Source organism: Paenibacillus paeoniae (assembly GCF_003388735.1).
Classification (GTDB): Bacteria; Bacillota; Bacilli; order Paenibacillales; family Paenibacillaceae; genus Pristimantibacillus; species Pristimantibacillus paeoniae.
Genome location: NZ_QUBQ01000001.1, coordinates 57,672 through 288,357 on the forward strand (window position 1 = coordinate 57,672; position 230,686 = coordinate 288,357).

General features: G+C 48.8%; 199 protein-coding genes, 3 pseudogenes, 1 riboswitch and 1 other annotated feature (2 of these 204 only partly in view). Of the genes and pseudogenes, 155 read left to right on the forward strand and 47 right to left on the reverse strand.

All coding sequences use genetic code 11. The features are described from left to right. A protein-coding gene (locus DX130_RS00345; RefSeq protein WP_116041948.1) for an MFS transporter crosses the window boundary here: on the reverse strand, nt 1–547 show its 5' portion. The gene continues 608 nt to the left of window position 1, outside the view; 547 of the gene's 1,155 nt are visible here — the first part of the coding sequence; it begins with the start codon at nt 545–547; its stop codon lies off the left edge, out of view. A gap of 106 nt (nt 548–653) precedes the next feature. Between DX130_RS00345 and DX130_RS00350 the strand changes: the two genes are divergently transcribed. The 9 genes and pseudogenes from DX130_RS00350 to DX130_RS26275 all read left to right on the forward strand — a co-directional run bounded on the left by DX130_RS00350 (nt 654) and on the right by DX130_RS26275 (nt 14,504). Continuing rightward, nucleotides 654–1,475 carry a MerR family transcriptional regulator gene (locus DX130_RS00350; protein WP_116041950.1) on the forward strand — a complete coding sequence of 274 codons (822 nt, stop codon included), beginning with the start codon at nt 654–656 and terminating at the stop codon, nt 1,473–1,475. Between the two features lie 238 nt (nt 1,476–1,713). After that, nucleotides 1,714–2,970, forward strand: a complete 1,257-nt coding sequence (locus DX130_RS00355) for an NAD(P)-binding domain-containing protein (protein ID WP_116041951.1) — start codon at nt 1,714–1,716, stop codon at nt 2,968–2,970. A gap of 112 nt (nt 2,971–3,082) precedes the next feature. After that, nucleotides 3,083–4,285 (forward strand): MFS transporter, encoded by a 1,203-nt coding sequence (locus DX130_RS00360; RefSeq protein ID WP_116041953.1) that lies wholly within the window; start codon nt 3,083–3,085, stop codon nt 4,283–4,285. A gap of 84 nt (nt 4,286–4,369) precedes the next feature. Then, nucleotides 4,370–4,771, forward strand: a complete 402-nt coding sequence (locus tag DX130_RS00365) for an ArsR/SmtB family transcription factor (RefSeq protein ID WP_116041954.1) — start codon at nt 4,370–4,372, stop codon at nt 4,769–4,771. Between the two features lie 133 nt (nt 4,772–4,904). Then, nucleotides 4,905–6,860, forward strand: coding sequence for an AraC family transcriptional regulator (locus tag DX130_RS00370; RefSeq protein ID WP_116041956.1), 1,956 nt, complete (start codon nt 4,905–4,907; stop codon nt 6,858–6,860). Between the two features lie 171 nt (nt 6,861–7,031). Beyond that, nucleotides 7,032–7,577, forward strand: coding sequence for a GNAT family N-acetyltransferase (locus tag DX130_RS00375; RefSeq protein ID WP_116041957.1), 546 nt, complete (start codon nt 7,032–7,034; stop codon nt 7,575–7,577). A gap of 33 nt (nt 7,578–7,610) precedes the next feature. Beyond that, a pseudogene (locus tag DX130_RS27515) lies at nt 7,611–7,682 on the forward strand (NmrA family NAD(P)-binding protein); the annotation flags it as partial. 307 nt (nt 7,683–7,989) lie between these two features. Next, nucleotides 7,990–14,250, forward strand: coding sequence for a cadherin-like beta sandwich domain-containing protein (locus tag DX130_RS00380; protein ID WP_116041959.1), 6,261 nt, complete (start codon nt 7,990–7,992; stop codon nt 14,248–14,250). An 86-nt stretch (nt 14,251–14,336) separates the two neighbouring features. Next, nucleotides 14,337–14,504 (forward strand): hypothetical protein, encoded by a 168-nt coding sequence (locus DX130_RS26275; protein ID WP_165861092.1) that lies wholly within the window; start codon nt 14,337–14,339, stop codon nt 14,502–14,504. On the opposite strand, the gene DX130_RS00385 is transcribed toward DX130_RS26275, so the two are convergent. Then, entirely contained in the window at nt 14,491–15,216 is a 726-nt protein-coding gene (locus DX130_RS00385; protein ID WP_116041961.1) for a response regulator transcription factor, read from the reverse strand. The two genes, DX130_RS26275 and DX130_RS00385, sit on opposite strands and share 14 nt — an antisense overlap. Nucleotides 15,217–15,340: 124 nt before the next feature. On the opposite strand from DX130_RS00385, the gene DX130_RS00390 reads away from it, so the two are divergent. The 8 genes from DX130_RS00390 to DX130_RS00425 all read left to right on the forward strand — a co-directional run bounded on the left by DX130_RS00390 (nt 15,341) and on the right by DX130_RS00425 (nt 24,602). Continuing rightward, nucleotides 15,341–17,428 carry a sensor histidine kinase gene (locus DX130_RS00390; RefSeq protein WP_116041962.1) on the forward strand — a complete coding sequence of 696 codons (2,088 nt, stop codon included), beginning with the start codon at nt 15,341–15,343 and terminating at the stop codon, nt 17,426–17,428. Nucleotides 17,429–17,657: 229 nt separating this feature from the next. Further along, nucleotides 17,658–18,482, forward strand: coding sequence for a carbohydrate ABC transporter permease (locus tag DX130_RS00395; RefSeq protein WP_240643969.1), 825 nt, complete (start codon nt 17,658–17,660; stop codon nt 18,480–18,482). A gap of 15 nt (nt 18,483–18,497) precedes the next feature. Beyond that, complete coding sequence (locus tag DX130_RS00400; RefSeq protein ID WP_116041964.1) at nt 18,498–19,709, forward strand: extracellular solute-binding protein; 1,212 nt, start codon at nt 18,498–18,500, stop codon at nt 19,707–19,709. Nucleotides 19,710–19,741: 32 nt separating this feature from the next. Next, entirely contained in the window at nt 19,742–20,623 is an 882-nt protein-coding gene (locus DX130_RS00405; RefSeq protein ID WP_116045601.1) for a carbohydrate ABC transporter permease, read from the forward strand. Beyond that, entirely contained in the window at nt 20,607–21,524 is a 918-nt protein-coding gene (locus DX130_RS00410; RefSeq protein WP_116041966.1) for a ComEC/Rec2 family competence protein, read from the forward strand. The genes DX130_RS00405 and DX130_RS00410 overlap by 17 nt, the downstream gene beginning before the upstream one ends. 14 nt (nt 21,525–21,538) lie before the next feature. Continuing rightward, on the forward strand, nt 21,539–22,318 hold the full coding sequence (locus DX130_RS00415; RefSeq protein WP_116041967.1) for an inositol monophosphatase family protein: 780 nt from the start codon (nt 21,539–21,541) through the stop codon (nt 22,316–22,318). A gap of 20 nt (nt 22,319–22,338) precedes the next feature. Then, nucleotides 22,339–23,058 (forward strand): GntR family transcriptional regulator, encoded by a 720-nt coding sequence (locus DX130_RS00420; RefSeq protein WP_116041969.1) that lies wholly within the window; start codon nt 22,339–22,341, stop codon nt 23,056–23,058. Between the two features lie 317 nt (nt 23,059–23,375). Further along, the gene (locus tag DX130_RS00425; RefSeq protein WP_116041970.1) at nt 23,376–24,602 is read left to right on the forward strand and encodes an MFS transporter; all 1,227 of its coding nucleotides are present in this window, start codon (nt 23,376–23,378) and stop codon (nt 24,600–24,602) included. A gap of 54 nt (nt 24,603–24,656) precedes the next feature. Here DX130_RS00425 and DX130_RS00430 read toward each other — a convergent pair whose 3' ends face one another. Further along, complete coding sequence (locus tag DX130_RS00430) at nt 24,657–25,112, reverse strand: Lrp/AsnC family transcriptional regulator (protein ID WP_116041972.1); 456 nt, start codon at nt 25,110–25,112, stop codon at nt 24,657–24,659. A gap of 251 nt (nt 25,113–25,363) precedes the next feature. On the opposite strand from DX130_RS00430, the gene DX130_RS00435 reads away from it, so the two are divergent. The 7 genes and pseudogenes from DX130_RS00435 (at nt 25,364) to DX130_RS00465 (ending at nt 31,092) form a co-directional block, all read left to right on the forward strand. Further along, entirely contained in the window at nt 25,364–25,867 is a 504-nt protein-coding gene (locus DX130_RS00435; RefSeq protein ID WP_116041973.1) for a GNAT family N-acetyltransferase, read from the forward strand. A gap of 312 nt (nt 25,868–26,179) precedes the next feature. Continuing rightward, a pseudogene (locus DX130_RS00440) lies at nt 26,180–26,658 on the forward strand (DUF6530 family protein). 1 nt (nt 26,659) lies between these two features. Beyond that, entirely contained in the window at nt 26,660–27,856 is a 1,197-nt protein-coding gene (locus DX130_RS00445) for an MFS transporter (RefSeq protein WP_116041975.1), read from the forward strand. Between the two features lie 12 nt (nt 27,857–27,868). Then, nucleotides 27,869–28,987 (forward strand): AAA family ATPase, encoded by a 1,119-nt coding sequence (locus DX130_RS00450; RefSeq protein WP_116041977.1) that lies wholly within the window; start codon nt 27,869–27,871, stop codon nt 28,985–28,987. Nucleotides 28,988–29,121: 134 nt separating this feature from the next. Next, the gene (locus DX130_RS00455) at nt 29,122–30,084 is read left to right on the forward strand and encodes a vWA domain-containing protein (protein ID WP_116045602.1); all 963 of its coding nucleotides are present in this window, start codon (nt 29,122–29,124) and stop codon (nt 30,082–30,084) included. A 38-nt stretch (nt 30,085–30,122) separates the two neighbouring features. Continuing rightward, entirely contained in the window at nt 30,123–30,482 is a 360-nt protein-coding gene (locus DX130_RS00460) for a GIY-YIG nuclease family protein (protein WP_116041978.1), read from the forward strand. A 130-nt stretch (nt 30,483–30,612) separates the two neighbouring features. Continuing rightward, a complete protein-coding gene (locus DX130_RS00465) occupies nt 30,613–31,092 on the forward strand; it encodes a DUF6530 family protein (RefSeq protein ID WP_116041980.1) in 480 nt (159 codons plus the stop codon). A gap of 127 nt (nt 31,093–31,219) precedes the next feature. Here the strand turns inward: DX130_RS00465 and DX130_RS00470 are convergent, their stop codons facing one another. The 3 genes from DX130_RS00470 to DX130_RS00480 form a co-directional block, all read right to left on the reverse strand. Next, a complete protein-coding gene (locus DX130_RS00470) occupies nt 31,220–32,593 on the reverse strand; it encodes an MFS transporter (protein ID WP_116041981.1) in 1,374 nt (457 codons plus the stop codon). 225 nt (nt 32,594–32,818) lie between these two features. Continuing rightward, complete coding sequence (locus DX130_RS00475) at nt 32,819–33,244, reverse strand: MarR family winged helix-turn-helix transcriptional regulator (protein ID WP_116041983.1); 426 nt, start codon at nt 33,242–33,244, stop codon at nt 32,819–32,821. A 149-nt stretch (nt 33,245–33,393) separates the two neighbouring features. Next, nucleotides 33,394–34,305 carry an SDR family oxidoreductase gene (locus DX130_RS00480; protein WP_116041985.1) on the reverse strand — a complete coding sequence of 304 codons (912 nt, stop codon included), beginning with the start codon at nt 34,303–34,305 and terminating at the stop codon, nt 33,394–33,396. A gap of 195 nt (nt 34,306–34,500) precedes the next feature. On the opposite strand from DX130_RS00480, the gene DX130_RS00485 reads away from it, so the two are divergent. Then, on the forward strand, nt 34,501–34,803 hold the full coding sequence (locus DX130_RS00485) for a Dabb family protein (protein ID WP_206098748.1): 303 nt from the start codon (nt 34,501–34,503) through the stop codon (nt 34,801–34,803). A 1,294-nt stretch (nt 34,804–36,097) separates the two neighbouring features. On the opposite strand, the gene DX130_RS00490 is transcribed toward DX130_RS00485, so the two are convergent. Together DX130_RS00490 and DX130_RS00495 are read right to left on the reverse strand one after the other, a co-directional pair. Next, on the reverse strand, nt 36,098–36,763 hold the full coding sequence (locus DX130_RS00490) for a DUF2306 domain-containing protein (RefSeq protein WP_116041988.1): 666 nt from the start codon (nt 36,761–36,763) through the stop codon (nt 36,098–36,100). A gap of 46 nt (nt 36,764–36,809) precedes the next feature. After that, nucleotides 36,810–37,844, reverse strand: a complete 1,035-nt coding sequence (locus tag DX130_RS00495; protein WP_116041990.1) for a DJ-1/PfpI family protein — start codon at nt 37,842–37,844, stop codon at nt 36,810–36,812. Between the two features lie 180 nt (nt 37,845–38,024). Here DX130_RS00495 and DX130_RS00500 point away from each other — a divergent pair, with 180 nt between their 5' ends. The 5 genes from DX130_RS00500 to DX130_RS00520 all read left to right on the forward strand — a co-directional run bounded on the left by DX130_RS00500 (nt 38,025) and on the right by DX130_RS00520 (nt 45,195). Further along, entirely contained in the window at nt 38,025–38,711 is a 687-nt protein-coding gene (locus DX130_RS00500) for a response regulator transcription factor (protein WP_116041991.1), read from the forward strand. A 1-nt stretch (nt 38,712) separates the two neighbouring features. Beyond that, nucleotides 38,713–40,071: a sensor histidine kinase gene (locus DX130_RS00505; RefSeq protein ID WP_116041993.1), complete on the forward strand. Its 1,359-nt coding sequence runs from the start codon at nt 38,713–38,715 to the stop codon at nt 40,069–40,071. Between the two features lie 334 nt (nt 40,072–40,405). Next, a complete protein-coding gene (locus tag DX130_RS00510; RefSeq protein WP_116041994.1) occupies nt 40,406–42,073 on the forward strand; it encodes a helix-turn-helix domain-containing protein in 1,668 nt (555 codons plus the stop codon). A gap of 371 nt (nt 42,074–42,444) precedes the next feature. Continuing rightward, nucleotides 42,445–43,392, forward strand: a complete 948-nt coding sequence (locus DX130_RS00515) for an iron-hydroxamate ABC transporter substrate-binding protein (RefSeq protein WP_116041996.1) — start codon at nt 42,445–42,447, stop codon at nt 43,390–43,392. Nucleotides 43,393–43,602: 210 nt separating this feature from the next. Next, a complete protein-coding gene (locus tag DX130_RS00520; protein WP_116041997.1) occupies nt 43,603–45,195 on the forward strand; it encodes a hypothetical protein in 1,593 nt (530 codons plus the stop codon). 98 nt (nt 45,196–45,293) lie between these two features. Here the strand turns inward: DX130_RS00520 and DX130_RS00525 are convergent, their stop codons facing one another. Continuing rightward, complete coding sequence (locus DX130_RS00525) at nt 45,294–45,860, reverse strand: C40 family peptidase (RefSeq protein WP_116041999.1); 567 nt, start codon at nt 45,858–45,860, stop codon at nt 45,294–45,296. A 261-nt stretch (nt 45,861–46,121) separates the two neighbouring features. Here DX130_RS00525 and DX130_RS00530 point away from each other — a divergent pair, with 261 nt between their 5' ends. The 6 genes from DX130_RS00530 (at nt 46,122) to DX130_RS00555 (ending at nt 50,167) form a co-directional block, all read left to right on the forward strand. Next, a complete protein-coding gene (locus DX130_RS00530) occupies nt 46,122–46,412 on the forward strand; it encodes a LiaF transmembrane domain-containing protein (protein WP_116042000.1) in 291 nt (96 codons plus the stop codon). A gap of 36 nt (nt 46,413–46,448) precedes the next feature. After that, complete coding sequence (locus tag DX130_RS00535; RefSeq protein ID WP_116042002.1) at nt 46,449–47,135, forward strand: PspA/IM30 family protein; 687 nt, start codon at nt 46,449–46,451, stop codon at nt 47,133–47,135. After that, complete coding sequence (locus DX130_RS00540) at nt 47,123–47,638, forward strand: PspC domain-containing protein (RefSeq protein ID WP_206098749.1); 516 nt, start codon at nt 47,123–47,125, stop codon at nt 47,636–47,638. Before DX130_RS00535 ends, DX130_RS00540 begins: the two co-directional genes overlap by 13 nt. Before the next feature lie 4 nt (nt 47,639–47,642). Beyond that, nucleotides 47,643–48,353 (forward strand): PspA/IM30 family protein, encoded by a 711-nt coding sequence (locus DX130_RS00545; RefSeq protein WP_116042006.1) that lies wholly within the window; start codon nt 47,643–47,645, stop codon nt 48,351–48,353. 130 nt (nt 48,354–48,483) lie between these two features. Further along, nucleotides 48,484–49,485: a sensor histidine kinase gene (locus DX130_RS00550; protein WP_116042007.1), complete on the forward strand. Its 1,002-nt coding sequence runs from the start codon at nt 48,484–48,486 to the stop codon at nt 49,483–49,485. Nucleotides 49,486–49,516: 31 nt separating this feature from the next. Beyond that, complete coding sequence (locus DX130_RS00555) at nt 49,517–50,167, forward strand: response regulator (RefSeq protein ID WP_116042009.1); 651 nt, start codon at nt 49,517–49,519, stop codon at nt 50,165–50,167. Here the strand turns inward: DX130_RS00555 and mobB are convergent. Then, on the reverse strand, nt 50,164–50,736 hold the full coding sequence (gene mobB / locus DX130_RS00560; RefSeq protein WP_116042010.1) for a molybdopterin-guanine dinucleotide biosynthesis protein B: 573 nt from the start codon (nt 50,734–50,736) through the stop codon (nt 50,164–50,166). The genes DX130_RS00555 and mobB overlap by 4 nt on opposite strands. 237 nt (nt 50,737–50,973) lie before the next feature. On the opposite strand from mobB, the gene DX130_RS00565 reads away from it, so the two are divergent. After that, the gene (locus DX130_RS00565) at nt 50,974–52,305 is read left to right on the forward strand and encodes a molybdopterin molybdotransferase MoeA (protein ID WP_240643971.1); all 1,332 of its coding nucleotides are present in this window, start codon (nt 50,974–50,976) and stop codon (nt 52,303–52,305) included. Between the two features lie 3 nt (nt 52,306–52,308). Here DX130_RS00565 and DX130_RS00570 read toward each other — a convergent pair whose 3' ends face one another. Then, nucleotides 52,309–53,085 (reverse strand): hypothetical protein, encoded by a 777-nt coding sequence (locus tag DX130_RS00570; protein ID WP_116042012.1) that lies wholly within the window; start codon nt 53,083–53,085, stop codon nt 52,309–52,311. Nucleotides 53,086–53,224: 139 nt separating this feature from the next. Further along, the gene (locus tag DX130_RS00575; protein ID WP_116042014.1) at nt 53,225–53,638 is read right to left on the reverse strand and encodes a hypothetical protein; all 414 of its coding nucleotides are present in this window, start codon (nt 53,636–53,638) and stop codon (nt 53,225–53,227) included. A gap of 89 nt (nt 53,639–53,727) precedes the next feature. On the opposite strand from DX130_RS00575, the gene DX130_RS00580 reads away from it, so the two are divergent. From DX130_RS00580 to DX130_RS00600, 6 genes are all read left to right on the forward strand, one after another. After that, on the forward strand, nt 53,728–54,594 hold the full coding sequence (locus DX130_RS00580; RefSeq protein WP_165861093.1) for a YwmB family TATA-box binding protein: 867 nt from the start codon (nt 53,728–53,730) through the stop codon (nt 54,592–54,594). A gap of 287 nt (nt 54,595–54,881) precedes the next feature. Next, on the forward strand, nt 54,882–56,438 hold the full coding sequence (gene zwf / locus DX130_RS00585; protein WP_116042017.1) for a glucose-6-phosphate dehydrogenase: 1,557 nt from the start codon (nt 54,882–54,884) through the stop codon (nt 56,436–56,438). A gap of 54 nt (nt 56,439–56,492) precedes the next feature. Beyond that, nucleotides 56,493–58,079, forward strand: a complete 1,587-nt coding sequence (locus tag DX130_RS00590) for a peptide chain release factor 3 (RefSeq protein WP_116045606.1) — start codon at nt 56,493–56,495, stop codon at nt 58,077–58,079. 171 nt (nt 58,080–58,250) lie between these two features. Next, nucleotides 58,251–60,170, forward strand: coding sequence for an FAD-dependent oxidoreductase (locus DX130_RS00595; RefSeq protein ID WP_116042018.1), 1,920 nt, complete (start codon nt 58,251–58,253; stop codon nt 60,168–60,170). Nucleotides 60,171–60,310: 140 nt separating this feature from the next. After that, a complete protein-coding gene (locus DX130_RS26280; RefSeq protein WP_165861094.1) occupies nt 60,311–60,457 on the forward strand; it encodes a hypothetical protein in 147 nt (48 codons plus the stop codon). A 720-nt stretch (nt 60,458–61,177) separates the two neighbouring features. Further along, complete coding sequence (locus DX130_RS00600; RefSeq protein WP_116042020.1) at nt 61,178–63,304, forward strand: serine hydrolase domain-containing protein; 2,127 nt, start codon at nt 61,178–61,180, stop codon at nt 63,302–63,304. Nucleotides 63,305–63,829: 525 nt separating this feature from the next. On the opposite strand, the gene DX130_RS00605 is transcribed toward DX130_RS00600, so the two are convergent. The 3 genes from DX130_RS00605 to DX130_RS00615 form a co-directional block, all read right to left on the reverse strand. Beyond that, the gene (locus tag DX130_RS00605; protein ID WP_116042022.1) at nt 63,830–64,723 is read right to left on the reverse strand and encodes a glycine betaine ABC transporter substrate-binding protein; all 894 of its coding nucleotides are present in this window, start codon (nt 64,721–64,723) and stop codon (nt 63,830–63,832) included. Nucleotides 64,724–64,992: 269 nt separating this feature from the next. Next, on the reverse strand, nt 64,993–65,832 hold the full coding sequence (locus tag DX130_RS00610) for an ABC transporter permease (protein ID WP_116042023.1): 840 nt from the start codon (nt 65,830–65,832) through the stop codon (nt 64,993–64,995). After that, nucleotides 65,829–67,034 carry a quaternary amine ABC transporter ATP-binding protein gene (locus tag DX130_RS00615; protein ID WP_116042025.1) on the reverse strand — a complete coding sequence of 402 codons (1,206 nt, stop codon included), beginning with the start codon at nt 67,032–67,034 and terminating at the stop codon, nt 65,829–65,831. The genes DX130_RS00610 and DX130_RS00615 overlap by 4 nt, the downstream gene beginning before the upstream one ends. Before the next feature lie 253 nt (nt 67,035–67,287). Here DX130_RS00615 and DX130_RS00620 point away from each other — a divergent pair, with 253 nt between their 5' ends. Together DX130_RS00620 and DX130_RS00625 are read left to right on the forward strand one after the other, a co-directional pair. Beyond that, entirely contained in the window at nt 67,288–67,845 is a 558-nt protein-coding gene (locus tag DX130_RS00620; protein WP_116042026.1) for a GbsR/MarR family transcriptional regulator, read from the forward strand. 137 nt (nt 67,846–67,982) lie between these two features. Beyond that, nucleotides 67,983–69,200 (forward strand): alpha-D-ribose 1-methylphosphonate 5-triphosphate diphosphatase, encoded by a 1,218-nt coding sequence (locus DX130_RS00625; protein ID WP_116042028.1) that lies wholly within the window; start codon nt 67,983–67,985, stop codon nt 69,198–69,200. Here the strand turns inward: DX130_RS00625 and sspI are convergent. Further along, nucleotides 69,197–69,433: a small acid-soluble spore protein SspI gene (sspI, locus tag DX130_RS00630; RefSeq protein WP_116042029.1), complete on the reverse strand. Its 237-nt coding sequence runs from the start codon at nt 69,431–69,433 to the stop codon at nt 69,197–69,199. The genes DX130_RS00625 and sspI overlap by 4 nt on opposite strands. Before the next feature lie 138 nt (nt 69,434–69,571). Between sspI and DX130_RS00635 the strand changes: the two genes are divergently transcribed. The 9 genes from DX130_RS00635 (at nt 69,572) to DX130_RS00680 (ending at nt 90,569) form a co-directional block, all read left to right on the forward strand. After that, entirely contained in the window at nt 69,572–70,372 is an 801-nt protein-coding gene (locus tag DX130_RS00635; protein ID WP_116045608.1) for a TrmH family RNA methyltransferase, read from the forward strand. 557 nt (nt 70,373–70,929) lie between these two features. Continuing rightward, a complete protein-coding gene (locus tag DX130_RS00640; protein ID WP_116042031.1) occupies nt 70,930–78,168 on the forward strand; it encodes an RCC1 domain-containing protein in 7,239 nt (2,412 codons plus the stop codon). Nucleotides 78,169–78,193: 25 nt separating this feature from the next. Continuing rightward, nucleotides 78,194–85,135 carry an RHS repeat-associated core domain-containing protein gene (locus tag DX130_RS00645; protein ID WP_116042033.1) on the forward strand — a complete coding sequence of 2,314 codons (6,942 nt, stop codon included), beginning with the start codon at nt 78,194–78,196 and terminating at the stop codon, nt 85,133–85,135. A gap of 13 nt (nt 85,136–85,148) precedes the next feature. Beyond that, on the forward strand, nt 85,149–85,655 hold the full coding sequence (locus tag DX130_RS26285; protein ID WP_165861096.1) for a DNA polymerase III: 507 nt from the start codon (nt 85,149–85,151) through the stop codon (nt 85,653–85,655). Nucleotides 85,656–86,303: 648 nt separating this feature from the next. Next, nucleotides 86,304–86,810, forward strand: coding sequence for a DNA polymerase III (locus DX130_RS26290; RefSeq protein WP_165861097.1), 507 nt, complete (start codon nt 86,304–86,306; stop codon nt 86,808–86,810). Nucleotides 86,811–87,024: 214 nt separating this feature from the next. Next, nucleotides 87,025–87,594 (forward strand): suppressor of fused domain protein, encoded by a 570-nt coding sequence (locus DX130_RS00665; RefSeq protein WP_116042034.1) that lies wholly within the window; start codon nt 87,025–87,027, stop codon nt 87,592–87,594. 429 nt (nt 87,595–88,023) lie between these two features. Continuing rightward, nucleotides 88,024–88,326: an immunity 53 family protein gene (locus DX130_RS00670; protein ID WP_240643979.1), complete on the forward strand. Its 303-nt coding sequence runs from the start codon at nt 88,024–88,026 to the stop codon at nt 88,324–88,326. 687 nt (nt 88,327–89,013) lie between these two features. After that, nucleotides 89,014–89,190, forward strand: a complete 177-nt coding sequence (locus DX130_RS26295; RefSeq protein ID WP_165861098.1) for a hypothetical protein — start codon at nt 89,014–89,016, stop codon at nt 89,188–89,190. An 830-nt stretch (nt 89,191–90,020) separates the two neighbouring features. Then, complete coding sequence (locus DX130_RS00680) at nt 90,021–90,569, forward strand: NUDIX hydrolase (RefSeq protein ID WP_116042036.1); 549 nt, start codon at nt 90,021–90,023, stop codon at nt 90,567–90,569. 149 nt (nt 90,570–90,718) lie between these two features. Here the strand turns inward: DX130_RS00680 and DX130_RS00685 are convergent, their stop codons facing one another. Continuing rightward, a complete protein-coding gene (locus tag DX130_RS00685) occupies nt 90,719–91,669 on the reverse strand; it encodes an iron-hydroxamate ABC transporter substrate-binding protein (RefSeq protein ID WP_116042037.1) in 951 nt (316 codons plus the stop codon). 396 nt (nt 91,670–92,065) lie between these two features. Between DX130_RS00685 and DX130_RS00690 the strand changes: the two genes are divergently transcribed. The 11 genes and pseudogenes from DX130_RS00690 (at nt 92,066) to DX130_RS00745 (ending at nt 108,770) form a co-directional block, all read left to right on the forward strand. Further along, complete coding sequence (locus DX130_RS00690; protein WP_116042039.1) at nt 92,066–93,979, forward strand: glycosyl hydrolase family 8; 1,914 nt, start codon at nt 92,066–92,068, stop codon at nt 93,977–93,979. Nucleotides 93,980–94,080: 101 nt separating this feature from the next. Then, nucleotides 94,081–95,094 (forward strand): LacI family DNA-binding transcriptional regulator, encoded by a 1,014-nt coding sequence (locus DX130_RS00695; protein WP_116042040.1) that lies wholly within the window; start codon nt 94,081–94,083, stop codon nt 95,092–95,094. A gap of 219 nt (nt 95,095–95,313) precedes the next feature. Next, nucleotides 95,314–96,987 (forward strand): annotated as a pseudogene (locus tag DX130_RS27360) (glycosyl hydrolase family 8); the annotation flags it as partial. A gap of 525 nt (nt 96,988–97,512) precedes the next feature. Then, entirely contained in the window at nt 97,513–98,145 is a 633-nt protein-coding gene (locus tag DX130_RS00710) for a TetR/AcrR family transcriptional regulator (RefSeq protein ID WP_116042045.1), read from the forward strand. Between the two features lie 38 nt (nt 98,146–98,183). Then, nucleotides 98,184–99,062, forward strand: coding sequence for an alpha/beta fold hydrolase (locus DX130_RS00715; RefSeq protein WP_165861099.1), 879 nt, complete (start codon nt 98,184–98,186; stop codon nt 99,060–99,062). 173 nt (nt 99,063–99,235) lie between these two features. Further along, on the forward strand, nt 99,236–101,071 hold the full coding sequence (locus tag DX130_RS00720; RefSeq protein ID WP_116042047.1) for a sensor histidine kinase: 1,836 nt from the start codon (nt 99,236–99,238) through the stop codon (nt 101,069–101,071). A gap of 35 nt (nt 101,072–101,106) precedes the next feature. Beyond that, complete coding sequence (locus DX130_RS00725) at nt 101,107–102,435, forward strand: response regulator transcription factor (RefSeq protein ID WP_116042048.1); 1,329 nt, start codon at nt 101,107–101,109, stop codon at nt 102,433–102,435. Between the two features lie 96 nt (nt 102,436–102,531). Next, a complete protein-coding gene (locus DX130_RS00730; RefSeq protein WP_116042050.1) occupies nt 102,532–103,455 on the forward strand; it encodes a carbohydrate ABC transporter permease in 924 nt (307 codons plus the stop codon). Next, on the forward strand, nt 103,452–104,321 hold the full coding sequence (locus DX130_RS00735) for a carbohydrate ABC transporter permease (protein ID WP_116042052.1): 870 nt from the start codon (nt 103,452–103,454) through the stop codon (nt 104,319–104,321). Before DX130_RS00730 ends, DX130_RS00735 begins: the two co-directional genes overlap by 4 nt. A 147-nt stretch (nt 104,322–104,468) precedes the next feature. Beyond that, nucleotides 104,469–105,908: an ABC transporter substrate-binding protein gene (locus tag DX130_RS00740; protein WP_116042054.1), complete on the forward strand. Its 1,440-nt coding sequence runs from the start codon at nt 104,469–104,471 to the stop codon at nt 105,906–105,908. 120 nt (nt 105,909–106,028) lie between these two features. After that, nucleotides 106,029–108,770 carry a discoidin domain-containing protein gene (locus DX130_RS00745; RefSeq protein ID WP_116042055.1) on the forward strand — a complete coding sequence of 914 codons (2,742 nt, stop codon included), beginning with the start codon at nt 106,029–106,031 and terminating at the stop codon, nt 108,768–108,770. A 242-nt stretch (nt 108,771–109,012) separates the two neighbouring features. Here the strand turns inward: DX130_RS00745 and DX130_RS00750 are convergent, their stop codons facing one another. The 3 genes from DX130_RS00750 to DX130_RS00760 are packed head-to-tail and all read right to left on the reverse strand — an operon-like array spanning nt 109,013 to nt 111,939. Beyond that, nucleotides 109,013–110,839: an ABC transporter ATP-binding protein gene (locus DX130_RS00750; RefSeq protein ID WP_116042056.1), complete on the reverse strand. Its 1,827-nt coding sequence runs from the start codon at nt 110,837–110,839 to the stop codon at nt 109,013–109,015. 4 nt (nt 110,840–110,843) lie between these two features. Next, entirely contained in the window at nt 110,844–111,401 is a 558-nt protein-coding gene (locus DX130_RS00755; protein ID WP_116042057.1) for a TlpA family protein disulfide reductase, read from the reverse strand. Nucleotide 111,402: 1 nt separating this feature from the next. Continuing rightward, nucleotides 111,403–111,939, reverse strand: a complete 537-nt coding sequence (locus DX130_RS00760; protein ID WP_165861100.1) for a MauE/DoxX family redox-associated membrane protein — start codon at nt 111,937–111,939, stop codon at nt 111,403–111,405. 228 nt (nt 111,940–112,167) lie between these two features. On the opposite strand from DX130_RS00760, the gene DX130_RS00765 reads away from it, so the two are divergent. The 6 genes from DX130_RS00765 to DX130_RS00790 all read left to right on the forward strand — a co-directional run bounded on the left by DX130_RS00765 (nt 112,168) and on the right by DX130_RS00790 (nt 118,219). Next, entirely contained in the window at nt 112,168–112,905 is a 738-nt protein-coding gene (locus DX130_RS00765; RefSeq protein ID WP_165861101.1) for an ABC transporter ATP-binding protein, read from the forward strand. Then, entirely contained in the window at nt 112,902–113,660 is a 759-nt protein-coding gene (locus tag DX130_RS00770; RefSeq protein WP_116042060.1) for an ABC transporter permease, read from the forward strand. The genes DX130_RS00765 and DX130_RS00770 overlap by 4 nt, the downstream gene beginning before the upstream one ends. 30 nt (nt 113,661–113,690) lie before the next feature. Beyond that, on the forward strand, nt 113,691–114,398 hold the full coding sequence (locus tag DX130_RS00775) for a response regulator transcription factor (protein WP_116042061.1): 708 nt from the start codon (nt 113,691–113,693) through the stop codon (nt 114,396–114,398). Continuing rightward, on the forward strand, nt 114,398–115,375 hold the full coding sequence (locus DX130_RS00780) for a sensor histidine kinase (RefSeq protein ID WP_116042062.1): 978 nt from the start codon (nt 114,398–114,400) through the stop codon (nt 115,373–115,375). The genes DX130_RS00775 and DX130_RS00780 overlap by 1 nt, the downstream gene beginning before the upstream one ends. A gap of 179 nt (nt 115,376–115,554) precedes the next feature. Then, entirely contained in the window at nt 115,555–116,325 is a 771-nt protein-coding gene (locus tag DX130_RS00785; protein WP_116042064.1) for an ABC transporter ATP-binding protein, read from the forward strand. Next, nucleotides 116,300–118,219 carry an FtsX-like permease family protein gene (locus tag DX130_RS00790; RefSeq protein WP_165861102.1) on the forward strand — a complete coding sequence of 640 codons (1,920 nt, stop codon included), beginning with the start codon at nt 116,300–116,302 and terminating at the stop codon, nt 118,217–118,219. The genes DX130_RS00785 and DX130_RS00790 overlap by 26 nt, the downstream gene beginning before the upstream one ends. A gap of 115 nt (nt 118,220–118,334) precedes the next feature. Here the strand turns inward: DX130_RS00790 and DX130_RS00795 are convergent, their stop codons facing one another. Continuing rightward, nucleotides 118,335–118,550, reverse strand: coding sequence for a hypothetical protein (locus tag DX130_RS00795; RefSeq protein ID WP_116042067.1), 216 nt, complete (start codon nt 118,548–118,550; stop codon nt 118,335–118,337). Nucleotides 118,551–118,774: 224 nt separating this feature from the next. On the opposite strand from DX130_RS00795, the gene yunB reads away from it, so the two are divergent. Then, on the forward strand, nt 118,775–119,842 hold the full coding sequence (gene yunB, locus DX130_RS00800; protein WP_240643987.1) for a sporulation protein YunB: 1,068 nt from the start codon (nt 118,775–118,777) through the stop codon (nt 119,840–119,842). A 139-nt stretch (nt 119,843–119,981) separates the two neighbouring features. Here the strand turns inward: yunB and DX130_RS00805 are convergent, their stop codons facing one another. After that, entirely contained in the window at nt 119,982–121,013 is a 1,032-nt protein-coding gene (locus DX130_RS00805; RefSeq protein WP_116042069.1) for a M23 family metallopeptidase, read from the reverse strand. Between the two features lie 582 nt (nt 121,014–121,595). Here DX130_RS00805 and DX130_RS00810 point away from each other — a divergent pair. The 3 genes from DX130_RS00810 to DX130_RS00820 all read left to right on the forward strand — a co-directional run bounded on the left by DX130_RS00810 (nt 121,596) and on the right by DX130_RS00820 (nt 124,617). Then, the gene (locus tag DX130_RS00810) at nt 121,596–122,006 is read left to right on the forward strand and encodes an NTF2 fold immunity protein (RefSeq protein ID WP_165861103.1); all 411 of its coding nucleotides are present in this window, start codon (nt 121,596–121,598) and stop codon (nt 122,004–122,006) included. A gap of 933 nt (nt 122,007–122,939) precedes the next feature. After that, nucleotides 122,940–123,896, forward strand: coding sequence for a lipoyl synthase (gene lipA / locus DX130_RS00815; protein ID WP_116042072.1), 957 nt, complete (start codon nt 122,940–122,942; stop codon nt 123,894–123,896). 28 nt (nt 123,897–123,924) lie between these two features. Further along, nucleotides 123,925–124,617 carry a YutD family protein gene (locus DX130_RS00820; protein WP_240644009.1) on the forward strand — a complete coding sequence of 231 codons (693 nt, stop codon included), beginning with the start codon at nt 123,925–123,927 and terminating at the stop codon, nt 124,615–124,617. A 36-nt stretch (nt 124,618–124,653) separates the two neighbouring features. Here the strand turns inward: DX130_RS00820 and DX130_RS00825 are convergent, their stop codons facing one another. Beyond that, nucleotides 124,654–125,451, reverse strand: a complete 798-nt coding sequence (locus tag DX130_RS00825; protein ID WP_116045620.1) for an NAD kinase — start codon at nt 125,449–125,451, stop codon at nt 124,654–124,656. A gap of 89 nt (nt 125,452–125,540) precedes the next feature. Then, complete coding sequence (gene ylbJ, locus DX130_RS00830; RefSeq protein ID WP_116042073.1) at nt 125,541–126,638, reverse strand: sporulation integral membrane protein YlbJ; 1,098 nt, start codon at nt 126,636–126,638, stop codon at nt 125,541–125,543. 395 nt (nt 126,639–127,033) lie between these two features. Between ylbJ and DX130_RS00835 the strand changes: the two genes are divergently transcribed. Together DX130_RS00835 and DX130_RS00840 are read left to right on the forward strand one after the other, a co-directional pair. Next, nucleotides 127,034–127,411: a globin domain-containing protein gene (locus DX130_RS00835; protein WP_206098750.1), complete on the forward strand. Its 378-nt coding sequence runs from the start codon at nt 127,034–127,036 to the stop codon at nt 127,409–127,411. Nucleotides 127,412–127,425: 14 nt separating this feature from the next. Further along, on the forward strand, nt 127,426–128,136 hold the full coding sequence (locus DX130_RS00840) for a DUF2225 domain-containing protein (RefSeq protein ID WP_116042075.1): 711 nt from the start codon (nt 127,426–127,428) through the stop codon (nt 128,134–128,136). A gap of 20 nt (nt 128,137–128,156) precedes the next feature. Here DX130_RS00840 and DX130_RS00845 read toward each other — a convergent pair whose 3' ends face one another. After that, on the reverse strand, nt 128,157–128,387 hold the full coding sequence (locus DX130_RS00845) for a hypothetical protein (protein WP_116042076.1): 231 nt from the start codon (nt 128,385–128,387) through the stop codon (nt 128,157–128,159). After that, nucleotides 128,384–128,551: a YycC family protein gene (locus tag DX130_RS00850; RefSeq protein ID WP_116042078.1), complete on the reverse strand. Its 168-nt coding sequence runs from the start codon at nt 128,549–128,551 to the stop codon at nt 128,384–128,386. The genes DX130_RS00845 and DX130_RS00850 overlap by 4 nt, the downstream gene beginning before the upstream one ends. Nucleotides 128,552–128,717: 166 nt before the next feature. Between DX130_RS00850 and DX130_RS00855 the strand changes: the two genes are divergently transcribed. The 14 genes from DX130_RS00855 (at nt 128,718) to DX130_RS00920 (ending at nt 143,222) form a co-directional block, all read left to right on the forward strand. Continuing rightward, on the forward strand, nt 128,718–130,475 hold the full coding sequence (locus DX130_RS00855) for a M3 family oligoendopeptidase (protein WP_116045624.1): 1,758 nt from the start codon (nt 128,718–128,720) through the stop codon (nt 130,473–130,475). 233 nt (nt 130,476–130,708) lie between these two features. Then, the gene (locus tag DX130_RS00860; RefSeq protein WP_116042080.1) at nt 130,709–131,371 is read left to right on the forward strand and encodes a helix-turn-helix transcriptional regulator; all 663 of its coding nucleotides are present in this window, start codon (nt 130,709–130,711) and stop codon (nt 131,369–131,371) included. A gap of 21 nt (nt 131,372–131,392) precedes the next feature. Beyond that, nucleotides 131,393–132,193, forward strand: coding sequence for a pyruvate, water dikinase regulatory protein (locus tag DX130_RS00865; protein ID WP_116042081.1), 801 nt, complete (start codon nt 131,393–131,395; stop codon nt 132,191–132,193). 33 nt (nt 132,194–132,226) lie between these two features. Then, entirely contained in the window at nt 132,227–132,625 is a 399-nt protein-coding gene (gene ndk / locus DX130_RS00870) for a nucleoside-diphosphate kinase (protein ID WP_116042083.1), read from the forward strand. A 176-nt stretch (nt 132,626–132,801) separates the two neighbouring features. After that, nucleotides 132,802–133,953, forward strand: a complete 1,152-nt coding sequence (locus DX130_RS00875; protein ID WP_116042084.1) for a CpaE/TadZ family protein — start codon at nt 132,802–132,804, stop codon at nt 133,951–133,953. Beyond that, a complete protein-coding gene (locus DX130_RS00880; protein ID WP_116042086.1) occupies nt 133,940–135,175 on the forward strand; it encodes a TadA family conjugal transfer-associated ATPase in 1,236 nt (411 codons plus the stop codon). The genes DX130_RS00875 and DX130_RS00880 overlap by 14 nt, the downstream gene beginning before the upstream one ends. After that, a complete protein-coding gene (locus DX130_RS00885; RefSeq protein WP_240644011.1) occupies nt 135,159–136,013 on the forward strand; it encodes a type II secretion system F family protein in 855 nt (284 codons plus the stop codon). The genes DX130_RS00880 and DX130_RS00885 overlap by 17 nt, the downstream gene beginning before the upstream one ends. Nucleotides 136,014–136,031: 18 nt before the next feature. After that, a complete protein-coding gene (locus tag DX130_RS00890; RefSeq protein ID WP_116042087.1) occupies nt 136,032–136,910 on the forward strand; it encodes a type II secretion system F family protein in 879 nt (292 codons plus the stop codon). A gap of 17 nt (nt 136,911–136,927) precedes the next feature. Beyond that, entirely contained in the window at nt 136,928–137,113 is a 186-nt protein-coding gene (locus tag DX130_RS00895; RefSeq protein ID WP_116042089.1) for a Flp1 family type IVb pilin, read from the forward strand. Continuing rightward, nucleotides 137,106–137,825, forward strand: a complete 720-nt coding sequence (locus DX130_RS00900; RefSeq protein ID WP_165861104.1) for a TadE/TadG family type IV pilus assembly protein — start codon at nt 137,106–137,108, stop codon at nt 137,823–137,825. The genes DX130_RS00895 and DX130_RS00900 overlap by 8 nt, the downstream gene beginning before the upstream one ends. Before the next feature lie 19 nt (nt 137,826–137,844). After that, nucleotides 137,845–140,061 carry a hypothetical protein gene (locus tag DX130_RS00905; RefSeq protein WP_116042092.1) on the forward strand — a complete coding sequence of 739 codons (2,217 nt, stop codon included), beginning with the start codon at nt 137,845–137,847 and terminating at the stop codon, nt 140,059–140,061. After that, nucleotides 140,027–141,013 (forward strand): hypothetical protein, encoded by a 987-nt coding sequence (locus tag DX130_RS00910; RefSeq protein ID WP_133297875.1) that lies wholly within the window; start codon nt 140,027–140,029, stop codon nt 141,011–141,013. Before DX130_RS00905 ends, DX130_RS00910 begins: the two co-directional genes overlap by 35 nt. Nucleotides 141,014–141,051: 38 nt before the next feature. Further along, the gene (locus DX130_RS00915) at nt 141,052–141,558 is read left to right on the forward strand and encodes an A24 family peptidase (RefSeq protein WP_165861105.1); all 507 of its coding nucleotides are present in this window, start codon (nt 141,052–141,054) and stop codon (nt 141,556–141,558) included. 26 nt (nt 141,559–141,584) lie between these two features. After that, nucleotides 141,585–143,222, forward strand: coding sequence for a DUF6382 domain-containing protein (locus tag DX130_RS00920; RefSeq protein ID WP_165861106.1), 1,638 nt, complete (start codon nt 141,585–141,587; stop codon nt 143,220–143,222). On the opposite strand, the gene DX130_RS00925 is transcribed toward DX130_RS00920, so the two are convergent. The 5 genes from DX130_RS00925 to DX130_RS00945 all read right to left on the reverse strand — a co-directional run bounded on the left by DX130_RS00925 (nt 143,223) and on the right by DX130_RS00945 (nt 145,811). Next, nucleotides 143,223–144,125 (reverse strand): TIGR01777 family oxidoreductase, encoded by a 903-nt coding sequence (locus DX130_RS00925; protein WP_116042098.1) that lies wholly within the window; start codon nt 144,123–144,125, stop codon nt 143,223–143,225. It lies immediately after the preceding gene. A 22-nt stretch (nt 144,126–144,147) separates the two neighbouring features. Next, entirely contained in the window at nt 144,148–144,624 is a 477-nt protein-coding gene (locus DX130_RS00930; RefSeq protein ID WP_116042100.1) for a hypothetical protein, read from the reverse strand. An 88-nt stretch (nt 144,625–144,712) separates the two neighbouring features. After that, entirely contained in the window at nt 144,713–145,150 is a 438-nt protein-coding gene (locus tag DX130_RS00935; RefSeq protein WP_116042102.1) for a DUF2621 domain-containing protein, read from the reverse strand. A 144-nt stretch (nt 145,151–145,294) separates the two neighbouring features. Then, complete coding sequence (locus DX130_RS00940; RefSeq protein ID WP_240644016.1) at nt 145,295–145,471, reverse strand: tyrosine-type recombinase/integrase; 177 nt, start codon at nt 145,469–145,471, stop codon at nt 145,295–145,297. A gap of 151 nt (nt 145,472–145,622) precedes the next feature. Further along, nucleotides 145,623–145,811, reverse strand: a complete 189-nt coding sequence (locus DX130_RS00945) for a DUF4177 domain-containing protein (RefSeq protein ID WP_116042105.1) — start codon at nt 145,809–145,811, stop codon at nt 145,623–145,625. Nucleotides 145,812–146,464: 653 nt separating this feature from the next. On the opposite strand from DX130_RS00945, the gene DX130_RS00955 reads away from it, so the two are divergent. The 24 genes from DX130_RS00955 to DX130_RS01070 all read left to right on the forward strand — a co-directional run bounded on the left by DX130_RS00955 (nt 146,465) and on the right by DX130_RS01070 (nt 174,113). Next, a complete protein-coding gene (locus tag DX130_RS00955) occupies nt 146,465–147,595 on the forward strand; it encodes a deoxyribonuclease IV (RefSeq protein ID WP_116042107.1) in 1,131 nt (376 codons plus the stop codon). Nucleotides 147,596–147,644: 49 nt separating this feature from the next. Continuing rightward, nucleotides 147,645–148,547, forward strand: a complete 903-nt coding sequence (gene purU / locus DX130_RS00960) for a formyltetrahydrofolate deformylase (RefSeq protein WP_116042108.1) — start codon at nt 147,645–147,647, stop codon at nt 148,545–148,547. 156 nt (nt 148,548–148,703) lie between these two features. After that, the gene (gene tkt / locus DX130_RS00965; RefSeq protein WP_116042109.1) at nt 148,704–150,722 is read left to right on the forward strand and encodes a transketolase; all 2,019 of its coding nucleotides are present in this window, start codon (nt 148,704–148,706) and stop codon (nt 150,720–150,722) included. A gap of 50 nt (nt 150,723–150,772) precedes the next feature. Continuing rightward, nucleotides 150,773–151,084 (forward strand): pyrimidine/purine nucleoside phosphorylase, encoded by a 312-nt coding sequence (ppnP, locus tag DX130_RS00970; protein WP_116042110.1) that lies wholly within the window; start codon nt 150,773–150,775, stop codon nt 151,082–151,084. Between the two features lie 200 nt (nt 151,085–151,284). Further along, complete coding sequence (locus DX130_RS00975) at nt 151,285–151,806, forward strand: DUF420 domain-containing protein (protein ID WP_116042111.1); 522 nt, start codon at nt 151,285–151,287, stop codon at nt 151,804–151,806. Nucleotides 151,807–151,952: 146 nt separating this feature from the next. After that, complete coding sequence (locus DX130_RS00980) at nt 151,953–153,302, forward strand: glucose-6-phosphate isomerase (RefSeq protein ID WP_116042112.1); 1,350 nt, start codon at nt 151,953–151,955, stop codon at nt 153,300–153,302. Between the two features lie 27 nt (nt 153,303–153,329). Next, nucleotides 153,330–153,962: a YigZ family protein gene (locus DX130_RS00985; RefSeq protein WP_116042113.1), complete on the forward strand. Its 633-nt coding sequence runs from the start codon at nt 153,330–153,332 to the stop codon at nt 153,960–153,962. 1,165 nt (nt 153,963–155,127) lie between these two features. Then, nucleotides 155,128–156,102 (forward strand): MraY family glycosyltransferase, encoded by a 975-nt coding sequence (locus DX130_RS00990; RefSeq protein ID WP_206098803.1) that lies wholly within the window; start codon nt 155,128–155,130, stop codon nt 156,100–156,102. A 159-nt stretch (nt 156,103–156,261) separates the two neighbouring features. Further along, on the forward strand, nt 156,262–158,034 hold the full coding sequence (locus DX130_RS00995) for a sensor histidine kinase (RefSeq protein ID WP_165861107.1): 1,773 nt from the start codon (nt 156,262–156,264) through the stop codon (nt 158,032–158,034). After that, complete coding sequence (locus tag DX130_RS01000) at nt 158,012–159,067, forward strand: response regulator transcription factor (protein ID WP_116042117.1); 1,056 nt, start codon at nt 158,012–158,014, stop codon at nt 159,065–159,067. The genes DX130_RS00995 and DX130_RS01000 overlap by 23 nt, the downstream gene beginning before the upstream one ends. 198 nt (nt 159,068–159,265) lie before the next feature. Beyond that, nucleotides 159,266–160,666, forward strand: a complete 1,401-nt coding sequence (locus tag DX130_RS01005) for an extracellular solute-binding protein (RefSeq protein ID WP_116042118.1) — start codon at nt 159,266–159,268, stop codon at nt 160,664–160,666. A gap of 67 nt (nt 160,667–160,733) precedes the next feature. Further along, nucleotides 160,734–161,618, forward strand: coding sequence for a carbohydrate ABC transporter permease (locus DX130_RS01010; RefSeq protein WP_116042120.1), 885 nt, complete (start codon nt 160,734–160,736; stop codon nt 161,616–161,618). Next, a complete protein-coding gene (locus DX130_RS01015) occupies nt 161,615–162,439 on the forward strand; it encodes a carbohydrate ABC transporter permease (protein ID WP_116042121.1) in 825 nt (274 codons plus the stop codon). Before DX130_RS01010 ends, DX130_RS01015 begins: the two co-directional genes overlap by 4 nt. Before the next feature lie 82 nt (nt 162,440–162,521). After that, the gene (locus tag DX130_RS01020) at nt 162,522–163,556 is read left to right on the forward strand and encodes a Gfo/Idh/MocA family protein (protein ID WP_206098751.1); all 1,035 of its coding nucleotides are present in this window, start codon (nt 162,522–162,524) and stop codon (nt 163,554–163,556) included. Nucleotides 163,557–163,795: 239 nt separating this feature from the next. Continuing rightward, nucleotides 163,796–164,611 (forward strand): sulfate ABC transporter permease subunit CysT, encoded by an 816-nt coding sequence (gene cysT / locus DX130_RS01025; RefSeq protein WP_116042125.1) that lies wholly within the window; start codon nt 163,796–163,798, stop codon nt 164,609–164,611. A gap of 2 nt (nt 164,612–164,613) precedes the next feature. Beyond that, a complete protein-coding gene (locus DX130_RS01030; RefSeq protein WP_116045629.1) occupies nt 164,614–165,411 on the forward strand; it encodes a sulfate ABC transporter permease subunit in 798 nt (265 codons plus the stop codon). Nucleotides 165,412–165,414: 3 nt separating this feature from the next. Then, complete coding sequence (locus DX130_RS01035; protein ID WP_116042126.1) at nt 165,415–166,479, forward strand: sulfate/molybdate ABC transporter ATP-binding protein; 1,065 nt, start codon at nt 165,415–165,417, stop codon at nt 166,477–166,479. A gap of 32 nt (nt 166,480–166,511) precedes the next feature. Further along, nucleotides 166,512–167,573: a sulfate ABC transporter substrate-binding protein gene (locus tag DX130_RS01040; protein ID WP_116042128.1), complete on the forward strand. Its 1,062-nt coding sequence runs from the start codon at nt 166,512–166,514 to the stop codon at nt 167,571–167,573. 252 nt (nt 167,574–167,825) lie between these two features. After that, a complete protein-coding gene (gene fur / locus DX130_RS01045; RefSeq protein WP_116042130.1) occupies nt 167,826–168,302 on the forward strand; it encodes a ferric iron uptake transcriptional regulator in 477 nt (158 codons plus the stop codon). 186 nt (nt 168,303–168,488) lie between these two features. Then, nucleotides 168,489–169,166: a response regulator transcription factor gene (locus tag DX130_RS01050; protein WP_116042131.1), complete on the forward strand. Its 678-nt coding sequence runs from the start codon at nt 168,489–168,491 to the stop codon at nt 169,164–169,166. Continuing rightward, nucleotides 169,163–170,575 carry a sensor histidine kinase gene (locus DX130_RS01055; RefSeq protein WP_116042133.1) on the forward strand — a complete coding sequence of 471 codons (1,413 nt, stop codon included), beginning with the start codon at nt 169,163–169,165 and terminating at the stop codon, nt 170,573–170,575. Before DX130_RS01050 ends, DX130_RS01055 begins: the two co-directional genes overlap by 4 nt. 121 nt (nt 170,576–170,696) lie before the next feature. After that, nucleotides 170,697–171,770 carry a Fe(3+) ABC transporter substrate-binding protein gene (locus tag DX130_RS01060; protein ID WP_116042134.1) on the forward strand — a complete coding sequence of 358 codons (1,074 nt, stop codon included), beginning with the start codon at nt 170,697–170,699 and terminating at the stop codon, nt 171,768–171,770. A 4-nt stretch (nt 171,771–171,774) separates the two neighbouring features. Further along, nucleotides 171,775–173,424: an ABC transporter permease gene (locus DX130_RS01065; RefSeq protein WP_116042136.1), complete on the forward strand. Its 1,650-nt coding sequence runs from the start codon at nt 171,775–171,777 to the stop codon at nt 173,422–173,424. Continuing rightward, a complete protein-coding gene (locus DX130_RS01070; RefSeq protein WP_116042138.1) occupies nt 173,424–174,113 on the forward strand; it encodes an ABC transporter ATP-binding protein in 690 nt (229 codons plus the stop codon). The genes DX130_RS01065 and DX130_RS01070 overlap by 1 nt, the downstream gene beginning before the upstream one ends. Here DX130_RS01070 and DX130_RS01075 read toward each other — a convergent pair. Further along, nucleotides 174,103–174,300 (reverse strand): cysteine-rich CWC family protein, encoded by a 198-nt coding sequence (locus DX130_RS01075; RefSeq protein WP_240644048.1) that lies wholly within the window; start codon nt 174,298–174,300, stop codon nt 174,103–174,105. The genes DX130_RS01070 and DX130_RS01075 overlap by 11 nt on opposite strands. Nucleotides 174,301–174,365: 65 nt before the next feature. Next, nucleotides 174,366–175,163: a Cof-type HAD-IIB family hydrolase gene (locus DX130_RS01080; protein WP_116042141.1), complete on the reverse strand. Its 798-nt coding sequence runs from the start codon at nt 175,161–175,163 to the stop codon at nt 174,366–174,368. Between the two features lie 91 nt (nt 175,164–175,254). Between DX130_RS01080 and DX130_RS01085 the strand changes: the two genes are divergently transcribed. The 6 genes from DX130_RS01085 (at nt 175,255) to DX130_RS01110 (ending at nt 182,026) form a co-directional block, all read left to right on the forward strand. Beyond that, on the forward strand, nt 175,255–176,682 hold the full coding sequence (locus DX130_RS01085) for a S41 family peptidase (protein WP_116042143.1): 1,428 nt from the start codon (nt 175,255–175,257) through the stop codon (nt 176,680–176,682). A 185-nt stretch (nt 176,683–176,867) separates the two neighbouring features. After that, nucleotides 176,868–177,089 (forward strand): DUF1450 domain-containing protein, encoded by a 222-nt coding sequence (locus DX130_RS01090; RefSeq protein ID WP_116042144.1) that lies wholly within the window; start codon nt 176,868–176,870, stop codon nt 177,087–177,089. Between the two features lie 94 nt (nt 177,090–177,183). Beyond that, a complete protein-coding gene (locus DX130_RS01095) occupies nt 177,184–177,690 on the forward strand; it encodes a ferritin (protein ID WP_116042146.1) in 507 nt (168 codons plus the stop codon). A gap of 130 nt (nt 177,691–177,820) precedes the next feature. After that, nucleotides 177,821–178,381: a GNAT family N-acetyltransferase gene (locus DX130_RS01100; protein ID WP_116042147.1), complete on the forward strand. Its 561-nt coding sequence runs from the start codon at nt 177,821–177,823 to the stop codon at nt 178,379–178,381. Nucleotides 178,382–178,508: 127 nt separating this feature from the next. Further along, nucleotides 178,509–180,050 carry a trypsin-like peptidase domain-containing protein gene (locus tag DX130_RS01105; protein ID WP_116042149.1) on the forward strand — a complete coding sequence of 514 codons (1,542 nt, stop codon included), beginning with the start codon at nt 178,509–178,511 and terminating at the stop codon, nt 180,048–180,050. A gap of 149 nt (nt 180,051–180,199) precedes the next feature. Then, nucleotides 180,200–182,026, forward strand: a complete 1,827-nt coding sequence (locus DX130_RS01110) for a B12-binding domain-containing radical SAM protein (RefSeq protein ID WP_116042150.1) — start codon at nt 180,200–180,202, stop codon at nt 182,024–182,026. A 105-nt stretch (nt 182,027–182,131) separates the two neighbouring features. Here DX130_RS01110 and DX130_RS01115 read toward each other — a convergent pair whose 3' ends face one another. Genes DX130_RS01115 through mnmL form a run of 4 tightly spaced genes read right to left on the reverse strand, consistent with a single transcriptional unit; the run spans nt 182,132 to nt 185,129 of the window. Continuing rightward, nucleotides 182,132–183,109, reverse strand: a complete 978-nt coding sequence (locus DX130_RS01115; RefSeq protein WP_116042152.1) for a type I phosphomannose isomerase catalytic subunit — start codon at nt 183,107–183,109, stop codon at nt 182,132–182,134. 36 nt (nt 183,110–183,145) lie between these two features. After that, complete coding sequence (locus DX130_RS01120) at nt 183,146–183,541, reverse strand: VOC family protein (protein ID WP_116042154.1); 396 nt, start codon at nt 183,539–183,541, stop codon at nt 183,146–183,148. 46 nt (nt 183,542–183,587) lie between these two features. Beyond that, nucleotides 183,588–184,166: a tRNA 5-(aminomethyl)-2-thiouridylate-methyltransferase MnmM gene (gene mnmM / locus DX130_RS01125; RefSeq protein WP_116042155.1), complete on the reverse strand. Its 579-nt coding sequence runs from the start codon at nt 184,164–184,166 to the stop codon at nt 183,588–183,590. Nucleotides 184,167–184,169: 3 nt separating this feature from the next. After that, a complete protein-coding gene (gene mnmL / locus DX130_RS01130; RefSeq protein WP_240644050.1) occupies nt 184,170–185,129 on the reverse strand; it encodes a tRNA modification radical SAM protein MnmL/YtqA in 960 nt (319 codons plus the stop codon). A 280-nt stretch (nt 185,130–185,409) separates the two neighbouring features. Here mnmL and DX130_RS01135 point away from each other — a divergent pair, with 280 nt between their 5' ends. Both DX130_RS01135 and trmB read left to right on the forward strand, forming a co-directional pair. After that, nucleotides 185,410–185,616, forward strand: a complete 207-nt coding sequence (locus DX130_RS01135; RefSeq protein WP_116042157.1) for a hypothetical protein — start codon at nt 185,410–185,412, stop codon at nt 185,614–185,616. 209 nt (nt 185,617–185,825) lie between these two features. Next, entirely contained in the window at nt 185,826–186,584 is a 759-nt protein-coding gene (trmB, locus tag DX130_RS01140) for a tRNA (guanosine(46)-N7)-methyltransferase TrmB (RefSeq protein ID WP_116042158.1), read from the forward strand. 14 nt (nt 186,585–186,598) lie between these two features. On the opposite strand, the gene DX130_RS01145 is transcribed toward trmB, so the two are convergent. After that, nucleotides 186,599–187,168: a phosphatase PAP2 family protein gene (locus tag DX130_RS01145; RefSeq protein ID WP_116042160.1), complete on the reverse strand. Its 570-nt coding sequence runs from the start codon at nt 187,166–187,168 to the stop codon at nt 186,599–186,601. Between the two features lie 213 nt (nt 187,169–187,381). Between DX130_RS01145 and DX130_RS01150 the strand changes: the two genes are divergently transcribed. The 6 genes from DX130_RS01150 to DX130_RS01175 all read left to right on the forward strand — a co-directional run bounded on the left by DX130_RS01150 (nt 187,382) and on the right by DX130_RS01175 (nt 192,066). Next, nucleotides 187,382–188,572, forward strand: a complete 1,191-nt coding sequence (locus tag DX130_RS01150; protein ID WP_116042162.1) for a glycosyltransferase family 4 protein — start codon at nt 187,382–187,384, stop codon at nt 188,570–188,572. Nucleotides 188,573–188,882: 310 nt separating this feature from the next. Then, on the forward strand, nt 188,883–190,118 hold the full coding sequence (locus DX130_RS01155) for a glycosyltransferase family 2 protein (RefSeq protein WP_420818501.1): 1,236 nt from the start codon (nt 188,883–188,885) through the stop codon (nt 190,116–190,118). A gap of 193 nt (nt 190,119–190,311) precedes the next feature. Next, nucleotides 190,312–190,902 (forward strand): translation initiation factor IF-3, encoded by a 591-nt coding sequence (gene infC, locus DX130_RS01160; RefSeq protein ID WP_116045635.1) that lies wholly within the window; start codon nt 190,312–190,314, stop codon nt 190,900–190,902. A 32-nt stretch (nt 190,903–190,934) separates the two neighbouring features. Then, entirely contained in the window at nt 190,935–191,135 is a 201-nt protein-coding gene (rpmI, locus tag DX130_RS01165; RefSeq protein WP_116042163.1) for a 50S ribosomal protein L35, read from the forward strand. Nucleotides 191,136–191,178: 43 nt separating this feature from the next. Next, nucleotides 191,179–191,538, forward strand: coding sequence for a 50S ribosomal protein L20 (rplT, locus tag DX130_RS01170; RefSeq protein ID WP_116042165.1), 360 nt, complete (start codon nt 191,179–191,181; stop codon nt 191,536–191,538). A 147-nt stretch (nt 191,539–191,685) separates the two neighbouring features. Then, the gene (locus DX130_RS01175) at nt 191,686–192,066 is read left to right on the forward strand and encodes a hypothetical protein (RefSeq protein ID WP_116042167.1); all 381 of its coding nucleotides are present in this window, start codon (nt 191,686–191,688) and stop codon (nt 192,064–192,066) included. Nucleotides 192,067–192,072: 6 nt separating this feature from the next. Here the strand turns inward: DX130_RS01175 and DX130_RS01180 are convergent, their stop codons facing one another. Next, nucleotides 192,073–192,534, reverse strand: a complete 462-nt coding sequence (locus tag DX130_RS01180) for a GNAT family N-acetyltransferase (RefSeq protein WP_165861108.1) — start codon at nt 192,532–192,534, stop codon at nt 192,073–192,075. A 525-nt stretch (nt 192,535–193,059) separates the two neighbouring features. Here DX130_RS01180 and ilvB point away from each other — a divergent pair. The 4 genes from ilvB to DX130_RS01200 all read left to right on the forward strand — a co-directional run bounded on the left by ilvB (nt 193,060) and on the right by DX130_RS01200 (nt 198,113). Then, nucleotides 193,060–194,805 (forward strand): biosynthetic-type acetolactate synthase large subunit, encoded by a 1,746-nt coding sequence (gene ilvB, locus DX130_RS01185; RefSeq protein WP_116042170.1) that lies wholly within the window; start codon nt 193,060–193,062, stop codon nt 194,803–194,805. Next, nucleotides 194,802–195,290, forward strand: coding sequence for an acetolactate synthase small subunit (gene ilvN, locus DX130_RS01190; protein WP_116042172.1), 489 nt, complete (start codon nt 194,802–194,804; stop codon nt 195,288–195,290). The genes ilvB and ilvN overlap by 4 nt, the downstream gene beginning before the upstream one ends. Nucleotides 195,291–195,431: 141 nt before the next feature. Next, a complete protein-coding gene (gene ilvC, locus DX130_RS01195) occupies nt 195,432–196,424 on the forward strand; it encodes a ketol-acid reductoisomerase (RefSeq protein WP_116042174.1) in 993 nt (330 codons plus the stop codon). A gap of 144 nt (nt 196,425–196,568) precedes the next feature. Further along, entirely contained in the window at nt 196,569–198,113 is a 1,545-nt protein-coding gene (locus DX130_RS01200) for a 2-isopropylmalate synthase (RefSeq protein WP_116042176.1), read from the forward strand. 165 nt (nt 198,114–198,278) lie between these two features. Here the strand turns inward: DX130_RS01200 and DX130_RS01205 are convergent, their stop codons facing one another. Both DX130_RS01205 and DX130_RS01210 read right to left on the reverse strand, forming a co-directional pair. After that, nucleotides 198,279–198,587, reverse strand: a complete 309-nt coding sequence (locus DX130_RS01205) for a hypothetical protein (RefSeq protein WP_116042178.1) — start codon at nt 198,585–198,587, stop codon at nt 198,279–198,281. Beyond that, entirely contained in the window at nt 198,580–199,224 is a 645-nt protein-coding gene (locus DX130_RS01210; protein ID WP_240644059.1) for a DUF1361 domain-containing protein, read from the reverse strand. The genes DX130_RS01205 and DX130_RS01210 overlap by 8 nt, the downstream gene beginning before the upstream one ends. Nucleotides 199,225–199,460: 236 nt before the next feature. Here DX130_RS01210 and leuB point away from each other — a divergent pair, with 236 nt between their 5' ends. From leuB to DX130_RS01265, 11 genes are all read left to right on the forward strand, one after another. Continuing rightward, nucleotides 199,461–200,540 carry a 3-isopropylmalate dehydrogenase gene (gene leuB / locus DX130_RS01215; protein WP_116042179.1) on the forward strand — a complete coding sequence of 360 codons (1,080 nt, stop codon included), beginning with the start codon at nt 199,461–199,463 and terminating at the stop codon, nt 200,538–200,540. Nucleotides 200,541–200,866: 326 nt separating this feature from the next. Next, entirely contained in the window at nt 200,867–201,283 is a 417-nt protein-coding gene (locus DX130_RS01220; RefSeq protein ID WP_116042181.1) for a hypothetical protein, read from the forward strand. Nucleotides 201,284–201,412: 129 nt separating this feature from the next. Further along, nucleotides 201,413–202,237: an RNA polymerase sigma factor SigI gene (gene sigI / locus DX130_RS01225; protein ID WP_240644061.1), complete on the forward strand. Its 825-nt coding sequence runs from the start codon at nt 201,413–201,415 to the stop codon at nt 202,235–202,237. After that, on the forward strand, nt 202,234–203,712 hold the full coding sequence (locus tag DX130_RS01230; RefSeq protein WP_116042185.1) for an anti-sigma factor domain-containing protein: 1,479 nt from the start codon (nt 202,234–202,236) through the stop codon (nt 203,710–203,712). The genes sigI and DX130_RS01230 overlap by 4 nt, the downstream gene beginning before the upstream one ends. Nucleotides 203,713–203,922: 210 nt before the next feature. Beyond that, complete coding sequence (locus tag DX130_RS01235) at nt 203,923–205,317, forward strand: ATP-binding protein (RefSeq protein ID WP_116042186.1); 1,395 nt, start codon at nt 203,923–203,925, stop codon at nt 205,315–205,317. A 70-nt stretch (nt 205,318–205,387) separates the two neighbouring features. After that, nucleotides 205,388–206,908 carry a leucyl aminopeptidase gene (locus DX130_RS01240; protein WP_206098752.1) on the forward strand — a complete coding sequence of 507 codons (1,521 nt, stop codon included), beginning with the start codon at nt 205,388–205,390 and terminating at the stop codon, nt 206,906–206,908. A 22-nt stretch (nt 206,909–206,930) separates the two neighbouring features. Next, a complete protein-coding gene (locus DX130_RS01245) occupies nt 206,931–207,638 on the forward strand; it encodes a DNA alkylation repair protein (RefSeq protein WP_116042190.1) in 708 nt (235 codons plus the stop codon). 250 nt (nt 207,639–207,888) lie between these two features. Beyond that, nucleotides 207,889–210,804 (forward strand): 2-oxoglutarate dehydrogenase E1 component, encoded by a 2,916-nt coding sequence (locus DX130_RS01250; RefSeq protein WP_116042191.1) that lies wholly within the window; start codon nt 207,889–207,891, stop codon nt 210,802–210,804. Between the two features lie 6 nt (nt 210,805–210,810). Then, nucleotides 210,811–212,061, forward strand: a complete 1,251-nt coding sequence (gene odhB, locus DX130_RS01255; RefSeq protein WP_116042193.1) for a 2-oxoglutarate dehydrogenase complex dihydrolipoyllysine-residue succinyltransferase — start codon at nt 210,811–210,813, stop codon at nt 212,059–212,061. A 161-nt stretch (nt 212,062–212,222) separates the two neighbouring features. Then, on the forward strand, nt 212,223–214,100 hold the full coding sequence (locus DX130_RS01260; protein WP_116042194.1) for a PAS domain S-box protein: 1,878 nt from the start codon (nt 212,223–212,225) through the stop codon (nt 214,098–214,100). Continuing rightward, complete coding sequence (locus DX130_RS01265; RefSeq protein ID WP_116042196.1) at nt 214,097–214,561, forward strand: VOC family protein; 465 nt, start codon at nt 214,097–214,099, stop codon at nt 214,559–214,561. The genes DX130_RS01260 and DX130_RS01265 overlap by 4 nt, the downstream gene beginning before the upstream one ends. Before the next feature lie 176 nt (nt 214,562–214,737). Here DX130_RS01265 and DX130_RS01270 read toward each other — a convergent pair whose 3' ends face one another. Together DX130_RS01270 and DX130_RS01275 are read right to left on the reverse strand one after the other, a co-directional pair. Next, nucleotides 214,738–214,953, reverse strand: a complete 216-nt coding sequence (locus tag DX130_RS01270; protein ID WP_116042198.1) for a hypothetical protein — start codon at nt 214,951–214,953, stop codon at nt 214,738–214,740. 77 nt (nt 214,954–215,030) lie between these two features. Then, nucleotides 215,031–216,260, reverse strand: coding sequence for an aspartate aminotransferase family protein (locus DX130_RS01275; RefSeq protein WP_116045638.1), 1,230 nt, complete (start codon nt 216,258–216,260; stop codon nt 215,031–215,033). Nucleotides 216,261–216,505: 245 nt separating this feature from the next. Between DX130_RS01275 and DX130_RS01280 the strand changes: the two genes are divergently transcribed. The 3 genes from DX130_RS01280 to DX130_RS01290 are packed head-to-tail and all read left to right on the forward strand — an operon-like array spanning nt 216,506 to nt 219,090. Then, the gene (locus DX130_RS01280) at nt 216,506–217,501 is read left to right on the forward strand and encodes an ABC transporter ATP-binding protein (protein ID WP_116042199.1); all 996 of its coding nucleotides are present in this window, start codon (nt 216,506–216,508) and stop codon (nt 217,499–217,501) included. Next, nucleotides 217,498–218,301: an ABC transporter permease gene (locus tag DX130_RS01285; RefSeq protein ID WP_116042201.1), complete on the forward strand. Its 804-nt coding sequence runs from the start codon at nt 217,498–217,500 to the stop codon at nt 218,299–218,301. The genes DX130_RS01280 and DX130_RS01285 overlap by 4 nt, the downstream gene beginning before the upstream one ends. A gap of 6 nt (nt 218,302–218,307) precedes the next feature. After that, entirely contained in the window at nt 218,308–219,090 is a 783-nt protein-coding gene (locus DX130_RS01290; protein ID WP_116042202.1) for an ABC transporter permease, read from the forward strand. Between the two features lie 239 nt (nt 219,091–219,329). Here DX130_RS01290 and DX130_RS01295 read toward each other — a convergent pair whose 3' ends face one another. Continuing rightward, nucleotides 219,330–219,770 carry a hypothetical protein gene (locus tag DX130_RS01295; RefSeq protein ID WP_116042204.1) on the reverse strand — a complete coding sequence of 147 codons (441 nt, stop codon included), beginning with the start codon at nt 219,768–219,770 and terminating at the stop codon, nt 219,330–219,332. A gap of 4 nt (nt 219,771–219,774) precedes the next feature. Then, nucleotides 219,775–219,954: riboswitch (cyclic di-AMP (ydaO/yuaA leader) on the reverse strand. A gap of 167 nt (nt 219,955–220,121) precedes the next feature. Between DX130_RS01295 and DX130_RS01300 the strand changes: the two genes are divergently transcribed. Continuing rightward, entirely contained in the window at nt 220,122–221,078 is a 957-nt protein-coding gene (locus DX130_RS01300) for an aldolase catalytic domain-containing protein (RefSeq protein ID WP_116042206.1), read from the forward strand. Nucleotides 221,079–221,204: 126 nt separating this feature from the next. Here DX130_RS01300 and DX130_RS01305 read toward each other — a convergent pair whose 3' ends face one another. Both DX130_RS01305 and DX130_RS01310 read right to left on the reverse strand, forming a co-directional pair. Continuing rightward, nucleotides 221,205–221,516, reverse strand: a complete 312-nt coding sequence (locus DX130_RS01305) for a hypothetical protein (RefSeq protein WP_116042208.1) — start codon at nt 221,514–221,516, stop codon at nt 221,205–221,207. 117 nt (nt 221,517–221,633) lie between these two features. Beyond that, nucleotides 221,634–223,013, reverse strand: coding sequence for a Glu/Leu/Phe/Val family dehydrogenase (locus DX130_RS01310; RefSeq protein ID WP_116042209.1), 1,380 nt, complete (start codon nt 223,011–223,013; stop codon nt 221,634–221,636). Between the two features lie 123 nt (nt 223,014–223,136). On the opposite strand from DX130_RS01310, the gene DX130_RS01315 reads away from it, so the two are divergent. After that, nucleotides 223,137–223,562: a gamma-glutamylcyclotransferase family protein gene (locus DX130_RS01315; protein ID WP_116042211.1), complete on the forward strand. Its 426-nt coding sequence runs from the start codon at nt 223,137–223,139 to the stop codon at nt 223,560–223,562. 107 nt (nt 223,563–223,669) lie between these two features. On the opposite strand, the gene DX130_RS26300 is transcribed toward DX130_RS01315, so the two are convergent. Then, on the reverse strand, nt 223,670–223,825 hold the full coding sequence (locus tag DX130_RS26300; RefSeq protein WP_165861109.1) for a hypothetical protein: 156 nt from the start codon (nt 223,823–223,825) through the stop codon (nt 223,670–223,672). Nucleotides 223,826–223,982: 157 nt separating this feature from the next. Here DX130_RS26300 and DX130_RS01320 point away from each other — a divergent pair, with 157 nt between their 5' ends. The 6 genes from DX130_RS01320 to pheT form a co-directional block, all read left to right on the forward strand. Next, nucleotides 223,983–225,389, forward strand: coding sequence for a copper resistance D family protein (locus DX130_RS01320; RefSeq protein WP_165861110.1), 1,407 nt, complete (start codon nt 223,983–223,985; stop codon nt 225,387–225,389). 20 nt (nt 225,390–225,409) lie between these two features. After that, complete coding sequence (locus DX130_RS01325) at nt 225,410–226,282, forward strand: sensor histidine kinase (protein WP_116042214.1); 873 nt, start codon at nt 225,410–225,412, stop codon at nt 226,280–226,282. Then, complete coding sequence (locus tag DX130_RS01330) at nt 226,263–226,970, forward strand: response regulator (protein ID WP_116042216.1); 708 nt, start codon at nt 226,263–226,265, stop codon at nt 226,968–226,970. The genes DX130_RS01325 and DX130_RS01330 overlap by 20 nt, the downstream gene beginning before the upstream one ends. Before the next feature lie 95 nt (nt 226,971–227,065). Further along, nucleotides 227,066–227,227: a hypothetical protein gene (locus DX130_RS26305; RefSeq protein WP_165861111.1), complete on the forward strand. Its 162-nt coding sequence runs from the start codon at nt 227,066–227,068 to the stop codon at nt 227,225–227,227. Nucleotides 227,228–227,294: 67 nt separating this feature from the next. After that, nucleotides 227,295–227,539 (forward strand) — a binding site (T-box leader). Nucleotides 227,540–227,613: 74 nt separating this feature from the next. Continuing rightward, nucleotides 227,614–228,648 carry a phenylalanine--tRNA ligase subunit alpha gene (gene pheS, locus DX130_RS01335; protein WP_116042218.1) on the forward strand — a complete coding sequence of 345 codons (1,035 nt, stop codon included), beginning with the start codon at nt 227,614–227,616 and terminating at the stop codon, nt 228,646–228,648. A 26-nt stretch (nt 228,649–228,674) separates the two neighbouring features. Continuing rightward, on the forward strand, nt 228,675–230,686 hold the 5' portion of the coding sequence (gene pheT, locus DX130_RS01340) for a phenylalanine--tRNA ligase subunit beta (RefSeq protein ID WP_116042219.1). 430 nt of this gene lie beyond the right edge of the window; only the first 2,012 of its 2,442 coding nucleotides appear in the window; its start codon is at nt 228,675–228,677; its stop codon lies beyond the right edge, outside the window.

The window sequence follows — 230,686 nt, forward strand, 5'->3', positions numbered from 1 at the left end:
TTCTGGGAATAACAAGAGTTATCAAAATGAGGAACAGCAGTCCCAGAATGCTTAGGCCAATAAAGATTAGCCTCCAGTCATAAGTAGAGGCTATGCTTCTGCCTAATGGCACACCTAGAACCAAAGCAGTGCTAAAGCCAATAATAATCGTGGCAATGGCGCTTCCTTGTTTGGACGGCGAAGCTAGCCTTGTAGCAATCGTTAATAGGGTAACTTCTATCACACCGGCGCTAAGACCGGATATTATTCTTGAAACCAGCAATAGTTCAAATGCAGAAAAGAACGCAATAAGTCCATTGAATATGGAAAAAACGATTAATGAATAGACAAGAAGCTTTTTCCGATCCATGCGTGAAGTCAGAGCGATTAGCAAGGGTGTACCTATTCCGAATGATACAGAGAAAACAGTTATGAGCTGGCCGGCTGAAGCTACAGATATGTGATGGGTTGCCGATATTTTATCCAGAATCCCCGCAATAATATATTCGGAGGTTCCGGCCAGAAAACTGATAAATGCTAGTAAGTAGATGGTCCATGAGCGGTACAAAGGGGTTCACTTCCTTAAGAGATGTGTTATTTCTTCATTAATATGCTGAAGATAGGTTGAGTTTAGGGTATATAGTAACTATATAGTCAAGAGGGCAGGAGAAATAATGAACGAGAACCCTAACAATTACCTGACTACAGGTGAATTCGCAAGGCTGTGCAAGGTAAATAAACAAACATTGATTTACTATGATCAGATAGGTCTGTTGTCTCCGATCCACAAGGACGCAAAGGGATACAGGTATTATTCCATTCGGCAGTTGGAATTCTTTAATGTGATCAGCTTGTTGAAGGAGCTGGGAATGACATTGAATGATATTCAGCGATATACGTTGAATAAATCTCCGGAGAGCTTTTTATCCCTGTTGTATGAGCAAAAAGCAGAGCTTAAGGAAAAAAGAGAACAAATCGAAATGAACGAAAGAATCATTCATGCAAAAATTAAAACGTTGGAGTATGTCTGCCGAACTGACTTAGATCAAATTATGGTCCAGAGCTGCCCTGAAACAACCTTGTACTTAAGCAAAGATATTAAAGATGTTTCTTCAGATGAACGGGTGACGCGCATTTCTGACTTCTATAATGAATTGCAGCAAGCGCAACTCGATACAGGCTATCCACTAGGCTCTATAACCAGACGTGAGCAAATTCTGAGTGGCGAATTCACCAATTATAGCTACTTGTATATGGAGCAGCCGAATTCGAAAGAGGATGTCCCTTACCTTCGAACAGCCCAGGGGAATTTTCTCACTGGTTTTCATAACGGGGGAGCAGCTACCATTCATGAAACCTATATTCGTTTGTTGGATCAAATGACTGAATTAAAGTTTACCTTGGGGGAGTATGTGTTCGAGGAATGTATTTACGATAACGTAGTGATTAAGCAAGAAGAGAATTATATAACTAAAATTATGATTCAAGTGTTTTAGTCTAGGCTCTTATCCCGGGGGAAATTCACGTTTCTACTTAATGATAAGGTCTAGCTGTTGTATAAGAGCGGCTATGGCCAGTATAAAGAAGAGTTTGTTGACAAAGCTACTTCCATTATGGATAATCAATATATGCTTATTTGCGCATATAAGCATTCAAAAGGTGTTAATTGTTACTTCATGGAGTGTTTCGTTCAAGCGACACGGAAAAATCACGTGAATTGAGGGACAGAGAAAAATGGAACGACAAAAATCATGTAATCTAGTACAAGAGTTACCTGTAGTGATAATAGGGGCAGGGCCTATCGGATTAGCAGCAGCAGCACAATTAGCACTGAGAAAAGTGCCTTTTGTAGTATTAGAGGCAGGTGCCGGTGTAGCAGCAAATATTCGGAACTGGCAGCATGTACGCCTATTTACCACTTGGGGCAATAATATCGATGCAGATGCGAAGCAATTGTTAGAGCGTCAAGGTTGGGAGTTGCCGCCAGTAACCGAATTACCAACTGGCGCAGATTTAATTTCAAAATATTTAGAGCCTTTATCTGAAGTGCCTGAAATAAAATCCTCCATTCGATACAACGCGAAAGTCATTTCAATTGCGAAAAAAAATCAAGACAAAATGAAATCGGCCAACCGTGAACAAGTACCATTTGTTATTTATATACACGGGGAAGAAAATAACTCCCGACTTGAAGCAAGAGCAGTTATCGATGCAACGGGCACATGGTCAAACCCGAACCCTATTCATACGGAGGGGGTTTGGTTACAAGACGAGCAATTACTTCAAGATGAAATTATTTACGGAGTTCCAAATTTCGAAAAAGATTCCATTGTCTTTAAAGGCAAGCACGTAGCTGTTGTAGGCAGTGGACATTCAGCATTAAATACGTTATACGAGTTGGCACAAATTAAAAAAACAGATGCTGCTACTTCGATTACTTGGATTTTGCGTAAAGACGTGGCATTAACCTATGGTCTTCAAGAAAAAGATAGCATTGAGGCACGTGGAAGCTTAGGGGTTAATATTCGTAAATTAGCAGAAGCGGGTGTTATACAAATCAAGACCCCGTTCTATATTCATGAAACCTTCGAACGAGATGAAAAAGTAGTGATTCGTGGTGAGCTTCTTGGTCGTGAGGAAGAGCTAGTAGTCGATAAAATTATTGCGAATACGGGGAATCGTCCAAACTTTGAATTTTTAAAAGAACTTCGATTACATAATGATCCAATCACAGAAAGTAACCATCATATTGCTTCTCTGATTGATCCAAACAAACATAGCTGTGGATCTGTACCTCTTCATGGTGAGCAACAATTAAGACATCCAGAAAAAGATTTTTATATTGTTGGTATGAAAAGCTATGGTCGTGCGCCAACATTTTTATTGGCAACAGGGTATGAACAAGTACGTTCCATTTCGGCCTACTTATCTGGTGGGATAGAGGAATCAAAACGTACGAATCAGGAGTGTAAGCCAACAACTTGTGGTTAAGAGATAGACTGTTAGTGACAAACTAGCAGTCTTTTTTTTCTTATAAAAGGAAGTAATGCCTTATTCAACGTAAGTATACGTTTCCGTTCAATATAGGAGAGGGGAATTCATTTTGAACGCAAAAAAAATATTGTGGTCCATGGCATTTGCACAATTTTTAGTCATGCAAGTATGGTTTAATTTTTCTGCAATTATGCCAGTTATCGAGATGGAATGGGGATTAACTGCTTCACAATCTGGATTCATTATTGCATCTTTTCAAGTCGGATACGTCGTAGCGATCATTATTTATAGTGTTTTAATCGAAAAGTATAATCCAAAATCTTTTTTTGTCTATGGAGCATTTGTAGCTGGTATATCGGGTATTGCTTTTGCCTTTTTTGCTCAAGGTTTCTGGATAAGCTTGCTGTTAAGATTTCTTTCTGGAATAGGAGTTGCAGGGATTTATGTTCCTGGAGTGAGATTGCTGACAGGATTATTTCCGCCAAAGGAAAGAGGCAAAGTGATTGGAATTTATGTGGGTTCATTGGTTGTCGGTTCTGGATTTTCTTTATTCGTATCAAGCCTATTACTCGAAGAACTGGGCTGGCAAGGGGTCATCTTACTCACCTCTTTTTTCAGCATAGTTGCGGCATGCTTGGTTAATCGCTTGAAAGTTCCATCTGTAGGGATCTCACCTATACCGATAAAGATTCAATGGCATGTATTGAAAAAAGTATTCAGGAAACAAAATCTTCTTGTTAATGGAGGATATGCCGGTCATTCGTGGGAACTTTATGCGATCTGGGCATGGATCGGTCCATTTTTTGTTTACTATTTCACAACAAAAGGCTTCAATCAAGCGGACGCTATCCAATATGGCAATATGGTAGGAGCAATTGTGATTATGATTGGGGGAATTGCTACTTATCTCGGAGGTAAACTATCAGATTCTATCGGTAGAATTAAAGCGGCCAATTTATTTCTGTTCATAAGTATTACTTGTTCCTTATCAATAGGTTGGGCAGTAAGTCTCCCCATCCTATTGATGCTTGTTTTCGTACTTATTTATGGGTTTGCGATCGTGGCAGATTCACCTATCTATAATGTAACGGTTATAGAAGTATCTGAGCCTGAAATTATTGGGCTTTCATTAGGGATTCAATCTGTTCTTGGGTTTGCGGTAACGATTTTTTCACCGCTTGTGTTTGGTATTGTATTACAATCATATGGTTGGGGAATGGCATTTTTCGTTATTGGAGCGGGAACATTAATCGCTCCCATTTGTATGCTCTTATTAAGTAAGCTGCAAAGCTCAGTAGATGTATCTAATTGACATTTGGTTTAGAATCCTATGTTGTAAACCTCCAGATGAAAGGGTATATTGAAAATAGTTATAGTTGTATGGGGGTAATATTAGATGGAGAATTACGAGGTAGATCCTAAGGAGCGATACGTAACGATTTTTAAAGCGTTATCTGATATGACAAGGCTTAAAATCATGTGGTTACTTTTATCCATGGATTCGAAAATATACGTGTCTGAAATAGTAGATGTATTGGGTGAAAACCAATATAATGTGTCCAAACACTTGAAAATATTAGAACAGGCAGGTTTAATCTTTAAAAAGAGAGAAGGAAGATGGAACTTTTATCACTATATAAATAACTATAATGAATTTGATGCTTTCATTCGCCAAACGGTATTGACCATCCCTCGGGAGCTCATGGCAGAAGAAGCATCTAGATGTGAAAAGCGATTGGATATGCGAGTGGATGACAAATGCGTTATTGGTTCTGAGAGTGGACAGTTCATTAGATAACACATCTAATGAGCTTTTTTTATTTCACCTTAATTCATGGCAATACAAAACACTAGTTGTGAGAATCATTTTCAATTATAATGAAGTCAGCCTCTATGGACAGGCAACTTTTTAGTATCAGGAAGTGATTGGTTTGAATTGGAATGAACATCTATTGCTGTGGAACGAAGCCACTGTCAAGCTGCTCGATATTAGATATCAGTCATTGGTACAAGGAGACGAACTACGGGGTTACAAGCTTCCATCCAACGCTTTTCTGTGGGTGACGTATGGACGCGGGCGAGTGATGCTGGACGGAGTTGGTTATGCCGTAGATGGCTTTCATTTGCTTCATGGCGGGAAAGGCATGAGTCTGGATATGAGCTCTTCAGGGGATCGCCTCGAATATGCTCTTATTATGTACAAGGCTCTGCTAGCTGTCCCTGGCAACCGATATTTGGATCGGCTGTTGAAACGAAGCAGTCCTTTCCACATTCAATATGGATTCACGCCTCATACTCCTCTTTCCCTTCATTCAAAATTCGAGATCATGGAACAAAGCTGGCGCAAGCTTACGCTGTTGGACAAGCTGTATGCCAAAGGTGTTTTTTATCAATTTGTCTATGAATTAGTTGGACAGATGGCTGGGCAGGAGCTTGGGGAGATACGAGTTGACCTTGTGTCCCGAGCTACACGCTACATAGAGACCAGCTATTCGGAAGCTATTACAGTTGAGGGTTTGGCGGAGCAGCTTGGGTGCAGCTCCAGCTATTTGTCACGTCTGTTCAAAAAGCAGTTAGGAACAACGCCTAATGAATACTTGATTCGAGTTCGCGTTGAACACGCCAGCAGGCTGTTGACAGAAACGAAGGCATCTCTGCAACAAATTTCGTTGAGTATAGGCTATTTGGACGTCTACTATTTCAGCCGCATGTTCAAAAAACAAACCGGCGTATCGCCACTGCGCTTTAGATCATGGGCAGCAGAGGTATCGGTTCAGAAAAGTCCATTTAATCGTTCAGGCCAAGCCATTGTCCCTCGCAAAGGTCACGGCTATAATGATAATGATTCTCATTATGAAAAAGAGGGAGATTTAACGATGTACAAAGATTTGAAGCTGTCAGTAGGCGCAGTGATGCTGCTCTGCATGACTTTGTTATTCAGTGGTTGCGGAGCTTCAACAGGTGCCAATGAACCATCCGTTACAGCCGGCTCTCCAGCAACTGTCACACAGGAGCAACAGCAGACCAAGAAGGTTAAGCATATGATGGGGGAAAGCGAAGTTCCGATCAACCCTCAGCGCATAGCTGTGAACGGGCTTGAAGATATTATGCTGGCGATTGATGCTCCGATGGTTCATGCTCAATCCATGAAGGGACAATACTTGTACGATACGCTGCAAGCCAAAAAAGTTCCGTCCGTCTACACGCCAGGCGGTTTAAATTATGAGTCCATTCTCGATTCTAAACCTGATTTGATTATCGCTAATCTTTTGCCTTCAGATACAGAATCGTATGAGCAATTAAGCAAGATTGCTCCAACGATCGTCTATGATCGCAGCGACTGGCAGACGTCCATAGCGGCTATCGGCAAGGCAATTGGCCTCGAAGATAAAGCACAGTCTGTCATTCAAGACTACGAGGAAAAGCTGGGCAAGGCTAAAGAGGCTATTGTGGCAAAGATAGGGGCAGATCGAACATTAGCTTTTATTCGACCAACGAAGCAAGATGTTCAACTATTTTTCCCGGCATTCTCCTATACTAGCATCGCTTACGAAGATTTAGGATTGATACTTGAACCGATGCTGGCCGGTTTGAAGAATAAAGAGGAAGAAGGAACTTGGGGGGTAGAAGCATCGCTTGAGAAACTGCCTGAGTTGACAGCGGACTATTTATTTGTCACGGTAGGCGGCTCGTTTGATTCTGAGGATGAAGCACAGGCTGCTTTACAGGAGTTGAATGTAGTGGAAGAGCTGAATGTATGGAAATCCATTCCTGCCGTTCAACAAGGAAATGTGTACAAGATGTCATCTAGACACTGGATGCTGAACGGACCTACAGCAGACAGTATGAAGATCGATGATGTGCTCGCTGCCTTTGATTTGCAATAGATCATAGTATTGAGGGGGAGGCGATCATGCTTCCCCTTTTTTAGTGCTGATCTACACCAACTATTTGCACAAGGAAGCGCAATAAGGCATCTAAGTTTAGTTCGTGATGGAGATGATATATAATTGAACAAAAAATGATGTAGAAAATTAACGTAACAGGAGTGACTACACATGCTTCAGCTTAATATAACCCGCATTAACCCGAACGTGACAGCGAGGCTCGCTTTCGAAGCGGACGAGTCTCACATTTGTGAACTCATGTTATCTGTTGCAAGTTGGCTGCGCAGTAAAGGCTCCGGACAATGGGGGAAATTACTTGACGGTCATGACGATCATGACCTCAATGGAGCGATAAAACGTGGTGAAGTGGTCTTGTTTATTGCTGATGATGTGCAAGATCTGGCAGGAGCTATCATTCTCCAGCAGCAACCCAGTGAATGGGATAGAAGGTTGTGGGGAATGGAGCTCAAAGACACAGCAGTTTATCTTCACCGTCTTACCGTTAATCGACGTTATGCAGGACAGGGGCTTGGCAAAGATATTATGGACTGGGTAGAGTCAGGCATGGGGTATGCCAATAAGGACCGAATTAGGTTGGACTGTTTTGCCAGCAGTGATAAGTTGAATGCGTTTTATACGGAGTGCGGGTATGCCTATCGCGGGGAGACAAACGGCTATAGCCTGTACGAAAAAATGCTCACATCCCGGAGCGAATAGAAACCATCATAAAGAGAGATCAGGAGTCTTGACTTGAAAATATTCGTTGGTGGTGCAACCGGGGTAATTGGCCGTTCCCTGCTTCCTAAGTTAGTGAAAGCAGGTTAAGAAGTGATAGGAATGACTCGCACCCCTGAGCAGGGGCAGGTTATTCAAGCGTTAGGAGCAAAGGCTGTCGCCCTTGCCGCGCAAAACAAAGCTTTAGAATAACTCTAATAAGGGTAGCTTTCTTAACTGTGGTTCATTAGATGGTAATCTAATGAGCCTTTTTATTTTTGAGCATTTTATTTCAAATTTCCCACGTCACTTTACTCGTATTTGACTGAAGATAGATAGATTGTAATATGGAGCGATTGAATGATAGATTGTCGCAGCCACAATCGCTTTAGAACATCATGAAAGGAAAAGGGTAATGAACGGAGTAAAGTTGCTTCAACAGTGGAAGAGAGTTGTCCGAAGAAGCGCATTGGTGCTTTTGGGACTGACCGTCATGCTTTCCGTCATGCCGGGGATGCAGGCTTATGCTAATTCAGGGTTTGCGGGAGGTGACGGTTCGGAAGAAACGCCATATTTAATTGCGGACGAGGAGCAATTCAACAGGGTGCGGGATGATCCGTGGGATCATTACAAGCTGATTGCAGATATTGATTTATCGGCTTACAGGGCATCCGATGGAGGCAGAGGGTGGGCTCCTATTGCGGCGTTTTACGGAATGCTTGACGGAGATGGGCATACCATTACGGGGTTGTCCATTCAGCGGGACGATACCGAAAATGTTGGCTTGTTTGGAACGATTTATTCTGCGAAGATTGCAAATCTCAACATTTTGCAGGCTAACGTTGAAGGAGCCTCTCGTACAGGTATTGTTGTCGGTACGGCCGCAAACGCTGTTTTGGACAACGTTTATGTATCAGGAAGTGTAACGGGTGAAGGCCATGTCGGCGGATTAGTGGGAGAACTGCAAACCACCTCGGCTCGGCAGGTTGGCTCTTCGGCGCATGTTCATGCCAGCAGCAATAACATTGGCGGATTATTCGGCTACGTTATCCTTATGGGTCAAGAAATCAACGGATGCTATGCAGAAGGAGACGTCGAATCGACGGGGGACAGTGTTGGAGGACTTGTCGGAATGATGTCAGGCGGAGTCATCAAACAATGCTATGCAACCGGAAATGTGAGCGGATCGGCCTCGGTAGGCGGTCTGATTGGATGGGGAGCTTCAAGCTATACGCCTCCAGCCACCATCCATGAAGTAGTGGTTGAGGACAGTTTCGCGCTCGGTTCGGTAAGCGGCGGGAACGTTGTTGGCGGGTTGATTGGATCCACGCGAGAAATCACGATAACCAATAGCTATGCGGCAGGAGCCGTACATTCTTCGGGTTTTAAAGGAGGCTTCGCCGGATACAGTCATGATTCTACGGTTGCAGGATCGTTCTGGAACGTAGACTCTTCTCGCACTTCTTACGGTTATGGCTGGAACTCGCATGATCCCGGAGTGATAGGCTTAACGACAGAAGATATGCTCAAGCAGTCCAAATATGCCGGCTGGAATTTCAGTGGAACTTGGGCGATGACTGAAGACAGCAGCTACCCTTATCTGCGCCACAAAGCACCGCTGTGGCTGACCAATTTGTCAGTCATCCCGGATGCGGGCACGACCGGCTCGCTCACACCTTCATTCAAGTCTGCTGCTCGCCAGTACCAGATAAGTGTAACGAATGAAGCCGCTTCTGCAACGATTGACGCGAGCGCGGCAGATTCGGGAGCAATTGTGACTACGGTCGGCGGCGAGGCGCTGTCTCCCGGAATTCAAACGGCGATCGTTACAGTAGCAGATTCATCAGGAATCAGAGCATCGCAAGTGTATCAAATCACTATTAACAAGCTGTCCTCGTCGAATATTTCATCTGATGCAACCTTAGCTGAGATTAAGGCAGATGGTGTAGCGATTCCGAATTTTGACAGTGGCACGATGTCTTATTCCATTACTGTTGGCTGCGATCTGGAGAATGTGAATATTACAGCAGTTACCACTGATTCCGGTGCCAGCTATACGGTGAGTGGGAATGATGATCTGCAGCCAGGCAGCAATACGGTAACCATAAGAGTTACAGCTTCCGACGGTACGATTAAAACATACACGCTGGAAATCATTCGCAGCAAGTTTGCCGGAGGTGAGGGAACGGCGGCATCTCCGTATCTGGTGGCAACTCCTGAACAGTTCAATGCGATCCGTGATTCAGATGCTTACCAGAAAGAGTTCCGTCTTGTAGCAGACATCGATTTGTCTGCTTACGCATCTGCAAATGGCGGTCAAGGCTGGGAGCCTATCTACCTAGAAGGGGTATTGTACGGAGACGGACATCGTATTACCGGGCTGACAATCAATCGGCCGAATGAGGATAACGTCGGACTGTTCAATTATATTTATCTTGGCAAAGTGTATGATCTGGAGATCGTTCAGGCATCGGTCAAAGGACGGGACAAGGTAGGCATATTGACTGGCTGGCATAGCAGCGCCACTTCCAAAAACGTGCATGTATCCGGTCAGGTAACGGGGCGGCATGATGTCGGCGGATTGACCGGCTATAACACAGGAAGCATTCAATCAAGTGCTTCCGTGGCCGACGTTGCAGGCAGCGGCAATGCAGCAGGAGGACTAGTCGGTCAGAATTTAAGCGGAGTAGTGAATCAGAGCTATGCGACAGGTACGGTTCGCAGCAATAGCCAAGCTGGCGGCTTAATTGGATACAATAACAACGGCACAGTCTCCAACAGCTTTGCTACTGGAGAGGTAACAGCGATCAGCACTGCCGGTTCCGCAGGCGGATTGATCGGGCAGAACAGAAGCGGGACACACACTAACAATTACGCAGTTGGAAAGGTTGTTGGCGGCACTGCAACGGGCGGCTTGATAGGCGCTCGGGGCACGAGCGGCTCTGCCGGAACGTTCAGCAACAATTATTGGAATACGACGACATCCGGGCGGAGCAACGGAACGGGATCAGGAGCGGCTACTGGTCTTACAGGTCGTACCAATGAAGAGATGAAGGCCAGAACCAGCTTTGCCGCCGCATGGAACTTCATCGATACATGGAACATCATCAACGGCACAACGACGCCTTACTTGCGCAGCGCGCCGCTGCCGATCTGGCTGACAGGCTTAACGGTCACTACGGGTACGGGTGATCCGGTTTCCGTTACGCCCGTTGCTGACAACCTGACTTCAGCTTATCAAGCAGTGGTGTCAGCTAATGTGAACAGTGTAACGGTATCGGGAACGACATTGGACTCTTCCAACGTCATCACAGTGAACGGCGGTTCGGCATTGGTTACAGGAGACAACACCATTACGGTGAAAGCAACAGCAGCCAATGGACTGGACAGTAGAACATACACATTGATTGTGAAACGTGCGGATGCTTCCGTTACAGGCTTAAACGGGTTAACGTTGTCAGCGGGAACGTTAAGTCCTGTCTTTGACCAAGCGACAACTGCCTACAATGTGAGCGTCCCATACGGAACCGCCGCCTTGAATGTGACTCCGACCGCTACTTATTCGGGTTCCACCATCAAGGTTAACGGAGCATCGGTGACTAGCGGTCAGCCAAGCGGCAACATTGCGCTCGCGGCAGGAGAGAATACAACTGTTAATGTAGCGGTAACTTCTCAGGACGGATCGAATACGAAGGTATACGCCATTACAGTGACGCGAGGGGCGGCAAGCGCAAATGCCAATCTGAGCGCGATGACTATCAGCGCAGGGACGCTGACACCGGGATTCTCGGCAGCAACTACTGCCTATACGGCAAGTGTCAACAATGGAACGGCTTCTATGACCGTAAGACCGACAGTGGCTGACTCATCGGCTACAGTAGAGGTTCAAGTCAATAATGGAACGCCAGTTGCCGTTAGCAGCGGACAGAATAGCCCGTCTCTGGGCTTGAATGTCGGCAGCAATACGATTGTCGTCACGGTGACGGCTCAGAATGGCTCGACCAAGGAGTATCGCATCACCGTAACGAGAGCGGCAAGCGCTGAGGCAGGACTGAGCGGCTTGTCACTGTCAGCAGGAACGTTATCCCCAAGTTTTAACAGCAACACCAACCAATACTCGTCGTCCGTAGACAACGGCGTCTCCAACATTACGGTTAAACCGGTTGCGATGCATACCGGCGCCACGATAACGGCGAGTGTCAATGACGGAACACCTGTATCCGTATCCAGTGACCAGTTCAGCAATGGGCTGCCATTGAATACCGGTGTCAACAAGATTGAATTGCTGGTAACGGCGCAGGATGGGACAACAACAAGAACCTATACGATTAACGTTACTCGAGCCAAAAGCTCAGAACGTGATCTAACGGCGTTCAGCTTCCAGGGACTGACACCGGCCGTGACCGGAACCATCGATGGAACGGACATCAGCCTGAATGTTCCGTACGGGACCAATCGTTCCGCTCTGATTGCAAGCTTTACTCACTCGGAGCAAGCGACAGTTACGGTAGGTGCAGCCGTACAAATAAGTGGAACAACGCCAAATAACTTCAATACACCGGTTATTTACACGGTTACTGCAGAAGACGGTTCCACGAAGGCCTATACGGTGACCGTTCATGTTGGTCCGAGCAGCGAGAAGGCTATTACCGCATACAGCCTTGCAGAGCAAACCGACGCTGCCGTCATTGATTCTGCTGCGCATACGGTATCCATTAACGTCGCAAGCGGTACGGATTTGAGGGGCCTGATTACAACATTCTCATTATCCGAAGACGCTTCGGCAAAGGTAGGGACTGCTAATCAGTCAAGCGGAGTTACAGCCAATGACTTTACGAATCCGGTTATTTATACGGTCACAGCTGCTGACGGCAGCGTACAAAGCTGGACCGTACATGTTCAAGTAGCGACTCCAGCGGCGCCAGTTGACCTGTCTCATAGCGGCGTGTCATCGACCGGTTGGCTTCAGACGTGGTCGACGGCAGCGGGAGCTACAGGATATAACATCTACGTGGATGGCACGAAAGTAAATGCATCGCTGATTGCCGGTACGAGCTATCAGTTGACAGGGCTTGCTTCCGGAACAGGCTACACGGTGAAGGTGACAGCAGTTAACGATTCAGGCGAAGGTGAAGCGTCCACTGCATACAGTGTGACGACAATTACAGAAGCGCCAACAAACCTGTCCCATAGCGAAGTCACCTCAACCGGTTGGCTGCAGAGCTGGGCCGCGGTAGAGGGAGCTGAAGGTTACAATATCTATGTGGATGGCATAAAGCTGAACACATCACCGACTACTGAAACGAGTTATGAGGTTAAGGATCGTACGCCCGGAACAACTTACAACTTGCAGGTGACAGCGGTCAACGATGCGGGCGAAAGCCTGACGTCAGACGCCTACCACGTGACGACGATACCGGCAGCTCCAACGGGTCTTGCCCACAGCGGCATGACATCAACCGGTTGGAAGCAGTCATGGTCTCACGTAACGGGAGCCACAGGTTATCATGTGTATGTGGATGGCAACAAAATGAACGTATCACTGATCACGGACAACGATTTCCAGGTAACAGGGCGACGTGCCAGCACCACTTATTCCGTAAAGGTGACAGCGGTTAATGGAGCGGGTGAAAGTGTGGTATCTGACGCGTACAGCGTGACGACAAGTGCCGCTTCTGCACCTGATTCGTCCACAGGTACGGATAACGATCCTATCCAGGTAAATACGACGGATGGAAAGTTGACACTATATCCAGGAGAAGCCGGCTCAACGAGACTTGGTGACGAAATCATCATCATCGTTCCTCAAGGCGCATGGACACAAAAGCTGGAGCTTACCGTGGAAAAAGTGCTTCATACGGCAAGTCTTATCCACCATAATGAGAAGCTTGCCAGTCCGGTTTTTGAAGTGACGAAAAACGTATCGGAGAACTTGAAGAAGCCGGTCACAGTCATTATCCAATTGAATCCGGAAGCCTTAAAGAGGGATCAAGCATTAGCCTTGCACTACTACGACGAGCAAAATAAACGTTGGGTAGAAATAGGCGGCAAGGTGGAAGGCGATACGCTTAAGGCAGAGGTCTATCATTTTGGAAAATTTGCTGTATTGGCCAAACATCAACAAGACGAGGAACCTTTAAGCTCATTCATAGACATTGCTGGTCATTGGGCAGAAGCAAGCATCAAGAAAGCGGTAATGAATAGAATGGTCAAAGGGTTCCCGGACGGAACATTTAAACCCAATGCTTTCGTTACACGGGCAGAATTCGCCGTCATGTTAATGAACGCACTTATGCCTCAAGGGGAAGGCGCTCCGCTAAGTTTCACCGATAAGGAACAGATCGGTGCATGGGCGCAAACCTCGGTCGCTCAAGCGGTACAAGCCGGTATTATAAGCGGTTATGCCGATGGTAGCTTCAGGCCGAATGCGCAAATCAATCGTGCCGAAATGGTATTGATGATTGCCCGTGCAATCGAAGGGGCTTACCCGAAGGTTGCAGAAACCGCCTTTGCTGATGATTCATCCATTCCAGATTGGGCAAAAGCTGCAATAGAAGCGATCCGGAAGTTGGGAATTATAAGCGGGCGTGAAGGCAATCGCTTCATGCCGAATGACAAGGCAACGAGGGCCGAATCGGTGACGGTCATTCTGAGACTATTGGAGAAGAAAGAGTAATACCTGTTATGTCAAAATGGCTGTCCGAGCGTGTAATCTCGTGACAGCCATTCTTTCACTACGATCAAGATAAAGGAGGGGCGAATATGACGAGACCTATATCCATTCATGCTGCGAGGCCTGGCGATATTCTTGCCAGTGAGGTTATTACTGCTTCTGGAAACGTCATTATGCCTTCGGGATTAACACTGACAGACGAGATATTGGAGAATCTGAGATTGTACGGTGTGTATACATTGATTATTCGGAAATAGCTGTCGGTGAGATGATGCCGTAAGGGTTGAATTTATAACCTAATCGCCCGGATGTAACAATGTACCGGGGAAGAGCTGGAGTTGGCTCTATTTTTTTGCGTAAATTAAAGATATGTGTTTTTACCGTATTTTTGGAGTAGTAGGAATCATCGTCCCATACTTGACGGTAAATCTGTTCAGGATGGAATACTTGATTGGGTTTTCTGGCTAGCATGATTAATAGTTGAAATTCTTTCGCCAATAACGAAACCGGTTGATGCTCCACCATCACCGTCATCCGCTCCAGATCAATACTTAGTCCAGGGAACTCCAGCTTAGTGTGATTAAGAGGAGTTGGATTCAGCAGGTTGCTCCACCTCAAATTCGATTTCACCCTTAATACGAGTTCCTCAGGATCGAATGGCTTGCTTATATAATCATCGCCGCCAGATTGGAGTGATCGTGCTTTGAGCTCTTGGTTGCGGGCGCCAGAAACAAACAGAATGGGACGAGGGTACTGTTTTCTAATCTGATCACAGAGCGTGATGCCGTCCATATCTGGCATCTGTATATCCATGATAATAAGGTCAGGCTCCTCGATCTCCAGCATTTTGAGAGCTTGAGAAGCACTGAGTGCATTTCGGATAATGAATCCTTCGTAGGAGAGGAAAGCTGTCATAAGCTGTTGGATATCCGGATCGTCATCAATGATGAATATGATGTTGGATTTCACAGTAGTTGCTCCTTCATTTAATAACTTATTGCGTTAATAGAATAGTAACATTTTATAGAGGGTTGTGGTACGCTTGAAATGTGGGTATAGGGCTAAAATCTGACTAAACAAGAGAGGACGTTACATGAAAAAGTACCTTGCGGAGCATACACGTTTGTTTCTTCTCTCCATCTTTCTATTTACCGCGGGAGTCGTTCTTGTTTGGAACTATTTTATGCCTTTGGAAAGACCATTCGTAATCGACGATAGTCCGAATCCCGTTATCCAATTAACTGATGAAATTGAGAAATATAGCGTAAACGTAAACATGCAAGTGCTCTCCGATCCTGGAGGAATATGGAACGATTCGCAAATTCAATTATCATCCATGGATGAACGGTTTGTTCCTGCATCGGGACGCTCGGCCTTCGGGCTGGATGGGAAAACATATTGGATTCGAACAACCATTATTAATCATTCCTCATTGGATCTATGGGTGCTGCGGCTATCTAATGCCATTGTCGATAAGATGGAACTATACGCTGATGAACAGAGTAGGGCAGCAGGCTTCGAAAATGGGAAGAGATTGGACGATCATTACTGGGCCTATGAACTGAGATTGCCCGTGGATCAGCCTGTGACTCTCTATATACGCGCGACAACAGAAGGTTCCATGATTCTCCCATTAGATTTAATAAGTACTCCCTCCTACCATAAGATCCTTCGGACAGAATATTTGTTGTTTGGCCTCTATTACGGTTTTGTATTGCTTATGGCAGCCTATGTATTCTCGATGTACATCTTTATGAGAGATAGCGCGTACATTTACTACTCGCTGTATATTATCTTCTTCGCGCTGTCACAGCTGTTTTGGAATGGTCTGCCCCAAGAATTGCTGGGGGAGCAAAGCGGTATCGTAGAGCTGCTTTTACGTATTTTCAATTCTTATGAGGATATCTTTCTCTTTTTCTTTATTCTTTGTCTATGGTTTGCGCTGTTCTTCTTGGATAAAGTGCTGCAGTTAAAGACTTACGCTCCAATTATCTGTTACGCAGCAAAAGCGTTGCATTGGGCCTCGCCACTTTTATTATTGGCGTTGATCTTTCATTGGCCGGGCTTCTCCACCATCGCCATTTGGTATGAGTTTATTGCCGTTCTAATTTTAATTGCAGCTGCTTTCGTCAGTGTATTTCGGGGGAATATTGCGGCTAGATATATTGTGCTTGGCATGATTGCGATTTTTGGACTCGCCGCCCCGGCCGTTATGTATACCTTTAACCTGGCCGACTACAACATATTAACCCATTACGGGTATCAACTGGGTTCTGTAGCGGAGTTCATTGTATTCACAGCTGCGCTTTCCTATCAAACAAAGCAAAAAGAGCGAGAAAGAATCCAGGCACAGCGGCAAATGATTAACAACCAGGAGAAACTGGTGCGGACATTGGAGCGCTGGAATGAAGAATTGGAACAGACGGTAAGTGAACGGACGGAGAAATTAGTTCAATCGAAAAGAAGACGCAATGAGCTTCTGCAAAATATTTCTCATGACGTAAGGTCACCGTTGACCGTTGTACAAGGCGGAATCAGGGCCATGATGTTAGGCATTCAAGTTCATCCTGGAGAGCAAAACAAACACTTGGAGAATTTATACGGAAAAGTTCTCTATATCAACAGATTTATTGATGATTTATTTGAGCTAAGCCTGGACGATGAAGAAGATGAAACTTCGTCCTATCAAACAACTGAAGATGTACACATCAGACAATGGATTGAAGCAGAATTTGTTTTTCTTGAAGAGTTTATTCGAATTGCAGGTCTGTCTTGCCAGTGGAGCATTCATGCAGCAAGCGATCCGATCATGACCATTAATCCGCATGACATGCGAAGAGTGCTGACCAATCTTGTTCATAACGCTTGCAAGTATTCGCTGGCCAATAAGCGGGTTACTCTGGGAGCGACGATTGAATCAGATGTAGTGATAATCCGTATTGAAGATGAAGGTCAAGGCATATCCGCAGAGCATCTCATCGGTATATTCCATCGTTCGAATCGGGGAGCGCAGTCCAATCTATCTGCTGGTAAAGGTCTCGGTCTCGCTATTTCCAAAGAAATCATCGTACAGCACGAGGGTACGATTACGGCAGAAAGCGAACGGGGCAAGGGCAGCAAATTTGAAGTTCGACTTCCAGTAAGCCGTCAGCAAGAGAGAGAGATAGTTAAAGACAATTGATCGCCAGCCGCTTCGCTTGATACCTCCTTTTACATTACAGCCTTGTTGCCCAGCCAGACTTTTGGTTCCAACCATTAGTCCGACGGGAGCAAGGCTTATTTTCATTTCACCTTGTCCTCTACATTCCCCAGATTTATCGTTTATTAATAAATCGATGATATGCCGATAACAAACTCCCCCTATATTATTCGTATAGACGTCTAGACGAATTAAGGGGAAGGAGAACGACTTGAATAAACTGATTACAGGCTCCAAATACGCCATATTGGCAGTTGTGCTGCTGAGTACGCTATTCCCGGTGTATTGGATGACGGTCATCGCCACGCAGGCTGACAGCTTGGCGAAGGTCTCTCTGGTGCCGAGCGCCCCTACTTGGAAGCACGTGATTAGCATCTTCACAGTGGAGCGTTATATGCTGCCGCTGGCGAACAGCTTTATGGTTACGGCAGCATCATTGCTCATTGTGCTAGTGTTCGGCTTATCCTGCGCGTATGTGCTTGGGAGAAGAAGCTTCCGCGTAAAGTTCCGCAATGCGCTGCTTGTATGGGTTCTTCTCGTTCGCGTGCTGCCGCCGATTGCCTTTGCGCTGCCGCTGTACATTTTAATGAACGACGCGGGCCTGCTTAGTACGAAACTACCAGTCATCCTTGCACATGTTCTCATTAATTTGCCGTTTGTTATTTGGTTTATGTTGGCTTTCTTTTCCGGTGTCCCCGAGGAAATTGAAGAAAGCGCCAGAGTTGACGGGGCATCTGAATTCACGATTTTTGCCAAAGTGATTGTACCGCTTGTTGTGCCAGGCATTGCCGCGGTGACGATTCTGTCTTTCATGGATTCATGGAATGAATATTTGTACAGTGTCATCTTCATTCAAAGCCCTGACAGCTTCACGGTGCCGCTGAAGCTTGCGACGCTTAACAGCGAGCAGGAGCTGACCGAATGGGGCAAGGTTGCGAGCGGAGGCATGATTTCGATGATTCCCGTACTGCTCACAGCTGTATTTATGCAGAGACACTTGATGAATGGGTTGACCGCAGGAGCGGTAAAAGAATAGGAGGAGAGATGAATAATGAAAAAAGGAATTGTGGCATTGCTTAGCGTTGCATTGATGACGGGTATGCTGGCAGGCTGCCAGAGTAAAGGAAATGACAAGCTTGTTATAGCGGCCAGAGGCGGGTCGCACGTAGCAGCTATGGAAGCGGTCAAGGCGACATTCGAACAGGAGCATGGGGTGAAGGTTGAAATTATTGGCCTGGAAGCTGCCGACCTGAAGCAAAAGATTGCGCTGGATGCCAAAAACAAGAAGAGCGCCTACGATCTCATTATGGCCGATGATCCATGGATGCCGGAGTTTAGCGAAGCGGGCATTTTCAAGAAGCTGTCTGATCTTGGCGTTCAGGCCGATCCGGACTTTGAGGAGTCCTCTCTTGCGCTAGGCAAGCATCCTTATGGCACGGGTGAACAGTATGCATTGCCATTCTCGGGAAATGTGCAACTATTCTTCTACAACAAGGATCTATTGGACCGCAATGGGGCTACTGTGCCGCAAAGCTGGGAAGAGGTGCTGCAAAGGGCGGAAAAGGTGAAAGGGAGTGGTTCGGCCGGCTATATCATCCGTGGTCAACAGGGCAATCCCATTGTATCTGACTTCCTGCCTATTTTTTGGGCGTATGGCGGACAAGTGTTTGACGATCAGTGGAAGGCAACTGTCCATTCCGAAGCTGGCGTGAAGGCGCTGAATACGTATAAGAGCTTGCTTGCTGCAGGTGAAAATTACGAAACGACAGATATTGTAAGTGCAGTATCTGAAGGCCGCGCAGCGATGGCGCTTGGCTGGCCATCCTGGTTTATTTCGGGTGAAGAGGCAAAGGCTGATTACGCGCCAATTCCGTCTAAAGGGGATGCTGACGGCCAGCCAGTGGCAACCGGTATGATCGGCAACTGGATGATGGGCGTCACAGCGAACTCTCAAAACGCCGAGCTGGCCGCACAGTTCCTGACCTTTATTACGAGCAGCGACTCTCAGAAGCAGATGGTGGCGCATGGCGGAGTGCCGTCTAGAAAGAGCGTCTACTTAGACAGTGAGCTGTCCGCGAAATACAAGCATTTCCCGGTTCAATTGGAAGCACTGCAAAATTCCGTGGCCAGACCTAGAACGACGAAGTGGTCCCGTGTGGAGGAAGCGCTTGGCGCAGAGCTGTCGGCAGCCATTGCGGGTACAAAGTCGGTGGAGGCTGCGCTTACTGCGGCCAATCAAGCCATCGATCAGGTGATGCAATAAGGTTCATTCTATAGTGAAGGAGTGGAATGAGCTTGCATAGTAAGCGACGCTTTCAATGGTTGATGCTCACCCCTGTATTATTGTTATTGTTCGGACTGACTGTTTTCCCGTTTATGTATACGGTGTCGAACAGCTTTACCGATTATTATTACCTGGCTAGTGAATCCAAGGAATTTGTAGGACTGCGCAATTATGTGCAGGTGCTGCAGGATGAAGTGTTTCTCCAGGCAGTCTGGAACACGGTGAAGTTCATGCTGCTTGCCGTCACAACCGAGACAGTCCTTGGACTAGCCATTGCTCTGCTGCTGGAGAGTGTCAAAAAAGGATTGCGTTTCTTTCGGGTTGCTCTGCTCATTCCCTCCTTGCTGCCACCGGTAACGGTGGCGCTCCTGTGGCAAATGATGCTGAGCAATCATAACGGCATTATTAATCATATGCTGGCCTTTTTCGGAGCGGGTCCGTTTAACTTTTTAATGGACATCAACACAGCATTTTATGCGATTTTGCTCATCGATATTTGGCAGTGGACACCGTTTGCCTTTCTGCTGCTCTACGCGGCGCTGCAGGCTGTGTCGAGGTCGCAGTACGAGGCGGCGCTGGTGGACGGAGCGGGTAGAATCAGCACGTTTATTCATATTACGCTTCCAAACATATTGCCTAGCCTGATGCTTGTTATTCTGTTGCGTACGATTGATTCGTTCAGACTGTTCGATAAGGTGAATATTTTGACAGGCGGGGGTCCGGCCAATTCGACTACAACGATTACGCAATACATTTACAGGCATGGCGTATACAATTTGCAAATCGGTTATGGAGCGTCCGCATCGATGATTATGGTACTGCTGGTGCTAGCTTTTACCGTATTCTACATCATGCGGTCATTGGGAGGTAAGCGCTATGGGCGCAACCATTGATTTTCTGAATGTGGGCTTTGGGGAATCGACTGTCATACGGTTGGAGCATGGCGATGAGAGCTTTTGTCTTGTTGTGGATGCGGGTGACTCCTTTGTGGGAGACGGCGCGCGTCGCTGCAGTCCCTCCGACTACGTTCGGGAATATGCCATTAGTCATATTGATGTGCTTGTATTGACTCATTTCCACAGGGATCATATTGGGGGCGTGTTGTCATTGCTTGGAGGGGTAAGCATCGGCGAGATACGGCTGCATGTAGAGCTGCCGCCGGCGCTGATGTCGGTTGAGCTGAATCGTTATGACACCCCGATGCTGGCGTCCTTGTCTATGTATGCCGAATTGCTGCATAAGGCGAAAGAGATGTGCATTCCCATCTGCAAGATGACCAGAGTGAATACACTGGAGTTGGGGGAAGTGGCCTTGACGTTTCTGATGCCTGACCCAGCCAAGCTGATGCAACTGGAGCAAGGACTTACCTCGCTCGATCCAGCGAGGCTGGACGAGCAGCAGGATATGCTGGGCTGGATTGATCGCCAGCTTAATGAAACGGCAATGGCTCTCCTTGTTCGCAGCAACGATGAGCCGGTAGCGCTGCTCACTTCAGATGTCGGGCTGGATTTCTGGAAGCCGTATGAGGCAGAGATTACGGGTGTGTGCTTGATGCAGGCTCCTCATCATGGTGATCGCCGCAGCATATCGGAGGAGCTGCTGGACAAGCTTGCTCCCCGCTATATTGTTGTTAGTGCAGATGACGAGGGTACCTATCAGCTGCCGCATCTCGAATTTGATCAGTTGATTCACCGCTGTACAGATGCCAAGCTGGTGTATACAGAAGCGATAGGCACGACACATCGCATCATACGAATGGATATTAGCAACCGAAGATTGAATTTAATCGATTAAGGGAATGTGATAGCATGGACATAACGAGTTGGACCCAAGACATGGAGCATTGGGTGGAGCAGGTAGCGGCGTATCAGCGAGATGCGGCACAGCGGCAGTCGCTTGATATTAGAACCAAAGGACAGGATACCGACTATGTAACCGATGTCGATATCCAGTCCGAAGCCATGCTGATTAGCTTCATCCAGAAGAGGTATCCTGACCATAGCATTTATTCGGAGGAGAAGGGACGGCTTGAGCAGGGGAGCGACTATTTGTGGGTGATCGATCCCATTGATGGGACGACCAACTTTATTCATGGTTTCCCTATGTCCTCCATCTCCATCGCTCTTCAGTATCAAGGTAGTACGGTCGTTGGCATGGTATGTGCTCCAGCGCTTAATATGACATTTTATGCTGCGAGAGGTCGCGGCGCCTACTTGAATGGCAAGCGAATACATGTCTCAGGTAGAAGCGATCTGACCAGCAGCCTGCTGGCTACCGGCTTTCCCAATGATCGTACCCGCAGCAAGCTGAACTTGCCTTACTTTAGCCGAATGAGCAGCCTGGTATCGGGCATTCGCCGGACGGGCAGCGCGGCTCTCGATCTATGCTTTGTGGCCGCTGCATGTTTGGACGGGTTTTGGGAATTTGATCTGAACAGCTGGGATATGTGTGCCGGCGCTTTGATGATCGAGGAGGCGGGCGGAGAGATTCTGCAACTGGAGGTTGGAGGTCATAACCTGCTCCTATGCAGCAATTCGCAGCTGCTGGAATCGCTGAGGACAGCGCTTCTGTCAGAGGATGACATTTAGAGGGATGGAGGGTATCGGCATTGGCGAGCTATTTGCACATTAAACAAGAAATTGAAAAAATGATAGATAATCGGCTGTGGAAGATCGGACAAAGACTCCCTGCTGAATATGAGCTGGCCAAATACTTCAACGTGAGCCGAGAAACGCTGCGTGCGGCAATCAAGCTGTTGGAACAGGAGGGCAAGCTGTTCGTTAAGCATGGCAGCGGTACGTTTGTCATCAAGCCGTTGCCGACAATTCCGAGTCGTCTGGAGATGCTGCAGAGCACAGGTACGATGATCAAGCTCGCCGGACTGACCGAGGATGAGAGCAAGGAAGAAATCGGAGAGGTTGCTTGCACGCGGGAATGGGCGGCGGCGCTTCATATTGCTGAAGGAGATCCGGTGGTGAAGATTGAGCGTGTTCGCTATGCGGACGGGGAAGCGGTGGCGTATTCCATCAATATTATTCCGAAAGAGCTTGTCGGCGATTTGTTTGAACGAATGGATTTCACGGGATCGCTGTTTAGCTTTCTGGAGGATTCCTGCAAAATTCATATCGCCAGAGCGGATACCGAGATGGTCGTCCCTCTTAAGCAGGATAGATGTGTACAGCGGCTGCAAGTTGATAAGGAAGAGGAGACGCCGATTCTTCTTATGAAGCAGCTTCATTATAATGAGCAAAACAAGGAAGTTTTGTATTCCTACGATTATTTGCGCAATGATATTTTTCAGTTTTGGGTACGAAGGGAACGGAAGTAGCCTCCCGAGGCACAGCCAGGGGCAGAAGTCAGCTGCTTACTGTCTGTACTTTCTTTTATATACAAATGCAGTCCCGCAGTCCGTTAGAGATCTGTTCTAACGGGCTTTTTTGCTGCTGAATTCTACGTCATACTGTCTCATTTGAAATATAGGTAGATTGTAATAAATGAATTGAAAATCAAATAAAAATGATGAAAATACAATGGATTCGTTATGTAAGATCGCTAACTAATCCTGTAAACTATAATTCGCTAGGCAAAAACTCGCTTAGTCCAGATCATTTGATCTGAAAATGATAGATTAGAGGTGCAGTCAGAATGAACAGAAAAGCAGCTTCAGCCTCACAGAGTACCGGGATGGTTGCTACCATCAACCGTCTCCCATGGGGAGCATTACTTGCACTGGCAATGGCGGGATTTATCTGTATCCTGACCGAAACGCTTCCCGCTGGCCTATTGCCTCAGATTAGCGCCGAGCTTGGCGTGTCGGAAGCTTTTGCCGGCCAACTCGTCACTTTATATGCTCTTGGCTCGACCTTGGCAGCCATACCGTTAATTACGGCTACACGCGGTTGGCGAAGACGACCATTATTGCTGTTGTGCTTGCTTGTTTTTCTTGTATTCAACACCCTCACCAGTTTATCTTCCAACTATATTCTGACGTTGGTTGCCCGTTTCTTTGCTGGGGTGGCAGGCGGTGTTGTATGGGGAATAACTGCAGGATATGCACGCCGCATGGTGCATGAATCCCTGAAGGGGCGTGCGCTCGCAGTCGCGATGATTGGCGCCCCGCTCGGACTTCTACTAGGCGTCCCGCTTGGAACATTTGTTGGAGGGATCGTTGGATGGAGGCTTGTTTTTGGAATCCTGTCTCTATTGGCGCTTCCACTTATCCTTTGGGTGCTGAAGGCGGTTCCGGATTTTCCGGGGCAGGCTGCAGAAAAACGGCTTTCACTTGTTAAAGTTTTCATGATGCCTGGAGTACGCTCAGTTCTATTTGTCGTCTTGCTTTGGGTGCTTGCGCATAACGTTCTCTATACCTATATTGCGCCGTTCCTTGCGCAGGCAGGACTTTCCGATCGAGTGGACTTGATCCTGCTCGTATTCGGAATGGCTTCCTTCATTGGAATTTGGGGAATTGGCATGTTAATTGATCGTTGGTTGCGGGGGCTCACATTAGCTAGCCTAGCCGGCTTCGCTGTAGTATCTGTACTGCTGGGGATCGGCAGTGATCAACCTGTAGTGATCTATCTGAGCGTTGCGTTGTGGGGGCTGACGTTCGGGGGAGCCGGCACGCTGTTGCAAACAGCGATTGCTGAAACCGCTGGTGAAAATGCGGATGTAGCCCAGTCGATGCTAGTAACGGGCTGGAATCTGGCTATCGGCTGCGGCAGTATAGTCGGAGGCATTCTCCTGGGAACATTAGGTATCGGGAACTTCCCGTGGATATTGCTTTTGCTGCTTATACTTGCTCTAGTCGTTACAGCGCGAGCCAAAGAACATGGTTTCGTACCGCGAAGCAATAGGGAGATGAAATCTAAATAAAGGACAATACAAGAAATCCGGTTTGTGTGCCGGATTTTTTGTCGTATTTGCCTGTTAATTCAAATTGGCGAGTCTGCTGACCTCTTCAGAAATAAAAAACTTATGATCAATAGGCGAAGACATCACAATTAAAACGGTATACGTCCCGTATTTATTACACTTGTTTGTAAATGTTTCAATGGATTGTATCGAATCGGTAACGATTTTTAACATGTAATTATATTCTCCGCTTATACGATGACACTCCACCACTTCCGGAGAGGAGCGGCAGAAATCAAGAAAAGCATCGCAATCCCTGGTATGAAACAGCGTATAGGCTGCGGCTTGCTTTCCAATTTTTTCGGGAGATACGATGGTACGATATTGTTCGATGACTCCTTTTTCCTCCATCCGCTTTACTCTTTCCGTTACAGCCGGTTGGGACAGGCCGACTTGCTTGCCAAGCTCTGTCATGGAAATTCGCGCTTGATGCTGAAGATGGTACAAGATGTTTTGATCGATTTGATCCATTGAATGCAGCTCTCCTTTAAAATTAAGGTTAAATGGATTAAGGGTATGATTTTCATTGGCTAGTTAGCTTTATTTTGAAAAAGTTTATGGTATTTCGATGAAATTCATTATGATTATAAATAGTATACCTTAGAGTAAGCAACAGCATGAAAGAAGTTATTCGTCTTCTGTTGCAAAGATAAAATGATAGATTAGAACTAATGTGCTCGCAGCGATGGGCAAATCTTTCACGTATGAAGGGGTATTGAATTATGGAGCTTGCTTTTAACAGGATCGAAACCGACCAACAGTTTAAAGAAGTGGCCGACATGGCTTCGGAGATATGGAATGAATATTATTTGAGCCTGATATCGCAAGAGCAAATCGACTATATGCTGGACAAATTTCAATCAGTTGCTGCTATTGCTGATCAAATCATTCATCAGGGGTACCAATATTACTTTGTTACGGCGAATGAGGAAAACGTTGGCTATATAGCGGTGCAATTGCAACAGGACAAGCTGTTTTTGAGCAAATTTTATATGTTGAAGCAGCATCGCGGTAAAGGTTATGCCAATCATGCGATGGATTATATAATCGGACTGGGCAAGGAACACGGCTTAAAGAGTCTATGTCTTACCGTAAATAAAGGGAATGAAGGTTCCGTTGCGGTGTACAAGAAGAAGGGATTTATTATTGCGCGGGAGGAAATTGCCTCAATCGGACAAGGCTATGTAATGGATGACTTTATTATGGAAAAAGCGATTTTATCTTAATGACTAAATGAAGAATCTAATCGATCGAATATATGAATCAGGCTTGTCTCATAGTTGAGAACAAGCCTTTTTTTATTGCTCATCGCGACCATTCAACATAGTCAGCAAGGCTGTTGTTTTATCGGTTTAGTTCCCATCACAAGAGTCCCATTTGATTATTTGAAAAAACGGATGCTAAAAAGAGGCAGTGAAAAGCGGCTTGACGAACGATAAATTCCAAGCTACTATTAAGCAGTCATTTACTAAGTTAGTAAATTAGTAATTTAGTAAATATTAAATGCATCAAATCGGAAAAAGAAATGAGGGAATTAGATGGAAATACCCACAACGTTCATGCATAAGCCTGTTGTTGTGTCGGAAAATGATGAGATGGTGGACGGCCGATTGACCGGAAACACGGATGCGAGAGGTCTTTCTTTGGGGTTAGCTCAATGGAACGATAGAGGGAAAATCGATATTTCGGCCAAGGTTTGGAGATATACGGGAGAGGAATGGTCAAGACAGTCGGAAGAGCTGCCACTCCATCGCGTTCTTGATTTGTCCATTTGATCTGTCGGACCCTCGTACATTTTCAGGAAGCTTATCGACATGAGCATTTGTATGATTCAGAGCAGCCGGTTATTGACCGTATTGCCCTTCAAGGGGATGCGATGTCTGTGGCGATAGCTGCGGACAATGAGAGAATTCATGAAGACATTAAGCTGTTCAGCCAGACTCTTAGCGATGATGCTGAAATAATCGGCGAACGTCTGCGCACCTTAACAACGATATTACAGGATATGGGGTATTAACATGTTTGCCAATCGTTATGTTCGAACTATTATTTTTTCCCGAGTGCTATTGCAATTGGGCATTTGGATCCGGAATTATTCCGTCCTTTTATTTGTTACCGAATTGACGAATAATAATCCGGTTTATGTATCACTGATTTCGGTCGCGGAATTTTCCCCGATCTTTATATTCGGCTTGATTGGCGGGACCTTTGCCGACCGATGGCGGCCGAAGCGGACCATGGTACGGAGCGATCTGCTGTCTTCCTTGTCTGTTATCGCTGTACTTCTCGCCGTCATGAATGGGGGATGGATTGCACTGCTTATCGGCTCCTTTATTTCCGCCAGTTTGTCGCAATTTTCTCAGCCTTCGGCCATGAAGCTGTACAAACGACATGTGCCCGTTGAACAATTGCAGGGCGTAATGGCGATGTCCCAAACGGTTGTGGCTCTCTTTACGGTTTTGGGTCCGGTTATCGGTACGTTTATTTTCATTCAATTTGGCATTAACGTATCTCTGATCCTTACGGCAGTCCTATTTCTGGGGTCCTCGCTTATTCTATCCTCGCTTCCACGCGATGGAGAGGAGACAAGATCCGTCGATTCAGGAGGGTTCATGAAGGAATTGACGGCCGGACTTCGGTATATCGGGTCCAATCAATCTTTAAGGACGCTATGCCTGACTTTCGCTGCTGTCGGATTGGCTTCCGGTCTGACACAGCCGCTTCAGATCTTCCTTGTCATTGAGAAGCTGGGACAGGATAAACAGTTCCTGCAGTGGCTGGTCATGGCCAATGGGGCGGCGATGCTGGTGGGCGGAGCGCTCATTATGGGAATCGCCAAAAAAGTGAAGCCTCAAGTATTGCTTATGGTTGGCTTGCTCATTTCGGCTATTTGTACAATAGGGATCGGTGCGTCAACGACAATCTGGCTGACCATTGTTCTACTGGTCATTAGCGGTTTGGTGTATCCATGTATTCAAGGCGGAATCCAAACGCTGCTTGTACGGAACACAGAAGGGTCCTTTATTGGCCGAGTATCCGGCGCGATCATGCCTGTGTTTATGGGGATGATGGTTACGGGTATGTTCATTACCGGCTATCTGAAAGAGTCTCTTTCCCTTCTGACGGTCTATGTTGTGAGCGGTGCTTTAACGATTGTCGGTGCGACGTTGCTGCTTCCTCTTGTCATGGTGAAAAGAAGAAAAGCGGAGCAATAGGAGGGGAATGGAATGACTGAATTTGAACTTCATCCTTTGTCACCGGAGAGACAACTGAGTGAAGCAGAGCAACAGCTTGTTTGGAAAAAGCCTATATCTCATAAAGAAAGCCACGAAGAACGGCGCGTTAGCAATGAAATAAAACGCAATTGGAATCGCGGGGAAATGAGAATTGCCAACATTTTGTTGGAAGGTGATGCAGGCTCTGGTAAAACGCAGCTAGCCAAAGCGTTATCGGCTAATTTCGGATTGCCCTATACGAAAGTAACCTGTTTTGCGGATATGGATAAATCGGATATTATCGGCGCCATTTTGCCTGTAATTTCTACTGAGCGATTGGAGAAGCTGGAGCTTGCGGACCAGGCTGCTTTGAAAGCTCTATATGGAAGTGATCGTTTCCAAGGTGCAACTGAAATTGTGAGGGATGCATTAGGAATTACAGAGGAACAAGCAGCCTTAAAAATGAAGCAATTGCTGAGGCTTGCGTCGGAGAATAGCGATGGCGAAGCGGTAGAGTATCGATTTTACCCATCGGAGATCGTCAGAGCTTATCAAAACGGTTATTTATTGGAAATCCAGGAGCCAAACGTGATTCGTGACGCTGCCGTACTGATGGCGTTGAATTCTGCTTTGGAGCTGGATGGCAGCATCAATCTTCCCACTGAAATGATACGCAGACATCCGGATTTCATAGCCGTTATTACAGCAAATCGAAGCTATACAGGGGCCAGGCCGCTTAACGAAGCGCTGCGTGATCGGGTTCAGCATTCGGAGAAGATGGATCTGCCGACCAAGGAAATGATGATGGAGCGTGCGATGTCCAAGACGGGTTTTTGGGATGAATCGGTATTGAGCCTATTAGCAGACAGCATAATCATTATGGACAAAGCAGCCCGAGCTAATGCGATCAAAGGCGTCGCTGGAATGCGCTCACTTTTTTACTGGGCCGATGCGGTTGCCGGAGGGGCTTCCGCCAAAGAATCTCTCTATTATAAGGTCATCTACAAAATGACAACCGATCCAGAGGAAATCATAATATTGGAGGAAGCCCTCGAAAAGCATGGTTTAATAGCGGCTTTAGAGAATGCGACGAGTGTAGTAAAAAAAAACGAAAAAGTAACGATGCCATAGAAATCAAGACGTGGGGAGATATAGACGTCGCTGATTTAAACCATGACAAAAGCGTGGACGAAGAGGGGATCGTACTAAAACAGTCTGCCGATAGTGAAAAAAGCTCTTCTCTTGTATCTGATGATTCCACCCATATGGAACGTTCGGATGGAGGCGAGGACGGTTCTCCCCACTATCATCAGGCGAATCCCGAGTCTTTGTCAGAGGATGCAAGGCAAAAAGAGCGTGAATTCCGTAAAAAGCTGAATCGCAACGCAAGGGAAGTTGTATCTGACACAATTCACGAGAAAGTAAGGCTTATCGTTCATCGGCCTGATTATGATCAACAAAATCAGCAGGACTATGTCCGGCTAAGTAAGGGACTTATACCGATTGTACAGGGTATGGCCAGAGGGACTCTTCCGCTACTGAAACATGAGACGTCTTCTGAATTCGAGAGGAATCGTTATTATGGCAGCAAATTTCAAGCAGACAGCATTGCATACAGGGATTACCGATTTTTTGCCAAAAAACGTCCTCCAACCGACTCTCCTACCCTGGTGGTTGGTCTTAGAGTGGATGAATCCGCATCGATGTCCGCTTCTGGAAGATTAGAGGCAGCCAAACGAGCTGTAATCGCGGTTTATGAATTTTGTCAGCTTTGTCATATTCCCATACTAATCTACGGCGATACGGCGGATGTCTCCAAGATGGAGCAGATGTCGATCTACGCATATGCCGATTTTGATAAAATAGGTGTCAATGATCGCTTCAGGCTGATGAGGATTCAAGCAAGAAGCAATAATCGCGACGGCATGGCTCTTAAAATTATGGCGGAACGATTAGTTCATGCACCGCAACAGACTAAGCTGTTGATTAGCATCAGTGATGGACAGCCGAAGGCAATGGACGATTACACGGGAAGTTATGCCATTCAAGACATGCAGCGAACAATAGAGGAATACGAACGGAAAGGGATTACCTTTCTTGCATCCGCTATCGGTCAAGACAAAGACGTCATCAGTGAAATCTATGGTCATGAGAAATTTTTGGATATTACTAATTTGAAAGAGCTTCCTGCAAAATTGGTTCGAATAATCGCCCGGTATTTAATATGATCTTAACTATTCATTAATGAGGATGGGGAGGAAAAGATATGGATATGAATAAACGCAAGGAACTGATTGAGGAATATAAGCAAATAAAGACGTTTATGGGCGTCGCCCAAATTAAAAACAACGTCAACGGGAAAATCTACATCGACAGCTATCCCAACTTGAAAAACAAATGGTTCACCCTGCAGATGCAGCTGGATATAGGAAGATTTGCAAATGCTCAATTACAGAAGGAATGGAAAGAATACGGGGCCGATGCGTTCTCGTATGAGGTGCTGGAGCAGAAGGAAATAGACAAAATAACCGACATGCGCTGGGAGCAGAAGCAAATCTTAAAGCCGTGGCTAGAGAAGCTGCAGCCCTATGGAGACAGAGGATATAATAAACCTCCAAAGGATTAAATGAATTTACCCGTTAACCGTCCATTGAAGATTGGCGGGTTAGAGCGAATTGACTATCGATGGAATCCAAGATAAGATGAAACCGTCGTTTAGTAAATAAGTAAATTCGTACAAGGAAAGAAGGGGAAAGATGAAAATACCTACTACCTTAAAGCATAAACCTGTCGTCGTTTCGGAAAATTATGAGAAGGTCGACGGACGATTAGCCGGAAATACGGACGCAAAAGGTCTTTCTCTGGGATTAGCTCAGTGGAATGATAGAGGAAAGGTCGATATATCGGCCAAAGTATGGAGATATACGGGTGAAAAGTGGTCCAGGCAATCGGAAGAGCTGCCGCTCCACCGCGTTCTGGATTTGTCCATTCTGCTTTGCAGATCGCTGGCTCATTTTCGTGAGGCCTACAGATATGAGCATATGTATGACCCGCAGGAGCCAGTGATTGACCGGATCGGTCTGCAAGGAGACGCCATGTCTGTGGCGATCTGTACGGACAATGAAAGAATTAATGAAGATATTAAGCTGTTCAGCCAAGTTCTGAGCGATGATGATGAAATGATCGGAGAGCGTTTGAGTACGTTGTCCAAAATTTTAAAGGATATGGGATACTAAATAAAAACACCTTCGTTTGAAGGTGTTTTTATTTGTCATGTGCGGACGTTTCCGTTTAAATGCAATATTCGTTATAAGCACGACGCGCTATAACTTCCGTGAGACCAGCGGTCTCCGGGTGAACTCCTCAATGTACCGATTTGATGCGATGGGAGCTCACAAAGCTAAGGAGGGCAAAAACCAGCTGAAGAGATAGTGCGATCATTATGCCGGTCAACAGACCCCAATGCAGCGTATGGCTAATGGCAATAAAAGCACCGCCGATCCCGATGCTTAATCCCGGACTGAAAGCGTCCGTAAATTGAAGGCTGGCAGATACTTCTCCTTCTTTGCCTGTCTGTGTATGCTGCAATGCAATAGCCCCTGTGGTTGGGTGGGCCAAGCCGATTCCGAAACCGGTGAAGACCTGTGAGAGAACGGCAAATACGATTCCGCCTCCGGGCAAACTTACAGACAGCATAACAGAGATAACGCCCACGATCATAAAGCCGATGCCGCTCATGACACGTTTATTACGACCATGGCCTTGATCTCTGCTATCAAGCTTGGACTGGAGCCAAGCAGCTGCGGACCAGCTTAATGCACCCGCTGCGACAATGAGTCCTGCAAGATCAGCAGGCAGTTTTTTTACATCGGTTAACGCAAGGACTACATAACTTTCTGTAGCATGATAACAAGCGACAAACAAACCTCTCGTCAAAATGGTCGCTGGCAAGCCTCTTTTTGCACTAAACGTACCTTCAGGCAGCAGTTCTCGCAGGGGCATGATCATCAAAAGTACGCCAGCTATGGACAGCGATATTCCCCTCCAATCCGTAATCATTCCTAGCCCGCTTAACAGCATTCCCGTTCCGATAGCCAGCAATATGGCGCAGCCTTCCTTACGGCCGGTTTTTGGGGCAGTCTTGTCTCTAGTTGAATATTTGCGGAATGCGGGAAGCGTTAGAACAACGGCTAGACCAATGATAGGCAGCACTAGCCAAAACACAGCTCTCCAAGAAAAATGCTCCGTTAATAATCCCGCGACATAAGGACCTATGAGTGCGGGCAAAATGTAAGCGGCTGAAAACATTGCAAGTATTTTGGTTCTCAGATGATTCGGATAACCTAGAGTGATCATGTAATACACGCATGTAATTACGGCTCCTGCTCCAAAGCCCTGCAGCACTCTCCCGGATATGAGCATAAGCATGTTCACAGAAGCAGCCGCTACTATAATTCCCGCTAAAAAGACGAGAATCGAGACGACAAACGACGCAAACACGCCGTTTCTGTTCATTCGTTGTCCAATAATCATAGTTCCTATGATCTGCGCCAATAGGAAAGCGCTAAAGATCCATCCGTACAAATGAATGCCCTGCAGCTTTTGCGCCACACTTGGAGCAATCGTCGTAATAGCCAATCCTTCAAAGGCTACCGTCATCACGGCAAGAATAATGCCAATCGTCAGTGCTCTGTATGGAGCGTCAAAAATGCCTGTTTCTTTTTGGGTAGTATTCATCTTGTATCCTCCGCTTTTTGTTGCTATGTCATTAATTGTCTTAGCAAGTATATGGGGTGTAGATAAACTAGACTATTAGAGAAAATGATAAATAAGTTGGTTTGATGATAGTGGTCGTAGCAACTATTTAATCTGTCTTTTTATACCTATAATGCTAATCCGCTTGGTTTCTTCTGTGGTTCGTAAGGCGAGATAAGCGTGACACCCTCCTTTCCCTGAGATGCATTATAAATCCTTTACATTGTTGTACATCGCCGTCAGAACTCTTCTGAATGTTTCAACATCCTCTTCAGACAAGCCGTTGATTGTGTTTTGGTACGCTTCAATGGATGGAGCCAGAATGTCTTCTTTTATGTTGTGACCCTTGGGAGTCAAATAGACACGTAACGATCTTCGATCGGTTTCATGCGTCACACGATAAATAAAGCTTTTCTTCTCAAGCTTGAACAACATACGCGCCACATTGGTTTGATCTTTATGAAGTCTTTCCGCTAGCTCTTTTTGGGTAATCCCTTCTTTCTCCCACAGGACGACCAGTATCTCCCACTGATCCACTGTAATATCGAACGGATTAACGACCTTTTGATAATAGTTGTTTAATTTAAGGGCTGCTCGCTGTACATTAACACCAATATATTTTTCTAATTCCAAGAGGAGGCTCCTTTATAATAGACACGATTATAGTTGTTGCGACTATTATATTTCCGCATCAAGGTTCTGTCAACTGATGAGCAGGTGATAAAAGGCTTAGAGGGGGCATTCCATCCCTCTCTCCAAGCCTTTTTGGTGATAAAGCAGGTTTAGCGGTATCCGGTAACATCCGCCGGTTTGCCGGCATCCTGCACTTCCGTAATGTAGCGCCAAGCATCAGGTCTGGAGCCATCGAGATCATAGATGCCGTATACCTTTGCAAGCTCGCCGCTTGATGTGGATTGGCCGCTCCATCGAGATGCCTCCGGGTCACTGGCTAAGGCGGCGATACCGCGGCCGATGAATCGCGGCGTTTCGGAGATGGCAAAGTGCGGCTCGCGTACGAGCGCATCCTGCCAATTCTCTTCCGTTACTCCATAGATCTCCAGCATAATTTCGGAGCGGAGCCAGCCCGGTGTTACTGCGAGTGCCGTACACTGATGGGGAGCAAGATCATGGGCTAACGACTTGGCCATACGGATAATCGATGTCTTGGCCAGATCGTAATAAAAGGAAAGCCGATAGTTCGCTTCATTATACGTTTGCGTGCCATCCGTTACCTCTACGACAAGTCCCTTAGGCTGACGGATCAGCAGCGGCAGCGCATAGTGGCTCGTAATGATATGCGTGTCGATGGCCAGTCTCAATATGCGCATGCCGCCTTCCAGCGAATGCTCCCAGACGGGAACATTCCATTCCACCATATACTCACCGCCCCAGATGTCATTGATCAAAATGTCCAGCCGACCTTGTTCGCGCTCGATACGCGCGATCAAAGCCTCAACCTGAAGAGGATTGAGATGATCGACCTGCACGGCGATCCCGATGCCACCGACTTGATTAATCAGTTCCGCGGTTTCTTCAATCGTTTCAGGACGGTTGTATTCCGATCGTTTCGCCCGTGTTGTGCGGCCAGTCACGTAGACGGTTGCGCCCGAAGCGCCAAGTTCAATTGCAATGCCTCTGCCCGCGCCGCGCGTACCACCAGCCACCAAAGCTACTTTTCCCGATAATGATTTCATTTTACCAAGCCCCTTTCATTTCATATTCGTTTATTATAACGTTATGAATACGACAACTTATGTCGTATATAATGATCTGATATAAGAGTTAGTAATCAGGATTAACCTGCACAGAGAGGCTTGAACTATTTTGCCATACTATTCAGAAAGCTTCTGGAGATGGTACAATGAGGGCAACCAAGGAGGAGAATGATGATGAGCGCTATTAAACATATGGTTGTTTTTTCGTTGCATTCAGGCAAAGGGGATGCGGAATCGGAGCGTTTTTTACAAATCAGCCAAGAAGAGCTGGCAGCGATTCCGGGTGTTGAACAGTTCCAAATATTTCATCAGGTCAGTCCGAAAACGGATTATGATTATGGTTTCTCCATGGTATTTGCAGATGAACAAGCGTATGCAAGCTATAATGATCATCCGGTCCATGTTCGTTATGTTCAGGAGCGTTGGAAGACAGGGGTTAGCCGTTTTCAGGAGATCGATTTAGTGCTTCACCAATAAAATGACAGCCCTTCACATCAAACCGTGAAGGGCTGTCAGAGTGTCGATAAAGTCCTATGAACTTTTCAGTTGTCGGGACTTTTTGTTTTAGAAGCAATAGGTATTTCATCCGACTGAAGGCGGTGAAAACGTCTTGGAGCGGACGGAGGATGGCTTTCATGGACATTAGGGCGATGAGACCGACTTAAAGTGGATTGAGGTCTGCCCTCATGGACATTAGGGCGATGAGAGCGACTTAGAGTGGACGTAGGCCGGCATTCATGGACATTAGGGCGATGAGACCGACTTAGAGTGAACCGAGGTCGGCCTTCATGGACATTAGGGCGATGAGATCGACTTAGAGTGAACCGAGGTCGGTCTTCATGGACATTAGGGCGATGAGACCGACTTAGAGTGAACCGAGGTCGGTCTTCATGGACATTAGGGCGATGAGACCGACTTAGAGTGAACCGAGGTCGGTCTTCATGGACATTAGGGCGATGAGACCGACTTAGAGTGGACGTAGGCCGGCTTTCATGGACATTAGGGCGATGAGACCGACTTAAAGTGGACGGAGGTCAGCCTTCATGGACATTAGGGCGATGAGACCGACTTAAAGTGGAAGGAGGTCGGCTTTCATGGACATTAAGGCGATGAGACCGACTTAGAGTGGACGGAGGAGGTTGGCCTTCATGGACATTAGGGCAATGAGACCGACTTAGAGTGGACGTAGGCCGGCTTTCATGGACATTAGGGCGATGAGATCGACTTAGAGTGGACCGAGGTCGGTCTTCATGGACATTAGGGCGATGAGAGCGACTTAGAGTGGACGTAGGCCGGCTTTCATGGACATTAGGGCGATGAGAGCGACTTAGAGTGGACGTAGGTCGGCATTCAAGGACATTAGGGCGATGAGACCGACTTAAAGTGGATGTAGGCCGGCTTTCATGGACATTAGGGCGATGAGATCGACTTAGAGTGGACGGAGGTCTGCCTTCATGGACATTAGGGCGATGAGATCGACTTAGAGTGAACCGAGGTCTGCCTTCATGGACATTAGGGCGATGAGAGAGATTAAAAAGTCTACAAGCAGTATCCGTGCCTGCCTCCTATGGGCGGCAGTGACAATGTGTGGTCCCCAGACAACTTTCAACGCTGAGAGAGGGCTGCTTTACAGGCACTCTCAGCTTGTCGAGACTTTTTCAACAGGCTAACAGCCCTTCACCTCAAACGGTGAAGGGCTGTATTATTGCATGCTTGGCATTCTTGCATGGTTAGGATAAGGGGCTCGCCGCTCGTTCTATTGTCAGGTGTGTTAGCCTTTGGCGATTGGGTGATTAGATTGCTTATGAGTAGGAGGCTGACCGATCATTCGAATGACCGCTTCAGGAATGATCAGCAGAAGGGCGATGGAACCGTATACGCCGATTGTATAACTGTCGGGGTATTGAAAACCGAATCCCCGATGAAAGAGGGAAGCGATGAGATGAATAAGCATGTTGGTAAAACAAAAAGCATAACTGCGAATCATCCAGTTCCGGTGCTTGATCATTTGTTTCTTCCTAATATAAATGAGAGCAGTAAGGGTAATTGCCGGCCAGATAATATTTAATAAATTGAACCCCATACTGCTAATCTTCCCGCCGGTAGCGTAAGGTGCCATATAGCCCGAGGTAATGACGACTATCAGTACGGACACGATGTATAAGTAACCGTTGATACGGTGAAACCTGCGATGCTTTTCAAGTACTCGTCCAGAGAAATTGATGAGGCCCGAAGCCATCGCAAGACAGGCAAAGGCGACATGAATGTACATGACGTTCAACCAAAGCGGGAGTTTAAGCTCGCGTTTAAGTCCCGTCTTATAGCTTAGAAATCCATGGGCTCCGGGATCGATCAGGAAATTTTTCATCAAAGCGTAACTGATAAAACCGATACTGATTAAGGCTAAAACGCGGTATAAGGTTTTCCGACGGTTCATTTTGTTCTTTTACCTCCGCGGTTCCTTTAATTAAGATACATGATCCCTATGAGGACACTCTTATCCCCGTAAGCTTGGAAGCTGGAAGAATACCAGCTTTGGCAATACCGCTCATCCGGTCACCCTCCGCAGTCACCTCGAATTTGAGATTTAAACGCATAGGTTTTGAAATTTGAAGCGACCATGCAAGCTTCTCGTCCAGCAGCGTGGGGGCGATGAATTCAACCGTCTCGTCTCCTTGCGTAGCCTTTCCCTGAATGATCCCGTTGCTAGTCGAAATCGCAAGTTGAACTTGAAGCTTCCCGACCGGAGTAGCGATTGTAGTATCCCAATTTCCATTGAAGCTTGAGGCCTGTATATGCTCTTCATTGGGATGAGCCTCGCTTGCTGTGACTTCAGCCGACTCCTTGCCAGCTTCTTCTTCCTTTCCTTGCTGCTGTACGGGCGCCACTCCGGTATTTCTCCAGACGGTTCCTCTACGTTCAAATTCGAACAACTGCTCTACCGAATGTGCAAGGCGAGGTCCAAGCTCACGCTCCACCAAATATAACGCTACATCCAGACCGGAAGTGACACCACCGCCGGTTACCAGATGGCCATCATCTACAATACGCGCCTGGACGGGGATTGCACCGGTTGCTCCCAGCAAATCCATGCCCAGATGATTAGTAACTGCTGGTCTGCCTTCCAGCAACCCGCCCATAGCGAGAATGAGTGATCCGCCGCATACAGTAGCCACAATCGTACCCTGTTGCTCTAGCGCCTCTCCAACTATACTCGTTAGTTCAGTACGCATAGCACGATTGAGAATAGCCGGAATCGAATCGGGGCTGTTTCCTTCGATCTTGCCGGAAGCACCTGGCACAACAATAATGCCCGTACGCTGAGGGTTCAGTCGGCCGGTTGCCTCCATCTTGACTCCGTTAATACCGCTGGTCACAAGTCTCGGCCCCTCGGCCGTAACCAGCTCAACGGTTAACGCGTGATCGGTATTCATGGCAGCAGCGCAAAAAACTTCATAGGGTGCAATCGCATCCAGCAAGTCGAAACCATCAAACAATACAACTTGAACATGTAACATAAGTAATGCCTCCTTTTTCAAGCACATTTGCTTAGCATGTGACAGGATTAGCGTAACAAACGAATCTCTCGAACAACGCTGCAAAAAGGTCACAAAACGATAAACAAAGCATCACAGAATGGCAGGATACGTTTGTGCAAATCGGAAAGATGATAAACTTGTAGGTAGAGGTGGGATGGTATGGGCGAGGCATATACGATTCTCGTCGTGGACGATGATCGGAGTATCGTGGAATTGCTTAGAGATTTTTTGGAAAATGAACAATTTGAAGTGATAACGGCTTGTGACGCCGATACAGCGTGGACTTTGTTCCAGCAGCGTTCCATGGATTGCATCGTGCTGGATATTATGATGCCGGGAGAGAACGGGTTTGAGCTATGCCGCAGAATTCGGAAGGAAAGCAATGTCCCAATCCTATTCCTGAGTGCTCGCAGCGATGATGTGGACAAGATTCGGGGGTTAACCTTGGGCGGCGATGATTATATCGTGAAGACGGCTTCACCCGGCGAGATCGTCGCCAGAGTCAAAGCGGTATTGCGGCGAACGTCGTCCAGGCAAGCCATAACTGAGAGTATATTGGATTATGGACGCATCAAGGTTAATTTGACAGCAAGAGAAGTGACAATCGAGGGGAAAAATGTTGTGCTTACACCAAAGGAATACGAACTGCTGCGATTATTTGCCGAGCATCCCAGACAGGTGTTCACTTATGAGCAGTTGCTCGACAAGTTTTGGGATGGGGTAGGCGATAAGCATACGATACGGGTACATCTCAGCCGACTGCGCGAGAAGATAGAGGTTGATCCCAATCAACCGCTGCTGCTGATCAATGTTTGGGGAGTCGGTTATCGCTTTGAGGGGGGCTAAGATGAGGACATTGCGCATTCGCTCATTTCTTTTGCTTTGCTTCTTTCTGTTGCTTTTGTTGCCTTGGATCTTCTATGTGACCGCTTATTTTCTGGAAAATCAGTCCCTAAGCTTTATGCATAACCGGCAGCAGGACAAGGTGTTACAAAGCCAACTAACCGACACGATTCCGTTCATTGAAGCGGGCTCAGCGAAGTGGTTGGATTCCGAGTGGCAGCAACAATTGCACGCCCGACTGGAGCATACGAAGCTGGATGTAGCTCTTCAATCTCCATCGGGTCAGGATATGTATCGGTCGAATCCGGAGCGACGTGGTTCATTGTCCTCTACGGAACGATTTTACATCATGGAGGATGGGCAATTGCTCGGCAAAGCCATCATCTATCTTCCAAGGTCCAATCAGATTCCTGTAATATCGGCAATTGCAGGGCTGATGCTGGCTTTCTTTATCATTGGTTTCGAAATGCGAAGATTCCTTCTTAAACCGTTGGAGGGAATGAGCGCGTCTGCCAGACAAATTGCAGCCGGAGATTGGGATGTCACGCTGCCAACGTCAAGGATGACCGAAATCGCCGAGGTCCGTGATGGCTTTGACGTCATGGTGGAGAGCATTCAAGCCTCGTACCGGAAACAAGCGGAGCTTGAGGAAGAACGCCGCTTTGTCATTGCCGCTGTCGCACATGATTTGCGAACGCCTCTATTCGCTTTGCGGGGCTATTTGGATGGGCTGGAGCAAGGGATTGCGCGGTCGCCGGAGAAGACTGCCCATTATTTGGCGGTCTGCAAGGAAAAGTCGGCGCAACTGGATCGGCTGGTAGAGGATCTGTTTACTTTTACGAAGATGGAGTATGCGGAGACGGCGCTGAAGAAGGATCGAGCGGATTTGTCATCTGTTATTCGGAAGTCAATGGACAGTGTAGAGCCGATCGCTCGGCAAAAAGGCATCATATTCAGGAGCGATTTGCCAGAAGGATGTGTCGTTAGCGGCGATGCGCACTTGTTGGAGCGCGCCATTAACAATCTGTTGGACAATGCCGTCAGACATTCTCCTTCTGGAGGCAGTATAGTCATTCGCTGTGGTAAAGTGGACTTGAAAGTGACGTTTGCGATACGCGATACAGGACCGGGCTTTTCAAAGGAAGAGCTTCAACGCGCCTTCGAGCCGCTATACCGGGGGGAAGCGTCCAGAAACCGTTCAACAGGAGGGAGCGGACTGGGGCTGACGATTTCCCAAAGGATACTGAGAAGTCATGGTGGCGAGCTTGCCGTAAGCAACCATGCAGACGGCGGAACTGAGCTGACGGGCTGGCTTCCTTCAGAAGCTCTGGAGGACGAAAGGGTTGTCGCCCCCTTGCAATAAAGCATTTGGCGATTTTCTTGATTAATACGAGAGTTGGCAATAATTGGACGAAAACTTATAAAAGCAGATTGCGATGCCTTTTGGCTCGCAACCTGCTTTTTTTCGGAATACGATTCTTTAAGCCAAAAGCCAATCATCCCATGAAGACGGAGGTTGAAAAGCACGGAATATTGGAATACAGAATAAGGAGACATGAGTACGGGCGATTAGAAATGAGCTGAGCATAGGCAACGAAGTAATTGGGTATTGTGTTTAAATCCCTTAACCGAGATAATAAACGTTGTCTCAGACATGAGGACAAGCTTGTACGATCAATCGATGGGAGGCTTTGAATGTGAATTATGCAGATTCGGAGTGGATTCCGTCTAACTTTCCGTCATATACTTCTGCGGGTATTATATCGCTATATGGCACTTCGAACCTTCCCATCTATCCAATAAACGAAAGCAGCACGGTGCTGATTGCTCTGGCCAGCGGCAAAGGAAGGTTGCAACTGGACGACGAGAGCTATGAATTGTCCGAAGGAAGCGTCTTGCTTTTGCCGGTGAATAGTGGGGCTGCCCTAACAACGAATCGCCAGCATCCGCTTCATGCGTATTTACTTAAATTGAATCCGTCTGAATCGATGATGAAGGGTTCCTCCCATACAGATGGTTCTTGGAGGAGCAGCGAGATTCTATCCCGACAAGAAATAAGTTTCTTGGCTTACGAGCCTGGCATTGTGGCCAAGCTGGAAGATATGTATGTCCACCGTGTACCCGCACATGAAACCAGACATATACAAAATCAAATTCTTTTGCACGAAATTCTTCTTCGCCTGCTTGAAATACAGCAGAAGAAAGAATCGGAGAATGATCAGCCCAGCATGGAACTCAGTATGGCTTATATGGAGCAGCATTACGGTGACAAATTGTCACGTGAGCAATTGGCGGCCATTGCAGGCGTCAGCCCCTCCCATTATTCGACCCTGTTCAAGCAGCTTACGGGATTATCGCCAAGCGAATATTTGACCAGGCTGCGGGTGCATAGGGCGATCGAACTGCTGATGGGCGGCACGGGCACGTTAAGAGAGATTGCGCTAAAGGTCGGGTATAAAGATGAATTTTATCTTAGCCGTCGCTTCAAGCAACAAACGGGAGCCTCCCCCTCTCATTATAGACACGGACATGGAGCGGTGCCGCGGGTGGCCGTATGGCTTATCCCTTATGCGAGTCATCTATTGCTGCTTGGCGTGGAGCCCGTGGTGACCATTGCGGAAAACAGCGAGTATGTAGACACCTCTGAACACGAAAGACCGGAAGCGATGAGGTTTTTGGACATAAACAGCTCGCTGGATCAAATAAAGTCGGTACTGACTGATCAGAAAATTGAACTGATTATTGCAGCTAATCAGCATCTCCAGCATATGGGACTTCATTCAGGTCAATTGCGTTCGATTGCACCTGTTCTGGAGGTGTCCTGGATGGAGGTGGGGTGGAAAGAACATTTGCGTCTAATTGCTCATGCTGTCGGGAGAGAAGAGCGTGCCGAGCAGTGGCTCTCCGTGTTTGAAGAAGAGGAAATGGAGGCGAGGGAAAAGGTAAACCGGCATGAAATCGCTCATGAAGTCATTACGATTCTGGTCATTCGACCAGGGAGAATGCTTGTGTATGGGGGGCGAAATGTTGGTTACGTCATGTATCAATCTCTGGGGCTGCAGCCTCCTGCAAGGATTAAAGCCGAGATGGAGATGCATCGTGATCAATTTCATTCGGTATCCATTACGCTAACAGAGCTTGTTGATTACGGGGGAGATCGAATTTTGGTGGTGGTGTATCCTGATGAGAAAGGCTCCACCGCACATGCGGAGCCCATTCTTCAATCCGACGTATGGATGGGACTATCCGCCGTACAGCGGGGACTCGTCTATTTTCTGGATAGGGACGACTGGATTCCGTATAATCCTGTGTCTATTCGCCTGCAGCTTCAACGAGCGGTAGCTTTGTTTGCACCCGATAGTTAGCCTCCAGAATTTACGAATTTGGTTTATAGGCTGTCAGATAGGTTCAGTCGCCATCATGGCAGCCCATAATCCAAGCTCCATTCCGTACAAAAAGCCATGGTGCGCCGTGTCTTCAGTTCATATAATAGGCTATGTGAATCAGAACAAAGCTATGTAAGGATGACGATGGACATATGAAGCTTCGGCTAGGCAACTAGATCAGGGAACTGATGCCGACAGCGAAGCGAATGTTTGCCGAATGCATGAGTAAGGCATTTTTTTTATCCCAGTCATTGATAATGATAATCACTATTATGGAATAAAGACTACATCTTGCCTTTTGTCCGAATCTGTCATCCTATCGCTTATTACAAAGGAGAGAATCTTAAGTTATGAAAAAACTGCTTATTCCGTTCTGCCTATTGTTATTAGTTGCAGTCATCAGCGCTTGCGGCAATACGAATAATGGCGGCACTACCAGCCCGTCTCCATCTCCGTCCGATGCAGGACAATCGAGTGCCGACACGTTTATTTATCAATCGGAAGACGGACCTGTTGAAGTTCCTTCAAATCCGCAACGGGTCGTTGTACTGACTCGCTTCCTGACCGGTAATGTGATGGCGCTGGGTGTGCCTGTTGTCGGGGTGGATGAGATGTCGAAGGAAAACCCAAGATTCGAAGAGCAGCTGAAGGATGTTGAAGTTGTTTCCGATGAGAGTATCGAAAAAATTATGGAGCTGGAGCCGGATCTGATTATCGGGCTGGCTGGTATTAAAAATGTAGATAAATTCAAGCAAATCGCCCCAACGATAACCTATACGTATGATAAGGTGGATTATCTGGAGCAGCAGGTGGAAGTCGGCAAGCTTCTGAACAAGGAGAAGGAAGCGCAGGCTTGGGTAGATGATTTTACGTCCAGAGCGCAAGAAGCCGGAGAAGAGATTAGAGCAAAAGTCGGCGACGATGCAACGGTGTCTGTCATTGAGACGTTCAGCAAGCAGCTTTACGTATATGGTGACAACTTCGGACGCGGCACGGAAATTCTGTACCAGCTGTTTAAGTTGAACATGCCGGAGAAGGTTAAAACAGCAACGGAGAAGGATAGCTTCTTCGCCGTATCGACGGAGGTATTGCAAGATTACTTTGGCGATTACGTGATTTTCAGCAAAAATGAAGAAGAGGACAATTCGTTCCAAGAAACACAAACCTACAAAAACATTCCTGCTGTTGAGCAAAGCCGTGTATTTGAAGCGAATGCCAAGTCGTTCTACTTCAGAGATCCGCTTAGTCTGGAATACCAACTGGAATTTTTCAAGGAAAGCTTCCTCGGCCATAATTAAAGGGTAAAGCAGAACCGAATCGACACTGGTTGTACTTAGGTACAGCCGGTGTTTTTTCTGCTTCATGGCCAGTATGATGATGAACAGGACGCAAACAAAGAAGGATCAACAAGCTGAAAATTTTTATTGATAAAATTACAATATTTACAAACAAACACGAGAGCTTATCCGTCTATATAGTCAAAACCTGTGGAGGAAGAGTGATCTTGAATGGGAAAGATCTCGTCGTTAATAGCAGTCAGCTTCTGGAGTGTGCTCATTATGTTCTTGTTAGTCTCATGCACCGATACAACTATGAATTCATTACCGCTGTATACAGAAGCGATAGACTACTCGACGCCCTTGCCAGCCTTCCATCCTTCGACGAGCCCGTCTTCTGATGTAACTGATTTGCAAGAAGAAACGCAATTCGTTGTACTGCCGGTTGACCTCAGCGTGTATTGTACGGATATCGAAAATGGTTTTACTATTGAATATAAGGAATCGGAGACCATTCAAACTCATGTAAGCCAGACATGGGTATCGCCAAAGATGGACGGCCTGTCCTATGGCGTTCATGTCTTGACTACCCGCGGCACGTACAATAGTAAGCTGTCTTTCGTACAAAGAGATGCGGTTGTTGTGAATCCTGAGACGGGTGAATTCAAAACTTACCCGCTTTATCATAACTTATATCAAAATAATGAAACTAACGATGAGTTTGCGGAAGGGTATGGCTTTGCGGATGAGCGTTTCTTCATCTATATAGCGATGACCAATGAGGAGGTTCCCCATCGTTACCGATATCAGATCATGAAGTTGGATATCCTAACAGGAGAGAAATCGACAATAGTGGCAGATGTAAGGGAGTTAGCGGATCTGGAGGGCTACGCGAATAACTGGATGAATGAATCCAGTGATACCTTAGTCTTCAACAGCTTTAATAAAGGAATGCTTGGGAAAGTGAATTTAAATACGGGAGAATGGACCAGCCTGGCGGAAGGAATCAGGCACTCATGGCCATTCTATATGACCTCCATTGCTCCTGACGGCGAGAGCTTCTGGCATACGAGTCTGGATTATCGCCAGTTCAGACTGTACAGCAAGGAGGGGCAGTTCTTCAAGGCTCTTCCCTTTGGGGACAATGCACAGGCAAGACTGGTTTTGTGGAGTCCAAGAGGTCAATTCGCGTATTTGAATTATACCTCTGAGAATAACGAAATAGTGGAGCAACAGGATCATACCGAGTTCATGGAGATCGCAACGGAACAAATTTTCGTCTATGACCGCAACGGTCAGGAGAGGGGGGTTCTGTCTAGCCATAAAGACAAGCGTTACATCGAATTGTTGGGATGGGCCTCCTATGAGCAAGAGACGGCCATAGTGCATACGTATAGCTGGGAGTCCTTTGAAGGGGTAGTCGATCAATATGAGGAGCTGGGTAGAAAAATACGTTCCGAATTTCAAATGTATGATCCGGAGCTTGCCGTTTATCAGAAGTTGAAGCTGGTCAAAGACGTTAATCTGCTTAAGCAGCCTAGAGCAGTATTACAGCATCATTATGGAACGTTGTATGCTGTAGACAGGGAGCTTGGGCTTATCGCAGAGGTTTCGTCCAATGGGACGTGGGTCGACAGCGGCAATCCCGAGGAGCTCGTCTATGTTGTGAATGACGGGAGTAGCGGCGAGGAGCAGACTTATGTTCTCCATAAGGGGGCTGAGAACGGCAGCACACCGTTTCAGGCGCTGGATTTGAGGCCTTATAAAATGACAGAAGGCAAAGTACTGTCCCGCGACAGTATGAGTTATATGACGATTCAATGAAAAAGAGCCGAAGGGCAGCGTATTCGCTCTCCTTCGGCTCTTTTGATACTCTAGCTATGATGTTGTACCTCATGCTTGCTTCATTTGACTACATTAGACTACAGGGCGCTGCCGCCGAAGATCATGCGGTGTTCCCACTGCGTTCCTTTGATGGAATCGACGCGAACGCCGCCGCTTTTCTGGGAATACGTGTGAAGCACTTTCCCGTCGCCTAGGTACAGAGCGACATGTGTTACTTTTTGCTTCGACTTATTGAGCTTCGAATAGCTGGATGCCGAAGACCCTTTGTAGGACATAAAGAAAACGAGATCGCCGCGTTTCAGACTGGACCAGCTTGTCTTCACTGTAGAGTTCTTCTTCACGTAACTTGCTTGAGTGGCGGAAGATCCGGGCAGTGTAACGCCTGCCGCTTGTTTAAAGATATGCTTGACGAAATCGGAGCAATCGAACGTTCTTGTATTGCTGCGGTTCGATCCGAATTCGTAAGGCGTACCCATATACTTGCCGCCGAGCTTAATTGCTGCTTCAATCTTGGAAGACTTGCTTGACGCCGTTGCGGCGTATGCCGTGTCCCCCTGATGCTGTAGCGGTGTGATGCCGGTAACGAGCAATGCTGTCGTGACGGCTCCTGCAATAAGTGTTTTTGCGAATATGTTTTGTTTCATTTGTTCGCACCTCCTGGTTGGTACAACTACCGTAACATAGGGTTTGGAACCGTTTTAACCCCACAAAATATGGTCCTGTGCCCAATACTGCCTCTTGAGGCGGGGATGCGACTCGACCTAAGTCTAGTGCAAAAACCGCCAAAAGTCCGTTTTATAAAGGGTTTGAACCATCTATACTAAGTACATAAGCAAGAGCTGCTGAACATGGTCAATCAACAAAAATGAATAAATTCTAATAGAAGAAAGGAGAGAGATTTGGATATGAATGGAAAAAACGCACTTGGTATCCTGCTAGTTGTCATTGGCGGTCTGGCTGTTTTGAAAGTTTTCCATATTGATTTGGGCTGGATATTTGGACTAATTCTCCCATTCATCCTGATCGGCTTCGGCGTAGTAGGGTGGATGAACAATAAGAAAATAATCGGCGGTGTACTGATCGCGATCGGCGGTATCATGCTGATGGGTAAGCTCGGCGGAATCTTTATGCTCTTGCTGGCAATCGGGCTTATCGTAGTCGGAGTATCGCTGTTCACAAACAAGAGATCGTATTAAGATAAGTATAGATAACTGGGTTAGGAGGACACATAGATGAGCATTGCACGTCGTATCCGGGACATTACAGTTGCAACATTGAACGAGAGATTGGAGAAAGCGGAAGATCCGGTGCGGATGATCGATCAGTTCCTTTGGTCAACGAGGGAAGATATCATCCAAGCGGAGAAGCTTCATCAGCAGTACGCCAATCACAGCAATCATCTGCGTGGACAATGGCTGCAGGCAGAAGCTCAGAAGGAACGCCGCGAGCAGCAAGCGATAACAGCGCTGAAGGCGGGCGAAGAGAACATGGCGCGGATCGCGCTTCATGAGAAAACGAGCTGCGAGGAACGCTCCGCACAATACAGGGAGCTATACGAGCAAAGCCGGCAAAATACACTGGATCTGGAGGAGCAGCTGCGCGAGATGCGCAGTGAATACCAGACGGTCTACGATAAGCGGGAATATTATACGGCACGCATGGAATCGGTCCGATTGCAGCAGCGCATGAACAGCAGGCATCATGGCGGTGTATCCGACGGTGCTCATCCGGGCACGATGTTCCGCCAGATGGAGGATCGCATCAGCGATCTGGAGCAGGAAGCCAGAAGCTTGCGGGATGTGCGCAGAATGGGCAGAGAGTTCGATCAAGGAGGCGTTGGCAATACGGTCAAGTCCGTGATTGAACGCGAGCTTGCCGAATTGAAACGCAAGCTTGAGAAGGAGGGATGGTCGTCTTGAAAAAGCTATATCGCTCCAGACGGGATAAGAAATTGCTCGGCCTGTGCGGCGGGGTAAGTGAAATGCTGAATGTGGATGCCACACTTATTCGAATACTGCTTGTTATCGTCACTGTCCTATCGAGCGGTATGGCCATCTTCATCTACGTTATCGCAGGCCTTGTTGTACCGAAAGAGCCGCCCATCTACGGCGCGTTCGGTCCGAACGGCTACGGCAACGGCCCGAACAACGGCTTCGGCGGCGGTTATGGCGGCGGCTTCGGCCCTAATAATGGTCCACACAACGGTCCGCATAACGGTCCTCACACGGGCTATAACGGCGGCTTCAACCAATATGAGAACAATAATACGCCTCCTAACAATTGGGGCACTTCATACGGCAAGGAAGAGCCTGCTGCAGGCTCGCAATTCGATAGCATGATGGACGATCTGGAGAAAAAGGCATTGCGCCGCGAGATCGAGGAACTGAAAGCCAAATTAGCGAAACAGGAGAAGGGAGAATAACACTATGGGAATCTTTAAAAGAATGAAGGATATGACAAAAGCATCTATGAACGAGGTACTGGACAAGCTGGAAGATCCGGTTGTTATGCTTAATCAATATTTGCGCGATATGGAATCCGAGATTCATCAAGCAGAAGTAACAGTAGCTAAGCAAATGGCGAACGAGCGCCGCATGAAGCAGCGCCTGGACGATTCTGTACGCAATGCGGCAGAGCGTGAATCGAAGGCGGAAGCAGCGCTTCGCGCCGATCAGGAAGAGCTGACTCGTAAGCTATTGGAAGAAAAGCTATACTTCGATCAGAAGGTAGTGGAATACACCGATCTTCATACACAAGCGAAAGCACAGGCTGAAGAGTTGCTCCAGCAGCTGCATGCGATGAAAGAAGAGTTCTATCAGCTTCGCAACAAGCGCAACGAACTGGCGTCCCGCGCTCAAGTAGCAAAGGCGCAGAAGCAAATGGCGCAGCTAAGCTCCAATCATACGATTGACAGCGGCACGGCATCGCGCGGTTTCTACCGGATGGAAGAGAAGATCATGCAGCTGGAAGCGGAAGCGGATGTGCTTCGCACACCTTACTCCACTTACGGCGGGAGCAGCACGTCTGCACCGGTAAACGCAGCGGATCTTGAGAAGCGCATGAAAGTTGATGAGCAGCTGCAAGCTCTCAAAAGCAAAATGAATGCTTCGGCTCCTAGCTCAACCGAAGGGCAATAAGAGCCAATAAAGGATGGAAGCAGCGGACCGGCTACCGGTCTGCTCTTTCATGCTTTTTTCAGGGAATCGCAAGCTTGGCCGTAATGGATGCCTTGCGCATAGATGAACGGCCCCATAAGGAGCTGTAGAAATGCAGGATCAAGAAAAAAACGTCGGAGATCAGCTCAAAGCTGCAAGAAGGCGCAACGCCGTGGAGACGCTCCTGTGGCTGCTTATTATCCTTTGTCTCGCTGTAATTTTGCTGCAGGGCCTCGACATCGTTGAGCCTTTCATGCTGCAGGGCAGATGGGCGATCGTTGGATTAGGCATTGTAGGAGCTGGACTGGCGGTTACAGCGCTTAACAGCTATTTGCAAAATTCCAAGCTGAAGGCCGCCCTTAAGCGTCTTAGCGAGCAACCGCGAAAGCGCAGCTACAACGTGACGATAAGTGACAATCATGCAGAAGCCGGGGAAGAGAATTCGGAGCGGGAGAGCGACGCTCAGTGGACGGAGAAAGTAAGATTCACAGCGGTATTGGAGGAGCGCCAAAGATTGGCACGCGAGCTTCATGATGCAGTAAGCCAGCAACTGTTCGCCATCTCCATGACGGCAACCGCGGTCAGCCGTACGATTGAACGGGATTGGGAGCGTGCCAAGCGGCAAGTGCAGCTGATCGAGGAAATGGCCGCGGTGGCTCAGTCCGAGATGAGAGCGCTTCTGCTCCATCTGCGTCCGGTACATCTGGATGGGAAAAATCTGGGACAAGCTCTGACGACGCTGGTTGAAGAATTGAAGCAGAAGGTGCCCATGGAGATCATCCTTGAAGTGGATGAGTCGATTATGCTGCGGCCGCAAGCCGAGGATCATTTGTTCCGAATTGCACAAGAGGCACTGTCTAATACGCTTCGTCATTCCAAGGCGGACAGTATGCGCATCAGGCTGCTTCGACTGGACAATAAGACCCATATGACTCTCCAGGATAACGGTGTCGGCTTTGATCTGGAAGCGAAGAAGCAAACCTCTTACGGCTTGCTGACCATGGAAGAACGCGTGAACGAGCTTGGCGGGTCCCTTCAGGTGATCTCTCAGCCGGGAGAAGGCACTACCATTCATCTTTGGGTGCCAATGGACGGACATACGACAGGCAGTTAGGACTGAAACATAGAGAAAAGGAGCGGGGAATATGGAGGAACCGATCAAGGTGCTGCTGGTAGACGATCACGAGATGGTTCGTATCGGTCTCGCAGCCGTACTCGATACGGAAGACGGGATTGAAGTGGTAGGGGAAGCAAGCAACGGAATCGATGGCATCAGACTGGCGCAGTCTTACAAGCCGGATGTGGTGCTGATGGACTTGGTCATGGAGGGCATGGACGGTGTCGAGACGACAGCCAAGCTGCTGGAGATTCACCCTGATGCCAAAGTCATTGTGCTGACCAGCTTTATTGACGACAGCAAAATTTATCCGGTTATCGAAGCGGGTGCGTTCAGCTATCTGCTGAAGACATCGCGCGCTAGCGAAATCGCGGAAGCTATTCGTGCAGCCGCCAGAGGTCAGTCCGTGCTGGAGTCGCAGGTAGCGGCCAAAATGATGAACCGCTTCCGTGCGCCGAAACAGCAGGAGCAGCCGAAGCTGCATGACGATTTGACGGAACGTGAGATGGATGTGCTGAAGCGAGTGGCGCAGGGCAAGTCCAATCAGGAAATTGCGGATGAGCTGTTCATCGGCGTCAAGACCGTTAAATTCCATGTGACGAATATTTTCAATAAGCTCAATGTCGAAGATCGTACGCAAGCTGCAATCTATGCGCATAAGCAAGGGATTGCGGACTAAGTCGACAAGCCGCGCCTATGTTCTTGAAGCAGGGCGAACAGCGCTTCGTCTTCGTGGATCGGAATGACGGGCACAGTCGGTTCCGTGGCGAGGCTCCTTGTAGTGCAGGTTATTTCATTGCCTGTAGTTGCCAAGGCCTCAGGCCAGCATACCAGCGCAATAGGATGGCTAACGGCTTGCAGCAAGGCATAGTGCGAGACTTCTCGGGCAAAGACGATTTTGGGATAGGAGGCGCTCTTGAAGCCTTCGATTAGAATAATGTCTACTTCTTGCTGCATGGAGGCGATTAACGTATCTAATTCGGTGTTCGTTTGCTTCAGGATAGCAGTACGGGTAGATGAGGTAATGGCGGTTATATCGGCTCCTGCTGCTTGATGCTGCCACGTATCGGTACCCGGCGTATCGATCTGGAAGTCATGCGCGTCATGCTTGATCGTGCCGACGCGAAGTCCTTCTCGTTTATATTTCTCCGTTAACCGGCAGACCGATGTGGTCTTGCCGGTGTTTTTGTATCCTACGAGTTGAACAATAAAAGGTGCTGCTTGTTGCTGCTTATGGATGGACGACATAGGGCCTCCTTGGATAAATAGGATAAAGGCATGACGTTGCTGTCGGATGTTTACTAGAGTGTAGCATATGTAAGATAAAGCGGCTTCATCAACCTGTTCCCTCTATACAGGTGAATCAGATTTGCAGGCCTGCATCTGCTCATTACGGGCTATCCAGCCTGTACATTCGCTATGGTACAATAAGACCAATCATCATCGATTTTCGGAGTGAAACATTGCAGGGTTGGGGGAATCCGGGTGGCTGAGGATTGGAGCTTGGAGAGCGTTAGAAGTGAGGGGAGCGACGGACGATTCAATCGTCGCGCGATCAAGGTAGAGGAGGCGCAGCGGCGCGTTCTTGCCGCTGCCCGGACAATCGCAAGCGAGCTCGTGCCGCTTGCGGAAGCCGGCGGCCGGCGGCTCGCGCAGCAGCTGCTGGCGACGAGCGACTGGCCGCCGTTCGCGCGCGCCGGGCTTGACGGCTATGCCGTGCGCGCAGCCGATACAGCGCAAGCGTCGCCGGCGTTCCCGGCAGCGCTGCGCGTCGTGGATACGATCGCGGCGGGCGGGCTCGCCCTCGCGGCCGTGGAGCCAGGCACAGCTGCGCGCATTATGACCGGCGCAGCTGTGCCCTCAGGGGCCGACGCGGTCGTCATGCTGGAGCAGACCGCGGAGGGCATGGCCGGGGGCGAGAGGGCGGCCCTCGTCAAGGCGGCCGCCCGCCCCGGCCAGAACGTGGCTCCCCAAGGCGAGGAATTCCGCCTGGGGAGCCCGATTATGGAGCCCGGCGAGCTGCTGCGGCCGGGCCATCTTGCGCTGCTGGGCACGTTCGGCTATGCCGTCGTGCCCGTGTACAGGCGCCCTCGCGTCGCGGTATTCGCCACAGGGAGCGAGCTGCTCCCTGTGGAGGCTCCGCTCGCGCCGGGCCGTATCCGCGACAGCAACAGCGCCATGGTCGCGGCTATGATTCGCCAGCGCGGCGGCGAACCCATCCTCTGCGGCACGTTGCCCGATGAGCCGGAAGCGGTAAGCGAAGCCCTTATCCATATCGGCGGAGATGTGGACCTCATTGTGACTACGGGAGGGGTATCCGTAGGCGACTATGACGCCATGGCTTTGCTGCTTCGTGAATTGGCCGACTTTGATTCGCAGTTCGAGGTATTCCCAGATTCCTTAGACATGCTATTGTTCAATCGTGTGTCGATGAGGCCGGGCAGCCCGACATCAGCAGCCTGGATAGGTGGAAAGCTTGTCCTTGCGTTATCGGGCAACCCCGGTGCTTGCTTTGTAGGATTCGAGCTGTTCGCCGCTCCTGCGCTGCGCGCCATGCAAGGCGATCCCAGACCTGATCATCGCAAGGTTCAGGCGGTACTCGCCCGCGAACTGAAAAAAGGAAGCCCGCACGATCGTTATGTGCGGACTTCCCTACTTTATGGCGACGATGGTCGAGTCTACGCAGACCCGCTTGCCTTCGGCAAGTCGAGCATGACGGCTTCTATTGCCCAAGCGGAGGCGCTCGTCGTTATACCATCAGGATCATTGGGCGCAGAGGCAGGAAGTATCGTTGAAGCCTGGATTTTGCCGCAATAAGCTTTAATAATATTTGTTCAAGATAACCCCTCTAAGCGGGAGCGGCCAGTAGGTTTGCATCGCACCGTAATATAGCGCATAGGGATATGCTGCTGTGAATGGGAGACGGAGCAGGTCAATGGCGTTGCCCTGCTCCGCGAAGCTTAAGGACTTTTTTATATCCTGAATCAGACCGTCTGCTCCAAGCAGCAGCCGTCTCAGCTTGTCGCTGTCCTCCATGCTAGCTATCTTCTCCGGAGGAGTAATAAGTGCCGCGTCCTTTGAATATCGTCGCGTGGCGGCCATTCTGCTCTCTTGTCCCCGCCCGACTTCCGTCATGGCTGAATCCACTCCGGTACCTCTCCAGCGGAAGGCGTCATCCGGGCCTCTTTCAATGCCAAGGGCTGCCATCGCAGGATGTCGCAGTGCAAGCTCGACGGCCTCCCACACTTCAGGCTTTAATTGGTTTTTATGACTACGGTAGCTGCCCTCCAGCTCATTAAGGAGTTTTGTCAGCTCCTGTATTTGCAAACGGACGAATGAACCGTTCCGAATGCCCGCATCCCGGCCAAGCTCCTCAAGCATGAGATCCAGCCTTCTTTGCGCGTCTTGCGACTTCTTCAGCCATTCTGCCGCGCTGCCCGCCGCATCGCTATATAATCGACTCCAATTCTCTCTATGAACGACGGGAGCCCGCTCGAAGGCAGTCAGCCGATAAGCCGCGTAGCGATTCACCGGCTGCAGCTTGGTATAGTGATTGGTTCGTTCAATTCCATGTATAGATCGAGAATAAACTGTCATTGCCCGTCCTCCCTCAAAAATAAGTTAGGCTCATCATAGCTTAGAGGAGACGAGAAGGCTGGCGAATGGCGGAGGCGAAGCTTGACGATTGCAAGCGAAAGCGGAGGAAAGCGCTCGCCTCGTGCGCGGGTTCTGTCGATTACACCGCCAGGAACACAAAAGCGATGTCGTCCAGGTCAAGCTTAAGCGTGTCATCCTGACTTGCATCGCTTGCGGACGAGGCAGGAATATGGCTCTCGGAAGCGTATTTAGTAGGAGAATGGCTCAATCCCACAGCTTTTGCCCGTTTCTTTTTCTTTTTGCCTGCCGCCAGCGGCAGCGTCTCTTCTTTGCTTGGACCTTCATCTTTTTTCGCCGCAAATGCATCTTCATATGGTCCTCTTCTGTGATGTACGGCTTCACCGCCGCTATAGGGATTGCCGAGAACAAGCTTGCCGCTTTGGCAAGAACGAATGATTCCGATTTGCCTGTAGCCTGATTTGAAAATGACCACCACCGGCATCCCGCCATACGTCGACAACACTTCTTCTCTGAGCGGATAAATCTGTTCCATTTCACCAGTCACCTCGCGAGTATTGTTGCAACCAGTGTATTCACCCCCAGGGCGAACGTGTATAAGCCAATTTCATGGGAGGCAATGGTATGTATATTCCGGAAAAATCGGCGTTCCATCTAAGCGCGTCTTCAGCATCGCGAGCTGTAAAACGCAAGCCGCCCCGTAAAAACCGTTTCTTTGGCATGGCGGGTGCGCTAATGATTTTGGCTGTTCTAATATTCATTGCGCTTCTTCTCTCCAAATCCGATACCCAAAATCAGTCTTCCATAAACCAGCTTCGGCATGATCTGTCCAAATTATGGAGCTGGGCCGACGAAACGATGCAGGGCGGAGCCACTTCCGCTGACTGGCATTTACGATGGCAGGTAGACGTGACTCGAGCCGAAGATTATGAACGCTTGGCCGCTATTTTGTTTGCTGACGCCTCGGGAGAGCCGACGGACAAGACGGTATTGAACGATGGGAAAACGATGCAAGGACGCTGGCTTGGAGCGGACGGGGTTCTTTCCCTTCATATGGTGGAGCAGACCGATGCAGGAGTTCGGCTGCTCGTAATGCTGGATCAGCATGCGGACGAGGGTGTGAGGCTGGCTGCGCTTCTTGCCGATTCGGTCGGAATAGCCGGCAGAATCGGGCAAATATCCAATCATACCACTATAAGCGTGAAGACGAATGGAGTTGTCTCAAGTCCGGAGCAAGCTTCGAAGCTTGAGCGGTTGTCTCAAAGCAAAGTGCTGGAGGAATATCAGGACCAGGGGACGCGGAGCGTCACGTACAGCTCGGCCCTCTTGCAGACCTCTCAGCCGATCGGCAGAGGGAGAGAGGCGAATCTTCAGATTGCCATTCATGAACACACGGAGAAAGGAACTGTAGGGCTGACGATTGGCGTGCCGCTCATTACAGGAGAGTTTGGTGCCGTGGAAGCAGTAGATGCTCCTTCCGTGACGAAGTAGAGAATAGCTGTTGTGGGGGCTTCTCGAATGACTGGATTGAGGGCGGCTCCGGTTCATTTAGTACGCTGGGGGTTCATTTGAATCATCACCAGATGGCTTGGCTGATCCTTGCAGTCTGAATTTTGCGGAAACTAGGCTGGCGAAAACTTCTGATTATTCTGCAATCAGAAGAACTTGTACAACTTATCATTATTTTTTATGAGCCGTTCAATGGCGAAATAAGGGTGAATATGCTACACTACATATCATGTAATTCGTATAAAAATTCAATAGAAAGAATGAGGCATATGACTTACAATACGACTGTAGATTCGATCTCCCCAGAGGGCGCCGTTTATTATCTATTCGGTGCGACCGGCGACTTGGCCCGGCGCAAGCTGTTTCCGGCGCTATTCAGTTTATATAAAGAAGGCAAGCTGTCGGAAAACTTCGCCGTTGTCGGCCTTGCGCGCCGTCCTCGTACGAACGAGCAATTCCGTTCTGACCTGTATGATTCCATCAACGAGTTTTGCCGCTACAAGGCGGATGACGCCGAGCTGTGGAACCGATTCTCCGAACATTTCGTGTATATGTCTCTCGATATTAATAATGTCGACGGCTTCCGCGAGCTGAATGTTTTGTCTACGGAACTGGATCACAAATTCGGTATTCCGGGCAATCGGTTGTTCTATTTGGCGCTCGCTCCGTCCCTGTTCGGACCTGTATCCTTCAATCTTCGCGATGGGGGACTGCTGGAGTCGACTGGCTGGAATCGTCTAGTTATCGAGAAGCCGTTCGGCTATGATTTGCCCTCGGCACAGAAGCTGAATGAGCAATTGAACCAAGTATTCAAGGAAGAAGAGATCTTCCGCATCGACCATTACCTGGGCAAGGAAATGGTGCAGAATATTCAAGTAATCCGTTTTGCAAATGCATTTTTTGAGCCATTGTGGAACAATAACCATATTGCCAACGTTCAAATTACCTTGTCTGAGACTGTCGGTGTCGAGGAACGCGGAGGCTACTATGACAAGTCTGGCGCTCTGAGAGATATGGGACAGAACCATATGCTGCAGATGCTGACGATGATTGCGATGGAGCCGCCTAGCCGTCTTCACGGCGAAGACATTCGCGACGAGAAGGTGAAAGTGCTTCGCTCGCTAAGAGGCTACACATCGGGCGATGATGTGCGCAAGCATGTCGTTCGCGGACAATATTCCGAAGGCCAAGTCGGCAGCAAGGAATTGCCTGGTTACCGTCAAGAGGATTCCGTTGATCCGGAATCGTCGACAGAGACGTATTTTGCCGCGAAAGTATTCGTCGACAATTTCCGTTGGGCGGGTGTTCCGTTCTATATTCGCACGGGCAAGCGCATGCCTGTGAAGACGACTGAAGTCGTCGTAGAGTTCAAGTCGATGCCGCAGAACGTGCTGTTCGCACAGAAGCATGATCTGGCACCGAATCTGCTTGTCATCCGCGTCAATCCGATGGAAGGCATATATATTAAGATCAATGCCAAAAAACCGGGATCTGACAATGCGGTTCAACCAGTATCGATGGAGTTTTGTCAAAGCTGTCAGATCGGCATCAACACGCCAGAAGCTTACGAGCGTCTTATTCATGACGCTGCGCGCGGCGATTCTACGTATTTCACACGCTGGGATGAAGTGTCCCATGCCTGGGAATTCGTTGACCGCATTGCGCAAGCATGGCGTGAAGAAAAGAGCGATCTTGCCTTCTATCCGGCAGGCTCATGGGGCCCGGAAGCGGCAGGCAGACTGCTTGATGAAGAGGGCTTCCATTGGTGGCCGGTGAATGGTCAAGAAGAAGACAACGTTATCTGGATCACGAACAGCGGGAAGTAGCATCTGATGCGTCCGCTGTCGCAAACCTTGCATAAAAGTGAAGGGAAGGCAAGCATGAGTCAATCATTAAGCGATGAAATTAAACAGGAAGTGGACAGAAGGCGAACCTTCGCCATTATCTCCCACCCTGACGCAGGGAAGACGACCCTGACTGAGAAGCTCCTCCTATTCGGAGGAGCCATTCGGCTTGCAGGGTCCGTCAAAGCGCGCAAAGCCAGCCGGCACGCAACATCGGACTGGATGGAGATCGAGAAGCAGCGGGGAATCTCCGTCACGTCTTCCGTCATGCAATTTGATTATTTGAACCACAGAGTGAACATATTGGATACCCCTGGTCACCAGGACTTCTCCGAAGATACGTATCGCACGCTGACAGCCGCTGACAGTGCCGTCATGCTTATCGACGTAGCCAAAGGTGTCGAGGCGCAGACGATCAAGCTGTTCCAGGTATGCCGGAAGCGCGGCATTCCCATCTTCACATTCATCAATAAGCTGGACCGTGAAGGGAAAAGCCCGTTTGAGCTGATGGAAGAGCTGGAACAGGTGCTTGGCATCCGTTCTGTGCCGATGAACTGGCCGATTGGAATGGGCCGTGAGCTATGCGGTGTATACGACCGTATGAATTCACAGGTTGAGCTGTTCCAGGGCAATGATCATTCCACCATTGAGGTGCGGAAGGTTGACGATTATAATGATTCCATCATCCGCGAGATGGCCGGCGATTATTTGACCGACCAGCTCATCTCGGATTTGGAGCTGCTCGATGTTGCGGGCGATCCGTTCGACTATGAGAAAGTGCAGGCTGGCGAGCTGACGCCGATTTTCTTCGGCAGCGCCGTGAACAACTTTGGTGTACAAACGTTCCTGGAGAACTTCCTGAAGCTTGCGCCAAAGCCGACGTCCCGGAACAGTACGTCAGGTCCTATAGAGCCGTCGAATGAAAAGTTCAGCGGCTATGTATTCAAGATCCAGGCTAACATGAACCCGGCCCATCGCGACCGAATTGCGTTTCTGCGCATCTGCTCGGGACGCTTCGAGCGGGGGATGGCTGTCAAGCATGTACGCAACAAGAAAGAAATTAAGCTGTCGCAGCCGCAGCAGTTTTTGGCTCAAGACCGCGATATTGTAGAAACGGCGTATCCAGGCGATATTATCGGCCTATTCGATCCAGGCATCTTCCGTATCGGAGATTCGCTCTCGCAAGGTTCAGAAGTGGAATTCGACGAGCTGCCGACGTTCTCGCCGGAGATCTTCTCCAAAGTAACGGTGAAGAACGCGCTGAAGCATAAGCAGTACCAGAAGGGACTCGACCAGTTGACGGAGGAGGGCACCATTCAGGTGTTCTATTCCACGGGCAACTTCGACGAGACGATTCTAGGCGTTGTCGGGCACCTGCAATTTGAGGTGTTCGAGCATCGTATGAAGGCAGAATACGGCGTTGACATTCAACTGCACCGGATGACGTTCCAATTCGCAAGATGGATTGTGGACGATCAGATTGACCCTTCCAAGTTCCGAATCAACTCTACAATGGTTAAGGATAAGAAGGGCAATTACGTCGCCTTGTTCGAGAATGAATATGCGATGCGGACAGCCATAGACAAAAACCCGAATTCGAAGTTTTTGGAAACAGCCCCATAATTTACTCGGAATAATAATCCTCCAGCGGGAGCAAAATGCCCCGTAGGAGGATTTTTTAGGTTTTCTTTCAATCTCTTAAGAAATTATTAACCACAGGCACTCTATGTTTTGGTAGACTGATAGAGGTATAGAAAAAAATGCAATATAAAAGGAGTGCATCCAGGGAACGTTATGAAGAATCGTAAATGGAAATGGTTATTGCCTGCAGGAATTTTGGTCATTGCCGCATGTGTCTTGGTGGTGTGGTACGCCACACGCTCATCCTCACCAGCTCAACCAACCCCGAAGCCGACGTCTATCACGGAAATACCGCAAGTGGAGACGCCGAAGGAGCAATATGACGTGGTTGTAGTCGGAACAGATCCAGAAGGCGTAACGGCGGCGGTATCTGCAGCTCGTAACGGCCTCAAAACATTGCTGGTCGATGGAAAGGATCGAGACATTCTGGGCGGCTTGTTCACACTGGGCTGGCTGAACAGCCTTGACATGAATCGCATGCCGGATGGCAAGGATTATTACAATAAAGGATTGTTCAAGGAATGGTTCGATCTGATCGAAGGAGATTCCTTCGATATTACAACAGCCGCCAACGCATTCCATCAACTAGTGGAAGCGGAGAAGCTGATTGAAGTGCGCATGGGCGTGAAGTCTATCGAACCGCTTGTCGAGTCGGTCGATGGTACGCCGACGGTGAAGGGCGTCAAGCTTAAGTTGGAGGACGGATCGGAATTAACCGTTAACTCCAGCGCTGTAATCGACGCGACGCAGGATGCTGATATTGCCGCAGCAGCCGGCGCAGAATTTACGTTCGGCCGTGAAGATATTGGCGACACGAAGCTTCTGATGGCCGTGACTCCGGTCTTCAAGCTGAAGAACGTAACGCCTGAGGTATGGGGCAAAATTAAACATAGGTTGAATAATGACGAGTATCCGGGCACTGGGGCCAACGAAGAGAGTGCATGGGGTTATATCGAGATGTGGGATTATCCATCTACGAACCCTGAGCGTATCCGCTCGCGCGGCTTTAACCTCGGTCGTCAGAACGACGAGTCGATGCTCGTCAATTCCGTACAAATTTTCGGGGTTGACCCGTTCGACCCAGCATCGAAAGAAGAAGCGTATGAGATCGCCCGCAAAGAAATTCCGCTTATGCTGGAGCATGCCAAAAAGCTGTATCCAGAATTTGCGACAATCGAGCTCGGCGAATTGGCTCCTGAGCTGTATATTCGTGAGACACGCCACCTTGTAGGCATGTATCGACTCAATTTGATTGATTTGCTGGAGCAAAGAACGCATCCGGATGATATTGCTTTCGGCTCTTATCCAGTCGATATCCAGAGTACATCATCTGCCAAGACGGATCGCGGCACGGTACTGATGGCTCCGAAGCTGTATGGCGTTCCATTCGGCGCGCTGGTTCCTCAATCGGTAGATGGCTTGATGGTCGTAGGCCGTTCCGCAAGCTTCGATACGCTTCCGCACGGTAGCGCTCGCGTGGTGCCGCTGGGCATGGCGACGGGACAAGCTGCTGGTGCAGCTGTGAAGATCGCGCTAGATGAGAAGGTAACGCTTCGCCAATTGGCGGCGGATGAATCATTGGTGAAGTCGCTGCGGACGCTGTTGACGGAGCAGGGCGTAGATCTGGAAGCTCCTAAGACCGAGCCATACAAGTTCATCAATCACCCGTCTTATGAGGGACTGAAGGCTGCTGCAAGCATTGGTATAGCGCAAGGCGCCTATGCCAATGACTTCCTATTGGACGACCAATCCTCACCTAAACGTTTGGTGAATAATATGAAGATCTTGGGCAAAGCCCATGCTGAAGCTTTCCCTTATTCGGCGGATGCCGCTATCAAGGGTCTGAACGATCCGGCAGATATACCGCTCACGCTTGAGCAGGCTGCTTATACGATTGCGTTATCGCTCGAAGAAGGGGCGCAAAAGGAAGGCGCCTTGGAGCGGTTGAAGTCCAATGGTACGCTGCTTGATGCTACGCTTGCCACGATCAAGGATCCTGATCGCTTGACTAATGGCGATGTTTATATGCTGATGAAGGATGCCATTTCCTTCGCTGCAGGCGTTATTTATTAAAAGCTAAAAGCAATACATGATCGAGACCGGTGACGTTCTGTTGAGCGTCACTGGTTTGTTTGTTGAGAAAGAAAGTCCCAACACTCAATGAGCTGAGACCATCTAAAGTGGCCTCACATAGAGCCTGGAGGTTGGTTCAGGTGATTCAACTGTCAAAGCCGCAGATGGAGATGGCGCTTGCCTTCATGAAGTTGACGGTAGCTTTTTTAGTCGATTTCAACGCCTTATTCTCCTTGACGGGCTGCTCTGGGTTGCTCCAAGTCGGTTTCAACGCCTTATTCACCTAGATGGGCTGCTCTGAGGTGCTCCAAGTCGATTTTAACGCCTTATTCACCTAGATGGGCTGCTCTGAGGTGCTCCAAGTCGGTTTCAACGCCTTATTCTCCTAGACGGGCTGCTCTGAGGAGCTCCAAGTCGGTTTCAACGCCTTATTCACCTAGATGGGCTGCTCTGAGGAGCTCCAAGTCGGTTTCAACGCCTTATTCTCCTAGACGGGCTGCTCTGAGGAGCTCCAAGTCGGTTTCAACGCCTTATTCACCTAGATGGGCTGCTCTGAGGTTCTCCAAGTCGGTTTCAACGCCTTATTCACCTAGATGGGCTGCTCTGAGGTGCTCCAAGTCGGTTTCAACGCCTTATTCTCCTAGATGGGCTGCTCTGAGGAGCTCCAAGTCGGTTTCAACGCCTTAAGGCTGATGAGAAGCTCTTTGTTTTATCATAATGAGAGAAACACAAAATGAGAGAAACACAAAATGAGAGAAACACAAAGTTTGTTATAAGCTTTCTGATCAGAGCTCCGTCCCCGCAACGATTCAAATCTATTTCCTTTTTGCAAGCCAAGTTCCGCTACATAACAATAAAAGTGCCGAAAAGTACATGAGACTTTATCGACACTCTGGCCGGTGATGCTATGTTGAGTCACCGTTTTTTCATGCCAAAATTATGAAACGGTCTCGCTGCTAATCTCGTAACTAGTAAAGTATCTAGAAAAAAAGGAATGGAGTGAGAGTTTGAAAACTTTATCGGTACGTTCTTCTTTTTGGTTCAAATCCGTCGTAGCGGTGGCTTTGTCTTTCACGCTGCTGACGCCGGCTTTTCAGGTATCTGCTGCAGAAGCGGATGCGGCCCCAAAGGGCAAGACGCTCAATGCTGCAAACGCGACAGCGTTCCTGGATGACTTCTTTGCGGCAGAGACAACAAAACCGCATTATGTAGGTGCTTCCGTCGTTATCGTCAAGGACGGTGAGGTAGTTGCGCAGAAGGGCTACGGCTTCGCCGATCAGGAAGGTAAGAAAGCGGTAGACCCGGCATCGTCTGTCTTCCGAATCGCATCTGTGTCCAAAAGCTTCACGGCAGCAGCGATCATGCAACTGGTCGAGCAGGGCAAGATTAGTCTGCAGGATGATTTCACAAAGTACATAAAGGACCTATCGTTGAAGAATCCATTCGACAAACCGGTTACGATCGAGCATTTGCTTACTCAAACGACGGGATTTGAAATTCGCGATCCGAAACTAGAAGATATACACGATGATTTCGAGAAAGTAGTCGAGATCGATGATTACGTTCGTGCGAATATTCCTCCAGTTGTAAGAGAGCCAGGAAGCTCCTATATGTATGACAACTACGCTTCTATGGTATTGGGACTGATTATACAAAACGTAAGCGGAGAGTCTTATGCCGATTATTTGGACAAACATATCTTTGAGCCGCTAGGCATGACAAGCAGTGGATTCCTGATCGAGGGCAAATTGAAAGATAACCTTGCTGTCAGCTATGGTCCGGATCATTCGCCAATCGAGCCTTACGCGGTGACTCCAACGGTAATGCCTCAAGGCGGCATGCTGTCCACAGCAGAAGACATGAGCAAGTTCATGTTGGCGTTTCTGAAGGGTGGGGCAGTATCGGGCACAGAGCGGATCTTATCCGAGGATTCTGTGAAGGAGATGGGGGTTTATCGTTCCTTCATTCATGAGTTGATGCCGAATACAACGTATGGTTTTGAAGCTCCATTCCAGCTTCCGGGTGCAGGAAGCAGCTCGAAAGTAATTACCAAAGCTGGTGATATGATCGGCTACAGCACTTATCTATTTTTCATTCCTGAGCAGAATACGGGCGTATTCCTGACTTATAATCAAAACGGTGCGCTGCGCAACCTGTTCTACCCGGAGTTCATCTCGACATTCTTCCCGCAATATGCGGCTCCGGCGAAGCTGGAAGCGTTCGAATCCAAGCCTGACCAACTGGCCAAATTTGCAGGTTTCTACTCTGACTTGCGTTTGAACATTTTGAAGACAGCCATTCATGGCGAAGCTAGCTTGGTTATTCATGATTCCTTCCTGGGATCGAGAGAGCTGAAGCAAGTGGACCATAATTTGTTTGTTGATCAGTTGACCAATCAGTTCACAGCTTTCAAGCTGGATGCAAACGGTAATGCGCTCTATATGAAGGAGCCGTATCTCAATCCGTTCGGATACGCGAAGAAAGGTGAAGAGGCGGCAGGCTATGCCGATGTGGCGGGGGATCATCCATACGCGCGCGTGATTCATGGTCTCCAAACGCTTGGTTACTACGAGAATAAAGGAAATACAAACTTCCAGCCAGATCAGGCTGTAACGAGAAGCGAATTTGTGAAAAGTGTGCTTACCTTGTTTACGGTTCCGGAAAGCCCAGTGGCTCCTACAGGATTTACGGACTTAGCGGATCATCCGAACGCAGGTTATGTGCAGGCTGCTTTTGAGGTTGGTCTGGTTCAAGGCAATGGGAAAGGCAGCTTTAAGCCGGATCAAGCTATTACCCGTCAAGAAGCGGCGGCTATTCTGTGGAGATCGCTGGCCGGACAATTTGCTCCGGAAGCATTCGAGAGCATCAAGCTGGCAGAGGGTACGGACGAGTGGGCTGTCGACGCTGTTCGCGCATTGATAGCGTTCCAGATCTACGGTCCTGAAGTACAGCCGAAGGAAGACGGAACAATCGACTTCTTGTCCGGCAAAACATTGAACCGTGCTGAGGAAGCGGCAATATTGTTCTCGCTGTACTTCTCTCCGGTAAATCATATCTACGCTGCCCTTCTACAGCAGCAAGCACCAGCGCCTCAGTCCGAGGCGCCTGCAGTTGAAGCCGAGAAGGCTGCCTAACAGGGCTATCTTGCAAGACTGTCTACAAGGCATTGACAGGCAATTGTTGTTTTGCTCCAAAGAGCAAAACAACGTTGCCACACACACTAATCGCACCAAACGGGTGTGCACGCGAGATTAGTATTGCTGAGAAACGCTAAATGCCTGGAAACGCTCCAAAAGGCGAAATAGAGTTGTCACACACACTAATCGCACCAAACGGGTGTGCACGCGAGATTAGTGGTGCTGAGAAACGCTAAATGCCCGGAAACGCTCCAAAAGGCGAAATAGAGTTGTCACACACAACTAATCGCACCAAACGAGTGTGAACGCGAGATTAGTAATGCTGAGAAACGCTAAATGTTCGGAGTCGCAAAAAAGCGGTAATTGAGTAAACTAAAGAAATGGCGGTACAGGGATTACCCTGACACCGCCATTTCTTGTTGTTGCTCTTTTATTCAGGAAGCGAGCTATCACTTTAAATGAGCAAAGTGTGCTCTTAGAACAATCCACTTCTTTTACTAACTGCAGAGGATTGAAATTGCTTTATTTCAACCACGCATCCACTTTGTCTGAATTAGCTTCAACCCATGCTTTGGCGGCAGCTTCTGGAGATGCGCCTTCGACGATTTGAATCATCACTTCAGCCATATCATCAGCGGACCATTCGAATGCGTCCAGGAATGCATAAGCTTCTGGCTGAGCGTCCTTCAATCCATTGCGAACGATTGTGTGAATTTGCTCATCTTGTCCGTAGACGCCTTTCGGATCTTCCAGATACTTCAGATCCATCTTGGCGAATTTCCAGTGCGGCGTCCAGCCTGTAATAATAATAGGCTCTTCATTCGCATAGGCCTTTTCCAATTCTTGCGTCATGGCAGCAGAGGAGCTGGAGAGCAGCTTCCAATTATCCGCAAGACCGTATTCCTCAAGCACCTTTTCGGTTGCCATCATGAGGCCAGCGCCTGGCTCAATACCGACGATAGTGTGCTTCACAGATTCCCCTACAGCATCGTTCAAGTCTTCAATGCTGGTAATGTCCATGTAGGACGGAATAACGAGTCCCAGCTTGGTGCCGACCAAGTTCGGGCCAAGATCCTCGAACTTGCCTTCGTTATCCTTCACATAGGATTCATGTGTGGTTGGCAGCCATGCAGCTACCATAGCATCAGCGCTTCCGTTCGAAATACCGGACCACATCGGACCTGCGTCAACCTGCAGCATGTCGACTTTGTAGCCGAGCTTCTGTTCCAATACTTCTCTGACGACATTCGTACTGGCGATCTCGGAATCCCAAGCCACGTAAGCCAGCTTGATTTCCTTTTTGGGATCTTTGCCGGTGCTAGTGCCATTACCGTCTCCGTTTGTGCTTCCACAAGCGGCGAGCAAGGACAGGGCAGTTACGATAGCTACAAGTAAACTCCATTTTTTCAACTTCATCAAATCACTCCTAAAAAGTTTTTTTAAAACTTACATGTAAAGCATTAAGCTTAAGTTTTATGAAGCAAGCTGCTTCGAAAACAAAACTTATTGCTAACAAGCTTTGTTTGTAAAGCGTGAATCGCACAGCTTGACTATCATGGTTTAAATTGCATGGTTTGAATTGCATAACTTGAACTGCATAACTTGAATTGCATAAATTGAACTACATACTTAGTTTTCATAGCTTGAATTGGTTTCAAGCTTTGACTGCTGTGGGCTCACAATCGCTAAGATTTCTTTTCTGTGCGCTGGACGACTTTTTGTGTAAGTCGGTCCAAAATGATGGCTAGTATGACGATAGCAAGCCCAGCTTCGAAGCCGACACCTGTCCGGCCTTGTGTAACCGCACGGTAGACATATTCGCCGACGCCTTGGGCGCCGATCATGGATGCAATAACAACCATCGACAGGGACAGCATGATCGTCTGATTAATACCTGCCATAATGGTCGGTACTGCTATAGGCAACTGCAGCTTGAACAGTTTCTGCAGCGGGGTGGAGCCGAACGCATCCGCCGCTTCCACTAATTCGCCCGGAACTTGCCTGATCCCCAGATTGGTTAAGCGGATTGTAGGCGGGATGGCGAATATGATAGATGATATAACGCCCGGAACGACACCGAGTCGGAAGAAGGTTACGGCTGGAAGCAAATATACGAATGCAGGCATCGTTTGCATAAAGTCTAACAAGGGGGTGAAGATTCTCTGCATGACATTGCTATTAGCACATAAAATACCGATCGGTACGCCGATAACGACGGAAATAATGGCGGCTGTTAGAACGAGCGCAAGCGTCTGCATCGTTGGGCCCCATAAGCCCAGATTTTCGATGATGAGCAGACCGATGAGCGTAAAGAGGGCCATCTTCCACTTGCCAAGGAACCAGGCCAGTACGACGAATAGAGCAATAATGACAAGCGGAGGGACTCCCCGCAGCATGTCGTCCAATCCGTTCACTGTGCCTCCGATAATCAAGCTGATGAAGTCAAACAGCGGCCCAAGATTGTTTTCCAGCCATTTCTCGATGCTTTCAATCCAATCTGCGAGCGGAATCTTGGGAAGATTCATTCGGAGTCACCTCCATCCAGCAACGAGTTTCCGTTGCCTGCAAGCGCCGCAAGTACGGCCCCTTTGATGACGACGCCTCTAAGGCGCCCTGTATCATCAATGACTGCGACCGGAAGCTTCGCGTTGCCCATCATTTCGAACAATTCATTCAATAGCGAGTCCGGGGAAGTGATGGGAACTTCCTTTTGCATGACATCTTCCAGTCCCTTCGAATCCTTCAGCGCTGCTGCGGCATCTTCAGCTGACACAAGTCCAAGCAGCGTCATCGAGCGATCCACGACATACAGGCTGGATACGCCACGGTCACGCATGAACTGGAGTGCGACGCGAGGACCTCTGTCGATCGTAATCGTCTCCGCCTTTTCCATAGCATGGGATGCGGTAAGCACCTTCGACAGATCGACATCTTCTACGAACCGCTCCACATATTTGTTGGCAGGCTGCATCAGAATTTCTTCCGGCGTCCCAATCTGAACGATGCTGCCGTCTTTCATTAACGCGATCTGGTCTCCGATTCGCAGTGCTTCATCCAAATCATGCGTAATAAACACGATCGTTTTTTTCATTTTCGTCTGCAGCTCCAGCAGTTCATCCTGCATATCCTTGCGGATAAGCGGATCGAGCGCGCTGAACGCTTCGTCCATCAGCAGAATTTCGGGGTCATTCGCAAGTCCCCGTGCCAAGCCCACACGCTGCTGCATGCCGCCGCTGAGCTGATGCGGGTAGCTGTCTTCGTAGCCTGACAGTCCGACTAGCTTCAATGACTCCATGGCCATCTCTCGCCGCTTTTTCTTCTCAATTCCTTGTATCTCCAGGCCATATTCAATGTTTTGAATGACCGTGCGATGCGGGAATAGCGCGAACTTCTGGAACACCATGCCGATATGCTTTCGGCGGTATTGCCTAAGTTGCTCTGGGTTCATTCGAAGCACGTCGCTTCCGTTGAACAGCAGTTGTCCCGTTGTTGGCTCGATGAGCCGGTTAAGCAGCCGAACCAGTGTTGACTTGCCGCTGCCTGACAAGCCCATGATGACGAAAATCTGACCGGATTCAATGGAGAATTCCGCTTGATTGACGCCAACAGTCAGCTTTGATTCCTTTAATATTTTATCTTTGGACCAACCTTTCTCCAGCAGCGGTATGGCCTTTTTCGGATCGTCTCCGAAAATTTTGGTTAACTTTTTGGCTTCTAAAATCGCCATGAAACGTTCCCCTTTCGTGCCCCCTCGTGGAAAAATTCGACTCTATTAGTGTAGTTGGATAACTTTGCTACGGTCAAAGAGCGTGAGCCAGCGTGAGGAGTGTGCAGTTATAACTTTACAAACTTTACGTACAGAATACTCCGTATAACTCCGTTTTTCGATCGGATTGCCTTCTTTACATCCTTGAGGGCAATTGATTACAATAGCTGTAGTAAGATTGAAGGGGTTTGGCGTACGATTTTGGAGGGACATTATGGACGAGCTTGCGGGATTGACGGAAGAGCAGCGAGCCAAGCTGCTGCATACAAGAAGACGCGTCATTGAATCGATCGGCAAAAATATGGACTTATACGGCATTACGCTTTCCATCGGCCATTTATACGGGAATATGTACTTCAATCAAAGTCCCGTTACGCTGGATGAGATGAGTCATACGATGGGCATGAGCAAGACGTCGATGAGCACGGGGATGCGCACACTGCATGATTTGAAGATGATCAATAAAGTGTGGGGTAAAGGCTCTCGAAAGGATCTGTACGAGGTTGTCCCGGATTGGCACCAGAATTTCGCTGATTTCTTTTCTATTAAATGGAGAAAAGCACTGGAACAGAACATGAGCGCGCTTAGTCGCAGTATGAAGGAGATGGATGCTCTAATTGCAGAGCATAGCGAGGACGAGGCTTTCCTGACGCTGCTTACAAGCGATAAATCGAAAATCGACGAGGCATTAAACTACTATAGATGGCTGGATCGATTGATAGATTCGTTCGAGTCCGGTGAGATTTATCAGTATTTCCCAAAAGAAGAATAGGAATTGCAGCCGCAGCCGACTAGGTTTGCGGTTTTTTTATTGCGGAAGCAGAGGATGGGTTAATTCTATTTTGCATAGTGAAGGGACTATGTTATGCTAAAATTAACATTTTATTTAAAAAAGAGGGGTTAAATTCCATGTACAGTCCTTCATATCCTGGAAGTTCAGAGCGAGGCGGCAACTTGCTCATTGCAGATGGCAATGTCGTCTTGCAGGATCGAATCATTCGGGCTTCTATCGCTGTGGAGAATGGAAGTATTGCGGCGATAGTTGATGAGAAGGGGAAGAAGCGGTGGCTCAAGCGCTGGAATGGAGAAGCGAAGGTACTGCATGCCAACGGAAAGTATGTAATGCCGGGACTGATTGATATCCACTGCGATGCCATTGAGAAAGAAGTGCAGCCAAGACCGAATACGCTATTTCCTTTGGATTTGGCTTTTCTGGAATTTGAGCGAAAGCTGCCGGTACATGGGATTACGACAATGTATCATTCATTGTCGCTTGGAGTCGGGCTTAGTTTGAGAGGAGATCATTTGCTTACGGAAATGGTGGAGCTGATTCACCGTTATAGCAAGCAGAGGTCCATGATTCGCAATCGTGTGCATCTTCGCTATGAAGTTACGCATCGGGATGGTTTGGCGATTGTGGAGCAACTGATGAAAGAAGGCAAAATTCAATATTTGTCGTACATGAATCATGCGCCTGGACAAGGACAATACCGCAAGCCGGGATCGTTCGAGAGCTATGTGATGAAAAATCAAGGTGTCAGCATGAAGGAGGTTCGACAGATTGTTCATGATTTACTGTTAAAGCAAGAACAGGTGGATTGGGACGGCTTGCGTCGTCTGAGCCGATTAGCTTTGGATAAAGGAATAGCGATTGCTTCCCACGATGATGACACGCAGGAGAAGGTGGAGGATAACCAGAGCTTTGGAGTATCTGTGAGCGAATTTCCGATTACATTGGAGGTTGCATCATATTGCAAGGAGCAAGGAATGTCTGTCTGTGTAGGAGCTCCCAATGTGGTCAGAGGAGGCTCGCACGATCATAATCTGAGTGCAACAGAGGCGATTCGATCAGGAGCGGCAGCCATATTATGCTCTGACTACCACCCCTCATCCATGCTTGCTGCCCTGTTCAAGTTAGTCGATGAAGAGATAACCGATCTTCCCGGCGCCGTGCGTATGGCAACACTGCATCCTGCACAAGCGTTAGGTGCTGGCGATCAAATCGGATCGATTGAAGAAGGTAAACTTGCCGACTTCATTATAGTCGATCAGTTTCAAGGATTGCCTTGGGTTACCGATGCGATTGTGGACGGCGTACATGTATACGCTGCAGATGTCAGATACTAGGACGGAGATGGATTGCTGGCAGCATTTTCATGAAGATGGCGATGGAGTGAATCGACCATCTGAGTTTGCTCCGATGTGCTTGATTCCTTCCAGATCATCTCGAATAACACGCCTAGTCCGGGCAAGGCACGTTCGTCGTGATCGACAGAATCGACAATAACTTCGGTGAGCTGTTCCTTGGTGTTATCGTGAACGCGATTGACAATCGCTTGGCGAAGATCGATGATTTGCAAGGCGGTATTCCTCCTAAGATTCAAAATTGTGCTATCTTACTATGCCCAGCATCGGCGGAAGCCATCCAAGGCGCAGGATATGGTATACTGAACCTACGAAACGACGACGGAAGGTCAGGTTAATTATCGATGCGCGAGATGAATCATTTGTACATAGGATCACCACAGAATGACAGGGTCAAGTACTGGACTTCCTTGCTGGTGAAGAAAAATCGAGACCGCGAGGGACAATATATTATTGAAGGAGTTCATCTGATACAGGAGGCCATCAAGGCGGACGCGGATATCCTTCAGATTGTATACGACGAAGAGCGTGGCATGCCAGCTGAGCTTGAAGATGTAGCGTTTACGGGTGGAGCACAAGCGGAATGGATTAGCGCCTCCAGAGCTGTAATGGGGAAGTGTACCGGCACGGATACGCCTCCGCCGGTATTTGCGGTGCTTCGTAAGCCGGATATGTCGATGGATAAGCTGTACGGTGCGACAAGTCTGGTCATTGCGCTGGATGTCGTTCGCGATCCCGGCAATGTCGGAACGATCATCCGCAGTGCGGATGCCGCCGGTGCGGATGCGGTTGTACTGGGGCAGGGCTGTGTCGATCTCTATAATCCGAAGACAGTTCGCTCCACGATGGGCTCTCTGTTCCATCTTCCTATTATCCAGGGTGATCTGACCGAGATGCTTCCAAAAGCAAGGGCGGCAGGGGCCAAAGTAGTCGGCACCAGCCTGCAAGCGGATCATAGCTGCTACGGCTACGACTGGCGCCAGCCGACATGGCTGCTTATGGGCAGCGAGTCCGAGGGTTTATCGACAGAGGTGCGGGCGCTAGTGGACGAATCGGTAATTATCCCGATGGAGGGCGGTGCAGAGTCTCTGAACGTCGCGATGGCGACAACGGTGTTGTTGTTTGAGGCTTTGCGGCAGCGGAAGTTTAACTAGACAACAAATCCATGTCTAATGTCAGTTATAATGTAAATTGAGACTGATTTTAAAAGAGTTTGAAACTTTGTTTATAATATCAAAACGAGAAAACCAATGGCATCAAAACCTTTTAAAACAAGGTTTTGATGCCATTGGTTTTTATTCGAGCTTGTTCCCCAATATTTTCTATCTCTTATCTGTCCCAGCCCTTTTCCTTATTTTTGTGGACATAATTCTATCTCTAGAAAATTAACCGGATATCCCCTGTTTCAATCGCTATATTATTAGAATATTCAAATGTTATCAGTGTCTATTATCTTGACGTAGTAACAGTTTTGCAAACTTATGATTTATTAGACATTGAATTAGGTATAACTGAAAACGTTTTTACATTAAAATTTATCGATAATTTGTACCATAATATTTCAGAATAACAGAAATATATAGAATAAATCAACAAAATTATTTCATTAATTCGACATAATACGACAAATAACAACAATATTAGATGTAGTATTTATAATTACAGCATATTATGATTAATCTTATTTCAAGCCATAAGGAGAGAACGTAGGATGAAAGGATTAAATAGTAGTGTGCGGTTGATCGTAGTAGTCAGTCTTTTGACTCAGTTGTTATTTTCTGCTTTGGGTCATGTATCAGTCGCTTATGGGGAATCAAATGAAGGGTTACGCTATAACCGAATTGCCAATCCGGGGAATTTCACGTTGTTTGTGAAGACGAACGGAACGGTGAGCGTTGTAGGTAGAGGGGATTACGTCTTGGGAACGGGGGTTGCAAGTACAACCAATTACTCCGTTCTTAATGAAATTCCTAACTTGTCCAATGTTAAGGAAATTTCTGCGAATACGAGCAGTGCCTTTGCTTTGCTTAATGATGGAACGGTAAAAGCATGGGGATCGAATAGCTGTACATTGGGTGCAATCAATTCAACATCTGCAAGTCCAGTTACCTTTCCACAGTTAGAGGGGATAAAACGAATTGCTGTTGGTGGTAACTTTGCCGCAGCATTGACTGAGAGTGGAACAGTTGTCACTTGGGGGTGCAACAACTACGGACAACTAGGCCTTGGAAATACAAGCAATTCTCCTTACCCTAAAACAGTTCCTAACCTTTCAGATGTAGCGGACATTGCGGTAGGTACAGACTTTATGCTTGCCAAAATGAATGATGGATCGGTTAAGTCCTGGGGGAATTTTAGCAACGGCCAACTTGGAATCGGGAATATAACAGTAAGCCAGACATCACCTGTAGAAGTAGCAGGCCTTACAAATGTAAAAGAAATTACGACGGGCTCCAATTTCTCATTTGCCGTTCTTATTGATGGATCAGTCATGGGCTGGGGATACAATTTGAATGGGCAGTTGGGAACAGGGACAACTACCGCAGTTAACTCTCCTGCTAAAATAACAGATTTATCCAACGTTGATTATATTGCTGCTGGAATTAATCATACATGGGCATCCACTACTAATGGGGACATCTATGTATGGGGGAATAATTCTTCCAGTCAATTGGGTATCAAATCGACGTTAGTCACCAATCAATTAACACCAAAATTATTTCAGCAATTAGGTTCTATTAACTCTATATATCTAGGAAGTAACACAAGTTTTGTTACCGATCAGAACAATCAGACTTGGGCCCTTGGCTTGAATAACTATTCCCAGTTGGGTCTCGAGGACAAGGTTGCCAAGGATACCCTTACAATGATCAATGATCTTAATGTATCAGGCGCTAACTTGGAAATCGATGTATTAAGTCGTGATTTATCCATGTTCAGCAGTCCCTTTACTGCTACTTCACACATGCTTGCAAACGATAAACTATACAGTTGGGGGAAAAACACTAACCCTGTTATAGACCCGGATGTTGCGGGTGACCTATCATCTCCTCGAATGATTACGAGAGTAGGGGATGTTAAGCAAATTACTTATGGAGAAGATTTTGCGTTAGCTTTAACCAAGGACGGTAAAGTGAAGTCGTGGGGAGTCAATACGAGCGGGCAACTGGGCTTGGGCGATACGATAAACAGGACTGATCCTACAACGATTTCAGGTTTAACAGGTGTCAAGAAGCTCGTTGCTGCTTCTGGATTTGCTGTGGCATTGATGCAGGATGGAACCGTCGCCACATGGGGGAGGAATACTTCAGCTCAGTTAGGCCAAGGGGATTTGACAAACCGAACAACACCTAAGCTAATTCCCAATCTTCAAGGCGTAAAAGATATTACAGCTGGTATTAACTTTGTAGTCGCATTAATGGAGAACGGGTCTGTATGGGTATGGGGTGGCAATGAGTTTGGTCAACTTGGTCTTGGCAACTTTGAGAATCGCAGTATACCTACTGAACTGACAAGTGTAACGGGTGTAAAAGAAATTGCATCCGGGTTTTATCATGTCATTGTTCTTAAAGAGGATGGATTGTTGCAAGTATGGGGAAGAAATAATAATGGTCAGTTGGGGCTAGGAAATAGTGTTGCTGTATTAAAGCCAACTCCACTTCCTATTAACGTGTCAATCAATCAGGTTGCCGTAACAGCCTATTCCTCCTATGTATTAACTCAGGAGGGGAAAATTTTATCTTGGGGATTAAACTCATCGGGTGAACTGGGGCATGGGGACACTGCTTCAAGAACAACCCCTGTTGAAATTATGTCTACAGGAGATCGGTTTTCTTCCATCATTACTGGCAGAACGCATTTAATTGCGATCAGTAAAGATGGAAGCATAAGAATGGCTGGTAATAATGCTAATGGTCAGTTGGGATTGGGTGATACCGCTAACCGTAATAAGCTAACCGTCTTATACGGCAATACAAAGTCGGTGCAAGATATCATTACGGATGGCAATAACACATTTATTCTTTTTGAAGATGGTACTGTTTGGGGAACAGGCAGAAATAATTCTGGTTACTTGGGGGTTGGCGATGCGGTTAGTAGAACCAACTTCGTGCCGATTAATGGACTTAGTAATGTTCAGAAGATAGCTCTAGGCTCCAATTTTGTTCTGGCATTGCTGAAAAACGGAACGGTTATGTCATGGGGCCTTAACGAATCTGGACAACTTGGGAATGGTACAACTATTGCTTCTACTAAGCCAGTACTTATCTCTACTGCTTCTTTAAGCAATGTAAAAGATATTTTTGTCAAAGGTACCTTCGCTATGGCCTTATTAAAAGATGGTACGGTCAAGTCATGGGGTTCTAATAGCAATGGTCAGCTTGGTCTCGGCGATAATACGAATAAGCTTACACCTACTTTGGTCAATATTACTGGCGTTAAAGAAATTGCGTTAGGAGAAAATTTCACACTTGCCTTATTGAATAGCGGTCTTATTAAAGGTTGGGGTTATAACAGTCTATACAGCCTGGGTACAGGAAATACGACTTCCTATAATACCCCTGTTGATGTTCCAAACCTGGCAGATGTAGCAAGTATATATACAGATGGATATTCCAGTTTTGCTTTATTGAACGATGGCACTGTAAGTGCTTGGGGGCAAAATGATCTTTATCAGCTAGGAGTAAATAATACTTCATCCGTTACTAAACCTACACAAATCGCCAATCTATCATCAGTCAAATCACTAGTTGTCAATGGTAAGTCTGTATTTGCGATATTAAATGATGGAACCTTAAAAGCATGGGGAAACAATGTGAATGGCAAGTTGGGGTTGCAATCAACAGCACACACTTTTTCTCCGACAACGGTGCCTAATCTATCCAATGTCAGTTCGGTATCGGTAAGTGATCAGCACGTACTAGCGGTAGATTCCAAAGGAGCATTATACGCTTGGGGCAGTAATGGATTCGGCCAACTGGGTACAGGGGACAGAATTAATCTAAATTCTCCTCAGAAAATGATTCATTCAGAAGTATCTCTTATTAAATTGGCGCCTAATCAGTCATATGCCATTATTAGTGGTCGTTTGAATGTGTGGGGGTTGTATGCCAATAGTTTGGGTCTGGGCTCAACGGGTTCAACAGCTAATCGTTTAAAACCAGAGATTGTGAAGAACGTAGAGGAATGGAGAGTTTTACCTCAAGAATCATACGGTCTAAAAATCAAATATAAGGCGGGGGCAAGCTTAACGATTCGCTCTTATATGGATTCTAATACATCTATATCAGAGGCTGTTACTATATCTATGCCATCTGATACACATACAATCTCGTTTCCGGTAAATGTGAAAGATTTGAAGGAAGGTCAACATACAATCCGATTTGAAGTCACAGATGGATTAATAGTTGCTCAGCAAACTATAAGTGTATGGATATATGACAGCTCCCTAATCCCATCCATGATTACCGAGACAACAAACACAACCATAAAAGTGACAGAAAATATAGCAGGCAACAACAAAAATTTTGCTTCAAGTCCAATTCGTTTCTCAGCCAATAATATAACGACTTCTTGGTTTACCGATCGCTCCACCTTGTCGAATAGAGTTATCTCCTCAGCAATTGGCAAGCTAGGCGGGAATGGAACCAAAGGAATTGTTGTAACAGCAAATGGGAAATGGATCGTGCCAATCTACTACAGCGCTACGAATGAAGTTAGATTTTATATGTCGGCTAATCAAGGGCAGAATTGGACTATACTGTGCACTCTGTCTGGACTTACTTCTAATGCCGCGATCACAACCGTAGGTAATAAAGTATTTGGTATCGTGCGAAAAAATGCGAATGAAATAGCTGGTTTCTCATTTGACGTTGATAAACAAACAAATGTGAATATAGCTTCTTTGCTGAAAAGCGTTGATTTCAATCAAACGGACATTCCTGCTGCCAATAACGTTGCAATAGTGGCAAAGGATGATGCCGTACATGCGGCATGGGTGAGCAAAAATAGTCAATATCCTTATGCATACAATATTCGTTACGCCAAAATAGCTGAAGATGGCTCAGCGCTGACCGCTATTGAGCAGGTGACTACTAGTACCAGCAGCTACGATGTATTTAGCAATCCGTCTATGATAATCAACAATAGTGGAATACCTGTCCTTTTTTATGACTACCAAAATACTAACAATAATAGCTATTCCGTTTATGTAGCCAATAGAGTGAATTCAGCGTGGCAACAGAAGAACCTGGAGCCTATCAGCAGTTATTGGACTGGGGATGTCAATGCAGCTGTAGACAAGAACAACGATGTGCATATCGTTTGGACTAAACGAACTAGCGACGGATACAATCATATTTTTTACACCAAACAAAATACGAATGGCGTCTATTCCCCTATCGTGGATTTGACAGCAGGCTTAACTACTTACAACCAACAGCAGCCTACGCTTACGGTCGGACAGAATAACGATGTATTTCTCTACTTCTCTGGCATTGACCCGACATTAAGCACTACAAATTACAATATAAGAATGAGGATGTTGAGCAACGAAACATGGTCGGTCATGAAGACAATTACAGCAAATACGGCGAGTGATGCAACTGCACCTGCTGTTATTAGCAATGCTTTGCTGCCTTATCCTGGAGATCCAATTGTTGTATTTGAGCATACAAGCAGCGGGGTTTTAGTATCAGGTTCTATGCAGAGGGATGATTATTCTTACACCTTCGCTAATCTCACGCCAAATACGAAATATAAAGTAAAGCTGGAAGTGAGAAATATGGATGGAGCGGTCACGTCTATCACGAAGGATGTATACACAAAGGCAACAACACCAGTTCTAACCTCTTCTCCTTTTTCAGATGGAACTGTGGAGTTCACCGTTACAGACAATAACCCTGGAACAACAAAATACCAGCTGAAAGCTGGGAATAAATATGTAAGTGCCGAAGGGACTCTTACGGCGTATCCTACCTGGATTACATTGAATAATAAAAAGGTGAAAGTGAAAGGACTTGCTGCTGGCAAATCCTATCGTTTCCAAGCACAAGCAATCAATGAGGAAGAGGAAGAAACCTCCCTCTCCAACACTATTCAAATTGGACCGCCTCCAGCACCTCCAGCTACTCCAACTGGGGTAAAAGCAACAACAACGAATAGTACAATTGTTGTTACCTGGAATGCTGTTCCGGAAGCAACTTCTTATCAAATCGAAATGAATAACATGCTCATTTCCGTTGGTAACACACTTAGTTATACAAGTCAGCTGTTAGCTCCAAACACAGTCAACTCTTTCCGAGTAAGATCGGAGCGAGATGGAATTTATGGGGCTTGGACGGAACTAACCAGTGTACGTACATCCATGATTCCTCCTGAGAAACCAGCATTAGTCAGTGCAACTGCATCAAGCAAATCTGTTACTGTCACATGGAATTCTGTAAGTGATGCATTAAGATATGATTTGTTATGGGACGGTGTCATTATTGCTTTAGGAAAAACGACTACCTACCAAGTAAAAGATCTTGTACCGGGAACAAAGCATACTTTCCAAATTCGCTCAGTCAGTGGAGGCGGTAATAGCGGATGGAGTGCGGTTCAAACCGTTGATACGAAGGTGGCAGCACCATCAACAGTTCTTGTACTGACAGTAGATACGCAGGATACCTCCGTTCAATTAAGTTGGACAGAAGACGTGGATGCATCCGGCTATGAGATAGAAGCAGATGGCCTGCTTATAAGAACTGGCAAGCTCAATTACATTGAGATTAAGGGACTAACGCCTCATACCAATCATCAGTATAGAGTCCATGCCGTTAATGAAATCGGAAGCGGTAATTGGAGTCAGATGGCGGAGGCAACGACATATCTGCTCAAGGCGCCAGGGAATATCACGGATACTTCAGAAGAAACTTCAATTGAATATAATTGGATGGCATCGCCAAATGCGACTAGCTACGATGTGGAATTTGACAATCAAATACATTCGGTTCAAACAACCACATTTAAGGCAACAGGACTCTTGATCGAATCAAACCATAAGTTAAGAGTTCGTGCTAGTAATGCAACGGGAAAGAGTGCTTGGTCTGAAGTAAACTACTCTTCAACTTTGCCTCAAAGACCGATTGTTCCTAGCCAAATTAATGTTATTCCAAATAATAACTCTGTGTATCTATCATGGGGTCAAGTTGCTGGGAGCACTGGCTACGATATTGAGCTTGACGGAATAGTTGTAGTAGACGCATTTAATGAGACTAGTTATACAGACACTGAACTGGAAACTTTCAGCCTTCATACGTACCGGATTCGTTCCCGAAATGACGCAATTGCAGGGGAATGGAGTCCTCTTGTTACTGTTCGTACATTACCAGATAAACCTGGATTAGTGTCTGGAGTTGTAATCAACTCTACCAATAACATTGCGAATGTTACTTGGAAGCCTGATCCGACTGCAACGGGGTACGATATTGAGGTAGATGGAAAAGTTAGTAACATAGGACTAAAAACGTCTTATAAACACCACAGAGTAGCACCTGGCTCTGAGCATAAATATCGCATCCGCATGCGCAATTTAGTTGGAGTTGGAGAATGGTCTGACTTAATCGTAAATAACACACTCACCGCACGTTTGACAAAAGGGCAATCCGTCGACCTGGGGCTTACCGCTTCTAACGTTACTGATTTTAGCAGGTACACTCTAATGGTGAACTATGATCCCAATGCAATTGAAATACTGGATCTTTCTACCATGACGGGTAAACCGGAATTATCGCCTGGAAAGATTGAGGGAACGGATATCACGATTACACAGTTTACGCCTGGTTCGATTACCTTTGTGTGTGATAAAACGATTCTGAATGGAGAAAGCTGGAGCGGCATCATCAACAGTATTAAGATGAAGGCCAAAGTAAACGGTGGATCATCCTTAACCTACACGGTATTTGTCAAATAATATCCCTATTAATCAGGAGGCTAATATGAACAGGATTTATCGTTGGATTTCAGTGCTGCTTATTGTAACGATGAGTATTACAAGCACTTTAAGTGACATTAGTACCAGCCATGCTAGCGGTACTTCAGTAGTCAATGCCAATAAAAATGAGACGCTTATGAAGCAAGACAATATCTCTATAATAGAAGCATTCAAAAACGAGCAGGAGAGCAACCGAATTAACACAAGAAGTGTTAATGGTTTAGATTCAGGCACAGTCGTATCGCCAACCAATAAAATGGCAGATCATGACGATCCCCAGCTGAGACGAGTCCTGACATCTTCTGCATTCAAAGAACTGTTGTCCAACACAGGAAATGTCCCTAAATCATTACCTGCAGTAGCGGTTAGTCAGTCGTTGCAAGAGATGATTCATTTTGGCGAGGATGGCGTTTCTGTTTCCACAGGAAACTTTTCCAAAACCATGGTGGATTTGAGCTATGCTTTTGCAGGATTTACCGTGAACATGAGTCGTACTTATAATTCAAAAGATCAGCCTGGCGGTCGTTTTGGCTTAGGATGGACGTTTGGTTTCGAAGGCAGTCTCACCGATGATGGAAAACTTGTTGTCGTGAAGTTGCCAAATGGCGGGGCACAAATGTTTCAGAATCTTGGCAACGGTACTTATGGAGCGAATGACTCCCACAGTAAATTAGTTAAACAAAATGACGGCACCTTTGTTTTGACCACCAAGGACCAATACAGCTACGGCTTTAATAAGAATCAATGGATTTCGTGGATGGCTGATGCGAATGGAAATAAAATTACAATCGACGTTGATAGCCTTGGAAAAGTTAAAAAGATTACTGATGCAGTTGGACGTGTGACAACAGTTGATTACAACGTTAACGATCGGATCGTTTCCATTACTGATCCGATGAAGCGGATCGTACGTTATGAATACAATGCTGCAAATCTATTATCTAAGGTCATTGACCCGAGTGGTCAGATTATCAGCTATTATGAATACGATCCATCTGGACTGCTTATTAGTATCAAGAATAGCAAGCAGGAAGTGCAGAATTCTGTTGCATATGATGCTAAAAAGAAGGTTATCAGGCACATTAATGCTTGGGGAAATATAGATACCTATAGCTACGGTGATTTATATACCAAAATTACAAATACAGAAGGCCATGTAACGGAGAAGTGGTTTGACAAAGCTTTTTATGTCGTAAAATCGAAGGACCCAGACGGGGGTATTACGACAGTCGTTTACAACTTAGATAGCGAGAAATTTAATCAGTACGGAGAAATTGAAACCATTACAGATCCGTACGGAAATAAATGGAATTATACTTATGATGAGAATGGTAATATTACATCTATTACTGAACCAAGCGGTGGGATTTCGGGATATTCCTATAACGACAAGAATAATTTGATTTCAGAAAAAGACCCATCCGGTAACATAACACTGTACATTTACGATAGCTCCGGTATTCGTCTGTTAAAGAAAATGGAGACACTCGACAAAGAGAAAATAGAGACACCCGATCATTTTTCTATAACAGAGTACAACTATTATGTCTCTAGTGAGATGGATCAGCTAGGGTATAAAATTAATGGTTTGCTAAAGTCAGAAGTAAATCCTGAGGGCAATGCGACCACTTATACCTATGATAAGTATGGTTATTTGTCTTCTATCATTGATCCCGAAGGTAACAAGACGATTAAAAATAGCAACCAACTAGGTTGGGAAACGGCAACCATATCGCCTCTCGGTCATCGAACGGACAATACTTACGATTCCAATGGTCGATTGCTGCGGGTTATGGGGCCAGTGGGAGATGTTACCCGCTACATTTATAACGCTGACGGCCAGAAGATTCAGGAAATCGAGCCTCAGCTTTATACGGAAGAAAGTGACGGGCTGAATGCCTCAAATCCGTCAAATAGTTATACGGACACGCTTGGGGGAACACGCTATACCTACGATGCGGGCGGCAAGGTAAAGTCGCAAATTGATCCCAAAGGAAATGTCACAGTATTTAAGTATGATAAAAATGGGAATCAAGTTACAAAGGTTTTGCCTAATGGAGCAATCTATGAGTACGAGTACGATACGCTAAATCGTGTAAAACAGGAATCTTTCCGTGCCTATAAGGAAGCGTCAGTTGTACAGCTCAAAAAGTATGATTACCCACTGTCAACTGATGGTAAAAAGAAAAAAATCATGACAACATATGTTAATGAAACAGAGCAAGCAGTTACGACTACCGTTCGTGATTTTGCAGACCGAGTCGTGGAAAAGGTTGATCCAGACGGCGGTGTGACAACGACGGACTATAATCCGGATGGAACGGTTAATTCAGAAACCGATCCAATGGGTTTTACGGCATATTACAAGTATGATGGTCTTGGTCGTGAGATAGGGAAATGGCAGCCTATCGAAAACGGCAAATATATGTATATGGGACAAATTTACGATCTAGCAAGCAATGTAGTAGAAAAGCACACTGGAAGGGATCAGACTAGCCAATTTAAAGTTCCCGTCGATGATAGGCTAGCCAAAAACAAGTTTATCTATGATAAGAACGGGCGCGTGACCATTGAGACTGACAGCGCCGGACTAAAGCGTGTGACGACTTACAATAAGGATGGTTTTAAAGCTTCCGAGAGCATTTATACTTCAGACAAAAGTGTAAATATGACGGAGTATGTGTCGAATCCTTATGGCAAGACATTGAAAAAAATGGTTCACGTAACAGCCGGTGAACTGTCCGATTATCCAGTAACAGATAAGCGAATCTTAAAGCTGACGACCCTGTATTCCTATGATTTGAACGGAAATTTGATTCAAGAGATCATGCCAGATGGGAGATTAACGAATTATAGTTATGATCTCTTAAATCATCAGACCGCTGTCTCCAAACAGGGGCTCAATGAAAATAATCTGCCGGTCATGATTACTAGCAACAAACAGTATGATTGGAATGGTAATGTTTTATCGGAGACAGATGAGCGCGGCGGAACATCGGTAAATGAGTATGACGAGCGTGGACTGCTTATCAAGCAGACGGATGCACTTGGGAATGTTCAACTGTTTGATTATGATCGCGGTGGCAGGAAGACGATTCAGGTCATGCCGATTAATGTACAACCTAGTCGGAACTTAACGGAAATGAATCGGACAGAATTCCTCTATGATTTGTCTGGTCGTGTGAAGCTGCAGACGGAACTATTTCAGGAGCAGATCCTAAATATAGCAACAGGGGTATTCACACCAACGAATGTAAGTCGTGTGGTGAAAGCTTATCAGTATGATCTAAAAGGAAATGTGATAAAGGAGCTTTCTGGAGAAGGCTATTTGGCTGGAACGGGAACAGGTCCTAATGAAAAAATCCGAAGCGGCTACGGCACAATTAGTAAATATAATGCCAATGGTCAGATAAGTATGAAACTCGACCCGACCGGACAATTGCATAACAACAAGTATACGACAAAATACGATTATGACGGTCTTGGACGACTTACACGTGAGACTGATATCGATGGCATTATTAATTTTACCTATTACGACGATGCAGGAAGAGTAACGTCTAAGACAGTGCGTAAGGCTGCCGACGACATAGAGCTAACGCTGGAATCGTATACCTATGATAAGGCAGGTCGTCAGCAAACGAAGGTAGACGGCAATGGTAATGTTGAAAGATATGAGTATAATGCTTTTAACAAAGTTCGAAGAGTAATCTATCCATCTGATAAGTCTGTTGAGGAGTGGAAGATCGAGTTTCAGTATGATGTCATGGGTAATCAAACTAAAAAGTTCGATAACTTAGGCAGAATTGATCTTTATACCTATGACCAGGAAGGTAGAGAGCTCTCACACACCATCAAGACTGACAAACCAGGGAACTCGATCACAACACGGACGGCTTATGATGTCAAAGGAAATAAGCGTTTTGAAATCGATGCTAATGGGAATAAGACAGAGTATACCTACGATTTGCTGAACCGAATGATCAGTAAAAAAACGCAAGTATCTGGTGTTTCCGGGTTTAGCCAAAGTGCGCTAATCACGAAAACGACGACCTATGAATATGACAAGAATAGTAATAAGACAAAGGAAACAGATTGGCTTGGCAACAAAACAACCTACGATTATGATACTTTAAACCGTCAGTATCAGACCAGGAATGCCGACTCTATTGTTATTGAGAAACTGGCATACAACGGGGACAGCTCACAAGTTGTCTCGATGGATGCGCTGAATCAAGTTACCCAATATGAATATGACCGCAATCAACGCAAAATCACAACGACAGATGGAGAAGGTTCCATTAGTCGGGAAGAATTTAATGATGCAGGCTTGCTTGTGGCCAAAATTGATGGCAAAGGAAACCGTACAGAATTTACTTACGACGCTGCTGATCAGTTGATACGGGTGAGGAATGCTCTTGGGGAAAATACGGAGTATTCTTATGATTTGAGCGGTAATATGATTAGTCAGGTAGATGGGGCAGGTAATCTATCATTATTTGAATACAATGCAAGGAACAAGATGTCGCGTCGGATAGATCCAGGTGGCGTGACACAGGATCCGAAGGGTATTCTCGTCTACAACGACAGTAAGTTGGAGAGTTACACTTATTTTGCTGATGGGAGCATGAAGTCCAAGAACGATCGGAACGGCAACACGACTAACTATGCCTATGATTATAGGGGACTTCTGTTATCGGAGAGTATTCTAAAACCGGGCGAGCTTTCACCATCAAAGGAAAATCAAATTATCTATACGTATGACCCGAACGGAAATGAGTTGTCCATGACAGATGCTTCCGGGAGGACATCGAAATCATACGACGAAGAAAATCGAGTAACCAGTAAATCTGTTCCTGGCCTTGGAACGGTATCTTATGCCTACGATAAAACGGCTGCATTAACAACAGGTTATGTCGCAGAGATGTTAACCGATGTGAAGGGCAATACTACTGAGAAGCAGTATGACAAGATGGGACGATTGTATAGAGTCTTGTCGAATAAAGTTTTAACGGCAACCTACGATTATTATATCAATGGCAACCGTAAGACTTTGACTACACCGGGTTCCTTAACGACCCAGTACTCTTACTATAAGAACAACTTGCTTAAAAAGTTGGATAACTTAAAGAGCAACAGCGTTCAGGACAGCTACTCCTATACGTACGATGAAGCGAAGAATCAGATTTCGAAAATAGAAATCGTTCAAGGAGCAGCTAAAGGGACAACCCAATTTAGCTATGATGCACTTAATCGTCTATCGAAAGTGGTTGAACCGTCAGGCAAAACAACCGAATATACTTTTGATGAATCTGGCAATCGCAAAAATGAGGTCATTGTACAGGGAAAAAGCATTCATGCTACGAAGTATCATTATGACATTCAGAATCGATTAACGTACACGTCCAATGTCGATCAGTCCGGGAAGACTGTCGAAGTCCGATATCATTATGATAGTAACGGAAACATGGTGCGGGTAAGCACTGAATCACGAGCATTGTCAGATCCAGCTAATCAACCGGATGCAACATTTGGTATGTTTATTCCGGGTCAGCCCAATTTGAACGAACGCATATCCGATATTGTTAGCGGCACCATGACGTACGAGTACAATAATTGGAATCAACTGGCGACCTCTCTAGGCAATGAGACCATTAAGTATAAATATAATGGTGATGGCTATCGAGTAGAGAAAGTCGTAGGCAGTCAAGTTACCCGATATTTGTATGAAGGCGATAAAGTTGTGCTTGAACTTAATGAGAAGTCTGAAGTAAAGGCGCAAAATATTTACGGAACGCAGCTAGTATCTAGGAAGATGGCCGAGGAGCAAGTATACTATTGGTATAATGGTCATGGCGATGTTACGAGCTTGCGAGACACAACGGGACTGCTTAGAACCGCCTATGATTATGATGTCTTTGGCAACCCTGTTGCTTCTGCAACAAAGTATTTTAATGCAGCGGGGCAGTTGACGACAAGTACGGGTAAGATTGACAGCCCGATACGTTATGCAGGCTATCAGTATGACAGTGAGACAGGGCTCTACTATTTAAATGCCCGCTATTACGATTCCAGCATCGCTCGCTTCCTAACTGAGGATACCTATCGTGGAGATCCAAAGGATCCCCTTAGCTTAAATCTGTATGCTTACGTTAAAAATGAGCCCGTGATGTATGATGATCCTACCGGACATTTCTTCAATATTGCTGCTGCAGCAATAGGAGCGGCGGCAGGAGCCATTATTGGCGCCGGCTTTGAAATGGCGAGGGATGCCGCGAAAGGTCAGCTGTCCAAGAAAAATTGGAAGAAATATGCGGGGGCTGCTGCCTCAGGTGCGATAACAGGATTAACTGCCGGATTAACTGGCGGTGCCTCACTTGTTGCAAATATTGGCGTGCGTGCCGGAACCGGCTATGCTAGCAGCGCTGCAGAGCAATACATCACGACGGGTAAGGTCAATCAAAAGCAAGCACTGAAGAGTAGCGTGCAGAGTCTGGCTACTTATGGAGCAAGCAAGGCGACTAATAAGCTTAAGGTGTCTTCTGGTGGTAATGGGGGGCGGGGTCAATCTCAGGGGAAGCGTAATCCTGTACCTACTGAACCGGGTGGTGGAAGTAACCCTAATAGTTTTGTTAATGAGCATGCTAAAAAGCATATTTACGACCCGAAAAAACCTTCTACACAGAATAGGTCACAATATGGAGAAAATGTTGATGTCCGAAAACTAAGAGATGGTACCATGAAAAATCCAGACAAAGCATATTCTAATTGGCCTGGTAATCCTAGTAATCCTAATAAGCACAGAATTACAAAATACTACAAGGAGTATGATGGGAATATTAGTACTCCAAATACTCCGACGGGAAGTCATAGAGTGTTTGATAACTTAGACGATCCTAAAAGTAGTTCTCACTTCCCGTATGTTCCAAGAAAACCTAAATCATAGTAGGTGATGAAAAATGACTCAAATGCTATATCATGCGATATTACCTAAAAACCACGAACATCATGTTTCGATTGATGAGGTTTTGAAAAGCGGGATTAACCACTTGACAAAATCCAATTATTGGTACGGAAATGGAGGGGAGGTAAGGTTGCAATTAACTAACCAACTTAGACCGTCAGGTATACCTTTATGGGTTGATTTCAAGAAAGCTGTTGGCATTAATCTACACTTTCATAAACCAGGGTCATTTTGTTTTCCAGTGTTTACTGATAAAATATTGGTTTTTGATGGTGATATTTCAATGTCAATCTACGACCAAGCATTTTATGAGGATTTGAAGTATACCGATGAAGAGGCACTGGATTTTGACACAGGTGAAAGTATAGAACACTGGGTGAGATTATATTGGGACAGTTTGATGACACTTGATGAATACGAAGCAAAGAAACCCTATTCAAAACCACAAGTATTGGTATTTGAACCAGTTCCTAAAGAGATTATCCAAATATGTGAAGAATAAGGGAAAGAGACCTTGATTGGCACTATGCCTTTCAAGGTTTTTTTAGGGGGCTACCCAATGCTGAATCATCATTCAATCAATAACATATGGTATTGGTCATAGCGATGTTACGGTCTGACGAGATACATCGGGACTGCGTAGAACCATGATGTCTTGGGTACCCTGCCGCAACTGGCTATTCTATCAGCGTTGCAGGGCGAAGGCTAAGGTAAACCAAAAGCACAGATTAGTGTCGTACAAAGTGTAACTACTTTTGGAGCAAGCCAATAATCTTAAGGGGTCTTCTAGTAGTAGTGAGGGAGCAAGCAAAATGATTTTGTTACCCACACTCTGAAAAGCACGTGTATGACCCAATAAGCCATTAACTCCCAATCTTTCACAAAATGGTGGAGATGTTGACGTTGTAAAAATATCACAAAAAGAATGACTAAGCTAATCCTGATAGAGCATATTCAAACTGGCCAAATCCCAATAACCCTAATAAAAAAAGAATAACAAAGTATTATAAAGAGTTTGACGGTAATATTAGTACATCTAATACTCCGACAAGAAGTCATAGAGTGTTTGAAAACTTAGATGACTCTACGAGAAGCTCACATTTTCCTTACGTTCCAAGAAAACCAAAAGAATAAATTGGGTGGTGATAAGATGAATGGTATGTTATATCACGCTTACTTGCCTGAAGACCATGAGCATTATATTTCCATGAAAGAGATTATGTCGGAGGGTATAAACCATATTACAAAATCTAACAACCGATACAGCAATGGTGGTAGGGTGCAACTTGATGTTACGGAGCGGTGTAGACCTTTGAATACACCAAGTTGGGTTAATTTCAGGGAAGCAATCGGTGTTGATCTGGTCAATCGGTTTACAAAGTCATTTTGTTTTCCTGAATTTACGAGTAAAATCCTAGTCTTTGATTGGGAAATTTCAATATCCATTTACGACCAAGCATTTTATGAGGATTTTAAGGATACTGATGAGGAAGCTCTGAATTTTGACACTGGTGAAAGTATAGAACACTGGGTGAGATTATATTGGGATAGTTTGATGACACTTGATGAATACAAAGCAAAGAAACCCTATCAAACCCCGGAAGTATTGGTTTTTGAACAAATTCCTAAAGAGATTATCCAAGTATGTGAAGAATAAGGGAAAGAGACCTTGATTGGCTATATGCCTTTCAAGGTTTTCTTCTTGAGGAAGCTCCCTAGTGCCGAATGAATCCATCATATAACCAATAACATATGGTAACATGGTCAGTCGGTGTTACGAGCTTAAGAATCATAAATGGACTGCATATAACCGCTTATGATTATGATGTATGTGGTCCGAGTTGCAATAGAAGTGGAGGAAATGTGTTTTTGTGAAAACATATGTTGAATTCTTGGAAGATCATTTAGGCCAGATTGAATATGGTTGGAGTAGAGATAGTGAAGGTAATGAAGTGCCATTTCAAATAGTAAAGTATAGTGAAGGACCCTTTACTGGTACAGTTACTTATTCAACTTTAGGAATGAGTAACGAGAGATTAGTATCGTCAGTTTCAAAAAAGCAGATTAGACAAGAGTTAATATTTGTTTCATATTCAACTTTTGGGGATGAGAATATTCCCGGCATTCTCCAACAAGTGGGGTTAGAGGCATTGAAGACTAATAATGCCTATTTAAGAGGAGATGTTATAGGGCCATATGGAACATTATTTGAAGGCTCAGAATTAGAAGCATTATATGTTACAATGCCGGTTTATTTCCCAGATTCTTTTCATACATTTGATTGTGTTGGTGATCTATCGATAATTCAAGCGTGGCTAGTACCGATTACTTTTGATGAAGCGATTTTTATAAAACAATATGGATGGGAAGAGTTCGAGGATATGCTAGTGAAGGTAGATCCTGACTTAATTAATTTTAAACGTGTAAGTATCATTACTTAGAGAGCAAAAATTTCATTGACCTTGAGGGGCTTATGCCTTTCAAGGTCTTTTCTTTAGTCGAGGGCTATCAATGCCCAATGAACAGATAGTTCAACCAATATCATACTTTACTGATGTTAATCGTTTTGTTTAATCTCATCATCCTATACAAGATAAATGGGTGCAAAAAATGTTAAGAGATATAATAGAGGAAAAGTCTATCCATTCTATTAAAACGGCTTCTAAAGGTCCACACGTTCAAATTTATTCAGCTAAAAGGTAAGACGAGCTATAAAGGAGAATAGCACAGATATTCGCTATGAATTTTAAACAAAGATATTAATTAGGTAACGAAGCATAATGTGCTAACACTCATGTTAATGGCAAGTAAATTCCTGATGGAGTTAGGCCGGCGAATCCAATTGCAATTCCAAAGAAGAGGAGGTAGAGATGGTGGATGCATTAAGTTGGCTTCAGGATTGGTATTCTCAAAACTGTAACGGTGATTGGGAACATAACTTTGGAGTGAAGATCGACACTGTTGATAATCCAGGTTGGTCTGTTGAAATTAATATAGTTGAAACAAATTTAGAACATGAAAAATTTAATTCAATAGAAGTTGAACGAGATGAAGAAGATTGGTATTACTGTATAGTTAGGGATGGAGTATTTCATGGTGCAGGTGGAGTAAGGAATTTAGAAGAAATATTGACTTGTTTTAGACAGTGGGCTTCAAGTCAAGACAGAAATTAGATCTATGCTCGCATTAAATAAGGAACACTTGATAGAGTAAGCTTTTTAAGGTTTCTTTTTAGTTGGTTATTATTATAATTACAAAATACTACAAGGAGTATGATTTTGACACAGGTGAAAGTATAGAACACTGGATGAGATTATATTGGGACAGTTTGATGACACTTGATGAATACGAAGCAAAGAAACCCTATTCAAAATCACAAGTATTGGTTTTTGAACCAGTTCCTAAAGAGATTATCCAAGTATGTGAAGAATAAGCGAAAGAAACCTTGATTGGCACTATGCCTTTCAAGGTTTCTTTTTTAAGTAGAAGGGACGAATGAAGCTAACATTCAATCAATAACCCTTGTAATACCTGTATAAAGATTTCCTCATTCCGGTTATACGCACAAGAAAAAGCTTGAACATTCAACAAGCTGCAGAAATAAATCGAGAGGATATATGCTCAGCACAATATGAGGGCAAACATGTAATAAAAGATTCAAAGGAAAAGCTAGCAGTACTAGAGAATATGTTTACACTAACAAAGACGGTGAAAAAATGTAATTCAAGACCATAGTGCAGGACACCAAAAAAGTGGGCAAGCTCCCCCAGTTTAATGTAAGTTCTGTCGATAGTATCCGAACAGAAAAAGTTGATGGTACGATGGAGCATTATCCATTTAAAAATAGAGGTGGTTAAGAAGTGTGGTATGAAGTCTTGGAAAGAAACTACTTTCTAGTAAGTTTGTATGAGCAAGTGCCTGAACTTAAGGACGTTCGTATTGCTGAAGTAAACATCCTCGATGAAGGACGTGTTGTTGCAGTGAATTTTGATATGCCTTATTATGCGAAAGACCACCCAAGAAGTGGGTGGAACTAGGCGATAATACTGTTGCTGTTAGAATTGACTTGTCGGCTGTTCAAGAGATTACACTGAATTCCGGTTCATTAGACTACAAGGCAAATATTGAAATCTTCAAGGCTGAAGCAGGATTTGTTCAAACTGTTACTGGCTATTGTAATTAAATAATTGCATTGAATGGCTACATGCCTTCCAGGGCTTAGTTTTGGCGGGGGCTACCCAATGTCCAATGAACCCATTATTCAACCAATAACAAACATAACCCATGTAATATCCGTATAAAGATTTCTCCGTATCATTTCAAGCACACCAAGTGCTTAAATTTTATAACCTAAATAACGGTATTCCGTTATATCAGTGCTTGACGAAATCAACCAAGGTGGAAAACGGAAAAATATCAGCTAATTCTGTATGGTTGAACGTCCTACCTACGACAAAAAAGAATAGACCGATGAAGAATTCGTCTATCACGACGACGAAAGCTATGATGTCTTTCCAAACACGGATAGGGCCAGTCTCTAGCGGCCACTACTGACCTTTAGAGGCTGATTATTACATATTCCCAGTTCTAACAGACATTTGCGGCCGTTAGAAGACGTTATCCCCGCAATCGTCCCTTTTTCAGCCTGTAAGGGACATTCGTGACCGTTACATTCTCATTTCACTGCATTTTCGCTTCTAGCGGACGACGATGACCATTAGCGTACATGTTGCCTTCGCCGATGTAAAAATTGCTATGACGTGCCGCTATAAAGCTGGCATTTTCGTAGTATTTGACCGCAATCGATTGTTAGTTTGACTGCCAAGCACTAATTAGTAGGTTGAGCCTTGAAAGGCAGGGTGATTTAATGGAAATGATCAAAAGAATAACAGACAATGATATTCTGGGTAGTGCCCCTGAATGGATTGAATCCATTTCAAGATATGGGGCAAGAGGTGTGTTGGTTGATGACATGTTGAACGTTGCAATGATGCATATGTCTAAAACCAACCTTTATAAATTACCTGGCGGAGGAATAAATGAGGGTGAGAGTACAAAGGATGCTTTTTTGCGTGAAGTTAAGGAAGAAACCGGGTGTGAAGCTGAAATTATTCACGAGTTAGGATATATCGAAGAACATAAAAATAAAAATGATTTTATGCAATTTTCCTACTGTTTTATAGCGAAAGTACGCCAAGGAATCAGTAAAACAATGCTTAGTGATAGCGAATTGCAACTTGGAATGACGGTTGAATGGATGACATTAGACAAAGCATTAGAAGTGATGGAGCACTCGATGTCAAATTGTAATGATTACTCTACTAAATTTATGATTTTACGGGATAAGATTATTCTTGAAAAAGCGGTGGGTCTATTGCCTGTGAAAAGAACGAATAGGAGAGGCAACAGAAGGTAAAAATTCTAAGGAAATATGATTGGCTGGCTGAAAACCACACAGAGTGTAGCATGCTTGATCATCTTCATCCTGCACTTATTTTAGAACGAAAAGCCCAAAAAGAGTGAGATGCCTCAGGCAGCTCACTCTTTTTAACCACCAACTATGTCTTACTTCATAAATCCTTCTTCAAATATCTTAAACAGATTTTCAAGCGTTGTTGGATCGCTGTAAGACGAAGCATCTGTGTTGATTTCGATCACATGGCCGTTCGCTACAGCAGGGATGTTCTTCCATGTTTCCAGCTCCATGAAGGAAACGTCGACCTGCGATCTTCTGCTGAGGATAATATAATCGCCAGCATACTCGCTTACAACTTCGGTAGACAGAGCAAACAATCCAGGCCCAAGAGCGTCTTCTTTTACTTTCTCTGGCATGTTCAGCTTCATCGCCTGATAGAGCAGCTCGGTTCCTCTAGCAAAGTTGTTGCCGAATGTGTAGAAGGTTTTGTTATCGCCAACTTCGAGAACGGATACTGTTGCATTTTCGCCGATTTTTTCTTTTACTTTTTGGCCTAATGCTTCAGCGCGTACTGTAAAATCGTCAATCCAGGCTTGCGCTTCTTTCTCTTTATTCACCAGTTTGCCGACTTCAAGCTGTTGGGTCAAATAGTCGTTTTTGCCCCATGTATACACTACTGTTGGCGCAATTTCTTGCAGCTTCGCGATATTATTAATATGAGCGCCGGCAAGAATCAGGTCCGGTTCCAGCTCCAGAATTTTCTCCAGGCTAGTCTCAGAGACTACGGCAGTGTCAGTCAGCATTTCTTTGAAGAGGGGATTGCCGTACGTCCACTCGTCGACTCCTACAAGCTTAACGCCTAGCGAGAGCAAATTAGGTGCGCTAGACAGCGCAACAATACGCTGAGGATTAGCCGGGACTTCTACCGGACCGAGCTCGGATTGATAGGTTATCGTATCACCGCTGCTATTGCCGCCTTCGGGCGCAGTCGATTCGCTTGGACTTGGGGACGGGGATTGATTATTAACAGTGTTGCTTCCGCACGCGCTGACAATCAACACGAGTAATAGGATGAATGGAATTGCTAGTGCTTTTTTCATTTTTTGAAACGCCAACCCTTCTATACGTTGATAGTGATTCTCATTTGCAGACAAAGGTTATTAAATCATATTACACATCTAATTGTCAACAAAAGCGCCATCTAATCTGGATACTTGAAAGATCGAACTCTGCTGTTACTCATGCATATATAGAAGGAATACGTCGGGTGATTACGTCGACATGGTGAAAGCTGCCCGATAGACTGTGCGATTTAAACCAAAAGTTTAAACGCTTTAATTTTGTTGTTGACTTTCAATTAGCACGATTTTACAATGTGTATATAAGCGCTTTCATTTTGAAGGGAGTGAAGGGTTCGGCGCCACAAGGAAGTTTATCACATTAAAAGTTAAAGCGCTTAAATTTAAGTACTCCACTATTTTTGAAAGGCAGTGATAATGTTGAAGATTCGTGATTCCTACAAGCCTTACTCGCCAGTGGCCATTATCTCCATCATGGTGTTGGTTGTTGCTCTGGTCTTATCTCTTACGTTAGCTCCTATTGGTTATGCTGCAAGTGCGGTTACGAAATCCGATGATTCGGTTAAGCCGCTAAGAGCGTTTCCACAGCACATGAACTATGCGGAAGGAAGCATTAAGCCGAGCCATGTGACCCAGAAGCAGATGGATGCTGAAGTTGGGTTGCTGTATGACCAGTTTAAGCTGAAATATATTAAGAAAAATCCGTATGATGACAGCCAGTACTATGTCTGGTACAACGACGGCGGCTGGAGCGGGGATGCTATTACTGTGTCTGAAGCACATGGCTATGGCATGATGATTACAGCGATTATGGCTGGACATGATCCAGAGGCGAAAAAAATATTCGACGGCATGCACCGATATTTCCGCGCGCATCCAAGTGAGCTTCATCCTGACCTGATGGCTTGGCAACAGGCTGACCGTGACGGAAAGATCATCGATGTGAACGGCACGGACTCCGCGATCGACGGAGACATGGATATTGCCTATGCTTTGCTGCTTGCTGACAAGCAATGGGGCAGCAATGGCGCGATTAACTACAAGAGCGAAGCGGTCAAAGTGATTAATGCGATCATGGAGAGCGAAGTTCATCCGGAGAACTTCCACCTGCAATTGGGTGACTGGGTTCCAATCTCCGATAGCGAGCCAAGCTTCAAGCCGGCTTCACGTCCTTCGGACTTCATGCTTCAGCATTTGAAGGAATTCCACAAAGCAACAGGCGACAAGCGCTGGTTGAATGTCATTGAGACGACATATGGCATCATTGATGATGTATACAAAACATATAGTCCAAAGACTGGATTGCTGCCGGACTTCGTTTACCGCGATGCGGACGGCAAATACAAGCCGGTATCGGAATTCAAATGGACGAGCGAAAGCGGGAACTTCCTGGAATCCGAATTCGATGGCGCGTATAACTACAACTCTTGCCGTACGCCTTGGCGGATTGCATCCGACTTCCTGCTGACAGGCGATAAGAGAGCTTATGATCAATTGTCTACGTTGAACGCATTTGTATCTGAGAAGCATAACGCACCATATGAAGTATGGTCCGGTTATTCGCTTGACGGCAAGACGAAGCTGAGCGAGTGGGATGGTGGCCTTGAATATACGGCTCCGTTCATGGTCAGCGCAATGATCGACAAGAGCAATCAACAATGGCTGAACGATCTGTGGGATTACCACACAGAAGAAGCAAACTCGACTGCTCTGGAATGGCGTTATTACTACGGCAACTCGATCCGTCTGCTTAGCATGATCGTTGTTTCCGGCAACTGGTGGTCGCCGACTGGTGTAGCTTCTACCGACATTGCAGGCCATGCGGCTGAAGCGGATATCGTGAAATCGCTTGCTGAGGGCATTGTGAACGGATACCCGAACGGCACATTCAAGCCGGATGAAGGCGTATCCCGTGCAGAGTTCTCTGTTATGCTGGCGAAGTCGCTGAAGCTGGAAGGCAACGGAGCCTCGCTGATTTTCGAGGATAAAGCGACGATCGCACCTTGGGCTAACCGTTATGTCGCACAGCTCGTAGAAGCAGGAATTGCTAATGGACTCTTCGGAACACAGTTTCTGCCATCGCAGAAGCTGACGAGAGCGGAAGCAGCTGTTATACTGGCATCTGCGAAGAAGCTGGAGCTGTCGACGGAGTCTGCAGCGACAGGTTTCTCCGATGATGATGCTATACCTGCCTGGGCTAAACCATCGGTTCTGGCTTTGGGTGAAGCAGGAGTTGCGTTGTTCAAAGCGCAATCCAAGCCGTTCGGACCGGATACTGTGCTAACACGCGCAGAAGCCATTACAATATTGAGGACGCTTGCGACCGCTTAAGACATCGATTCGATCCGTGCCAGGCAGCGGGACTGCCAACTTCACTCAAAATGTGATATCGTAAAGAAATACGCGGTACTATCGCAAGGAGAGAAGCACGGATGAAAGTGAACATATTCGACGTGGCACGGAAATCGGGATTATCGGTTGTGACCGTGTCACGGGTCATTAATAACGCGGGAACGGTGCGGGAGAAGAACCGGATTAAGGTCCTTCATGCTATGCAGGAGCTTGGTTATTCTCCTAGTGCCGCCGCCCGCAGTCTCGCTCGAGGAAAAACAGGCGTAATCGGCATTGCGATCATGACGCTGAACGACTCATTCCTCGATGCGGTTGTGAAGGAAATCAATGACAAGATGGCGGAGCATCATTATTTGCTGGCGCTCTACATCTCGCAAGAAAATGAAAAGGATATGCATAATGCCATATTTCAAGAAGATCGGGTAGACGGGATGATTGTGCTGTCCCCGATTAATGAAGAGAGATACGAGCAGGAATTGACACGCAAAAATATCCCTTACGTACTCGTCGATAATCAGCAAGTGGACTCCCTCGCGCCGTCTGTGCAAATTGATAATTTTCGCGGCGGCTACGAGGCGACGAAGCACTTGATTGATCTGGGTCATGTCTCTATTGCTCATATATGCGGCCCTGATTCCTTCCTCAGCAGCAAAGAAAGAGTTCGCGGCTACAAGGAAGCGATGGCGGAAGCAGGTCTTGAACCGCGTGTTGAATATGGCAATTTCGACATTCCATCCGGTTACGAGATTGCGGATCGCTGGATGAAGACGAATACTCTGCCAACGGCTGTGTTCGCCGGAGATGACATGATGGCATTCGGCGTCATGGACGCGCTGAAGAACAACGGTCTTCGCATACCAGATGATGTATCTGTCGTTGGGTACGATGATCAGCTGTTTGCGACTCAGATTCGACCATGGCTTACGACCGTACGCCAGCCTGTGGAATGGATCGGTGCTCAGGCCATAGAATTGTTGCTCAAGCAGATTGAGCACAAGGAAGACATCCACGATGGCGTGGCAGAGCATATCAAGCTTCAACCGGAGTTAATTGTCCGAGAATCTACGAAGCGGCTGAATTCCAAGCGACAGTAAGGAATAGCATAGCGATGCACAAAGCTTGCTCGGAACCCTCTCTTTAAAAGTCTCATAAAAACAGTTGGAGGTGTCGTGATGAACACGAATCTATTGTTTTGCGGGAAAGACTTGAAAAGAGGTAGTACACTAAGGAAAGTCATGAGTATAGGCCTTGTCATGGCCTTGCTTATGACAGTTGTGAAAGCGCATTCATTTATGATTGAAACCGCTCATGGAGCGGGTGAGCTGCGTCCTTTTCCGCAGCAGGTATCCTATGCGGGTATTATTAAGCCTAATCATGTGACTCAGGCCTCCATGAATACAGCGGTTGCATCCTATTATGATTATTGGAAAGGGAAGTATCTGAAAAACAATCTGGCTTCCCTGCCAGGCGGCTACTATGTACAGGGTGAGATTACAGGCAGCTCGGGCGGCTTCATACCGCTGGGCACATCGGAGGGACAAGGCTACGGGATGATCATTACAGCGCTCATGGCTGGACATGACACCAATGCCAAAACGATCTACGACGGATTGTTCAAGACGGCCAGAGCCTTCAAAAGCTCCATTAATTCCAATCTGATGGGCTGGGTTGTAGCCGACCATATCAATGCACAGGGCAATTTCAGCTCGGCAACGGATGGCGATTTGGACATCGCTTACTCGCTCATTTTGGCTCATAACCAATGGGGCTCGGGCGGTACAATCAACTATTTGCAAGAAGCTGTCAAAATGATCAATGCAATCAAAGCAAGCAACGTAACGAACAACAATCGTTTGAATCTGGGAGACTGGGATTCCAAGACGACTCATAATTCAAGACCTTCGGACTGGATGATGAGTCATCTGCGTGCCTTCCATGAAGTGACTGGTGACAATACGTGGCTGAACGTGATCAACGCGCTCTATACGGCTTATTCCCAAGTAAGCAATACGTACGCGCCGACAACCGGTTTGATCTCTGACTTTATTGTAAACAATCCGGCTCAGCCTGCTCCGGAGTGGTTTCTGAACGAGTTCCAGCAGACGAACCAATATTACTACAATGCAGCGAGAGTACCGCTCAGAATGGTGATGGATTATGCCATGTACGGCGAGACGCGCGGCAAGACGATCGTGGACAAAATGTTGACCTGGATTAAAGGAGCTGCAGGTAATTCGCCATCCAATATAAAGGCGGGTTATTCGCTTAGCGGCACCGCGCTTAACACGTATAGCTCATCTATATTCACCTCGCCATTCATTTCTGGCGCTACGGCAAGCAGCGGCAATCAGGCATGGGTGAACGCAGGTTGGGATTATATGAGAAATGCGAAGTCCAGCTATTTCGGTGACTCCTACAATATGCTTAATCTGCTCTACATCTCGGGCAACTGGTGGAAGCCTACTGCGCAGGGCGGCGGCTCGACCGGTACCGTGAACTTGCCTGTCGTATCGGACACCTATGTAAGAGGAGGCACGTACAGCACGATCAATTACAGCACGGAAACGACGATGACGGTCAAGAAAAACGATCCGAATGCGGCTTTTGCCAGACAGGGCTATTTGAAATTCAACAAACCTTCGGTGAGCGGTCCGATTACTTCAGCCAAAATCAGGCTGTATGTGGAGAGCATTCACAGCAATGCAACCTCCGTACCTATACGGGCATTCGGCATTAATAACAATTCGTGGTCGGAGGCGGGAATCACCTTTGCGAATCAGCCGACAGAAGCGGGCGTGTCCCAAGGTTCTGCTACGGCAACCGGAACGGCCGGCTATATCTATCTGGATGTAACTTCATTCGTGAATTCGCAATCCGGCGCCACCATTTCATTCCGTCTTGCGGGGATTGACCATGATGCCGGAGCGGTGCTCGCGACCAAAGAAAACGCTACAGCTTCCAAACGTCCGGTTCTCATCATTAATTGAGGACGTCTCAAAGTCTGGCTTTCCACTTGAAGGATGTTTCAGTTGATCACAAATAGTCTCAAAATGAGTAATGGCGATGCTAAGGAACTTGTTCCTGGCATCGCCTTTTTATGTTTCGCATCTATTCAAGGGATATTGAAGGGTTGGGAATGGAAAGGTTTTTTGTTGAATAGTCCTACATGGCGGGAGCAAACGGAGCAAGTCATATTCTGGAGAAGCGATAGCGTTCGCCTTTATATCCGGATTCCAACCATGTTTCATTGTTCAGGGAATCTGGATATAACAGCGATCGGAAGAATATGACTTGCGCAGTTTGTGTGTTTGGCATGGAATGTTCTTTTTGGGTGGTCTTTGGCCGTCTATGATTTGAAAAAGGACAACAGCCATAATCATGAGGCAAAAAAACACTTCTGTTCTTATCATCCATATTATAGTAGAGTATGAATGAACGTTCATTCAAAATATCTTTAATTGAGATAGAATAACTTTTATGATCCCTGCCCAACAAATGAGAGGAGTGCGCCTATGTCAGTCCAGAGCGAGCAGTTGCAGCAGTTTTTCAAGCAGAGCTTTGAAGAAACATCGAGGGAGCATGGCGTCCGGCAGATCATGCTGCATGCGGTCGATGTGTTTTCACGTAAAGGCTTTGCCGGGACAAAAATTAAGGATATTGCCGAGCACGCTGGTTTCAGCCAGGGCTATGTCTATAATTACTTCAAATCCAAAGATGAGATTTTCACTCGAATTGTGGAGCAGGCTATGGATGGAGCGGGCAAGGCTGTGGCATTCGCTTCCCAATTGGAAGGAACCCCGATGCAGCGGATTACGTGGTTGACGGAAGCATTTCTGGAGCCGAACAGCATCGCCATGCAGCATTGGCGGCTTAATCTGCTACAGACCGCTGCTGTGGATGCGATTCCCGAAGAGGCCAAGCGGATTGCGAGGGAAAAGATGGGAGAGCCATTCAAGCATTTTGTGCCGATGGTCATAGAAGGGCAGCGTCTAGGTGAGATTGTGGAGGGTGATCCGCTTATGCTTGCCATCACTTATTTCTCGTTTGTTCAAGGGCTTGGCATCTCCCGTATTCAGACTAAGGGCGATCTGCCATTCCCTGACGCCAATATCGTATTAGCCTTTTTGAGAAAACCCGTTAACTAACCAATAACTGCATACGCCGCGAAGGGAAGTGTCCTCCTATGATTCAAGTATTCAAATCAGAGCGTGCTCGCCGTGACGTGCTTGCGTCCTACGACGAATTGGTAGGCATGTGGGGCGTTGATGCAGAGTTCCATGAAGTCCCAACCCAATATGGACTTACGCATTGCCTGACTGCGGGAAGCAAGGATCATCCGCCTCTTGTGCTGCTGCACGGAGTAGGCGACAACTCCGCGGTGATGTGGGCGCTCAATATGCGAGCGCTGTCGGAACGGTATTATTGCATCGCCATTGACACGCTTGGCGGACCAGGGAAAAGCGTGCCAAATGAACGTTATGCCAAAGGGCAATTTCAACAAACGGAATGGCTGAGCGAGGTCATCGATTTTTTCAAGCTGGACAAGGTTTATCTGGCAGGTGTATCGAATGGTGCATACATGGCCTACCATTATACGACCGTCCATCCTGAGCGCATTCGGGGAACGATGTGTCTGGAAGGTGGAATCGTGACGAGTCCTATCAAAGCTATGATCACAACGCTGCTGCTCATGTTTCCCGAGATTCTTCTTCCGACGAAGCGCAACATGCACCGAATCGTAAGAAGGCTAAGCTCGCCGCAATCGGATGTGTTCGACCGTTACCCTATGCTGGCCAGCCATTTGGTGCTGCTGATGAAGTCGCATAATCAGAAGGCGATGTTTCCACACCATATCAAGACTTACGATGAGGCGAAGGGAGCCGCGGTGAAGGACAAGCTGTTCTTTCTGCTGGGCGACCAACATCGGATTGTCACGAAGTCAACTGTAGCGTTGATCAAGCAGGGGCAATATGCCTACCGCATATTGGAGAACACGGGGCATGGCATTAATCATGAGCAGCCGCAAGCTGTACATGATGAAATATTCCGTTTTTTTGCTTAAGTAGTTATTTCAAGGAATCAAGCGCTTATGTGTATTTCTACGAACGAGGCCTGATGCGGGTTGAAGAGCGTAGAAATAACTACACTGTAAGCGCTATTTTTTTGCTATAGTACATGTATAATCCTATTTCCAATTGGGACAATCGAACACCTTGACTGACAGGAGGAGCCGTCATGCGCGGATATCCGATCAACCCGCTTATGAAGCTGAACATGAAGCAACAGCTGGTTTTGTTGTTTCTGGTGATGGTCAGTCCCGTCTTCTTGCTTCACTGGTACGGAAACCTTCAAGCAGAGAAGCTGCTGAAGAACCATGTGACGAACGCTTATGTGGAGCTGATCAAGCAAAACCATACCTTAATCAGCCGGGATCTCGACACGGTCAACAAGATTACGGCTACAATCATCCAAAACCCGATAACACAGATGCTTGTACCCAGCAATAAGGATGCTGTAATAGAACGCGTAAGGAAATACGACAAAGTCGACAAGTTGTTGAGTGGCTACTCCATTCCAATCAACGGAGGAGAAGCCGTTTATTATTCTCTATATATTTATGATCCCAATGACTACTATTTTTTTGCGCCAAAACGCCAAATTGCATCGACGGGCGTTTATTTTTTCTCCGACAAAACGAAGCCGGTCTGGTTCGACAAGGCCATAAGCATGCGCGGTACCGGCTACATGGATATTATCGAATACAATTTCGGATTGTCCAAAATCAACACGCTGGCCTACATTAGAGCTGTCGGCAACGTGAACAATGGCAAGGAGTTTCTGGGTGTGTTGATCGCTACTAAAATGGATATCAAGCTGGCAGAATCGCTGCGCTCCGTATCTCTGCCGGAAGGGGTTATCTCTTATACGGATTCCTCCAACCGCATCTTAAGCTCGAGCGTGTCTGGGAAAAACGGGAGGCAATTGGAACTGCCAGTCGACCTGATGGATGGTATCAAAAAGAAACCATTAATGGCAGGGAGCTATATGGTAGAGCCTTATCGCACGTATGATTTGATCACCTCAGATTCGATCTATATCGTGAGCCAGAACGATACGATCGGCCATAAGCTGGTTTATCAAATCCCTGTCCAATCGCTGCTCAAGCAGCAGAACGAGCTGAAGCGGATCATTCAATTCATTACCGTCGCCTATATGTTCCTGGGTTCTGTCATTATGATCTACTTCTGGCGATCGCTTATGACGCCGCTGCAGAAGCTGGCGCAGTTCGTTCGTACTTATGAACCGGGCAAGCTCGTCCCGGAGACGCCGTCAAGGCGACGTCATGACGAGGTGGGCGTTCTGATGTCCTCCCTGTATGATATGGCCCGCAGGCTGAATGCGCTCATTCATTACAAATATCATATGGACCTGAAGGCCAAGGAATCTCAGCTTCAGCTCCTTTACCAGCAGATTAATCCGCATCTGCTCTACAATACGCTGGAGAGTATTTATTGGAAGAGTACGCTGGAGGGCAATTCGGAATCTTCAGAGATGATCAAGGAGCTGTCGAAGCTGATGAAGATCGGCCTTAGCAGAGGACGCGAGCTGATAAGGCTGGAAGAGGAACTGGAGCATGCCAGCGCCTATCTCAACCTGCATCAGAAGCGGTATTCGTATGAGTTCAATGTCATATGGAATATACCGGATGCTGTCAAAATGATACGGATTCCCAAAATATCACTTCAGCCGTTGATCGAAAATGCGATCATCCATGGCGTCAAGCTGATGGGAGACGATGGCGTGATCCAGATATCCGCGTCGCTTGAGGGTGAGCGGGTAACGATTAAGGTGGAGGACAACGGATTCAAGCAGGTTAATATTGCGGCTATCGACAAGTTGTTGAACGAGGAGAAGGTGGATCACAAGCTTGGCTACGGCATCCGCAACATTCATCAGCGCATTCAGCTTCACTTCGGCAATATGTTCGGACTTAGCTATCGCAGGCGTGAAGAAGGCGGGATGGCCGCGATCATTGTATTGCCTGCGACATACGAGGACCCTATTGTGTAATAGATGACTACTGTAAGCAAGAAAGGATGACAACCATGTACAATATTCTCATCGTGGACGACGAACCTCTCATTTGTGAAGGGTTGACAGGGCTGCTGAATTCCTCCGGAATAAGCATCAGCCATATTTACAATGCTCATAGCGGCTATGAGGCTCTTGATTATTTACGCATGGAAAACATAGATTTGCTTGTGACCGATATTCAGATGGGATCCATGAGCGGTATTGAGCTGATGCAGCAAGCCAAAATTATTAAGCCCTGGGTGCAGGTTATCGTCATATCGGCGCATGAGACGTTCCAATATGCGCAGCTTGCTATCAGACTTGGCGCCAAGGACTACTTGATCAAGCCGCTCAACAGCGAACAATTTCTAAGCTCAGTTCGGCATGTGCTGCTTCATATGGATAAGTCGGTGCGCGATCAGGAGCAATTGATGTCTGATTTAAGAGAGCACTTCCATATGCAGGAGCCGCTTCCGGACCGAACGGTCCTTATGAATCGACTGCTGGCCCCGGACACGCAGGAACGGGGTTCTATCGTAGCAGAGCTTGGCAAGCAGTTCCAGACGGATATTAAGGGACCCTACTATGCGATTATTAAAGTTCAGCTTGATTTCGCCTCGGGCGGCCGCGAAGTCTCCGATAAGGATGGGTTGCTGATCCAGTATGCGGCGCTTAATATATCCAATGAATTGCTGGATGTGGAGTGGGATCACGAGTCCTTCTATTCACCTGACCAAGCCATTTGTATCGTCATTCAATGGGATGAAGAACGGTATGGCGATACAAGCGTCAACAAGGTTAATCAGCTTGAGATGATCGGGCGGAGCCTTCATTTCAACATTCATAAGTTTCTCGGTTTTCAATGTGTTGTCGGCATTAGTCAGATCCTGAAGGGCACTGAGTTTCTTGGAGAAGTGCATACGCAAGCGAATAAGGCGATGCGATGGAGCCGCGAGTTCAAGGATCATTATGTGTTTTATTACGGCGATTTCAAGTGGGGGGTTCTTTCGGAGGAGGAGCCGACCGAGGATGAGATTGCAGCGCAAAATAATATGATCGTCGAGCGCTCCAGCAAATACATTCACCAGAATTATGCGCAGAAGGGTTTGACTTTGAACGAAATAGCGCAGAAAAACCATGTTAGTCCCAATTACTTAAGTTATTTGTTCAAGAAGAAGACGGGCTACAATCTTTGGGAATATGTGATCAAGCTGCGAATGGAGGAGAGCAAGCGGCTCATCTTGAATACGGATTTGCGGCGTTATGAGATTTCCGATCAGGTCGGTTACGAATCGCCGGAGCATTTTAGCAAGATTTTCAAAAAATACTACGGAATCAGCCCAAGCGAGATGAAGAAGTAAGATTGCCTATCATCCGAATAGATATGCACATGTTCACGGGCCCCCTCTTTATCTACAATTGATGGTAGATAAACTAATGGAATGAGGGACCACGCAATGGAGCAAACAACAGCTGTTCCTATCAGCAAGCCAAAGCCGCAGACGCAGCGACCAGGAAAGTACAAGAGGTATATGTGGGGATTTATATTCCTGCTGCCTGCCATTGTCATTTTCACGCTCTTTCTGTGGCTTCCAATCTTTAAAGGGGTGTTAAACAGTTTCTACAACGTAGATTTTGTCAAAGGCGATACCTTCATCGGCTTTGACAATTACAAAACGATCTTCGGGGATAGATATGTCATGACAGCCGTACGGAATACGCTCTATTACATGGGACTTGCGCTGGTAATCGGGTTCTGGGTTCCGATTGTATTCGCGCTGGCGATTTCCGAGATGCGCAGATTCCAGGGCTTCGCACGCGTTGCCGCTTATTTGCCTTATGTTGTGCCGTTCGTTGTGCTTTACGGCGTCTGGAGATGGTTGTATGATCCGGTAGGTCCGATCAATTCCGTGCTAAAGGCAATTGGTATCGGTCAAATCAACTTTATGGTTGACCGCGCTTGGTCAATGGCATCCATCGTTATTATGGAGACATGGCAGAGCTTTGGCTCCGCAATGCTGATCTATCTGGCGGCTATTCTTGCTGTTCCACGGGATTGGTACGAGGCGGCGGAGATCGATGGAGCAGGTATATGGCAACGTATCCGGTACATTACGCTGCCTGCCATCCGCAATCAGATTTTATTGCTGCTTATGCTGCAGCTTATCGCCACATCACAAGGCTTCCAAACGCAATACGCAATGCTGGACGGCGGTCCCAACAATGCTACGCTGACCTACGCCCTCCTCATTGTCCGATATGCATTCGTCAGACAAGATTATGGTGTTGCCTCCGCTCTCGGCGTGCTGATGTTCTTCGGGCTTAGCATTCTTGCGATCATTCAATACCGGATCAACAACAGAGGGGGAGTTCAATCATGAAGGCGCATGAACGCAGCATTATATCCGACTATGACTTGAAAAAGCCGGGCATCCGCTGGAGCTACTATTTGATGAACCTGCTTGTGGTCATTATGATGTCCTGTATGGTGTATCCGATCCTAATATCCATGTTGAATGGTTTGAAGGCCAATAAGGAAGTCAACTCCTTCCCGCCGACCTTCTTCCCGAAGGAATGGCATTTTGAGAATTATACAAAAGCATGGAATTATATCGATCTGCCCATGTATTTCAAAAACACCATGATGATCTTCCTCGGCAACATGGTCGTGACCGTTATGGTGCTGGGGCTGGCGGCATACGCCTTATCGAAGATGAGGGTTCCGTTCAGAACGCCGATCTATTACTATTTCTTGGGGACGTTGTTTATCCCTGCGACAACGTATATGATTCCAAACTTCATTAACCTGAAAGACCTTGGACTAATGGGGTCATTCGCAGCGATCTGGCTGCCGGCGGGCGCCAATGCGTTTTTCCTGCTCCTCCTGAAGAGCTTTATGGATGGCATACATGTGGAGATATTTGAGTCGGCGCGTATAGACGGCGCATCAGAGATCCGGAGCTTTTTCCAGATTGCGTTCCCGTTGTCTATTCCGATTTTTGCGACGCTTTCTATTTTTGTATTCGCTACCGCCTGGAATGACTGGTTCTGGCCAAGCTTTATTCTAAACCAGGATAACAAGCCACTCTCATCTGCTATTCGTGATTTTGTCTTGAACGCGCGCAGACTGGATTTGAATATTAAATTTGCTATATTGACGATTGTTACGATTCCGCCTATTATTATATTCCTTTTCTTCCAAAAATTTATTTTGAGAGGGCTCTATCTCGGTGGAGTAAAGGGGTAAATAAGATTTTAATAATATGATATGTGCAATTTTAACAGAGCGTAAAACTGCACATGATCCCAATAGGAATACACATCGCCCTAGTGAATGCGCCTACATTATGATGAGCGTGTAAGCTAAAATTTGAAACGAAAAGGGGATTTTCAAATGCGTAAGATTTCGATGATGATTGCGGTAGTTCTTGCATTCAGCCTCATCTTGGTGGCATGCGGCAAGGGCAACGGCGGCAACAACACTCCGCCAAGCACAAGCCCGAGCAGCACTCCTTCGGACACGAATAGCACACCTCCTGCTGAAGATGACATCACTCAGAAAAAGGTTTCTATCAGCATCTACTACCCGACGCCTGACCGTGTAGAAGACCGCGCGCTGGAAGACGACAAGATCAAACGTTTCAACGAAGTATTCCCGAACGTAGAGATCATCAAGAGCGATTGGCAGTACAACCCGAACGAGATAGGCATCAAGATGGGTGCGAACGAAGCGCCGACCTTGTTCAATACGTATGCTTCAGAAGGCAAATTCCTGGCTGAGAAAGGCTGGGCGGCTGATATCACCGATCTGTTCAATGCTTATGAGTATAAGGATCAAATGAACCCGCTTCTGCAAGATCTGTTCACGCTTAACGGCAAAGTATTCGGTATCGCTCAACGCGGTTATCCTACTGGCGTAACAGTTAACAAAAAAATGCTGGATGACAAAAACGTTCCGATCCCTGCCTTTGACTGGACTTGGGATGACATGTTGAACGCAGCGAAAGCTGTAGCTGAACCAAGTGCCGGAATCTCGGGCATCGCACCAATGGGCAAAGAGAACGCATCCGGCTGGAACTGGACGAACTTCTTGTTCACGGCTGGCGGCGAAATCCTGGATGTAAAAGATGGCAAAGTAACAGCAGCGTTCAACTCTGAAGCTGGTTTGAAAGCACTTGAATACTACAACAAGCTGAAGTGGGAAGCTAACGCAATTCCAGAAGACTGGGCGCTGGATTGGGTTAACGCAGTAGGCGCATTCGCACAGGGCAGAACAGCAATGGTTATCGCAGGTCCGGACGGTCCGGTTGACCAGGCGCTGAACCAAGGCGGTATGTCGCCGGATGACATTTTGGTTTACCCGATCCCTGCTTATCAAAAAGGCGGCAAGCACTACGGCGTTCTAGGCGGCGACTTCCTGGTCATCAACCCGAATGCATCGAAAGACGAGCAAGCTATCGCATTCTACTATGCGACATTCGATTACTTCTCCGATAAAGGTCTGGAGTCGCTGGAGAGAAACATTCAAGAACGTCAAGCACAAAACAAATTCTACGCTCCGGCTGTATTCCAATACTTCAAGCCTGACGCTGAGTACGGCGCGAAAGTAACGGCTCTGTTCAACAAGTATGACAACGTATATCAATACGGTGAAGAAACGCTGCGTCTGATTGACGGCAAGGCGGAGTCGCCATACAATACGCAAGACTACTATGCCGCGATGACAAATGTTGTCCAAGAAGTATTCTCCAAGAAGGGCGTAGACATGAAAGCCGAACTTGACAATACGGCGAAGTTTGTACAAGAGAAATTCTATGATGCTATTCAACCATAAAGAATAGATTCATGTATAGCGGGGTTGTCCGTAAGTAGATGGTTCATCTACGGGGGCAACCCTGTTTTGCTTAACAGGGCTTTCCGCGATTAGTAGGCATAGGAAACGGATGGTGGTAACATGTCGAAGCTGATGCTTAATTCCAAATGGCTGGGGTTATGGATAGGTCTTGTCATCGTCGTTGCAATTGGCTGCGTCATCATTTTCTCAGGGCTGCTGAGTAATGGGGGGAAGGCTAAGATGCGCCTGAACGAAGAAGAAGGGCTGCTGATTATCAGCAATCAAAAGTATGAGATTGCCTTTCATACGGCCAATGGCGGTATTGCGTATTTGAAGCAGCAAGGAGCGGCGGAGCCTCTGTCCCTCGGGAACCAGACGCTGTGGTGGGCGATTATGGGGGACGATACGTCCGTACAGAGCTCAAGCGCGGAATCCTTTACCTATGAGTGGAAGAAGGGAGACAGCGAGCTCAAGCTGCAATACAGCGGTCCGTTGCAGGTAGAGGTCGATATTCGTTTTGAAGACGACGATCGGGTTTATATGAACGCTTCGCTGGTGAATAAATCGATTCAAACGGTGAAGTCGTTCCGATTCCCATATGAGCTTAAGGTTGATCAGGGCGGCGTACAGGATGCCATTCTTCCTATGCTGCCGGGGGCCAAGCTGAAGAACGCTTTTTTCCAGGAGAGCAATTCTTTCTCCGATCAATACCCGGGCGTCATGTTCGCCTCGTATTTGGCAATGCGCACTAATGCGGGCAATGTAGCGATGTATGATCTGGGCGATGAGACGACGCTGCTTACGGAGATTGGATATAAGCATCAGATCAATGATTCCGGCAAAACATCGTTTGTACATAATTACAGAACGTGGATTGAAGCCGAGCAGAAGTGGAACAGCCCCACAATCGTACTGGAGATTGGAGGCGACTATACATCGTCTATCGTCAGCTACCGGGAGCTGAACGGCATCGACAAATACCGAACGCTGAAGGATAAGCTGGGCGATCAGGCGGCGAAGTACTTTGAGCTTCCTTTGTACAAGACTGATATATCCGCGATCAAAGAAGCCAGCTGGAATAACCTGACTACCGGTTTTATCGACAAAATGAACTATAACGGCATGATTCACCTGGTTGGCTTCCAGACCGGTGGTCATGACGAGAATTATCCGGACTTTATCCCGCCGGATAAGCGATGGGGCGGAGATGAAGCGTTCAAGAACTTTGTGAAGGATGCGAAGGAGAAGGGCAATATTGTCGTTCCTTATACGAATATGAGCTGGTGGGGTGTCACCTCCCCTACGCTTGATCAGTTGCCTCCAGGCACTGGACTTGCCGATATTATGGTCGAGAGAGAGAACGGCATGATCATGAAGGAGGATTACGGACTGCATAGCGGATATGTCGCGAACACCGGACATCCGTTCTTCTACCAGCGTATAGCAGAGGAGCATCGCAAGCTGCTTGACGCCGGTTTTGACGGGATTTTTGAGGATCAGTGGGGTATTCGCAATTCGCCTTATGTCTATAACAAGACGAAACCGGAGGGGACTGACCCCTCTACCGCATATTTCAAAGGCGTGCGCGATTATTTTGCAGCGCTGAAGCATCATATGTACATCGAGGATGGCACGGATGTACTGGCAGATGATTCTGTCGGCTTCATGGGTTCGACATTACTATGGGACATTCTGGGATACCGGAAAAACACGGCTTCCTATGCCGAATATTATCCGCTCTCCGGCATGCTGATGAGAGACAAGGTCATGTTCTATCATCATAATCTCGCTGGAGAGACGATGACGGACGATCCGGATATGCTCCGTTGGAATCTGGCTATGGGATACAATCTAAGCACAGACTTCTATAATGGCGTTACCAGCCCATGGGTGGATGCGATTGGTGTGTTCCAGAAGTATGTCCTCTCCGGGTATGCCGATCAGTTGGTGCGGAATTATGAACAGCTTACGCCGTCGGTGACGAAGACGGACTTTGGCACGCATCAGGTGACGACGAATTGGGATAAAGCGGAAACGTATGCGTTGGATGACGAGACGACGCTCGCTGCGGGCGGATTTGATGTCCAAGCGAAGGACGGCAGCGTGAGAGCAGGCAATTATTCCAAGTACAACGGATTGGATCTCGATGAAGGCGAACATAACTTAGTCGAAGTGCGACAGTCCGACGCCATTCGAATCTATCAGCCTATCGGCTCCGATACGACGCTGAAGGTGAAGAGGGGCGGCAAGTGGCCCCATGTGGCGGCAACAGCCTATCAGGCGAATGGCACCAAGATTGCCGAGCTTCCTGTGAAGGAGGAGGGGGACTATGCGATCTTCGATTATGTCGCTCTCATTAAGGAGCAGAAGGTCGGATATGTGGAGCTCACGAGTTCCAAGGAAGTCAGCGAGGCTTCGGAATCATTCCCGAAAGTAAAGGCAGAAGTGAATTATGCGCTTGGCAAGACGGTGACAGGCACTTCCATGACGGCCGTGGCCTTCGACCCTAAGCTGACGGTTGACGGCGATCCGTTCACATACTGGGAAAGCACAGCCAATAAGTTCCCGCAATCGCTTACTGTCGATCTCGGCGAAGAGCATTCTGTAAGCAAAGTGAAGCTGAGATTGCCGCCGCAAGATGCATGGGAACAGCGCACGCAAGAGATTGAAGTGCTTGGCAGCGCAGACGGAAAGACGTTTACAACGCTAGTTCCGTCTGCGGCTTACACGTATGATCCAAAGTCAGGCAATCTTGTCGAGATCGTATTGGGCGCGCCTGTCAATGCCCAGTATGTAAGAGTCACCATTACCTCGAACAGCGCTTGGCCGGCTGCGCAAGTCTCGGAATTTGAAGTGTACTAAAGCAAGAGGGAAGCCGCAACAAGAATAGAAAGACATGAAACAGCCCTTCACGGAATGACCGCCGAAGGGCTGTTTTGCATAACGTATGCGATTAGCAGCAGCCAGCTTGTGTGGTTACCCAAGAACCAGTTGACGTCAGGCAATGTTTAATATAAGGACGGCCAGTCGAGTTTGTGCAGCCAAAACCGCCGCAGGAATAGGAACAGCTCATTGTATTCACCTCCTTTCATAAGGCAGGTTAATTATTGGTACCATTCGGCCTGTTTCGAAAACATCTTCGCGTATTCTCCGTTGAGGGCTATCAGTTCATCATGTGTGCCTTGTTCAATCAGATGTCCATGGTGCAAGACGAGTATGAGATCAACAGTCCGGCATATGCCTAGGCGGTGAGAGATAAAGAACGTAGTTTTGCCCTGCGTCAGCTTCGCAATCCCCTCGAACAGCGCCGCCTCTGCTAAGGGGTCTAATGCGGCTGTCGGTTCATCAAGAACCATCACTTCCGAATTTTTGAAGAAAGCCCGACTGATCGCAATCTTCTGCCATTGTCCGAAGCTCAACTCATGTCCGCCAAAAAACTTGTAGCCCAGCTCTGTGTCGAAGCCCTGCGGCAAGGCGCCGGCAAACTCATCTACGCCTGCCTTTGCTGCTGCAGCTTGCAATCTTGATTCATCATGCATATAGGCCAAGTTGCTCAATCCGATATTTTCGCGAAGCGTCAACTGATATTGAACAAAATCCTGAAAGATCGCTGCAATCCGCCCACGGAACGCCTCCGGCTGCAGCTCCTGGATGGGTATGCCGCCGTACGTAATGGTTCCGGATGTTAGGGGGTATAGCCCGAGCAAGCATTTGGCCAGCGTGCTTTTGCCGGCGCCATTTTCCCCGACGATTGCGATTTTTTGGCCTGGCGCCAGACGGAAGGAGATATCGCTTAGGACGGGCTTCTCCATATGGGGATACTGAAACGTAATTCGTTCTGCCACAATATCCGATTTCTCCGGAGCGGGCGGGGACAATTCGCCCCTTGTCTCGGCTTCTTCTTCCAGCTCGAGATATCGAAACAGGTCATTCGCATAAAGAGCAAGTTCATATACGCCAGCTACGGACGCGGACATGGACCGCAGATTGCCCTGAACGGAAATTAGAGTCTGCACGATAGCTACGAATTGTGCTAGCGTAATGGCTCCGGCCATCGTAAGCTGCAGCAAGAAAGCACTAATACCGCCCAAGATTACCAGTACCAGCGAGCCCATACCGAATTTAAAGGATGACATTTTGCGTTCCAGCTTTAATTGCGCTCCTGCATTCGATCGATAGTTCGCGACCCATTGCTTGGCAAAGTAATCCGATAGTCCGAATATCCGAACTTCTTTGGCCCATTCACGACTGGCAAGCAGATTGAAATAATAGTCCGCCTTGCGTTTTGCAGGGGTTTGTTCAACGTCGAGCCGAAAGCGGAACCCGCTGTCTTTGATGTCCATATAGAGAGAAGGAATGATGAATAGCAGCATACCAAGTGCAAGAAGGATATGGAACTTGGCGAGTATGATAATAAATCCAATCAGCGTAATGATTGCTTGTCCGATTTGAACAATAGATTGAAAGAACAGCAAGCTGCGATGCTCAAGGCCTGAGGCTACCCGCTGCTGCAAGTCATAATAGGCGTGGTTTTCAAGTTGGAGCAAGCTAAGCTTGGCCGACTTCGCGGCGGTCCTGTTGCCAAAGTAAACCATCATGTTTATTTTGATCTTGCTGGCCAGGTAGCGGACATAGGTATCCAGAGCAAGCTGGCCTATCCATAACGAAACCTGCAGGAGCAGAATTCGCTGTGCGCTCGCCAAAGCGCTATGTCCTTCATGTATCAGGGATGCAACGGCTTCAATCAGAGCAGCAGTCATCACGATTTGAACAACGGGCAGAAGCGCAATGATAATCTCGCAAATCGTGAAAATAAGCATAGAAACCGGAACGACCCGAAAGAGCGTCCCGCACATCCGTAAGGAGGTCCGGATAGTGAGCATTAGCTTGCTTATGGCGGTTGTTCCAATTAAGGGGGTCATTTGATTCATCGTGTTATCCTGCTTTGGCGGCAAGCTTGCGATCTTCTTCAAGAGGCTCGATCATCAGGAGCAGATGCTCTTCATCGTTCACATTTCCTTTGGCTATCACATTGCCATTGCGATTCAACGTATAGGCGAAGGGGTACAGGCTGGTTTGATATAATCCCATTTCATCCATTCGCTTGGGAATGACCGGGATTGTTAATTGATGGAGATCGAGTGTGGCTTGGATTTCGCCGGGCCCTTCCTCGAATAGCAGGATGTAGATTGGCAACTGCGGATGATTGCTCTTGAATCCCTCTAGCACGCCATAGAGCAGCTTACAGACATCACAGCCTGTTACCGAAAAAATAACAAGCGAGCTTCGCAGCGACACGGCGTTGTTGCCGTAGTCGGTAAGATCCAGTGTTGGGAAGACTGAACTGATAGGTAGGCCTTGCATGGTGTCAGGCTGTTGATGAGCAGCGGGAGTCGGCACTGGCTTGCGAGTCAGCAAGTAGACTACGGCGATAGCCAGGCACACCACACAGCACCATAACATGTAGTAGGATAGGACGAATATACTGGACATTTCATTCACCTCCGTAAGGGGTAGATGCATGCCTGCGGATGTGCCCGATCAGATGCTGCGCCATGATATAGATTAGCGCTGCTCCAAGCCAGGTGATAATAGCAAATCCGATGGATGCGGATGAATAAAGCGATTCTGAGGCGCTGGATCGCCCCCATGCAACTACGAAACTGGTAATACCCAAAAGCATGATTCGAACGGCCGTCGCTTTGCCCAACGTCTCTGGAATCCAAGCTCCGAAGCAATGGCAACTGACATTCTTCCTCTTCCGCCAGGTGAGCAGCACTGCCCATGTGAAAGCGAGCAGAAGAGCCCAGATAAGGAATTGTCCGTATGCTTCTGTCCGTCTGTCCAGCAGGAGTAAGGCGGCAGCAAGCTCTATAAGAGGAACCGCCCATGAGCCTAATTGGCTGAAGGACTTGCGGAAGCCAAGAGCTTGCAGCGTGCCGTCAAGCAGCCTCGGAGAACGAAGCTTGGCTGCCCCGGACAGTCCGAATATAAGGACAAGCCCAAGCTGCAAAAAAGCATAGAAATCCATCCATACGCTCCTCTCCAATAAAATATAAACCCTAAAATATTCATTATTTTTAAAATAAAACCATCTGTTGCAATCATACATTGTTTGTCTGTAGCTTTTAAGGTGTGATTCTACAGATTGCATGTGCAAAACTACATAGATACACTTTAGGAAGGAATAAAGCATCTATGAAGAGGAGATGTGCGCATTCAAAGACCTGTGATACTATAGCAACAGGAGATGAGAGAGTTGAGTGCTATATTTGAGATCAAGCAATTAAGCAAACGAATTCCTGCCGGAGATGGATTATCCGGGGAGAGACTATTGCTAAACCATATAAATGCCGTTATTCAGGAGCCGGAGAGCATTGCGATGATGGGAGCTTCGGGTCAAGGAAAGAGTACCCTGCTGCGTATATTGGCATGTCTTGAATCAGCGGATGAGGGAGAATTGTATGTTCATGGCTCCTCTTGCAGAAGCATGGATCGAACGAAGTGGCGGAGTCAGGTATGCTATGTTGCCCAGCAAGCGGTGATGCTGCCAGGCAGTGTGGAGGACAATCTGCGGACGGTGAGCCGACTTCATGGTACAGCGTATGAGGAGCAGCTGGCTATACGGTTAATGGACCGGAGCGGTCTAGATTCTATTACGATGAAGAAGTCTGCGGAAGACCTCTCTGGCGGAGAGAAGCAAAGACTTGCTCTCATTCGTTCACTTATGCTTCGTCCCTCCGTCTTATTGCTGGATGAAGTTACGGCGTCATTGGATGCTGTAAGCGGGAGACTGATCGAAGAAGTATTGATGGATTGGCATAACTCCGAAGGAACGTCGATGCTATGGGTTACCCATCATGCTGATCAAGCGCGGAGAGTTGCAAGCAGAGCTTGGACGCTGGAAGGCGGTAAACTGCTGGACAGCGGCTCGCATAGTTTGCCGGATTGGGAAGAGGATAAGGAAGAACTGCTCGGGAGTGTGAACCAAGCATGACGCTGCTGGCATTGAGCTGTACGCTCATCTTTGTATTCATTACGATGTTCGTTTCTTTCTGGAAGAAGATCGGCCTGGAGAAAAGCATTGCCATCGGCAGCATCCGTGCAGCGGTTCAATTGCTGGCCATTGGTTACGTTCTTCAATATATATTTAAGACAGAATCGTTAGCATTCATATTAATCATTGTTCTTATTATGATAGCGGTGGCGTCATGGAATGCGTCGAAGCGTGGGGACGGATTGAAGGGTGTCTTCTGGCGGATCGCGCTTACGATTGTGGCTATGGAAGCCTTTATGATGCTATTCCTGATCGGGTTAAAGCTTATTGAGCCAACACCGCAATATATTATTCCGCTTAGCGGCATGACGATTGGTAACGCCATGATTGTTGCGGGATTGTTCACGACGGCGGTCAAGCGCGAAGTGGAGACGTCGCGGGGAGAGATCGAGACGCTGCTCTCACTGGGGGCAAGCGGCGTGCAGGCACTGCAAGGCCCGATGAAGAGGGCTGTTAAATTCAGTATGATTCCCACCATCGACAGCCTAAAAACGGTAGGGTTGGTGCAATTGCCCGGCATGATGACGGGGATGATTATCGCAGGTGCGGATCCGGTCGAAGCGGTAAGATACCAGCTTCTCATTCTGTTCTCGCACACGGGATCGGCCGCGATGACAAGCATGATTCTGAGCATGCTCTATCAGAAGCTGTTATTTACGCCGGATTTGCGGCTTCGCAAGATTGGGCGGAGCTAAGTCTATTCCAAGAAGCGTGAGGTGAAAGCCATGAGTTACACCATCTTTATCGTCGAGGATGATGTGAAGATTGCGGAGCTGTTAAGATCGCATATGGAGAAATACGGTCATCACGCTATCGTAGCGACTGATTTTCAGCATATCTTGCAGCAGTTCAAGAGCTTGCGGCCGCATCTCGTATTAATGGACATTAATTTGCCCAGCTTCGACGGTTTCTATTGGTGTCGTCAGATCCGTACCGAATCCACATGCCCGATTCTATTTCTCTCAGCGAGAAGCGGAGAGATGGATCAGGTCATGGCGATTGAGAATGGCGGCGATGATTATATAACCAAGCCATTTCATTATGAAGTGGTGATGGCCAAGGTTCGAAGTCAGCTTCGCCGGGCATACGGAGATTATGCATCCGTTACCGAAGAAAGAATCATAGAACGTGAAGGACTGGCGCTTCACCCCGAGAAGATGGAGCTTCGGCTTGGCGGCAAGACGGTGGATCTAACGAAGAAAGAGACGGTTCTCGCAGAGATGCTTCTGCTCGGCTTCGGAAAGCTCGTCGGTAGGGAGACGTTGCTGGAGAAGCTCTGGGATGATTATGCTTATGTCGATGATAATGCGCTCAGTGTGAATGTAACGCGACTGCGCAAGAAGCTGTCCGAGCTAGGTATTCAGGAAGCACTGGAGACGGTAAGGGGAACAGGATACCGCCTTAATCGCTGCTGGCAGGAGGAGGGACGATAATGCACTTGTTTGTGAGGGAGCATGTGCCTTTTGTCATCATCATGCTGCTGCAGCTCGGAATTGTAACAGCCGTATTTTATCTCGATGGCTACCGCGACTGGCAGGTAGCAGGTTATGCAGCGGCGCTCGGGCTATGCGTGTTGGGCGTTTATTTGGTCTATCGCTATGCGAGTCATCGGAGCTTCTACGCCATGCTGGGCAGTAGAGCAGGAAAGCCCGAGGAGACAATTGAAGTATCCGGGGCGGCTCCTCTTCCTACGGCACTGAATGGACTACTTGCCTCTCAATATCGAAGCCTCGACGAACTGCGGATGAGTGCTGAGCGCAATCGGGAAGCCCATGTTACATTCATGAATCGGTGGGTGCATCAAATGAAGACGCCACTATCCGTGCTGGAGCTGATGCTCCAAGAAGAGGGCGATGAACGCAGCGCAAGCATGAGGGAGGAGACGGACCGTCTGAGGAAAGGGCTTGAGATGGTGCTCTATATGTCGCGTCTGGAAACCTTCGAACAGGATTTTGCAGTGGAGCGCATTGGTCTGAGAGAGCTGACTAACGAAGTGATTCTGAACAATCGAAGACTCTTTATTCGAAGCGGGGTATTCCCTGAGATGAAGGCGGATAATGATCTGGAGGTTCATGCGGACCGCAAGTGGCTTTTCTTTATTATCGAGCAGTTGATCTACAATGCGGTCAAATATTCGGAGCCGGGTAGCGGCTGTAAAGTTGTAATCGCTGCATTCCGCGATAAGCGCGGAACCTTGCTGGAGATCAGGGATCAAGGGGCGGGCATTCCATCGTCGGACATGATGCGAATTTTTCAGCCTTATTTCACCGGTGAGAATGGAAGACGTTTCAAGGAGTCGACCGGTATGGGTCTTTATTTGGTGAAGTCGGTCATGGATCGGATGGGATATCGCATTGAAGCGGAATCCAAGGTGGGTGAAGGAACGGTCATGAGATTAGTGTTCTCATAACGAAGATAGGGGGGCGGATTCGGAGGAATTCGTTTTTTTCATATGCAGAATGATATTCCGTTTGTTAGAGTGGAACAAACCTTTCAACAATGTAAGGTAGGTGAAGGAGCTGTTCATAGGTTCATGCCGCGATTCAGGGTACACTTGAACTAGACAAGAGAGAGTGGGAGTGAATCGCAATGGACGTATTGGAAGTGAAAAGCTTGAACAAGGTTTATCCCGGCAATGTGCCTTACCGCGCATTAAACGATATTGATCTGAATGTGGCCAAAGGGGAATTTGTCGGCATCATGGGCCCTTCGGGCAGCGGCAAGACGACATTGCTTAATGTCGTCTCTACGATTGATCGTCCGACATCCGGACATGTTCTGCTGAATGGCGCAGCCCCATTCCGCTTGCTGCCGGAAGGGCTTGCGCGATTCCGTCGCCGGGAGCTTGGATTCGTATTTCAGTCGTTTAACCTGCTGGATACGATGACGGTAGTCGAGAACATCGTCCTGCCGCTGACGCTGGATCGGATGAAGGTGGATGACATGATGGACCGGGCGAGGCAAATTGCGGAGAAGTTGGGCATTACGGGCATTCTGGATAAACGAACGTACGAAATATCCGGGGGCCAAGCACAGCGGACTGCAATCGCCAGAGCGCTAATCCATCAACCGCAGCTCGTCCTGGCCGATGAGCCCACCGGCAATCTGGATTCCAAGTCCGCGCGAGATGTGATGGAGCTGATGTCCAGCCTCAACAAAGGCGAGGGAGCGACGATGCTGCTGGTCACTCATGACGCCATGGCGGCGAGTTATTGCGACCGTGTCGTCTTTATTAAGGACGGCCGGACCTATAGCGAGGTTCATTGCGGCGATAATCGGAATGCTTTTTATCAGAAAATATTGAATGTCTTGTCGCTGCTTGGAGGGAACGGACATGAATTTCCGACAATTCGCGTATAGGAACGTTGTTCGCAAGAAGCGGACTTATGCCGCTCATTTTCTCAGCAGCGCGTTTTCGGTCATGGCTTTTTTCATCTATGCGGTTCTGCTCTACCATCCCGATCTGCAAGGTCAACTGACCTCTAGCAGTGCGACTGCTTCATATCTGGCGACGATGGGATTGAGAGTATCGCAATATTTCATCTTTATCTTCTCATTCCTGTTCCTGCTTTATTCCACGGGAGCATTCCTGAAGGCACGCAAAAAGGAATTCGGGATTCTGCTTGTACTAGGGATGACAGAGAAGCAGCGCATGAAGCTGACTTTCGCCGAGAACATGCTGATCGGATTAGCCGCCATCGGATGCGGCATCGGCGTAGGCCTGCTGTTCACAAAGCTTATGCTATTGGCAAGCGCCCGGCTGCTTATGCTGGAGGAAGGTCTGCGCTTCTACCTGCCGCTTCAAGCGGTATGGATGACGGCGAGCGCGTTTGCCCTGTTATTTTTGGTTGTGTCGATCTTGACGATACGGGTGGGATACCAGTCCAGCGCGCTGGAGCTCATGAAGGGAGATGAGAAGCCGAAGCCAGAGCCGAAGGCTTCGATCTGGCTTTCGTTGCTTGCCGTCCTGCTCATCGCAGCAGGATATGCCATGGTGTTCTACTTTGTGAACAAGCAAGCGTATTTCATGCCGCTGCTTGCGCTCGCGATCGGGTGTGTCGTACTGGGCACCTACTTCCTGTTCACACAGCTTAGCGTGTATGTTCTTCGAGCGCTTAAGAGCCGCAAGTCGTTCCTGTTCCGGGGCATCAATCTGATGACCTTTACTGATATGGCCTATCGAATCAGAGATAATGCCAACATGTATTTTATGGTGGCTACTGTGATGGCGGTAGCCTTTTCCGGAATAGGGGCCTGTCTATCCGTGGGCGATCCCGGACGTACGGAGAAGCAATATCCGTATGCCTTTACCTATTGGTATCATTCGGAGCATGGAGATCAGGCTGAAGGAGCGGTAGTTCATATAGACGAAATGTTGAAAGTGGAAGGACATTCTTTTCAGCGGGCACAGCTTGATTGGATAGATACAGGCCACAGCAGTTACCCGATTGTATCATTGACCCAGTTCAATAAGCTTGCGGGTATCAGAGGATTTGATCCTTACCTGCTGCATTCGGACGAATGGCTGATCGCTTCGGGCGTTTTTGCCCGAATCAGCGGCAAGTTCTATAATGAGCCGGTTATAGAGGCATTAGCGATGACGCAAGAGGGCAATGGGCAAAGTTCACTTCGTTTGAAAGAAAGAGTGGACGAAGCCATTATAGCGCTGGATAACGATGTGATTGTGCTGCGGGATGAAGAGATTGCCCGTCTGATAGAAAAAGGGGCAGTAAGCAGTACGGTCATGTATTACGCTGTTCCGACATGGGAGAAGACATTGGAGCTGGCGAAGCAGCTGCAATCCGATCTTCCGGTCGACTTCGCCGGAGGGGGCCAATTGTCGGCGCTCGCCATTGAGCACTATCATGAAAGGCAGATGAATGGTATTCTGCTCATCATAAGCGTACTGGTTGGCGTCGTTTTCTTCACTTTTGCAGCAAGCTTTATCTATTTCCGGTTATATGCCGATGTGGAGCGGGACGAGAAGCAGCTTGGCATGACCAGCAAGCTGGGGCTCAGTCCGAAGGAGCTGGGGAGACTGATGACACGCCAACTGTCGGTAATGTTCTTCCTGCCGTTTCTGATCGGAATGGTGCATAGCGGGATTGCCTTTATCAACATGGCGAATTTAACAAAAACGTCTATGCTGTCCAACAGTCTGATGATCTACGGCGCATTTTTGGGCATTCAATTGTTGTACTTCCTGCTCATTCGCTGGCGTTACCTGAGTCGTATGCGAAAAAAGCTGGTATAAGACGAGCAAGGTTCGTCAATGAGCGCCAGTCAGAGCTCATCATCAACTGCGAATATGAAAAGGCCATCCGTATGCTTCCACATGCGGATGGCCTTTTCAGCTTTATCGGGACTTCTTAGCGCTTCCTCAGATCGAAAAACTCACATGCCGCTCTTTTATGATACATGAGATCACTCACGGTAGATTGTGTCACGACGGTATTATCGTCGAACCTAACGATTAAGGAGCTGGCATCTACGATATGGTTATCCTGGAATACCCGGATGCGTGTCCCTTTCTGCAGCGCCTCTTCAAAATCTGCATCGGTCAGTAGTCTTCGGTTAAGAGACATGTTCGGACTCCTTTGCTAATCGGCTTATCTGATCTATGTTCTATAGTCTAGCGCATGATGTACATTCGAACAACAGTGGATCGAATGACATGCCGTTTTTTAGGTCAGAAGAAAGGCCAGCAGCTCTTGGAGGCAGGAGTTCCGCCCTAAGGCTCACCTTCTTTTTTAGCCAGTCCCCGCATAAGTATGGAAGAGCGCAGGACGAGCGGACGGGAGGGATGGACATGGCAAAGTGGGGAAGGCGAGGGTTTCGGATTGGTCCGTTGCGGGGGCTCGGAGACTTTCGCAGGGTGAAGACGATGACCTGGGGTAGTCCGCGGGCCAAATCGTCCTCAGCCAAGTCAGGCGGAGCGAAATGGGGCTCGGGCGGAGCGAAGCTGACCGGTATGAAGTGGGGCGGTAAGACGCAATCAGGCGGCAAGAGTTCCGGCTGGGGCAAGCGGCAGTCGATCTTCCAGTTTCGCCGCAGCAGCGGCAAGGCACAGGTGTCCGCATGGGGAACGAAGCCCAAGGAGACGCGTCCAAGACGCCGAATTCGCAAGCGCAGCTTGCTTTTGCTGATGCTGATTTTTATGCTGCTGTTCACGGTGCCTTCATTTATTTTTATCGAACGGAACTTGCGTCCGCCTCTTATGAATATTGCCAAGGTTCGGGTGAAGCAGGTCGCCACTCAGGCGATTAACAAAGCGATTACGGAGCAGGTGGCCCGTAAATCGGATTCGGAGAAGCTGATTGATTGGAAGATGAACGGCAACGGCAAGATATCGGGATTTATGCTGAACTATACGGAACATATGAGTATTACTTCCGAGACGATCGAGACGGTGCAAAGCACGCTCAAGGAGATCAAGGAGATACCGGAGCATATTCCGATTGGTCATGCGCTTAATAGCGCAATTATCTCTTCTTTTGGTCCACGCATCCCCGTCAAGTTCGAGCCGGTCGGCGCGGTCAAGGTCGAACTTAGCACAAGAGAACGTAACGCGGCTATTAATATGGTGCTGGTCGAAGTCTACATTAAGGTTGTAGCCGAGGTATCCATCATAATTCCATTCGATACCGAGCCAGAGCTGGTGGAGACGGAAATTCCGATTTCTTATTTGCTCGTTGTTGGCGATGTGCCTATGTACTACTATGACAGCTCAGGCAAGGCGGTCGGAGAGAATGCACCACAAGCGCCGAATATATCGGTTCCGATCTCGCCGGGTACAGGCGTCTCTACCAGCCCGGGAACCGAAGAAGAGAAGAAGGAAGAGGAAGGGCATTCCTCGTTCCAAATGCAATCGAAATAACTAAAGCTGCATAGAGATTAAAAGGAGCAATCCCGCAGAGGCTGGCAGCCCCTGCGGGATTGTTGTGTTGGAAGGTGTGTACGATGCCTTGAGAGTTGTATGGGCTGCGCCGGGACTATAATTTTTAACGGCACAATCCCTAACTTCTCCGATACTGGCGTTCTTGCTGCTCCCAGCGCCGCAGCATCGGATACGGATCGAACGCCCATTCCACCAGACCGCGGTCGCTATAGATGCCGTAGTGAAGATGCGGCGGGAATTTGCCGGAGGTGCCCGGTTTTCCGTAGCCGGAGCTGCCCACCCAGCCGACGACTTGTCCCGGCTCCACGATATCGCCGACCGCAAGCTTTTTGTCAAAGCCGGACAGGTGAGCGTAATAGTGGTAGTGGTTGTTGAGGTCGCGAATGCCGATCCGCCACCCGCCGAATCGATTCCATCCTTTAATCTCGATGACGCCATAACAGGTACTTCTGACAGGCGTGCCATGACCAGCGAACAGGTCAGTGCCTTCATGGCTGCGGCGGCCGCCCCAGCCTCGCTTAGCTCCCCAAGTATCCTTGTAGGAGTAGTTCGTGCCGACCGGCAAAGGAAAGGCATGCTGGAACAGATCAAGCTTGCCGTATTTTTTATAGATGGACGCAAACTGCTCAATCCGCTGCACGGAGCGGCTGTTGCGGTAATAGTCCCATAGGCCGATGGGGAAGCGTATGTCGTTCGTTCCTTTTCCTGAAGCGAATACTAAAAGTGAATACAGCAGATCGGTATCGCTGCTGCGTTCAGCAAAACCATTCCCATCTCCGTCGCGCCCGACTCCGTTGAACCATTGGATCGATAGCGGGAAGATATCGTCGGAGTCGGGGTTAAGCTCCCCTGCCCACCGCTCCTGCTCGATAAAGACGCCAACCGTCTGGCCCAGTTGCGGACGGGCTTTTGGCTTTGCTTTCGATATCGTGCGTTCATACTGATCGACTGCGGCGATCCAGTACCAGCCCACATTCGTTACACTGCTCAGGCTGTCGTAAAGTTCGCGCCGGACATCGTACTGGTCCTTGACGGGAGCGTTCCCCGATTCATCCACTTGGCTTGCCGCTGCCGACATCGTCTTGCCTGCGGCAACTGTAGAACCTCCCGGACTTATAATAAGCGACAAAGCCGTCACAGCGGCCGTCATCGGAATCCATACCTTCAATCTTCTCACCCTTTCAGAAGCATGACGGACATAAAGGTATGATTTGCGGGTGGAGTGGATTTTATCCAGAATTGAAGGGATGTTTTTTGAGTTCTGGAAGCTGTTAGGTAAGAGCTAAGTGCTACCTCAAATTCACATTCTTTTTAATATGAACTGAGCTTTGGGAGATGTCTTGAACGAGAATATGGATAAGGGGGCATAATAGATTATTCTGGAAATGATATGAAACAAATCAAAGAGGATGTATAATAATTCCACAATGAATAGGTATTTATAATGAAGGAGCGGTATTTGGTATTTGAAAAATAAGCTTCTTGAATTCCATCTTATTGGAGGAAAGATATGAAGTATTTTTCTTTTTATCTATTTTGATAGTTTCGGTTAAAGAAGGGGTTTATAGTAGAAATGTGAATTTATATGAGTAATTATTCAGAATGGTCGTATGTCTCTTATGTATGGGAATCGAATGCACAGGGACCTATTTAATAAAGAGCATATTTATAACAAATAACATATGGGGAAAATTAAACATTTTGATAAAAATTATTGGGGATGAGGATGGAAATGAAGTATGTTATTCCATGTGTCTTGATGCTCTTTGCGGGAATGCTTCTGAGTTCATGTACTAGTTCTCCAATACGGGTTGCAACTGTAGGTGATGGTAGTCTGGAATCGATAATGGTTGAAGAGTTCAATAGTCTTGACTATCAAGGGATCTATGAACAAATACCACAGCCTGAGACCAGATATATTCCAGATGCTAAGGTTGCGATTAAAATAGCAGAAGTTATTTTTAACAGTGTGTACGATGAGAGTAACCTAGCAGCTAAAAAGCCTTTTCAAGTAAAATTTGATGATGATCAAAAAGTATGGCTTGTTCACGGTACTCTTCCTGAAGAGATAGACGGAGGAGTTCCTTATATAATGCTGCAACAAGAAGATGGGAAAATACTGTCGGTGTGGCATGATAAATAATTTATAAATTACCATAGAAGAAGATCCACCCAGTTAAAAATAAGGGGGCGATTAATATTACATTCAACTTCCTTAATAAAGGTACAATTGTTGCGATTATTATTTATACATTAGTTATATTACCTATTCCATTACTATTACTAATATATGTTAAGCCGAGAACCTATCACGTATGGATATTTTTAGCAATTAACTTATTGTTTATTTCATACTGGTTTTTTCTTATTTTCAATAAAAAAATTAAAATAGATGCAAGTGGAGTAGAATTAAGAAAACTATTCCGTAAGAAGAAGTTTATATCATGGGATGAAATGAGATGTGTATCGCTTGTTTACTTCTCGCCCTTCTCAGTAGCATCGCCTGCCCGGTTTATTTGTTTTTCTAAAGAGCCCATCATTAATGAAGTGATTAATAAATTATCTTCTGAATGTATTTACATGCGATATCGCCCGAAAGCTGTGCAATATTTGAAGAATTATTGGAGTGAAGTTGCGAATGAATAGCGGCATATTCAGCCTTCTTCAGTAACGTCATTTGTATTTGGCGATGTACTAGCTCATTTATTTGAATCCCAGCTTAAGGGAAATATAATCTTGAATATTGTTGAATGTATTCTCGACATTTTTAAAGAATAATCATAAATGATTGGTAAGACAAAAAGCGTATGACTAGCCGATGATATTCGATACGATGGACAAGTTGTCTGATCGACTTGCAATGGAAAAGTCTACTTATTACGCAATTTCTTCCTCGTATAGTTTAAATGTATGGGTTCTGGCCAAACACATCTCAAAATGCGATAGATCGCATTCCGATAAACTATAGATAAACATCCATGCATGCGGGGCAGGTCATACTTTTTATGGACAAAGCGTGTTATAATGTTGGCAATGCCGTAAACTTATTACTGAATGTGAAAGCAGGGATTGACATATGACACAACGTGAAAAGCTTGAAAAGCCGGACTGGCTTCGCATAAAATTGACAACAAACGGCAACTATGCCGAAATAAAAGATATGATGCGCACGAAGACGCTACATACGGTCTGCGAAGAGGCGCGTTGCCCGAATATATACGAATGCTGGACGAATCGTACAGCTACCTTCATGATTCTGGGCGACATTTGTACACGCGCTTGCCGTTTCTGTGCGGTTAAGACAGGCCTGCCGACGGAGCTTGATCTTCAAGAGCCGGAGCGCGTAGCCGAAGCCGCAGAGCAAATGGGCTTGCAGCACTGCGTCGTCACATCTGTTGCGCGTGATGATCTGGCTGATGGCGGAGCATCCATCTTCGCAGCTACGATCAAGGCCATCCGCAAGCGGCTCCCGTTCTGCCGCGTGGAAGTGCTTATCCCGGACTTCATGGGCAACTGGGATGCCCTGCAGGTCGTCATGGACGCGAACCCGGACATCTTGAACCACAACATCGAGACGGTAGAGCGCTTGTCCGACCGCGTACGTGCAAAGGCGAAGTATAAGCGTTCCATTGAACTGCTGAAGCGCGCCAAAGAAATGAAACCGAGAATTCCGACGAAATCCAGCATTATGCTGGGCGTAGGCGAAGAGTGGGATGAAATTCTGCTAGCGATGGACGATCTGAGAGCAGTGGACTGCAATATTTTGACTTTAGGTCAATACCTGCAACCAACGCCAAAGCATATGCCGATTAAGCGTTACGTTCATCCGGACGAATTCGCGAAGCTTAAAGTAGAAGGCAAGAATCGCGGCTTCCGCCACGTAGAATCAGGTCCGCTCGTACGCAGCTCGTACCATGCGCATGAACAGACAGACTCCGCGCAAGCGGCAATGGCAGAAGAGGAGTTGATTCCTCCGAATTATGGCCTGGAATCGACAGGCTCCTGTGCCAGCGCTAGTGCCGGCGCCAAATAATTGACCGACGCTGAAGTGAGGTGTAACTATGGCTTTGATTCATATTGGGGGCAAATCGTACGAGCTTATTCATGAGAACCGAAGCGGCTGGAATCCGGAAGCCTTTCGCAATCGATATAGCGAAGTACTGGAACGCTATGATTTCATTATTGGGGATTGGGGCTACAATCAGCTTCGTTTGAAAGGCTTTTTCCGTGAAAACCATCAGAAGGCTAACAAAGACAGCTCCTACTCTGCGGCATCGGATTATATCAATGAGTATTGCAACTTCGGCTGCGCCTATTTCATTCTGGAGAAGAAACAGGGTGGACGCAGGGAGCCAAATGAAGAGGATACGGATCTGGATCTGGAATACGGAGAAGATGCTATTCGACTGGAGGGCGTCGATCTAAGAGCTGCAGTAGAATCAGCGGCTGTATCCGCATCAGCCGAGACTGCATCGGCCGCGGAAGCGCCAAGACCTGCAGCGAGAGAGCAGCATCCGCATCGACACCGCCAAGGCAGCAATCAGCGCCAAGAGGGCAGCAATCGTTCCTCTGGAGGCGACGGGCAGAGCAAGCGCAAAGATTTCCGCAACAAAAATCATCGTGGCGGCCAGGATCACAGAGGCAAAAAGCCAGTGAAAGCGGCATCCAACGAGACGGCCGCAGCAACAGAACAAACGCGCAATACCAATCCTAACTCCAATCACGCCAATAACAAAGACGCCGGACGCTCCTAGGAGCGTACCGGCGTTTTTCAATCTGCGGCAATACGTTTATCGTACATCATACCCAAGGAAGGCTTCCCGTACACGGTCCCAGAATGGGAACGGACGATGCCTCGCAAAGCTGACTTTGCGGGAGGCTACGCTGCATCGAATCGAACGAATATCGCTATAGGTAATATTCACATGGTCGATGCAGAGCTGTATGCGCTGCTCCTTTTTGGAGATGATATCGCAGTGATGATGCTTGGGCAACAGCACCGAAGAACCTAGTGTGCGGAATACCCGGTTGTTAATGGAGGCAATCTCCGCGATCTGAAGCGATTCGATGGATGGGTGGACAATCGCGCCCCCTACACTTTTGTTATAGGCGGTACTTCCAGACGGTGTAGAGATGACAATTCCGTCTCCTCGGAACATCTCGAACATCTCGTCATTAATATTAATTTGCGCGACAAGCGTGCCATCTACGCCTTTCAGCGTAAATTCGTTAAGCGCTAGATAGTGCAACGTTTCCGTGCTCGTCTCGACTTCAATCTGGGCCAGCGGATATCTTACCATCCGTGGTGTCTCTTCTGCCATAAGGCGAACCAACTCTTCCAGCTCATCTGCGTTCCAATCCGCATAGAAGCCAAGATGTCCGGTATGGATGCCGACGAATGAAACCTCGGCAATGCAGTCAATATATTGATGGAACGCTTGCAGCAGCGTCCCGTCCCCTCCAATGGAAATGACGATGTCAGGATGGGTCTCATGCAGAATGAACCCACGGTCAGCCGCCAAGGCATGGAATTGTTGGGCTAACGATTGGGACAGCGAGTCGCCTCTGTCGATAACGGCGTATTTCAACGTCATCATTCTCCTTCCGAGCATTCGGTCATATCAATGATCATATCGGAAAATGGCGTTAAATTCAATGAAACGATCGCGTTACCGTACTAAAGACCAAGCCATCCCCACAGCAAATAGACGAGGCCCATGGCGAGAATACCATGCAGCATTCTGGCGAGCATAAAAGGGCGGTAGCGTAGATTTGTACGGCTGAGTAGGCTGGCAACCTGGGCGTGAACCGATAATCCTCCCCATGACAGTACCCAGGCGGCAATGGCGACCTGATGCATCAAGCCCGTTCCGACTGTGCCTGCTGCTCTGGAACCCAGCGTGACCTCGAATAAACCAAAAATGCTTGCGTCCGCCAGAGCTGTTGGCATGCCGATCAGACTAAACAGCAGTCGCAGAGCTTCGGCAAGGGCCTCTACAATGCCTGCGTGGGTCAGCATCTCCATTACGACGGAGAAGAAGACGACAAGCCCGCCTACGACGATCATGAGCTTTAAGGCGGACTGTATGGAGTCTTGCAGCAATTTACCCATCTCACGACCGTCAAGCAGGCGTGCCTCATGCATTGCCTTTAGCGCGATCCCGATTCGGCTGCGTGAGACTTTACGCTGAACGCTGCCGGAGGTGGATGCTTTTCCTATTCCTTCAGCTCCGGGATGTTCTAGGAGGGGTTCTTTACGGTAATCATGGAATCTCATCAGCAAGCCAATCAAGAGGCCGCCGCCATAGTGGGCAGCAGCCAGGATTGGGGCGACCGCGGCGTTCTGGAAGAAGCCGACAGAGACGGCACCTATGAGGAAGATAGGGTCGGATGTTGTCGTGAACGCAACGAGCCTCTCTCCTTCTGCTCTTGTAATCAGCCTTTGCGACCACAACTGGGCGGTCAGCCTTGCTCCAACTGGATAGCCCGACATATACCCCATGGTAACGACAAATCCGCCAATTCCGGGAAGACGGAATAAAGGACGCATGAGAGGGTCCAGCAATTTGCCGAAAAAATGAACGATTCCAAATCCGAGCAGAAGCTCGGAAATGACGAAAAACGGGAAGAGGGCGGGAAAAAGAACCTCCCACCATATGGATAGCCCGCGAAGGGAGGACTGGAGCGTCTCGACGGGATAGATGGCCATAAGCACAGCGATAAATAATGCAGATAGCGCAGTGATGGATAAGGGATGTAGGAATGCTCGCAGCATATCGTCCGCCTCCTCAACTGAAGACCTGTACAGGCCTCCTACTACGTATATGTTTGAGGTGGTCTATCCATCACTTTAGTGGAATAAAAATCAGAATCGACAAAGAAAACGTTTCCAAAACGGGTGTTAATTGAGGAGGATTATGGTACAATAGAATCATATTACACGGTTGGAGTGATGATCATGAGTATGATCGCTGGCATTCTTGTCTGCGCTTTTGTCTATGTCATCAAAGAATCGATCTCTTCGCCTAGCGAAGAGGAATATGAAGCTTAACTTGAAGAAGTTGTCTATCGATGAACGCCCGTGTCTCGTGCATACGGGCGATTTTTTTTACCTCAAAGGAATATGAGGGTATCATTCTTAATACCTACAAAATGGAGATGAAAATGACGATGAATAGGAATATAAGCCTTTATGAAACGATAGGAGGGGCCGAAAGAATCAGGTCTATAGTCAAATCGTTTTATCCAAAGGTACAAGCTCATCCACTTATAGGACCACTTTTCCCGGAAGATATCGATCCTGTAATGGACAAGCAGTATCAATTTTTAACGCAATTTTTCGGAGGTCCCAGCTTATTCTCCGATCAGCATGGTCATCCCATGATGAGGGCGCGGCATATGCCGTTCAACATAACGCCAGATCATGCAGCCGCATGGCTGGAATGTATGGGCAAAGCGCTTGAGGAGGTTGGGCTTGAGCCTGAGCTGCAAGCCATCGTGCTGGATCGATTGTCTGGGCCTGCGCATCATTTCGTCAATTCGAATTAAGGAGACGTGAAGCCATGGAGCCGCTGTACGAGTCCAAAATCTCATGCATCTGCTGTGAAACGATCTATCAGTCAACTAGAGTCCGTCCAAGTTTCAAGAGGGCGTCAGCCGTGGATTCCGATTTTTGCGGTCATTATGACAATGGTATCAATCCGGATTATTACGTCGTTCGTATCTGTCCAAGCTGCGGCTTTGCTTCGACGGAGAACGGCTTAGATAAGCTAAGTGACTTACAAAAGAACAATTATTATGAGCGCATTGGCAATACTTGGCGAGGCCAAAGCTTCAGCGGTGAGCGTACTGCGGAACAAGCAATGGGAAGCTACAAGCTCGGTTTGCTAACGGCGCAGGTTACAGGAGCCAAGGATCGGGTAGTTGCTGGTCTATTGCACCATATTGCATGGCTGTACCGTTATGAAAAGAATGAAGTAGAGGAGCAGAGGTTTCTAAAATTTGCTTTGGATGCTTACATTCGAGTATTCGAGACGGAGGGCGTTTCTGTGAACAACGCCAAGCTGATGTATTTGATCGGTGAATTGAACAGACGAACAGGCGAACTGAACGAAGCAGTTAAGTGGTTCTCTCGGGTCGTCAATGATAAGAAGATTATGGACGCCGCTATGATCCGCGCAAGCCGGGAGCAATGGCAGCTCATCCGGCAAGAAGCGGAAGATAAGCGGATGGGCCAAGCCGAATCGGCTTCGCAAGGGGTTGGCAGCGTTTAAGGACTGCCACACCTCATGCGTTAGCGAAGCGGCCCATCCGTCAGCAGATAATCCTGGTCTGCGTCGATAATCGTCACTTTATTGTGGCAGCACGGGAAGACCATGAGACGTTTCTTCCCATCTTGAATGTCGGGGAGCTCTGATGGCTTCAGCGACAACAAGACATTATCTGCGTTGCAGAATGGACAGTTCGATACATAGAGGTCACCCATTATTCTTTCATAAGGCCATGCGTTTTGGAACGGTATCATTGCTCGGGCTTCTCCTGGGCGGCATCTGCTTCTTTCTTGGCCAGCTCAGCCAGCTTCTGAAGCAGAATGTGCTTGGGCATGTGCATCAGGTGCTCCAGCGGGATATTCAGTTGCTCGGACAGCTTGATGGCGGTCTCGGGTGATATTTGTAATGGTTTGGACATGGTGTTGTTCCTCCAATCAGGATATACTACTGTTATACACCGCCGGGCAGGTTTCTCGCAAATCATTTGCGAATGCTGCTCGGTTTTTTCTTCGCTGCGTTACATACATCAGATCGAGAACATAAGGAGAGTGACCAAGGTGAGCAATTATCCAATCAGATGGGATATGGATGCCATCTATCCAGGCGGATCAAGCTCTAATGCATTCGCACAAGAGCTTGCGGGGATGGAGAGCGGAATTACGCAATTGAATGAACAGTTGAAGAGCGGTGCTTCACTTAACGCTGCAACGATTAAGGAAATGACTGAAGTGGCCCAGTCCATTTTGCTAAGTTTGAGGCAATCTGATTCTTTTGTAGGCTGCCTGATCGCGCAAAATGTGAAGGATCATGCAGCCATCGGACTGAATGACCGTGTAAAAACGATTTCTGCAAAATTCTCTGCGGCTATGACCCGTTACGACAATGCGCTCAGAGGCATTTCGGATTCTGACTGGGAAGCTATTCTTAAGGATGAGACACTTGGCGCACTTTCTTTTAATTTGAGTGAGCGGAGAGAACAGGCGAAGCTAAAGATGGCGCCTGAGCTGGAAGCGCTGGCTGGCGACCTTGCAATCGACGGCTACCATGGATGGGGCGACAACTATAACGTGATCGTATCGCGTGCAGAGTTCCATGTAGAGGATCAGAAGGGCGAGAGCAAGGTGTTGTCCGCGGGGCAGATGTCCAACCGTCTATCCTCCAGCGACCGTGCTGTACGCCAGGAAGCATTTGCAGAGTGGGAGCGGGTATGGTCTTCGCTCACAGATCTCAGTGCAGATACGCTCAATCGAATTGCGGGGTTCCGCTTAAAGCTGTATGAGAATCGCGGCTGGGACTCGGTGCTGCAAGAGCCGCTGGCCATCAACCGAATGAGCGAATCGACGTTGAACGCCATGTGGGGAGCAATTGAAGAAGGGAAGAAGGCACTTATTCCTTATCTGGAGCGGAAAGCGAAGCTTTTTGGTCTGGAAAAGCTGGACTGGCATGATGTAGAGGCGCCGATTGGTTCCGCCACGCGTACAGTTCCTTACGAAGAGGGAGCCCGCTTCATTATCGAGCAGTTCCGAGCATTTGATCCTGCGCTTGCAGAGTTTTCGGAGAAGGCGTTCGAAGAGGGCTGGATTGAGGCGGAAGATCGTGCGGACAAACGCCCAGGTGGCTTCTGTACTTCCTTCCCGAAGAGCGGTCAGACACGTATCTTCATGACGTATTCGGGTACGGCGTCCAATATTTCGACGCTAGCCCATGAGCTTGGCCACGCTTATCATCAGCATGTGATGAACGATCTGCCGGCAATGTCTCAGGAGTATGCGATGAACGTGGCTGAGACAGCTTCGACATTCGCTGAGATGATTGTGTCAGATCGAGCGATGAAAGCAGCAGCGGATGATGAGGAGAAGCTTGGTCTTCTGGAAGATAAAATTCAGCGCGCTGTAGCCTTCTTTATGAACATACGCGCCCGCTTCCTCTTCGAGACGCGCTTCTATGAGCGGAGGAAAGCAGGCTTGGTGACAGCCGACGAGTTGAACAAGCTGATGGAAGAGGCGCAGCGTGAGGCCTACATGGATATGCTGGGTGATGCGCACCCGCAGTTCTGGACGTCGAAGCTGCACTTCTATTTGACGGATGTACCATTTTACAACTTCCCGTATACGTTTGGGTACCTGTTCAGCTCTGGGCTATATGCGCGTGCTTTGCAGGAAGGACCGGATTTTGCTGCCAAATATGTGGCCTTGTTGAGGGATACGGGACGCTTGACGGTGGAGCAGTTGGCGGAGAAGCATCTTGGCGTTAATCTGGAGGAGCAGAACTTCTGGAGCGATGCGGTTGCGCTGACAGAGGAAGATGTGCAGTTATTCCTGGAGATGACGGAAGGGAAATAACATATTCACCAGGTCGAAATTTTTTACTATACAGCCCTTGGAATAGACATTGGAAGGTGTCCAGTGGAATTCTAAGGGCATTTTTTTGTCCAAATGAAGCATTTTTAATCACGAGCAAGCGACTCTTTCGTTCGATATGAGTAGCTTACATCAAGTTGATAATAGGATATATTGTACAATATATTTTAATATGATATCTTATTGAAAGAGATATTTTCATTAAATCATTGATTATGAGTCATATAAGAAAAGAGGGGACCATCATTCAGCTATCTTCAAGGCAATTGGAACTCATTGAGCTAGTCAAGAAGCATTCGCCGGTAACAGGCGATCAACTTGCCGAATATTTGGGAGTAAGCCGTCCGACGCTTCGCTCAGATCTATCACTGCTCGTAATGCTTGGCATGCTTGATGCGAAGCCGAAGGTGGGTTATTTCCTCGGCAATACGTTTCGGGAGAGTCACGAGCCGCTTCAGCGGTTCAGCCGCATGAAGGTGAAGGAAGTACAGGGTGTACCGGTTAATATTCCGGATACGCTGTCGGTTCACGACGCTGTCATTACGCTCTTCATGGAGAATGCGAACACGCTCATTGTCGTCAATGAGGAGAAGCGTTTTGCAGGTATTATTACGCCAAAGGATTTGCTTAAAATCACGTTAGGAAACTCGGGGGCCGCGACGATTCCTGTCAGTATGGTTATGACCCGTTATCCCAACGTTGTTACGCTGACTCCGGATGAATCAGTTATGGAGGCGATCAGCAAACTGTCGCAGCATCAAGTAGATTGTTTGCCCGTTATTGTGCCTGACGAAGAGCCGAGTCGAAATCCCATTATTTCGGGATGGGTATCCAAGTCTAATATCGTCTCGCTCATGGCAGATATCGCGACAGCTTAAGGAATTGGGGGACCAGAGATTATGACACAGCCATATATTTATGTCTGCTCCGATGCAGTCGGTGAGACGGCAGAGGCGGTAGCCAAGGCAACGCTGAGACAATTCTCGTCCGAGGACGTGAAGATCAAGCGTTACAGCCATCTTCGGACGGAAGATGAAATCGCTCGCATTGTCGCCGAGGCTGCAGAAACGGGCAGTTTTATCAGCTATACACTCGTACAACCGGAGCTACGCGAGTGGATGAGAGAAGAGTCGGTAAGGCACGGCGTTCGTGCAGTGGATGTGATGGGACCGATGATGCAGGCGTTTGTGGATACGTTCGGCAGCTTCCCGAGTCGGGAGCCTGGCCTTCTGCATTCCATCGACGAGACTTATCATCGACGTATGGAAGCGATTGAATTCGCTGTCAAATACGATGATGGCAAGGATGCCAGAGGTTTGGTGCAGGCACAAGTTGTGTTAATCGGCGTATCGCGCACCTCGAAGACTCCGCTTAGCGTATTCCTGTCGCACAAAGGAATTCTTGCAGCCAATCTACCGCTTATGCCGGAGGTCAATCTTCCGGAAGAGCTGAAGCAAGGGCCGGGTCGACTGATCGTGGGGCTCACAATGCAGCCGGAGCATCTGCTCGGGATTCGTTCCGAACGGCTTAAGACATTGGGATTGCCGGCCTCCGCGCAATATGCGAGCAAGGAGCGAATCCAGGAAGAGCTGAAGTATGCGGCATCCGTGATGGAGAGTCTGGACTGTCCGGTTATCGACGTGACGAATCGCGCAATCGAAGAAACAGCGGGTATCATTATGGAATGGTTGAACAAATAATTGGCTATACCTATATAGACGGAGGGTTCAAACATGGAAAAAACATTTGTAATGGTAAAACCTGATGGCGTATCGCGCGGCTTGATCGGCCGAATCGTTGCCAGATTCGAAGAGAAGGGGTTTGCGATCGTAGATGCCAAGCTGACCCAATTGGATCGTCAATTAGCGGAGTCCCATTATGAGCATCTCCATTCTAAACCGTTTTTCGGTGAGCTTGTCGATTTCATCACATCCGGACCGGTATTCGCCATGGTGTTGGAGGGCAAGGATGCCGTCCAGAATGCTCGTTCCATCATCGGCGCGACCAATCCAACGGATGCGATAGCAGGCACAATAAGGGGCGACTATGCTACGGATGTCGCGAGCAACATTATCCACGGCTCGGATTCCTATGAAAATGCGGAGAGAGAGATCGGTCTCTATTTTCACTAAGTATGGTTGACGAGTTAGACAAGTTATGGTAAATTCTATAGCAAGTCAATAAGAAACCACGGAAGCACCGTATAAGGCTGCAGTTAGCTGCGCCCTTTGCGGTGCTTTTTTGCGTGCCTTGGGACTGTGTTGTCTGGATGTATTCCTGTGGATTTCGATTGAAAGGAGGATGAGCGTTGAAGAGATATCAACTGGCTATTGCAGTGAAAGACAAGGAGTATACGAGAAGGATTGCAGATTACATTCGCGGTAGTTCCTTTGGGGAGCGCTGGCAGGTGTCGGCCTTTACGCATCCGAATGCTTGCAAGCAATTTGCCAAGCAAGGCTATGCCATTGATCTCATTGCGGCGGAACCGGATCTGCTTCGGGAATTGCAATCGGAATTATCCCACATTCCCTCCATCACGCTGGTTGCACGATTAGGAGAAACGGGTGGACAGCCGGAGTTGTTGCAATATCAGGCATTGCCGTTGTTGTTGCAGGGAATAACGGATCACTTCGAGGCAATGAGTCATAAATCAGGTAGAGGACTTTCCATGCATCCCGCTGGCAAAGGAGCGATGGTGTTGACGGTTCATTCCGCCTCAGGGGGCGTAGGCAAGACAACGCTGGCACTTCATCTGGTGGGAGCGGCAAGCGCCCGTGGACTTCGAATGCTCTATCTCAACCTGGAGAGATGGAATACATCCGAGCTATGGCTCCAATTTGGCGGGGATGCCATATGGGATGGAGAAGGACTGTCAGAGCTGCTGTATGCGATAAAAGCGGGTTCGAAGTCTTATGCAGCTTGGCTGGCGCAGCATCGGAAGTTTCATCCGCAATTGAAATGCGACTATCTGCTAGGGTTTCGCAATCAGGAAGACCGGGCGTCACTGCTTCCGGCGGATGCCGCGGCGATTGTCGATTCAATAGCTCAGAGCGGGCATTACGACGGAATAGTTGTGGATATGGACGATGGCTTGGATGAGCTCCATATTGAATTGCTTATGCGTGCAGATCGGAATCTATGGGTTGTATCGGGAGACCAATCCGCTCAAACCAAACAATCGCTCATGCTGCGGTATGGGGGACAGAAGTTCGGGGAAGCATTCAGGGGGATTTCAGCACGATCGGAGGTTGTCTGCAACGGAATGAATGCGGAGATCGGTAACTCATTGTCTGCTATGGAAGCTTCTCTTGCACCTGTAGCGTTGCCTCTTGTCAGGGAGTGGAGACAAGGAGAGCTTCACCCTGTAGGGTCCTCCTCTTCCTATCGGGCAGCGGCAGACCGGCTATGTACCCACCTACTTGGAGGAAGCGAGGAACCACGTATTCATGCTGTCGGATGAGTTGATTTATAATCTGCGCGGCAAGATACGAGATGAAATCGACTTTAGCGGCGCTATGTCAGATGAGGAATTATGGAGCAAGACGGAAGCGGCCGTATTTCAGTGGTGCGAACGGAATCCCATGACCGCGACCGATAAGGTCAAGCTCGTCAGAAGACTCTACCATTCCTTCAGAGGCATGGATGTCCTGCAGCCGCTTATGGATGATCCTGCTGTAAGTGAAATTATGATCAACAGCCATACAGAGGTATACGTGGAGAGGCATGGCGTCATGACGCTTATGCCGGGAGCTTTCGAGAGCAAGGAGAGGCTGGAGGATTTGATCCAGTCTGTCGTAGCGGGGGTCAACCGGGTCGTTAATGAATCATCGCCAATTGTGGATGCAAGACTGAGGGATGGGTCGCGTGTCAATATCGTACTGCCCCCGGTTGCCCTGAAGGGACCCTGCATGACGATACGGAAATTTCCGGATCAACCTATGACGATGGATAGGCTGATCGATCTTCAATCGTTGACGGCGGATGCGGCGGCGTTTTTGAGAGAGCTCGTAGAGGCCAAATACAACATGTTTATTAGTGGAGGGACAGGTACGGGAAAAACGACTTTCCTTAATGCCATGTCCCAATACATCCCTTCAGAGGAACGAATTATTACGATAGAGGATTCGGCAGAGCTGCAAATTCGCACGGTTCCTAACCTCGTGTCTCTGGAAACTCGAAACGCGAACACCGAGGGGAAAGGGGAGATATCCATTCGTGACCTGATTCGCTCCTCTCTTCGGATGCGTCCGAATCGGATCGTTGTCGGAGAGGTTCGTGGCGGGGAAGCTTTAGATATGCTCCAAGCAATGAATACGGGACATGAGGGCTCGATCTCCACGGGACACGCAAATAATTGCCAGGATATGATCAGCCGTCTGGAGACGATGGTCTTGAGTGCGGCTGAGCTTCCCCTAAGCGTTATTCGCAGCCAGATTGCCTCGGCCATTGATATTATGATCCACTTGTCGAGACATCGAGATCGATCCCGAAGAGTCACTGAGATTGCTGAAGTCATTGGAATCGAGCAAGGCGAGGTGAAGCTGAACCCGTTGTTCCGGTTTCGAGAGGATGGCGAAAGCAATGGTCATATTATCGGCACTTTGGAGCGGATTGGTGTGATGAGCAGGACGGAAAAGCTTCGTATGGCCGGAAAGGAGCTGGCGGATGAAAGGAGCAGTTAAAGCGGTTCATTCGCGTAAAAGTGGAAGCTCCATTCGCCGGATGGCTGAATGGATGGGGTGGGAGGGGCTATTCCATGCCTCCTCTAATGCGGGGCGTTTGACACGTTATACAGATTATCAGCTCAATCGCAGGGAATTGTTTTTTTCCGTAACGGCGGGTTACGTGGTCCTATTCGGAGCAACATATCTGTTCTATCAATCGGTACTCCTATCGCTCATCCTATCCGCCTGCGGGGCAGCTGCTCCCAAATGGAGGCGAAAGTCGCTGCTTGAGGGGCGCAGAAATCGTTTAAAGCTGCAATTTAAGGAAGCGCTGTTTTCCTTAACCTCTTCGCTTGCTGCCGGCCGGTCCCTGGAGAATGCGTTCAGAGGGGTGCTGGAAGATATGAAGCTTCTATACTCCGATGAAGGCACGGATATGTTGAAAGAAGTTCAGATATTAATTCATCGGCTGGACAATTTCGAGCCGCTGGAAGGCGCGCTGCGAGACTTGGCGGAGCGGGCAGACATGGATGAAATAACTCAATTTGTTGAAGCCTTGACGACTTGCAAGCGATCAGGGGGTGATCTTCTAGAGGTCATGCGGCGTACGTCGACCATTATTGGCGATAAGCTGACAGTGGAAGGAGATATCAAGATTCTCCTTGCGCAGAAGAGATTCGAGTCACGCATTATGATGGCTGTTCCTTTTGTGTTTTTAGTCTTTCTTAACATGGCCGCATCGGACTATATAAAGCCTCTGTACAGCGGTCTGGGATACGTTATCATGACGGCACTGCTCCTCTTGCTGCTCGTCTGTTTCTGGATCATGGACCGTATCATGCGAATCGATATTTAGTCTTTGAGGAGGATCAATATGGGACTTTTTGCGGCTATGCTGCTTGCGGGAGTCTGGGTATTTTTAGCGGGCAGATCAGCGCTTGGACGCATCCCGCATTTGCTAAGACAGAATCGGAGTGAAAAAAGAAACGCAGCTATGAGTGCCTTGTTGTTTCAAGAACCGTTCCTGCGCGTTTGGGAGAAGGCCTGCCAATGGGATGACATCCAGCATATGCTTAACAGCTACCATGCCAAGCTTATGTTATTGAGTGGGCCTTCATGGACCATTGAGAAAACAAAAGGCGAAGCAGCAAGCTCGCTTGGGACGGGGTATGCGGCGTTTGCAGGAAGCTGCTTGCTGTCCTGGATCAGCGGCGAGAACTTTATTATGTTTGCCGGTGTGCTGGCATTTTGTGCGCTGACCCTTCGAAAATTTGCCGAAGCCGGGAAGAAGCTGGAGCGGCGCAAAAAAGCAATTATTACAGGTCTTCCAGACCGCATGAGCAAGCTCATGCTGCTGGTGAGCGCTGGGGAGACGGTACAACGCGCCTTTGTACGTTGTCTGGAAGGCAGAGATGGCTCGAATTATCCGCTGGACAAGGAATGGGGGGCGGCAGTGACAGCTATGAACAATGGACAATCTTTCAACATCGTACTGGAGAGATTTAATCGAAGCTGCGCAGTTCAGGAAGCGTCGCTGTTCACGACTGTAATGCTGCTGAATTACCGGAAAGGCGGCGAGCACTTTGTTTTGGCGGTACGGGAGCTTTCTTATTCCTTATGGGAGAAGCGGAAAGGACTGGCTCGCATCAGTGGTGAAGAGGCATCGTCCAAGCTTGTTTTTCCGTTGGTCGGCGTGATGTTCATCATGATGATCATTGTGGCGGCGCCAGCCGTATTAGTAATGTCTATATGAAAAGGGAGATGTTCAGGATGAAAACAGTAGCAGAACGCATGAAAGGCTTTTGGCGCAAGGAGGAAGGCATTGGTACATTGGAAATTATTTTAATTATCGCTGTCATTATTATTATCGCTTTCATCTTTAAAAATTGGATTATTAGCCTGGTAAATTCCTTATTAGGGAAGGCCGACAGCAAAGCTGAGAAAATCTTTGATTAATATAGCCAGCGTTCGTCAGTGGCATAAGGATGAGAAAGGCAGCTTTACAATTGAGGCGTCGATTGTCCTTCCAATCTTATTTGCGATGGTGCTCGCCTTTTTATTGTTTGGTATGTATCTCTATCAAAAGGTAATGGTCTATTATTCGGTCTCTACGATATCGGAGCGGGCTGCTTTCAGCTGGGACAATAGTCATCGGGATGCCAGAACGGGCATCCTGACAGAACCTGAGTATGACGGCTTGTATCGTCGATTAGGCTCCGATGGGGCTTTGGCAAGCTTATTTGGCATGACGGGGGATGAGGGGCGCAGAAGCGTCTCACTTCCAGCGGATGTTCAGGAGTCCACCAGCTCAGTCGATACGGACTTAACCAAGCGCAAGTTGGTTAAGTCAGCCCAATGGGTTGCGACGGCAGGCTTAAGCTATAACGGCACCGTTCAGTATGCAGGAGACGGACTAAGTCGATATGTGGAGACCGGACTACACAAGCCAATCCAGCTTATGCCTTTTGAGGAGAGCTGGATAAGGGGCGAGCCTGACGGTGCAGCCAGAGGCCATATCGTTGACCCCGTAGAGTTCATCCGAAGCGTTGATCTTGCTAGATACTATAGTACCAAGCTGAAGACGCATTTCATGGGAAAATCTACAGCGGAGAGCAGAGCCGGCAATATTTTGACCTCCTACAGCGGAAAAGGCAGGGGCGGATCGTGAGGAGGCCTAATTCTGTCCGATGAAAAAGTTGCTGATCAAAGAAAATGGTGTCGTGACCATTTTGTCCGTTATCATATTGGCTTCACTGCTTCTCTTTTTCTCTGTGTTAATCGATTACGCGCGGATCGCGGCTTTTCAATTGAAGAGCGAGAATGAAGCCCGTATGGGGGTTCGCTCAGTTTTGTCAGCTTACGATGATTCTCTCTATAAAAGGTATGGATTGTTTGGGCGTGGAGGAACGGATGGCAACGTGATTTTTACCGAAGTACTCGAAGGAAACGGTGCTAAACATACCGGCCTCGATACCAGGTCTCACTTTGATTTTATTGCAGGTCAGTTGGAGGAAGCTAACGTACAGACCTCCTTTACGCTAGGGCAGCATGATGTATTCGCCAGACAGGTGCTTGAAGAGATGAAATATAAAGCCCCGGTTGATTTTACGTTGGAGGTTTTATCGAAGTTTACTTCGCTGTCGAAGGCGCTGAAGGAAAGTTCGGGAGCTGTTCAGACACTGGAGGATCTCAGGAAGCTGTATGAGAAGCGGGAATCGCTTTTAGAAAAGGCGTTAAGTTTGCAGGAAAAGGCAGTATCCACATTAATGGATAATGATGCTGTAGCCGCTATTCCAGCAGGCAGTGGTTCCTCAGGCAATTCCGCCGCAAGCTCGTTAAGATTAGCAGATCGTTACGCCAATTATGTCTGGCAGATAGAGCATGACGCATCGCTGCCTGAGGACGAAGATCCGGTCTATTCCTATTCGATCGCTTCATATCGGTATAGTGTATCTCAAATGCTGGGTAAGCTCCGTACGGGCGGTGGTAAAAGAGAGCGTCATGATACCCTCCTGGACGATGCGCTGCAAAAGATTGAAGAAGCGAAGCAAATAAATTTTCAAATGGAAAGAATCGTTGAAGAGTCCAAAAAAACTACTGTTGGTGCTTATGACGAAGTTGCAGGTGCGGATGTGTCTGGCTCAGGCGACTATGCGCTTCCGAATGATACGGTTCAGGACCTTGAGGAGATGAGGAAAAGCGGCGAAAAGCTGCTTCGGTCGCCGGAATGGTTCAGCGGATACAAGCAGGAGCTGCTGACGCAAAGCTCGCGCGGTTACGCCGCAGCAAGCGAGATTGATCAATTGATCGGTCTTTGGAATACAGCCATGTCTTCGCTTTCTTCTTCCAGACAGGTCTCACTGCAGAACGGCTCGGCTAAAGCTGTCTCTGTCGTATCTACCTATGAACAGAATTATGGTCATTCCGGAATGCTGATGAAGCAGCGGCGGGACAGCGTGCTGGACAGCTCGGTCAAAGAAAAGCTGGCCGAGCAAAAGGCAGAAACAAAATCGCTGTGGAAACAAGCGAAAACCATGTTAGGCGGATTATCTGATACGTCTGGTACGTCCGAACATCAGGAAGAGTTTGCCAAAGTGAAGGAACGATATGGACAAAATCTGCTTTTTAATCAGAAAGGCGAAGAATCAACCGGATCTTACAAAACGATACAGGCGGAGGAAGCGGAAGATGCAGCTAAGGAATCGTCCGGTTTGATAGACACTCTCTTCGCGGGGGTATCGGACATGCTGTTGGATGGCCGCGATTATTTTTATTATGGCGAGTATGCTGCCAACCGTTTTTCTTATTTCGCTCCTCAGCAGCTCCGCAAGTTGTTGGAGAACGGTGACACGGACGAATTGACGCAAATGGCCTCATTCGGCAATCAGGAATTGGAATATGTGCTGTATGGGTTTCATGATCCAATGGGAAATTTGGCTGCAGCATACGGAGAGTTGTTTTCCGTCCGGCTTGCTATCCGTACTATGGAAGGTTTGGTTGCCAGCCGCTCTTTGGGTCACCCCTTACTAATTCTGTCAGCAGCCATCATATACGGGCTTCAGAAGACGATGGAGGATATGATTTCGTTCACTCAAAAGGGAATGGCTCCATTATCCAAATATGTAAAGGTCGAGCTTTCTTATCTGGATTATTTAAGGCTGTTTATGCTTCTTCATGGGGGGAGCAAAGAGAAGAGGCTTGGACGCATGATTGCCGTCATTGAGCAGAATACTGGACTTTCTCTTTCACAAGTTCCCTCAGGTGTTACAGGTGAAGCGAAGCTCTCGATGAAGCTATGGTTTCTTCCGGGCGTGATGGGGGTGCTGGGGCGGTTCGATTTGCTGCAGGGAAAGGTTGTGGGCAACCGCTATGAAACTATGCAAACAGTGGGTTGGTCCTATTAAATGTACTGGAAAGCGGCGGGCAAAGGGACTGCTGCGTGGGCAGAGAGGCTCTATCGTTCTTGAAGCTGCTATTGTTATGCCGTTTATTTTGTTTTTGCTCATTATACTTTCTCTATTAATCTCCATGTGTGCTGCACAGATGGCTCTTCATATGACAGCCTCGCATAGTGTACGCCAGATCGCAGCCCATATCTATCCCATTGAGCTTGCTAGAGCACAATGGGATAAAGGAGACTCATCGGAAACGGCCTCTGAGCGCCAGTCCCTGCCCGCATGGAATGAAGCTGCCGCCGACTTGGCGGAATGGCTTCCTGAGCCTGCCGGCAAGCTCGTATCGTCTGCCCTGCGGGGAGACTGGCGTCCATTGCAGAACGTAGCCGCTACCGAGCTCGGACGTACGGTAATTGAACCGTTCGTACGGCAATATGCTCCGCCCTATCTGCTCAGGAGCGACAACATTTCATTAGATTACATAGCGTTGCCGGATCTTAAGGATAAGGAAGTGCCCTATATTGGCATTGCTCTAAGATATGAATACCCGGTCAAGCTGCCGTTTTACAACAAAGCGGTCATCCTTAGAGAACAAGCGTATGAGCGGGTATGGATAAGCGATGCGGTAGCGGCGACTTACGGCATGGAGGAAGCGGACGGGGACACGCTGCAATTGCAAATTATCGCTATTGAACCATCTCCTATCCGTCCTGGCCAAAAGGCAACCGTATACGTGAAGACGGAGCCGGGAGCCGAGGTTTCACTTGGCGTGAACTATAAGAGCGGGGCAAGCAAAGCGAAGCATCTGGGGGAAGCGACTGCAGATGAGAGCGGTTATGTAGAATGGACCTGGCATGTCTCGGGCAACACGACACCGGGCATATGGGAGCTGGCAGTGGAAGGGGTAAGCAAGCCAGGCAGTGCCGCCAGACATTTTTCCGTGGAGAAGAAACAGAAATAACTAGCGGCAACGTAAATTCGGGAAGGGAGAAGGCTGACATGACCATTGTACTTTGGGCTGCGGCCGCGCAGTTGTTGATTGCATTCATTACGGATATGAAGCATCAGACCATATCGAATTGGCTTACAGGCACATCTTTTCTTATGGGTATGCTCTATCATGGTTTGGCCAGTGGCATAGAGGGACAGGGATGGCTCTATACTGCTGCAGGTGCTGCGGCGGGTTTTGTTCCCCTACTCATACTTTACGCCTTTGGCGGAATCGGAGCAGGAGATGTTAAGCTGTTCGGTGCACTTGGCGCTTGGGTTGGCGCTGCCATGATCGCACAGTTAATGATGTATTCGATTTTGTATGCAGGAGCGTTTGGTGTGTTGTTGCTGGCTTTTAACCGTGCGTTCGCCAAACGGATGGCCTCACTGCTAATTATTGCTTATCCCGGCGCAGCACGGACTTTCAATTGGTTTCAATGGGCTCAATCCGGTAAAAGCTTTCCGTTTATGCTAGCCGTAGTTCCGGCAGCTATTACAGTATGGTTGATCAGATAGGCGGAATAGAGAGAGGAGAACGTGAGATGCGACGGTTGCGAATGGATTTTGCTATGAATCGAGGCCATGAGATGACAATTGACAGGGAAGGCGGCATAGGCAGAAGTGAACTGGATGAATTGGAGCTGCAGATGCTTCGCGCGCAGCGTATTCCCTATTTACTTCCGATTGATTGGTATGAGATTGATGGGAGCATTACGTTCCGCTACGAGTTGACGGGAAGCAAAATGATGATTCATCGGCTTCAGCAGGATATGCTGACCATGGAGCAATATTATTCACTCATTCTAGCTTTGACGGATGCCCTCTTGGAATGCAAAGAATATATGCTTAGACCGGAAGGTTGCCTGCTGAGTGAGCAGTTTATGTTTATGGGAGAACGATTTGGAGATTTAAGACTTGTATATTTGCCGTTGAAAGACGAAGGAGAGGGACGACAATACGGGGAGGATTTGTTGTCGCTTGCCGTTCGATGGACGTCTTACGTTGAGCCTATCGACGGAGTTGGATTAAAGCGGATATTGCAATTGCTTCAGCATAACCGTACCTCGTTGACTGAACTCCGAGAAACTTTGCTGGATTTAATCGCCAAGGAATCAACAGTGATCGATAGACCGGCAGTTGTGCAGGACACTGCAGCACGCCATTCTTCTGATCGGAATGCTAGGGCGGTTCTCGGTTCGGCTAATGATTCCGTTTATTCAAACCGGATGCAAGTGAAACCATCCATCCCGGAACTTGTGCCACCCCTTTCATCACTCTCAGCCTCCCCGTCGCAGCAAGCTGGTATACATCCGCAAGAGTCCATGTCCATCATGCAGAATCGACGATCAGAAGAGAACTTACAATCCGGACATGATTCTGAGCTTGAACCAGCATGGCTATATGATGACGATGGGGAAGAGGATAGCGAGGGTAAAAACAGAGGGATTTGGATCGCTGGTGCAGCTTTCTTACTCGCGACGGCTTGCATCTGGCGATTTATCTACCTGAATCAGCCGACGCAACAAAATATGCTGATCTGCTCGGGCCTTACTTTGTTTGCACTAGCGGGGGTAATCATAGTGAGGAAGAACGGTACATCTTTGCTTATGAAGAAGAAGGATCCCTTGGAGACGAAAGAAGATTTTGAGCCGTATTCCAGTGTGCTTCCATCGCGGTTCTCGTGGAGCAAGCCCCAGCCTGCTGAAGCCTCCGATCCGTTGCCGAATACAACCAACTCCATGGGGAGCTATTCAGTGGCTATTTCAAAACCAGCACCGAGCTCCGATGCAAGACATTCTCTGCCTCCGACGACACTGCTGGGCACAAGCCATGACTCCTCGCAAAAGACTGCCATGCTGGGCTCCAGCGCACGCAGCGCGTGGCTCTCGCGGACATGGAACGGCAAGGAAGAACAGATCGCACTAACGGCAGATCTTTTCAAAATCGGCAGATCCGGCGATGGGGTAGGTTATGCCGATCATGCCGATGGGATCTCCCGCATCCATGTGGAGATCGAGCGCATCGACGGGAAACATCATGTCAAGGATCTGGGCTCCAGAAACGGGAGCTTGTTGAATGGAAAATTAATGGTCCCTTACAAAGCCTACAAGCTGGAGTTCGGCGATCGAATCCATCTTGCTGGCGATAAGGGACCATTATACGAATTAAAAACAGGGTAGTTAGCGGTTGGCCAGTTGACGCATGGCGCTGTCAACCGTAGGATAGCGGAATGAGTAGCCTGTCTCCAGCGCCCGCTTGGGCTTGGCGAGCTGGCCATCCAACAACAAGGTGGACATCTCTCCAAATAAAAGCCGCATCATCAGTGCCGGCACGGGAAACCAATGAGGACGCCTGAATGCCCGGCTGACGGCTCTACCGAACTTGTCGTTCGTAACAGGCTCCGGTGCGGACCCGTTCACAGGGCCTTGAATCGAATCGTTGTCGAGACAATGCAGGATCAGTCCGACCATGTCTTCGATATGTATCCAGGACAAGCCTTGTTTGCCGCTGCCCACCCTTCCTCCAGCGAATAGCCGATAGGGGAGGAGCATGAGTGGGAAAGCGCCGTCTTTGCTGTCTAGCACGACCCCGATACGCAGCTTAACGAGCCGTTTCGCCGGTATGGTATCTGCGGCTGCTTCCCATTCGCGAACGACTTCGGATAGAAAATCGGTGACGGCCATAGGGCTGTCTTCATCGAACACTTCTGTTGCCGAAATACCGTATGCGGATATGCCGGAAGCATTGATGACAACGGAGGGCTTATGTTCAAGAGCATTCACCAGCTCGGCCACCTGGGCTGCCGCCCATTGTCTGGAGTGCAGCACCCGATCCTTGGCCGCAGCGTTCCATCTTTGATTGATGCTCTCGCCCGCAAGATTCACGATAGCATCAATTCCCTCCAACTTGCCGGGCTCCTGTTGAAGTTGGGCCCAGGATACGGTCGTCAGACGAGATTCAGGACTGGATGATTGGGCTTGCTTGCCTCTCGTTATAATCCACACTTCATCTCCCCGTTTCAACAGGGCATTCGTCAATGCCTTTCCGATAAATCCGCTGCCTCCGGCAATGGCTACCCGCATTCCGCACTCTCCTTATGAGAAATTATTGCACTGCTTCAATTTTCGTCAGCCACAGCTGCTTGAGGTCAGTCTCGCCTTCTACCGCTTTTTCGGTATATTCAAATTTCACTTTGACATCGGAAGGCAATTCATCGACGATGGAGCGAAGCTCCTCCGGAATCCGGTAAGCGCCTGCTCCGCTGTCCGTTGTGATTTCCAAAGAGTTGGAATCGATTAGACCTGTATACGTGCCTTCTGCCCGGATCGGAGAAGCTTCTCCGTTGCCGTTGCCATTATTATCAGTTGAGTTATCGTCATTGTCAGATGGAGCGCCAGGCTCCTGTACGCCATTGTTGTCCGGAAGTTGATCCACTGGAGAGCCCGTCTCGTTGTTGTTGGGATTCGCGCTATTATTGGGATTGTTTGCGTTGGCACCGCATGCGGACATCGTCAGCATAACGGCAAGAAGCAACGCTCCGGCGGTTGCAGCTTTCTTGCGTTTCTTGTTTGTTAAGTTCATAGTTGAAACACCTCCTGTATACTAAAACGAAAAAAATACCATTGAGGTTGCATAAAAGTGAGACAGAGCTGCCATGAGGCAGCTCTGTCTATTTGTTCAGCAAGTGTTTATATGGCGCGTAATCAATGCCTTTTTTGTCCAAAAAGTGCACAAGACTGCGGTAATCTCTCTTTGGCGTAGCCCGTATGTAGCCCTCGACACAATGCTCTGTCGTAACGGTGCCAGCGCCTTGCTCGATGGCGACCTGACCAATTTTGGCGGCAATAGAATGCTTGGCGATATCTCGGAATGCCTGCGGCACGGGAGATACCAGCTCGTCGAGAAACCGCTTGGCTTCATCGCCCCACATGCTGCGGCTGCGTTCGACCCAGTAGTTCTGCCAATCCAGCTTGGACTTGCCGTCTCTCATCGGGAGAACCTTCAGAAATTTGCGGAACATGAAGAAACCGCCTATGGACATGGCAATAACCATGACTACGGCCCAGAAAACGATAAAATACATGAACCAATTCGGCGCTGCGCTCATTGTAACTGTCACCTCAATAATGAATTATAGCGTATTCCTAGATTTATTTCGACATACTCTTTAAAATCCCTTGATACATAAGGGCTCAGAGGGGGAGGGGCTTATTCAGTCCTACTTTTAGCCCCAACTAGCGAACTTGACATCTTAGAGACAGCTAAGCTTTAAGAGCGTGGCCATAACCTTATAAATCATCTTTACTGGGTAACCCAGCCTTTCCGGTATTGTGAATGGCGGGATTCCTTTGTTTATTAGTATTGTCGCATGCGTATGCCTTAAACCGTGAGGAGTGATACGTGTGATAGTGATGTTTTCCTTCGCCAAACCTGCATAGAGTTGCCGCCCTATTACACATGAGTATTTCTTCTTCCACGGCTGCGTTAATGGCTATCTTAAAATAATTGTGATAGATCAAAAACAGCGGAAAATGGATCATCCACCAATATGAGTCACAATAAAAAAGAAAAACCCATCATTAATTGACGGGTTTCTCGAAAATGATTTCAAAATATGTGGCAAAGCCAGTTCCTTTAATGGCTGGAGCAAATATTTGGACAAATCTCCATCCATCCTTTGCATGATCAGCAATAATTTCTTGGTAATCCTCTTTTGGTTTACTGTTCCAATTACTAAGGTCGACTTTTACAAATTTATATTCATACATTATAAAATCCTCCTGTGTATGTATTGCTATATTAGCTACGAGTTAAACGTAGTGATAGTTTCAAATAAGTTATTTAAACGGAATGACGAATCGGGCGAAGCAAGAAGCCGAAGGAGGATACTCAATGCGACAGCTCGACATGAGATAGAAACAGACAGCAGTATCGACATTAAGAAAGCAGGCGCCTATAAATATGCACAGTCTCCAGCTTTCGAGTGGTACTGCCATAATCGCTTCTTTTAAAGTCTTATCGAGCAATGGTGCTGCACACAGGTTCATGGTTTGTATTGTGGTTACACTGTACCTGGAGCAACGAGGCATCGAAATGGGAGCATCTAAAGCATTTGCGCATGAGAAAGTGGTAAAATAAGCATGATCCGCCGGGATGCTGTCCTTACGGCTCTTTTTTAATTTTCCGTTAGCGTGTACCCATATTTTTTTTCGAGAATAAAACAGCCCCAATTCAGCCCCAAATAGATGCACCTTAATGCAGTTACCTGCGTCATGCGATAATCGCTAAAAATTGTAACTACCTATAATACCAAGGGATACAGGGTGCAGTGGTATCAGTATGCGGAGTTCGATCATTACTAGATTTATTTCGACATTCCTTGTAAAATAAGGTTTGATCAACCGAAAGGGGCGAAATTAACATGTTGAAAATAGGTTCCCACGTATCATTTTCGGACAAGGGTCTTCAGACTGCTGCGAAGGAAGCCATGACTTACGGCTCCAGCACATTCATGATCTATACCGGAGCACCGCAGAATACACGGCGCAAACCGATTGAATCGCTATATATTGAAGAAGGCAAGGCGCTTATGAATACAGCCGGGATCGAAGAGATCGTCGTGCATGCGCCTTATATCGTTAACTTAGGCTCCTATAAGGAAGACACGTTCGAGCTGGGTGTCAATTTCCTTCAGGAGGAAATCCGCCGCACGGATTACATTGGCGTACGCAACATCGTCTTGCATCCCGGTGCATATACCGATAAGGATGCGGAATTCGGCATCGCCAGAATTGCAGAAGGTCTGAACGAAGTGCTTGCAGGCACCAGCAACACAAATGTGAATATCGCACTCGAGACGATGGCGGGCAAAGGCACGGAGATTGGCCGCAGCTTCGAAGAGATCGCTGCGATTATGGATAAAGTAACGTATAACGAACGTCTGACAGTGTGCATGGACACTTGCCATATGCATGACGCCGGGTATGATCTAGTTGACGACCTGGACGGCGTATTGGAGCAATTCGACCGTACTGTGGGACTGGATCGCGTTGCTGTTGTTCATATCAATGACAGCAAAAACCCAAGAGGAGCGGGAAAAGACCGCCATGCGCCGATCGGTGCGGGATGGCTTGGACAGTCCGCTATATCGAACATCGTTCATCATGAAGCGCTAAAGGGCAGACCGTTCATTCTGGAAACTCCATGGATCGGCAAAGAGGACAAAACGGTTCGTCCAATGTATGAGGTTGAAATTGCACTTCTACGCGGTGAAGTGAGAAATCGCTTCGGCGAAGACTTCCTCGAGGATGTGGAGCGTCTGCACCACTTTTTCGGCAAACAGGAGATTGATTCAAGAGATTTCATCCTTAATACGTGGACACTATTGAAAAACGATGCCAAAGCAAAGAAAGCTGATCCGCGCGAGCCGATGGAGCGCTTGTACGATATGATCATTGCTGAGGGCGTGTTGTCCCGCGAGCTTGCGGAAGAGCAGGTGAACCAGCGCCTGACGACTTGGTTTGCTGGCAAGTCGTTCCTGGCACAAGCTTAATACAACTTAGGTTGCTACAAAATTTATTATAGAAAAGGAAGATTATCGTATGTCATCCCCATCTAATCAACCGCAGCGTACGAACGGAGCGCAAGACAAGAGCGGACGCGCACGCATGCTTATCTCTTGTCCTGACCGTCCCGGCATTGTAGCCGCAGTTTCCCATTTTCTTTATGAGCATGGCGCCAATATCGTGCAATCAGACCAATACACGATGGACCCGGAAGGCGGAATGTTTTTCATCCGTTTCGAGTTTGATCTGAATGATTTGGACAAAGAGCTGCCGGTACTCGTAGAGGATTTTGCGCGTGTTGCTGATCGCTTCGAGATGAAGTGGCACACATTCCGCGCCAGTCGCAAGAAACGTCTTGCGATCTTGGTATCCAAGGAAGATCATTGCTTGCTGGAGCTGCTGTGGCAGTGGCAAGCAGGGGATCTCAATGCCGACATTGCGATGGTCATTAGCAACCATCCCGATATGCGCAAGCTTGTTGAATCGTTCGGCATTCCGTTCCATCATGTACCGGTTACGGCGGATACGAAGGTGGAAGCAGAACGCAAACAAATGGAGCTGGTTGCGGACAAAGCGGATATTATCGTCCTGGCCCGCTACATGCAGATCGTGTCGCCGAAATTTATCGAGCATTTCCCTAATCGCATTATCAATATCCATCACTCGTTCCTACCGGCGTTCGTTGGCGGCAAGCCATACGCGCAGGCCTACAACCGCGGGGTGAAAATCATTGGAGCGACTGCCCACTATGTTACCGAGGAACTTGACGGCGGTCCAATCATTGAGCAAGATGTGCAGCGTGTCAGCCATCGCGACAATGTAGAGGATCTGAAGCGGATTGGCCGCACCATCGAGCGTGTCGTTCTGGCTCGTGCCGTGAAGTGGCATATTGAAGACCGAGTACTGGTTCACCAGAACAAGACGGTTGTATTCAATTAATCGCGAGTGATACAATATTTAAAACTATTAACTTGATTTATTCAGTTTGACGATTAAGAATAAAGCTAATGCTTACGAAGCAAGTTTTGCTATTCAAAACGGAAGTCAACGCTTACGAAGCTAGTCTGCTACTCAAACTTTTAGGAGGATACAGAAATGACCGTTACACAGAAATCGATTGACCAACTATCCATTGATACAATCCGTACGCTTGCAATTGATGCAATCGAGAAGGCGAATTCCGGTCACCCGGGCATGCCGATGGGCGCAGCTCCGATGGGTTACCAATTGTTTGCAAAAAATATGAAGCACAACCCTGCTAATCCAACTTGGGTGAACCGCGACCGTTTCGTACTGTCCGCTGGTCATGGCTCCATGCTGCTATACAGCTTGTTGCACCTCTCCGGCTATGATCTGCCAATCGAAGAGCTGAAAAACTTCCGTCAATGGGGATCGCTGACTCCAGGTCATCCTGAATTCGGCCACACAGCAGGCGTAGACGCAACGACAGGCCCGCTTGGACAAGGTGTAGCGATGGCTGTAGGCATGGCGATGGCTGAAGCGCATCTAGGCGCTGTTTACAACAAAGAAGGTTTCGACATCATCAATCACTTTACGTACTCCATCTGCGGCGACGGCGACCTGATGGAAGGCATCTCGCATGAGGCGGCTTCCATGGCGGGGCACTTGCAGCTTGGCAAGCTCGTCGTGCTGTATGATTCCAACGATATCTCTCTGGATGGCGCTCTGAACCTGTCTTACTCCGAGACGGTTCAGAAGCGATTTGAAGGCTATGGCTGGCAAGTGCTTCGCGTAGAGGACGGCAATGATCTGAATGCATTGTCCGCTGCAGTAGCGGAAGCGCAAGGCGAACTTTCCAAGCCAACGCTGATCGAAGTGAAGACAATGATCGGTTACGGCAGCCCGAACAAAGGCGGCAAAGGCGGTCATGGCGGTACTCACGGCTCGCCGCTTGGCGCGGATGAGACGAAGCTGACGAAGCAATTCTACGGCTGGTCCGAAGAGCATCAATTCCATGTGCCGGACGAAGTTCGCGCTCACTTCGCAGAAGTGAAAAGCGCAGGCGAAAAGGTGAACGCGGAGTGGAACGCACTGCTGGCGTCTTACAAAGAAGCTCATTCCGAGCTGGCGAAGCAATTCGAGCTGGCGATCTCCGGCGAGCTTCCAGAAGGCTGGGATGCTGAGCTTCCGACTTACTCCACGGAGGACAAGCCGGTATCCACACGTGTTGCTTCCGGCAATGCGCTGAATGGACTGGCAAAGAATGTGCCGAACCTGGCAGGTGGCTCCGCTGACCTGGAAAGCTCCACAATGACTCATCTGAAGGGTCTGGATCAATTCAAGCCAGGCAGCTACGATGGCCGCAATATTTACTTCGGCGTGCGCGAGTTTGGTATGGCTGCAGCTATGAACGGTATTAGCTTGCATAGCGGCATCAAAGTATTCGGCGGTACGTTCTTCGTGTTTACAGATTACTTGCGTCCAGCTATTCGTCTTGCTGCGCTGATGAACCAACCGGTTGTCTACGTGCTTACGCATGACAGTATCGCTGTTGGTGAAGACGGCCCGACACATGAGCCAATCGAGCAATTGGCTTCGATCCGTATTATTCCTGGCTTGACAGTCATCCGTCCGGCAGATGCGAACGAGACGTCCGCGGCTTGGGCATATGCGATCGAAAACCAATCGAATCCGGTTGCGCTTGTTCTGACTCGTCAGAACCTGCCTATTCTGGAAGGTACAGTTAGCGACTCGCGCGACAAATTGCGCAAAGGCGCTTACGTCGTATCCGATGCGGCAAATGGTAAGCCACAAGCACAAATTCTGGCGACTGGCTCCGAGGTTCAACTGGCAGTAGCTGCTCAAAAAGCGCTGGCTGAGGACGGCATTCAAGTTCGCGTCATCAGCATGCCAAGCTGGGATCTGTTCGAGAAGCAGCCGAAGGCGTACCGCGATTCCGTTATTTTGCCGGAAGTGAAAGCTCGTCTTGCGATCGAGATGGCTCATCCGTTCGGCTGGGAGCGCTACACGGGCGATCAAGGCGATATTCTTGCGATCAATGGCTTCGGCGCATCCGCTCCTGGGGACCGCGTTATTAAGGAATACGGTTTTACGGTCGAGAACGTCGTTAGCAAAGTGAAAGCCTTGCTGTAATCTGCGGCTTCTTGGATCTTGATTCTATATCATAAAGGAGCAACTTCATTATGTCGCAATTTGAAAATGTAACAGTCGTCAAGAAAGCTAACGTATATTTTGATGGCAAAGTCACAAGCCGTGCGGTACTATTCGCAGACGGAACGAAAAAAACGCTGGGCATCATGCTGCCGGGCGACTATGAATTCGGTACGGATTGCGTCGAGATCATGGAAATTCTCGCAGGCGACCTGAAAGTGCTTCTGCCAGGCGAAACGGAATGGCGTCATATTCAAGGCGAAGGTGAGTTCACAGTTCCGGCGAACACGAAGTTCAAGCTTCAAGTTGCCGAAGTGACGGACTACTGCTGCTCGTATCTTTAAGAATAAGTTGAAATCAAGAATAGGGCCGTGTCGCTTGTGCGATGCGGCCTTCTCCATGCCTAGGCTGCAGTCTATCGGAAAGAGTCGGTTTTTTGTGACATTCCATGCCTGATTCGCGTTGTGTTCGACAGGTCAAATGGGCTAAAGTAATAGCTAACACGATTGTCTCTGTGTACCTATGAAGGAGGACTGTACCGACTATGAAAGAAAGAAACTATACGCCGATCGTCGCTGTGCTGACTGTCGTTATTGTCGCGCTGGTGGCCATTTTGTTCTTCCTGCCGGCTTATGATGGCGAAGTGGGATTCGACGTGAAGATTTTGCCGCTGCTGAACGCGATTTTCAATAGTTTTACGTTCCTGGCGTTGGTGGTTGCCCTGATCGCGATTTTGAAAAAAAATGTTCGCATGCACCGCACCTTTATCGGACTGGCTTTCGGGACGACAACATTGTTTCTGGTGTCTTATGTCACGTACCACTACTTGACGGAATCGACTAAGTACGGCGGAGAAGGCATTCTGAAAAGCATTTATCTGTTCATCCTGCTCACGCATATCGTCCTGGCGATTGTCGTGGTTCCGCTGGCATTGCTTTCACTGGCAAGAGGGGTCTCGGGCCAGGTGGAGAAGCACCGCAAGATTGCGCGGTGGACGATGCCGATCTGGTTATATGTCAGTTTGACGGGCGTTATCGTCTATTTGATGATATCTCCGTATTATTAAGCCGCTGCAAATCCGCGTCTTCATCTAGATTTCACGTACGATAAGCTTGTTTTTGCGATGATTATTCGCTATTCTTAATGAAAAGTTGAACGCTGCGCTTCACTAGAGCGCGGCAGCTTCGTACATTTTGGGAGGTAGTTATAACGATGAGCAATACGGTGAAGTTCGATTACAGCAAAGCGTTGTCCTTCGTCGGACAACATGAGATCGATTATTTGACGGATCAAGTTCGTCTGGCGCATGACCAGCTTCATAACGGTACGGGCGCAGGCTCGGATTACCTGGGCTGGATTGACCTGCCTGCGAATTACGATAAAGAAGAGTTCGCGCGCATTAAGAAAGCGGCGGAAAAAATTCAAGGCGACTCCGAAGTGCTGATCGTTATCGGCATCGGCGGTTCCTATCTGGGTGCACGCGCGGCGATCGAGATGCTGTCGCATTCGTTCTACAATGTGCAGTCGAAGGAACAGCGCAAGACGCCTCAAGTATTTTTTGCGGGCAACAACATCAGCTCTACATACGTGACGCACCTGCTGCAGGTTCTTGAAGGCAGAGACTGGTCGATCAACGTAATTTCGAAATCCGGCACAACGACGGAGCCTGCGATTGCATTCCGTATTTTCCGTGCTGAGCTGGAGAAGAAGTATGGCAAGGAAGAGGCGCGCAAGCGTATCTACGCAACAACGGACAAAGAGAAAGGCGCTCTGAAAAAGCTTTCGAGCGAGGAAGGCTACGAGTCCTTCATTATCCCGGACGACGTAGGCGGACGTTATTCCGTTCTGACGGCTGTTGGCTTGCTGCCAATCGCAGCAGCGGGTATCGACATTGACGCTATGATGAAGGGCGCGGCTGATGCTTCTGAAGTGTACGCTAACCCGAACCTGGCGGAAAATGAAGCTTACCAATATGCGGCAGTACGTAACGCCTTGTATCGCAAAGGCAAAGAAACAGAAATTCTCGTCAACTACGAGCCTTCTCTGCACTTCGTATCGGAGTGGTGGAAGCAGCTGTATGGAGAGAGCGAAGGCAAGGATTACAAAGGCATCTACCCGGCATCCGTTGACTTCTCGACGGATCTGCATTCCATGGGCCAATTCATCCAGGAGGGCAACCGCAACATTTTCGAAACGGTTATTCAAGTGGGCGAAGTAGCGGAGCATATTGCGATCCAGCATGATGCAGACGACCTTGACGGACTGAACTTCCTGACAGGAAAAACAATGGATTTCGTAAACAAAAAAGCGTTCGAAGGCACGCTTCTTGCACATACAGACGGCCAAGTTCCGAACTTGATTGTTAACATCGCAGACATGACGCCATACACGTTCGGCTACCTAGTATACTTCTTCGAAAAAGCTTGCGGTATCAGCGGCTACCTGCTGGGCGTGAATCCGTTCGACCAACCGGGCGTAGAAGCATACAAGCGGAACATGTTCGCTCTGCTTGGCAAGCCTGGCTTCGAGAAGGAAAAAACTGAGCTTGAAGCTCGCCTGTAATCGGCGTCAGCCGGGAGTATTCGGCCTATGCTGAATCGATACAGGACGGTTAGAGCGGAAGCCAACGCAGAAGTTGTTATTAAGAGATCCCGTTTTATCGGCCATGCGAAGCCTGTGGAGACGGAGGCAGAGGCAGTCGCTTTTATCGATGAGATTAAGCGGCTGCACCGCTCCGCCACTCATAACTGCTCCGCTTATATGGTCGGCGAGCGCGACCAGCATCAGAAAGCCTCTGATGACGGGGAGCCGAGCGGCACGGCAGGCAAGCCTATTCTTGAGGTAATCAAGAACAAAGGCTTGAAAAACGTCGCAGTCGTCGTTACTCGTTACTTTGGAGGCATTATGCTGGGCGCGGGAGGACTCGTCCGTGCGTATACGGATGGAGCGGTCGCAGGCATTGAGGCGGCGGGCGAGATCGAGCTTGTCCTTCATCGTGAGGTGTTCGTCGAGGTCGATTACACGTGGTACGGGAAGCTGGAGAACGAGCTTCACGGCCGTCGCACTCGTCTTGGCGAGACGGAGTTCACTGACAAGGTCATCGTCCTGTGCTTGCCTGAAGTGCCAGAGGCGGACGCCTTCATCGCGTGGATGACCGATCTCACGCAAGGTCAGGCTGTCATCCGCACAGGCGAGGAGCGGTATTATATCGAGGGTGAGTAATGGGCCTTCTTTCTGATGCTAAATAAGATAGGTATATACTAAGGGTTGTCTTTTTAAATGGAACATTTCCCCATCGACTGCAGTAGTTGTGTTATAGGCTGCCTGTTGTGTTGCTCTGTTGGTGGGGGATGTTCAGTTTGAGGGACAGCCTTTTTATGTGCGGAATGGTTGGAGATGCGCCGAAATAGCGTTGCCAGAAACGCTTAATTACCCTCGAACGTCGCAAATCCCGAAATAGCCTCGCCAGAAACGCTTAATTCCCCTCGAACGCCACAAATTTGATAGCGACCACTTTAAGGCGGTCTCGCCGACTTATTTCCCTTTATAGAGGGGAACGACGCTTTTAAGACGATTTCAACGACTTATATCCCTCTATAGAGGGATAACGACCACTTTAAGTCGGTCTGGCCGACTTATTTCCCTTTATAGAGGGGAACGACGCTTTTAAGACGATCTCAACGACTTATTTCCCTCTATAGGGGGATAACGACCACTTTAAGTCGGTCTGGCCGACTTATCTCCCTTTATAACGGGAGACGACGCTTTTAAGGCGGTCTCAACGACTTAAACCTACTGCTCAGTGAGGTCTTGCAAATCTCGAAAAGCCTCACCAGAAACACTTAATCCCTCGAACGCAGCAAATCTCGAAATAGCCTCGCCAGAAACGTTTAATTCCCCTCGAACGCCACAAATTTGATAGCGACCACTTTAAGGCGGTCTCGCCGACTTATTCCCCTTTATAGAGGGGAACGACGCTTTTAAGACGATCTCAACGACTTATTCCCCTCTATAGAGGGATAACGACCACTTTAAGGCGGTCTGGCCGACTTATCTCCCTTTATAACGGGAGACGACGCTTTTAAGGCGGTCTCAACGACTTAAATCTACTGCTCAGTGAGGTCTTGCAAATCTCGAAAAAGCCTCACCAGAAACACTTAATCCCTCGATCGTCGCAAATCTCGAAATAGCCTCGCCAGAAACGCTTATTCCCTCTCTAACGCTCCAAGAAGCGACAAATCCCCAGACATCTCGCTGCAACGCCCCCTATCAGCCGATTTCTCCGCAATGCTTAGAAAATATTAATCTTCCACCCCTTCATTCTACTCTACCAAAAGTCGACATTTTACTAGAGGGGTTGTATAATTATCGTGATCTATATCGATTAATGGTGGTGACTTATATTTTTTATGCTATTGCGTTAGTGATGTCGTTTCTTATTGTATACCTGTTGATCCCTCCTTTTAGCCGGCTGGCGTTCAAGCTTGATTTTGTGGACAAGCCTCGGAAGGACCTGGAGCGCAAGCTGCATCGGGAGCCCATCCCGCTTACGGCGAGCTATGCCATATTCATTGGTTTCTTTATCACTTACCTCGCCATTGAGAGAGAGATAAATTGGGAGACCGGCGCATTGTTCCTCGGCGGCATTCTGCTGCTGACGATTGGGACAATCGACGACTGGTACAAGACGAAGGGCAAGGACTTCCCAGCACTTCCGAAAATGATCGTACAAGTGTCGGCAGCCGTATTAGTGTATCTGTCGGGTAACGTATTTACGGGGTTTTTCAACCCGTTCTCCGGTGAATACGTGGTGCTCCCGGTTATTTTGCAATTTATACTAACGATTCTATGGATATTCGGTGTGACGACGGTCATCAACTTCTCTGACGGCCTGGACGGTCTCGCAGGAGGCCTGTCCGCAATCTCCGGCATGACGTTATTCGTTGTGGCGCTTGCGATGGGTCAATCGAACTCCGCGATGATGGCGATCATTTTGGTCGGGGTCACCCTTGCGTATCTTCGTTTCAACAAGCCGCCTGCCAAAGTATTCATGGGCGACGCGGGCGCGACGTTCCTCGGCTTCCTGCTGGCGGTTATTGCGCTGGACGGCGCGTTCAAGCAGGCAACGATATTGTCTCTGTTCATTCCGATTCTTGCGATTGGCGTACCGATCTTTGACAACATCTTTGTTGTCATCAAGCGGTTCCTGCAAGGAAAAGCGATCTACCAGGCGGATGCGAGCCAAGCCCATTACCGGCTGCTTCGTGCAGGCCTGAACCATAAGCAAGCGTTAATTGTTCTTTGTTTGGTGAGTACATGTCTCGGATTGTCTTCGATTATTCTGATGCTGGTGCAAATTTAAGCAAGTTCAACCCCTATGGGGCTGTTCTGAGGTCGATTTCATTGATCTCGGAACAGCCTCTTTTGCATGCGGCGTGACATTTCCCCCAAGGAACATGCTATAATACCTGCATTATCGCTCCGACAGCTTGTCATCTACCTCAGAATTGGAGGGGCTTACATGAAGCGGCTAGTGCAGATGCTTGTGAAAAGACTGATGGACCGCAGGTTTTTTACGAAAATCTTTATCTCCATCTCGATCGTTTCGTTTATCGGCGTATTCAGTCTGGTCTATATTTATCAGCAGTATTATCAGAACATGATTACGGACAACGAGCTGGACCGGACGCAGAGGTCGATTAATCAGGCCGGCTATAACCTCGACAATCAGCTTCGGCGTGTCGTTCAAAATGTTCAATATTTCTTTTATTATTCGGAAAATAGCGTTGAGATCGAAGACGCATGGGATCGCGAGCGCCTGCAGCACAAGCTGGAAGCCTTTCGCACCCAATATTCGAGCGAGCTGGAGTCTGTCTTTCTGTTCATCAAGGAGGACGGAGAGGAAGGACAGGAGACAATCATCCATGATACGGGTCTCGACCGAGTGCCAGATATTCATTACCGCAACCAATCCTGGTATAAGCACTTCCTTGCAAAAGATGCGGATGTATGGTCGAAGCCGACCAAGGAGCATCTCTTCTACCAGGACCGTTCCTATACGTCCATTTATCTGATGATGGGCAAATATGATCTGGACGGACGTGACGGTATGCTGGTGGTCAGGCTGAACGGCAAGATGTTCAGCGATGCCTTCCGATTGCTCGCAACCCATGATTTGATGCTTGAGCTGAAGGACGCGAAGGGACATATCGTCTATTCGTCCTTCCCGGACGGCTCGGGCTCGGGCGATGCGATGTACCTGAAGACGGAATCCAAGCTGAGCTACAGCGGCTTCGAGGTACAGGCCTATACGAATAAAAAGGCGATCCTGGATAAAGTAAGGCAGATCCGGATCGTTCATCCGCTTGTCATTATCGTCATTTTACTCATTACGCTCGTCATGTCGTTCCTGCTGACCTGGATGCTGACTCAGCCGATCAAGAAACTGTTGCAGCTCATGAAGAAGGTCGAGATCGGCGACCTCGACGTCCGCTTTTCCAGCAAGTATACGGATGAGATCGGCCTGCTTGGCCGGAACTTCAACAAGATGCTTGCCAATCTGTCCGAGATGATCGACAAAGTGTACGTGGTGGAGATGGAGAAGATCAATGCGGAGATGAAGCAGAAGGACGCTATGCTGCTCGCGATGCAGCATCAGATCAACCCGCATTTTCTGTATAACACGCTTGAGGTGATCAATTGCCAAGCCATTCTCCATGACGCGCCGCCGATCAGCCGGATGAGCAGGGCGATGGCGGATTTCTTCCGCTACACGATTGATAATCCGAAGGCGGAGGTGGAGCTGCGGACGGAGATTGAGCATGTGAAGACGTATCTGGACATCCAGCGGGAGCGCTATCCCGATATTGAGATCGATATGGATGGGCTAGAGTCGTTTGGCCAATATCCGATCGTGAAGCTGACGCTGCAGCCGATTGTAGAGAACGCTTTCCTGTATGCGTTCGCCGGAGAACGGGATTACTATCTGAAAATCTACGCGGAGGACTGTGATGAACAGACGTATGCCCTCTACATCGAGGACAACGGACAGGGAATGGACGAGCAAGCGATGGAGGCGATGAATCGTCTCTTCGAAAGCGACGACGAGGAATTGCCGGAGTCGGACGAGAGCCGGAGTCGGGGCATCGGGCTGCTGAATGTGCAGCAAAGAATCAGATTGCGTTACGGCAAGGGTTACGGGCTGCTGCTGGAGGAATCCATGACGGGCGGCGTGACCGTACGGATCAAGCTGCCGAAGGAGGGCAAAGGCAATGAAAATATTAATCGTGGATGATGAGGTCGTCATTCGGAGGGGCATTATCAAGCTGTTGGAGCAGTCCGGCGGCAGCATGATCGAGATTGATGAGGCGCGCAACGGCGAAGAAGCGTTGATGGGCATTGGCCTCAGCAAGCCGGACATGATTCTCACCGACATCCAGATGCCAGTGATGGATGGGCTGCAGCTAATTGCCAGAGTACGGGAGCGGCATCCGGATATGGCAATCGTGGTACTGAGCGGATATGCGGAATTCCAATATGTGCAGCAAGCGCTGCGGCATCAAGTATCTGACTACTTGCTCAAGCCGGTAACGGCGGAGATGCTGCAGGAGGTTATCTCGCGCGTCCTGCTGAACGATCCCTCGAAGTGGATGGCAAGCATGGATGCGGCCAGCATTCGCATGATGAAGGACACCGTCGCGATGCTTGTCAAAAGCGTCATGGCTGAAAACAAAACAGAATGCGATGCACTGATCGACGCTTGGGGCGCACATCTGCAAGAGGGAGATTATTCTCTGCTGGAGATGAAGCGGATTATGGGCCACTTAGGGCTGGCTTTTCGGGCGGAGCTGCTGCTTGTACACAAGCGTTCGGCAGGAGAGGATATCAATCCCGCTTCCAGGCCTGCTTCCGCATTGGAGGATTTGCTTCGAAATTGGAAGGACTACATGTCGGAGATCATAAGCGTTGTAGCTGACAGCCGGGCGCCCCGCAACAAGCGCGTCGTGGAGGAAGCCATTGCGCTAATTGGCCGTCAGTATGGCGATGCATCCCTGAATTTGACCGTTATTGCGGAGCATGGCGGTTTAAGCACAGCTTATTTGAGCAAAATATTCCGTGAGGTTATGAAGAAGCCCATTACCCAATATATAAGCGAGTATCGTTTGGAGAAGGCCAGGGAGTTGCTGCTGCGGGAGGAAAGCGCGAAAATCAATCTGATTGCGGAGCAATGCGGCTTCAACGATTACCCCTACTTCTCGAAAATCTTCAAAAAATATTATGGCGTATCGCCGCTGGAATATAAAGAGAAAAATAGCAGTCAAGTGTAACGAACCTTCACATGAAGGTTTGTTTTTTGTTTAAAAAGCTTAGTTTAGTTTTCTGAGGACAAGAGCGGACGTTCCAATACATTGTTGAAACCGCTTTATCGGTCTATTATTTGTACTATCCCTACCGGGAACAAAGAAAATTACGGTATAGGACGTTAAGTTAGCTTACACAAATCAAAGACAGAGGAGTGTCAGGCAATGTTGAAAAAATGGACTCAAATCGTGGCGGTGGTTTTGCTCGTCGCGATGATCTCCGCATGCGGAGCAGGCAATGGGGGCAATGGAACGGGCAAAGGGAATGGTAGTGAAGGCAATGGCGGCAACGGAGGAACGCCAAGCGGTGCAACGGATACGCTGGAGGCTTGGGGTGAGACGATCAAGAGTCAATACGGCGGGGATACGCTGAATCTCGCTTTTGCGAGCCATCCCTCCACGGAATCCTTCCAGAAGCTGACCAGCGACTTCGAGAAACTGACCGGCATCAAAGTGAAGTGGGAAGTGATGGAGGAGACTTATCTCAAGAACAAGCAGCTGCTTGATTTCACAGGCAAAACCGGCAGCTACGATGTTCTGATGGTCGATGGCTTCTGGATGAGCGAATACGGTGCCAAAAAGGTTACTGAGCCGCTGGACGCATATCTCTCCGATGAGAACAAGACGCCAGCATGGTTCGACTATGAAGATATCGTACCGGCTTACCGCAACGGTATCAGCAAATATGACGGCAGCGTATACGGCATCCCGACGGCAGGCGAGACACGCTTCATCGCATACCGGAAGGACTTGTTCGACAAGTACGGCAAACAGCCGCCGACAACAATGGATGAGTACTTGGAGCTGGCCCAATTTTTTAACGGCAAAGAAGACGGCTTGTACGGCGTGTCCATGAGAGCGCAGCGCGGCGTTCACGCAGCATCGGGCTTGATGACCATTATGTACAACTTCGGCGGCGGCTTCCTCAATCAGCAGACGGGCGAAGTGACGATGACCGATCCCAAGACGATTGAAGCATTCCAATTTTACGTGGACTTGCTGAAAAATGCACCGAAGGACGTTGTTTCTTATACGCATGAGGAAGCCTTGTCGGCCTTCATGACAGGCAAAACAGCGATGTGGCTGGACGCAACTGCGCTGGCGAAGCGGATTTTGGATCCGGCAAGCTCGCAAGTGTATGACAAAGTTGGTTTTGCGCCAACGCCGGAAGGTCCTGGAGGTAAGGCAAGTGCGCTTGCAGGCTGGAACATGTCGATCTCGTCGCAATCGAAAAAGAAAGATGCAGCATGGGCATTCATCGTGTATATGAACAGCAAAGTTAATGCAAAGGCGTACGTTGACGGCGGCGGGGTACCGGTCAGAACGTCGATCTACGAAAACGAAGAGCTGGTAGCGGCTGATCCGTCCTATCCGGTACAACTGGCGGCACTGAACGATGCGAACGTGCTGGTAGAGAAGGGAATCTCCTGGATTCCTCCTCATGAGAAGCTGGGACAAATTCTGGACCGTGTCGGCTACTATATCAGTGCGGCGATGTTCGGAGAGATGACGGTACAAGATGCGGCAGCCAAAGCGCAGACAGAGCTTGAAGATATAACGCAGTAACGGAACTGGCGGCCGGACCGCGCTGGGAGGCAGTCCGGCCAGTTCATTAGCAAGGAAGGTGGCATCTATGATTCGCACTTATTTTCAGAAACGGCCTCATTTGATTTACATTATGCCCGCAATCATTATCCTTGGCGCGCTGACGATTATTCCGACTATATTTCTGTATGGGCTAAGCGTGACCAACTACGAGCTTGGCTATCCGACCTTCGATTTCGTTGGTCTTGAAAACTATATCCGATTGTTCACCGGCAAAGATGCCGAATTCTGGTACTCGGTCGGCATCAGCCTCGGCTTTATGCTTCTGGCGACCGTCATTCAGCTCGCGCTCGGCTTCTGGCTGGCAGTGCTGCTGGACCGGGAATTCAAATTCAAGTTTCTCGTCTTTGCCTGCATGATCGTGCCGTTGGCGATGACGCCAAGCATTACCGGCCAAGTATGGAAGCTGATGATGAACGCGGAGTATGGCGTGCTCAACTACTTCTTGCAGTTTTTTGGCGGCAAAGTGATCTGGCTCTCGGGGGAGAATGCATTCTGGTCAACGCTGCTCGTCGACATCTGGCAGAACACGCCGTTCGTGGCGCTGATCATCTATGCGGGCATGCGCTCGCTGCCGACCGATCCCTATGAGGCGGCTTCCATTGACGGTGCGGGCAAGCTGCAAATCTTCCGCAATATAACGCTGCCGCTCCTATGGCCGATGATTTTGCTGGCGGTTATTTTCCGGGCGATTGACTCGCTGAAGATGTTTGATATTCCGTATTCGCTCACACAGGGCGGTCCGGGCAGCTCTACCGAGTTTCTGAGCCTTCATATCTACAGGCTTGGCTTTGCAGGAACGGGCTGGATCGGACGTTCGGCTGCCGTATCGGTCGTACTGCTTATACTGACGACCGTGATCAGCATGATTCTGATCAGGCTCTATCGGAAAGGAGTGGAGAATAAGGGATGAATCCGCTAGGGAATAAAAAGCTGACGGTGGTGACGGCTGTTCTTCTTCTTCTAGTATCTGTAGGCTGCATCTTTCCGTTCATCTGGATGTTCATCATTAGCTTGAAGACGGGGACGCAGACGTATGACCCGAGCATATGGATTTTTTCACCGACCTTCGAGAACTACAAAAATATATTTGAGAACCGGCATGCGCTCGATTATTTGAAAAACAGCTCTATTGTCGTCCTGCTGACGACCTTCATTTCAATCTTTATCGGCGGACTGGCGGCATATGGATTTGCAAGATTCGAATTCAAGAAGAAGGAGAATCGTGCATTCTGGGTACTGAGCCTGCGGATGCTGCCGCCGATGGCATCGGTCATTCCGATCTTTGTCATGGCGAGCCTGCTGGGTATTCTGGATACGCACTTTGTGCTCATCATTTGCTACATGCTGTTCAACATTCCATTCACAATCTGGATGATGCGAAGCTTCTTCGAGGAAATTCCGGTTGCGCTGGAGGAAGCGGCTTTTGTGGATGGGGCGTCAAGGTTCCAAGTGTTCATGCGCATTATATTGCCGCTGGCAACGCCGGGGCTGATTGCAACATCGATCTTCTGCATTATCAACTCATGGAACGAATTCGTATTCGCGCTCTTCCTGACAAGCTCCGATGCAAGCACGCTGCCGACGACAGTGACCTTGTTCCTGTCCGTGAGCGGTGTTGTATGGGGCGAGATGTCTGCGATCGGTATTGTGACGATTTTGCCGGTATTGCTATTTGCGATGATCGTGCAGAAATATATGATCCGCGGCCTTACTTTCGGCGGTGTGAAATAAGGTGTGAAATAATAGCTTCAATTATGACTAGCGAAACTATTTGACTAGAGTACCAACTGACGAACGAAGGGCGATGACACAGATGACAAAAATCAGAATGGGTATTGTTGGAGCAGGAACCTGGGGAGAGACGCATGCTTACATTTACAATGATCATCCGGGAGCCGAAGTGACGGCGATCTGCGATATGAACAGGGAACGTGCCGCAGCGCTTGCGGCAAAGTTCAACATCCCGGAATCCGGTATCTTCACGGATCATAGAGAGATGCTGGAGCACGGTGATATCGATGCTGTTGCGATTGTAACGCCGGACTTCGCCCATACCCGTATCGCTGTGGATAGCGCCAATGCTGGCAAACACTTCATTATTGAGAAGCCGCTGACGACGACACGCGAAGAAGCGCTGGAGATTGTCGAGGCGGTGGAGCGCAATGGGGTGCGCATGATGGTGGATCTTCATAGTCGTTGGAGTCCGTTATTCGCGATTCCGAAGCAATCGATTGTGGATGGAGAGATTGGCGAGCCTTATAGCGCGTATTACCGTCTGAACGATATTAAGTGGGTCGCTACCGATCTGCTGCCTTGGGCAGCGAAGTCTTCGATTCTTTGGTTCCTTGGCTATCACAGCGTCGATGTATTGCGCTGGCTGTTCAATGATGAGGTGGAGCGGGTATATGCCGTATCCAGAGAAGGCGTGCTGAAGCAAGAGGGCGTGGATACAGTCGATATCTACCAGACGATTCTGGAATTCCGCGGCGGCGGCATCGCTACGATGGAGAATGGCTGGATTACACCAAATTCGAATCCGAATGTCAACGATATGAAGCTGAACATTACCGGTACGAAAGGCATGTTCAATATTGATCCGACACACAGCCAGATGATGGAGCGGTTCACGGAGACGAAGGCCGATCGGCCGGATATGCTGGTGCGCCACTTCATTCACGGCAAGCCGAAAGGATTTGCCTACGAGAGTATTCGCCACTTTGTTGATCAGCTGATTACAGGCGAGCCGTTCTTCGTCACGATGGAAGATGGGTTCAATACAACAATGGTCATCCTGGCGATTATGGAATCGGCCAAAACAAGAACGCCAGTCAACGTACAATATATGTAAGTAATGAAAAGGAGAGAGCCATGACCGCTGCAGAGAGTTGCAGTGGTCATGGCTTTTCTTGCTTTACATAAATAGGTATAAATAAAGGCTATCGAATTTATCATTTTTTCTTAAATAACCATTGACATCCTTTTCCGGTGAATGCTACATTATTAATACCTAGTAAGTTAATAGGAATTGTGCAGTTAGGCAGTTTCAACACCTGCGGCTCGAGCCGATGGTCTGGAGGTTTCGTTATTTTGAATACCATGTTTCGTGGAAGAGGATGGAGTTTCGGGTTTCGAACAACGATTATTCTTTATTTCTTCTGTCTCATTGTATTGCCCATCTTCGGCATATATACGCAGTCCTTATCGCTCGGCTGGATGCCGTTCTGGGACAGCGTCTCCGATCCGCTGGCATGGAAGGCTGTGCTTCTTACCCTGAAGCTGGCTGTCATCGCGACCTTAATCAACATGGTTCTTGGCACGATGATCGGCTGGGTGCTCATTCGTTATCGTTTTCCCGGCAGGAGCTTTCTGAACAGTCTGGTTGATTTGCCGTTTGCTTTGCCTACCGCTGTAGGGGGATTGCTTATCCTTCTGCTTCTGGGGCCTAACAGTTTGATAGGCTCACTGGCAGCATCGGTTGGCATCGAGATTGTATTTCATGAGCCGGCTATCGTCATCGCGATGCTATTTGTTACTTTTCCTTTTGTCATTCGCGCTATCCAGCCGCTGCTGGAGGAGCTCGACAAGTCAGAGGAAGAGGCTTCCTATACGCTTGGCGCATCCAAGGCGAAGACGTTTTTCAGCGTCATTCTGCCCACTATGCTGCCTGGCATTCTGAGCGGAGCTATGCTGGCTTTCTCCAGAGGATTGGCCGAATTCGGCGCTGTCGTGCTTATCGCCGGCAATATTCCGGGGAAGACGTTAGTAGCATCGGTCTATATTTTCGGAGAAATCGAAAGCAATAATGCGCAAGGCGCGGCTGCCGTATCGGTCATGCTGCTTACCCTGTCATTCCTTATCTTATGGCTGGTCAATCTCCTGCAAGCTAGGAGGAGCGGCATATGACGATAAGAAGAACGTGGATAGGGCTTACGTATTTGGTATTTGCCCTGCTGCTTATTGGCCCGTTAGTGAAGATTTTATTAGGCGCTTGGGAGAATGGGGCACAGGGTTTAATAGACGGGCTTATGCGCCCTGAAGCGCTGCATGCGCTTATGATGACAGGCATCATTGTAGTTGTCGTTACTCTACTCAACACAGGATTCGGCGTTATGCTCGCGCTATATCTGGTGAGGGCACAATGGATCGGTCCGAGGATGAAGCGGCTGCTGAACAGCATCGTCGACTTGCCATTTGCTGTATCGCCGGTGATCGGCGGATTAATGATTGTCCTATTGCTTGGTCCTCAGACCGTAATGGGTGCTTTGTTCGAGGATGCCGGTTTCAAGATTGTGTACGCTCTGCCCGGCATGATTCTGGCCACGTTGTTCGTGACCTTCCCGATCATGGTGCGTGAAGTGATGCCGGTGCTGCAGGAAATCGGCGCTCAGCAGGAAGAAGCGGCGTCGACGCTAGGCGCATATTCGTGGTATACGTTCTGGAAGGTGACATGGCCGTCCATTCGCTGGGGTGTCATCTACGGTGTCGTACTGACGGTTGCGAGGTCGCTGGGCGAGTTCGGGGCGGTGCTAGTGGTCTCGGGCAATATCATGAACAAGACACAGACCGCTACGACGCTCGTCTATCAGGACGTCGAGAATTTCAACGTAGTGGCCGCCAACGGAATTGCGCTTGTGCTTGCGGCTTTCTCCGTAGGCCTGCTGCTTCTGATGGAATGGGCCAAAAAACGAAAGGAAGTGCATTAGGAGATGCATATCGAGGTTCGCAACTTAAACAAAAGCTTTGGCGATTTTCATGCGGTCAGGGATGTAAGCTTCGATATTGAGAAGGGCAAGCTGATCGGCTTGCTTGGTCCGAGCGGCGGCGGCAAGACGTCTATCCTTCGTATGCTGGCAGGTCTGGAGACACCCACTTCGGGGGATATCGTCTTCCATGGCCAACGGGTTAATGATCTGCCTCCGCAGGAGCGGGGCATCGGTTTTGTCTTCCAGAACTATGCGCTGTTCAAGCATATGACAGTGTATGACAACATCGCTTTCGGGCTAAAAGTAAAGAAGCAGACTAAAGAGCAAATTCGCGAGCGAGTCATGTATCTGGTTGAACTCACGGGGCTTAAGGGCTTTGAGCATCGTTATGCTCACCAGCTCTCCGGCGGTCAACGCCAGCGCGTCGCGTTCGCCAGAGCGCTTGCTCCGGAGCCGCAGCTGCTGCTGCTCGACGAGCCGTTCGCGGCGATCGACGCCAAGATTCGTACGGAGCTGCGGACATGGCTGAAGGACATGATCGAGCGCCTAGGCATTACTTCGATCTTCGTCACGCATGACCAGGATGAGGCGATTGAAGTCGCTGATGAAATTATGATTATTAGCAAGGGCCGTCTGGAGCAGAAGGGCAGCCCATGGGATATCTACAAAAGTCCGGAGACGCCTTTTGTCGCCAGCTTTATCGGAGAGTCGTCCATTGTCGATGACCTGTCCGAGCTTCGGGGCTTCGAGGATGCCTCGAATGTTCTCGGCACGAAGGCGCTTATTCGCCCCGAATATATCGAGCTTGGCAAGACAGGCGAGATCAAGCTGGCTTCCGCTTCGATGCCAGCTGTCGTGAAGCATCTCCACTTCCGTGGCAGTGAGTGGATGGTCGAGCTTGCGATCGGCAACACAAAGCTGATCACATACCGGTCACTCGAGAAGGAAGTGCTTCATCCAGGCGAAGAGGTGAGCGTGCTTGTGCACCGCGCCTATCTGTTCAATGATAATAAGAGCTGGATTCTGGAAAATCCGCTCAAAGTAGATCCCATGCCGATTCACATCTAATGAAGCCTAGTTGCGGAAAGAGTGTTGTCCTTATGATACGTAATCCAGCTCTCGTAAAGTATCTGTTGCTTGCGTTGTTGGCCTCCATAACGCTAATATCAGCCGCAGGGTGTGCGAAGCAAGAAGCTCCTGCGGTCAGCCAGCCTGCAGCCGAAGGCGATGTGACGCTCGTTATTGGCGCATATTCTGTCGTGAAGGATGCCTTTAGGGAACTATTGCCGGAGTTTCAGCAATATTGGCAGCAGAAGACGGGCCAGCGCGTAACGTTCCAGGAATCGTATGAGGCATCCGGCACACAGGCCAGAGCCATTGCTGGCGGCTTTGAGGCCGATGTCGCGGTGCTTGCGATGGAAGGCGATCTGGATAAAATATCGGATGCGGGACTTCTTACGCATAATTGGCGTGATCGCAGCAACGAGGGCATGATTACTCGTTCGATCGTGGTGCTCGGCACACGTCCGGGCAATCCGCTTGGTATTCAGGACTGGGCGGATCTTGCGCGTGACGGGGTGAAGGTACTTTATCCGAATCCCAAAACCTCAGGCGGTGCCCAGTGGGATATTAATGCCATATATGGAGCTGGACTGAAGCGTGCGGAGGCGGAGACCGGCGAGAAGTCTGTGGATTATGCCAAGACGTTTCTGAAGGCAGTCCATCGCAATGTGGAGTCGCTGGACAAGAGCGGAAGAGCTTCCATGGCTGCCTTCGAATACGGAGTTGGCGATGCCATTGTGACATATGAGAACGAGCTGATCGCCCGCATTCAGAAGGGCATTGCCTATGATATCGTCATTCCGAAGGATACAATTCTGATTGAAAATCCCGCAGCTGTCGTAGATAAAAACGTGGATCGCCATGGCACTCGCGAGGTGGCGGAGGCGTTCGTTGACTATCTGCACAGCGAGGAGGCGCAGCGCCTATTCGTTAGACATGGCTTCCGCCCAAGCCATGAAGCAATAGCCGAGGAATCGAAGGAGAAGTTCGTCACGCCGGAAGGGCTGTTCGATATTGACTACTTGGGCGGTTGGAGCGAGGTTCGCCAGCTGTTATATTCCAAAAAAGGCGTATGGTATCAAGTTTTGGCTGATATTTAACGCGGTTTCTGAAGGGGAAGCATGTCGCAATTTTGGCGACAGCTTCTTTTTTTTCTGACGAAAGAAGGGATTTGATGGATAAACTCGAATAATAGGAGAGCGTCGAAGAGAAAAGGCATACAATCGGATATTGCATTCTTGAACAAAATCGAATACCATTAGATTAGAATAATTCTAAATATCTGGTGCCTGCCTTAATTCGGCGGGCCTTCTATAGATCGTGTGTGATACCATCATTGGAGGTGCGAAGAGATGAACGTTTCGGCTGAGATAGATAAAATCAAACGAAGCTTAATGGAAAACAGTTATAAGCTGACGACCCAGCGTGAAATTATAGTGCGGGTTCTTCTGGAGAATGAGCAGGAGCATCTGAGCGCGGAAGATGTTTATATGCTTGTAAAGGAAAAATTCCCGGAGATCGGACTTGCAACGGTCTACCGGACACTTGAGCTGCTGGCTGAGCTGCAGATTGTAGCGAAGATGAACTTTGGCGACGGCGTTGCCCGCTTCGACCTGCGCGGGGAAGACCATGAGCATATGCATCATCACCTGATATGCCAGAAGTGCGGAGCGCTTGAGGAAATCAAGGAAGATTGGCTGACGGACTTGGAAGAGCGGCTGGAGCGGGAATACGGCTTCAAAGTATTGGATCACCGACTTGACTTTACGGGCAACTACAAGGAATGCGAAAGCGGCGAATGCAAGCGCGATTCTAAGGCGGTATCGTAAGGTATTCAGTTCATTAAGGAATGAAAGAACTTCCAGGCAGGATCACTGCCGTTGGAAGTTTTTTTGCTTTGTATACAATTGAATGCAGGTCCGATGATCGCAAACGATTGACAATGAAAATTATTATCAAATAGAATAGGGGACAAGAAGCGGCGCCGAGCGTGCGCAGCAGGGGAGGAATAACGGTTGAAGCGAATTCTGCTTATCGAAGATGAAGCGAATCTGGCCAGATTCGTGGAGCTGGAGCTTCGTCATGAAGGCTTTGATGTGACGGTAGCTTTTGAAGGCGTGACGGGTTCTCGTCTTGCGCTGGGCGAGCATTGGGATTTGATTTTGCTTGATCTGATGCTGCCGGGGATGGACGGGATAGAGGTATGCAAGGCCATACGAGCGTATAAACAGGTGCCGATTTTGATGATTACTGCCCGTGATAGTGTAACGGACCGTGTATCGGGACTGGACAACGGGGCCGATGATTATATCGCGAAGCCATTCGCCATTGAAGAGCTGCTAGCCAGAATCAGAGTCGTCTTCCGCAGACAGCAGCAGGCGGAGGGAGAGCCGGAGTCTCGGCTAAGCTGCGGAGAGCTTAGATTGGATCCCGCTTCTCGAGTGGTAAGCAGAGGCGCGGAGCACTTGGAGCTGACGAAGCGGGAATTTGCTCTGTTGGAGACGTTTATGAAAAATGTCAACCGAGTTATGCCGAGAGAAACGTTGCTCGATAGCGTATGGGGCTATGACGCGGCCGTGGATACCAATGTGGTCGATGTCTATGTGCGATATCTGCGTAATAAGATCGATGCGCCCGGAGCGGCCAGCTATATCGAGACCATTCGCGGCATCGGCTATGTGATGCGGAAATGAGCAGAATCGGACAATTCTATTCGCGAGTTCCGATCCATTGGAAGCTGACGATATGGGCATCTCTGCTGTTATGTGCCCTGTTCGCAACTAGTAATCTGATTCAATTCGTATTTGTAGATAAATGGATGGCGGGGCAGGAGCAGCGTCGCATGGAGCAGGATATGAAGGAGCTGCTCAACCTGCTTCTGTCTAAGGAAGTGCGAATCGGGGAAGGTGATCATACCGATATTCGCCATTACTTGGAGCGGGCTAATAGACGAGACGGGATGATACGGATATTGACCGATGGCGGAGTTCCGCTCATCGTCACGGCTGATAATATGCCGCCGGCTGTCGTGCAGGCTGACTTGATGCCTGATAGTCGGATGGGCACTCATTATGCTGACGGCATGCTTATAAGCCGAAGTCCAATTACAATCTTTGATTTCCAGGGTACGGTGGAGATTGCCCGCAGCGTGGAAGATATGGAACAACTGATTGCAGCTTTCTATCGCATTATGATCATTTGCTGTCTGGTTGCCATTATGGTCAGTGTATTGGGCGGGAGACTGGTTGCCCGGCAATTGATCAAGCCGCTGCGATCGATGAACGAAACCATTCGCAAGGTGAAGCAAAATGGGCTTCAGGAGAGAATGACGCCTGTTGTCGCCAAGGATGATATCTCTGCGCTGAAAATGATGTTTAACGAGATGATGGATGAGGTTGAGCGATCATTTCTGCAGCAGAAGCAATTTGTTGAGGATGCCTCACATGAGCTCAGAACACCAATTGCCGTTTTGGAGGGTCATTTGGCGCTCCTTCAGAGGTGGGGAAAGCATAATCCAGAGGTGCTCGATGAATCGCTTCGGATATCGATGGAGGAATTGTCCAGGCTGAAAAAGCTGGTGGAAGAGCTGCTCACTCTCTCCCGGGCAGAGAAGCTGGAGCCGAGCGTTGCCGATATGCGTTGCGAGACGCCAGTGGAGTTATTATCCTCCGTTGCTGGCAAGATGGGGATTGCGCATCCTTCGTTCACTTTCAAGCTGGAGGCAGAGGCTATGGAAGGGGTATCGCTTGCGATTAGCGACAGCCATCTGGAGGGAGTTCTTCGCATCGTATTGGACAATGCGGTGAAGTATTCGGGCCATTGTCAGGAAGTGTCCGTGTACGCGGAGTTGCATGGAGAAGAGGCGGTTATTTCGATTGTGGATAAGGGCATCGGCATCCAGGATAAGGATCTGCCATTCATATGGGATCGCTTCTATCAGGCAGACAAGTCAAGAAGCGGTAGCAGTCATGGCTATGGGCTGGGTTTGTCGATTGCCAAGCGAATGATGCAAAGCGTTGGAGGCGCGATTTCCTTGGCCAATCATCCTGATGGCGGTACGGTTGCAACCTTGATGATCCCTATCCTTCCAGAGAAGGATTAATGGAATTGCACTTTTTTTCGTTTTCACAGCATTTTCTCATTTTCATCCGTTACAATGACAATCGTGGTAATGATATTCATTATCAACAAGAATGAGAGCGGAAATGAGAGGGAGAAAAACAATGAAGAAGAAGTACATAGTCAAATCGCTGTTGGCTGCCTTGGCGGTCGTGCTTATCTTGACAGGGTGCGCGAGCAATGGCGGAAGCAAGAAGAACGATACAGAGGGCTCATCCAAAGGAAGCGGGGTTGTCAACGTATTTACGGCTCGGCACTATGATATAGACTTTGCGATGTTCGATGAGTTTGAGAAGAAAACAGGTATTACGGTCAACGAGATCAAAGGAACGGCAGAGGAACTTGTAGAGCGTATGAAACGCGAAGGGGAAAGCTCGGAAGCGGATTTGTTCATTACGGTGGACGGCGGTGTGCTGAACTATGCGAAGGAAAGCGGCGTACTGCAGCCGATCGAATCGGAGACGATCAACGGCAACGTGCCTGCTGAGCTTAGAGAAAAAGAAAACCATTGGGTGGCGCTCGCTTCCCGCGCACGTGTCATCGTGTATGCGAAGGATCGGGTCACGCCGGATCAGCTCTCTACTTACGAGGCTCTTACGGATGAGAAGTGGAAGGGCAAAGTGTTGGCACGTTCCTCCTCGAACTTGTACAATCAGTCGCTTGTCGCGTCACTAATTGAACTCAATGGCGAGGAGCAGACGCTGGAGTGGTCGAAGGGGATCGTTGCGAATTTCTCTCGTGATCCGGAAGGCGGGGATCGTGACCAAGCGAAGGCGATTGTGGCGGGCATCGGCGATGTTGCGATCATGAATACGTATTATGTTGGTCAAATGCTTCATTCCAAGGATGCGGAAGAAGTGAAGGTCGCGGAGAATGTGGGTATCTTCTTCCCTAATCAGGAGACGACAGGCACACATCTGAACATTAGCGGCATCGGTCTCGCGGCGCATGCAAAAAATAAGGATAATGCGCTTAAACTGATCGAATACATGACTAGCAAAGAGGGGCAGGAAATGCTGACAAACGGCAGCTTCGAATTCCCAACAAATCCAACTGCTGAACTGCCGGAGCTTCTTAAAGGCTGGGGCGAATTTAAAAAGCAAAGCATCGACTACGCCCAATTAGGCGTGCATAACAAAAAGGCGACCGAGCTGTTGAACAAAGCTGCCTGGAAATAAGCGCATGAAATTTTTGGTGCCGGGCAAGATCAGACATAAGCTGAACGGATGGGTTATTATAAGCGGAATCGGGGCTCTCACAGCCCTGCTTCCGTCTCTTTATATTTTAACGGGTCTGCTGGGGAAGCCCAATGAGAACTGGGCGCACATCCGGGAGTATATGCTCCTGGATTACGCGGTGGAATCGCTGCTGCTTGCAGGAGGAACCGTTGCAGTGACCGTCATTGTAGGTGTGGTTCTGGCATGGTTGACGACAGCCTACGATTTTCCTCTGCGCAGATTTTTATCGTTTGCCTTTGTATTGCCGCTTGCGATTCCGCCTTACATAGCGGCTTATACCTATGGCTCCATGCTGAGCTATACGGGCAGCGTGCAGGCCTTTATGCGCAATACACTGGGCTGGACCGTAGACCAGCGTTACTTCAACATCATGTCGATGAAGGGCGCCATAGTGATCTTCTCCTTATTTCTTTTTCCATACGTCTACTTGATCACTCGAACATTTCTGGAGAAGCACAGCGCCTCTTTTATCGAAAATGCACGCCTGCTCGGAGGACATCCCGTCTCGAATTTCTTTAGAGTGGTACTGCCGTTGTCGCAAGGAGCGATAGTGGGCGGCGCCAGTCTGGTCGCCTTCGAAGTGCTGAATGATTACGGGGTATCCAAACATTTCGGCATCTCTACATTTACGACGGCCATCTTCAAAACCTGGTTCGGCATGTACGATGTAGACTCCGCCATTAGGCTGTCAGGGCTTCTGATGAGTCTGATTATCGGACTCTTTATTGCCGAGAGATGGCTGCGCAGACGAAGAAGATACCATTTGCCGGTTAACCGGAGCACTCCGCTTCGCAGAATGCGCCTTGGCCGGGTACCAGGAGTTATAGCCGCGACTTGCGGCATGGTCATCGCGATGCTGTCTTTTTTTATTCCGGTTGCCCAATTGGCAGTATGGGCTGTATGGACTTATGAGGATGTATGGAATGACCGATTTTTTCGAATGATTGGCAATACGCTGTTCGTCTCTGCGGTGGCGGTGGCCCTTCTTATGGTAGTGGCCGTGATTGCCGCGAACGCTGGCCGCACTTGGCGATCCACCTTTACGCTGGTTAGCAGCAAGCTGCTCTCAATGGGCTATTCCATACCGGGAGCGGTGCTTTCAATCGGAGTGCTGGCTGTTTTTTTATCCATAGACAAGAGGCTTGCGGGCCTCTATGAGGCGATGGGTCTTGGTACCAATAAGCTGGTGCTCAGCATGTCGCTTATCATGCTTGTATTTGCGTATATCATTCGCTTCCTGGCTGTTGGCTTTAACGCGGTAGACGCAGGTTATGACCGGATTGGCGACCGCTATTCTGAAGCATCGAGAATGCTGGGTTATGGCATGACTGCTACGTTTTTTAAGGTGGAGCTGCCGCTGATTAGAGGAGCTGTACTGACCGGCGCCATCCTGGCGTTTTTGGAAATCGTGAAGGAGCTGCCGCTGACGCTGCTTCTCAGACCGTTCAACTTTGATACGCTTGCTACCAAAGCTTATCAATACGCCAGCGACGAGCAGATTCATCAGGCGGCTATTCCTTCCTTAATCATTATTTCGCTTGGGTTCGTATCGGTGTGCCTTTATCAATGGATGGGAAGGAGGGGGAAGGGATAATGTCTTTCGTAACGATCAAAGGATTATCATATGCCTATCCGGGGACTACCTCTAATGTACTGTCGAACTTTTCACTGGAGATGGAGCAGGGAGAGGTGGTTGGCTTGCTCGGTCAGAGCGGAAGCGGCAAGAGTACGCTGCTCAGACTTATAGCAGGACTTGAGATGCCGAAGCAGGGCGAGATCATCATTCAGGGAGCAGTAATGGTCAACCCTCATAGCTTTGTCCAGCCGGAGAGACGCGGCGTCGGAATGGTGTTCCAGGACTATGCCTTATTCCCGCATATGACCGTTAGTCAAAATATCGCCTTTGGCTTGCGCGGATTAGGGCGGGGCCAGCGGAAGGACCGTGTAGCCGATATGCTGGAACTGGTGAAGCTGGCGGATTACGGCCGCCGCTATCCTCATGAGCTTAGCGGCGGCCAGCAGCAGCGCGTTGCGTTCGCCAGGGCATTGGCGCCCAGTCCCAAGCTGCTGCTTATGGATGAGCCCTTCAGCAATCTGGATGCGGATTTGAAGAGCCGCATTCGGGAGGAATTGAAGGAATTGCTCCATCTGTCCGGCATAACGTCCATATTAGTGACGCATGATCACGAAGATGCGGCGGCTTTATGTGACCGCATCATCAGGATGCCGTCCTCCCTGCCCGAGATTCAGACAAAGGAGGAACGTCAGCTAGTCACATCTTAGCTGCTTCAACCTGGTAAGCGCGGACGCAGTTCTCGCATACGCAAGATTTGCCGCGCGCTTCTTCTGGAATGCGGGCCAGCAGCTCCTTCGGAATAGCGGCGTGAAAGCACCAGCAATCGCGAGGATTTTCTTCCAGCAGCGCGGCGCAGGAGTTGCCGCCGCCACAGAGCGGACATGCAGCGCTCATCATTATCCCTCCTTGCGCAAGGGGCCCTGCGGCATCAACCGCAGGGCCCCTTGTTGTTATATTCGTTAGCGGTTTAATATAAATTTCTCGATCACATGCTTGACGCCTTCTTCATTGTTGGAGGACGTCACATAATCAGCCATTTCCTTCAGCATCGGTACGGCATTGCCCATCGCGACGCCGAGACCGGCAGCTTGGATCATCTCACGGTCGTTCCATGCGTCGCCGACCGCAATCGTCTCCTCCAGCGTACATCCGATATGCCCCGCCATATATTTTAGCGCGTGACCCTTCGTACCCTCTTTGTGCATAAACTCCAGATAGTGGGCTTTCGACTTCGTAATATGAACCCGGTCGCCAATCAGCGCTTGCAGTTCAATCGCAATCTCATCAAGACGATCAGGGTCGTCAATCATCAGCATCTTGTTGGTCGGCTGATTGATCAGCTTGTCAAAGTCCGGTTCAATCAAATAAGGAATATTCGATAGCTTGGAGTAGGCTTTAATACGGTCATTTTCCTCCGTGCCATACAGCTCGTCATTCACATAAGACTGAAGATGGAGGCCATTTTCCTTGCTGTATTCATAGAGCTCCTTCGCCGCATCCGCTGGCACGGAACGCTCGTACAACACTTCTCCATCCAGCAGCGTTTTGACGAGAGCACCTTGATACGTAATAATAGGTACATTAAGATTAATGCCTTTCGCAATCTTCTGAGCGGAAGCGAACATGCGGCCGGTAGCCAAGGTTACCATCACGCCCATCTCGATTGCAGAGGCCATCGCCTCGCGAGTGCCTTCCGATACCGTTAAATTATCGCTTAACAGCGTGTCATCCACATCAATAGCAATCAGCTTATACATACTAGCGGTAGCTCCTCTCTGTTGCCGTCACATCATTCACAATAAAGTTGATTGTAGCGAAAATCCAGCTTACATACAAGGAGATAATCGAATGGATCATTACAGCGAAACGCCTGTCAAAAAGAAATCGGGATTGATATACGTCATCGGCGTATTTGCATTGCTTATTATCGGGTACATCATGGGGACCATGTCGACGACGATGCGTTACCCGATTCTGAAGGAGTCTACCTTCAAGCAATTTAATGCATCCTATACGAAAATATTAAACGATTATTTGGAGGGAGCGAAGCCTGAGGATCTGATCAACGGCGCCGCTCGCGGGATGTTGGCTTCCCTTGAGGACCCGTATTCCCAATATCTAGTCGGAGAACAGGGGAAGGCGTACACGCAGTCTTATGAAGGCGAATTTTACGGCATCGGCGCCAATATGAGGAAGGAAGAGGAGCTGTTCGTCATCACTTCCGTCATCAAGGATACGCCTGCGGAGCGAGGAGGCTTGTTGGCCGGAGACGTGATCCTTGCGGTTGACGATAAGGATATTAACGGGATGTCGTTCCAGGACCTTCTTGGGGCCGTGCGCGGTGACGAAGGAAGCTCCGTGACGCTGAAGCTTCAGCGTGCGGGAGAGAAGGAACCGCTGGAAATTACTCTTAAACGTGCGCCAATTCCGGTGCACACAGTATCCGCGGAGCGCCTTGAAAATGGAATGGGCCATATTACGATCAGCCGATTCGCTGAGAATACGGCAAAGGAATTCAAGGCGGAGCTCGCCAAGCTGAAAGAGGAAGGACCATTGAAAGGGCTCTTGCTGGATATGCGCTCCAATCCGGGCGGGCTGCTTACGTCTACGATCGAAATTGCCAGCGTGCTTATTCCAAAGGATAAGAAAATATTGGACGTCGTGTACAAGAACGAACGCCAAACCGTCAGCTTCCTGTCCCATCAGGAGGAAGAGTGGAATGTTCCAACTGTTGTGCTGGTGAACAGCCAATCCGCCAGTGCCAGCGAGGTGATGGCGTCGGCTTTGAAGGAATCAGCCGGTGCGCAGGTGGTAGGCGAGACTACTTACGGCAAAGGCGTCGTGCAAGGTTTCCGGGAATTCCCGGACGGATCGGTATTGAGTTTGACGGAAGCCCAGTGGAAGACACCAGGCGGAGCCTGGATCAACAAACAAGGCGTAGCGCCGGATTATGAGGTGTCGCTGCCGGAATATGCCAATGTCCGGCCGCTTGCAACAGGCTCGAAGATGAAGCGTGGAAGCTACGGAGACAATGTCATCACGCTTCAAATTATGCTTCGTGAGCTAGGCTATGGTCCGATAGGCAAGGAAGGCGTCTTCGACGAGGCGACGGAGACTGCGCTCAAGTCGTTCCAGAGCAACGAGAAGCTGGAGCCGACGGGCGTGTTCAACGACAAGACGGGTTATCGGCTCGTCGAGCTGCTGCGCGAGAAGCTGGATGAGGAAGACACTCAGCTCGATAAGGGCATCGAGGTGCTGAGCAAACTTGTGAAGTAAGGCAATCCGTTTGTTTGGGGGCAGCTTATGCTCCTCGCAAGGACATGAGCTTGTCCGCTTTCAGCGCTTTCAATGCGCTGGAAGCGGGCTTTTTCATAGGCTCGTTTCTTGACAAATTCATTGATAATGATTATCATAACTATGAGAACGATGATCAGTGAGAACGAAACGGCGCGGGGTGACACATGAAGAAGATCAAGTATTGCAGGCGTAATTTGAAAAATGGCTCCAAGTCTCTCTACAAAGCGATGAAGGAGAAGTATCCCGACATTAAGCGCAAGAAAAGCGATTGTCTGGGCAATTGCAAGACCTGCAAGATGGAGTCCTTCGTGGTTGTGAAATCCAAGTGCATAAGCGCGCCATCGCCGGATTTGCTCTATAAGAGATTGAAAAAAATGATCGGTTAATAATAATATTGGTGCATTTAGGAAGGGCGGCCATTTGCCGCCTCTTTCTTTTATGTTAGAATAAGTCTAAATAAGAAAAGTGAGGTGCACATTTATGAATGATGCTCTAGCCAAAGCGCTTAACGAACAAATGAACTTCGAGTTTTACTCCGCTCATGTGTATCTTGCCATGGCAGCTTATTGCTCCGGCGATAGCCTGGATGGCTTTGCTAATTTCTTTATTGTACAAGCTGAGGAAGAACGGTTCCACGCGATGAAAATATACAAGTTTCTGAATGATCGGGGACGCCGTGCTACGCTTGAGGCGCTGCCTGAGCCAAACAATGATTACGATTCCATACTCCACGCTTTCGAGCAAGGCTACAAGCACGAACAACAGAATACGGCTCGCTTCTATCACTTGTCCGACCTTGCGATGAACGACCGCGAGCATGCGACGATCAACTTCCTGAAGTGGTTCATCGATGAGCAGGTGGAAGAGGAAGCGTTGTTCGACAGCATTATTAATAAGCTCAAACGGATCGATAAAGACAGCAACGCGTTTTATATGCTGGATTCAGAATTCGCAGGACGCTCGTTTACAGCGCCGGCTGCTGAATAAGAGGAATGAGCTTGGAGACGGGAGACGTCTCCAGGCTTTTTTTATCACAATAGAATGTATACGACTGCCCTGGCCTCGATAGAGGTTTTTTCTTTTTGGGCAATCTTTGTCAGTAGAAAGGGGAGATACCATGATTGATCAAGCGAAACCGCAAGATGCGGATATCATCATGCCGTTAATGCTGTCAGCGATTGATTCTATTGCCTATACGCTGTCGGGCACGCGCGATGACGCTGAGACATGGCGCATATTAGCCGAGGCTATCCGGCAAGAGGGGAACCGACTCAGTTACCGCAACATCATTGTTGACCGGCGTGACGGCGGCATAGCGGGCGTGTTGATTTGTTATGCAGGGGATGAGGCTGAGCGGCTGGATCATCCCATTCGGGAGCGCCTTGCGCGCGACTATGGCCCAGAAGCGGCGAAAGCGCTGGTGCCGGAATGCCAGCCGGGAGACTTCTATTTGGATGCTGTCGCAGTGGACGAGCGTTATCAGGGGCAGGGCATTGCCAAGGCGTTGATCAGTGCGTTCGAGCAAAGAGGCATTGAAGCGGGATGTGCCCGATTGTCCCTGATTGTCGAGCAATACAATGATCGTGCCCGCGCGTTGTACAAGAAGCTGGGGTTCCGGGAGGACGGTTTGCTGGACGTCAGCGGGGGCTCGTATACGCGTATGATCAAGCTTATTTAGTGCCGGGGATGCGCCCCGGTTTTTCTCTATCAACCCTATTATCATTTCATAGACACTTGCCGATCAAAATGATAGGATGATCTGGTATATGTTGCTATGGTGAATATGGGAGGACGTGGAGAATAGGATGAAGAAGCTAGGATATAAAGCTATAGTGGGCTCTTTGCTGGTTGCAGGCTTGCTGTTTGCCCCTGTTTCCGGGTTAACAACGGATATTGCGGCAGCTGCTAGCGCTACGAAGGAGGCAACGGCATCGATCCAACTATGGGTGGACGGAAAGCAGCTCAAGCTGTCGGCACCCATCTATAAAGAGAACGGCGTAGCGCTTGCTCCCATGACGGAATTGCTGAACGCGCTGGAGGCTTCTTCGGTCTATGAGAAGAAGACGCAGACGGTTATTATCCGCAACAGCACGCTCACCATTACGCTGGCGATCGGGCAGAAGGAAGCGATTGTGAATGGCAAGACAGTGAAGATGGATGCCGCTGCGACAACCAAAAATAATGTCGTCTACGTGCCCATTCGCTTTATCGCCGAGAAGTTAGAGGCAAAGGTAGAGTGGGATCAGAAAGCCAACGCCATTAAGGTGAAGAGCTGGTATTATCAGCAAATGGAGAAATATGAGAACGAGGAAGATACGGTGTACCGTGAGGAAGACAAGCTGTCATCCAAGGAGATCGTGGATTACTTTGACGAAAGCGTCGTCATGATTATGACGAACAAGGCACTCGGCAGCGGTGTGGTTATTGGAGAAGATCTTATTCTGACCAACTATCATGTCATCTCCGATGCGACTTCCGCTATCGCGAATTCGATCTACTATGACGATTTCAAGGTGAAGGGCGTCGTCGCCTATGACAAAAAAGCCGATCTGGCGATTCTGCGTACGGAAGAGCCCATGGATTTGCTTCCGGTTGAGCTTAGCTACAGCTATCTTGCTCGCAAAGGCGACCGGGTCTATGCGATTGGCAGCCCGCTAGGCTTCATGAATACAGTCTCAACGGGACTAATTAGCGGTCATCATTACGAGAGCGGCGTTTCGTACATTCAGACGAACGCCCAGATGGACCATGGCAGCTCCGGTGGCGCATTGTTTAATGAATACGGCGAGCTGGTAGGGATTACGACTTCCGGTATGGATAACTCCTTAGCTGATATCGGTTTTGCGGTATCCGCCTTCCATGCCGCTGAACTGGTTGAGTCGATGACGGAGGATATGGTGGTCAAAGCCACATTCCTTACGCCGCCGCTTCCGGATACGCTGAAAGGCGCAGCGCTTGAAGATATACAGAAGCTCATGAAGAAAGAATTTTCATTCGTCCAGACGCTGAAAGGCGATGCCGAGGTTACGAGCTGGCAGGTGCGCCGCGACGCGGAGGGCTGGCTTGTATTTACAGCTAATATTGACCCGCTCTTCTATCTCTATTATGGTACGGCGACGGCAGGCGAGCTGAGCCTGTGGTCAGTGAATTTGGCGCATGAGCTCCATCGCATGCTGCCAGACGAAAAGATTCAGGTAACCATTTCGTTCCAACGTGACTACGACTTCCAGCCAAGAGGCCTCGCTTCCGACGAAGTAACAGCGCTTGGCGAAGGCAAGTGGCGCGTTCGTTATCCGGTCATCGACATGCAGTTGAAGGATCAGCTTTATATAAAAACCAGATTCTAGTACAAGAGAGGACGTCCTGACCGCGTATGCGGTGACAAGGACTCCTCTTCTTTTTTGATGTGAAGTTCGATACAATATAGGCAGCTTATAAGCTGCCTATATGTCGGCGGCATAGGCACACTCACTAAAGTTAGAGAGGTTTAACCCTTATGAAAGTGGTGCTATCCACCCTTAACGCCAAGTTTATCCATACGTCGCTCGCATTGCGCTGTCTGAAGGCATACAGCGAGCATCAATTCGATATTGATATTGCAGAATATACGATCAAAGACCCGGCAATGAATATCGTATCCGATCTATTCTCCAGAAATCCGGATGTGATCGGCTTCTCCTGCTACATTTGGAACATTGAAGAGACGATTACCGTCGTCAACATGCTGCGCAAGATCAAGCCGGACATTCGCATCATCATGGGCGGTCCCGAGGTCAGCTATGATACCGAGCAATGGATGGAGCGTCTGCAGGATGTCGACTTCATCGTCATGGGCGAGGGAGAAGAGACCTTCCATCACTTGCTGACGGAGATAGAGGGGGACGGAAAATTCCATATGGTGTTCGGGCTTGCCTACCGCAAGAAGAGAGAGGACGGGACTGAAATTGTCATTACTCCCGGCCGGCCAAAGCTTAACTTGAACGAGCTGCCTTCCCCTTACCGGTTCAAGGAGGATATTCCTCATCTAGGCAGTCGCGTTGTCTATTTCGAGACGAGCCGAGGCTGCCCGTTCAGTTGCCAATTTTGTCTGTCCAGCATTGAAGTGGGCGTACGGTACTTTGATATGGATCGGACCAAATCCGATATTTTGTATTTGATCGAGAATGGAGCCAACTTAATCAAGTTTGTGGACCGGACGTTCAACATCAAGCGTGATTACGCGCTGGAGATGTTCCAGTTCCTTATTGAGAACCATCAGGGATGCGTATTCCAATTCGAGATTACAGCCGACATCATGCGCCCGGAGGTGCTTGATTATTTGGCTGAACACGCGCCCCCCGGCGTCTTCCGCTTCGAGATTGGTGTCCAATCGACCAATGATTCGACCAATCTGGCGGTTCAGCGCCGACAGAATTGGTCCAAGCTGGTCCGTACGGTTACGAAGGTAAGGGATTCAGGCAAGATCGATCAGCATCTGGATCTCATCGCCGGCTTGCCGCTGGAAAACTACGATACGTTCAGAGGAACGTTCAATGATGTATTTGCGCTAAGGCCTGAAGAGCTGCAGCTCGGCTTCCTGAAGATGCTGCGCGGGACGGGGTTGCGACTGGACGCCGAGAAGTGGGGCTATATCTATATGGATAGGGCGCCCTATGAGATGCTGGGCAACGACCTCATGCCGTTTGGCGACATCGTTCGCATTAAGCGTGTAGAGGATGTTCTGGAGAAATATTGGAATGCGCATCGGATGGATCATACGCTGCTCTATTTGGTAGATCGCGTCTTCCCTTCACCATTCGATTTCTTCCAGCTGTTCGGCGATTATTGGGAGCAGCGCGGCTGGCAGAAGATTGGCCACCAGCTGGAGGATCTGTTCTCGCGGCTATGGTCTTTCTTGACCGCCTACAGCAAGGGGGACTGGGGCGTTCCAGAGGACGAAATCAGAGGCAAGCTGGATCTGGATGTGGTGCTTGGGCTCATGAAATACGATTATTTCCTGAACCATAACTATAAACCGCGCAAAATCTGGTGGGATTTTATGCTGGAGAAGGCGGAGTGGTCCCGCTGGATGAAGAAGCTGAGCGAATCGCCGGAGATCGTCTCCGAGGACTTCGCAGCGTTGAGGCTTCAAGAGAGGGAGCTTCACAAGCATGCTGCTCTGGAGCTCATGCCATTCGATATGCTGCATTTCTTGGAGACAGGGGAGCTTCGCAAGGAGCAGCATACGCTGCTTATTATGCTGTATGCGCTTGGCCAAGAGGGAAGCAAACCGAAACCCCGCCCGTTCATGGCGACTGTGGAACAGGCTGCCGTACAATCGTAGAGATACCAGATGCATCGTGTCATACAACAAAGGACCATCCAGGGCAGATCAATCTGCAAGGGTGGTCCTTTCTCTTCTATATGCGTGGCTATCAATCAACCAGACTTAAGAAGCGGGAACGGAGCAGCGCAGCACCGTTAATGCTCCATACATTTCATAACCACCGAGCGTTGCCGGGAGCAAGAAGCATTCCCCTGCCCGAACAGTCAACTCGCCGTCCTCCCAGCGAAGATGTCCCTCTCCATCTGCGATCATCAGAATGACGAAGCTATCCTTAGTGGCAGCAGCAGCTTCTTTTTCTTGAATCAAGCCTTTTTCGACAAGGAAGTAAGGTGATGAGGCTATCGTCAGCCACTGTCCTGGAGCCATATTCGTCGTATCCATTCGGCTGGCGCCGGCTCCATCATAAGCGATGACCCGAAGCGAATCTTCGATATGAAGCTCCCTTAGCTTGCCGTCCAGTCCAGGACGGTCATAATCGAATAGGCGATAAGTGGTGTCGGAGTTTTGCTGAATTTCGGCTACTACGACGCCAGAGCAGAGCGCATGTACAGTACCGGCAGGGATGTAGAAGGCATCTCCGGCTTTGACGTTCACTTCATGAAGCGTATCCATAATGCGGCCTTCCTCAATGGCGACAGTCATCGTCTGCGCATCCATGTGTTCCTTCAGCCCGTATATGATTTTCGCTCCCGGCTTGGCATCGAGGATATACCACATCTCCGTCTTGCCGGATTCGCCCTCCGGCAAGTCTTCGTAATCATCGGTGGGGTGAACTTGTACGGACAGATCGTCGTTGCAGTCCAGCAGCTTGATCAATAACGGGAATCTCCCGTTGCTGGCGGATGAGCCGCGTGTGCCGAACCATTCGCTGCCGTACGCTTCCCGAATCTGATCCAGTCCAAGTCCCTGAAGGGGGCCGTTGGCGACACGGGTAATGCCATTTGGATGATCGCTGATCATCCATCCCTCGCCGATGGCTCCAGGAGGCAGCTCCAGGCCAAAGTCTTCCAGGGCGCGGCCGCCCCATATTCGTTCTTTTATTTCCGCTTTGAATTGGAGCGGATATGGCTTGATGCTCATAAGCCGAACCTCCTATAATTGCGTAATGACTTATTGTTAAAGAGGCTGTCCCGGCTGAAACAATTCCAGAATTTCTCCGTCCGGCCCATAGAAGAAGAAGTATCTTGCGCCGTTTGGCAGCGTCGTAATCTCGGTGTCGCGCAGCTTCACCGGCAATCCTTTGATGCGCTCGACCTCTGCATCCAGATCATCCACGGTCAAAGCAATATGATGAACTTTGCCTTCCGCAGGCAAGGAGTCGTTATAACCCTCGACTAATTCAATCTCTGTTTCTTCGTGGCCGGGGAATGCAAGAAAAGCAAGACGAATGACGCCGTTCGTATGTGTCATCGTGTATGTATGGACCAGGCCCAGCACCTCGGTATAGAAGGCTACGGATACTTCAATATTTTTTACCATAATGCCAATATGCTCAATCTTTTTGACTGCCATGGGACATTCTCCTCTCTAGAATCAGGATATGGATTGGACGGAGACGTTAAACGCCTTTTCGTTTTTCTACAGCGATAAGATAAGGTGCTGTGCTACGCTGCGGCTGGCGGTACAACACGGCTTGCCCTAACGACTGCGGCAGGGTGGAGGCCCAAGCTTCTACCGCCGCAGCTTCAAGCTCTCCACCGGGATGTCCGGGATAGAGCACGCAGGTCAGAATGCCGCCGGGACGAAGCAGGCCTATCGCGGCCTGCAGCGCCTCGATCGTGGACGCTGGCTGGGTGACAATGCTCTGATCGCTTCCGGGCAGGTAGCCCAGATTGAACATGATCGCAGCTGTCTTGCCGACATGTTCAGACGCAATCGCATCTGCCATCTCTGCATGATCCTTCAGTAACAACTGAACCTGCGGGTGTCCGCCGGCTGCTTCGAGTCTCTCGCGAGTCCGCTCCAGCGCGGATGGCTGGATGTCGAAGGCGTACACTATTCCCTTGGGGCCCACCAGCTCCGCCAGTGTCAGCGTATCAACGCCGCCGCCGGCTGTTGCGTCAATGACTGCGTCTCCGCTGCCAGCGCGCTCCGCAATCCACTTATGGGCCATGCTAAGTACGGACAGGAATCCCAACGCTTACACCCCCAGCTGCCATAGCCGGCCTTGCCACGTATTGCGGCGGCGAAGCTCGGCGTCGATGCCGTTCAGCACTTCCCATTTCTTGAGGCTCCACATCGGTCCCAGCAGCAGATCCCTTGGCGCGTCGCCCGTCAGGCGATGGACGATCATCTCCGGAGGCAGCAGCTCCAGGGAATCGACGATCAACCCCGTATATTCGTCCTGCTCCAGGAATCGAAGTAGCCCTGCTTCGTATTGCTTCACCATTGGCGTCTTGCGCATCAAGTGGAGCAGATGGATCTTAATGCCTTGTATATCCATGCGCGCTACGGCACGGCAGGTGTCCATCATCATCTCATGAGTTTCCTGCGGCAATCCATAAATAATATGTGCGCATACCCGAATGCCCCGTTCGCGAAGCCGACGTACAGCATCAAGGTAGCACTCTGTATCGTGAGCGCGGTTAATGAGCTGGGACGTTGATTCATGAACCGTCTGCAATCCCATCTCGATCCACAGGTAAGTGCGTTCATTCAGCTCAGCCAAATAATCGACGACATCGTCAGGCAGACAGTCGGGACGCGTCGCAATGGACAATCCTAATACGCCTGGCTGTTGCAGAATGACTTCATAATATTCGCGAAGCTCCTCTACCGGAGCATACGTATTGGTATAGGCCTGGAAGTAGCCGATATAGCCCGCCTCCGGCCACTTCTGATGCTGCCGGTCCCGAATGGTATTGAACTGCGTGACCAGATCGTCCCGTCGTCTGCCGGCGAAATCTCCGGAGCCGCGGGCGCTGCAAAATGTGCAGCCGCCTTTGGCGATGCTGCCGTCCCGGTTGGGACAGGTGAATCCGGCATCCAGCATGACCTTGAACACTTTGGCGCCGAATTGCTCCCGCATTTCGTAATTCCACGTATGAAATCTTTTATCATTCCAGAGCATCGGTTGTCCGGGCGTCATTATTTCAATCATGAATTTCCCCTTCTTTCACAACGTTCACCCTTCATTTTATCGAAAAACGGACCGAAAAGCCATGCTAGCTCCATTCGGAGAGAATAATCGTTCGGATATCGGGAAAACTGGAAGTTATCGAAAGAAAACTGTGATTTAGGCTTGAATAACCTAACATGATGTGTTATATTGAAATAGCGACAAATCAATAAAAATACCTGACATAGCCTAATTGTAACCGCACACATGAAAAGTCGATTAATTGGAAATGAATGAATATAAATCGATGAGGTGATGTGAGATGAATTTGACAAAAATTCCAAATGGCGATGAGAAAGTAACCGTGGAGCTGACTGTGAAGGAATTAATGGCTCTTGCGGGCGTACACTTTCATGCTAACCACGACGTAAAGGTATCCGCGCGCCGGAAGCTGAATATGGTGCTGGAAGACGCATGGGAGAAGGACGGCAGAGACAACGCTCCAATCTCGTACCAGTTCTTGAACTGATTACCGACTATACATGTTGAATAGCAAGAGGCGTTTCTGGGATGGCCAACGAAGGGCCGGAAGGGAGCGTCTCTTTTTTGTGCAGCATTTTCCTGTTTCCCCATGCGGGAGAATAACGCTTTACAACGAGGACAGAGTTGGGCACAATAAGGACTGACCGTTATGATGCACGATTACGTGATTAACCTATAACAGAGGAGAACGACGATATGCGTTTAAGAGGAAGAAAAGGCATTCGAGAGAATTTGGAAGGGCAGCCGGAGCTGGTTGTGCTGGACGCAACGCCGCATCGCGGCAAGTGGCGCGAGTTTTTTGGCAACGACAATCCGATCTATGTGGAGCTTGGCATGGGCAAGGGACGTTTTATTAGCCAGATGAGCGCGCGCAATCCCCATATCAACTTCGTCGGGGTAGATATGTACGACGAACTGCTTAGAAGAGCGAGCGAGAAAGCACGTATCGCATGGGAAGAGAAGGGGGAGGAGGCGCCTCCGAATCTAGCTCTGCTACGCGCCAATATTGAAGGTATTGAGACGATGTTCGCCCCGGGCGAGCTTACGCGTGTGTACTTGAATTTCAGCGATCCATGGCCAAAGAGCAAGCATGCGCGCCGCAGACTGACTCATCAGCGCTTTGTCTCGAAATATATTGAAATTCTTAACGAGCGCGGTGAAATTCATTTCAAGACGGATTCCCAGTCGCTATTCGAATTTTCGCTTAACAGCTTTGCCGACATGGAACTGGTGATGCGGAATATCTCCCTGCATTTGCATAAAGACGAGCCTCGCGAGGATCTCGTATTTACTGAATATGAGATGAAGTTCATGGAGAAGGGACAGCCGATTCATCGGGTCGAGGTAGTGATCGGCTCGGAAGTGCTCCGCGAGCATCGCGAGAATAAACAAAAGAGCCTGCGGGACGAAGCGGCCGCAAGCTCTGATTCCAATGATAACGATACGGAAGAATAATAGCTGGTCTCTTCTTATACAATCGGTGTCGGATAAATCCAGTAGTAATGAACCGCATAAGCGGTAAGGGTGCCGATCATGGCTCCTGCGGCAACGTCTGAAGGATAATGCAAGCCCAGATACATGCGGGACCACGCGACGGACAGCGCAATGATCATAGCAGCTGGCGTGAACGCCAGCGTCCAGATTCCTCCGGTTAACAGAAGCGGTACGATCCAGGAGAAGATCGCTGTTGTATGACCTGATGGGAACGAGGAGTCCTGCAACGGCTTGGGACATGTATGCACTTCGGGCATCGCTTGGTAGGGACGCAGCCGTTTGAATTTTCGTTTGACAATGGCAACCGGTATATGGCTGATGGCGACTGCCGCAAGGGCTTGCCATCCGGCCGTATTCCAGGGAGCAGGCGCCAGCAAGGCAAGCAGCAGGGCGGAGACGAGCGTGAATGTAGCGCCGCCCATATGCGTGATCGTGCTGAGCCATCTGTCGATCGCACCGTACACCCTTCCGCCGGAAGGCCTCCGATTTGCCCACATTAGCATTCTTCGCTCTCTAGTTCTCATCCAACCTATCATTTTCTGCATCGCTGTCATCCTCTCTCCCGTAGGCAGGCAGAATCTCATCTCTTGCTTCTATTGTAACAAAAGATTATTGCCGGAGCGTTAACGATATAATAATTTTGAATTAACTCTTCCTTCATAACCGCTTAATCCGCCCCAAACATATGCGTTCTATTCTTATAGTCAAGTACGCCCGCGCCGTCTGGATTAGCGGGCCGTTAAGGAGGAGAGGCGGAATTGAGAATTGCGATATTTACGGATACTTACGTTCCTGATGTGAACGGCGTTGCACGAACGCTGAGCAGGTGGACCGGTTACCTGGAACGAACAGGCGTGTCCAGCAAGCTATTTGCGCCAGAGCCTTCCGCTTCAGATCATCCTAATCTACGGACCCATTCGGTTGAACGTTTCGCCAGCTTGCCGTTTTTTCTCTATCCGGAATGCAGGCTCGCCCTTCCCAATCCTGCTTATATTCGAGGAGCGCTTACCCGATTTCAACCCGATCTGATTCATGTTGCCACCCCATTCAACCTCGGTCTGTACGGCATTCACTACGCTCGCAAATACAACATTCCACTCATCGCATCCTATCACACCAACTTCGATCAATATTTGTCGTTTTATCATTTGCAATGGATGGAAAAGCTGTTATGGAGATATATGGACTGGTTTCATCGGGATTGCAAGGCTATTTTTGTACCTTCCGAGACGACCCGCGAGCAATTGGCCGCTCGGAGTTGGGAGGAGTCGAGGCTCAAAGTTTGGAGCAGGGGAGTAGACCAAGCCACGTTCCATCCTTTAGTGAATCGCAGGGAGCATAGAGGGAGGAACGGAATCGGGGAAGATGCCTTCCTGGCCTTCTACGCGGGAAGATTGGCGCCGGAGAAAGATATAGAAACGGCAATTGATGCTTTTTCCTTATTTCAGGGAACGGTTGCTCCGGATGCGGTGTTCGTTATCGCGGGAGATGGGCCATCCGCCCAAGCGCTCAAGGACAGATGCGCCGCCAAGGGCGTAAATGCCAAGTTCATCGGCTTTGCCGATGCAGGGGAGCTGCAGCGCTGGTACGCATCCGCCGACGTTCTGCTTTTCCCATCCCCTACCGAAACCTTCGGCAATGTCGCACTTGAGGCAATGGCTTGCGGGACGCCTGTGCTAGCTGCCAATGCTGGCGGCGTACGCGACACAGTCAGAGACGGGGAGAATGGCCTCCTTCGGAAGCAGGGAGATGTCGGAAGCTTTGCAGAAGCGCTGGAGATGCTGCACGGCAATGCGGATTTGAGGGAACGCATGGGACGGAATGCTCATGCCTATAGCTTGTCGCAATCTTGGGACCGCATATTCGACAGCCTTTTTGCCAGTTGCACGGCGATTGTCGCAGCATCTGGGCGCGGTGTCCCTCCCATTCGAGAGCGGCAAATTAATTAATTTTAATAAGATCGAAACAATTAAGGACATTTGTGCTAAAAACGAAGCATTTGGTTGAGAATAAGACGGAAGCGAAGCAAAGCGGGGGGAAGTGTCTACTCCGGTTGAATGCAAGCGTTTTTCTGACGGAATTAAGCGCAATTAAGTCGAATTCCCATTTTGACAAAGTGGGAGGTTTCCGTGGAAAATCAGTAAGTCAAAAGAAAGTAAAAAATTCACAACGTTTCAGTGAAAACAAAAAGAAAGCTCGACTCGTATAGAGATAAGGAGCGGGCACACACAAAATGGGGTTTTAAGGGGGCAATACCGTATGATTTTTACCGTAGTGTTTATTTTCTTTCAGGTTGTGCTGGCCTGTATCGCGGTGTACCAATTTTCGCTCTCACTGTTCGGATTCATGAAGAATAAGAGCAGAAAGCGCCATGCGCCAAGCAAATCGTTCGCCGTGCTGGTAGCTGCGCACAACGAAGAGAAGGTAGTTGGCGCCCTAATCGAAAATTTAAAGAAGCTGGATTATCCAAAAGAAATGTTCGACGTATTTGTTATTTGCGACAACTGTACAGATGGCACGGCCGATATTGCCAGAAGCATGGGCGTGCATGCCTGCGAGCGCACGAACTACCATTTGCGGGGCAAAGGCTACGCTATCGAATGGATGCTGAAGGAACTGTGGGCGATGCCGCGCCAATACGACGCGGTCGTGATGTTCGATGCCGACAATTTGGTGAACCGCGACTTCCTGCAGCTTATGAATGACGATCTGTGCGAGGGCCATCAAGTGATTCAGGGCTACCTGGACACCAAAAATCCGGACGATTCCTGGATTACGGCTGCTTATGCGATTACGTACTGGTACTGCAACCGCTTGTGGCAGCTGTCGAGAACGAATCTGAAGATGAGCAACTTTCTCGGAGGAACAGGAATGTGCTTCGAGACCAACCTGCTCAAAGAAATGGGATGGGGCGCTACGAGCCTCGTCGAGGATCTTGAATTTTCCATGCGCTGCGTAAAGCGCAATATCTATCCTATTCTGAACTACGATGCCAAGGTGTATGACGAGAAGCCGGTCTCCTTCCGCGCCTCCGCGAGACAGCGCCTCCGGTGGATGCAGGGACACTTCAATGTGGCCCGCAATTATTTCTTCCCGCTGCTATGGGCGAGCATCAAGGAGCGTAACCTGGTGAAGTTCGACGCCGCGATCTATACGATCTCCGTCTATAATACGCTGCTCGGCTTCCTGTTGACGGCTATTATGTGGATCGATATGGCGCTTCCAACTACGAACGTTATCCATTCGCTTTACGGCTACTTGCCATGGTGGCTGATCGGCGTGGTGATCGCCGCTACCGTGCTGCAATTCCCGGCGGCTATGATGATGGAGAAGGTCAGAAATGGGAAGATGTACGCGCATCTGCTGACACTGCCGTTCTTCCTGATCTCTTGGTGGCCGATTACGTTCTATGCCTTCTTCACTCAAAACAACAAGACATGGAGCCACACGCAGCATACGCGCGTCGTTCGCATCGAGGAAGTGCAGAGCAAATAAAAGATTCGGCACTGTTGACATGCAATGGGCTATATGGTACAGTTATTCAGTATTGTGTAATGACATATTCGCACAAGAAGAAGCGCCCGCTTCTCACCTTTCGGCCTCGCTGACTGGTTTGCGATAATCGGATGGGTATGCTGACGTTCCGCCTTATGGAACGAACATAGCAGAATCAATGAACGGTTATGAGATGCGGGTTCTAACGAATCCGCATTTTTTTTATTTGGATCAACAAGATCGTATACCATTATGGAGGTGGCACATTATTAGCAGAGAACATCAAATCAACGATGAAATCCGGGCCAGAGAAGTTCGTTTGGTAGGAGCGGACGGAGAGCAGATCGGTATCAAATCCATTCGCGACGCGCTGCAGCTTGCTACAGACGCTAATCTGGATCTGGTGAACGTTGCGCCGACAGCCAAACCGCCGGTATGCCGCATCATGGACTACGGCAAGTTCCGTTACGAGCAGCAGAAGAAGGAAAAAGAGGCGCGCAAAAACCAAAAGATCGTTGACCTGAAAGAAGTTTGGTTCCGTGCCAACATCGAGGAACATGACTACCAAGTGAAACTTCGCAACGTCCTCAAGTTTTTGAATGAAGGCGACAAGGTGAAGGCTTCCGTACGCTTCCGCGGCCGCGAGATCACGCATGCGTCGATCGGCCAGAAGATTCTGGAACGTCTGTCCAAAGAGGTTGCCGAAATATGCAATGTCGAGCGCGCTCCCAAGCTGGAAGGCCGGAGCATGATTATGATTTTGGCACCAAAAACCAACAGCTAACGGCTGGACCAACATTAAGGAGGATAACTGACATGCCAAAGATGAAAACGCACAGCAGTCTGAAGGACCGCTTCAAAATTACCGGTACTGGTAAAGTGAAACGTTACAAAGCTTACAGAAACCACTTGCTTTCGCACAAATCGGGTCGTCAAAAACGCGTTCTTGCGGGTCAACCGCTTATGGCCGCAGGCGACGTTCGCCGTTTAAAGCAAGGTCTTTCCAACTTGAAATAATGATCGTATTTAGATAAATTCAACCTACAGGAGGTTTCCACTCATGGCAAGAGTTAAAGGCGGCTTTGTCCGCGCTCGTCGTCGTAAAAGAATTCTAAAGCTAGCTAAAGGTTATTTCGGTTCAAAGCATCGTCTGTTTAAAACAGCGAAGGAGCAAGTAGGCAAGTCCCTTATGTACGCATACCGCGACCGTCGCAACAAAAAACGCGACATTCGCAGACTGTGGATCGTTCGTATCAACGCGGCAGCTCGCGTGAACGGCCTGTCCTACAGCAAATTCATGTACGGCCTGAAGCTTGCGGGCGTTGAAGTAAACCGCAAGATGCTTGCTGACCTGGCAGTGAACGACATTACTTCGTTCAACTCCCTGGCTGGCGTTGCCAAACAAAAAATCAACGCTTAGTTTATACTGAGCGTATCAAGAGGCCTCGCTGCTCGTCACAATTGTGACGGCGGCGAGGCCTCTTTGCGTCCCTTCGCGGACAAACATACAGTCAGGCCGCATCCTCCCCGAATACATTGAAGAATAACGGGAAAGGAGGGATTTGGCATGCGTAAACATGTTTCCAGAGCACAAGTGCGGAAACTGGTCGGCAAATCCATCTATGCAATGCGCAAGGACGGTTCCGTTGTCTCTGGCAAGCTGGTAGCGCTTCGGGGCAACCGATTATTGATGGCTTCGAACAAAGGGAAAGGTTCGAAGGGCAAAAAGGTAAGAACAAAAGCGTTCTTCTTATTGCCTTTGCTTTTATTTGATCTATTGGCCATCGGAACGTTGCCATTCTGGGGCGGCGGCTTCGGATATGGAGGCGGCTTTGGCGGATATGGCGGTGGGTACGGAGGCGGCTGCGGTTGCGGCGTACCAACTTGCGGCGGCTGTGGCGGCAATGGAGGCTACCCCGGCGGCGGAGGATATTTCAACGGTTATTAATAATGGCTAGCTAAGGGATGGCGGGGCCAACGGTTTAAGCAGTTCATAGCATTGCAGCTCCGGGACAAGACGGATGGTGTGATAGCCGAGCTTATTGTAGAAATGATGAGCTCTGCCATTGATCCGATCGACGAACAGTCGGGCCACATGGCAATGACGTGCTTTGCCATAGGCCTCGGCATGCGCCATCAACGTGGTACCGTAATGCCGTCCGCGATGCTCTGGATGCGTAACAAGCATATCCACAATAAGCTGTTTTTGATGCACATAGAAGTGAACGAATGCGACAGGAGGACCGAACTTCGATCTCGTCGCTACGTAAGTAACGCCTTTCCTGAAGCGCTTCGGCAGCTCCCGTATCATATGGGCGTCCAGCGGCCGTGCAGTGTGGGACATCGGGATCAGCTCGGTTCTTATAAGCCGGACAAGCTCGGCGTCATCGGTTCTTGCTTTGCGTGCGCGAATCATGCTATCCTTCCATTCTACGCTGCGCTTTATCATGGCGCAGTTGCATGGGATTGCCGCTTAAGGGCTACACTACTATATGAGCATTCGCGCAAGGTTGTGTACATTAGCTCGGGATCGCGTTAAAATAACGGGAACCATGTTCTTGACGAACTGTCAGAATCGGCATATAATAATGAAAAGTCATATCAATCGGCAATGATGAGGACGAAGTGTTAAGGGCTCTTTTGTTCAGAGAGTGATCGGATTAGCTGCAACCGACGCCAAAACCCCTTTTCTACGAGCTCACCTCGGAGCTATCCTCCTGAAAAGCAACCCGGGTTGCGTATTAGGGAGCATCGCAGGGCAAGCGTTACAGTGCCAACGGTAGAACGTCGATATGTGCACAGCGTTCTAACCTATGGAGGTTATATATCGGGAGATATATAACGAATTTGGGTGGTACCACGGAAGATCAACCTTTCGTCCCTTCAGCTTTGAGGCTGAGGACGAGAGGTTTTTTTGTTTTTCTTGAGAGGAGGAAGACTGATGACAACGCAAGGTGCAACTTTAAAGTCGAAAGAGGAATTAATCGAGAAGCTCTCTAAACCGGAAGTGATTTCGGGTTCGGAAATATTGCTTCGCAGTCTTCTGCTGGAAGGCGTAGATTGCGTATTTGGTTACCCAGGCGGCGCGGTTCTCTACATCTATGACGCGATGCACGGGAATCCCGACTTCAATCACTTGCTCACCAGACACGAGCAAGGCGCGATCCACGCCGCGGACGGTTATGCCCGGGCCAGCGGCAAAGTAGGCGTATGTATCGCTACTTCGGGACCGGGGGCTACTAACCTAGTGACCGGTATCGCAACAGCTTACATGGATTCTGTACCGCTTGTCGTCATTACGGGCAACGTCATGTCGACGCTAATCGGCACTGACGCCTTCCAGGAAGCGGACATTACAGGCATTACAATGCCGATTACGAAACACAGCTATCTCGTTCGCGATGTAGAGGATCTGCCGCGCACGATCCATGAAGCGTTCCATATTGCGAATACAGGACGCAAGGGTCCGGTCCTGATTGATATTCCGAAGGATGTATCGGCAGCGAAGACGTTGTTCAAGCCGGTGAAGGAAGTTAGCATTCGCGGCTACAATCCGACAATCTCGCCGAACAAGCTGCAAGTGGACAAAATGATCAAAGCGATCCAGGAAGCGAAAAAACCGCTTATTCTGGCTGGCGGCGGCGTAGTTTACTCTGGAGCGCATGAAGAATTGCTGGAGTTCGCAACTAAAACAGAAATTCCGATTACGACCACATTGCTTGGTCTTGGCGGATTCCCGAGCGGCAACGATCTATGGATCGGCATGCCGGGCATGCACGGTACGTATACAGCCAATATGTCGATTCAATCGGCGGATTTGCTCATTAATATCGGAGCGCGCTTTGATGACCGGGTGACAGGCAAGCTGGCAGGCTTCGCGCCAAACGCGAAAATCGTCCACATCGATATTGACCCGGCGGAGATCGGCAAGAATGTTCCGACGGACATTCCGATCGTAGGCGATGTCAAGACGGTATTGGCGCAGGCCAATAAGCTAGCTGTTCGCGCTGACAAGGCTGACGCATGGAGAGCAGATATTCAGGTCTCCAAGAAACAATATCCGTTCCGGTACATCGATTCCGACAAGGAATTGAAGCCGCAATGGGTCGTGGAGATGATTCACGAGACAACGAACGGGGATGCAATCGTCACAACAGACGTAGGCCAGCACCAAATGTGGGCCGCGCAGTACTATCCGTTTAACAAACCGCGCTCATGGGTAACATCCGGAGGCCTTGGCACGATGGGCTTCGGCTTCCCGTCGGCAATCGGCGCGCAGATGGCGAATCCGGATCGCGTAGTCGTATCCATCAATGGCGACGGCGGCATGCAGATGTGCGCGCAGGAGCTTGCGATCTGTGCCATCAACAACATTCCGGTTAAGGTTGTTATCTTGAACAATCAGGTGTTGGGTATGGTTAGACAGTGGCAGGAGCTGATCCATGAGAACCGGTTCAGCCATATCGATCTGGCAGGCAGCCCTGACTTCGTCAAGCTGGCTGAGGCATACGGCGTGAAAGGCTTCCGCGCTTCGAACAAGGAAGAAGCGCGCACAGCATGGGAGGAGGCACTTCGTCATCCCGGTCCGGCGGTCGTCGAGTTCGTCGTACGCAGAGATGAGAACGTGTATCCGATGGTAGCCCAAGGCAGCACCATCGATCAAATGATCATGGGGGATGCGGAATGAAGAAGCATACGATTGCAGTTATCGTCAATGACCAGCCCGGCGTTCTGCAGCGCGTATCCGGCTTGTTCGGACGCCGCGGCTTCAATATCGAGAGCATCACAGTAGGTACGAGCGAGGAGAAAGGTCTCTCCCGCATGGTCATCGTTACTTCTGGTGATGATCATACGCTGGAGCAGATCACCAAGCAGCTATATAAGCTGATTGATGTCATCAAAGTCATTGATCTGAGCGCAAACGCGATGGTAGGCCGCGAGCTCGCTTTGATCAAAGTACACGCAGAACCGGCTTCCCGTCCCGAGATTCTCGGTGTCGTAGAGACGTTCCGCGCCGCTGTTGTCGACATCGGAACCCATTCGTTAATGGTTCAGGTAGTAGGCGACACCGAAAAAATTGATGCCATGATCGAGCTGCTTCAGCCTTATGGCATCCGTGAGCTTTCACGCACTGGTGTTACTGCGCTCAACCGCGGTAACGTGAAGCAATAATAACTAACGGCATAGAACACCAATCGGATATAACATCCCGTTTTGAGCGGGAGTTTAAGAGGGGAAGCACGATATTGTGGTTTCGACTCTCCGCTTAAACACCCGCTCAAAAGGGTTAAATTAAAGGAGGCAATTATTCTCATGGCAGTTACATTGTATTATGAAAAAGACGCTGATCAAGGCGTACTGCAAGGTAAAACAATCGCAGTTATCGGTTACGGAAGCCAAGGACACGCACAAGCTCAAAACCTTCGCGACAGCGGACTGAAAGTTGTTATCGGACTTCGTCCGGGCAAATCCGCAGACGTAGCTAAGAAAGACGGCTTTGAAGTATTGACAGTTGCAGAAGCTACTAAATTGGCTGATGTTGTTCAAATCTTGCTTCCGGATGAGACGCAAGCGAAAGTATACAACGAAGAAATCGAACCAAACCTGAAGCAAGGCGCGGCTTTGATGTTCTCCCATGGCTTCAACATCCACTACGGACAAATCGTGCCAAGCGCGGACAAAGACGTATTCCTGGTTGCACCTAAGTCCCCTGGCCACATGGTTCGCCGTACGTACCAAGAAGGCTTCGGCGTTCCTGGTCTGATCGCGATTCACCAAGATGCTACAGGCAACGCAAAAGCAATCGGTCTGGCTTATGCAAAAGGCATCGGCTGTACACGTGCGGGCGTTATCGAAACTTCGTTCAAAGAAGAGACTGAAACGGATCTGTTCGGCGAGCAAGCTGTATTGTGCGGCGGCGCTACAGCGCTTGTTAAAGCGGGCTTCGAGACATTGGTTGAAGCTGGCTACGCGCCAGAGATGGCTTACTTCGAGTGCTTGCACGAGCTGAAGCTGATCGTTGACCTGATGTATGAAGGCGGTCTGGCTACAATGCGCGACTCCATCTCCAACACAGCTGAATACGGCGACTACGTTACAGGTCCTCGTATCGTAACGGAAGAGACGAAGAAAGAAATGAAACGCGTTCTGGAAGATATCCAATCCGGCCGTTTCGCTCGCGATTTCATCTTGGAGAACCAATCCGGACGCGCTATGCTGACGGCTACTCGCCGCAATGAAGCAGCTCATCCAATCGAGCAAACAGGCGCGCAACTTCGCGAACTGATGCATTGGATCAAGAAATAATTAAGCATTAAGTCATATACTTGATGTAATAAGAATAACCAATCCCGGTTCACCGGAGCGCATGCCAGGCTCGTCTCTCTCGCCCTTGCATGTCTGCTTGCGCGTGCAATCGGGATCATTCTGTTCATGGAGGTAGAGGACATAATGCGGAAAATTTATATTTTCGATACAACGCTTCGTGACGGTGAGCAATCTCCCGGCGTCAACCTGAACACAAAAGAGAAAGTAGAGATCGCTCTTCAACTGGAGAAACTCGGAGTCGATCGCATCGAAGCCGGCTTTCCTGCGGCATCCCCGGGCGACCTGGCAGCTGTTAACGCAGTTGCGCGCGCGGTGAAGAACGCTACGATTATCGGCCTCTCCCGCTCTCGCGAGCAGGATATTGATGCTGTACGTGAAGCGTTGAAGGGCGCACAGGACCCTTGCATCCATTTGTTCCTGGCAACGAGCCCCATCCACCGGAAGCATAAGCTTCGGATGGAGAAGGAGCAGGTGCTGGAAGCGGCGGATCGCGCTATTCGATATGCAAAGCAGTATTTTGACAAAGTGGAGTTTTCACCGGAAGACGCGGGCCGTACGGAGCTTGATTTTCTCTGTCAGGTGACGGATATGGCGATCAAGGCCGGAGCGACTGTCGTCAACATTCCGGATACGGTCGGTTATTTGAATCCTTTGGAATTTGGCAACATCTTTAAGACGCTTAAAGAGCAGGTGCCGAATATCGAGAAGATTCAGCTGAGCGCTCATTGCCATGACGATCTCGGTATGGCGACAGCGAATGCGCTGGCTGCGATTCTGAACGGTGCGGATCAAGTCGAAGGCACCATCAACGGCATTGGCGAGCGCGCAGGCAATACGGCGCTTGAGGAAGTCGCGATGGCGCTGGCGACTCGCCCGGACTTCTTCGGTGCACAGACGACGCTGAACCTGAAGGAAATCGCAAAGACTAGCCGTCTGGTCAGCAGGCTGACGGGCATGCCTGTTCCAGGCAACAAGGCAATCGTCGGCGCTAATGCCTTCGCGCATGAGTCCGGCATCCATCAGGACGGCATGCTGAAGGAGAAAACGACTTATGAGATCATCTCTCCGGATGCGATCGGCCTGAAGGAATCCAAGCTGGTGCTGGGCAAGCATTCCGGCCGTCATGCTTTCCGCGAGAAGCTGATTGATCTTGGTTACGAGCTGGAAGAAGAAGCGGTTAATGCAGCATTCGCCAAGTTCAAGGATTTGGCTGACCGCAAGAAGGCTGTTAATGACGAAGATATTCGCGCTCTTCTGGAAGAGAAGCTGATCGATACGCCTGAATTGTTCACGCTGGAGACGATTCAGGTTCAATACGGCAACCAATCTACGCCGAATGCGACTGTACGTGTCCGTACGGCTGAAGGCGAAGTGCGCGTAGAGACGGCTGAGGGCAATGGTTCTGTTGATGCCATCTACAATGCGATTGACGCTGCGACGAAGGAAGCTGTCGAGTTGGAGGACTACTCCATCAAGTCTGTATCCCAAGGCAAGGACGCGCTTGGCGAGGTGCATGTCGTACTGAAGCAGGACGACGTGTCAGCGCAAGGCCGCGGACTTAGCACGGATATTCTTGAGGCGAGTGCAAGAGCATACCTGGACGCGGTGAACCGCTTGATTGAAAAGCGCAAGTCGCCGGGCCGTCGTGACAAGATGAGCCTAATCTAAGCCATAAAGTAAAGCACGAAGGAGAAAGCGCGGAACGCTGCCTAATAAGCTGCGTTCGCGCATCAATCCATCGTGCTTTTTTTGTACGTGTTTGTATGGTTGTATGGCTCGATTATCATCGACTGTGTTGAATTCTCCAACTTGACCGGGCAATTGTCGTCCAGCTCAGCCTGGAGACAGGAACCAGCCGATCACTCCGAACAGAATCATGTATTGGAGCAGAAGCAGCAGATGTACCCTTCTCCATAGTTTGCGTCGGTTTGCGGGAAGCTCCCCAAGATTATGGCGCACTGTTGGCTCCAACTTGAAAGCTTGATAGATCAGCACATTGAGTCCGAACGGGAGCAGCAGACCGATCAGCGCCCATAGAGCGGACTCCTCCAGTCGGTATAGACTGATGGACATATACATTTGGAAAGCGACAGTCAGAACTGACAAGCCGGTCATAACCGTAAACATCATCCAATCACTCATGGGCGTTCTCCTTTGGCGTAGTTGCAAAGATCCAAATGATCAACAGCTGGAGGACAGTGATCAAACTGATAAATATTAGGGCATCTCTCGTAATCGCATTCAGGAATTCTCTCAGCAGCGCGAACGGTTCAGTGAAGAGATGGACAGAATGGAAGCGAAGAAACCGCCCGATAAAGATGCCTACGCTTTGGAGAATGACGAATAGGAACAGAATGATGCCGCTCCATCTGCTTCCGGCGAGCAGGTTGCGAATGACTCGTACCATCGTCACATAATAAAAGATGGCGAGCAGCACGCCCGTAACGAGCAGAGAGAAATTCCACCACTCCCGCACGACCAGTCCGGCAGTATAGCGGAACGAGAAAAAATTGAGATGGATCAGATCCGTCACGATGTAGAAAACATTGGGCGACATGAGGAGAAATAGCAGATAGACCAGCAAGCTGGCAGGCCACTCGCCTTTGCTTTTGGGACGGAACAGGGGCAGGAGATAAGAAATTTCCAATGCTGCGTAGGCGAGAAAAGAATTAAACAGCATAAAGGAATATACATTCTCCGTTGCAATCAACACAGCCAAATAAGAGAAAAATAAGACTCGGGCTTTATTGCGGTCGTTCAGATTCCATTTTGTAGTCATTGGTTTCAATCCTCTTCTGTAGCTTTCATCTTATTTCCTATTCTTTCATATTCTTATAAGCTTAAACGAGCAAAAAGCCGCAGGGGTTGCATATAATCTGTCTCCTAAATAGCAATAGACCATTAACTTATAGTTAATGACTATAAAGTTCATAGATTTTATATCTTTGTGTTGGACTCTCTTTTGTGGTACAAATGATAATAGACTGAGAATGATATAGAGGAGTGTTCGTGAAAATGGCAGACGTTAAAAAAATTGCGGTTCTAGGCGGCGACGGCATCGGCCCTGAGGTTGTTGGCGAAGCGTTGAAAGTATTGAAAAAAACAGAGGAACTGTTCGGCTATCAATTCGAGACGGAGCATGCTTTGTTCGGCGGCATCGCGATCGATGAGAAAGGTACTCCGCTTCCGCAGGAGACGCTTGAGCTTTGCCAAACGGCAGACGCGGTTCTGCTTGGCGCTGTAGGCGGTCCGAAGTGGGACAATAACTCCAAGGAGCTGCGTCCGGAAACTGGCTTGCTAGGCATCCGCAAGGCGCTTGGCCTGTTCTCCAATATCCGTCCTGCAACGGTATTCGATTGCTTGAAGGATGCGTCGACGCTGAAACCTGAAGTGCTGGAAGGCACAGACTTGATCGTCGTGCGCGAGCTGACAGGCGGCATCTACTTCGGCGAGAAGTTCCGCCGCGAAGGCGCGAACGGCGAAGAAGCAGTCGACACTTGCGTATACAATGTACAAGAGGTTGAGCGTATCGTACGTCAGGCTTTTGATATTGCGATGACTCGCGGCAAGCGTCTGGCTTCTGTCGATAAAGCGAACGTGCTGGAGACATCCCGTCTATGGCGTGAAGTTGTCAACCGGGTTGCGGTTGAATACCCTGAGGTTGAGCTGGAGCATGTATTGGTCGACAACTGCGCGATGCAATTGCTTCGCCGTCCATCCAGCTTTGACGTTATCGTAACCGAAAACATGTTCGGCGATATTCTGAGCGACGAAGCGGCTATGCTTACAGGCTCCATCGGCATGTTGTCCTCCGCTTCCCTTGGCGAAGGCAGCTTCGGCTTGTACGAGCCGGTACACGGTTCTGCTCCTGACATCGCGGGCCAAGGCATCTCCAACCCGATCGCAACGGTTCTGTCCGTTGCCTTGATGTTCCGCTTGACGTTCGGCTACCATGATGCAGCGAAGTCGATCGAAGACGCAGTTAAGAACGTACTTGACGCTGGTCATCGCACAGGCGACATTGCCGTAGACAAGAGCCAAGCTATTGGCACAACGGCGATGGGCGATCTGATCGTTGCAGCAATGACGAAATAGTAGCTTTGCCAATATAAGAAACGGCGGTGCCAAGGAGGAGACTCCTGGCATCGCCTTTTTGTTTCTTTTTATGCAAGTGTCGTTATAGCTTTGCAACCATTAGTCAGTTATTCTCGTTTGTAGATCATATAGCGGTTTAAAGCATGCGCAGTGTGCGGTTTCCAGCTATGCCCACCGGCGTCGAAAAGGATGAGGAATTCTTAATGAAAGCGCACGGGGCAGGAATTTCACCGCCCCGTATCGAATACATAATATCTTAAGCGACCATAAGCATCGTCGCCGTTATCATCCATTATCCCAGGCTATCATGTAAGGAGCGTGACGAGATGAGCTTTTGCTGCGGAGCCAGCATGATTGGAACCAAAGGGACATTGAAGCATTTTCATACGCATGTTCATAATGTGCCTATTACGTTTTGCCCGGTATGCCATCGCGTCGACGTTCATTATTTGGCACAGCAGGAGTTTGATATATTGGCTGAATATGCCCATGGCGACGGCAGCACGGAGGTCGACTTTGATGAATATGTGGAGCGCGATGAACGCGCCCTTCTGGAGAATTGCGTGAATCATGAGAATGAAGAGCCGATTGATGTCGCACGAAGCCAGATTGATATGTCGCTTGACTTGCTCAGCTTTGCCAAAGCTATCGACGATAAGCCGTGGCAGATGGAGCTCAAGAAGCGTTTGATCGTACTGAACAGCAGGCGCAATCGTCTGCTCAGACGTCAATCTTCGGTATAGGATATGGGAATATGTCAGATGCCTCCCTCGTGGAGGCATCTCTCTTTTTTGATAGGGGAAAAAGATTAACTTTTTTTAATGATACCCCCGCAAAGAGCGGTGGGTGTAACGAAATGATGTAGTAGTGAGGTGGAGCGGTTGTTGCTGATCCTGTTCAAGCGCTTCTTGCGCAAAACGGTTCCCTCTCAAGCTGTATCATCCGAGCTGAAGCTGGGACCGGAGCAGTACGTAGAAAAAATTCGACAAGGCGATGAAGGGCTTAGAGATCAATTCATTGCTGAGTATTATCCATATATAGCAAAACTAACAAGCAGATTCTGCAAACGGTATGTTGATCCAAGCAGAGATGATGAGTTCAGCGTGGCATTGCTTGCTTTTAACGAAGCGATCAATCAGTATGATGCCCAGGCGGGAGCGTCGTTTCTCGGATTTGCAAAAACCGTTGTCCATCGTCGGCTTATTGACTATGCGCGGAAAGAACAGAGACATATGCAAGTCGTACCTTACAGCACCTATGATTCGGAAGGCGATGATGGGGCTGTATACAACGTACTTGACACAAAGCAGGCGCTGGACGAACATGAGAATAATAGAGGCATTAAGGAAAGACGCGAGGAAATCGAGGAGCTCAGCCAGGAGCTGGAGCCTTTCGGCATTACCTTCCTTGAACTTGTAGACATCTCACCGAAACACGCCGATTCACGACAGATGCTCATAGGTATTGCAGCCATGCTGACCCAGAATGGTCCGCTGATGGCGACTTTAAGGCTGACGCAACGCATGCCAATCAAGGAATTGATGGAACAAAGCGGCGTCTCCCGCAAAACCTTGGAACGTAATCGCAAATACATCATTGCCATTGCGATTATTATGTCGGGATCGTATCCCTATATGAATGATTATTTGGACGTACGAATGGATCACACAACAGCAGGCAAGGAGGTGAGCAGATGAAGCGCGGAATCGTAATGAGCGTGCATACCAAACATGCTGTTGTCATGACTGCCGAAGGCCAATTTCTCCGCGCTCCTCTACAAGGCTCGCCTCAGATTGGCGAAGAAATTGTATTCGAGGAAGAGCAATCGGAACCAAGGCGTCTGCAATGGAACCGGATAACGAAGCGTTACGCAGCTTTGACGGCGATGTTTGCCATCCTGCTGGCTGCAGGACTCTCCTATGCCTTTTCGGCGCCCCCTCCTGTTGTCGCTTATTTGACGATGGACATCAACCCGAGCGTAGAGATCGGGGTCGACGGCAAGGAGAAGGTTCGCCAGCTTCGCGCATTGAACGAAGATGGCGAGCGGATAATTGCCGGGGTTGCTTATAAGGGTGTCGATGTAGAGACGGTGGCGTCGGCTATTCTGGAGCAAGCCAGCAATGCGCATTATTTGGATGCGCCGCATAAGGACATCTTGATTACTAGCGTGATGCTGAACGGGAAAAAACAGCCGGGCTTGGAGTTCGAGTCTTTGCTTACGAACAGGCTGGATGAGAGATTGCAGGAGTGGCTGGCCCAGAACAAGTCTGCTCATCAGGCAGTGACGATCATGACGTTGTCCGTGCCGGAAGCGCTTCGTGTCGAGGCGGATGCCAATGGCATCTCATCCGGCAAGATGGCGGTTTATTTGATGGCGAAATATGAGGGGCATCAAGTAGAGCTTAGCAAGCTGAAGGATGAGTCCATCGATTCCTGGTCGGAGCCGATCGGCGGTATGAAGGGCATCGTGGATGCGAAAGACGAAGCCGCGACCAAAAAAAAGCTGGAGAAACTTCTGGCCAAGGAAAAGCAGGAGCAGCAGACGAAAAGCGGGAGCGGCAGCGGAAAAACGCCGGTGCCGACTTCGTCGCCTACTAAGAAGCCTTCGTCTAAACCTTCTTCCAAGCCCTTGTCTAGACCGTCGGAGAAACCATTCGAGACGCGCAAGCCTGATCGGCATAACAAAGACCATGATAATGACGATGATCGTACGTCCTCAGGCAAGTGGAATAACGGAGGGGACAACGGCAAACGGAACCATCACAACTGGAAAGAAGGCAAGCACAACGGGGGAAGCAACCCGAAAAACAGCCATAATCATAAGGACAATAAGAAGAACAAAGACAACAAAGACAGCAAAGATAAAAAAAACAATGGGAAATACGGAAATTCCCATTCTGGCGGCAGTGAAAAAGGCAGCGGAAAAAAGGGGGGAAACGACAAAAAAAGCAACAAAAATGATCAAAAAGGGAATAAATCAAATGATCGGGATAAAAAAACCTCCAAACAAGGCATTCAGGACGAAAACGACGATAATGATGAGGATAATGATCGAAAAGACAGAAACCGTGGAAGCTTCGATCGTGATCGCGACCGCGACAAGAAACGCAACGAAAGCAATCATCAAAAGAACTCATCCCGCGGCAACCATCATCAGGGCGGACGCAGCTAACCGCATGCCGAAAATGGCTCTGACAGGCAAATTATTGTAGGAGGGCGGTTCCTTCATCCTACTTGGCACTCAACAAAAAACGAGTCTTTACGACTATAATGCCTCCCGGTTTCGACAGGATTTCCGATTGACAGCCTTTGTAAAGTAAACCTATGATTAGTGGTAAGTTCATTCGTCCAAATTCATAGTTTTGCCGGGGAGGAGTAGTAGATGCAAGCCATTCGAAAGCGTTATTTCCCGGCGCTTGCCGAGTATATCCGGGGTGGTAAGGAAGCATCGCTTCATCATGCTTACGAGCTAGGCAAACAACTTCAGGAATTTAATCAGGAAGAAATAATAGCCGTACATGAAGAATGCATACAAGAACTCGCAGCCAATGTGGAATCCAAAGATGCCGTACAGCTTTATCATCGTTCCTTTGTGTTTCTCATGGAATTGATGGTGGCCTGCCGATTCAAGATGGAAGTCAGCGCCGACGGTGAATTGCATGAGCCGTCATCGGCACAGAAATTTATGGACATGCGGGCGCTCATGCTCCATTCGGACCGTTCGTTCGAGAGGGTTAAAAATAAATACGAAAATGTGCTGCAGCATATGGACAGCGGTATTGCGTTATTTGACAGTGATGGCATCTTATCCTTTATCAACGTTCAGATGGCCAAGCTGCTGGATATACCAAGAAAGACGCTGGTAGGCTGCAACATTAGGGAGATTCTGCTGCATCCCAAGCTTGCGATTTCCTCTAAACGGACGATTCTTCGTCTATATCGGGAGATGTTCCTCAAGCGAAGCCGCTATTACGAGTTCCAGCATAAAGACGGCAAGCATCTGCTTGCTACCGTTACTTATGGGGACCAGCTTGACGGGGACTTCTTGTTCAGCGTCAAAGACGTGTCGGAATACAAACAGATTGAACAAAGCGCGCTGCAGAATGACAAGCTTGCCATGTTAGGCAAGATTGCAGCCGCAATCGCACATGAAATCCGCAATCCGCTAACGAGCATAAGGGGCTTCATCCAGTTGCTTCGGCCTTACTTGCTAGAGGTGGGAAAGGAAGAATACGCGCGCATCATTTTGACGGAAATCGACCGTGCCAATGATATCATCTATGAATTTCTTAATTCCTCCAAGCCATCCGCTCCTATGAAACAAGCCGCATCCATTGATCATCTCATCCGCGAAGTTGTCATGCTGACCGAAAGTGAATCCCTGCTTCGAAATTGTGAAATTACAGTAGAATCCTATCATGATGAAGCTTATGTATCGATTGATATTAAGCAAGTGAAGCAAGTCATCCTTAATATTGTGAAGAACGCACTTGATGCGGTGGAAGAGATGCAAGTAGAGCGCAGAGGGAAAATCGACATTTTGCTCAGCAGCGACGGGCAATATGTGAAAATATTGATTAGAGATAATGGCAAAGGAATAGACAAAGCTACGATGAGTAGGCTCTTCGATCCCTTCTTTACCACTAAGCAAGCGGGGACAGGGCTCGGTCTGTCTGTCAGCTATCGGATTATTCGCAACCATGGAGGGACAATCCGTGTAGACAGTCAGGTCGGAAGCGGGACGGAATTTATCGTTTATTTGCCATTGGCGGAATAAAGGTTTAGAATCGAATCGGGGTTTCATACCCCGATTTTTTTGCTATATTCGAGAAATGAGGGATGGAATTATGGCGACATCAATTAGGATAGGGAATAGACAGGCGGGGGAATCGGCGCCTGATGCTCTCGTACGTTTCATCATAGAGGAAGAATTAAAGGGATCTGCTGAAATCATACATGCTCAAATCGACGGGCAGCTGCGCGCTTGCCATGCCAAGGGGCTGTTCCAGGCGAAGCCGGAGCAAGCGGAAGGTATGCCGACGCTTGGGTTGCTGGAAGCGGCGCATGTGGTATTCGTAGGTTATGTGCCGGGTTCTGGTGCAGAAGGGTTGCGTCATGCCGGCGCTGCTGCAGCGAAAGCGTTGAAGAAAGTCCGCGCTGTTCATGCGGAGTTCTTGCTCACTTCGTCTGCTCTGGAGCAGGATCTGGGCGCCATCGGCGCAGAAGCTGCGGCACAGGCGATCACAGAGGGAGTGCTGCTTGCGCTGCATGACAGACAACCGCTGAAGAAGGAAGAGCAAGAACGGTTCCAGCTTAGCGGGGTTTCGTATCGTTTTGAGGACGGCTTCGACGGTCCGCTGGTTGACAGTGAGCTATGGAAGAGAGGCGCTGACAAAGGCCAAGTTCTGGCTTCAAGTGTGGCATATGCCCGTGATCTGACGAATCTTCCCGGCAATGATCTGACGCCGGAGCGTCTGGCGTTCCATGCGGAGGAATTGGCATTGCACTATGAATTGGAGATTGAAGTCATAGATGAATGGACAGCAGCCGAGCAAGGAATGGGCGGACTGCTGGCAATCGGTCAAGGCAGCGTCAATCCGCCAAGAATGATCGTCATCCACTATAAGGGAGCGCCTGAGTCCTCTGAAGTTTGGGGATTGATCGGCAAGGGCATTACGTTCGATACCGGAGGTATTTCCTTAAAGAAGAGTGCCGGCATGGAGGAGATGATCTCGGACATGGGCGGAGCTGCATCCGTACTGGGGGCGCTGCGCGCCTTGGCGGAGCTTAAAGTGGAAGTAAACGCGCTCGTAGTCGTGCCAGCAGCCGAGAATATGCCGTCTGATCGTGCAATCAAGCCAGGCGACGTTATTCGTATGATGAGCGGACATACGGTAGAAGTGGTCAACACGGATGCGGAAGGCAGGATCGTGCTTGCAGATGGTCTGACCACGGCTATTCGCAGAGGCGCTACCAAGCTCGTAGATGTCGCGACGCTGACAGGCGCCGTTATGGTGACGCTTGGCTATGAAGCGACGGGAGCGGTTACGAACAATGATTCCCTTATGACGGATGTACTCCACGCTTCGGAGCGAGCGGGCGAGCGTGTATGGCAGTTGCCTGCATATCCTGAGTTTATGAAAGGTCTGAGGAGCGAGGCGGCCGATCTGAAAAATAGCGGAACTCAATATGGAGGCGCGAGCAAAGGCGGCATGTTCATAGGCTATTTCGCGGAAGGCTTGCCATGGGTTCATTTGGACATCGGCGGTACGGCATGGCTGGAAGCGAGCAGAGGCTGGGAACCAAAGGGCGGTACCGGAGTCATGGTTCGCACGCTGGTTGAGCTGACGTCAGGCCGACCATCTTAAGACATACTTTGCGGAGGTTAACATGACGTACGAAGAGATCATACAAGAGCTGGAGCGGCTAGGCAGCGAGCAGACGAAGCGGACCTTTCTCAGACATGGCGCTATGGAGCCGATCTTCGGCGTCAAAGTCGGCGATCTGAAGAAGCTGGTCAAGTATGTAAAGAAGGATCAGGAGCTTGCAGAGAGACTGTATGCATCCGGTATTTCTGATGCCATGTATCTGGCTGGATTGTCCATTAATCCCAAACTAGTATCCAAAGAGCTCTTGCAGCGGTGGATAAGCGAGGCTTACTGGTCTATGATATCGGAATACACCGTTGCCGGCGTAGCCGCGGAGAGTCCGTTCGCGCGGGAGCTTGCGCTGGAATGGATCGATTCGCCTGAAGAGATGACAGCCGCTTGCGGCTGGAGCACATACGCGGGGTATATTTCTATTACCCCTGACGGGGAACTTTCAATCGAAGAAATTAGCGACTTGCTTGCTAGAATACGCCGGGATATCCATACAGAGAAGAATAGAACTCGTTATACGATGAACGGATTTGTCATCTCTGTAGGCTCTTATGTCAAGGAGCTTCAGGGAGAGGCAAGCGACACGGGCGAAGCTGTCGGGAAGGTTCATGTCGATGTCGGCAACACCGCTTGCAAAGTGCCGTTGGCGACGGAATATATTGCAAAAGTAGCCGGTATGGGCAGGACGGGCATGAAGAAAAAAACCTGTATTTGCTAACCCATCACGCCTTATGATTGATGGACATGGCATTGATGCTTTAAATGCATGAAACCGATGCCAATATGGTTATGGAAGGCAAGCGGTTATTGTACTAAAATATGAAGAAGCTACGCAACTGCGCCTGTTAGGGGTTGTAGGCTTCTTCTTCCTATGCATCGGCATGGAAGGAGCGGGCGGCAATGTATGGAACTGGTCGCCATAGAAAATAATAGGATGGTTATGAATAGAGAGGGTGGAATTTTCTGCAATGAGCATCCATGATGAGCGCAACTCTTCGCCTTGGAAAAGCTACTATGGTCCCAATCTTGGTTATGTCCAGGAGCAATATGAACTGTTCCTGAATGATCCGAATGCTGTTGAAGCATCGGTTCGCGAAATGTTTCTCGTATGGGGGGCGCCGCCTTCCACAGCAGCTGCGTTTTCGTCGGCTGCGCCGGCATCTAGTGCCGGAGCCGTTCAGTCGGGCACAGCACCGGCTGTAGGTGGTCCGATTGACAGCAATATGCTCAAGAAGGTCGTTGCCGCGCATCAGCTTATGCTGAATATTCGCAGGTACGGCCATTTAGGTGCGGATATTAACCCGCTGGGCATTAGCCAAGCGGCTGATACGAAGCTGCTAGACCCTGAGACCTTCGGATTGACGAAAGAGGATCTGCTATCTATTCCTGCGTCCCTGATTTGGGACAACGCGCCGGAGTCCATTGCTAATGGTTGGGATGCCATCGTGAGGCTCAGAGAAATTTACACCCGTTCGGCTGCGTTTGAATTTACACATATTCATGATGAGAATGAACGTTCATGGCTTCACAAGCAAGCTGAATCCGGTTCGTTCCCTGCTCCTTTGTCTAATAGAGAGAAGGAAGCGCTATTGGAGCGCCTCATGCAGGTAGAGCAATTCGAAAGCTTTATCCATAAGACGTTTGTCGGCCAGAAGCGCTTCTCGATCGAAGGCGTCGACATGCTCGTTCCGGTATTGGATGAGATCGTACGCGCTACGGCGCATGACGGTGCTCACCATATTATGATCGGCATGGCGCATCGCGGACGTCTGAATGTGCTGACGCATGTTCTCGGCAAGCCTTATGAGAAGATCTTCTCCGAATTCCATCACTCCCCTAATAAGGAGCTTGTTCCTTCCGAGGGATCGATGGGCATCAATTACGGCTGGTCCGGCGATGTGAAATATCATTTGGGTGCTGACCGTGCTTTCACGGAAGGCGAGACCGTTCGTACCAAAGTTACACTGGCGAACAACCCGAGCCACTTGGAATTTATCAATCCTGTCGTTGAGGGCTTCACGCGCGCTGCACAGGAAGATCGCAGCAAGCCTGGTTTCCCTGAACAGGATTTGCATAGCGCCGTAACAGTCTGCGTACACGGCGACGCGGCGTTCATCGGTGAAGGAATTGTTGCCGAGACGCTTAACTTTAATAATCTTCAAGGCTACCGCAATGGCGGTACGCTTCATATTATCGCGAACAACCGACTGGGCTTCACAACGAACAGTGTGGATTCCCGTTCTACTTATTATGCAAGTGATCTGGCGAAGGGCTTCGATCTGCCGATTATTCACGTTAACGCAGACGACCCTGAGGCATGTCTCGCTGCAATTCGTCTGGCATGCGAGTATCGCCTGCGCTTCCAGAAAGGATTCGTAATCGACCTGATCGGCTATCGCCGCTTCGGCCATAACGAGATGGATGATCCGGAAGCGACACAACCGCTAGTTTATTCCAAAGTTCGCAATCATCCGACGGTTGCTACGCTGTATACGAAGCTGCTTCAATCGGATAAGACCGTTACCGAGGAGCAGGCAGCGAAGCTTCGCGAGAAGACAGCAAGCGCACTTCAGGCCGGTTATGATGCTATGAAGGCGAATGAAGGCAAGGCGCATGTTCAAATAGCGCAAGAGAACGGCGAGGTTGTACCGGAGGACGTCAGCACGGCTGTGCCGATGGAGACGCTCAAAGAAATCAACCTGGAGCTGCTGAATCGTCCTGAGGGCTTCACGGAATATACGAAGCTCCAGCGCATCTTGCAACGCCGCGCGACAAGCTTGAACGATGGCGAGAAGCTGGACTGGGCACATGCGGAAGCACTTGCGTTCGCAACGATTCTTGCGGATGGCACACCAATCCGTTTGAGCGGCCAGGATTCCGAGCGCGGCACGTTCGCTCACCGTCACATTATGTTGAACGACAATGCAACTGCCAAGAAGTTTACACCGCTGCATATGTTCCCGCAGGCGAAAGCTTCATTCGCTGTCCATAACAGTCCGCTCTCCGAGACGGCTGTACTAGCATTCGAATACGGCTACAACGTATTTGCACCGGAATCATTCGTCATTTGGGAAGCACAGTTCGGCGATTTCGCGAACGTAGCACAAGTCATATTCGACCAATTCATGGCTGCCGGCCGCGCCAAGTGGTCGCAGAAATCCGGTCTTGCCATCTTGCTGCCGCATGGCTACGAAGGTCAAGGCCCTGAGCATTCCAGCGCACGTCTGGAGCGATTCCTGCAATTGTCGGCTGATAACAACTGGACCGTTGCCAACCTGACAACTTCGGCGCAATACTTCCATCTGTTGCGTAAGCAAGCAGCGATGCTTGGCAGCGACAATGTGCGTCCGCTTGTATTGATGGCTCCGAAGAGCTTGCTGCGCAACCCGCGGGTTGCATCGCACGGCGTTGAATTCAGCGAAGGCTCCTTCAAGCCGGTGCTTCCACAGTTCAGCTTTACGGAAGTAAAAGCGGCAAAAGATAAAGTAAAACGTCTTATCCTTGGAACAGGCAAAGTGATGGTTGATCTGGAAGAGGCTATGTCTTCCGGGGGCGAAGGAGATTACGCTTGGCTTCGCGTAGCGCGCGTCGAGCAGTTGTATCCATTGCCGCAGGCTGAGCTTGAGCGCGTTATTGGTCAATTCAGCAAGCTTGAAGAGATTGTATGGGTTCAAGAGGAGCCGAAAAACCAAGGTTCTTGGTCTTATATGGAGCCGCGTCTGCGCGATCTTGCGCCAGGCAAAGTACAGGTCCGTTATATCGGACGACCGGATCGTGCAAGTACGGCAACAGGACATCAGGAAATTCACGCAGCAGAGCAGAACATGATTATTTCTTCCGCTTTGAATGGTCAGCCATTCGAATCGAGTTTGGTAAGGGGGTAGCAACAAATGGCAGATATTATTGTACCAGAACTGGGAGAATCGATCTCCGAAGGAACGATTTCAAAATGGTTCGTTAAGGAAGGCGACAACGTCAATCAAGGTGACGTTCTTCTTGAACTTGAGACGGATAAAGTCAATATTGAAATCAGTGCAGACAGCAGCGGTGTCGTATCCAGCATCGCGAAAAAAGACGGCGATGTGGTGCTGGTAGGCGAGGCGATCGGTTCGATCGGCGCGTCCTCCGGCGCACCAGCGGCAGCACCGGCACCGGCAGCGCCAAAAGCAGCTGAGACAGCTGCGCCTGCGGCTCCAGCCGCTCCAGCGGTAGCAGCACCTGCAGCTCCGGCAGCAACTGCTGCATCGGTTAACGCTTCTCCAGCTGCACGCAAGCTGGCTCGCGAGCAAGGCATTGACCTGACCCAAGTGAATGGCAAAGACAGCATCGGACGCATCTATCCGAATGATGTCCGCTCCCATAACGGACAAGCTCCTGCACCTGCAGCTACTCCAGCACCAGCCGCTCCTGCGCCTGCTGCGGCAACAACTGCCGGCGGCAAGCCAGTAGAGCGCAAGCGTATGTCCCGTCGTCGCGCGACGATTGCGAATCGTCTTGTGGAAGCACAACGCACTGCGGCTATGCTGACAACATTCAATGAAGTGGATATGACGGCGATTCTTGATTTGCGCAAGCGCCGCAAGCAATCCTTCTTCGACAAAAACGAAGTAAACCTCGGCTTCATGTCCTTCTTTACGAAGGCAGTTGTCGGCGCGCTGAAGCAATTCCCATTGCTGAACGCGGAGATTGACGGCGAGGATATCGTTGTGAAGCAATTCTACGATATCGGCATTGCTGTATCGGCAAAAGAAGGTCTTGTCGTTCCTGTCGTACGTGATGCGGATCGTCTGGGCTTCGCTGAAATCGAGAGAAACATCGTGGAATTGGCCAAGAAGGCACGTACAAATACACTATCCATTGGCGATCTGCAAGGCGGCAGCTTTACGATCACGAACGGCGGCGTATTTGGTTCCCTGCTTTCCACACCAATCTTGAATACACCTCAGGTCGGTATCCTGGGTATGCATAAGATTCAACTTCGTCCGGTAGCCATTGATAATGAGCGTATGGAAAACCGTCCGATGATGTATATTGCACTTTCCTATGACCACCGTATCGTCGACGGCAGCGAAGCGGTTCGCTTCCTCGTTGCGGTGAAGGACATGCTGGAAGATCCAGAGCAGCTTTTGCTTCAAGGCTAATCTGTCCCTGTCTTTACAATCAAGCTATTGGTTATCGTTTATCGATAACCAGTAGCTTTTTTTGTCATTTTTTTAGGGAGAAGCAGGAAGGGCGCAGGGCTTCGTGGAACATAGACTAACATGAGTCATTATGGACGATTCCTTCGAGGGGTGTAGCGGACATGGGTGAGAGAAGCAACGAATATTTGCTGCGTGAAAGCAGGGAAAGATATGATGCTCTCGTTCAATATTTGCCAGATGGTATCGTTGTACATTCCGATCTTCGAATCGTATTTGCCAATGAAGCGGCGCTCAGGATGCTTGGGGCATCCTCGATGGACGAGCTGATGGGACAGCCGATCCTTCCATTCGTTTATCACGACAGTATTCATCAGCTAGAGGAGAAGGTCCAGCAATTTTTGAAAGAAGGTCGTGCCATTCGTGCCGCCTACAAGCAATTTATCCGACTGGATGGCAAAATCGTAAAGACGCAGGTTCAGGCAGTGCCTATTTCGTTTGACGGCAAGCCGGCAGTTCAGCTCATCATACGCGATTTGTCAGACTGGATTCGTATGGAGGAGACGCTGCATGAGAAGGATGATCTTTATAAAACATTGGTCGAGCATGTTGTTGCAGGCGTATTTGTTGAACAACGAGGTGTATTCGCTTACTTGAATCCCTACTTAACGCAAATGCTGGGTTTTACATCTGAAGAGATGGTTGGCCGGAAGCTGGAGGAGTTTGTGGATCAGGATGAGCTGGATGTATTAAGGAAAAGCGAATTTTTCTTAAACAATACCGGGCAGAAGCAGTTTCCCTTTAGAATCAAGGGAAGGCATAGGGATGGCAGCACCGTCTATTTGGAGGGCAATAGCGCGCTGATTACCTTTGACGGAGAAGAGGCGCTTCTCGGCACGGTGCAGGATGTAACGATGAAGTACGAGCGGGAGAAGATGCTGCTCCACAATGCCAAGCTGTATCAGCGTATCATGATGTGCATTCCGGAGCCAATCGTTATCACGCATGGAGAAAGTGTCATCTATGTGAATCGCTATGCGATGGAGCTTATTGGGGCCACCGATGATTCTTGCATCGTAGGTCGGAGTTTATTCGACTACATTCATGAACATGATCGCGAGTGTGTGAAAGAAAGGCTGTTATGGACGATGTCCATCGATGAGCCGACGTCCTTCACGGAGGCGAAAGTTATTCTACCTGACGGACGTGTATTGGAAGTTGAGGCATCCAATATCAGCATTGATAATTATATGGGCAAAAGGGTAGTGTTGAGCGTTATTCGGGATTTGACGGAACGAAAGAGAGCGGAGGAGCGTATGCTTCGCTCCGAGAAGCTGTCGGTTATTGGGCAGCTGGCCGCAGGGGTCGCACATGAAATCCGCAATCCGCTAACCGCGTTGAAAGGCTTCACTCAGTTGCTGCGGACCAAGTACCGGGATGAAACGACGTATTTTGGGATCATGGAGGGTGAATTGGATCGTATTAATTTGATCGTAAACGAGTTTATGACGTTGGCGAAGCCCCATCTGTCTCCTTTTCAGCTGGGCAATGTGAATGATATTCTACAGAGCGTCGTCTCGATTTTGGATACACAAGCCATTCTGATGAATGTTGAGATCGTCTACCGACCGCTGGGAGTGTTGCCGCTAATAAGCTGCAATGAAAATCAGTTAAAGCAAGTGTTCGTCAACATCATCAAAAACGCAGTAGAAGCGATGCCAGGCGGGGGAGAGGTGGACATAACCGCCCAGACGCTGGAGACCCCTGACGGACAATTCATACATATTCGGATTAAGGATGAAGGACTGGGCATACCGGAGGACATGATCAAGCGGCTGGGAGAGCCTTTTGTCACAACCAAAGAAAAAGGAACGGGTCTTGGACTAATGGTAAGTACGCGTATTATTGAGGCGCATCAAGGGTCCATGCATATTCATAGCGTGCCAGGTGAAGGGACAATTGTAGAAGTGTCGCTTCCTGTTCGTTTCGCTAACGTTGGACTGAGCTTGAATCAAATAATAGAGGAGCGTGCAGAAGAATGACAGAAGAAAACGGCAAATTGGGAACAAGCACGATTACACAAATCGGCTTGCTGGTGCATGATATTGAAGCTACGTCGCAGGCGTATGCCGAGTTTTTCGGTATGGAGAATCCAGAGTGGTTTTGGACGGATACGGTTGACAAAGCACTGACGGAATATAAAGGAGAGTTGTCGCAAGCACGGGCCAAGCTGGCTTTTTTCGATATGGGATCGCTGCAGTTGGAGTTGATTGAGCCTGATCATCATCCCAGCACCTGGCGTGAGCATCTCGACGCGCATGGGGAAGGCGTCCATCATATTGCTCTGATTATCGAGGGGATGAAAGAGAAGATAAAGGTGATGGAAGGACAGGGCATGAAGCTGGTCCAGAAGGGTGAATATACGGGCGGACGTTATGCGTATATGGATACATTCCAGCAGCTCAAGGTTATGCTGGAGCTGCTGGAGAATGACGCGCAATAAGCAGGATTAGGTAGGGACAGCATGTACATACGGGTCTCTATACTGGGAGTAACGCCATTCTGTGATGAATCATTTATCAAGAGAATGGCGTTTTTCATTGGACTATTGACCATTGCAGGCAGTTCAAGCCTTGTGTTGTCGACTATGGCGACAGAGGTCTGCTCGTTGATTCTTAATCATGCTCGCAGCGCAGCATACGTATATTTCAGCATTTGAGGGGCTGCCATGTTCGCGGCAATAGAGAACCACTCGACATGCGTCATGATTTTGCAAACCAAATAAAAAGCGAATCCCCCGATCAATTCAAAGGCGATAAATTCCTTCCATTGCCATGCCGGTACTACATATACGGTAAAAGCATCCTTTTTTTCAGCCTCAAAGCGTACCTTCAACCTCAAACCCTCCTGCCGCAGTTTAACAGAGTTTCATACTCAATAGCGTATGCGCGGCAGCTTTTCCAACATTCGTTTTAACTTGCTTGCAGAACCTCCTGCAAGATATCCAGCATGGCATCGATGTGAGAATGCTGAACGATCAGAGCAGGCATCAGGCGAATGGTATGGGCATTAGTCGCATTGACCAAGAGACCCTTCTCCCTGCACTTTACTACTAGTGCTGGAGCGTCAGGTACATCGAAAGCAAGCAGTAAGCCCAAGCCCCGCACATTCGAAATCGGCAAAGAAGCGGATAAACGCTGCAGTCCCTCTATCAAGTATTGGCCTTGCTTATACGCGTGATCGGCCAGGTCAAGACGGAGCAGCTCGCGCACTACGGCAAGGCCTGCGGCCATTGCAAGCGGCTGTCCGATATAGGTCCCGCCTTGGTCCCCAGGCTGGAACAAGTCATATTGCTCTTTCGTCAGCATGGCCGACAATGGGAAGCCGCCGCCGATACCTTTGCCAAGTGTCATAATATCCGGCCCAATGCCGTAATGCTGGTAGGCGAACATTTTGCCAGTGCGGCCAAGACCTGTCTGGATCTCGTCGAATATAAGCAAGATTCCGTACATATCGCATATTTTGCGCAGTCCGTATAAGTAGGCTTCGCTGACGGGATGAACGCCGCCTTCTCCTTGTACAAGCTCCACCATGATGGCGCAGGTCTGGTTCGTGACCGCGGCGAAGCAAGCGTCGAGGTCGTTGATCGGCACATGTACAAAGCCGTCTACCTTCGGCGCGAAGAGCGGCTTCCATTGTGCTTTGCCAGTGGCAGACATCATCGCCAGAGTACGACCGTGGAAGCTGTTCGTCAGCGTGATGATCTCATAGGCGCCGTTCAAGTTCAGCGCTCCGTGCTTGCGGGCAAGCTTAACCGCGCTTTCGTTAGCTTCCGCTCCTGTACTGGTGAAGAACACCTTATCCATTCCACTGATACTGGTCAGCAGCTCTGCGAACTGGATTTGCGGCTCATTGAAGAAGGCAGGGCTGGCAAGTACCAGCTTGGATGCCTGCTCGGCAAGCGCCTCTTGCAGGACAGCAGGAGAATGGCCGAGACTGTTGACGGCCCAACCGCCAATAAAGTCCAGATAGCCCCTCCCCTCGGTATCGTAGAGCATCATGCCTTCACCGCGAGCCATGACGATATCGGGACGAATGGCTGTATGAAGCACATGTTTTTTGGCTAGCTCAATGAGGGGCGTTGTATGGGAAGCGGTAACGTTGTTTTGTTCCAAGGATGATACGTGTAAAAGATTGCTCATGATTTCCCTCCGTTCAACTGTTGATAATGTATAAATATACATCATAACGAATTTATATTCAATAAGCATATGAAGGATTTATCCATTTCTGCGAGCCTATTGGGGTATGAAAATAAAGATATACATTTATAGGAAGTTGTGTTATTATCTTTATCCCGCTGTGTGACAAAGAATTGAAGAGGGCTCGGACCAAGCTCTTCAATTGAACGGAATCGGCGCAAAACAAACAGGAGGATTAAGAGGTCATGAATCGGAACGATGCATGGATTCGGCTGGAAGGCATTGAGAAGAGATTTAAAGTCGCGACAAGGACGGCAGGGTTGAAGGAAGCGACCAAAGCCTTGTTCGTGCGAAAGCACACGGTGGTGGAGGCTCTAAAAGATATTAGTTTCTCGATTAGAGAAGGCGAGATTGTGGGCTATATCGGTCCGAACGGAGCGGGAAAGTCAACCACCATCAAAGTGATGAGCGGTATTCTGGTGCCGGATGAAGGACAATGCTCCGTGATGGGCTACATCCCTTGGAAGGATCGGACCGAGTACGTTAAGCATATAGGCGTCGTATTTGGACAGCGGTCGCAGCTTTGGTGGGACGTTCCAGTGATAGATTCGTTCGAGTTGTTGAGGGATATCTATTCAATAGCAGACGGGATGTACAGAGATAATCTGGCGATGCTGACAGAGATGCTTGATCTGGAGGCTATTCTGAAGATGCCAGTCAGACAGCTAAGTCTGGGGCAGCGAATGCGCTGCGAGATCGCTGCTTCCTTGCTGCATAGTCCCAAGCTGTTGTTTCTGGACGAGCCTACGATCGGGTTGGATGCGGTTAGCAAGCTGGCGGTACGCAACTTTATTAAAAGGTTGAATCGGGAGCAAGGCGTGACGGTTATTCTGACCACTCATGATATGAGCGATATCGAGGCGCTGGCAGAGCGGATTCTGATGATCGGCAAAGGCACCCTTCTGTATGACGGTACGCTTGATGAGCTGAAGGAGAGATTCGGCACGGGCAAGACAGTAACAGTGGACTATAGGGGACATTCGGAGCCTATAACAATTGAGGGAACAACACTGATCGAATGGACGACTGAGCGGGCCGTATATGGCTTTGATTCGGAGAAGGTTACGCTGGCAGAGATGGTCACTCGCTTGTCGGAATCCGTTGAGGTGGTCGATCTTGCGGTTTCGGCAAAGGACATTGACGAGGTTATTGTCCAGCTATATGCGGAGCACCAGATATGAAAGCTTATACTTCGATTTGGCGCCTAAGGTTTATGAATGGGATGCAGTACCGCTCGGCGGCTCTCGCAGGTATGGCGACCCAGCTTTTCTTCGGATTTATCTTCATCATGATCTTCGCGGCTTTCTACAGCAACAGCGCGGGCTCTCAGCCCATTACCCTGGATGATTTGATTACGTATGTTTGGCTGCAGCAAATCTTTTTGTCATTTATTATGTTATGGTTTCGCGATCAGGAATTATTTGATTTGATTACAAAAGGCAATATCGCCTACGAGCTTTGCAGACCGATGGAGCTGTATCCGCATTGGTATTCGAAGCTGCTGGCTCAACGCTTCGCTAGTGCTACACTTCGTTGTTTTCCGCTACTTGCTATCGTGTTTGTCATCCCTGAGCCTTACCGAATGGGACTTCCGCCGACTTGGGGTTCTTTTGGACTGTTCCTGATTGCGCTTGCGCTGGGTTTGCTTGTTGTTGTCGCAATCTCAATGCTGATCTACATATCGGTGTTTTGGACGATGTCGCCTGTCGGCTCCATTCTGATGGTTGCGGTCGCTGGCGAATTTCTGGCGGGTATGATTATTCCGGTGCCGCTTATGCCGTCGTGGCTGCAGCCGATTGTCTATGCGCTGCCCTTCCGCTGGACGACTGACTTCCCATTTCGGGTGTATTCCGGACATATTCCGGTTGCGGAAGCAGCATGGGGAATTTTGATTCAGCTAGCATGGCTGACGGTGCTTGTCCTAGCAGGGAAAGCTTTAATGAAAAAGGCGCTTCGGGCCGTCGTCGTGCAAGGAGGGTAGACGAACATGCGACTGTATATCAAATATTTGAGCATTCATCTGAAATCCCAGATGGAATATCGGACTTCCTTTTTGCTCATGAGCGTGGGCCAGTTTTTTATCCCCTTTATGGTGTTTGGGAGCCTGTACTTTATGTTCCAGCGTTTCGGAGAACTGCAAGGGTGGAGCTTTTTTGAGGTAGCTCTTTGTTTTGCGGTCATCCATTTGGCATTTTCACTAAGCGAATGCTTTGCACGGGGATTTGATTCCTTCTCATCGCTGGTCGCCGGGGGAGACTTCGACCGGCTGCTGGTCCGGCCTAGAAGCACTGCGCTTCAAGTATTGGGTTCAAAGTTTGAATTTACGAGAATCGGAAGGTTATTGCAGAGCGTCATTGTATTGGTCTGGTCGGTGTCTAATTTGCCACAGATATGGAGCCTTCCGAAGCTGCTGACGCTGCTGCTCATGATCGCCAATGGCACCATTATTTTTACGGGCATTTTTATTTTGGCGGCGACATTTTGCTTCTGGACGATTCAAGCGATAGAGGTGGCTAATGTGTTTACGGACGGGGGAAGGGAGATGGCGCAGTATCCCCTTAATATTTATGAAAAATGGGTCACGCGCTTTTTTACGTTCGTCATTCCGTTCGGCTGCGTCAGCTACGTGCCGCTCATGTATGTGCTTGATAAGCGGGAAGGCAGCATGTTCTTCCCTATGGTGATCACGTTCGGCGGTGTGTTATTCCTCATCCCTTGTCTTCTGATCTGGCGATTCGGCGTACGGCATTATCGATCGACGGGTTCATAGTCCATCTCGCTTCATCTATCATTCCAGGGTAGGCAGACGATGCGAAAGACGAAAGGTTGCGAATATGCAAAAAAGAGGTGCCTTACCATGGGAGAATGATGGTAAGACGCCTCTTTTTATGCTATAGAACGCAAACAAGCCCGGGCTTTCCGGGTGGGAAGGCTGCGGGCTTGATGCTGTTCGGCTTGCCTTGATAGGCTAACCGGCATAGGATATTCCCCATATCCAAGCGAAGGCTGTTAATCTACAGATAAATAAGCGACGGCGCGCTGTTGAAGAATGGATTCTTCGGCGGGCTCAGTCGAAGATGCCGGGCGTCCGGAGCCAGGATTCTGCAATTGTGTAATGGCGGCGGAAAATAGACGGTAGGCCCGGTTATCGGGATTAAGGGTATGCGCGATGCGTTCGGTTAGCTGTTCGGTCAAGGAAGCGATCGAGAAGCGGCCGATAAAGCTGCGGAATAGCGGACCCCAACGGTCGAGTTGCAGACTTGGCTCGCTGTCGCTGACGAATTGCTCGTTCCAGCCGAGGCCGAGGTCGCTGCTAATACGGAGACAAACGCGATATCCTGTTGAGTCGATTGCAAGCGCCGGAATGACGAATACTTCGACGCGGGTGATGCTGAGCTGCAGAGGTTGTTCCGAAGGGAATGGGGAATCTTGCAAGGATAAAGAAAGCATAAGACATCTCTCCTTTGTCCGCTTACGAGGTTAGCTGTCGGATTCGGGCTAGAGAGTAGACCCTACCGGGGGTACAAATCCCCGGACTCACCCCTTGCAAGGCTGCGGCCGATCGTCGGTCGCGTCGCGCTTACGTTGGTTCCCCCGCTTTTTCCTGGTCGGAAAAATTAAGCGTTGATGTTTACATAATATTTTAACTTTAAAATATCAATTTGTAAATGATATCTTATTTGGACAACCAAACGTCCAAAATATCCAAAAACCGACATAATTACTTTGCGTTCCCGTCATATTTCAAGTATGATGGTAGATAAAAAGTGAACTCATGTTCAAATCAAAGGAGCAGCAAGCATGCATTCGAAAACTAGTCATTGTAAAATTGTCGATTGTACAATTCGTGACGGCGGACTCGTCAATAACTGGGATTTCAGCGTCGAGTTTGTACAGCACCTTTATAATAGCTTAAACGAAGCTGGTGTCGACTACATGGAGATCGGCTACAAAAACTCGCCGAAGCTGTTGAAGGGTGCAGAGAGCGCAGGCCCTTGGCGTTTCCTGGACGATGATTTTCTTCGCAAGGTCATTCCGAACAAAGGCAACACAAAGCTGTCTGCGCTGGTTGATATCGGCCGCGTTGACGAGAATGACATTTTGCCGCGCAGTGAAAGCCTGATCGACCTGATCCGCATCGCCTGCTACATTCAAGACGTAGACAAGGCTCTTGAGCTGGTACAAGTATTCCACGATCGCGGATATGAGACAACACTTAACATTATGGCACTCTCCAACGTCATGGAGAACCAATTGGTTGAAGCGTTCAAACAAATTAATGACAGCGTTGTAGACGTAGTCTACATTGTGGATTCCTATGGCAGCCTGAAGCCGGATGATGTGAGCTACCTCGTTGACAAATTCCAGCAGCATCTGCCGAACAAGCGTCTGGGCGTTCACGCGCACAACAACTTGCAGCTTGGATTCGCGAACACGCTGATCGCGGCGAACAAAGGCGTAGAGCTGCTTGACGCATCCGTATACGGTATGGGACGCGCGGCAGGCAACTGCAACACGGAATTGCTCGTATCGGAATTGCAGAATACGAAGTACAATGTTCGTCCTGTTCTTGATATGATCGAGAAGTATATGGTTCCGCTTCGTGAGAAGGAAGAGTGGGGCTACATTATTCCTTATATGATTACTGGTATTCTGGATGAACATCCTAGATCTGCGATGGCGCTGCGCGCGTCTGAGAACAAGGATAAAGCGGTTGATTTCTACGATCAACTGACAACTCCGGAAATTTCCAAGTAACGGGAAGCTATTGTCTTTCGATAGTCCCCGCAAAAAAATGGCGCTTGCCGATAACGCGTTCGAACGCGTACGGCAAGCGCCATTCTAGTTTCTAGACTCCCATGTAAGCCTCAATTCAGAGAAGGATCAAGGCTGGATACGGCGCAGCTCGCCATCACCGCGAATGGCCGCGGCAAGGCTTGGTTCATTAGGGTGGAAATAAGCAGTGCCTTGGTACTCTTCGCCCGATCTGGACTTGGCCGTAAGTTCGACGCGGATGTCCTCGCTTTGGCCAAACCAGGAGAGGAGCGCGTGGTCGGTTACTCCGTCCACATCAATGTACCATAGCTTGTCTCCATAATCCGTGACGATGACGAGCACCGCATGCGAAAAGTGGAGCTTATAGTCCGAGTGCTGCGCGTATCCGATGATCAATGCGGTGAGTTCGATTGTTTCCATATTTCGTGCCTCTTCCTGTTGTTCTTCATTTCTGGCGTGCTTGGGCTTTGCCTGCTGTCTGTACAGCTTCTGGCGAGCAGACCGAGCATGATGACAGGAAAGCTGCTCTGAATTGCATTAATACAGCTTGCCTTGTCGGTATAAGACGGCGGACAGTTTGGTGACGGCATGGACGAAGCAATTTTGCCGGAGCGAGAGCGGGTCCCCAAAGTAGGCTGGCAATATGCTGTTCATCGTTTTCTGCATCTTGGCGAACAGTTGGTTGTACACTTCCGCTTCCGCATAGAATTGCGTCTCTCTGCCTTGCAGCCATTCGAAGTAAGAGACGATAACGCCCCCCGCATTCGCCAGAATATCCGGCACGACAATGACGCCTTGTGAAGTCAGCGTCTCGTCGGCTTCTCCAGTAATCGGAGCGTTGGCTCCTTCCACGATAATACGCGCCTTCACTTCATTGACATTGTCGCAGTGGATTTGATCCTCAAGCGCTGCGAGGAACAGGACATCAACATTCAAATACAGGACTGCTTCACGATCCAGCAATTCTCCCGCAATGCCGCTGCTCTTCAAAGTCTCTTCCGTTGATGGCAGATCGCCTCGGTTCGTCGATGCGTACTCGACAAGCGCAGGAACATCGAGGCCATTCTCGTTGTATAAGGTCACATTGCGGTCGCTGACTGCGACGACCTTGCCGCGGATATCGGTACATTTGTAAGCTTCCATCGCGGTTACGGAACCAACGTTGCCGAAGCCTTGTACAGCAATGGACATCGGCTTGTTCGCGTAGGCAAGCGCGGTCGCGGCAAAAGGGTTGGAACTGCCGGCCAGCCAGCCGACATTGTCGCGCATGAAATCATGCATCATATAGCGGAACGTAAAGTACACGCCTTTGCCCGTTGCTTCCCTGCGTCCAAGTGAACCGCCGCTAATCAGGCTCTTGCCTGTAAAGCTGCCTAAATACGGAGAGCCGGGATGAATGCTTTTGTATTCCGCCATCATCCAGTCCATCTCGCGCTCTCCCGTGCCCATATCTGGCGCAGGAATATCTTTATCGGGTCCCAGTATATCGCTGAAATACTGGACGTACTTTTTGCAGATGAGATAGAGCTCCTTCTCGGAGAAGCTTCGCGGGTTAATTACAACGCCGCCTTTGCCGCCGCCGAACGGAACTTCATGAAGCGCATTCTTGAGCGTCATAAGGGCCGCAAGATTGGTTACCTCGTCTTCACTGACGGATTCATGGAATCGAATGCCGCCTTTGTAAGGGCCGAGCGCATCATTGTGCTGAATGCGGAAGGCGGGAATACGCACGACATTACCGTCCTCCAGCGCAATGCGCAGGAAAGCCTTATGTACTTTGTTTGGTGTGGACAGAATGGCCGCGAGGGATTGGAATGCTTGTTCCCGACGCTGTCCTTGCACGAGCGGTAGGAAAGAAGAATCTCCCATTAACGCGTTCAGGGATTGTTGTACAATGGCTCCAGTCTGACTTGCCATAGGGATACGACCTCCTTGTAAGTAAGCTTATGATGTCTGCTTTGCCTGATTGTACCATATATTGCGCATGTGAATAAAATGCGCCATAATGTTAGGAAAGCTAACGCGTGAAATTTATCTATTATGAGACAGAAAGCAGGCGATCTCTTGTCCGTCATCCGCGTTTTTATTTACGGTTCTTTGCTTCCGGGTCAAAGCAATCATCATGTGGTATCCCGTTATGTGAAAAGTGATATGCCGGGCATGATTGCGGGAAGGCTTGTTGATTTTGGTCCCTATCCCGCCGCTGTTCGCGACCATGCTTCGAGGGAGCTGAAATCGACGATACGCGGACAATGGATTACGGTTGACCGGCAAGGCCTTGCAGCTATGGATATGCTGGAGGACTTCTATGGTGTGGAGGAGCGCAACGAGTACGACCGCATATGGGTATCCGACCTGGAATCCCCAGGGCTGGCAGGATGGGTATATGTGTGGGATACCGATCGAGGCTATCCTGCCATAGCAGGGGGATACTGGCCAGCTTATGCAGCGCGCAAGAGCGGATAAAGAGGAGCAAATACAAGAGGGCATCCCGGCAAGCGAGCAGCCAGACTGCGCGGCCGGGATGCCTTTTTGCACCATAAACCATTGGTTATGTGTACCCCTCGGGGCCATTATTCCAAGGCGTGGTCCTCTTCGGATGCAAACGCAACAAGCGCGATATCTTCTCCGCTCTGATCACTTAGCTGTTCTTCCAATTGTTTGATTGCGTCAAGCGCATCAGGGAGGTTTTCCAGCTTAGCCACGCGAAAGTGCCGATCCATCATCATTGTTCACATCCTTTTCACATGTCTACCTTTTACAGAATGAGCGAAGTTGCCTGTCTTTATACGTTTTTGCCCGGTTTTAAGCCTCTGTGGGCTCAATTGTTCTTTTTCCTTGCGTCTAGTAAACTGGAGTCGAATGAGGAAAGAAGGATGTGGAATCATGATCGTTGCTTCAAATTTACCTCAGGCTCATAAGGGCTCTGATAACCGTATAGCAAAAACAGCGGCGAGAACGGGCGCTTATGCAGCGCTGCTGCTGGGGATTCTAGCATGCTTGTTCTGGTATGCTGCTCCAGCGGCACATGCAGAGGGACAACAAGGCATGCTGTTAGCCATGCATGAACATGCGCAGTCGGGTGCATTGGGCTCGGATGGAGCGGTGCTGAAGGATAAACTGGAGGATGGCGTCATGTACGCTGTAAGAATTCTATACTATATGGCGCTCCTGTTGGCATCGGGAATGATGCTGCTTAGGCTTATCCTCCCTCAGAGCGACAGAGGCGCAGAGCAGCGCAGACTGATGGAGAGGTGGAGCGGCTTCGCCGTGAAGGGACTGCTGGTAGCCTCCATACTCTACGTTTTCATTCACGCTGCACGGGTTGTCCGAGAACTCGGCGGAGACGGGGATCTCTGGTTGCGAATTTTCATGGACACTACATCCGGTCAGCTGTGGCTGGCGTTAATTGTCTTGTCGGCACTGGGATTTGCAGCGGTGAAGCTGCCGGATATCGGCAAGGCAGTATGGGCGGTGCTTCTTCTTGCGACGGAGAGCTACGGCGGACATGCAGCCGCTTCCGAACAAGCTGTAGTCTCTATCCTGTCAGACTTTGTCCACCTTGCATGCGCGGCTCTTTGGGCAGGCGGGGTTATGCTGCTGCTATTGTTCTGGAGAGCGGATCGGAAGGAAGCGGGACGGTTCGCAGAACGCTTCTCCTCTGTGGCCTGGATAACGATCGTCCTCCTTATCGTCAGCGGCGCAGTGATGACATGGACGCTGATTCCAAGCTGGCTCTACTTGATTTATACGGATTGGGGCAAATGGCTGCTGGTGAAAACAGGACTTGTTATTGCCGTCGCTGCAGTAGGAGCTGTGCTGCGTTATCGCGCCAAACGTCGCGAGCTGCCGCGTGGATTTTGGCTTAAGCTGGATGGAGGGTTAATGGCCTTGATTGTCGCCATTGCCGCTATCTTCACGGTGATTAGTCCCATGCCGACCGGAAAGCCGCTTAACCATCATCAAATGGGCGAGGATCTGCACTACACGCTGAAATTATCGCCGAATGCGCCTGGACCGAACGAAGCGTCGCTTACGATCTGGCTGCCGGAGGGTGTCGGAGTGCCTCAAGCGGTAGCGTTAACCCTTCGCCAAGAGGGCAAGCCGCTAATGAACGTGTCGCTTATACAGTCGGAAGAGGGGGGCGGCATCGCATTCCCGGGATTCAATGAGTACAGGTACAAGGGACGCGAGTTCGTTCTTCCGAGACCGGGGAAGTGGACGGCAATTATGACGATTACGGGAGCCTCAGGGGAAACGCTGGAGAGAGAATTCGAGTTTGACAGCAATTAAGGCCGGGAGGAGGAGCGAATTTGTCCTATAGATGGTTGAAGTGGCTCATTCTTTGGATTCCCACTGTTGTCATTGGGCTTTGGGAATATGTCCGTCACGCCTTTCTTCTTCCATATGTATCGATGGAATTAGGAAACTGGCTGGCCCCTATCTTCGTATTTATCATTACATTAACGCTCGTTCGCCGCTTATTCGCCAAGCTGGAGGCGATGCAGGATTCCCTGAAATGGCAGCAGGCCGTGAAAGCCGCTTTCGAAGAGAGGGAGCAGCTAGCGAGAGAACTGCATGACGGCATTTCGCAATCGCTGTTTATGCTGTCGGTGAAGCTGGACAAGCTGGATCGCGCAGAGTCGGAGGCGGACGCTTCGAAAGCGATGGAGGGCGTGCGCCATACGGTCCGTCATGTGTATGAGGATGTCAGGCAGTCGATATCCAACCTGCAAAACATGCCTCAGCAGACGGACTCCACCTGGCTTCAAAGCATTCATCAGCTGGCTGCTGAACTGGAACAGGGACAAGGCATCAACGTAACGGTCGATTCCAAATTGTATGACGGATTGCTCTCCAACAGGCAGAAGGTGGAGCTGCTGGCTATCCTGCGGGAAGCGCTTATGAATGTACAGAAGCATGCCGGGGCAACGTCGGTTCGCATGCAAGCTGAGCATCACGGTGCGCTTAACGTACCTGTTCCGGCGTTCAGCTGCGTCATCGAAGATGATGGCAAGGGCGCATCTCAAGGGGAACTGCAGGAGCCGGGCAAATACGGCATACGGATGATGAGGGAGCGGGCGAAGGCCATGGGCTGGGAGCTGAATCTCGGTCCAAGTGAACTGGGCGGCATTAGAATTGAGATTAGAGGAGGAGGAGCACAGCATGAGCGGACGAACTCATAAAGTGAGAGTGCTGATCGTGGATGATCATCCCCATGGGAGAGAGGGAATCCGCGAAATCCTATCGGGAGACGATCTGTTCGAAGTTGCCGGCGAAGCGGCCAGCGGTGAAGATGCGATTGCGCTTGCGTCCGATCTGTTGCCTGACCTGGTGCTGATGGACATTCGCATGCCCGGAATGGGAGGGCTTGAGGCGACCTATAGACTCAAGCTGCTGCTGCCCTCTTTGAAAATAATTATGGTAACGGTATCCGATGATATTACACATTTGTTCGAGGCGATCAAGCGGGGAGCGCAAGGGTACTTGCTAAAAAATTTGGACCCCTCCGCATGGCTTCAATATTTGCGAGAGATCGCGGTGGATGAGGCGCCGATGTCGAAGGAGCTGGCATTCCGTCTTCTTCAGGAGTTTTCGGCTGGAGCATCCGGCGGTGCCGCTGCCGCTGCAACTGCTCCGTCACAAGGAGAGGGCAAGGGTTCCATTCCGCCGCTGACTCCGTTGTCGGTACGGGAGAAGGAAGTGCTTCAACGTGTGGCCACAGGCGCGTCCAATCGAGAGATCGCAGCGGCGTTATGCTTATCGGAGCATACGGTGAAAAATCATCTGAAACATATTTTGCAGAAACTTCATCTTGAAAATCGCGTTCAATTGACTAGATACGCTATGGAGCAAGGCTTGCTGCGGGGGTAGTTTTATATCCAAGGATTTACATGTTGTGGATTTGGTTATAGAATCTGTATAACGCACGACGATTGCTTATCAGGAGACGGAAGGGAGCGGATCGTATGGAAACGTTCGGGCGGGGTTGTCTATATATCATAGTAGGGATTGTCACACTCATCGTGCTGGCGTTTATTTTTGGAGGCACGATTCATATTCCTTGGTTTATTCTGATTCCACTTGTCATCTTTGCCTTTTGGATTGCCTCGAAGAAAAGCAATAAATAGAACAAGGATATCCTTGGTTGCATCAAGCTCTAACTTTGAATATAATTAACATTAATGTTTTGCATATGAACAAGCGATGATGGAGAAAAGTACGCAGTGCCTTCGTACAGGGAGAGGACGCCGGAGATTGAGAGCGTTCTTGCGAAATTCAGGCTGCCGAAGTTCGCTCCTGAGCATGCGCCTGAACCAGTCTGGCATTGCGCCGCGACTTGAGTAGGGATGCACGGTTCCCGCCGTTACAGGGTCTAGAGGAGTTGCGTGCTTGCTGCGCGATTCGAATTAGGGTGGTACCACGGTTCTTCCGTCCCTTCGGGGAGGAGGGGCCTTTTTTTATTGGATTCCGGTCTTGCAAGAGGCTTGGACGACACTATTAGGGGGCGATGAATGTGAAGGCAAGATTGGAGGAACTGCGCGCTGAAGCGCTGCAGGAGCTGCAAGGCGTGGAGACGCCGGCGGCGCTGAATGACTTGCGAGTCAAATATTTGGGCAAAAAAGGCGCGTTGACAGAAATTTTGCGCGGCATGGGTGGGCTGAGCGCAGAGGAGCGTCCCGTTATCGGACAAGTGGCGAATGATGTGCGTTCTGCGATCGAAGGCGTGATTGAAGAGAAGGCTGTTGCTTTCCAGGAAGCTGAGACGAACAACCGCTTGATGGCTGAGACGATTGACGTCACGCTTCCGGGCAAGCCGCTCCCTACGGGCGCAGTGCATCCGTTGAACAAGGTAGCGCAAGAGATCGAGGACATCTTCATTGGTCTGGGTTATTCTGTCGCAGAAGGTCCGGAAGTGGAGATGGACTATTACAATTTCGAGGCGCTTAATCTGCCCAAAAACCATCCTGCCCGCGATATGCAGGACTCCTTCTATATCACAGATGACATTCTGATGCGTACCCAGACATCTCCTGTACAGATTCGGGCGATGGAAGCGAAGGAAGGCATGACGCCGATCAAAGTCATTTGTCCCGGGAAAGTATACCGCAGAGACGATGATGACGCGACGCATTCCTTCCAATTCAATCAAGTGGAAGGTCTTGTCGTTGGCAAAGGCATACGTATGAGCGACCTGAAGGGCACGCTGCTGCAATTCGTCCAGCAGATGTTCGGTCCGCAGGTTCAGATCCGTCTGCGTCCAAGCTTCTTCCCATTCACAGAGCCAAGCGCCGAGGTAGACGTGACTTGCGTGCAATGCGGCGGACATGGCTGCCGGATGTGCAAAGGCACAGGCTGGCTGGAAATTCTGGGCTGCGGCATGGTTCACCCCTATGTTCTGGAGAAGGGCGGATACGATCCGGAGGAAGTGACAGGCTTCGCGTTCGGCATGGGTATCGAGCGTATCGCGCTGTTGAAATACGGCATTGACGATATTCGCCATTTCTACACCAACGATCTGCGATTCCTTGGCCAGTTCGCCAGAATGTGACGATAGAATAGAAGGGACGAGAAGAGATGAATGTATCCTATCAATGGTTGAATGAATATATCGAGCTTGACGGATTGACAGCGGGGGAGCTTGCGGAGCGCATGACGCGCGGCGGCATTGAGATCGACGTAGTGGAATCCCGCAACAAAGGCGTATCCGGCGTCGTAGTCGGCTATGTCAAGTCGAAGGAGAAGCATCCCGATGCCGACAAGCTGAACGTCTGCAAGGTAGATGTCGGCACAGGCGAGGAACTGCAAATCGTGTGCGGCGCCAAAAATGTGGATGCTGGGCAAAAGGTTCCGGTAGCGGTCATTGGCGCCGTGCTGCCAGGCGACTTCAAGATCAAGCGCGCGAAGCTGCGCGGCGTTGAGTCGCAGGGCATGATCTGCTCCGCCAAGGAGCTGGGTCTGAACGACAAGCTTCTGCCGAAGGATCAACAGGAAGGTATTCTTGTACTGCCGGCGGCTACGGCGATCGGAACGTCGATCAACGCCGTGCTTGGCATTGACGATGAGGTGCTTGAGCTGGACCTGACGCCGAACCGCTCTGATTGCCTTAGCATGCTGAGTGTAGCTTACGAAGTAGGAGCACTGACTGGACGCGAGGTGAAGCTGCCAAGCACTTCCGTACACGACGCTTCCCAGAAGACAGAAGGTCTTGTGAGCGTTGAAGTGATCGCGACAGAGCAATGTCCTCATTACTCTGCCCGCTATATTAAGGACGTAAAGATCGGACCGTCTCCGCAATGGCTGCAAAATCGCCTGATGGCGGCAGGCATTCGTCCGATCAGCAACGTCGTAGACGTGACCAACTTCGTGATGCTGGAATACGGCCAGCCGCTTCACGCATTCGATGCTGATCGCGTTAAGGATGGACGAATCGTCGTCCGTATGGCGAAGGATGGCGAGACGATGCTAACGCTGGATGACCAGGAGCGTCGTCTGGAGCCGCATATGCTGGTCATTACTGATGGCAACGAGCCGATTGCTCTTGCCGGTGTGATGGGCGGCGCGAGCTCTGAAGTCACGGAGGGCACAGTCAATATTATTCTAGAGTCCGCGCGTTTCGACGGCGGCACGGTTCGCAAGACGTCCCGTCAGCTTGGTCTTCGTTCGGAATCGAGCATTCGCTTCGAGAAGGAAGTGGATCCGTCGCGCGTCATTCCTGCGCTTAATCGTGCAGCCGCGTTAATTGCCGAGCTAGCCGACGGTCTCGTAACCGACGGGATTGTGGAGTCTGTCTCCCAGTCTGTCGAGCCAGCCAAGATATCCGTTTCGCTACAAAAGATTAACGGCTACTTGGGTACAGAGCTGTCGAGCCTGGAGGTTCGCACGATCTTCGGACGTCTTCAATTCTCTTATGAAGTAAGCACAGAGGACGAGTTCCAGGTGGAAGTGCCTACCCGTCGCGCCGAAATTACGCGTGATGTGGACTTGATTGAAGAAGTAGCCCGTCTGTACGGCTATGACAATATTCCGACAACGCTTATTCATGGAGATGTCATTCAAGGCTCTCTGACGAAGCCGCAGGCGATCCGCCGCGAGCTGCGCAAGCGTCTGACGGATTCCGGCTTGCATGAAGTGATCAATTATTCCTTTACAAGTCCGGCTAGAACAGAGCTGTTCCCGTCGCTGACAGAGGAAGCGAGACCTGTCCGTCTGGCTATGCCGATGAGTGAGGAGCGCAGTGTGCTCCGCACGGGCTTGCTTGCCCAACTGCTAGAGACAGCCCTTTATAATCGCAATCGCAAAAATGAATCCGCCGCATTGTTCGAGATTGGAAGTGTCTTCCATACGGATGAAGAGGTGCTGACCAGACTTCCTCAGGAGAAGCATCGTTTCGCGGCATTGTTGACTGGCAACCGGACGGCTTCCAGTTGGAATACGAAAGCGACAGCTTATGATTTCTATGATGCCAAAGGTATCGTAGAGACGCTCGCGGAATCGCTTGGCTTGAGCGATAAGATCAGCTATGCGCCGGCGCAACCGCCTCACTTCCACCCGGGCAGAACGGCATCCATTACGCTGGAGACGCCTGC

Coding starts and splice junctions, on each gene's coding strand:
- DX130_RS00920 (WP_165861106.1), top strand. CDS start 141,585: ATGCGACGGTTGCGAATGGATTTTGCTATGAATCGAGGCCATGAGATG.
- DX130_RS26290 (WP_165861097.1), top strand. CDS start 86,304: ATGAATGGTATGTTATATCACGCTTACTTGCCTGAAGACCATGAGCAT.
- infC (WP_116045635.1), top strand. CDS start 190,312: ATGCGGGTTCTAACGAATCCGCATTTTTTTTATTTGGATCAACAAGAT.
- DX130_RS00670 (WP_240643979.1), top strand. CDS start 88,024: ATGGTGGATGCATTAAGTTGGCTTCAGGATTGGTATTCTCAAAACTGT.
- DX130_RS00945 (WP_116042105.1), bottom strand. CDS start 145,811: ATGTATGAATATAAATTTGTAAAAGTCGACCTTAGTAATTGGAACAGT.
- DX130_RS00615 (WP_116042025.1), bottom strand. CDS start 67,034: ATGGCGATTTTAGAAGCCAAAAAGTTAACCAAAATTTTCGGAGACGAT.
- DX130_RS01315 (WP_116042211.1), top strand. CDS start 223,137: ATGAGACAGAAAGCAGGCGATCTCTTGTCCGTCATCCGCGTTTTTATT.
- rpmI (WP_116042163.1), top strand. CDS start 190,935: ATGCCAAAGATGAAAACGCACAGCAGTCTGAAGGACCGCTTCAAAATT.
- DX130_RS01000 (WP_116042117.1), top strand. CDS start 158,012: ATGAAAATATTAATCGTGGATGATGAGGTCGTCATTCGGAGGGGCATT.
- DX130_RS00410 (WP_116041966.1), top strand. CDS start 20,607: ATGGGCGCAACCATTGATTTTCTGAATGTGGGCTTTGGGGAATCGACT.
- DX130_RS00525 (WP_116041999.1), bottom strand. CDS start 45,860: ATGAAACAAAACATATTCGCAAAAACACTTATTGCAGGAGCCGTCACG.
- DX130_RS00645 (WP_116042033.1), top strand. CDS start 78,194: ATGAACAGGATTTATCGTTGGATTTCAGTGCTGCTTATTGTAACGATG.
- DX130_RS01055 (WP_116042133.1), top strand. CDS start 169,163: ATGAGCAGAATCGGACAATTCTATTCGCGAGTTCCGATCCATTGGAAG.
- DX130_RS00910 (WP_133297875.1), top strand. CDS start 140,027: ATGAAACTATGCAAACAGTGGGTTGGTCCTATTAAATGTACTGGAAAG.
- DX130_RS00375 (WP_116041957.1), top strand. CDS start 7,032: ATGCTTCAGCTTAATATAACCCGCATTAACCCGAACGTGACAGCGAGG.
- DX130_RS00810 (WP_165861103.1), top strand. CDS start 121,596: ATGAAGTATGTTATTCCATGTGTCTTGATGCTCTTTGCGGGAATGCTT.
- DX130_RS00595 (WP_116042018.1), top strand. CDS start 58,251: ATGAAGAATCGTAAATGGAAATGGTTATTGCCTGCAGGAATTTTGGTC.
- DX130_RS01330 (WP_116042216.1), top strand. CDS start 226,263: ATGAGCGGACGAACTCATAAAGTGAGAGTGCTGATCGTGGATGATCAT.
- DX130_RS01020 (WP_206098751.1), top strand. CDS start 162,522: ATGACAAAAATCAGAATGGGTATTGTTGGAGCAGGAACCTGGGGAGAG.
- DX130_RS01120 (WP_116042154.1), bottom strand. CDS start 183,541: ATGGCAGTCAAAAAGATTGAGCATATTGGCATTATGGTAAAAAATATT.
- DX130_RS00785 (WP_116042064.1), top strand. CDS start 115,555: ATGGACGTATTGGAAGTGAAAAGCTTGAACAAGGTTTATCCCGGCAAT.
- DX130_RS00990 (WP_206098803.1), top strand. CDS start 155,128: ATGGTGGTGACTTATATTTTTTATGCTATTGCGTTAGTGATGTCGTTT.
- DX130_RS00985 (WP_116042113.1), top strand. CDS start 153,330: ATGCTGAATCGATACAGGACGGTTAGAGCGGAAGCCAACGCAGAAGTT.
- DX130_RS00710 (WP_116042045.1), top strand. CDS start 97,513: ATGTCAGTCCAGAGCGAGCAGTTGCAGCAGTTTTTCAAGCAGAGCTTT.
- DX130_RS00995 (WP_165861107.1), top strand. CDS start 156,262: ATGAAGCGGCTAGTGCAGATGCTTGTGAAAAGACTGATGGACCGCAGG.
- DX130_RS00605 (WP_116042022.1), bottom strand. CDS start 64,723: ATGAAGTTGAAAAAATGGAGTTTACTTGTAGCTATCGTAACTGCCCTG.
- DX130_RS00465 (WP_116041980.1), top strand. CDS start 30,613: ATGAAAATACCTACTACCTTAAAGCATAAACCTGTCGTCGTTTCGGAA.
- DX130_RS00885 (WP_240644011.1), top strand. CDS start 135,159: ATGAAAGGAGCAGTTAAAGCGGTTCATTCGCGTAAAAGTGGAAGCTCC.
- DX130_RS01065 (WP_116042136.1), top strand. CDS start 171,775: ATGAAATTTTTGGTGCCGGGCAAGATCAGACATAAGCTGAACGGATGG.
- DX130_RS00400 (WP_116041964.1), top strand. CDS start 18,498: ATGAAAAAAGGAATTGTGGCATTGCTTAGCGTTGCATTGATGACGGGT.
- mnmL (WP_240644050.1), bottom strand. CDS start 185,129: ATGATTGAAATAATGACGCCCGGACAACCGATGCTCTGGAATGATAAA.
- DX130_RS00725 (WP_116042048.1), top strand. CDS start 101,107: ATGTACAATATTCTCATCGTGGACGACGAACCTCTCATTTGTGAAGGG.
- DX130_RS01275 (WP_116045638.1), bottom strand. CDS start 216,260: ATGAGCAATCTTTTACACGTATCATCCTTGGAACAAAACAACGTTACC.
- DX130_RS01070 (WP_116042138.1), top strand. CDS start 173,424: ATGTCTTTCGTAACGATCAAAGGATTATCATATGCCTATCCGGGGACT.
- DX130_RS00845 (WP_116042076.1), bottom strand. CDS start 128,387: ATGATACCGTTCCAAAACGCATGGCCTTATGAAAGAATAATGGGTGAC.
- DX130_RS00425 (WP_116041970.1), top strand. CDS start 23,376: ATGAACAGAAAAGCAGCTTCAGCCTCACAGAGTACCGGGATGGTTGCT.
- DX130_RS00685 (WP_116042037.1), bottom strand. CDS start 91,669: ATGAAAAAAGCACTAGCAATTCCATTCATCCTATTACTCGTGTTGATT.
- DX130_RS00435 (WP_116041973.1), top strand. CDS start 25,364: ATGGAGCTTGCTTTTAACAGGATCGAAACCGACCAACAGTTTAAAGAA.
- DX130_RS00515 (WP_116041996.1), top strand. CDS start 42,445: ATGAAAAAACTGCTTATTCCGTTCTGCCTATTGTTATTAGTTGCAGTC.
- DX130_RS01245 (WP_116042190.1), top strand. CDS start 206,931: ATGACGTACGAAGAGATCATACAAGAGCTGGAGCGGCTAGGCAGCGAG.
- DX130_RS00530 (WP_116042000.1), top strand. CDS start 46,122: ATGAATGGAAAAAACGCACTTGGTATCCTGCTAGTTGTCATTGGCGGT.
- DX130_RS01075 (WP_240644048.1), bottom strand. CDS start 174,300: ATGAGCGCTGCATGTCCGCTCTGTGGCGGCGGCAACTCCTGCGCCGCG.
- DX130_RS00760 (WP_165861100.1), bottom strand. CDS start 111,939: ATGGATTTCTATGCTTTTTTGCAGCTTGGGCTTGTCCTTATATTCGGA.
- DX130_RS01085 (WP_116042143.1), top strand. CDS start 175,255: ATGGATCATTACAGCGAAACGCCTGTCAAAAAGAAATCGGGATTGATA.
- DX130_RS00735 (WP_116042052.1), top strand. CDS start 103,452: ATGAAGGCGCATGAACGCAGCATTATATCCGACTATGACTTGAAAAAG.
- trmB (WP_116042158.1), top strand. CDS start 185,826: ATGCGTTTAAGAGGAAGAAAAGGCATTCGAGAGAATTTGGAAGGGCAG.
- DX130_RS00485 (WP_206098748.1), top strand. CDS start 34,501: ATGAGCGCTATTAAACATATGGTTGTTTTTTCGTTGCATTCAGGCAAA.
- yunB (WP_240643987.1), top strand. CDS start 118,775: ATGGCAAAGTGGGGAAGGCGAGGGTTTCGGATTGGTCCGTTGCGGGGG.
- DX130_RS00930 (WP_116042100.1), bottom strand. CDS start 144,624: ATGAACTTAACAAACAAGAAACGCAAGAAAGCTGCAACCGCCGGAGCG.
- DX130_RS00805 (WP_116042069.1), bottom strand. CDS start 121,013: ATGACGGCCGCTGTGACGGCTTTGTCGCTTATTATAAGTCCGGGAGGT.
- ndk (WP_116042083.1), top strand. CDS start 132,227: ATGGAAAAAACATTTGTAATGGTAAAACCTGATGGCGTATCGCGCGGC.
- ilvC (WP_116042174.1), top strand. CDS start 195,432: ATGGCAGTTACATTGTATTATGAAAAAGACGCTGATCAAGGCGTACTG.
- DX130_RS00850 (WP_116042078.1), bottom strand. CDS start 128,551: ATGTCCAAACCATTACAAATATCACCCGAGACCGCCATCAAGCTGTCC.
- DX130_RS00975 (WP_116042111.1), top strand. CDS start 151,285: ATGAAAGAAAGAAACTATACGCCGATCGTCGCTGTGCTGACTGTCGTT.
- DX130_RS00610 (WP_116042023.1), bottom strand. CDS start 65,832: ATGAATCTTCCCAAGATTCCGCTCGCAGATTGGATTGAAAGCATCGAG.
- odhB (WP_116042193.1), top strand. CDS start 210,811: ATGGCAGATATTATTGTACCAGAACTGGGAGAATCGATCTCCGAAGGA.
- DX130_RS00790 (WP_165861102.1), top strand. CDS start 116,300: ATGAATTTCCGACAATTCGCGTATAGGAACGTTGTTCGCAAGAAGCGG.
- DX130_RS00540 (WP_206098749.1), top strand. CDS start 47,123: ATGGTCGTCTTGAAAAAGCTATATCGCTCCAGACGGGATAAGAAATTG.
- DX130_RS01015 (WP_116042121.1), top strand. CDS start 161,615: ATGAATCCGCTAGGGAATAAAAAGCTGACGGTGGTGACGGCTGTTCTT.
- DX130_RS00470 (WP_116041981.1), bottom strand. CDS start 32,593: ATGAATACTACCCAAAAAGAAACAGGCATTTTTGACGCTCCATACAGA.
- DX130_RS00555 (WP_116042009.1), top strand. CDS start 49,517: ATGGAGGAACCGATCAAGGTGCTGCTGGTAGACGATCACGAGATGGTT.
- DX130_RS00695 (WP_116042040.1), top strand. CDS start 94,081: ATGAAAGTGAACATATTCGACGTGGCACGGAAATCGGGATTATCGGTT.
- DX130_RS00865 (WP_116042081.1), top strand. CDS start 131,393: ATGACACAGCCATATATTTATGTCTGCTCCGATGCAGTCGGTGAGACG.
- DX130_RS00550 (WP_116042007.1), top strand. CDS start 48,484: ATGCAGGATCAAGAAAAAAACGTCGGAGATCAGCTCAAAGCTGCAAGA.
- DX130_RS00380 (WP_116041959.1), top strand. CDS start 7,990: ATGAACGGAGTAAAGTTGCTTCAACAGTGGAAGAGAGTTGTCCGAAGA.
- DX130_RS01010 (WP_116042120.1), top strand. CDS start 160,734: ATGATTCGCACTTATTTTCAGAAACGGCCTCATTTGATTTACATTATG.
- DX130_RS00545 (WP_116042006.1), top strand. CDS start 47,643: ATGGGAATCTTTAAAAGAATGAAGGATATGACAAAAGCATCTATGAAC.
- DX130_RS01290 (WP_116042202.1), top strand. CDS start 218,308: ATGCGACTGTATATCAAATATTTGAGCATTCATCTGAAATCCCAGATG.
- DX130_RS26305 (WP_165861111.1), top strand. CDS start 227,066: ATGGAAACGTTCGGGCGGGGTTGTCTATATATCATAGTAGGGATTGTC.
- DX130_RS00935 (WP_116042102.1), bottom strand. CDS start 145,150: ATGAGCGCAGCGCCGAATTGGTTCATGTATTTTATCGTTTTCTGGGCC.
- DX130_RS00680 (WP_116042036.1), top strand. CDS start 90,021: ATGGAAATGATCAAAAGAATAACAGACAATGATATTCTGGGTAGTGCC.
- DX130_RS01105 (WP_116042149.1), top strand. CDS start 178,509: ATGAAGAAGCTAGGATATAAAGCTATAGTGGGCTCTTTGCTGGTTGCA.
- DX130_RS00500 (WP_116041991.1), top strand. CDS start 38,025: ATGGGCGAGGCATATACGATTCTCGTCGTGGACGATGATCGGAGTATC.
- DX130_RS01305 (WP_116042208.1), bottom strand. CDS start 221,516: ATGGAAACAATCGAACTCACCGCATTGATCATCGGATACGCGCAGCAC.
- DX130_RS00745 (WP_116042055.1), top strand. CDS start 106,029: ATGTCGAAGCTGATGCTTAATTCCAAATGGCTGGGGTTATGGATAGGT.
- DX130_RS00840 (WP_116042075.1), top strand. CDS start 127,426: ATGGAGCCGCTGTACGAGTCCAAAATCTCATGCATCTGCTGTGAAACG.
- DX130_RS01205 (WP_116042178.1), bottom strand. CDS start 198,587: ATGAGTGATTGGATGATGTTTACGGTTATGACCGGCTTGTCAGTTCTG.
- DX130_RS00635 (WP_116045608.1), top strand. CDS start 69,572: ATGAATCATTTGTACATAGGATCACCACAGAATGACAGGGTCAAGTAC.
- DX130_RS00715 (WP_165861099.1), top strand. CDS start 98,184: ATGATTCAAGTATTCAAATCAGAGCGTGCTCGCCGTGACGTGCTTGCG.
- DX130_RS00620 (WP_116042026.1), top strand. CDS start 67,288: ATGGACGAGCTTGCGGGATTGACGGAAGAGCAGCGAGCCAAGCTGCTG.
- DX130_RS00820 (WP_240644009.1), top strand. CDS start 123,925: ATGGCTTTGATTCATATTGGGGGCAAATCGTACGAGCTTATTCATGAG.
- DX130_RS00755 (WP_116042057.1), bottom strand. CDS start 111,401: ATGTCCAGTATATTCGTCCTATCCTACTACATGTTATGGTGCTGTGTG.
- DX130_RS01280 (WP_116042199.1), top strand. CDS start 216,506: ATGAATCGGAACGATGCATGGATTCGGCTGGAAGGCATTGAGAAGAGA.
- tkt (WP_116042109.1), top strand. CDS start 148,704: ATGACCGTTACACAGAAATCGATTGACCAACTATCCATTGATACAATC.
- DX130_RS00355 (WP_116041951.1), top strand. CDS start 1,714: ATGGAACGACAAAAATCATGTAATCTAGTACAAGAGTTACCTGTAGTG.
- DX130_RS00980 (WP_116042112.1), top strand. CDS start 151,953: ATGAGCAATACGGTGAAGTTCGATTACAGCAAAGCGTTGTCCTTCGTC.
- purU (WP_116042108.1), top strand. CDS start 147,645: ATGTCATCCCCATCTAATCAACCGCAGCGTACGAACGGAGCGCAAGAC.
- DX130_RS00445 (WP_116041975.1), top strand. CDS start 26,660: ATGTTTGCCAATCGTTATGTTCGAACTATTATTTTTTCCCGAGTGCTA.
- DX130_RS01295 (WP_116042204.1), bottom strand. CDS start 219,770: ATGCTTTCTTTATCCTTGCAAGATTCCCCATTCCCTTCGGAACAACCT.
- lipA (WP_116042072.1), top strand. CDS start 122,940: ATGACACAACGTGAAAAGCTTGAAAAGCCGGACTGGCTTCGCATAAAA.
- DX130_RS00590 (WP_116045606.1), top strand. CDS start 56,493: ATGAGTCAATCATTAAGCGATGAAATTAAACAGGAAGTGGACAGAAGG.
- DX130_RS01230 (WP_116042185.1), top strand. CDS start 202,234: ATGAAGCGCGGAATCGTAATGAGCGTGCATACCAAACATGCTGTTGTC.
- DX130_RS01265 (WP_116042196.1), top strand. CDS start 214,097: ATGACAGAAGAAAACGGCAAATTGGGAACAAGCACGATTACACAAATC.
- DX130_RS00450 (WP_116041977.1), top strand. CDS start 27,869: ATGACTGAATTTGAACTTCATCCTTTGTCACCGGAGAGACAACTGAGT.
- DX130_RS00780 (WP_116042062.1), top strand. CDS start 114,398: ATGCACTTGTTTGTGAGGGAGCATGTGCCTTTTGTCATCATCATGCTG.
- DX130_RS01300 (WP_116042206.1), top strand. CDS start 220,122: ATGCATTCGAAAACTAGTCATTGTAAAATTGTCGATTGTACAATTCGT.
- DX130_RS01180 (WP_165861108.1), bottom strand. CDS start 192,534: ATGATTCGCGCACGCAAAGCAAGAACCGATGACGCCGAGCTTGTCCGG.
- DX130_RS26275 (WP_165861092.1), top strand. CDS start 14,337: ATGACGAGACCTATATCCATTCATGCTGCGAGGCCTGGCGATATTCTT.
- ylbJ (WP_116042073.1), bottom strand. CDS start 126,638: ATGCTGCGAGCATTCCTACATCCCTTATCCATCACTGCGCTATCTGCA.
- DX130_RS00570 (WP_116042012.1), bottom strand. CDS start 53,085: ATGACAGTTTATTCTCGATCTATACATGGAATTGAACGAACCAATCAC.
- DX130_RS00365 (WP_116041954.1), top strand. CDS start 4,370: ATGGAGAATTACGAGGTAGATCCTAAGGAGCGATACGTAACGATTTTT.
- DX130_RS01135 (WP_116042157.1), top strand. CDS start 185,410: ATGAATTTGACAAAAATTCCAAATGGCGATGAGAAAGTAACCGTGGAG.
- DX130_RS00505 (WP_116041993.1), top strand. CDS start 38,713: ATGAGGACATTGCGCATTCGCTCATTTCTTTTGCTTTGCTTCTTTCTG.
- DX130_RS00895 (WP_116042089.1), top strand. CDS start 136,928: ATGAAAACAGTAGCAGAACGCATGAAAGGCTTTTGGCGCAAGGAGGAA.
- DX130_RS01235 (WP_116042186.1), top strand. CDS start 203,923: ATGCAAGCCATTCGAAAGCGTTATTTCCCGGCGCTTGCCGAGTATATC.
- DX130_RS01060 (WP_116042134.1), top strand. CDS start 170,697: ATGAAGAAGAAGTACATAGTCAAATCGCTGTTGGCTGCCTTGGCGGTC.
- DX130_RS00925 (WP_116042098.1), bottom strand. CDS start 144,125: ATGCGGGTAGCCATTGCCGGAGGCAGCGGATTTATCGGAAAGGCATTG.
- DX130_RS01260 (WP_116042194.1), top strand. CDS start 212,223: ATGGGTGAGAGAAGCAACGAATATTTGCTGCGTGAAAGCAGGGAAAGA.
- DX130_RS00640 (WP_116042031.1), top strand. CDS start 70,930: ATGAAAGGATTAAATAGTAGTGTGCGGTTGATCGTAGTAGTCAGTCTT.
- DX130_RS01250 (WP_116042191.1), top strand. CDS start 207,889: ATGAGCATCCATGATGAGCGCAACTCTTCGCCTTGGAAAAGCTACTAT.
- DX130_RS00915 (WP_165861105.1), top strand. CDS start 141,052: ATGACCATTGTACTTTGGGCTGCGGCCGCGCAGTTGTTGATTGCATTC.
- DX130_RS00855 (WP_116045624.1), top strand. CDS start 128,718: ATGGATGCCATCTATCCAGGCGGATCAAGCTCTAATGCATTCGCACAA.
- DX130_RS01220 (WP_116042181.1), top strand. CDS start 200,867: ATGAGCTTTTGCTGCGGAGCCAGCATGATTGGAACCAAAGGGACATTG.
- DX130_RS00460 (WP_116041978.1), top strand. CDS start 30,123: ATGGATATGAATAAACGCAAGGAACTGATTGAGGAATATAAGCAAATA.
- DX130_RS00890 (WP_116042087.1), top strand. CDS start 136,032: ATGGGACTTTTTGCGGCTATGCTGCTTGCGGGAGTCTGGGTATTTTTA.
- zwf (WP_116042017.1), top strand. CDS start 54,882: ATGACTTACAATACGACTGTAGATTCGATCTCCCCAGAGGGCGCCGTT.
- DX130_RS00455 (WP_116045602.1), top strand. CDS start 29,122: ATGGAACGTTCGGATGGAGGCGAGGACGGTTCTCCCCACTATCATCAG.
- DX130_RS00795 (WP_116042067.1), bottom strand. CDS start 118,550: ATGTCTCTTAACCGAAGACTACTGACCGATGCAGATTTTGAAGAGGCG.
- DX130_RS00580 (WP_165861093.1), top strand. CDS start 53,728: ATGTATATTCCGGAAAAATCGGCGTTCCATCTAAGCGCGTCTTCAGCA.
- DX130_RS01175 (WP_116042167.1), top strand. CDS start 191,686: ATGCGTAAACATGTTTCCAGAGCACAAGTGCGGAAACTGGTCGGCAAA.
- DX130_RS00575 (WP_116042014.1), bottom strand. CDS start 53,638: ATGGAACAGATTTATCCGCTCAGAGAAGAAGTGTTGTCGACGTATGGC.
- DX130_RS00415 (WP_116041967.1), top strand. CDS start 21,539: ATGGACATAACGAGTTGGACCCAAGACATGGAGCATTGGGTGGAGCAG.
- DX130_RS00625 (WP_116042028.1), top strand. CDS start 67,983: ATGTACAGTCCTTCATATCCTGGAAGTTCAGAGCGAGGCGGCAACTTG.
- DX130_RS00740 (WP_116042054.1), top strand. CDS start 104,469: ATGCGTAAGATTTCGATGATGATTGCGGTAGTTCTTGCATTCAGCCTC.
- DX130_RS01320 (WP_165861110.1), top strand. CDS start 223,983: ATGATCGTTGCTTCAAATTTACCTCAGGCTCATAAGGGCTCTGATAAC.
- DX130_RS01285 (WP_116042201.1), top strand. CDS start 217,498: ATGAAAGCTTATACTTCGATTTGGCGCCTAAGGTTTATGAATGGGATG.
- leuB (WP_116042179.1), top strand. CDS start 199,461: ATGGCAGACGTTAAAAAAATTGCGGTTCTAGGCGGCGACGGCATCGGC.
- DX130_RS00905 (WP_116042092.1), top strand. CDS start 137,845: ATGAAAAAGTTGCTGATCAAAGAAAATGGTGTCGTGACCATTTTGTCC.
- DX130_RS00860 (WP_116042080.1), top strand. CDS start 130,709: ATGAGTCATATAAGAAAAGAGGGGACCATCATTCAGCTATCTTCAAGG.
- ppnP (WP_116042110.1), top strand. CDS start 150,773: ATGTCGCAATTTGAAAATGTAACAGTCGTCAAGAAAGCTAACGTATAT.
- fur (WP_116042130.1), top strand. CDS start 167,826: ATGAACGTTTCGGCTGAGATAGATAAAATCAAACGAAGCTTAATGGAA.
- DX130_RS01080 (WP_116042141.1), bottom strand. CDS start 175,163: ATGTATAAGCTGATTGCTATTGATGTGGATGACACGCTGTTAAGCGAT.
- rplT (WP_116042165.1), top strand. CDS start 191,179: ATGGCAAGAGTTAAAGGCGGCTTTGTCCGCGCTCGTCGTCGTAAAAGA.
- DX130_RS01310 (WP_116042209.1), bottom strand. CDS start 223,013: ATGGCAAGTCAGACTGGAGCCATTGTACAACAATCCCTGAACGCGTTA.
- DX130_RS01115 (WP_116042152.1), bottom strand. CDS start 183,109: ATGAGCATCAAGCCATATCCGCTCCAATTCAAAGCGGAAATAAAAGAA.
- DX130_RS00775 (WP_116042061.1), top strand. CDS start 113,691: ATGAGTTACACCATCTTTATCGTCGAGGATGATGTGAAGATTGCGGAG.
- DX130_RS01005 (WP_116042118.1), top strand. CDS start 159,266: ATGTTGAAAAAATGGACTCAAATCGTGGCGGTGGTTTTGCTCGTCGCG.
- DX130_RS01145 (WP_116042160.1), bottom strand. CDS start 187,168: ATGCAGAAAATGATAGGTTGGATGAGAACTAGAGAGCGAAGAATGCTA.
- DX130_RS01200 (WP_116042176.1), top strand. CDS start 196,569: ATGCGGAAAATTTATATTTTCGATACAACGCTTCGTGACGGTGAGCAA.
- DX130_RS00690 (WP_116042039.1), top strand. CDS start 92,066: ATGTTGAAGATTCGTGATTCCTACAAGCCTTACTCGCCAGTGGCCATT.
- DX130_RS00880 (WP_116042086.1), top strand. CDS start 133,940: ATGCTGTCGGATGAGTTGATTTATAATCTGCGCGGCAAGATACGAGAT.
- DX130_RS00720 (WP_116042047.1), top strand. CDS start 99,236: ATGCGCGGATATCCGATCAACCCGCTTATGAAGCTGAACATGAAGCAA.
- DX130_RS01240 (WP_206098752.1), top strand. CDS start 205,388: ATGGCGACATCAATTAGGATAGGGAATAGACAGGCGGGGGAATCGGCG.
- DX130_RS26285 (WP_165861096.1), top strand. CDS start 85,149: ATGACTCAAATGCTATATCATGCGATATTACCTAAAAACCACGAACAT.
- ilvB (WP_116042170.1), top strand. CDS start 193,060: ATGACAACGCAAGGTGCAACTTTAAAGTCGAAAGAGGAATTAATCGAG.
- DX130_RS01040 (WP_116042128.1), top strand. CDS start 166,512: ATGATACGTAATCCAGCTCTCGTAAAGTATCTGTTGCTTGCGTTGTTG.
- DX130_RS00490 (WP_116041988.1), bottom strand. CDS start 36,763: ATGAACCGTCGGAAAACCTTATACCGCGTTTTAGCCTTAATCAGTATC.
- DX130_RS01095 (WP_116042146.1), top strand. CDS start 177,184: ATGAATGATGCTCTAGCCAAAGCGCTTAACGAACAAATGAACTTCGAG.
- DX130_RS01210 (WP_240644059.1), bottom strand. CDS start 199,224: ATGACTACAAAATGGAATCTGAACGACCGCAATAAAGCCCGAGTCTTA.
- DX130_RS01035 (WP_116042126.1), top strand. CDS start 165,415: ATGCATATCGAGGTTCGCAACTTAAACAAAAGCTTTGGCGATTTTCAT.
- DX130_RS00770 (WP_116042060.1), top strand. CDS start 112,902: ATGACGCTGCTGGCATTGAGCTGTACGCTCATCTTTGTATTCATTACG.
- DX130_RS00495 (WP_116041990.1), bottom strand. CDS start 37,844: ATGTTACATGTTCAAGTTGTATTGTTTGATGGTTTCGACTTGCTGGAT.
- DX130_RS00430 (WP_116041972.1), bottom strand. CDS start 25,112: ATGGATCAAATCGATCAAAACATCTTGTACCATCTTCAGCATCAAGCG.
- DX130_RS00835 (WP_206098750.1), top strand. CDS start 127,034: ATGAATAGGAATATAAGCCTTTATGAAACGATAGGAGGGGCCGAAAGA.
- DX130_RS00955 (WP_116042107.1), top strand. CDS start 146,465: ATGTTGAAAATAGGTTCCCACGTATCATTTTCGGACAAGGGTCTTCAG.
- DX130_RS00750 (WP_116042056.1), bottom strand. CDS start 110,839: ATGAATCAAATGACCCCCTTAATTGGAACAACCGCCATAAGCAAGCTA.
- mobB (WP_116042010.1), bottom strand. CDS start 50,736: ATGTCGTCCATCCATAAGCAGCAACAAGCAGCACCTTTTATTGTTCAA.
- DX130_RS00350 (WP_116041950.1), top strand. CDS start 654: ATGAACGAGAACCCTAACAATTACCTGACTACAGGTGAATTCGCAAGG.
- ilvN (WP_116042172.1), top strand. CDS start 194,802: ATGAAGAAGCATACGATTGCAGTTATCGTCAATGACCAGCCCGGCGTT.
- DX130_RS26300 (WP_165861109.1), bottom strand. CDS start 223,825: ATGATGATGGATCGGCACTTTCGCGTGGCTAAGCTGGAAAACCTCCCT.
- DX130_RS01090 (WP_116042144.1), top strand. CDS start 176,868: ATGAAGAAGATCAAGTATTGCAGGCGTAATTTGAAAAATGGCTCCAAG.
- DX130_RS00730 (WP_116042050.1), top strand. CDS start 102,532: ATGGAGCAAACAACAGCTGTTCCTATCAGCAAGCCAAAGCCGCAGACG.
- DX130_RS00390 (WP_116041962.1), top strand. CDS start 15,341: ATGAAAAAGTACCTTGCGGAGCATACACGTTTGTTTCTTCTCTCCATC.
- DX130_RS00480 (WP_116041985.1), bottom strand. CDS start 34,305: ATGAAATCATTATCGGGAAAAGTAGCTTTGGTGGCTGGTGGTACGCGC.
- DX130_RS01155 (WP_420818501.1), top strand. CDS start 188,883: ATGATTTTTACCGTAGTGTTTATTTTCTTTCAGGTTGTGCTGGCCTGT.
- DX130_RS00520 (WP_116041997.1), top strand. CDS start 43,603: ATGGGAAAGATCTCGTCGTTAATAGCAGTCAGCTTCTGGAGTGTGCTC.
- DX130_RS00535 (WP_116042002.1), top strand. CDS start 46,449: ATGAGCATTGCACGTCGTATCCGGGACATTACAGTTGCAACATTGAAC.
- DX130_RS01110 (WP_116042150.1), top strand. CDS start 180,200: ATGAAAGTGGTGCTATCCACCCTTAACGCCAAGTTTATCCATACGTCG.
- DX130_RS01100 (WP_116042147.1), top strand. CDS start 177,821: ATGATTGATCAAGCGAAACCGCAAGATGCGGATATCATCATGCCGTTA.